General features: G+C 61.1%; 172 protein-coding genes and 10 pseudogenes (1 of these 182 running past the window's edge). 72 read left to right on the top strand and 110 right to left on the bottom strand.

Annotated elements, in window-relative coordinates; all coding sequences use genetic code 11:
- The 4 genes from glyA to QFZ88_RS28905 form a co-directional block, all read left to right on the top strand.
- The coding region (gene glyA, locus QFZ88_RS28920) for a serine hydroxymethyltransferase (RefSeq protein ID WP_307420930.1) at nucleotides 1-1144 on the top strand (1144 nt) is incomplete at its 5' end.
- A gap of 61 nt (nucleotides 1145-1205) precedes the next feature.
- Nucleotides 1206-2588, top strand: coding sequence for an L-serine ammonia-lyase (locus QFZ88_RS28915; RefSeq protein ID WP_065996697.1), 1383 nt, complete (start codon nucleotides 1206-1208; stop codon nucleotides 2586-2588).
- A 230-nt stretch (nucleotides 2589-2818) separates the two neighbouring features.
- Complete coding sequence (locus tag QFZ88_RS28910; RefSeq protein ID WP_065996718.1) at nucleotides 2819-4033, top strand: M24 family metallopeptidase; 1215 nt, start codon at nucleotides 2819-2821, stop codon at nucleotides 4031-4033.
- A gap of 101 nt (nucleotides 4034-4134) precedes the next feature.
- A complete protein-coding gene (locus QFZ88_RS28905; protein WP_065996696.1) occupies nucleotides 4135-5028 on the top strand; it encodes a LysR substrate-binding domain-containing protein in 894 nt (297 codons plus the stop codon).
- Between the two features lie 22 nt (nucleotides 5029-5050).
- On the opposite strand, the gene QFZ88_RS28900 is transcribed toward QFZ88_RS28905, so the two are convergent.
- The 9 genes from QFZ88_RS28900 to QFZ88_RS28860 form a co-directional block, all read right to left on the bottom strand.
- Complete coding sequence (locus QFZ88_RS28900; protein ID WP_065996695.1) at nucleotides 5051-5875, bottom strand: ABC transporter permease; 825 nt, start codon at nucleotides 5873-5875, stop codon at nucleotides 5051-5053.
- A 4-nt stretch (nucleotides 5876-5879) separates the two neighbouring features.
- On the bottom strand, nucleotides 5880-7112 hold the full coding sequence (locus QFZ88_RS28895) for an ABC transporter permease (protein WP_065996694.1): 1233 nt from the start codon (nucleotides 7110-7112) through the stop codon (nucleotides 5880-5882).
- A gap of 4 nt (nucleotides 7113-7116) precedes the next feature.
- A complete protein-coding gene (locus tag QFZ88_RS28890) occupies nucleotides 7117-8235 on the bottom strand; it encodes an ABC transporter ATP-binding protein (protein WP_245317385.1) in 1119 nt (372 codons plus the stop codon).
- A 26-nt stretch (nucleotides 8236-8261) separates the two neighbouring features.
- Nucleotides 8262-9380: an ABC transporter substrate-binding protein gene (locus QFZ88_RS28885; protein ID WP_246192407.1), complete on the bottom strand. Its 1119-nt coding sequence runs from the start codon at nucleotides 9378-9380 to the stop codon at nucleotides 8262-8264.
- Between the two features lie 508 nt (nucleotides 9381-9888).
- Entirely contained in the window at nucleotides 9889-10983 is a 1095-nt protein-coding gene (locus QFZ88_RS28880) for an ABC transporter ATP-binding protein (protein ID WP_065996692.1), read from the bottom strand.
- Nucleotides 10980-11816 carry an ABC transporter permease gene (locus tag QFZ88_RS28875; protein ID WP_065996691.1) on the bottom strand — a complete coding sequence of 279 codons (837 nt, stop codon included), beginning with the start codon at nucleotides 11814-11816 and terminating at the stop codon, nucleotides 10980-10982. Before QFZ88_RS28875 ends, QFZ88_RS28880 begins: the two co-directional genes overlap by 4 nt.
- Nucleotides 11813-12658 (bottom strand): ABC transporter permease, encoded by an 846-nt coding sequence (locus QFZ88_RS28870; protein WP_065996690.1) that lies wholly within the window; start codon nucleotides 12656-12658, stop codon nucleotides 11813-11815. The genes QFZ88_RS28875 and QFZ88_RS28870 overlap by 4 nt, the downstream gene beginning before the upstream one ends.
- 110 nt (nucleotides 12659-12768) lie before the next feature.
- Nucleotides 12769-13905 carry a polyamine ABC transporter substrate-binding protein gene (locus tag QFZ88_RS28865; RefSeq protein ID WP_065996689.1) on the bottom strand — a complete coding sequence of 379 codons (1137 nt, stop codon included), beginning with the start codon at nucleotides 13903-13905 and terminating at the stop codon, nucleotides 12769-12771.
- A gap of 92 nt (nucleotides 13906-13997) precedes the next feature.
- A complete protein-coding gene (locus tag QFZ88_RS28860; RefSeq protein WP_065996688.1) occupies nucleotides 13998-14912 on the bottom strand; it encodes a LysR substrate-binding domain-containing protein in 915 nt (304 codons plus the stop codon).
- Between the two features lie 96 nt (nucleotides 14913-15008).
- Between QFZ88_RS28860 and QFZ88_RS28855 the strand changes: the two genes are divergently transcribed.
- Nucleotides 15009-15782 (top strand): creatininase, encoded by a 774-nt coding sequence (locus tag QFZ88_RS28855; protein WP_065996716.1) that lies wholly within the window; start codon nucleotides 15009-15011, stop codon nucleotides 15780-15782.
- A 79-nt stretch (nucleotides 15783-15861) separates the two neighbouring features.
- Here the strand turns inward: QFZ88_RS28855 and QFZ88_RS28850 are convergent, their stop codons facing one another.
- From QFZ88_RS28850 to QFZ88_RS28810, 9 genes are all read right to left on the bottom strand, one after another.
- Complete coding sequence (locus tag QFZ88_RS28850) at nucleotides 15862-16065, bottom strand: hypothetical protein (protein ID WP_065996687.1); 204 nt, start codon at nucleotides 16063-16065, stop codon at nucleotides 15862-15864.
- Nucleotide 16066: 1 nt separating this feature from the next.
- On the bottom strand, nucleotides 16067-17281 hold the full coding sequence (locus tag QFZ88_RS28845; protein WP_065996686.1) for a M24 family metallopeptidase: 1215 nt from the start codon (nucleotides 17279-17281) through the stop codon (nucleotides 16067-16069).
- A 187-nt stretch (nucleotides 17282-17468) separates the two neighbouring features.
- Nucleotides 17469-18644, bottom strand: coding sequence for an MFS transporter (locus QFZ88_RS28840; protein WP_065996685.1), 1176 nt, complete (start codon nucleotides 18642-18644; stop codon nucleotides 17469-17471).
- A 452-nt stretch (nucleotides 18645-19096) separates the two neighbouring features.
- The gene (locus tag QFZ88_RS28835) at nucleotides 19097-19783 is read right to left on the bottom strand and encodes an ABC transporter permease (protein ID WP_065996684.1); all 687 of its coding nucleotides are present in this window, start codon (nucleotides 19781-19783) and stop codon (nucleotides 19097-19099) included.
- A 4-nt stretch (nucleotides 19784-19787) separates the two neighbouring features.
- Complete coding sequence (locus QFZ88_RS28830; RefSeq protein WP_065996683.1) at nucleotides 19788-20495, bottom strand: ABC transporter permease; 708 nt, start codon at nucleotides 20493-20495, stop codon at nucleotides 19788-19790.
- Nucleotides 20496-20593: 98 nt separating this feature from the next.
- On the bottom strand, nucleotides 20594-21391 hold the full coding sequence (locus QFZ88_RS28825; RefSeq protein ID WP_065996682.1) for a transporter substrate-binding domain-containing protein: 798 nt from the start codon (nucleotides 21389-21391) through the stop codon (nucleotides 20594-20596).
- A gap of 74 nt (nucleotides 21392-21465) precedes the next feature.
- A complete protein-coding gene (locus QFZ88_RS28820) occupies nucleotides 21466-23436 on the bottom strand; it encodes a DUF2817 domain-containing protein (protein WP_083237616.1) in 1971 nt (656 codons plus the stop codon).
- Between the two features lie 132 nt (nucleotides 23437-23568).
- Nucleotides 23569-24681, bottom strand: a complete 1113-nt coding sequence (locus QFZ88_RS28815; RefSeq protein WP_083237608.1) for a 2Fe-2S iron-sulfur cluster-binding protein — start codon at nucleotides 24679-24681, stop codon at nucleotides 23569-23571.
- The gene (locus tag QFZ88_RS28810; RefSeq protein WP_065996681.1) at nucleotides 24678-25718 is read right to left on the bottom strand and encodes an aromatic ring-hydroxylating dioxygenase subunit alpha; all 1041 of its coding nucleotides are present in this window, start codon (nucleotides 25716-25718) and stop codon (nucleotides 24678-24680) included. Before QFZ88_RS28810 ends, QFZ88_RS28815 begins: the two co-directional genes overlap by 4 nt.
- 124 nt (nucleotides 25719-25842) lie before the next feature.
- On the opposite strand from QFZ88_RS28810, the pseudogene QFZ88_RS28805 reads away from it, so the two are divergent.
- The 3 pseudogenes from QFZ88_RS28805 to QFZ88_RS28795 form a co-directional block, all read left to right on the top strand.
- Nucleotides 25843-26773: pseudogene (locus QFZ88_RS28805) on the top strand (LysR family transcriptional regulator).
- 26 nt (nucleotides 26774-26799) lie between these two features.
- Nucleotides 26800-27909: pseudogene (gene istA, locus QFZ88_RS28800) on the top strand (IS21 family transposase); the annotation flags it as partial.
- Nucleotides 27899-28042, top strand: a pseudogene (locus QFZ88_RS28795) (ATP-binding protein); the annotation flags it as partial. The pseudogenes istA (QFZ88_RS28800) and QFZ88_RS28795, both read left to right, overlap by 11 nt.
- A gap of 57 nt (nucleotides 28043-28099) precedes the next feature.
- On the opposite strand, the pseudogene QFZ88_RS28790 reads toward QFZ88_RS28795, so the two are convergent.
- From QFZ88_RS28790 to QFZ88_RS28750, 9 genes and pseudogenes are all read right to left on the bottom strand, one after another.
- A pseudogene (locus QFZ88_RS28790) lies at nucleotides 28100-29998 on the bottom strand (Tn3 family transposase); the annotation flags it as partial.
- Nucleotides 29999-30399: 401 nt separating this feature from the next.
- Complete coding sequence (locus tag QFZ88_RS28785; protein ID WP_065996679.1) at nucleotides 30400-31014, bottom strand: C39 family peptidase; 615 nt, start codon at nucleotides 31012-31014, stop codon at nucleotides 30400-30402.
- A gap of 51 nt (nucleotides 31015-31065) precedes the next feature.
- Nucleotides 31066-32034, bottom strand: a complete 969-nt coding sequence (locus QFZ88_RS28780) for a dipeptidase (protein ID WP_065996678.1) — start codon at nucleotides 32032-32034, stop codon at nucleotides 31066-31068.
- Nucleotides 32021-33085, bottom strand: a complete 1065-nt coding sequence (locus QFZ88_RS28775) for an ABC transporter ATP-binding protein (RefSeq protein WP_065996677.1) — start codon at nucleotides 33083-33085, stop codon at nucleotides 32021-32023. The genes QFZ88_RS28780 and QFZ88_RS28775 overlap by 14 nt, the downstream gene beginning before the upstream one ends.
- 5 nt (nucleotides 33086-33090) lie before the next feature.
- A complete protein-coding gene (locus tag QFZ88_RS28770; RefSeq protein WP_065996676.1) occupies nucleotides 33091-34119 on the bottom strand; it encodes an ABC transporter ATP-binding protein in 1029 nt (342 codons plus the stop codon).
- The gene (locus tag QFZ88_RS28765) at nucleotides 34119-35081 is read right to left on the bottom strand and encodes an ABC transporter permease (protein ID WP_245317382.1); all 963 of its coding nucleotides are present in this window, start codon (nucleotides 35079-35081) and stop codon (nucleotides 34119-34121) included. Before QFZ88_RS28765 ends, QFZ88_RS28770 begins: the two co-directional genes overlap by 1 nt.
- Complete coding sequence (locus QFZ88_RS28760; protein WP_065996712.1) at nucleotides 35078-36016, bottom strand: ABC transporter permease; 939 nt, start codon at nucleotides 36014-36016, stop codon at nucleotides 35078-35080. The genes QFZ88_RS28765 and QFZ88_RS28760 overlap by 4 nt, the downstream gene beginning before the upstream one ends.
- A 23-nt stretch (nucleotides 36017-36039) precedes the next feature.
- On the bottom strand, nucleotides 36040-37632 hold the full coding sequence (locus tag QFZ88_RS28755; protein ID WP_245317378.1) for a peptide ABC transporter substrate-binding protein: 1593 nt from the start codon (nucleotides 37630-37632) through the stop codon (nucleotides 36040-36042).
- A 114-nt stretch (nucleotides 37633-37746) separates the two neighbouring features.
- A complete protein-coding gene (locus QFZ88_RS28750; RefSeq protein WP_083237606.1) occupies nucleotides 37747-38667 on the bottom strand; it encodes a LysR family transcriptional regulator in 921 nt (306 codons plus the stop codon).
- Nucleotides 38668-39045: 378 nt separating this feature from the next.
- On the opposite strand from QFZ88_RS28750, the gene QFZ88_RS28745 reads away from it, so the two are divergent.
- A protein-coding gene (locus QFZ88_RS28745; RefSeq protein WP_139116415.1) for an IS5 family transposase occupies nucleotides 39046-39803 on the top strand; the annotation gives its coding sequence in 2 pieces (ribosomal slippage) (nucleotides 39046-39370 and nucleotides 39370-39803; 759 coding nt in all).
- A gap of 79 nt (nucleotides 39804-39882) precedes the next feature.
- Nucleotides 39883-40383, top strand: a complete 501-nt coding sequence (locus QFZ88_RS28740) for a substrate-binding domain-containing protein (protein ID WP_065996673.1) — start codon at nucleotides 39883-39885, stop codon at nucleotides 40381-40383.
- Between the two features lie 394 nt (nucleotides 40384-40777).
- On the opposite strand, the gene QFZ88_RS28735 is transcribed toward QFZ88_RS28740, so the two are convergent.
- Both QFZ88_RS28735 and QFZ88_RS28730 read right to left on the bottom strand, forming a co-directional pair.
- Nucleotides 40778-41146, bottom strand: coding sequence for a hypothetical protein (locus QFZ88_RS28735; protein WP_065996672.1), 369 nt, complete (start codon nucleotides 41144-41146; stop codon nucleotides 40778-40780).
- A gap of 213 nt (nucleotides 41147-41359) precedes the next feature.
- Entirely contained in the window at nucleotides 41360-42145 is a 786-nt protein-coding gene (locus tag QFZ88_RS28730; protein ID WP_179654410.1) for a PTS sugar transporter subunit IIA, read from the bottom strand.
- A 702-nt stretch (nucleotides 42146-42847) separates the two neighbouring features.
- Between QFZ88_RS28730 and QFZ88_RS28725 the strand changes: the two genes are divergently transcribed.
- The 3 genes from QFZ88_RS28725 (at nucleotide 42848) to QFZ88_RS28715 (ending at nucleotide 44418) form a co-directional block, all read left to right on the top strand.
- Nucleotides 42848-43207 carry a CidA/LrgA family protein gene (locus QFZ88_RS28725; protein ID WP_065996670.1) on the top strand — a complete coding sequence of 120 codons (360 nt, stop codon included), beginning with the start codon at nucleotides 42848-42850 and terminating at the stop codon, nucleotides 43205-43207.
- Between the two features lie 4 nt (nucleotides 43208-43211).
- Nucleotides 43212-43928 (top strand): LrgB family protein, encoded by a 717-nt coding sequence (locus QFZ88_RS28720; RefSeq protein ID WP_065996669.1) that lies wholly within the window; start codon nucleotides 43212-43214, stop codon nucleotides 43926-43928.
- 190 nt (nucleotides 43929-44118) lie between these two features.
- Nucleotides 44119-44418 carry a hypothetical protein gene (locus QFZ88_RS28715; protein ID WP_065996668.1) on the top strand — a complete coding sequence of 100 codons (300 nt, stop codon included), beginning with the start codon at nucleotides 44119-44121 and terminating at the stop codon, nucleotides 44416-44418.
- A 427-nt stretch (nucleotides 44419-44845) separates the two neighbouring features.
- Here the strand turns inward: QFZ88_RS28715 and QFZ88_RS28710 are convergent.
- Both QFZ88_RS28710 and QFZ88_RS28705 read right to left on the bottom strand, forming a co-directional pair.
- Nucleotides 44846-45085, bottom strand: a pseudogene (locus QFZ88_RS28710) (fasciclin domain-containing protein); the annotation flags it as partial.
- 249 nt (nucleotides 45086-45334) lie between these two features.
- A complete protein-coding gene (locus tag QFZ88_RS28705) occupies nucleotides 45335-45721 on the bottom strand; it encodes a DUF2147 domain-containing protein (RefSeq protein ID WP_065996666.1) in 387 nt (128 codons plus the stop codon).
- A 174-nt stretch (nucleotides 45722-45895) separates the two neighbouring features.
- On the opposite strand from QFZ88_RS28705, the gene QFZ88_RS28700 reads away from it, so the two are divergent.
- Nucleotides 45896-46306 (top strand): DUF2177 family protein, encoded by a 411-nt coding sequence (locus QFZ88_RS28700; protein WP_065996665.1) that lies wholly within the window; start codon nucleotides 45896-45898, stop codon nucleotides 46304-46306.
- Here QFZ88_RS28700 and QFZ88_RS28695 read toward each other — a convergent pair.
- From QFZ88_RS28695 to QFZ88_RS28670, 6 genes are read right to left on the bottom strand one after another with little or no spacing between them, the layout of a single operon-like run.
- Complete coding sequence (locus tag QFZ88_RS28695; protein ID WP_065996664.1) at nucleotides 46290-46865, bottom strand: hypothetical protein; 576 nt, start codon at nucleotides 46863-46865, stop codon at nucleotides 46290-46292. The genes QFZ88_RS28700 and QFZ88_RS28695 overlap by 17 nt on opposite strands.
- 8 nt (nucleotides 46866-46873) lie before the next feature.
- Nucleotides 46874-47902 (bottom strand): SAM-dependent methyltransferase, encoded by a 1029-nt coding sequence (locus tag QFZ88_RS28690; RefSeq protein ID WP_065996663.1) that lies wholly within the window; start codon nucleotides 47900-47902, stop codon nucleotides 46874-46876.
- Nucleotides 47899-48732, bottom strand: a complete 834-nt coding sequence (locus QFZ88_RS28685) for a DUF1295 domain-containing protein (RefSeq protein WP_065996709.1) — start codon at nucleotides 48730-48732, stop codon at nucleotides 47899-47901. The genes QFZ88_RS28690 and QFZ88_RS28685 overlap by 4 nt, the downstream gene beginning before the upstream one ends.
- Entirely contained in the window at nucleotides 48729-49586 is an 858-nt protein-coding gene (locus tag QFZ88_RS28680) for an alpha/beta hydrolase (protein WP_065996662.1), read from the bottom strand. Before QFZ88_RS28680 ends, QFZ88_RS28685 begins: the two co-directional genes overlap by 4 nt.
- Before the next feature lie 53 nt (nucleotides 49587-49639).
- Entirely contained in the window at nucleotides 49640-50290 is a 651-nt protein-coding gene (locus QFZ88_RS28675) for a ChrR family anti-sigma-E factor (RefSeq protein ID WP_065996661.1), read from the bottom strand.
- Nucleotides 50287-50868, bottom strand: coding sequence for a sigma-70 family RNA polymerase sigma factor (locus QFZ88_RS28670; protein WP_065996708.1), 582 nt, complete (start codon nucleotides 50866-50868; stop codon nucleotides 50287-50289). The genes QFZ88_RS28675 and QFZ88_RS28670 overlap by 4 nt, the downstream gene beginning before the upstream one ends.
- 177 nt (nucleotides 50869-51045) lie before the next feature.
- Here QFZ88_RS28670 and QFZ88_RS28665 point away from each other — a divergent pair, with 177 nt between their 5' ends.
- The 3 genes from QFZ88_RS28665 to QFZ88_RS28655 are packed head-to-tail and all read left to right on the top strand — an operon-like array spanning nucleotide 51046 to nucleotide 54465.
- The gene (locus tag QFZ88_RS28665; RefSeq protein ID WP_065996660.1) at nucleotides 51046-52416 is read left to right on the top strand and encodes an NAD(P)/FAD-dependent oxidoreductase; all 1371 of its coding nucleotides are present in this window, start codon (nucleotides 51046-51048) and stop codon (nucleotides 52414-52416) included.
- On the top strand, nucleotides 52416-53237 hold the full coding sequence (locus QFZ88_RS28660; protein WP_065996659.1) for a DUF1365 domain-containing protein: 822 nt from the start codon (nucleotides 52416-52418) through the stop codon (nucleotides 53235-53237). The genes QFZ88_RS28665 and QFZ88_RS28660 overlap by 1 nt, the downstream gene beginning before the upstream one ends.
- Entirely contained in the window at nucleotides 53227-54465 is a 1239-nt protein-coding gene (locus tag QFZ88_RS28655) for an SAM-dependent methyltransferase (protein WP_065996658.1), read from the top strand. Before QFZ88_RS28660 ends, QFZ88_RS28655 begins: the two co-directional genes overlap by 11 nt.
- An 80-nt stretch (nucleotides 54466-54545) precedes the next feature.
- Here QFZ88_RS28655 and QFZ88_RS28650 read toward each other — a convergent pair whose 3' ends face one another.
- From QFZ88_RS28650 to msrA, 3 genes are all read right to left on the bottom strand, one after another.
- Complete coding sequence (locus QFZ88_RS28650; protein ID WP_083237602.1) at nucleotides 54546-55991, bottom strand: cryptochrome/photolyase family protein; 1446 nt, start codon at nucleotides 55989-55991, stop codon at nucleotides 54546-54548.
- Nucleotides 55992-56007: 16 nt separating this feature from the next.
- Nucleotides 56008-56694, bottom strand: a complete 687-nt coding sequence (locus QFZ88_RS28645) for a TspO/MBR family protein (protein WP_245317376.1) — start codon at nucleotides 56692-56694, stop codon at nucleotides 56008-56010.
- A 207-nt stretch (nucleotides 56695-56901) separates the two neighbouring features.
- A complete protein-coding gene (gene msrA, locus QFZ88_RS28640) occupies nucleotides 56902-57420 on the bottom strand; it encodes a peptide-methionine (S)-S-oxide reductase MsrA (RefSeq protein WP_065996656.1) in 519 nt (172 codons plus the stop codon).
- A gap of 227 nt (nucleotides 57421-57647) precedes the next feature.
- Between msrA and QFZ88_RS28635 the strand changes: the two genes are divergently transcribed.
- Nucleotides 57648-59726: an ATP-dependent helicase gene (locus QFZ88_RS28635; RefSeq protein ID WP_065996706.1), complete on the top strand. Its 2079-nt coding sequence runs from the start codon at nucleotides 57648-57650 to the stop codon at nucleotides 59724-59726.
- Between the two features lie 140 nt (nucleotides 59727-59866).
- On the opposite strand, the gene QFZ88_RS28630 is transcribed toward QFZ88_RS28635, so the two are convergent.
- The 6 genes from QFZ88_RS28630 to QFZ88_RS28605 form a co-directional block, all read right to left on the bottom strand.
- Nucleotides 59867-60244, bottom strand: a complete 378-nt coding sequence (locus QFZ88_RS28630; protein ID WP_065996705.1) for a DUF2934 domain-containing protein — start codon at nucleotides 60242-60244, stop codon at nucleotides 59867-59869.
- Nucleotides 60245-60367: 123 nt separating this feature from the next.
- Nucleotides 60368-60586, bottom strand: a complete 219-nt coding sequence (locus tag QFZ88_RS28625) for a hypothetical protein (protein ID WP_065996655.1) — start codon at nucleotides 60584-60586, stop codon at nucleotides 60368-60370.
- 143 nt (nucleotides 60587-60729) lie between these two features.
- Nucleotides 60730-61983: a cation:proton antiporter gene (locus QFZ88_RS28620; RefSeq protein WP_065996654.1), complete on the bottom strand. Its 1254-nt coding sequence runs from the start codon at nucleotides 61981-61983 to the stop codon at nucleotides 60730-60732.
- A 180-nt stretch (nucleotides 61984-62163) separates the two neighbouring features.
- Nucleotides 62164-62730 carry an alpha-ketoglutarate-dependent dioxygenase AlkB gene (locus QFZ88_RS28615; RefSeq protein WP_065996653.1) on the bottom strand — a complete coding sequence of 189 codons (567 nt, stop codon included), beginning with the start codon at nucleotides 62728-62730 and terminating at the stop codon, nucleotides 62164-62166.
- Nucleotides 62731-62790: 60 nt separating this feature from the next.
- Nucleotides 62791-63375 carry a general stress protein gene (locus QFZ88_RS28610; RefSeq protein WP_065996652.1) on the bottom strand — a complete coding sequence of 195 codons (585 nt, stop codon included), beginning with the start codon at nucleotides 63373-63375 and terminating at the stop codon, nucleotides 62791-62793.
- A 22-nt stretch (nucleotides 63376-63397) separates the two neighbouring features.
- Nucleotides 63398-64141, bottom strand: coding sequence for a DUF4142 domain-containing protein (locus QFZ88_RS28605; protein ID WP_065996651.1), 744 nt, complete (start codon nucleotides 64139-64141; stop codon nucleotides 63398-63400).
- A 791-nt stretch (nucleotides 64142-64932) separates the two neighbouring features.
- Between QFZ88_RS28605 and QFZ88_RS28600 the strand changes: the two genes are divergently transcribed.
- Both QFZ88_RS28600 and QFZ88_RS28595 read left to right on the top strand, forming a co-directional pair.
- A complete protein-coding gene (locus QFZ88_RS28600) occupies nucleotides 64933-65313 on the top strand; it encodes a low affinity iron permease family protein (protein ID WP_065996650.1) in 381 nt (126 codons plus the stop codon).
- Between the two features lie 220 nt (nucleotides 65314-65533).
- Entirely contained in the window at nucleotides 65534-65806 is a 273-nt protein-coding gene (locus tag QFZ88_RS28595) for a hypothetical protein (RefSeq protein WP_065996649.1), read from the top strand.
- A 185-nt stretch (nucleotides 65807-65991) separates the two neighbouring features.
- Here the strand turns inward: QFZ88_RS28595 and QFZ88_RS28590 are convergent, their stop codons facing one another.
- Nucleotides 65992-66219, bottom strand: a complete 228-nt coding sequence (locus tag QFZ88_RS28590; protein ID WP_065996648.1) for a hypothetical protein — start codon at nucleotides 66217-66219, stop codon at nucleotides 65992-65994.
- Between the two features lie 229 nt (nucleotides 66220-66448).
- On the opposite strand from QFZ88_RS28590, the gene QFZ88_RS28585 reads away from it, so the two are divergent.
- The 3 genes and pseudogenes from QFZ88_RS28585 to QFZ88_RS28575 all read left to right on the top strand — a co-directional run bounded on the left by QFZ88_RS28585 (nucleotide 66449) and on the right by QFZ88_RS28575 (nucleotide 69668).
- Complete coding sequence (locus QFZ88_RS28585; protein ID WP_065996704.1) at nucleotides 66449-66679, top strand: hypothetical protein; 231 nt, start codon at nucleotides 66449-66451, stop codon at nucleotides 66677-66679.
- A 1733-nt stretch (nucleotides 66680-68412) separates the two neighbouring features.
- A pseudogene (gene istA / locus QFZ88_RS28580) lies at nucleotides 68413-69174 on the top strand (IS21 family transposase); the annotation flags it as partial.
- A 266-nt stretch (nucleotides 69175-69440) separates the two neighbouring features.
- The gene (locus QFZ88_RS28575; protein ID WP_065996729.1) at nucleotides 69441-69668 is read left to right on the top strand and encodes a hypothetical protein; all 228 of its coding nucleotides are present in this window, start codon (nucleotides 69441-69443) and stop codon (nucleotides 69666-69668) included.
- 30 nt (nucleotides 69669-69698) lie between these two features.
- Here QFZ88_RS28575 and QFZ88_RS28570 read toward each other — a convergent pair whose 3' ends face one another.
- Complete coding sequence (locus tag QFZ88_RS28570; protein WP_065996730.1) at nucleotides 69699-69980, bottom strand: hypothetical protein; 282 nt, start codon at nucleotides 69978-69980, stop codon at nucleotides 69699-69701.
- 138 nt (nucleotides 69981-70118) lie between these two features.
- On the opposite strand from QFZ88_RS28570, the gene QFZ88_RS28565 reads away from it, so the two are divergent.
- Nucleotides 70119-70322: a CsbD family protein gene (locus QFZ88_RS28565; RefSeq protein ID WP_065996731.1), complete on the top strand. Its 204-nt coding sequence runs from the start codon at nucleotides 70119-70121 to the stop codon at nucleotides 70320-70322.
- A gap of 266 nt (nucleotides 70323-70588) precedes the next feature.
- On the opposite strand, the gene QFZ88_RS28560 is transcribed toward QFZ88_RS28565, so the two are convergent.
- Together QFZ88_RS28560 and QFZ88_RS28555 are read right to left on the bottom strand one after the other, a co-directional pair.
- A complete protein-coding gene (locus QFZ88_RS28560) occupies nucleotides 70589-70801 on the bottom strand; it encodes a hypothetical protein (RefSeq protein ID WP_065996732.1) in 213 nt (70 codons plus the stop codon).
- A gap of 78 nt (nucleotides 70802-70879) precedes the next feature.
- Nucleotides 70880-71080, bottom strand: coding sequence for a DUF3606 domain-containing protein (locus QFZ88_RS28555; protein ID WP_065996733.1), 201 nt, complete (start codon nucleotides 71078-71080; stop codon nucleotides 70880-70882).
- A gap of 438 nt (nucleotides 71081-71518) precedes the next feature.
- Here QFZ88_RS28555 and QFZ88_RS28550 point away from each other — a divergent pair, with 438 nt between their 5' ends.
- Nucleotides 71519-72013, top strand: a complete 495-nt coding sequence (locus QFZ88_RS28550) for a DUF6894 family protein (RefSeq protein ID WP_065996734.1) — start codon at nucleotides 71519-71521, stop codon at nucleotides 72011-72013.
- Between the two features lie 8 nt (nucleotides 72014-72021).
- On the opposite strand, the gene QFZ88_RS28545 is transcribed toward QFZ88_RS28550, so the two are convergent.
- Nucleotides 72022-72402, bottom strand: a complete 381-nt coding sequence (locus QFZ88_RS28545) for a low affinity iron permease family protein (protein WP_065996735.1) — start codon at nucleotides 72400-72402, stop codon at nucleotides 72022-72024.
- Between the two features lie 64 nt (nucleotides 72403-72466).
- On the bottom strand, nucleotides 72467-72991 hold the full coding sequence (locus QFZ88_RS28540; protein ID WP_065996736.1) for a ferritin-like domain-containing protein: 525 nt from the start codon (nucleotides 72989-72991) through the stop codon (nucleotides 72467-72469).
- 337 nt (nucleotides 72992-73328) lie between these two features.
- On the opposite strand from QFZ88_RS28540, the gene QFZ88_RS28535 reads away from it, so the two are divergent.
- On the top strand, nucleotides 73329-74399 hold the full coding sequence (locus QFZ88_RS28535) for a DNA topoisomerase IB (RefSeq protein ID WP_065996737.1): 1071 nt from the start codon (nucleotides 73329-73331) through the stop codon (nucleotides 74397-74399).
- A gap of 552 nt (nucleotides 74400-74951) precedes the next feature.
- Here the strand turns inward: QFZ88_RS28535 and QFZ88_RS28530 are convergent.
- Nucleotides 74952-75892, bottom strand: a pseudogene (locus QFZ88_RS28530) (calcium:proton antiporter); the annotation flags it as partial.
- Between the two features lie 476 nt (nucleotides 75893-76368).
- Complete coding sequence (locus tag QFZ88_RS28525) at nucleotides 76369-77259, bottom strand: hypothetical protein (RefSeq protein ID WP_083237617.1); 891 nt, start codon at nucleotides 77257-77259, stop codon at nucleotides 76369-76371.
- Nucleotides 77260-77526: 267 nt separating this feature from the next.
- Between QFZ88_RS28525 and QFZ88_RS28520 the strand changes: the two genes are divergently transcribed.
- Entirely contained in the window at nucleotides 77527-77895 is a 369-nt protein-coding gene (locus tag QFZ88_RS28520; RefSeq protein ID WP_083237618.1) for a hypothetical protein, read from the top strand.
- Nucleotides 77892-79115: an NAD(P)/FAD-dependent oxidoreductase gene (locus QFZ88_RS28515; protein WP_065996738.1), complete on the top strand. Its 1224-nt coding sequence runs from the start codon at nucleotides 77892-77894 to the stop codon at nucleotides 79113-79115. The genes QFZ88_RS28520 and QFZ88_RS28515 overlap by 4 nt, the downstream gene beginning before the upstream one ends.
- Nucleotides 79116-79619: 504 nt before the next feature.
- Here the strand turns inward: QFZ88_RS28515 and QFZ88_RS28510 are convergent.
- From QFZ88_RS28510 to QFZ88_RS28485, 6 genes are all read right to left on the bottom strand, one after another.
- A complete protein-coding gene (locus QFZ88_RS28510) occupies nucleotides 79620-80588 on the bottom strand; it encodes a YihY/virulence factor BrkB family protein (RefSeq protein WP_065996739.1) in 969 nt (322 codons plus the stop codon).
- A 233-nt stretch (nucleotides 80589-80821) separates the two neighbouring features.
- Nucleotides 80822-81961: a response regulator gene (locus QFZ88_RS28505; protein ID WP_245317409.1), complete on the bottom strand. Its 1140-nt coding sequence runs from the start codon at nucleotides 81959-81961 to the stop codon at nucleotides 80822-80824.
- Nucleotides 81958-82524: a chemotaxis protein CheB gene (locus QFZ88_RS28500; protein WP_245317410.1), complete on the bottom strand. Its 567-nt coding sequence runs from the start codon at nucleotides 82522-82524 to the stop codon at nucleotides 81958-81960. Before QFZ88_RS28500 ends, QFZ88_RS28505 begins: the two co-directional genes overlap by 4 nt.
- Nucleotides 82521-83360 carry a CheR family methyltransferase gene (locus QFZ88_RS28495; RefSeq protein WP_065996741.1) on the bottom strand — a complete coding sequence of 280 codons (840 nt, stop codon included), beginning with the start codon at nucleotides 83358-83360 and terminating at the stop codon, nucleotides 82521-82523. Before QFZ88_RS28495 ends, QFZ88_RS28500 begins: the two co-directional genes overlap by 4 nt.
- Nucleotides 83357-86785, bottom strand: coding sequence for a response regulator (locus tag QFZ88_RS28490; protein ID WP_065996948.1), 3429 nt, complete (start codon nucleotides 86783-86785; stop codon nucleotides 83357-83359). Before QFZ88_RS28490 ends, QFZ88_RS28495 begins: the two co-directional genes overlap by 4 nt.
- A gap of 206 nt (nucleotides 86786-86991) precedes the next feature.
- Nucleotides 86992-87624: a response regulator gene (locus QFZ88_RS28485; protein WP_245317411.1), complete on the bottom strand. Its 633-nt coding sequence runs from the start codon at nucleotides 87622-87624 to the stop codon at nucleotides 86992-86994.
- Between the two features lie 26 nt (nucleotides 87625-87650).
- Between QFZ88_RS28485 and QFZ88_RS28480 the strand changes: the two genes are divergently transcribed.
- Entirely contained in the window at nucleotides 87651-88400 is a 750-nt protein-coding gene (locus QFZ88_RS28480; RefSeq protein ID WP_083237621.1) for a Crp/Fnr family transcriptional regulator, read from the top strand.
- A gap of 1 nt (nucleotide 88401) precedes the next feature.
- On the opposite strand, the gene QFZ88_RS28475 is transcribed toward QFZ88_RS28480, so the two are convergent.
- The 5 genes from QFZ88_RS28475 to QFZ88_RS28455 form a co-directional block, all read right to left on the bottom strand.
- Nucleotides 88402-88653 carry a DUF6894 family protein gene (locus QFZ88_RS28475; RefSeq protein ID WP_065996742.1) on the bottom strand — a complete coding sequence of 84 codons (252 nt, stop codon included), beginning with the start codon at nucleotides 88651-88653 and terminating at the stop codon, nucleotides 88402-88404.
- Nucleotides 88654-88690: 37 nt separating this feature from the next.
- On the bottom strand, nucleotides 88691-88987 hold the full coding sequence (locus QFZ88_RS28470) for a hypothetical protein (RefSeq protein ID WP_139116428.1): 297 nt from the start codon (nucleotides 88985-88987) through the stop codon (nucleotides 88691-88693).
- A 404-nt stretch (nucleotides 88988-89391) separates the two neighbouring features.
- On the bottom strand, nucleotides 89392-90363 hold the full coding sequence (locus tag QFZ88_RS28465; protein ID WP_065996744.1) for an SDR family oxidoreductase: 972 nt from the start codon (nucleotides 90361-90363) through the stop codon (nucleotides 89392-89394).
- A gap of 6 nt (nucleotides 90364-90369) precedes the next feature.
- The gene (locus QFZ88_RS28460; RefSeq protein WP_167523831.1) at nucleotides 90370-90537 is read right to left on the bottom strand and encodes a hypothetical protein; all 168 of its coding nucleotides are present in this window, start codon (nucleotides 90535-90537) and stop codon (nucleotides 90370-90372) included.
- Between the two features lie 695 nt (nucleotides 90538-91232).
- Nucleotides 91233-93713 (bottom strand): membrane-bound PQQ-dependent dehydrogenase, glucose/quinate/shikimate family, encoded by a 2481-nt coding sequence (locus QFZ88_RS28455; protein ID WP_065996745.1) that lies wholly within the window; start codon nucleotides 93711-93713, stop codon nucleotides 91233-91235.
- A gap of 193 nt (nucleotides 93714-93906) precedes the next feature.
- On the opposite strand from QFZ88_RS28455, the gene QFZ88_RS28450 reads away from it, so the two are divergent.
- Genes QFZ88_RS28450 through QFZ88_RS28395 form a run of 12 tightly spaced genes read left to right on the top strand, consistent with a single transcriptional unit; the run spans nucleotide 93907 to nucleotide 105648 of the window.
- Nucleotides 93907-94563, top strand: coding sequence for a cytochrome c3 family protein (locus QFZ88_RS28450; RefSeq protein ID WP_065996746.1), 657 nt, complete (start codon nucleotides 93907-93909; stop codon nucleotides 94561-94563).
- Entirely contained in the window at nucleotides 94547-97405 is a 2859-nt protein-coding gene (locus QFZ88_RS28445; protein ID WP_065996747.1) for a 4Fe-4S dicluster domain-containing protein, read from the top strand. The genes QFZ88_RS28450 and QFZ88_RS28445 overlap by 17 nt, the downstream gene beginning before the upstream one ends.
- Nucleotides 97398-98771 (top strand): NrfD/PsrC family molybdoenzyme membrane anchor subunit, encoded by a 1374-nt coding sequence (gene nrfD, locus QFZ88_RS28440; protein ID WP_065996748.1) that lies wholly within the window; start codon nucleotides 97398-97400, stop codon nucleotides 98769-98771. The genes QFZ88_RS28445 and nrfD overlap by 8 nt, the downstream gene beginning before the upstream one ends.
- A complete protein-coding gene (locus tag QFZ88_RS28435; protein ID WP_065996749.1) occupies nucleotides 98768-99295 on the top strand; it encodes a DUF3341 domain-containing protein in 528 nt (175 codons plus the stop codon). Before nrfD ends, QFZ88_RS28435 begins: the two co-directional genes overlap by 4 nt.
- Nucleotides 99292-99834, top strand: a complete 543-nt coding sequence (locus QFZ88_RS28430; protein WP_065996750.1) for a c-type cytochrome — start codon at nucleotides 99292-99294, stop codon at nucleotides 99832-99834. Before QFZ88_RS28435 ends, QFZ88_RS28430 begins: the two co-directional genes overlap by 4 nt.
- Nucleotides 99831-100952 (top strand): hypothetical protein, encoded by a 1122-nt coding sequence (locus tag QFZ88_RS28425; protein WP_065996751.1) that lies wholly within the window; start codon nucleotides 99831-99833, stop codon nucleotides 100950-100952. The genes QFZ88_RS28430 and QFZ88_RS28425 overlap by 4 nt, the downstream gene beginning before the upstream one ends.
- Nucleotides 100945-101394 (top strand): hypothetical protein, encoded by a 450-nt coding sequence (locus QFZ88_RS28420; protein ID WP_065996752.1) that lies wholly within the window; start codon nucleotides 100945-100947, stop codon nucleotides 101392-101394. Before QFZ88_RS28425 ends, QFZ88_RS28420 begins: the two co-directional genes overlap by 8 nt.
- The gene (locus tag QFZ88_RS28415) at nucleotides 101391-102140 is read left to right on the top strand and encodes an SCO family protein (RefSeq protein WP_065996753.1); all 750 of its coding nucleotides are present in this window, start codon (nucleotides 101391-101393) and stop codon (nucleotides 102138-102140) included. Before QFZ88_RS28420 ends, QFZ88_RS28415 begins: the two co-directional genes overlap by 4 nt.
- A complete protein-coding gene (gene coxB, locus QFZ88_RS28410; RefSeq protein WP_065996754.1) occupies nucleotides 102137-103096 on the top strand; it encodes a cytochrome c oxidase subunit II in 960 nt (319 codons plus the stop codon). The genes QFZ88_RS28415 and coxB overlap by 4 nt, the downstream gene beginning before the upstream one ends.
- A complete protein-coding gene (locus QFZ88_RS28405) occupies nucleotides 103093-104736 on the top strand; it encodes a cytochrome c oxidase subunit I (RefSeq protein WP_065996755.1) in 1644 nt (547 codons plus the stop codon). The genes coxB and QFZ88_RS28405 overlap by 4 nt, the downstream gene beginning before the upstream one ends.
- Nucleotides 104733-105371, top strand: coding sequence for a cytochrome c oxidase subunit 3 (locus QFZ88_RS28400; protein ID WP_065996756.1), 639 nt, complete (start codon nucleotides 104733-104735; stop codon nucleotides 105369-105371). Before QFZ88_RS28405 ends, QFZ88_RS28400 begins: the two co-directional genes overlap by 4 nt.
- Before the next feature lie 7 nt (nucleotides 105372-105378).
- On the top strand, nucleotides 105379-105648 hold the full coding sequence (locus QFZ88_RS28395; RefSeq protein WP_065996757.1) for a cytochrome C oxidase subunit IV family protein: 270 nt from the start codon (nucleotides 105379-105381) through the stop codon (nucleotides 105646-105648).
- Between the two features lie 171 nt (nucleotides 105649-105819).
- Here the strand turns inward: QFZ88_RS28395 and QFZ88_RS28390 are convergent, their stop codons facing one another.
- Both QFZ88_RS28390 and QFZ88_RS28385 read right to left on the bottom strand, forming a co-directional pair.
- On the bottom strand, nucleotides 105820-107220 hold the full coding sequence (locus QFZ88_RS28390) for a PQQ-dependent sugar dehydrogenase (protein ID WP_083237622.1): 1401 nt from the start codon (nucleotides 107218-107220) through the stop codon (nucleotides 105820-105822).
- Nucleotides 107217-107663 carry a DUF2231 domain-containing protein gene (locus QFZ88_RS28385; RefSeq protein WP_065996758.1) on the bottom strand — a complete coding sequence of 149 codons (447 nt, stop codon included), beginning with the start codon at nucleotides 107661-107663 and terminating at the stop codon, nucleotides 107217-107219. The genes QFZ88_RS28390 and QFZ88_RS28385 overlap by 4 nt, the downstream gene beginning before the upstream one ends.
- A gap of 213 nt (nucleotides 107664-107876) precedes the next feature.
- Between QFZ88_RS28385 and QFZ88_RS28380 the strand changes: the two genes are divergently transcribed.
- A complete protein-coding gene (locus QFZ88_RS28380) occupies nucleotides 107877-108878 on the top strand; it encodes an ATP-dependent DNA ligase (protein ID WP_065996759.1) in 1002 nt (333 codons plus the stop codon).
- Nucleotides 108879-108900: 22 nt separating this feature from the next.
- Here the strand turns inward: QFZ88_RS28380 and QFZ88_RS28375 are convergent, their stop codons facing one another.
- Nucleotides 108901-109491 (bottom strand): carbonic anhydrase, encoded by a 591-nt coding sequence (locus tag QFZ88_RS28375; RefSeq protein WP_065996760.1) that lies wholly within the window; start codon nucleotides 109489-109491, stop codon nucleotides 108901-108903.
- 701 nt (nucleotides 109492-110192) lie between these two features.
- Between QFZ88_RS28375 and QFZ88_RS28370 the strand changes: the two genes are divergently transcribed.
- From QFZ88_RS28370 to ligD (QFZ88_RS28360), 3 genes are read left to right on the top strand one after another with little or no spacing between them, the layout of a single operon-like run.
- Nucleotides 110193-111056, top strand: coding sequence for a Ku protein (locus tag QFZ88_RS28370; RefSeq protein ID WP_065996761.1), 864 nt, complete (start codon nucleotides 110193-110195; stop codon nucleotides 111054-111056).
- Nucleotides 111057-111068: 12 nt separating this feature from the next.
- The gene (locus QFZ88_RS28365) at nucleotides 111069-111878 is read left to right on the top strand and encodes a Ku protein (RefSeq protein WP_065996762.1); all 810 of its coding nucleotides are present in this window, start codon (nucleotides 111069-111071) and stop codon (nucleotides 111876-111878) included.
- Nucleotide 111879: 1 nt separating this feature from the next.
- Nucleotides 111880-112935: a non-homologous end-joining DNA ligase gene (ligD, locus tag QFZ88_RS28360; RefSeq protein ID WP_065996763.1), complete on the top strand. Its 1056-nt coding sequence runs from the start codon at nucleotides 111880-111882 to the stop codon at nucleotides 112933-112935.
- On the opposite strand, the gene ligD (QFZ88_RS28355) is transcribed toward ligD (QFZ88_RS28360), so the two are convergent.
- The 3 genes from ligD (QFZ88_RS28355) to QFZ88_RS28345 all read right to left on the bottom strand — a co-directional run bounded on the left by ligD (QFZ88_RS28355) (nucleotide 112936) and on the right by QFZ88_RS28345 (nucleotide 116785).
- Nucleotides 112936-115581 (bottom strand): DNA ligase D, encoded by a 2646-nt coding sequence (ligD, locus tag QFZ88_RS28355; protein WP_065996764.1) that lies wholly within the window; start codon nucleotides 115579-115581, stop codon nucleotides 112936-112938. It abuts the gene before it with no gap.
- Between the two features lie 175 nt (nucleotides 115582-115756).
- On the bottom strand, nucleotides 115757-116224 hold the full coding sequence (locus tag QFZ88_RS28350) for a hypothetical protein (protein WP_139116430.1): 468 nt from the start codon (nucleotides 116222-116224) through the stop codon (nucleotides 115757-115759).
- A gap of 72 nt (nucleotides 116225-116296) precedes the next feature.
- Nucleotides 116297-116785 carry an Hsp20 family protein gene (locus QFZ88_RS28345; protein WP_065996766.1) on the bottom strand — a complete coding sequence of 163 codons (489 nt, stop codon included), beginning with the start codon at nucleotides 116783-116785 and terminating at the stop codon, nucleotides 116297-116299.
- A 249-nt stretch (nucleotides 116786-117034) separates the two neighbouring features.
- Between QFZ88_RS28345 and QFZ88_RS28340 the strand changes: the two genes are divergently transcribed.
- The 6 genes from QFZ88_RS28340 (at nucleotide 117035) to QFZ88_RS28315 (ending at nucleotide 119406) form a co-directional block, all read left to right on the top strand.
- Entirely contained in the window at nucleotides 117035-117217 is a 183-nt protein-coding gene (locus QFZ88_RS28340) for a DUF3606 domain-containing protein (protein ID WP_065996767.1), read from the top strand.
- Nucleotides 117218-117322: 105 nt separating this feature from the next.
- Nucleotides 117323-117643 (top strand): plasmid stabilization protein, encoded by a 321-nt coding sequence (locus QFZ88_RS28335; protein ID WP_065996768.1) that lies wholly within the window; start codon nucleotides 117323-117325, stop codon nucleotides 117641-117643.
- Between the two features lie 11 nt (nucleotides 117644-117654).
- Entirely contained in the window at nucleotides 117655-118092 is a 438-nt protein-coding gene (locus QFZ88_RS28330; protein ID WP_065996769.1) for a PPC domain-containing DNA-binding protein, read from the top strand.
- 14 nt (nucleotides 118093-118106) lie between these two features.
- A complete protein-coding gene (locus QFZ88_RS28325) occupies nucleotides 118107-118316 on the top strand; it encodes a KTSC domain-containing protein (RefSeq protein ID WP_065996770.1) in 210 nt (69 codons plus the stop codon).
- A 101-nt stretch (nucleotides 118317-118417) separates the two neighbouring features.
- Nucleotides 118418-118714 (top strand): PRC-barrel domain-containing protein, encoded by a 297-nt coding sequence (locus QFZ88_RS28320; protein ID WP_065996771.1) that lies wholly within the window; start codon nucleotides 118418-118420, stop codon nucleotides 118712-118714.
- Nucleotides 118715-119001: 287 nt separating this feature from the next.
- Nucleotides 119002-119406, top strand: coding sequence for a GFA family protein (locus QFZ88_RS28315; RefSeq protein WP_083237623.1), 405 nt, complete (start codon nucleotides 119002-119004; stop codon nucleotides 119404-119406).
- A gap of 21 nt (nucleotides 119407-119427) precedes the next feature.
- On the opposite strand, the gene xth is transcribed toward QFZ88_RS28315, so the two are convergent.
- Together xth and QFZ88_RS28305 are read right to left on the bottom strand one after the other, a co-directional pair.
- On the bottom strand, nucleotides 119428-120204 hold the full coding sequence (xth, locus tag QFZ88_RS28310) for an exodeoxyribonuclease III (RefSeq protein ID WP_065996772.1): 777 nt from the start codon (nucleotides 120202-120204) through the stop codon (nucleotides 119428-119430).
- 48 nt (nucleotides 120205-120252) lie between these two features.
- A complete protein-coding gene (locus tag QFZ88_RS28305) occupies nucleotides 120253-121143 on the bottom strand; it encodes an SDR family oxidoreductase (protein ID WP_065996961.1) in 891 nt (296 codons plus the stop codon).
- 193 nt (nucleotides 121144-121336) lie between these two features.
- Here QFZ88_RS28305 and QFZ88_RS28300 point away from each other — a divergent pair, with 193 nt between their 5' ends.
- Nucleotides 121337-122329, top strand: coding sequence for a YihY/virulence factor BrkB family protein (locus QFZ88_RS28300; RefSeq protein WP_065996773.1), 993 nt, complete (start codon nucleotides 121337-121339; stop codon nucleotides 122327-122329).
- Nucleotides 122330-122457: 128 nt separating this feature from the next.
- A complete protein-coding gene (locus QFZ88_RS28295; protein ID WP_065996774.1) occupies nucleotides 122458-123090 on the top strand; it encodes a hypothetical protein in 633 nt (210 codons plus the stop codon).
- 57 nt (nucleotides 123091-123147) lie between these two features.
- Here QFZ88_RS28295 and QFZ88_RS28290 read toward each other — a convergent pair whose 3' ends face one another.
- The 8 genes from QFZ88_RS28290 to QFZ88_RS28255 form a co-directional block, all read right to left on the bottom strand.
- On the bottom strand, nucleotides 123148-124215 hold the full coding sequence (locus tag QFZ88_RS28290) for a sensor histidine kinase (protein WP_083237624.1): 1068 nt from the start codon (nucleotides 124213-124215) through the stop codon (nucleotides 123148-123150).
- 645 nt (nucleotides 124216-124860) lie between these two features.
- Nucleotides 124861-125070, bottom strand: coding sequence for a cold-shock protein (locus QFZ88_RS28285; protein WP_065996776.1), 210 nt, complete (start codon nucleotides 125068-125070; stop codon nucleotides 124861-124863).
- A gap of 516 nt (nucleotides 125071-125586) precedes the next feature.
- On the bottom strand, nucleotides 125587-126378 hold the full coding sequence (locus QFZ88_RS28280; RefSeq protein ID WP_065996777.1) for a hypothetical protein: 792 nt from the start codon (nucleotides 126376-126378) through the stop codon (nucleotides 125587-125589).
- Nucleotides 126365-126976 (bottom strand): hypothetical protein, encoded by a 612-nt coding sequence (locus QFZ88_RS28275; protein ID WP_065996778.1) that lies wholly within the window; start codon nucleotides 126974-126976, stop codon nucleotides 126365-126367. The genes QFZ88_RS28280 and QFZ88_RS28275 overlap by 14 nt, the downstream gene beginning before the upstream one ends.
- Nucleotides 126976-127509 carry a HEPN domain-containing protein gene (locus tag QFZ88_RS28270; protein WP_065996779.1) on the bottom strand — a complete coding sequence of 178 codons (534 nt, stop codon included), beginning with the start codon at nucleotides 127507-127509 and terminating at the stop codon, nucleotides 126976-126978. The genes QFZ88_RS28275 and QFZ88_RS28270 overlap by 1 nt, the downstream gene beginning before the upstream one ends.
- A 290-nt stretch (nucleotides 127510-127799) precedes the next feature.
- The gene (locus tag QFZ88_RS28265) at nucleotides 127800-131072 is read right to left on the bottom strand and encodes an error-prone DNA polymerase (protein WP_065996780.1); all 3273 of its coding nucleotides are present in this window, start codon (nucleotides 131070-131072) and stop codon (nucleotides 127800-127802) included.
- Nucleotides 131069-132592: a DUF6504 family protein gene (locus QFZ88_RS28260; protein WP_065996781.1), complete on the bottom strand. Its 1524-nt coding sequence runs from the start codon at nucleotides 132590-132592 to the stop codon at nucleotides 131069-131071. The genes QFZ88_RS28265 and QFZ88_RS28260 overlap by 4 nt, the downstream gene beginning before the upstream one ends.
- Nucleotides 132507-133274 carry an ImuA family protein gene (locus QFZ88_RS28255; protein ID WP_065996782.1) on the bottom strand — a complete coding sequence of 256 codons (768 nt, stop codon included), beginning with the start codon at nucleotides 133272-133274 and terminating at the stop codon, nucleotides 132507-132509. The genes QFZ88_RS28260 and QFZ88_RS28255 overlap by 86 nt, the downstream gene beginning before the upstream one ends.
- A gap of 204 nt (nucleotides 133275-133478) precedes the next feature.
- Here QFZ88_RS28255 and QFZ88_RS28250 point away from each other — a divergent pair, with 204 nt between their 5' ends.
- Nucleotides 133479-133850 carry a hypothetical protein gene (locus QFZ88_RS28250; RefSeq protein ID WP_065996783.1) on the top strand — a complete coding sequence of 124 codons (372 nt, stop codon included), beginning with the start codon at nucleotides 133479-133481 and terminating at the stop codon, nucleotides 133848-133850.
- A gap of 21 nt (nucleotides 133851-133871) precedes the next feature.
- On the opposite strand, the gene QFZ88_RS28245 is transcribed toward QFZ88_RS28250, so the two are convergent.
- The gene (locus tag QFZ88_RS28245; protein WP_065996965.1) at nucleotides 133872-135962 is read right to left on the bottom strand and encodes an ATP-dependent helicase; all 2091 of its coding nucleotides are present in this window, start codon (nucleotides 135960-135962) and stop codon (nucleotides 133872-133874) included.
- 212 nt (nucleotides 135963-136174) lie between these two features.
- Between QFZ88_RS28245 and dinB the strand changes: the two genes are divergently transcribed.
- Nucleotides 136175-137311, top strand: coding sequence for a DNA polymerase IV (dinB, locus tag QFZ88_RS28240; RefSeq protein WP_083237625.1), 1137 nt, complete (start codon nucleotides 136175-136177; stop codon nucleotides 137309-137311).
- Nucleotides 137312-137385: 74 nt separating this feature from the next.
- Here dinB and QFZ88_RS28235 read toward each other — a convergent pair whose 3' ends face one another.
- Nucleotides 137386-137862 carry a transposase gene (locus QFZ88_RS28235; protein WP_065996784.1) on the bottom strand — a complete coding sequence of 159 codons (477 nt, stop codon included), beginning with the start codon at nucleotides 137860-137862 and terminating at the stop codon, nucleotides 137386-137388.
- A 586-nt stretch (nucleotides 137863-138448) separates the two neighbouring features.
- A complete protein-coding gene (locus tag QFZ88_RS28230; RefSeq protein WP_245317419.1) occupies nucleotides 138449-139279 on the bottom strand; it encodes a thermonuclease family protein in 831 nt (276 codons plus the stop codon).
- 220 nt (nucleotides 139280-139499) lie between these two features.
- Between QFZ88_RS28230 and QFZ88_RS28225 the strand changes: the two genes are divergently transcribed.
- A complete protein-coding gene (locus tag QFZ88_RS28225) occupies nucleotides 139500-140276 on the top strand; it encodes a phosphodiester glycosidase family protein (protein ID WP_065996971.1) in 777 nt (258 codons plus the stop codon).
- Nucleotides 140277-140361: 85 nt separating this feature from the next.
- Nucleotides 140362-140753 (top strand): annotated as a pseudogene (arr, locus tag QFZ88_RS28220) (NAD(+)--rifampin ADP-ribosyltransferase).
- A 115-nt stretch (nucleotides 140754-140868) separates the two neighbouring features.
- Here the strand turns inward: arr and QFZ88_RS28215 are convergent.
- The 3 genes from QFZ88_RS28215 to QFZ88_RS28205 form a co-directional block, all read right to left on the bottom strand.
- Nucleotides 140869-141708 carry a DUF3800 domain-containing protein gene (locus QFZ88_RS28215; protein WP_065996785.1) on the bottom strand — a complete coding sequence of 280 codons (840 nt, stop codon included), beginning with the start codon at nucleotides 141706-141708 and terminating at the stop codon, nucleotides 140869-140871.
- A 259-nt stretch (nucleotides 141709-141967) separates the two neighbouring features.
- A complete protein-coding gene (locus QFZ88_RS28210; protein WP_245317421.1) occupies nucleotides 141968-143719 on the bottom strand; it encodes an ATP-dependent helicase in 1752 nt (583 codons plus the stop codon).
- A 22-nt stretch (nucleotides 143720-143741) separates the two neighbouring features.
- Nucleotides 143742-145529 carry an ATP-dependent nuclease gene (locus QFZ88_RS28205; RefSeq protein ID WP_065996973.1) on the bottom strand — a complete coding sequence of 596 codons (1788 nt, stop codon included), beginning with the start codon at nucleotides 145527-145529 and terminating at the stop codon, nucleotides 143742-143744.
- Nucleotides 145530-145659: 130 nt separating this feature from the next.
- Between QFZ88_RS28205 and QFZ88_RS28200 the strand changes: the two genes are divergently transcribed.
- Nucleotides 145660-148278 carry a PD-(D/E)XK nuclease family protein gene (locus tag QFZ88_RS28200; RefSeq protein WP_190234586.1) on the top strand — a complete coding sequence of 873 codons (2619 nt, stop codon included), beginning with the start codon at nucleotides 145660-145662 and terminating at the stop codon, nucleotides 148276-148278.
- Complete coding sequence (locus tag QFZ88_RS28195; RefSeq protein ID WP_065996977.1) at nucleotides 148275-151580, top strand: UvrD-helicase domain-containing protein; 3306 nt, start codon at nucleotides 148275-148277, stop codon at nucleotides 151578-151580. The genes QFZ88_RS28200 and QFZ88_RS28195 overlap by 4 nt, the downstream gene beginning before the upstream one ends.
- Nucleotides 151581-151850: 270 nt before the next feature.
- Here QFZ88_RS28195 and QFZ88_RS28190 read toward each other — a convergent pair.
- A pseudogene (locus QFZ88_RS28190) lies at nucleotides 151851-152792 on the bottom strand (RHE_PE00001 family protein); the annotation flags it as partial.
- A gap of 360 nt (nucleotides 152793-153152) precedes the next feature.
- On the opposite strand from QFZ88_RS28190, the gene QFZ88_RS28185 reads away from it, so the two are divergent.
- Nucleotides 153153-153458, top strand: coding sequence for a DUF982 domain-containing protein (locus QFZ88_RS28185; protein WP_065996788.1), 306 nt, complete (start codon nucleotides 153153-153155; stop codon nucleotides 153456-153458).
- Between the two features lie 20 nt (nucleotides 153459-153478).
- Nucleotides 153479-153763, top strand: a complete 285-nt coding sequence (locus QFZ88_RS28180) for a DUF982 domain-containing protein (protein WP_065996789.1) — start codon at nucleotides 153479-153481, stop codon at nucleotides 153761-153763.
- Nucleotides 153764-153868: 105 nt separating this feature from the next.
- Here QFZ88_RS28180 and QFZ88_RS28175 read toward each other — a convergent pair whose 3' ends face one another.
- The 4 genes from QFZ88_RS28175 to QFZ88_RS28160 all read right to left on the bottom strand — a co-directional run bounded on the left by QFZ88_RS28175 (nucleotide 153869) and on the right by QFZ88_RS28160 (nucleotide 156515).
- A complete protein-coding gene (locus tag QFZ88_RS28175) occupies nucleotides 153869-154084 on the bottom strand; it encodes a hypothetical protein (RefSeq protein ID WP_065996790.1) in 216 nt (71 codons plus the stop codon).
- A 136-nt stretch (nucleotides 154085-154220) separates the two neighbouring features.
- Nucleotides 154221-154445: a hypothetical protein gene (locus QFZ88_RS28170; RefSeq protein ID WP_065996791.1), complete on the bottom strand. Its 225-nt coding sequence runs from the start codon at nucleotides 154443-154445 to the stop codon at nucleotides 154221-154223.
- 68 nt (nucleotides 154446-154513) lie between these two features.
- Nucleotides 154514-156142 (bottom strand): chaperonin GroEL, encoded by a 1629-nt coding sequence (gene groL, locus QFZ88_RS28165; RefSeq protein ID WP_065996792.1) that lies wholly within the window; start codon nucleotides 156140-156142, stop codon nucleotides 154514-154516.
- Between the two features lie 58 nt (nucleotides 156143-156200).
- Nucleotides 156201-156515, bottom strand: a complete 315-nt coding sequence (locus tag QFZ88_RS28160) for a co-chaperone GroES (RefSeq protein WP_065996793.1) — start codon at nucleotides 156513-156515, stop codon at nucleotides 156201-156203.
- 336 nt (nucleotides 156516-156851) lie between these two features.
- Here QFZ88_RS28160 and QFZ88_RS28155 point away from each other — a divergent pair, with 336 nt between their 5' ends.
- The gene (locus QFZ88_RS28155) at nucleotides 156852-157193 is read left to right on the top strand and encodes a hypothetical protein (RefSeq protein ID WP_065996794.1); all 342 of its coding nucleotides are present in this window, start codon (nucleotides 156852-156854) and stop codon (nucleotides 157191-157193) included.
- A gap of 24 nt (nucleotides 157194-157217) precedes the next feature.
- Nucleotides 157218-157496, top strand: a complete 279-nt coding sequence (locus QFZ88_RS28150) for an usg protein (RefSeq protein WP_065996795.1) — start codon at nucleotides 157218-157220, stop codon at nucleotides 157494-157496.
- Here the strand turns inward: QFZ88_RS28150 and QFZ88_RS28145 are convergent.
- Both QFZ88_RS28145 and QFZ88_RS28140 read right to left on the bottom strand, forming a co-directional pair.
- Nucleotides 157480-157800, bottom strand: coding sequence for a DUF982 domain-containing protein (locus QFZ88_RS28145; protein ID WP_083237628.1), 321 nt, complete (start codon nucleotides 157798-157800; stop codon nucleotides 157480-157482). The genes QFZ88_RS28150 and QFZ88_RS28145 overlap by 17 nt on opposite strands.
- A 125-nt stretch (nucleotides 157801-157925) precedes the next feature.
- Nucleotides 157926-158141: a hypothetical protein gene (locus QFZ88_RS28140; protein WP_065996796.1), complete on the bottom strand. Its 216-nt coding sequence runs from the start codon at nucleotides 158139-158141 to the stop codon at nucleotides 157926-157928.
- A gap of 228 nt (nucleotides 158142-158369) precedes the next feature.
- On the opposite strand from QFZ88_RS28140, the gene QFZ88_RS28135 reads away from it, so the two are divergent.
- Both QFZ88_RS28135 and QFZ88_RS28130 read left to right on the top strand, forming a co-directional pair.
- Nucleotides 158370-158870, top strand: coding sequence for an Hsp20 family protein (locus QFZ88_RS28135; RefSeq protein ID WP_065996797.1), 501 nt, complete (start codon nucleotides 158370-158372; stop codon nucleotides 158868-158870).
- Nucleotides 158871-158958: 88 nt separating this feature from the next.
- Nucleotides 158959-159465 carry an Hsp20/alpha crystallin family protein gene (locus QFZ88_RS28130; RefSeq protein ID WP_065996798.1) on the top strand — a complete coding sequence of 169 codons (507 nt, stop codon included), beginning with the start codon at nucleotides 158959-158961 and terminating at the stop codon, nucleotides 159463-159465.
- A gap of 723 nt (nucleotides 159466-160188) precedes the next feature.
- Here QFZ88_RS28130 and QFZ88_RS28125 read toward each other — a convergent pair.
- The 5 genes and pseudogenes from QFZ88_RS28125 to QFZ88_RS28105 form a co-directional block, all read right to left on the bottom strand.
- Nucleotides 160189-161145: an IS5 family transposase gene (locus QFZ88_RS28125; protein WP_083237629.1), complete on the bottom strand. Its 957-nt coding sequence runs from the start codon at nucleotides 161143-161145 to the stop codon at nucleotides 160189-160191.
- Between the two features lie 33 nt (nucleotides 161146-161178).
- On the bottom strand, nucleotides 161179-161883 hold the full coding sequence (gene istB, locus QFZ88_RS28120) for an IS21-like element helper ATPase IstB (protein ID WP_065996799.1): 705 nt from the start codon (nucleotides 161881-161883) through the stop codon (nucleotides 161179-161181).
- A pseudogene (istA, locus tag QFZ88_RS28115) lies at nucleotides 161816-163382 on the bottom strand (IS21 family transposase). The gene istB and the pseudogene istA (QFZ88_RS28115) overlap by 68 nt, the downstream one beginning before the upstream one ends.
- An 86-nt stretch (nucleotides 163383-163468) precedes the next feature.
- A complete protein-coding gene (locus QFZ88_RS28110; protein ID WP_065996801.1) occupies nucleotides 163469-163768 on the bottom strand; it encodes a DUF982 domain-containing protein in 300 nt (99 codons plus the stop codon).
- A 206-nt stretch (nucleotides 163769-163974) separates the two neighbouring features.
- Nucleotides 163975-164232, bottom strand: coding sequence for a hypothetical protein (locus QFZ88_RS28105; protein WP_139116431.1), 258 nt, complete (start codon nucleotides 164230-164232; stop codon nucleotides 163975-163977).
- Between QFZ88_RS28105 and QFZ88_RS28100 the strand changes: the two genes are divergently transcribed.
- Together QFZ88_RS28100 and QFZ88_RS28095 are read left to right on the top strand one after the other, a co-directional pair.
- Nucleotides 164231-164731: a TspO/MBR family protein gene (locus QFZ88_RS28100; protein WP_065996802.1), complete on the top strand. Its 501-nt coding sequence runs from the start codon at nucleotides 164231-164233 to the stop codon at nucleotides 164729-164731. The two genes, QFZ88_RS28105 and QFZ88_RS28100, sit on opposite strands and share 2 nt — an antisense overlap.
- Before the next feature lie 12 nt (nucleotides 164732-164743).
- Nucleotides 164744-166201, top strand: coding sequence for a cryptochrome/photolyase family protein (locus tag QFZ88_RS28095; RefSeq protein WP_065996803.1), 1458 nt, complete (start codon nucleotides 164744-164746; stop codon nucleotides 166199-166201).
- A gap of 95 nt (nucleotides 166202-166296) precedes the next feature.
- Here the strand turns inward: QFZ88_RS28095 and QFZ88_RS28090 are convergent, their stop codons facing one another.
- Complete coding sequence (locus tag QFZ88_RS28090) at nucleotides 166297-166743, bottom strand: NUDIX domain-containing protein (RefSeq protein WP_065996804.1); 447 nt, start codon at nucleotides 166741-166743, stop codon at nucleotides 166297-166299.
- A 154-nt stretch (nucleotides 166744-166897) separates the two neighbouring features.
- On the opposite strand from QFZ88_RS28090, the gene QFZ88_RS28085 reads away from it, so the two are divergent.
- Both QFZ88_RS28085 and hemH read left to right on the top strand, forming a co-directional pair.
- Nucleotides 166898-167041, top strand: a complete 144-nt coding sequence (locus QFZ88_RS28085) for a hypothetical protein (protein ID WP_167523830.1) — start codon at nucleotides 166898-166900, stop codon at nucleotides 167039-167041.
- A gap of 60 nt (nucleotides 167042-167101) precedes the next feature.
- Nucleotides 167102-168142: a ferrochelatase gene (gene hemH, locus QFZ88_RS28080; RefSeq protein ID WP_065996805.1), complete on the top strand. Its 1041-nt coding sequence runs from the start codon at nucleotides 167102-167104 to the stop codon at nucleotides 168140-168142.
- Nucleotides 168143-168206: 64 nt separating this feature from the next.
- Here hemH and QFZ88_RS28075 read toward each other — a convergent pair whose 3' ends face one another.
- The 10 genes from QFZ88_RS28075 to QFZ88_RS28030 form a co-directional block, all read right to left on the bottom strand.
- Entirely contained in the window at nucleotides 168207-169742 is a 1536-nt protein-coding gene (locus QFZ88_RS28075; protein WP_065996806.1) for a cryptochrome/photolyase family protein, read from the bottom strand.
- Nucleotides 169743-169963: 221 nt separating this feature from the next.
- Nucleotides 169964-170554, bottom strand: coding sequence for a CIA30 family protein (locus QFZ88_RS28070; protein WP_083237630.1), 591 nt, complete (start codon nucleotides 170552-170554; stop codon nucleotides 169964-169966).
- Nucleotides 170555-170583: 29 nt separating this feature from the next.
- Nucleotides 170584-171306, bottom strand: coding sequence for an SDR family NAD(P)-dependent oxidoreductase (locus tag QFZ88_RS28065; protein ID WP_065996807.1), 723 nt, complete (start codon nucleotides 171304-171306; stop codon nucleotides 170584-170586).
- Between the two features lie 71 nt (nucleotides 171307-171377).
- Nucleotides 171378-172187, bottom strand: a complete 810-nt coding sequence (locus tag QFZ88_RS28060) for a hypothetical protein (protein ID WP_065996808.1) — start codon at nucleotides 172185-172187, stop codon at nucleotides 171378-171380.
- Nucleotides 172188-172366: 179 nt separating this feature from the next.
- The gene (gene msrQ / locus QFZ88_RS28055) at nucleotides 172367-173026 is read right to left on the bottom strand and encodes a protein-methionine-sulfoxide reductase heme-binding subunit MsrQ (RefSeq protein ID WP_065996809.1); all 660 of its coding nucleotides are present in this window, start codon (nucleotides 173024-173026) and stop codon (nucleotides 172367-172369) included.
- Nucleotides 173026-173970, bottom strand: a complete 945-nt coding sequence (gene msrP / locus QFZ88_RS28050; protein WP_065996810.1) for a protein-methionine-sulfoxide reductase catalytic subunit MsrP — start codon at nucleotides 173968-173970, stop codon at nucleotides 173026-173028. The genes msrQ and msrP overlap by 1 nt, the downstream gene beginning before the upstream one ends.
- A gap of 200 nt (nucleotides 173971-174170) precedes the next feature.
- Nucleotides 174171-174722 carry a fasciclin domain-containing protein gene (locus QFZ88_RS28045; protein ID WP_373426422.1) on the bottom strand — a complete coding sequence of 184 codons (552 nt, stop codon included), beginning with the start codon at nucleotides 174720-174722 and terminating at the stop codon, nucleotides 174171-174173.
- Nucleotides 174723-175012: 290 nt separating this feature from the next.
- Nucleotides 175013-176233: an SAM-dependent methyltransferase gene (locus QFZ88_RS28040; protein ID WP_065996812.1), complete on the bottom strand. Its 1221-nt coding sequence runs from the start codon at nucleotides 176231-176233 to the stop codon at nucleotides 175013-175015.
- The gene (locus QFZ88_RS28035) at nucleotides 176223-177041 is read right to left on the bottom strand and encodes a DUF1365 domain-containing protein (RefSeq protein ID WP_065996813.1); all 819 of its coding nucleotides are present in this window, start codon (nucleotides 177039-177041) and stop codon (nucleotides 176223-176225) included. The genes QFZ88_RS28040 and QFZ88_RS28035 overlap by 11 nt, the downstream gene beginning before the upstream one ends.
- Nucleotides 177041-178420: an NAD(P)/FAD-dependent oxidoreductase gene (locus QFZ88_RS28030; protein ID WP_065996814.1), complete on the bottom strand. Its 1380-nt coding sequence runs from the start codon at nucleotides 178418-178420 to the stop codon at nucleotides 177041-177043. The genes QFZ88_RS28035 and QFZ88_RS28030 overlap by 1 nt, the downstream gene beginning before the upstream one ends.
- A 177-nt stretch (nucleotides 178421-178597) precedes the next feature.
- Between QFZ88_RS28030 and QFZ88_RS28025 the strand changes: the two genes are divergently transcribed.
- The 3 genes in view from QFZ88_RS28025 to QFZ88_RS28015 are tightly spaced (at most 53 nt apart) and all read left to right on the top strand, a layout consistent with a single transcriptional unit that may run on beyond the window.
- Complete coding sequence (locus tag QFZ88_RS28025; protein WP_065996983.1) at nucleotides 178598-179179, top strand: sigma-70 family RNA polymerase sigma factor; 582 nt, start codon at nucleotides 178598-178600, stop codon at nucleotides 179177-179179.
- A complete protein-coding gene (locus QFZ88_RS28020) occupies nucleotides 179176-179826 on the top strand; it encodes a ChrR family anti-sigma-E factor (protein ID WP_065996815.1) in 651 nt (216 codons plus the stop codon). Before QFZ88_RS28025 ends, QFZ88_RS28020 begins: the two co-directional genes overlap by 4 nt.
- Before the next feature lie 53 nt (nucleotides 179827-179879).
- On the top strand, nucleotides 179880-180535 hold the 5' portion of the coding sequence (locus QFZ88_RS28015; protein ID WP_065996816.1) for an alpha/beta hydrolase. 202 nt of this gene lie beyond the right edge of the window; only the first 656 of its 858 coding nucleotides appear in the window; its start codon is at nucleotides 179880-179882; its stop codon lies beyond the right edge, outside the window.

Raw genomic sequence — 180535 nt, 5'->3', positions numbered from 1 at the left:
CGTGCTCGCCGCGCAGGGCTCGGTGCTCACCAACAAATACGCCGAAGGCTATCCGGGCAAGCGCTACTACGGCGGTTGCGAATTCGTCGACAAGGTCGAGGAAGTCGCCATCGAGCGTCTGAAGAAGCTGTTCGGGGCGGAATACGCCAACGTTCAGCCGCACTCCGGCGCACAGGCGAACCAGGCGGTGTTCCTGGCGCTGCTGCAGCCTGGCGACCGGGTCATGGGCATGTCGCTTGCGCATGGCGGCCACCTTACCCACGGCTCGCCCGTCACCATGTCGGGCAAGTGGTTCGACGTGGTTTCTTACGAAGTCGATCCCGAAACCCATCTGATCGACATGGAGAAGGTCCGCGAAAGGGCGCTGGAGACGAGGCCGAAGCTCATCATCGCCGGGGCCTCGGCCTATCCGCGCAGGATCGACTTCGCGGGCTTCCGCCGGATCGCCGACGAGGTGGGTGCCTGGTTGATGGTGGACATGGCTCACTACGCGGGCCTGATCGCCGGCGGACACTACCCGAGCCCGGTACCGCACGCCCATGTCGTCACCTCGACCACGCACAAGACGCTGCGCGGCCCGCGCGGCGGCGTCATCCTGACCAATGACGAGGCGCTGGCGAAGAAGCTGAATTCGGCGGTGTTCCCTGGCAACCAGGGCGGCCCGCTGATGCATGTCATCGCCGCCAAGGCGGTCGCCTTCGGCGAGGCGCTGCGGCCCGATTTCGCCGACTACGCCGGCCGGGTCATCGCCAACGCACAGGCATTGGCGAAAGTGCTGACGGATGGCGGCCTCGGCATCGTCTCGGGCGGCACCGACAGCCACATGGTGCTGGTCGACCTGCGTCCCAAGGGCGTAACGGGCAAGGCGGCCGAGGTCGCGCTGGAACGCGCTGGCCTGACCTGCAACAAGAACGCGATCCCGAACGATCCGGAAAAGCCTTTCGTCACCTCGGGCATCCGCGTCGGCAGCTCGGCCGGAACGACGCGCGGCTTCGGCGAGGCGGAGTTCCGCCGCGTCGGCGAACTGATCCTCAAGGTGATCGACGCGCTGGCCGAAAAGGACACGGAAGGCGACGCTGCGGTGGAGCGGTACGTGCTGGCCGAGGTCACGGACCTCTGCCGCCGCTTTCCGATCTACGGCTGAACGCTGACAATCATCCGGCCTGACGCGCGCGGAGCGGACCGCGTGGTCGATGAGGTATGGCATGTTCGTGAGTGTTTTCGATGTCTTCAAGATCGGCGTTGGGCCTTCGTCATCGCACACGATGGGCCCGATGACGGCGGCGGCGCGGTTTCTCGATCTGCTGCGCGACGCCCCGGAAAGACAGCGCTCCGCAAGGCTCATGGCGACGCTGCACGGCTCCCTCGCCTTCACCGGCAAGGGCCATGCCACGGACCGCGCCGTGGCGCTCGGCCTGCTTGGCTACCTGCCCGCCGATCTGGACCCAGACCGAGCCGAGCGCGAGCTCGTAGCGCTTCATGAAAGCCGCCGGCTGCGTTCGCGGAGCTTGCCGCCGCTCGCTTTCGATCCCGCCGCCGACATCATCTTCGACTACGGGCCACCGCTGCCCGGTCACGCCAACGGACTGGTGTTCGCCGCGCTGGACGTTCACGGCAGCATCGTCCTGGCGGAAACCTACTATTCCATCGGCGGCGGCTTCGTCGTCACCGCCGCCGAACGCCAGGCGCCCACGATGGCGGCTAGCGGCTTGGCGCAATGGCCGTATCCCTTCGACAGCGCCGCTTCGATGCTCGCCATGTCGCGCGAGACCGGGCTTTCCGTCGCTGCGATGAAGCGCGAGAACGAGATCGCTGTCCTCCCTGCTCCTGAGGTCGAGCGGGGGCTGGCGCACATCTGGTCGGTGATGAACACAAGCATCGACCGGGGCATGGCGCGGGACGGCGAGTTGCCTGGAGGATTGCACGTGCGACGGAGGGCGAGGGGAATCCATCAGCAGCTTCTTGCCGAACGGCTGGGCAATTCGAGCCAGCCGCACGCCGCGTCGGATTGGCTAAGCGTATACGCCATGGCCGTCAACGAGGAGAACGCCGCCGGAGGACAGGTTGTGACGGCGCCTACCAATGGGGCTGCGGGCGTCGTCCCAGCAGTATTGCGCTATTACCTCGACCACTGCGCCGGCGCCGAACCCACCAAGGTCCCCGACTTCCTGCTCACTGCCGCGGCCATCGGCGGGCTGATCAAGCACAACGCCTCGATTTCCGGTGCCGAAGCCGGCTGTCAGGGCGAAGTTGGGTCTGCGGCAGCCATGGCGGCGGCAGGCCTCTGCGCCGTGCTCGGCGGCACGCCTGAGCAGATCGAAAACGCCGCCGAGATCGCGCTTGAGCATCATCTCGGCATGACTTGCGATCCGGTGCGGGGACTTGTGCAGGTTCCCTGCATCGAACGCAACGGGATAGGAGCGACCAAAGCCGTAGCCGCCGCCTCGCTTGCGCTGCGTGGTGACGGTACGCACTTCATGCCGCTCGACAACTGCATCGAAGCGATGCGCCAGACCGGCGAGGAGATGAGCGTAAAGTTCAAGGAGACCAGCCTGGGAGGCCTCGCAGTAAATCTGCCGGAATGCTGAGGGTCGGGTGTTGTCTTTGGCAGCACGCGTGAGGTGGCGGTGCGCCTCGCACGGCCCGCCGTAGATACCTCTCTTGGCGGCGGCGGCGGCAGCGCGATTAAAAACTGTAATTGATTGATAGCGACTTCTAATTTCCTGCAGCGGCGCGGCCTTTCTATAGTCCCTTCCGAGCTCGACCACCCTGATTTCGATGCAAAGGAAATGGAACGATGAACGTCTATGCCAAAGGCATGCCGAACGAATTGCTTCGGCTGCAGAACATGCACAACGGCGAAAAGGCCGTTCCGACCTTCAGCGCGGCGGAAATGACGCGCCGGCAGGACGGTCTGCGTAAGATCCTGACCGAGCTGAAGCTCGACGCCGCGATCCTCACTTCCTATCACAACATCTGCTACTTCTCCGACTTCCTGTACTGCTACTTCGGACGCCGCTATGCCTTCGTCGTCACGCCGCAGAAGGCGATTTCCGTGTCCGCCGGCATCGACGCAGGCCAGCCTTGGCGCCGCACGTTCGGCGACAACGTCACCTATACCGACTGGCGTCGCGACAACTACTTCCACGCGCTGCAGGAGTCGCTGCCGGGCGTGAAGCGTCTCGGCATCGAGTTCGACCACGTCAATATCGAGTTGCGCAAGCTTTTGCAGGACTCCTTTCCGGAGGTGGAGTTCGTCGATATCGGCTCGCCCACGATGTGGCTGCGCACGATCAAGTCGGCGGAGGAAATCGCCCTGATCAAGGAAGGCGCGCGCACCGCCGACATCGGCGGCGAAGCGGTCCGCGATGCGATCCGCGAAGGCGTTCCGGAATACGAGGTGGCGCTTGCGGGCACGCAGGCAATGGTGCGCCATATCGCGAAGACCTTCCCGCACGCCGAATTGATGGACACCTGGGTCTGGTTCCAGTCCGGCATCAACACCGATGGCGCCCATAATCCAGTGACGTCGCGCAAAGTTCAGAAAGGCGACATCCTTTCGCTCAACTGCTTCCCGATGATTTCGGGCTACTACACCGCGCTGGAGCGCACCCTGTTCCTTGACCACGCAAGCGATGAACACCTGCGCATTTGGGAGGTCAATTGCAAGGTGCACCGCCGTGGCCTCGAACTCCTGAAACCCGGTGCTCGCTGTGGCGACGTGGCGACCGAGTTGAACGACATCTACCGAAGCCACGGTCTGCTCGGCTATCGCTCGTTCGGCTACGGACATTCCTTCGGCGTGCTGTCACACTACTATGGCCGCGAAGCCGGCGTCGAACTGCGCGAGGACATCAACACCGTCCTTCAGCCGGGCATGGTCGTTTCGATGGAGCCGATGGTGACCTTGCCGGAAGGAATGACCGGCGCCGGCGGCTATCGCGAGCACGATATCCTCGTGATCGGCGAGAACAGTTCGGAAAACATCACCAAGTTCCCATTCGGACCGGAGCACAATATCGTCAAGCCCTGACGGGCGGTCTGAACTGCGAGGCGGGCCTTTGGGAAACCAGAGGCCCGCTTGCGTTTGTGCGGCGCCGCATGATTTTATGTCCCGCTGGAGGATGGAGTGCCATGCGCAGCATCCCTACTGACCTGCTTCGTGCCTTCGTGACGGTTATCGACCTACGCGGTTATACGCGCGCCGGTGAACAGCTTGGCCGCACCCAACCGGCGATCAGCCTGCAGATGAAGAAGCTGCAGGAATTGCTGGGCGTTTCGCTGTTCGCCAAGGAAGGCGGCGCACAACCGACCGAGCATGGGGAAATAGTTGCAGGATATGCCCGTCAGATTCTGGCGCTCAACGACGAGATGATGCTGAAGCTTTCCAACCGCGACAGCAAAGGCAAGCTGCGGCTGGGCATCCCCAACGACTATGCGGACCACTTCCTGCCTAAGTTGATGGCGACTCTTGCCCGGGACGGCGGCGATATCACCTTCGACGTCGTCTGCGATCTTTCCCACAACCTGTTGCGCGGCTTGCGCAACGGCCAGTTCGATATTGTGGTGGCGATGACGGCCGACGGGCCCTCGGAAGGCGCGTTCATGACCTGGAAGGAACCGCTGGCCTGGGTCGGCGCGGAACCGCTCGATGCTGTTCCGGAAGACGTCGATGACAGAAAACGGCTTCGCATTGTCTGCTATCCCGAAGGCTGTCTCTATCGCCGCAACATGCTGACGGCGTTGCAGCGTGACGGACGCAATTTCGAGATCGTCTACACGAGCCCGAGCCTGTCCGGCCTGGAAGCGGCTGTGGGCGCCGGGTTCGGCATGACCGTACTGGCGCGCAGGATCATTCCCTCGGCATTGCGGATCATGGGGCCTTCGAGCCACCTGCCTCGTCTGGCCGACGTCGTGGTCGGCATCTATGTCGTGCCTGATCGAAAGCGATCGGCGGTGGCGCAAAGTTTCGCAGCTCGCTTCGCCGACATGTTCGTGGCGAACGACGGCGACGCTAAGGCGGTTTGAGGCACCTGCCTGCGAGCCGCGGTCAAGCCGAGGTCGTCGGCTTGCCGCGCTGCCTCGTCAGCATGGCCAGGACCGCGAATAGGGTGATCGAAAGAGCCAGCAGCAGCGTTGCCGCCGCCATGATGGTCGGGTTGATCTGGTCGCGGATGCCGGAAAACATCTGGACCGGCAGTGTGCGCTGCTCGGCAGCCGTCATGAACAATGCCACCACGACCTCGTCGAAGGAAATGGCGAAGGCGAAGATGGCGCCGGAAACCACGCCTGGCAAAATGTTCGGCAAGGTCACGCGGAAGAAGGCGGACATCGCCGGGGCGCCGAGGCTAAGCGCCGCGCGGGTCAGGTTGGTGTCGTAAGTTGACAGCGTCGCCGTGACCGTGATCACGACGAATGGCGTGGCCAGGGCAGTATGCGCCAGCACCAAGCCGGTGCGCGTATTGGTCAGGCCGAACTGGCCGAAGAACAGATAGCTGCCGACCGCTACGATGACGATCGGCACGATCATCGGTGAAATCAAGAGCGCCATGATGAGCCGGCGTGCCGGAAAATCGGGACGTGAGATTCCCAGGGCCGCCAGCGTGCCGAGCGTCGTCGCCAGCACGGTTGTCATCACCGCCGCGACGGCGCTGTTGAAGATGGCGTTCATCCATCGCGTGTTGCCGAAGAAATCCGCATACCAGCGTAACGAATATTCTCGGACCGGAAGTGTGAAGAACGGATCCTTCGAAAAGGACAACGGCACGATGATGAACAACGGTGCGATCAGGAATAGCAGTACGGCGACGGCGAACGCCACCACAAGCGTCCGTGTCAACCGTTCAAAAGGAGTCGCGTAGGAAGGCAACCACATGGCGTCACCCCAGCTTGATCTTGTCAGCGCCGACGAGGCGCAGGAACAACAGGTAGATAGCGAGCGTCACGACAAGCAAGACGACGCCAAGGCTCGAAGCCAGCCCCCAGTTGAGGTCGCGGTTGATGAAGACGGCGATGAAGTTCGAGACCATCTGGTCACGTGGCCCGCCCACGAGCGCCGGAGTGATGTAGTAGCCGAGCGAAAGGATGAACGTCATCAGGCACCCCGCGACGACACCGGGCAGTGTCTGAGGCGCATAGATCCGCCAGAACGCCGAGATCGGGGGCGCGCCGAGCGAGCGGGCGGCGCGCAGTTGCGTGGTCGGAATTGAACGCATGACACTGTAGATCGGCAGGATGGTGAAGGGAAGCTGGATGTGCGTCATCGCCGTGACCGTGCCAACACGCGTGAAGATGAACTGGAGCCTTTCGCTGGTAATGTGCAGGGCCATTAGAGCATCGTTGATGACGCCGTTCGATTGCAGGAGGACGACCCAGGCAGTCGTGCGCACGAGCAACGACGTCCATAGCGGCAGGAGCACCATCAGCATCATGATCCCCGCGACCGCCTTCGGCGCGATGGTGAGGACGTAGGCGACGGGATAGCCGAGGACAAGCGTGAACAGGGTCACCACGGCCGCCACGAACAGCGTCCGTCCCAGGACATCGAGAAAGATCGCCTGGTCTCCCTCGACTCGTCCGAGCGAATTGTCGGGGTTCTGCTTCAGATCGACGGCGCTCAGCAGGTAAAACGGAGTGAAGGCGGAGCCGTTGCGCTTGATCACCGCCCAGACGTCCGGCGATCCCCAGTCTTTGTTGAGTTCGAGGAATCGTTCCTTGTAAGGACCGACGTCGAGCCGGTCGACCATGCGGGCGGCGGCTAGGATGCGACCGCGCATACCGGAAATCTCGTAGTTGAGGCGCTTGCCGACCAAGGCGGCCGTGCTGTTGTCCTTGGCGACTTTCAAGTCTGCGGCAAAGGCCGCGTAGACGGGCTCCGCGGGAGTCGACGCGCCATCCCAGCCTTCAAGTGCGACAAGCGTCCGCGGCAGCACCTCGCGTGTCTCCGGGTTCCCGACCGCGGTGACGAGCAGATAGAGGATTGGCGCCACGAAGACGACGAGAAGAAAGACGACCAGTGGTAGCGCAAGCGACAGAGCGGCCCGTCGCGCCGGCCGTTCGGCGCGCCGCACGGCCATGAAGACGTTGATGCGCTCGATATCGGCAGCGGTCATGACTTTACGCCCCCAAGAGGCGGCATTCGGATACGCCGCATTCGAGTATGACGTCCTCGCCCGGCGCGAAATGCCGCGCTTGGTGTGCCGGGATGCGGGCCGTCAGCGTCTGGCCACCAAATGCCTCCACCGACAACCGCATGTGGTCGCCTAGGAAGAAGACGTCGCGTGCCTTGCCCGAAAAACGGTTGAGATCGGCGCGGGCTTCTCCATCGGCTAGAACGAGGCTTTCCGGCCGTACCGAAACACTCATCTCGCCAGGACCGGAAATATCGGCGCTTGCGGCCTTGAACACGGTGCCGTCCGCCATGCGCACCACGGCCAGTTCTCCTTCGCGTCCGGCCGGGGTGCAGGGCAGCGTATTGTTTTCGCCAATGAAGGAGGCGACGAAGCGGTTGGACGGTTCGTTGTAGAGCGTTTCAGGATCGGCAAGCTGCTGGATGCGGCCGTCATGGAAAACGGCGATCCTGTCCGACATCGTCAGGGCTTCGGACTGGTCGTGAGTGACGTAGACCATGGTGATGCCGAGCGATACTTGCAACTGCTTGATCTCGAGCTGCATGCGCTCGCGCAGTTGTTTGTCGAGCGCGCCGAGCGGCTCGTCCATCAGGACCAGCGACGGCTCGAACACCAGGGCGCGGGCGAGAGCGACGCGCTGCTGCTGACCGCCGGAAAGCTGTGCCGGGCGGCGGTCGCCCAAGTTGTCGAGGCTGACCCGGCCAAGCGCCTGACGGACCTTTTCCTTCGCGGCGGCGCCCGCGATCCCACGGTAGCGTAGCGGAAACGCGACGTTCTCCGCCACCGTCATATGGGGAAAGAGAGCGTAGTTCTGGAATACGAAACCGATGTTGCGCTTTTCCGGTGGCAGCCGCTCGACAGGCTTGTCGTCGAGCAGGATGCGACCGAGCGTCGGCCGTTCGAAACCGCCCAGCATCATCAGCGTCGTAGTCTTGCCGGAGCCCGAAGGCCCCAGCATTGTCAGGAATTCGCCGCGACGAACCGCCAGGTTCAAGTCTTTCACCACGAAGGCGATTCCGTCGTAGGACTTCTTCACGTCCTCGAACCGAACGAGGGCATCGACTGAACGATCCATCGCCAGTGGCACTTGCTGGGAAACGTTCATCGATTTCCTCCCTTCGGCCATCGGCCCTATTGTGCGAGCCAGGTCGTGAAGCGCTTACGGATTTCCTCTCCGTTGTCGGCCCAGAAGCCGTTGTCGAGGGTCAACGAAACCGTCAGGTTCTGTGGGCTGGTGGGCAGATTCTTGGCGTCCTCGGGCGCCACGAACTCGGCCGCCGATTTCCGCACCGGACCATACGGGATGTATTTGGTAATGCCCGCGAGCACTTTTGGCTCCGCCGCATACTTGATGAACGCAAGGGACGCCTCGGGATTTTTCGCGCCCTTCGGGATCACCCAGTAGTTGGAATCGAGGATCTGGTTGTCCCACACGATCCTGAAATCCTTACCTTCCTTATTGGCGTTGTAGATGCGGCCGTTCCAGGCGGTCGTCATCGCGACTTCGCCGGAGGCGAGCAATTGCGGCGCCTGGGCGCCTGCTTCCCACCAAACGATGCTGTCCTTGATCGTGTCGAGCTTGGCGAAGGCGCGGTCGACTCCTTCTGGGGTCGACAGCGTTTCATAGACCTTGTCTGGCGCGACGCCATCAGCGAGCAACGCGAATTCGAGATTGGTGGCCGGGTTCTTCCAAAGCCCGCGCTTTCCAGGAAACTTCTTGGTGTCGAACAGATCCTTGATCGTCTTGGGACCGTCCGGGAGCTTGGCCCCGTCGTAGGCCAGGATCGTGGCATAGACGATCGTCCCCACGCCACAGTCGGACGTCGTCCCCTTGATCCAGTCATCCTCGGGTCCGATCTTCGCCCAATCGATCTTCTCGAATATGCCCTCGTCGCACCCTTGCAGCAAGGTCGGCGCATCGACGTCCACCGCGTCCACCGTTGTGTTGCCGGACTCGATCATGGCCTTTATCTTGGCGATCTCGCCGCCATACTCCTGTTCGTCGATCTTGATCCCTGTGCTGGCGGTATAGGTTTCGAAAACCGCCTTGCGTTGCGCTTCCTGATAGGCTCCGCCGAAGCTCATGACGGAAATCGCGTCCTGTGCCTGCACAGGTTGCGCGCAAAGCGGCGAAAGCACCGTCATTGACAGCGCGAGCATGCGACCCGCTGAACGATATCCCATATTGGCCACTCCCAACGCCTGATTGGAAAATGCGGCCTGCTCGGTTCCTACGAGTGCTGCCGCCACGAAAGCCGTAGTTCGCGGTTCCAATGGCGGCAAATAAGTACATCACATGACCCCATGAGGAACCGTTATCGTGATGACTTCACTGATCGAAGCGTGGTCGCAAGACGTGGCACCCGTTCTCTGCACATTGCGCAGGACACAATACCACACTACCGCCAGCGTCAGTGTTGGCTGCCACACCGTTCTGGATCAGCCAAGTCGAGGCCCCGGTACCGGGTTGGAGATCTTAAGGACGGCATCAACCTTCAAGAGGTTATTCGTTAATGCAGAGCCAGCCGATCGACTCACCCCCGTCAGGCTCTTCCACGGCAATTTAAGAGCACTAAAGGCTTCGATAAAAGAATAGAATGTCAGATCGCGCGGCGACTGATCATGATCGCCTACGTTAAGAAAGAGCATCCATATCGGTTCCATCTCATCGCTTCCTATCAAACTCGGTCGTATTGGATATTTGAACGCCCTTGTGGTCACCAACCATCAGTCCGAAAGTATTCTCGGCGCGGGATGCTTATTCCCCTGGCAGGATATGGCCGGCTTCCGGCCGCCAGGTCAGCCAGACGTCCGCTTTGTGCGCCAGGTTGAGATGTTCGAGCTCGTCATGGCTCTTCTGCGCTTTCAATTCGATGCCGTCGGGACCTTCGAGATGGATCACGGCGGTGGCGCCGACGAACTCCTCGCCTACCACGGAGGCCCGCACCGCATTGATGCCCTCGGCCGGCTTCTCGTTGGAGAGTTGCACGCGGTCGTCAGAGACGACGAAGGTCGCCTTGTCGCCCTTCGCCAAGGCTTTTACCGGATTGGCCGCGATATCAAATTCGCCGGCGGGCGTCGCGACGCGGACCGCCCCGTTGCCGACGGCCGTGACGCTGCCGCCGAAGATGTTCGATGAGCCGAGGAATTCGGCGACGAATCTGGTGCGCGGCGCGCGGTAGATCTCCTGCGGGTCGCCGATCTGCTCGATGCGGCCGCGGCTCATGATGACGACGCGGTCCGCCATCGAGAACGCCTCCGACTGGCTATGAGTGACGTAGACGAACGTGATGCCGAGCTCGCGCTGAAGGTTCGACAGGACCGTCTGCATGCGCACCTTGAGATGTGCGTCCAGCGCCGAAAGCGGCTCGTCCAGAAGCAGGATCTCGGGCTCCGTGACCAGCGAGCGCGCCAGCGCCACGCGCTGGCGCTGGCCGCCCGAGAGATGCGCCACGTTGCGATCGGCGAACTCGGCGATCTGCATCCGTTCGAGCCATTTGTCGACGCGCCGCCGGCGCTCGCTTTTTTCGATGCCGCGCATGCGCAGGCTGAACTCGACGTTCTCGCGCACCGTCAGGAACGGAAACAGGGCCAGGCTCTGCCACACCATCGGGGTGTCGCGTTGCCAGGTCGGCAGGTCGTTGATGCGTTTGCCGGCGAGCCGTATCTCGCCCTCGCTCGGCGCCTCGAGACCCGCCAGCATACGCAGCGTGGTCGTCTTGCCGCAGCCGCTCGAACCCATGATGGCAAGGAACTCGCCCTTGCGGATGTCGAGATTCATCTTCTCCACGGCGACGAAAGCGCCGAACCGCTTCGCGACGCCGTCGAAGACGACGAGAGCCTGGTCGGTCATTGTGTGACTACTCCGGTGTCTTTGACTGCCGCAGCCGGCGCGGCTCCGCGTTTCATGAGAAGGACCTGGGCCACGACCACCAGCGTCATGGAAACGATGAAGACGAAGGTGCCGATGACGTTGATGCGCGGGCTGACCTGGCCCTGGAGAAAGCCGAGCACCTTGACCGGCAGCGTCTCGTTCAGGCCGGAAACGAACCAGGCGACGGCGAACTCGTCGAAGGAGACCGCCATGGTGATGAACACAGCGGCGAATAGCGCCGGCCGGCAGAAGGGCACGATCACATGGCGCATCGCCATCCATTCGGATGCGCCCAGATTCCACGCCGCCGCTTCCAGCGACGGGTCCATCTGCGACAGCCGCAGCCGGCAGATCGCCATGGCGAAGGGAGCGCACATGACGACATGGGCGATGACGACCGAATAGGTCGCGCCGGACAGGTTGACGTTGGACAGGAAGGCCAGCATCGCAAGTCCGAGAATGACCACGGGGATGGTCGGCGGCAGCAGCGCCAGCGCGACATAGACCGGCTTGCCGAAGAATCTGTATCGGAAGTCGGTGTAGGCCGCGCCGAACCCGATTGCGGTCGACACCACGGATGCCACCACGCCGACGACCAGCGTGTTGCGCAGCCCCTGCCAGACCAGCGGGTCGTTCCAGACCGTCTCGTACCAGACGGTCGAGAATCCGCCGAGCGGCAGCGACGGGAAGCGATCGACATTGAGCGAGAAGACGAAACTCGCGGCGATCGGCGCGAAGATGAAGCCGAACGACAGCACTATGTAGATCTTCAGCGCCCAGTCGATCAGCCGGTTGCGGTTGAAATCGTTCATCGCCCCCTCTCCCGATAGGCGTAGCTGACGGCGGCGAAGGCCACGGCGAGCAGCGTGGCGATCATGGCAAGCGCGATCACCGACGCGCGCGGCCATTGCTGGCCGGATTTCGTCGTGTCGGTGATCAGGATGGACAATGTCGGGGGATCGCCACCGCCGAGATATAGCGGGCTGACGAAATCACCGAACGTCAGGATGAAGCAGAACAGCGCCGCGATGACGAGGCCGACCCGCGCGGCCGGAATGACCACTTCGAACACGGTGCGCAGGCGGCCGCAGCGCAGATTGTGCGCGGCCTCGATCAGCATCCTGTCGACGAAGACGAGGCTGAACAGTTGCAGAAGCACCACGAGCGGGAAGCTCAGCGTGAGATAACCGACCATCACGCCGAAGACGGAGTTCAGCATCCCGAACGGACCAAGGCCGATCTTGGCGAACAGGGCGTTGAATATGCCGTGGTCGGAAAGGAATATCTGCCAGGAATAGACGCGCACGAGGTAGCTGGTGAAGAAGGGAATGACCATCAGGAACACCGCCCAGCGCCGCGCCGATTCCGACAGCTTGAAAGCGATGCCGTAGGCGCAGGGAAACGCCAGGACGCTGGTGAGACCGGCGGCCGCGGCGGAAAGCAGAAGCGTGCGGAAATAGGCTTCCCAGAACACCCCGCGGCCCAGCATCCGCGTCCAGTTGTCCGGATTGAAATCCGGGACCATGCGGAAATTTTTCACCGACCAGAAGCTGAGCGCGATCAGGAAGAGCAGCGGCGCCAGGAAGAACAGCAGCTGCCACACCAGCATCGGCATTGAGAATGTCAGGCCGTAGAGCGTGATCGATTTTCGCATTTCTGTCCCGTTCGGACGCGGATCGGTCGGTTTCAGGTTTAAAAAAGGCAAGCAGGGCGGGCAACGTCGCCGCCCGCCCTGCCTGGTCTTCGGTCCGCCATTGGCCGCGGTCAGGAGCCCTTGTATTCCGACCAGAAGTCGTTCCAGTCCTCAAGGCTCTGCTGGACCGGCAATTGCCGGTATTTTATGCGACCGGCGCGGATGAGATCCATCGCGTTCGGCTCGTTGAGCAGCATGCCCTGCCGCTTGGCTTCGGCAGGCGTCTCCTTTGCCAGAAGCTCCCAGCCCTTCTTGTTCGGGATGAGGCAAGGATAGGCCGCCATGTTGGCCGACTTCACCTGGCCCTTGGCCGAGGTGATGTACTGGATCCATTTCTTGGCGAGATCCGCCTTCTGCGAGCCTTTGCCGATGGAGAAGGATTCGGTGAACTGCAGCCCGCCTTCTTCGGGGATGACGCTGCGCACCTTGGCTCCGCTCCTCTCGAGCGTGCCGGTGATCCAGTCGCCGATGCCCGCCATCGCCAGCATCTGGCCGTTCTGCAGCGAGGAGAACGTGCCGCCATAGTCGAAGAAGCCGCCGATCTGCGGGCGCAGCGTCATCGTCTTGTCCTGCACCGCCTGCCATGCCGCCGCGTCGATATCGTAGGGGCTGGCGTTTCCGTTGAGCAGGCTGATCTGGCCGAGGTTGGGCAGATGCCAGTCGAAATGCCCCACCTTGCCCTTCAGCTTCTCGGCCCAGTAGATGTTGTAGCTCGACGCCTCCTTTTCGGTGATCGCCTCGGTGTTGTAGGCGACGCCGAGGAAGCCGAACCGGGTGATGACCGAATAAAGGTCGTTGTCCTGCCAATGACCCGGGAAATGCTGGAATTCGGGGAAGAAGTCGTTGAAGGGATAGTCGGCCGGGTCGAGCTTCTCGATATAGCCGGCGGCGTTGAGCTGCTGCACGTATTCGGCGTCCGACAGGATCAGGTCGAACGTGCCGGGCGGCGACTGCGATATGAGGCCCAGCATGTTGTCGCCGCCGGTATAGTATTTCGGCTTGAACTTGACGTTGTTCTCCGCCTCGAATTCGCTCACCACGTCGGGCTCGGCATGGCCATACCAGGCAAGCATCGTGAGCTCGACCGGTGCGGCGAAGGCAAGCCGGCTGAGATAGGGCGTTGCGAGCATGCCGCCGCCAAGAACGGCACCGCCGCGAAGAAGGCCGCGTCGGCTGACGCGGCGGGATGACGAGAGATTATCGGTCATGGAGTTCCCCTTCCATTTTTTGGCCTATCTCAGGCTATGAAGGGCCAATACATTTGAAAAATTAATTCTAAAAATTTTTGCATTTATCCTGCTTATTGACGATCGAGTTCCCCGGCACGCCTTATCGGGTCGTTGGATACGCCTGCTTCGTCAAGGCGCGCGATGATGTGATTGACCAGGCGAATGCTGGCGTCCGACAGGCGCGGGTGCTTGTAGAACAGCCCGACCCGGATTTCGGCCAGCGACGGAAACCCGTCCATTTCGTCGAGGACGCGCATGCCCGGCAGCATGGTGTAGCGGGTCAGCGCGCTGGCGCCGAGACCGTTCACCACGGCGTTCTGGAGCCCGCCGATCCCCGATCCGGTATAGGCGACTCGCCAGCGAATCTGCGCGGCGTCAAGCGCCTGGATCATGCGCGCCCTGTAGGCGCAGCCCTCTGGATGCGCCGCCAGCGGTATTCCCTTCTTCCGGTCGAACGTCGCGGTCTCCGCCGCCGCCCAGATCGGCCGCTCGATCCATGACCGCGACAGGTACTGCGCCCGCTCATTGTTGACCATGGCGACCGCCAGGTCGAGTTCGTCGGCCCGCAGGCGGTCGAGTATCTCGGCACTCCAGCCACAATGCAGCTCGAGCGAGATTTCCGGATTCCGGCGCGTATATTCCGTGATGACGCCCTGGAGGAAGGCGACGGCGTAGTCGTTGGGCAGGCCGACGCGGATCACCCCGGCTATCTTGGAGCGGTTGAAATAGGAGGCCGCCTCGTCGTTGAGGCGCAGGATTTCCCGCGCGTAGCTGAGCAGCATCTCGCCTTCGCTGGTCAGCAGCAGCGTGCGTCCGACCTGCCTGATGATGGGGGCGCCGACGAGTTCCTCAAGCCGCTTGACCTGCAGCGAGACGGCCGGCTGGGTTCGGCCGAGCGCGTCGCCGGCTTTCGTGAAGGCGCCGAGGTCGATGACGGAAACGAAGGTGCGGAGCAGGTCTGTCTGGAAGTTCGTGAAGCTGCGCATGGATTAGCGTCTCTCATGCAAGGATGATGAATATAAATTTCTCATATCCGTGGACCGGCTTCAATCATGCTTCGGCCTGAAAACACGGAGATGCTCATGCCAGTCGACACAGTCTTTGCAGCCGAATTGCCCTGGCCCGACTACGACGCCCGGGTCCGCGACGGCTCCGTTCCGATTTTCATCCCCATCGGCTCGATGGAGCAGCATGGATGCCATATGCCGATGCATGTGGACGTGCTGCTGCCGACGGAGTTCGCCCGCCGCATCGCCAAGGCAGTCGGGGCGCTGGTCGCCCCGCCTTTCACGTATGGCTACAAGTCGCACCAGAAGTCCGGCGGAGGCAACCATCTGCCCGGCACCACCAGTCTCGACGGCGCGACGCTGGTGGCGGCGCTGCGCGACGTCATCAAGGAGTTCGCCCGCCACGGCGCGCGCAAGATCTGCCTGCTCAACGGACATTTCGAGAACTCATGGTTCATCGTGGAAGGCATCGATCTTGCCCTGCGGGAACTGCGCTGGAGCGGCATCGACGACGTCAAGGTCGTCGTGCTCTCCTACTGGGACTTCGTGGACAAGGCGACGATCGCGAAACTTTATCCCGATGGCTTCCCGGGCTGGGAAATCGAGCATGGCGGCGTGCTGGAAACATCCCTGATGCTGGCGCTCTATCCGCAGCTGGTCGACCTTGAACGCGCGATCGACCACGCGCCGGCGACATTCCCGCCCTATGACGTCTATCCGCCGAAACCGGAATGGACGCCGCGCAGCGGCACGCTGTCGTCCCCGAAGCAGGCGTCTAAGGAAAAGGGCGAGATCCTTCTCGACGTATGCGTGGGCGGTATCGTCGAAGCGCTAAGGAACGAGTTCTGATACCTGGCGGGAAAGACCGCGAACGACAGCAGAAGGGCCGCGACGCGGCCCTTTCTTCATTGCGGGGCTTGCTCGCGCTTCAGAACGGACGTGGCGGCGGCGGCCATTTTCCGTCTTCTTCGTCGGCACCCTGGCCGGATCGGGGAGGCGGCGCACCGAAACGCAGCCTGACCCAGCCCATAAGGTCGCTCAGCAGTCCGTAGACCGGAGTGGCATAGGAGACGGACCGGCCATTGCGGTCCGTCACCCTTGTCGGGCAATCGAAGGGAAGATAGGGCGCCATTTCAGTTGCCCACGATGTTGTGTTCCGGCCCGAAGGGGAACCCGGTGATGTTCTCGGCGCTGTCTTCCTTGACGATCAGGATGTCGTGCTCGCGATAGCCGCCGGCGCCGGGCGTGCCTTCCGGCAGCATCACCATCGGCTCCATGGACACGACCATGCCCGGCTTCAGCTCGGTCTCGATGTCCTCGCGCAGTTCCACGCCGGCCTCACGGCCGTAGTAATGGCAAAGCACGCCGAACGAGTGGCCGTAGCCGAACGAGCGATATTTGAGCAGGTCCCACTGCCGGTACATGTCGTTGAGCTCGATGGCGATATCCTTGCAGCGGGCGCCCGGCTTGATCAGTTCCAGCCCGCGACGATGAACCGCCACGTTCTTTTCCCAGATGTCCAGGCTGGCGTCGTCGACGTGATCGCAGAACAGCGTCCGTTCCAGCGCCGTGTAGTAGCCGAAGATCATCGGGAACGTGTTGAGCGAGAGGATGTCGCCCGATTGCACGACGCGGTTGGTGACCGGATTGTGCGCGCCGTCGGTGTTGATCCCCGACTGGAACCAGGTCCAGGTGTCCATCAGCTCGACGAAAGGATGCGACTTGGCGATCTCCCGAATCATCGCGTTTGTGGTGGCGATCGCCACCTCGTGTTCCGGCACGCCGGCCTTGACCGCGGCCACGCAGGCCGCGCCGCCCACGTCGCAGATGCGCGCCCCCTCGCGAATGACATTCTGCTCCTCGAGCGACTTGATCGTGCGCATCCACATCGACGGCTGGCCGACATCGACGAATTCGACGCCCGGCAGGGCTTCCTCGAGCTGCCGGCGGAAATCGAGCGACACATGGTCGAATTCGATGCCGATGCGCTTAGCGCCCGCAGTCAGTTGCCGAATGGCACGGTAGAAATTGTCGCGGCGCCAGTCGGTATAGGTGATGTTGTCACCGAAGCTGCGGCGCCACGGCTGGCCGCCGTCGATGCCGGCCGAAATCGTCGTCGCCTTGGTATGGTCGATGACCATCCCGTACTTTCGGCCAAAATAGCAGTAAAGCCAGCCGGAGTAGTAGTTGATGCAATGATAGGAAGTGAAAAGCGCCGCGTCGACCTTGTTGTCGGCCATCCACCTGCGCACGTCCTCCTGCCGGCGCTTCATCTCGGCATCTGAAAACGGCGAGTATTCTTTGTCGCCGTTGTGCCATTTTATCACATGCAACATGTCGTCGGTCATTTCGCTCCTCCATATGCGCGATTGGATGGCGCGACGTTACAGACGGCTTTTTTATGAGAAAAATTTATTCACCTGATGCTGCCATTTTGCCTGCTTATGGCAAGCCGAACCGTCTGCCGGGCTGATGGTTTGCTGGCGGCGTTGCGAGAAGGCCTGACATGGCGGGCGCCGGCGCGCGGCAATCTTCTCAATCGAGCCGATCGCCCGTAAAGGCGTATATCCCGCACCCGGCAAGAACGAGGACGCCAAAGAACAGAAACACCATGGCGTGGGGAGCGGCCGGGGCCGCCGGATTGCCCGTCATCCCGTACAGCCAACCACTCGCGATCTGCGCGAGCCCCGCACCGCCCATCGCGACGAAGTTGAGAAAGGTGACGCCACGCCCCGCCAGATGATGCGGAAAGAAGCTGCGGCCATACGCGATCATCAGGGGATAGGAAGAGCCGAAGAAGCCGATGGCGCAGAGCAGGGCCACGGCAAGGCCGAGCCCGGCCGACGGCCAGGCCCAGAGGCCGAGGAGGGCCGCCGCGAGCGCGAGGTTGCCGCCGAGCAGCGCCCCCTTGCGGGTACCGAGCATCCTGTCCAGCGGCCCGTAGACAAAGCTTCCGGCGATCATCGCTATGCCCATTGCGAGGCTCACGTTGCCGATCCCCACCGCATCGAGACCGAAAGCATCTGCCAGATAGGGGCCGACCCACAGCCCGCGAATGCCCGCAACCGGGGCATAGTGAACGAAGGTCAGCGGGACGAGGAGCAATATGGCCGGCGTCCTCAGCAGGGCGAAGAACCCTCCATTGTTCTCTCCTGACATTGCCGCGCGTTCCGGATCATGCACGAAGGCGACGATCGCGAGCGTGGTCAGCGTCGTGCCGGCCGCCAGTGCCCACAGGCAGGCACGCCATCCGAAAACGCTTGCCGCCCAGGCCATCGGGGTAGCGGCGGCGAGATTGCCGATCGAGCTGACGCCCATCAGCAGGCCTGTCAGGCTCGCAAATAGAGCCGGCGGGTAGATGCGGGCGAAAATGTAGAGTGAAACCATGAGGGCCGGTGCGCAGCCGGCTCCGATCAAGGCCATCGCCACCGTCACTGTCGCCGGGCCTTGTGCCAGGGCGAAGACGGCAGCGCCGATCGCAGCCAGTATGAGCCCGCTGGAGGTGCGGCGCGGACCGAGATAGTCGAGCGCATAGCCGACCGGGAGCTGAAGTGCCGCGAAGGCGGCCAGCCAGACTCCGGTGGCGAACGCCAGGTCATTGGCGTGAGCTCCGATCTCGGTTTGGAGCACTGGCGCCAGCACGGCGAGAAAAGCGCGGAAAAACTGACTGAGCACATAGGCAACGGCTAGCGCGATGAAACCGGCGCGCATGGCTCAACGCGCTTCCGCTTGGGACGACCAGGCGACACGCAGGCTCGACCTTCCGCGCAACTCGCACCAGCAAACAGGCGTCGGCAACAACGCGCTAGTCTTCGGTATTGGCGCGACGCCTATCCCATTTCCTCGATCGGGAGCATGGGGCTGTTTTCTTCCCACCCTGTCAATGATCCAAGTGCCGAATAGATCATCCGCCCCCATCTCGACATTGGTCAGCCCAATGAACATGCGAGATAGATTGGATTCCGCCATGGTTCTTGAAAGAAATCTGCATCCCTTAGTCAACCGTAAACAATTGCAAGCCTCTACGACTTCCATGCTTGCTGGGCCTGAGCGGTGCGCCATTCGATATGCAACAACAAGGAGGTTAGAACCTGGAGTAAATTTCTTGCTTGGTCTGTCGAACGTGTACAGTTGAAGCGTATCGCTATCGCCTTTTGGGACGCTTACCGCCGATGATGACGCATAAAGCGATTCTCGAGTGCTCGCACTAATGCAACCAGGATCAAATTGGTGACCAGATAAAGCGCGCCAGCAATCGCGAAAACCTCCAGCACCGCATAGGTCTGGCTCATCAGGCGTTTGGCGTATCCCGTCACTTCCAGCACAGTTATGGTCGACGCGAGGCTTGTGCCCTTTACCAACAGCACTACTTCATTCCCGTAGGCGGGTAGCGCTTGGTGGATGGCAAGTGGAAATTCGATGCGGCGAGACCGCAGAACCCGCGACATGCCGCAGGCTTGGGCGGCCTCGACGAGCCCGTGAGGCACCGACATTAAGCCGCCGCGCAGGATCTCGGATGTATAAGCCGCAGTGTTAAGTGCCAGCGCCATCACCGCACAACGCGCGCCGTCACTGACCACCCACCACAGCACAGCATTTTCCTTCACGAAGGAGAACTGACCTAGACCGTAGTAGAATAGGAATATCTGGACCAGAAGCGGTGTTCCGCGGAAGACATTGCTATAGTATTTGGCAAAACCGGAAACGAAACGGTTAGTTGATACGCGCATAACCGCCAACAACAGGCCAAGACTAAAACCGATCAGCATCGAGAATAGTGTCAGCTGCGCGGTAACGCGTAGCCCCTTCAGGAGAACCGGGACCGCTTCGCGGATCAGGTCGAAGTCCATGCGCCTACTTTCTTTCGCGTAACCTCAGGCCGCGTTCGGCCCGGTCGATGCCGAACTGACTGACAAGCGTGATTGCGAGATAGACCACCGCCGCGATCAGATAGAAGATAAAGGGATGGCGCGTGGTGCCGGAACCGATAAACGCCGTGCGCATCAATTCCTGCAAGCCGACCACCGAAACAAGAGCGGTATCCTTGATGGTGGTTTGCCAAACGTTGTTCAGGCCCGGAAAAGCGATGCGTAGCATCTGCGGCGCGATGATGCGCCGGAAAATTCGCGAACCCGGCAGGCCGAGTTCTCGGGCGGCCTCGACATGACCGTGAGGTACGGCTTCCAGCGCACCGCGCACGACTTCCGTTGAGTAAGCCCCCGAGATCGCGCCGATGGCTACCACCGCTATGATGAAAGCGTAACCGGCGTCTGCCAGACCCGCGTAGCCAAATGCGGTAGCGACCTTGGTGACGAACTCGACCGAAGAGAAAAACAACAGATAGATGATGAGTAGTTCCGGCACCCCGCGCACTAAAGCCGTATAACCGTCGACGAGATAGGTCAGCGGGCGGATGCGCCCCCATTTGACGAGGCCACAGACGATGCCGACGATGACCCCGCCAAGCATGGCTGTCACCGCCACCGCAATCGTAACGGCAGCACCACGAAGGATAGCGCCAACCCAACCGCCTTCCCAGACCTGCCAAAGACCGAAATCCATCGGGTGTACCTATGGTGATTTCTGGGAGGCGGAGCCGCTCGTTCCGCGGCTCCGCCTGCTTCGATATGGCGCCCGCAAGCCGTGCGGGCATCGAAGCTTCACTGGCAGGGGCGGGAAATATCCATCTTGAACCATTTCTCGCTGGACTTACCGACCGAGCCGTCCGCGACCAGCTCACACAGGGCCTTGTTGATCTTGGCCTTGAGTTCGGTGTTGTCCTTGGCGATGCCAACGCCTACGCCTTCGCCGAGCGTCGGATCGACCGTGCTGAGAATTTTCACGTCGACTAGCTGAAAATTCTTTCCGTCCGGCTTGGCGAGGAAGTCCTGCAGAGCCGACACGTCAGCGAATGCAGTATCGATGCGCCCCGTCGCGAGATCGATCTGCATCTGGTCGAGCGTGTCATAGGTCTTGATGTCCGCATCCGGCACTTTCTTTTCCAGGAAGTGCGCATGTGTCGTTCCCGCCTGCACGCCGACCTTCTTGCCGTCGAGCGCTTTCAGAAGCGTGTCGTAGTCGGTGATGGCGGCCAGGTCCGACCCTTTCGGCGCGACGAACATGTTGGCCAGTTCCGCATAGCCGACGGAGAAATCGATCTCCTTCCTGCGGTCCTCGGTGATCGACATGCCCGAGATGATGACGTCGAAGCGCTTGGCCTTGAGCGCCGGGATCAGGCCGTCGAAAGCCTGCACCACGAAGCGGCATTTCACCGCCAGCTTTTCGCACAACAGGTTGCCGACGTCGGCGTCGAAGCCGGTCACGTTGCCTGCAGCATCGGCCATGCTCCAGGGTGGATAGGCCCCTTCGGTGCCGATTGCCAGCTCGCCCTCCGCCGCCGACGCATGTCCCACGCCGGCGGCAAGCGCGACAAAGAGAGAAAGGATCTTCAGTTTCATCTTCGTGTTCCCCTTTATGGATGGTTGTTTCGCATCGGGCCGTTTCCCAAGACGATTCTCAGCGCCTTTCCTTGTCAGAGCGTGCGGGCCAGGAACTGGCGCAGACGCTCGGACCGTGGATTGGCGAACAGCTCCGCCGGAGCCCCCTCCTCCTCCACCTTGCCGCGATGGAGAAAGAGGATCTTGTGCGACACCTCGCGCGCAAACTGCATCTCGTGCGTCACCAGGATCATGGTGTTGCCGTCATCCGCGAGCTGGCGGATGACGCGCAGCACCTCGCCCACCAGCTCGGGATCGAGCGCTGAGGTCGGCTCGTCGAACAGGATGACCTTGGGACGCATCGCCAGCGTCCGCGCGATCGCCGCGCGCTGCTGCTGGCCGCCCGAAAGCTGGCCGGGATACTGGCCGTGCTTTTCCGAAAGGCCGACCTTTTTCAGCAGCGCGTGCGCACGCTCGACGGCCTCGTCGCGGCGTTCCTTCAAGACGTGTACGGGCGCCTCGACGATGTTTTCTAGCACCGTCATGTGCGGCCACAGATTGAAGCTCTGGAACACCATGCCGACGCGCGCGCGGATGCGCTCGACCTGGCGCATGTCGGCCGGGACCGAGCGCCCCTCGCCGGCCGGCTTCATGCAGATCTCTTCGCCGTCGACGAAGACACGGCCGCCGTTGGGTTGTTCGAGCAGGTTGATGCAGCGCAAGAACGTGCTCTTGCCCGAACCTGAGGAGCCGATCATCGACACCACCTCGCCGGGCTGCGCGGCGAGACTGACGCCGCTCAACACTTCGAGATTGCCGAAACTCTTGTGCAGGTCGTCCACCTCGACGGCCGGCCTTGCCGGCGCGGGCGCGGGCTCGACGGGAGGCAGTGTCTCTACCTCGGCGCCGGCCGCCACCAATTTGAGCACCGGGCCTTTGCGCGAGGGACTGCCCCCACTTTTCAGGTCGGCGAGCGCGCGGTCGAAATAGCGCAGGCTCGTCGCCAGGCAGTTGCCTTGCCAATCTGCGTCCTCAGGGATGAAAGCCGAGCGCAGCGTGCTTTTTATGCGCCCGCCGAGCGGCGAACCCACCGTTCCGGCCAGATGCAACCAGTTGTCTGCGATCACGGCCTCCAGCACGGCCTCGCCCTTCAGCGTGCCGCATTCCACCACCAGCGGCAACACGCGTGCTTGCGGCATCGCCTTGCGCACGGCGTCCGAAACATAGCCGGTGGCGGTGGCGGCGATGCCGGTATCGGTCGTGGCATCCCTTCCCGTCAGCACCGTCGCCAGCGCCGGGCCGAACACGGATTGCCCCCAGGCGATACCGGCATGGTCTGCTTCCGCCACCGTGAGCAGCGCCGGATAGCCGTAAGGCCCCGCGCCGGTGTGGAGATCGAAAACGATCGCCTGCCGGGCATGGCCGGCGAATGTCGTCAGGATTTCGCGCAACGTGCGGTTCGACCAGGTCGGCCCGTCGCCGCCGTAGTAGAGGCCATCGGGGAACTCGTACTGCCCGGCTTCGACAATCTGCGCGATGACCGCGTGCGCGCCCAACGCCTTTCTTGCCGCCGCGAAAGCTTCGTCGGCGCGATCCCGTTCCGGACCTTCCCATTCGCGCCACACAAGCGCCTCATGCAAGGCCGCGTATTTCTCGTTACGGGGCGGAGCGGCTTCCCAGTCGATGAAATTGCGGTTCAGATCGACATTGTCCTCGTTGACCCGCCGCGACCAGGCCGTGCCCCATGGATTGATGAGATGTATGGTCAGCACCGCCGTGTCTTCCGGCAGCCGCCATGGATGGTTCTGCGCCGCCCACGCCGTCTGGCAGGCCGAGCCGAACTGGCCCTCGATGCCGTGGGTTCCAGAAATCAGGACGAGCAGCTTTGGCGCATCGCGGCGGCCGAGCAGCGCCACGTCGGTCGCCAATTTCTCGCCGTCCGGCCCGTGCAGCGGATGCGGATATTCGAAGAGTTCGGCGTTGGCGCGCCGCGCGGCGGTTTGGAAATTCCGCCGCAGGTCGGCAAAGCCGAGTGAATAGGAGGGCGCGGAGGCTGGTTCACGCATGGCGAGGCCCTCCTGCATGCCGGTTGAAAGGAGTGTCGCTCTTCGATGCCGTTTTGACCGCACTGTCCACGTCAACGCTTCCGTTCTCTGGGTTTCGCCTGGAGTTCGCATCTGTACTGGGCTTTGCGACGGTCACAGGTCCAAGACGACGGCTCCTTTCGGCTTCGAGCAGCACAGCAGCACCTCGCCCTCGGCGAGCTCGTCGAGCGGCTCTTCGAAATAGGCGACCTCCCCGGCCACCAGATGCGACTTGCAGGTGCCGCAGATGCCGGCCCGGCAGCTGAATTCGGGTGAGAGGCCGAGGTCTTCGGCGAAAGCCAGAAGCGAGTCCGCCTTCCCGTCCCATACGGCCTTGATGCCCGACTTGCGGAACTCGACGGCCACATTGTCACCGTCAGCCTGCGGCGCCGTTTCGACGGGAGGCGCAACCGGGATCGGACGGGGCTCCGCCTCGAGTATCGTGGCCGGGCCGAAGAACTCATAGGCGATGCGCTGCCTGGCCACGCCGAGATCGCGCAGGATACCGTACAGCGCCTGCATGAACGGCGGCGGCCCGCACAGATAGAAATCGTAGTCGTCGAGCGGCAAAAGCTTTTGAAGCAGGTCCCGCGCGATCACGCCCTGCGAATGGTGTGGGTTCGAAGTCGCATCCCGTCCGGTCGGAAAGCGATAGCAGAAATGCGCGATGATCCCCGGCCGGGACGCGGCAAGTCCTTCCACTTCCTCGCGCAGCGCATGAACATCGCCATTGTCGCAGGCGTGGATGAAGAAGACGCGGCGCTCGCCGGCGGCGAGCGCATGCAGCATGGAGACGAGCGGGGTCAGGCCGACGCCGCCGCTTAGGAGCACGACCGGCCGGTCGCTCTCGCAATCCAGCACGAAATCGCCGCGTGGACCGTCCGCGACAAGCACGTCGCCGACGGCGACGCTATCGTGCAGGTGGCACGAACTCACGCCATCCGGCAGGCCGGCAGCGGGAGCTGCCTCGCGCTTGACAGTGATGCGGTAACGATCGGCAAGTCCGGGCGCGCACGAGACGCTATAATTGCGCAGCACCATGCCGCCATCGGGCGTCGGTATGCGAAAAACGAGGAACTGGCCCGGCTGGAAATCGCGCCAGCCGTCCGCATCGGCGGGCTCGAGGTGAAAGGAGGTGATGGTGCTGCTCTCGCGTTTTTTGGCGACCACTCTCAGCTCGCGGAAGCCGCTCGCGCGCATGGTTGCGGGGGCGGCGAAGGCGTTCATTCGGCGGCCGCCAGATGCAGGCCCTCGGCCTCGATCAGCTTGTCCAGGTTGCGGCGGAAGCGCAGCGGCCCGACATCGATCTTGAGATCAAGGTTGGGCGTGCGCTTGTTGGCCATGCCCTTCTGCACGGCGTTGAGCACCACCCGGTCCTCGTCGAAGGCACCGCGCACCGATTTGGCGAACTGCTGCGAAACCTCCGCGTCGTCCGGCGCGAAATTACGCATCTGGAACCAGTAGTATTTGGTGTGCTCGGCATCGACCGGCGTCATGAAGTTGTAGCTGTCCATGAGGAACACGTCCTCGTGGTAGGGTTTGCCCTCGCCGCCGGTGCCGGCCGGCACGAAGATCGCCTTGATGATGGCGTTGCTCGGATAGCGCACCTCGTAGTGCTGCTTGCGATCGCAATTGCCCTTGAACTTGAGGAAGGGCGCATAGAAGGGCGACGGCGCCTGGTCGATCATCCAGCGCCAGACGATGACGCCGTCCTCGCCAATGGTGGTCTGCAACGGCACGTCCTCCATCGCCTTCACGCCGCCGAAGGAGGTCTGGTGCACCCAGGACACATGCGAGGGATCGAGCAGGTTGTCGCTCATATAGAGGTAGTTGCAGTCGAGCGTCATCGACTCGCCGCGATTGACGCCCCAGGCCGGATCACCCCAGTGCTCGACCTGGAAGATCTTCGCCGGATCGGCCTTCTCGGCCTCGCCCAACCAAATCCACAAAAGGCCGTAGCGCTCGACCAGCGGATAGCTCTGCACGCGCGCCACATGGGGAATCTTCTCAGCGCCCGGAACCCGCGTGCAGGTGCCGGTGCAGTCGAAGGTCAGGCCATGGTAGCCGCATTCGACGTCGTCGCCCTTGATGCGCCCCATGGAGAGCGGCAGCTTGCGGTGTGGACAGGCATCTTCCAGGGCGGCGGCGGCGCCGTCGGTCTTGCGGTAAAGGACGATGTCCTCTCCCAATATCCTGAACGGCTTCAGGTCTCGGCCGACCTCATGATCCCACGCTGCGACATACCAGCAATTCCTGAGAAACATGACACCCGACCTCCCTGGATTTTCATCTTGGTGAGGCGAAGCTAGCTCGAGGAGTCTTGCGCAAAAAGGGCTTGCGCCTGCGTTCTATTTTAGAAAAACTAAAACAGACGATGGGTGCCCTCAGATGAAACCGCCTCAGCTACGTGCCATAGAAGCATTCGAAGCCTTCGGGCGACATGGCAGCGTCACGGCCGCGGCGAACGAGCTTGGCGTGTCGCCCGGAGCAGTTAGCCAGAAGATTCGAAAGGCAGAAGAAGCGCTCGGCGTTCAACTCCTTGAGCGTCGCGGCCGGACCGTTGCTCTAACTTCATGGGGACGGGTCTATCATACCGCGATATCAGGAAGTTTCGATCGCATCCGTAACGCCGGGGAGTTGTTGGAGAGGGCTCGGGTTGAAAGCGCCCTCACCGTCTCCTGCCTTCCTTCGCTTGCCAGCAATGGCGCCACAGTTGTTCGACTGGCAAGCACATCACGTGGGCGCAACCGTACGGTTGATTGGCTCGGAGCCCGAGACACGCTTCGGCGACGAACAGGTGGACTTCCGCATTTCCTACGGCACAAAAAGCCGCGACTACGACCACTATGTTGAACTGTTTACCGACTGGGTAGTGCCAGCCTGCTCGCCAGCGCTGCTGACGAGACACCCGTTGCGTAGGCCAGCAGATATCCTTGAATGTCCGCTACTCGCGATCGAGTGGGCCAGCGACCATCGCTCGCCCCCAACCTGGACCGAATGGGCAATAAGCATCGGCCGGAAATACGACAAAAAGTCCGGCGAAGTGGCTTTTTCGCTATCGAGCGCGGCAATTGATGCTGCCGTCAACGGTCGCGGCTTCGTGCTCGCACAGTTCTCGATGGCCAGAGACGATATTGCATCGGGCCGACTAGTGATCCCGTTCAAACTCGCGCTGCGGTTGCCACATCCGTATTTCCTAGCATGGGACCGATCGGCGTTGCAAAAGCCGTTCGCGCCGGAATTGCGAACGTGGATCATCGCGTCGGCGACCGGACAAGAGAGTAACGTTCGGGAACTCCTTGAGGTCGCACCTCCATAATGAGGACGATGACGAGAACTGGGCACACAGACGACATAGCGGCCATAGGTGATGTTGATTTCCGCCGAGAGGTGGCTCACTTCAAGTTCAGCTACAGCCGTGCCTTCATTGTGCGGGCCTATCCGCTGCAGACGCACGAGATGCTGTTCGACGCCCACAACCACGCCTTCCGGGCGGCGTTCCCCGGCGCGGGATTTACGACAACATGCGCACGGCGGTCGACAGGATCGGGCGCGGCAAGGAGCGGCAGGTCAATGCTCGCTTCTCGGCCATGGCCAGCCATTATCTATTCGAGGCCGAGCTCTGCAATCCGGCCTCGGGCTGGGAGAAGGGACAGGTCGAGAAGAACGTCCAGGATGCGCGCCACCGGCTATGGCAGCCAATGCCGCGCGTTCCATCGCTGGAGGCCCTGAACGACTGGCTGGAGCAGCGGTGTCGGGAACTGTGGCAACAGATTCCCCATGGGCTCAGGCCGGGAACGATCGAAGACACCCGGGTCGAGGAAGCCCGCTGCCTGATGCCGATGCCACGCCTCTTCGACGGCTTCGTCGAATACACCAAGCGGGTCTCTCCGACCTGCCTGATCCATCTGGAGCGCAACCGCTACAGCGTGCCGGCGTCCTTCGCCAACCGGCCAGTCAGCCTCAGGGTCTATCCGGAACGGATCGTGGTTGCTGCGGAGGGGCAGATCGTATGCGAGCACCACCGCATCATCGAGCGGTCGCATGACGGCCCCGGTCGCACCGTCTACGACTGGCGTCACTATCTGGCGGTCATCCAGCGCAAGCCCGGTGCTCTGCGCAACGGCGCTCCCTTCACTGAACTCCCCGAAGCCTTCAAACGGCTGCAGCAGCACCTGCTCAGGAAGCCCGGCGGCGACCGCGAGATGGTCGAGATTCTGTCGCTCGTCCTGCAACATGACGAGCAGGTCGTGCTGACGGCCGTGGAGACGGCGTTGCAGGGCGGCGTTCCGACCAAGGTCCACATCCTCAATCTCCTGCAGGCTGGTTGACGGCAAGCCGATCGAGACGCCGATCGTGGATGCGCCGCAGGCGCTGAGCCTCGCCAAGGAGCAGGCCAATATCGAGCGCTACGACGCGCTGCGCCAGACCCGGGAGGTGCGTCATGCGTCATGATCCCGCAAGTGCCGCCCTCGTGATCATGCTCAGAAGCCTCAAGATGCACGGCATGGCGCAAGCCGTCGCCGAGCTTACCGAACAGGCTTCTCCCGCCTTCGAGGGTGCCATCCCCATCCTGTCGCAACTGTTGGGGGTCGGAACAAGAACTGCTCAGAATCGGACGCTAAGGTCGAACGGATCATGAACATCATGCGGCACGCTTTAGCCCCACCGGAAGGCGCAGTGTCCTAAAGCCTTCCGGCAGATGCTGCTCGCTGTCCCAAGTGTAGATGCCGGTCAGGTTGATGTGCTCCCAGCTGAGTGGGGAGATGTGCTTCAGCAGCATCTCGGGGATGTTTTTGCCCGCCATTTTCAAGTGTGTGACAGCCCGATCAAGATAGACCGTATTCCAATGCACGATCGCGCTGACAACGAGATTGAGGCCAGACGCCCGGAAGGCCTGACTTTCGAACGACCGATCGCGGATTTCGCCTCGCTCATGGAAAAACACCGCGCGTTTGAGCTTGTGCGCGGCCTCACCTTTGTTGAGCCCGGCTTGGCAGCGCCGGCGCAATGTCGGGCTCGAGTACCATTCGATCATGAAGAGAGACCGCTCAATACGACCCAGTTCCCGCAGCGCCCTGGCGAGCTGACCTTCTTTTGGCGATGACGAAAGCTTCTTCAGGATGGTCGACGGCACGACGGATCGCGTCGTGATCGACGCCGCGAGATGAAGAAGATCGTCCCAGTGGTCGAGAATGAGCGTGGTGTTGATCGGTGCTCCGATGTGGTTCGACAGCGCCGGGTATGCATCGCCTTTCTCGAACGTGTGGAACTTCCGATCCTTGAGGTTGCGTAACCGAGGTGCGAAGCGTTTGCCGATCAAGGCGAACAATCCGAAGACGTGATCGCTGGCGCCGCCGGTGTCCGTGAAGTGCTCCTGAATGTCGAGGGTCGTGTCCTGATCGAACAGCCCGTCGAGCACATAGGCAGCTTCGCTCTCAGTCGGACTGATGGGCAGGATGCTGAAGTAGCCGTACTGGTCGGACAGATGACTGTAGAATTTCGAACCGGGCTCGCTGCCGTAATGTAGATTGATATCTCCGCGCTTTGCGGCTCGGTCGCTTGCTCGGAAGAATTGGCCATCAGATGATGACGTCGTGCCGTTGCCCCAAAGGCGAGAATGCGGATGGCGGATGTGTGCGTCCGTCACGCAGGCCTGGGCTGCGCGGTAGGTCTCTGACCGGGCGTGGAAGGTACGCATCCAGCTGATCTGGTGAGCGCTGATGCCTTTGGACGCGCTGGCCATCCGTTTCGGACCGAGGTTGGTCGCGTCGGCCAGTACGCCAGCCAGCATGGCCGAGACATTCCTCGGAGTGTCACCCGTTCGAACATGCGTGAAGCAATCCGCAAAGCCGGTCCATTCGTGCACTTCCCTGAGGAGGTCTGGCACCTCGATCAACGGATAGAGTTCACTGATCTCGGCGTTAAGATCCTCAGCTTCCACGGGCACCTCACCAGCGGTTGGCGTAACGATCAACGTGCCGGCTTCCAGACGAACACCTTCGAGCTTTCCGGATCGTGCTCTATGCGCCAGCCGCTTCAGGTTGAAGTCGAGCATCTGTCGCGCTTCCGCGAGCCAGGCCGCACCGTCACCCTGAACGCCAAGTCCGAGCCTATCCTGCTCCTTCATTGTGGTGAACGTTGACCTCGGCATCAGATGCTCGTCGATTGGTCGGAAGGATCGACTACCGTCGACCCATATGTCCGCCGACCGAAGGCGATCTCGCAAAGCCCCGAGCGTTGCGATTTCATAGAGACGACGATCCGGCTTCTCCTGTCCAAGAATGAGCTTGCGATCGGCTTGGCTGAGGTGAGTTGTGGGGACACGCTCCGGCAGCGCTCGGCGCTTCTCGGCATAGAGCCGTCTCAGCAACGCAGTCGCCGCAAGAAGCGGATCGTGGCGGCGCGCTGAGCGGAACGTGAATGCCTGCAGGAACGCACCGGCATATTTGTTGACAGTCGCATATTGCTCGGCCGCTAAGGTCAATGGCGACGCCTCGTTGTCCTCGACCATCGATTCGAGCTCAGGCTTCATCCGGAGCAGCCCACTCCGACGCTCTTCGCGCCATGTTCATTAAGAAGCCTACCCGAAAGAGAATAACCAATGAGGATGCCTGAGTTCCGTTCCTTTTTGTTCCGACCAGTCCCAGCAACGATGAGTCTGCCGGCTTGCTCGGCGGTTGAAAGCGCGCTGAGCCCATCGTTTCGCCATGCGTCATAAGCCCGCCAGCGGGGCATGGTCATCATGCTTCGGAGCCTGAGCATGCACGGCATGGAGCAGTCCGTCGACCAACGCGCCGAACGGTAACCGCCTGATTGTTACTGCGTGCCTGACATCGTCGTGATGGCTGCGTTGCCGCTACGCCAGTGACCGGTCACAGTATCTGTCGCCGCCAACGCAATCTTTGAGAGTGGCCGCACCAGCAGGCAAACGCTCTGGAAATTTCAGGGGTGGATGGCGATGCCTCGACCTGCGAAGTACCGCCCGAACACGGCGAGATCCATCTTGACGTTTATCTGAGTTTCCGGATCGAGGCCGGACGGATTGTGGAAGACGACATTGGTATCTGACACCGCTGTCACCAGTACGAGATGACCACCTTTTGCTGGCGGGTGGCCATTGGGAGAACGGATCGAACTGTGAACTGACGCAACAAAGAAGTCCGAGGTTTTGACCTGCTCAGGCAGCGTCTCTGCGACGAGGCCTGTTACGATCTTTGCCTCCAGACCGAATTCCTTACCCACGAATTCTACAAAGGGTGCGTAGATCAGCCCCTTGATAACTGTGGTCTCGGGTTCGACGACATAGCCGCCATAAGCAGCACATCTTTTTGCAAGTTCAATCGTTGGCCAAATGATACCTGTGCGAGCTGCAAGGATCATCTTGAGGCAGGCCATACCGCAAATATTCCACGCCCAAGCGGTGTATTCGTCTATGGACGATGCCCCAGACGAACGCCAAAGAGGATCTTGCCGCAAGGCAACCTCGACACCCTGGTCCAAGATTTTGGCGGTGAGATCAGGTGTCTCCCACTGGCTGAAATACGGAATCTGCCTCATCGCATCGCGGATATGTCCTAGCAGTTGGAAAGCCTCGCAGCCTACGAAATGTCAACAACCCCAGATTTCCTCGAAAACCCGCAGGAAGTTTTCCCCCAAGACGCCGCGAATCTCAGCTTCACCAAAGCCCCGCGTCCTCAATGAAGATTCCAGGTTGCCGGCTTCGGCGTGACTCGCAATGCGCGACGGAAAGGTCCACGGCGGCATTGGTATGTAGCGCTCGTCGTAGCCGAAGTAGACGTAGTCTTCCTCATTCTCCTCAGCAAAGTCGAAGCCTAATCCGACATGTTGAGGCCCTACGAGATCGGCGATGTACACAGCATGGTCGATCAGCATGTCAAGTGTTGCGGGTCCATCCTTGGTCAGGAAAAATGGCGCTGCGCAGACGCCAACCACCCCACCCGAAGCTGCGACCGCGCGGATCAAATCGTCGCTGACATTGCGCGGCGTCTCCATCAGTGCCCGCGCATTTGCATGCGATATGATCATTGGACGAGAGGCGACCTCGGTTGCCTCCAAGGCGGTACGCGGTCCTGCGTGGGCGAGATCCACCGCCATCGAAAGCGCTTCCATGCGGCGAATAACTTTACGGCCGAATTTGCTCAAGCCTCCATCGGTGATCTCGAAACAGCCATCGCCGACCCGATTGCGAGCATTGTAGGTCAGCTGCATCACCCGAAGCCCGCAGGCGTGAAAAACGTTGATGAAGTCGAGTTCGTCCTCGATCGCATCGGAGCCCTGGAAGTGCAAAACTATCGCTATCTTGCCGGAGGCCTTCGCTTCCCGGATGTCGGCAACCGATCTGGCGATCTTGATTTTGCGAGCGCCGGAGCGCTCGATCTCAAGCCATTTGGCCACATCTTCCATGGTGGTGCGAAAATCCTCGATCGCTCCTGCCGTTGCGAGTACTGCGTCAAGCCCCCCAGCGATCATATCGGGCAAGCGCTTGTCGACATCTCGCGGGTTGATCATCGGCGCGGCAGCATCGAGCAGTATCGGCGAGAGGTCATTCAGCGTCATCGCGGGTTCTTCCCTTGGTAGGATTCTCAATTGCGTGAGCGGTGTCGCCGCCTTCCGTGCCTGCCGCGAGCCAGCAGCGGCTCGCATAACCGAAGGCGACGGTAAATTTGGGCGGGGCGGCAATTGCGCACCGATCGATTCGCGCCGGGCACCGGGGGTGAAATGCACAACCACTCGGCTTGCGAGCAAGGTCGGGCGGTCGGCCCTCAATCGTTTCCAACCCGTTTGCGAGATGTTTATCGACGCGGGGGACGGCCTTCAGAAGCGCTGCGGTGTAGGGATGGCTGGGATTTCCGAAAACTTCACGCGTCGGACCTTCCTCGACGATGCGCCCGGCATACATGACGAGCACTCGTGAGCAGAACTGCGAAACCAGCGCGATGTTGTGGGAGATGAAAATTATAGCCGTTCCCTCGTCGCGATTCATGTTCGCCAGAAGGCTGATGATCTGCGCCTGCACCGTGACGTCGAGCGCAGTTGTCGGCTCGTCGGCGATCACGAGCTCAGGGTGATTGGCAGTGCCGATGGCAATACCGACGCGCTGGCGCATGCCGCCGGAATATTCATGCGGATAGCTGCGGGCGCGAGCGGCCGCCTCAGGAATACGGACCGCATGCAGCATGTCGACCGCCTGCCTTCGCGCTTCGCGGCGCGTCACATTGTTGTGCGCCTGGATCGCCTCGCCGATCTGCCGGCCGACGGTCATGACCGGGTTCAGCGAGGCCGACGGGTCCTGAAAGATCATCCCGATCTGCCCACCGCGGACCTTGCGCATCTCCCGCTCGGGCAGCGTCAGCAGATCGCGACCAGCGAACAAAATCTTGCCATTTGCGATCCTGCCCGGATGTCTCACGAGGCGTATGAGCGACAGTGCGAGCATCGTTTTGCCGCAGCCGCTTTCGCCGACGATGCCGACGACCTCGCCACGATCGATACCGAACGACACGCCGTCCACGGCCTCCACGATACCGCGCGCACTTGGAATGTGGACACTTAGATCCATCACATCGAGCAGCCTGCCCGAGCTTTGGGGACGTACGAGCATCGCCATGGTTCCTAAAAGGCTTCTGCCGCGACTGGGAGCGGCGCCGCAGCATGAGCAGCGGTTTCGTCTGCGAAGTGGCACGCCGCCTGGTGGGTGTCTGTCGCGACCAGGCGCGGCTCCTGGCTCGTGCAGATCGCCGGATCGCCGAGTTTTTTCCGCAACCAGCAGCGAGGATGGAAGCGACAGCCTCGCGGCATGTTGAGCGGCGAAGGAGGATCGCCCGACGCCAACAGAGGCTCCATAGCGGAATGCACCGGCCCCCCGAGTGTCGGTACGGCGGACAAAAGCGCCACGGTGTAGGGATGACGCGGTGCCGCAAACAGCCGCTCCGCATCAGCAAGTTCCACCACAGTGCCGAGGTACATGACGGCAATTCGGCTCGCCATTTGCCGGACGACCGCCAAATCGTGCGAAATGAAGATGTAGGTGAGCCCAAAGCGGCGCTGCAATTCGATCAGCAAGTTCACGATCTGCGCCTGGATAGACACATCAAGCGCGCTTAGTGGCTCGTCGCAGATAATCAGCTTGGGCGACGCCGCGAGTGCTCGAGCGATGCCGATGCGCTGACGTTGGCCGCCGCTGAAGGCGCGCGGCAAACGCATGCCAGCTTCTGCGCCCAAACCGACCACATCGAGAAGTTCCGCCGCGCGCTGTTTCCGCAAAGCAGTGCTCGCACCGGCGATCAGCAAGGGCTCCGTTACGATCGCCTCAACACTCTGGCGAGGATCAAGGCTGGCATTTGGATCTTGGAATATCATCTGCATGCTTCGGCGGGCATTGCGCAAATCCTTGGACCGCAGCCTGTCGAGCCGTACACCCATGAATTCAACCGAGCCGGAACTCGGCCGCTGCAACATCGCGATTGTGCGGCCAAGAGTGGTTTTGCCGCAACCGCTCTCGCCGACGATGGCCAGTGTCTCGCCAGCCGTAACGTCGAGGTCGATGCCGTCCACGGCGCGAACATTTCTGCCTCGGCCAAAAAACTTGGCTCCGATAGAGAATGAGACACGCAGGTCGCGGATTTTGAGAAGGGCTGCCATCAGACACTCCCATGGCCGCGGAGAGCGGGATCGAACCTGTCGCGCAAGGCGTCGCCGCCAACATTCAGGGCGAGCAGCGAGAACCCGATGGCCAACGCCGGCATCAACAGCAGATGAGGATAAGCTTGGATCGACTTCACGCCTGTAGCAATCATAGTGCCCCAACTCGGCGTCGGTGGGTCGACGCCGACACCAAGGAAGCTCAGCCCTGCCTCCAAAAGAATAGCATTTGGCACCACAAAGCTTGCCGATACCAGGATCACGGGCAGACAGTTTGGCAGGATATGCGCCCGGATGATCCGCCAGTGGCTCGCTCCGGACAGGCGGGCCGACAGCACGTACTCGCTGTGCTTGAGACCCATAACTTGCGAGCGTACCAGGCGCGCCGTCGTGAGCCAGGAAGTGAGACTGAGCGTCAGAAGGACGCCGAGCAGTCCCCCTGAGAGCCGGTACAGGGCGGCCAGCGGTTCCAGCGCGCCAGTTACCTGGCCACTGAGTTGCCCCTTTACCAACGAGGCGATCAGGATTGCAAAGAGCGTGTCGGGGAAGGCGTACATACTGTCGACGAACCGCATGACCAGCCTGTCGGTTCGACCGCCCGCGTAGGCTGATATCGTTCCCACCATCACGCCAAGTGAGACGGCGATCAGTGTTGAGACGACCGCAACGACTAGCGAAACGCGAGCCCCAACAGCCAATCGCGAGACCATGTCGCGGCCAAGCTCGTCCGTGCCCAGCCAGTGAGCCAAGGACGGCAAAGCATTGCGATGCAGCACGTCTTGCTTGTAGGCATCGTAGGGCAGGAGTGGCGCGGCCAGGGCCAGAAGGGCAACAAGCGCCAAAAATGTGAGACTAAGCGCCAAAGCGGGGCTTTGCTGGCACTCGTGCGTCAATGATCGCCATAAACGTGTCGCCATCGACGGCTGGCCCTGTGAACTTGAAGTGTCAGCGACGATGGTCATCCGGCTTGATCCACGCGAACCCGCGGATCGAGCAAGAAATAGCTCACGTCCACGATAAGGTTGAAGACAATGACGAAGACGGCGTAGACCAAGGTGGTCCCGATGATCACTGGATAATCGCGCGCCGCCACGGCGAGGACAAAGTAGCGACCAAAACCCGGGATGCCGGCGATCGACTCCACAAAAAACGAACCAACCAGCACGTAGGACGCATAGGCGCCGACGACAGTCACTATGGGGATGAGGGCGTTGCGGCCCATGTGACGTACGATCACATGAATGGGCCGAATGCCTTTGGCGCGTGCCGTTTGCACAAAGTCCAAGTGCATAACTTCGCGCATGCTGGTGCGAAAATAGCGAATGATTGCAGCCATTGGCGCCAGCGCTAGCGACAGCACTGGGATAATAGCCGAAGCGGTAAAGATGCCTTTGAAACCGAAAGTCGGTAGCCAACCTAGCGCCACGCTGAAGGTGACGATCAGCACCGACGTGATGACGTAGGTCGGCATCGACGTCCCCAGCGTACTTAGCATCCTAATCGCCGCATCGATGTATCTGTGTGTTGTCAGCGCAGCGAGTGCGCCAAGAGGCAGCCCGATGATGATGGCAAGCAGTAGCGCGGCGGCGCCGAGCTTCAGCGAGACGGGCAGAAAAGTGGTGATGATGTCTGCCACAGACCGCGACTGGTCCCGATAGGACGGGCCAAAGTCGCCGCGGAGGGCGCCCGAGAGATAGTCGACATATTGAACGTAGAGCGGCTGATTGAGCCGGAACTTTGCATCGAGCGCTTCCTTGACCGAGGGCTCCATCGGCCTGTTGGAGCCTACGTCCCAAGGCGACCCCGGGGTCACGTGCGCGATCAGAAACACCATCGTATAGACGAGAAGCAGCGTTGGCACCGCCGCCAACACGCGCCTTGCAATATAGGCCAGCATCGATCCACCCATTCCCGACGGTTCTATTCGATATTGGCTTCACCAATATGGTATAAATCCAGAACACCCTCGTGCTGAAGGTTCTTGACGTTTGGCTTGATCAGCCACAGGTCAGTCGGATTGTAGAGGGGGATCATAGGTGCCGCGTCTTCCAGGATCTTGTTGGCGGCCTTGAAGATCTCGATCCGCTTTGCTGGATCGGTCTCTACATTTCCCTTCGCAACCAGGTCGGCGAATTCGGGCGTCGTGAAATGGTTGTTGCGATAATCGCCGATGAAGAGCTCGCCGAACCAATTCGCCGGGTCGGAATAGTCCGAATACCACTGATTAATCATGACATCGTAGGGTTCGGTTTTTCGCGATTTGACCCAAGCGCGGTATGCGTTCTCCTCAAGGACATTGATCGTGGCTGTTACCCCGAGATTGTCCTGCCACATCTGCTGAAGGAGCTGGGCAATCAGCGGCTGGCCACGATTGGCCGAAGCAGTGATGGTGAATTGAGGGAAGCCCTTGCCGTCCGGGAACCCGGCCTCGGCCAGCAGCTTCTTCGCATCGTCTACTGATCCCTTCAACGCATCTGCAGTGTTACTGCCCGCGATCGACGCAGGCAGGACTGTGGCTGTCGGATTGGCGGTATCATCGCTCACCGCAGCAACAATCGCCTTGCGGTCGACGGCCAGACTTAGCGCTTGTCGAACCCTTTTGTCATTCCAAGGGGCACGGGTGAGGTCGTACTGTGCCCAGATGGTGCCTGGAATGGCGTACGGCACGAGTTGCGAGGAAAGCTCTGCGTCGGCCTTGACCCGAGGTATGTCTTGGGGCGGAACGCAGGAGGCAAAGTCGATCTCGCTGGCTTCGAAAGCTCGCAATTGTGCCGTGCACAGATCGTCCGAAGCGACCGTTATCTCGATCTTCCCGATCTGCGGCTTCTGACCACCGTAGTATGGATTGGCCTCCATCGTGATCGACTGGTCGTTGATGCGGCTCGCCAGCTTATATGGGCCGTTGGACAGCATGTTCTCTGGCGCGATCCACTTATCGCCTGCCTTCTCCACAACAGCTTTCGGGACCGGGGTCAGGTACGGCAAGGCAAGCTTGGCACGAAAATAGGGAGCCACAACCGATGTCTTGACTTGAAATGTAAATTCGCCAGTCGCCTTGATGCCGACAGCGTCTGGATCCGTGATCTTACCTTTGTTGTAAGCTTCGGCATTTTCGACGTCGCTCAAAAAGGGGGCGACTTCGCTGGCTAGCCTAGGATCGAGAATGCGCTTCCAGGAGTAAACCCAATCTTGGGCCGTGACCGGGTCGCCATTCGACCATTTGTAGGCGGGGTCGAGTGTGATGGTCCATGTTCTGCCATCGGGCGCCAAGTCGATGCTCTTTGCTTGGCGAAGTACCAGATTGCCCTTCTCGTCTATGCGTGCCAATGGCTCGAAGAGCTGGGCATTGACGTAAATGGAGTAGTCCGTCGCCAGGTTGGGGTCCATAAAGCGCGGCTCGCCGGACATCATGCGGAAGGTGTTTGTATTTCCTGCGTGGGCGAGGCCCATTGCCAGGCCGAGCCCAAGGGCAAAGGCGCTGGCTGACGCTGTGATGGTACGTGCCAGTATCATCGAAATCTCCCATTTCATCCCGAGGTCTTTACGGTGTCTCCGTTGGGTCGACGCTATTGGTTCGATGAGGCAATTTCTAATACTGATTTCCCCATTATTGATGCGCTTGCGGCATCAATAGCTGAATACGTCCGGGTTTCGCTCGTTTGCGAGCAAGGTCTTTCGAGCGAGAGCGACAAATTTCTGAAGCGCTTTGGATTTGAGGTCTGGATGCCATGCAGCCACGGTCGCGAACGGCGGAGGATGCTGGTGAAAACGCCGAAGGACGATGTCCTGTCGGATCTTAAGCCAGGCCGCGTCCACATAAACTGATATCCCCATACCAGCGGCTACGAGATTGACGATACCGTCAGAATGGGCTGCTTCCTGCACCACGCGCGGGCGAAAGCCCGCAGACATGCAGAAAGCGTCGACCACATCGATGAATGTGTCCCAAGAGCCGGTCGCTCCCAGCACAAACGGTTCTTCGGCCAGGGCGGTAAGATCGATGGCCGCGGCATCGGCGAGCGCATGCCCCCTCGGCAAAAGGCAGATCAGCCTCTCACGGCGCAGCACTTCATATTCCAAACCCGCGACGAGATGCTCGCCGGAAAGGAAGCCGATGTCTAAGCGCCGCTTGCGCAGGGCGTCGGCCATGTCCGGTGAACTCATAGATCGAAGTTCGATCTCAATTCCTGGATTAAGCGAGCGAAAGTCGCGGATGATCTTCGGCAGTGAGTCATTTATGGCAAAGTCATTGAAGCCAACGGTGAGGGAGCCGAGATCGCCCTCTTCAACCCGGCGGGTGACGCGAATGGCAGCGGCGAGATGCTCAAGAAGATCATTCACCTCGGGAAGGAATACCTGCCCGGCTGCGGTTAGGACCACGGAACGGGTCGTGCGCTCGAAAAGCTGAACGCCGAGCAGTTGTTCCAGGTCGCGGATTGTTCGGCTGAGCGCCGGTTGCGCAATGTTCAGTCGCTCAGCTGCACGCCGAAAATTGCCCTCTTTTGCGACCGCGACGAAGACCCGAAGATGGCGCAGTTCAATGGTCACTTTGCTCTCTATGCCGCTGGACGGCGTCTGTAGTGTCCGTTCAAGCCGATGGACGGCTCAGTATGCTCAAGGATCTTTTCTTTTTTAAGGTCGAGCCGGGCAAAACGCTACCTCCCTCGACCAACCCCGCACCAGCGCTTCGAGAGTTTCGCGTCGTCGGGTCGTTTGCTCGTTTCCACCCTAGTCGAACTTGGCCTGATCCTGTCATCGATCTGGGTCCACCTGGCATAGTCTATGGAATGACCACCAACACAGGACCGAACACCTCGCGTCATGTTGGAAGTGACGTTGCCGAAGATGGTCGGGCCGACCTAGGCTCAGGACCCATTGATTTGAAGTGCTGGCTATGATTCAGGCTGGTGTGCAGGAGCCTGACTGATGAGTAATTTGTTTTGGCTGACGGACGAGCAAATGGCTCGTCTCCAGCCCTATTTTCCCAAGAGCCATGGCCGCCAGCGCGTTGATGATCGGCGCGTTCTGAGTGGCATCATCTTCGTCAACCGCAATGGGCTCAGGTGGTGCGATGCGCCGAAGGAATACGGCCCTGCAAAGACGCTTTATAATCGTTGGAAGCGCTGGGGCGACAAAGGTATCTTTATCCAGATGATGGAAGGCCTGGCTGTGCCTGAGGCTCCGGAGCGCAAGACGATCATGATCGACGCGACCTATCTCAAGGCCCACCGCACGGCTTCCAGCCTGCGGGTAAAAAAGGGGGCGCTGGCCGCCTGATTGGACGCACGAAAGGCGGCATGAACACCAAGCTTCATGCCGTAACGGATGCGAATGGTCGCCCGATCAGCTTCTTCATAACAGCAGGTCAGGTCAGCGATTACACCGGCGCTGTCGCCTTGCTTGACGAGCTTCCCAAGGCCAAATGGCTGCTGGCCGACCGGTATGATGCCGACTGGTTTCGTGACGCTTTACAGGCGAAGGGCATCACTCCCTGCATTCCGGGCAGGAAATCCCGGAATAAGACCATCAAATACGACAAGCGGCGCTACAAACGACGCAACCGGATCGAGGTCATGTTCGGGCGTCTCAAAGACTGGCGGCGTGTCGCTACACGCTACGACAGGTGTCCAATGGCCTTCTTCTCCGCCATCTCTCTGGCTGCAACCGTAATCTTCTGGCTATGAGCAATGAGTCCTGAGCCTAGTAACCGCGATACAATCCTGCGGGCGGCTCCGCCCCCCGCTCGGCCGCTATGGCGCGGCGGTGGTCGAGGTCATCGATTGCGCCTTCGACGTCGACAGGCAGATCGCCGAATTGAACGGCCCCATCGGTAGCGCCAGGGCGGCCGATGCCCATCGCGCGATAGCGGCGGCGGGGAAGAAGCTTCTGCTGCTCGACAACGCACCGACCGGCATGCTGCCGGGCAAGGACTATGTCAGCGTTATTTCCACCGACAATTTCGGCCTCGGGCAGATTGGGGCGGAACTGCTGGCGGGGCACGTTGCCCAAGGTGGCACGGTTGGCGTTCTTGCCTATGGGGTGGATTTCTTTGCCACGCACGACCGCGAGATCGCTTTCCGCAAGTGGATGGCCACCCATCGGCCGGATTTGTCACTGGTGCGCGGCAAGTTCGCCGATGTGACGCAGGCCAAGGCCGCGACCGCCGGGCTGCTGCAGGGAAATCCCGACCTAGCCGGCCTGTTCGCTGTTTGGGACGTGAGGCGGCAATTCACGCTCCCCTGCTGCTACGGATCTGGCGCTTGATGTACGGCAGCGTATCCTCCACGAGAATTTCTCGTCGGCGAGCATAGGCCGCAAACACATTCCTGGTTTCCTCGGTAAGAACGCGCGTCGAAGGCATTGGTTGCAGCAGACTGAGGGCACTATTCGCCCCGCTCCTGCATATCCTAGGTCAACGCCAACCCTAGCACTGAACTGACCAAGGAACTGAACGCAATGGCCGGGCGCGAAAGAGCAACCGATTTCTGAACAGAAGGTTTTTTCGCCCTCGAACTCGCCGCTGCACGTCGAGCCTCCGCATGGCCAATCTCGATAGCGTGCAGTTTCCATTCCGGGAGTGGAGGCTCGGCACGCTTGATGACTGGCAGCATAATAGAGCCGCGAATGGATGCTTTCACTTTGCTAGTTCCTCACCTTGCTATCGGGGCTTGCCTTCGGCGGCGCTCGCCCCGCCGTCAGGAAGGTTCGGCAGCGGGTCATCCTCGACATAGGCACCCGGTTGCCTATTGGGCGCCGAAGCGTGGGCATCCTTCGAACGTTCAGAGATTGCGGGGCCAGCCCCCGCTATCTGCTCGGTAGAAGGGCTGGGCGATCCTTCAAACGGTAGACTTTGACCGTCGGAATGCCGGGGCTTTTCGTCCACGTCATCGACGGGCTCAGAATTGCCGAACGGCGTCGGCGGCAACTTGTTGGTAGCGGTGCCCTGCGAAACATCTTCGTTCGCGTCGGGCTGCTTCTTCTCCACCGGCTCGCGGGCACCTGTCTCGTAATTTGGGTCGTCGGGCATGGTTGATTCCTCCAGACCAGACGAACACCGGTGGTGGCGGAAAGGTTCCGCCGGTTTCGATCACTGTGAGTTTCAGAAGAAAGTCACCCTTCCCGCAGTCTCTTCGCCCCAACGAGTTGGATCTTCATTAGCGGCAACCGAGACCGCTAGAAAAGCTGCCGCCACGCAGATGACCAGAGCAACGGAGATCGGGAGATTGTGCATGGTCACTATCTACCGTTGGCCAGTTCTTGATCGAAGGTCGTTTGGCGCGGTGCCCACTCTCGCAAGCCGGCACGACGCTCTAAGGTCAGAAGCAGGTTCTGACGACGTCGGATCATCGCCGTCGGATGGATGGACGATCTTTTCTTCAAAGACTTCGATGCAGGCAAGAGCTTCCGCTGGCGTTTTGGTCAATCGGAGGCTCTCGCGGAGTCCTTCGTCCCTCAGAAGGCGGCTGACGTGGGCCAAGGCGCGCAGAAAGCCCGCGCTATCGACCTTCGGCCACAAAATGGCGAGCAGCAGGTCCACCGGCCGTTCGTCCGGCGCGTCGAACCAGACCGGGCGCCGCAAAGTCGCGAGCACCGCCTGCGGCTGCGAAATTCCCTCAAGCCGCGCATGGGGAATCGCAACGCCATGTCCGATAGCGGTCGAGCCGAGGCGCTCACGGCGAAGCATTGCCGCAAGAACGGCACCGCGACTCAACCCAGCCTGGTCGCCGAGCCGGGCAGCCAATCTGACGAGCGTCGACCGCTTGTCGTTGGCCGGCAAGCCCAACACGACATTTTGCTCAGCAAGGAAAGCGACGATGTTCGTCCGATAAGGCGTGGCCTCGCCGAAGCCCTGTCCGGAGAACGCTTTCGGATCGTCAACTGCGCCGAAGTCGAGAAAGTCGCCTGTGCCCGCCCTGGATGCGAAACCGGCATACGGGTCGCGACTGCCTCGGTCATTGAAATCCCGGACTGAAACGATGTTGGCGAAGGCATCGTCTCGCTGCATTCGGCTCAACGGGATGTTCATAGCTGTGCATCCCTCGATGCCAAACGGGCAATCGGGGAATGACGCGGAGACGGATGATCCGTCAACATTGAAGGCACCACCATCATGGCAATGCACCAAGGACATCTGGCGGCGGCTCTCGGCAGCGAGCGGTTGCAGAAATGGCAGATATGCCGTGAACGGGATATTCTCATGTCACGCTCCATCGATGCAGCGCTCTCAGCGCCGCAGGAATGAACCGCAATTTAGGGAATGTCCCGGAGCAGGATTACGTGCGGAATCAAGGAGTGAAAGACCTGCTCCGGGAAGACACGCGCCCTTCCCCTGCAAGCCTCGAAATCTTGATGTATGTATCCATGTGCATACATTTCATATATATGTTTATTTTGAGATTTCAAGTTTGTGAAATATTTTCATAACCGACCAATGGGCGAATATGCATAAAAATGTTATTTCTAAATATTATTACATAGAGAACCAGGACTAATATTTTATCTGCTCTTCTTCTGCGCTAGATTTCTTCCTACTAGCCTACTTCAAATCAGCCGAGGCTTGAAGGCAGCCAAGCGCGCCAGCATTGACGGATCGAGGAAACTCCGCTCTCTCGTTTTCGGTAGATGCCGCTGAGCCCGAAGCAGAAATATGCTGAATTTTGTCAAATAGACGTTCTGTCTGGTTCGACATAGGCTGGCTGTCGAGCTCGGCCCCGTCAAAGGATCGCCAATGATTAAGGGGATTGCCTTACTTCTGTTGTTTCAGCTTGTCGGAGAAAGCATCGTTTTCAGTTCCGGCATTCCCTTGCCGGGCCCCGTTGTGGGACTGGTTCTGCTTTTCATTGCAATGCAGCTGAGTGAGGTGGCAGGGATCGGCTTGTTCAACGAGGCAGAAACCGCAGCCGACGGCTTCCTGAGCAATCTCGGTTTGTTGTTTGTGCCCGCGGGCGTCGGCATCGTGGCGCTGTGGAGCGAGCTACAAAGCCAGGCAATCATCCTGTTGGCGATCCTCGTCGCCTCCGCCCTGTTGACCTTGGCCGCCACCGTCTGGACGTTCATTGCGGTGAAGCGGCTGATGGGCAGGAGCTGAGTGAATGCGACATCCGGCGGAACTATGGGTCTACCTGTCCACGTCGCCGTTGCTGTGGCTGACCCTCACTCTCTTCGCCTGGATCTTTGCGGTCTTTGTTTCCACGCATCTGAACCGCCATCCGCTGGCGAACCCGGTGCTGATCTCCATTGTTCTGTTAGGCGCCGCCTTGCAACTGTCCGGCGAGCCGTACCACAAATTCTTCGAAGGCGCTCAGTATATACATTTCCTTCTCGGGCCGGCCACAGTTGCGATTGCCGTGCCTCTGTTTCGCCAATGGAAACAAGTCAAGCGCATGTTCATGCCGATGATGGCCGCCCTTGCCGTTGGGTCTCTCACGGCACCCGTTTCGGTCATGCTTCTTGGAATGTGGGGCGGCCTTTCGCGCGATGTACTGATCGCCTTTTTGCCCAAGTCGGCCACTGCTGGCATTGCGATGGCCATTTCAGAGTCGTTGGGAGGAAACCCGTCGCTAACGGCGGTCCTGGTCGTTCTCACCGGGATAGCAGGCGCTCTTCTCGTCACTCCGTTCATGAATGCAATGCGCGTCAACGACTATGCCGCTCGCGGCTTCGCAGTCGGGCTTACCTCTCACGGCATCGGGACGGCGCGGGCGTTCGACGTCGATGAGACCGCCGGGCTTTTCGCCGGTATCGCTATGGCTCTGACCGCGATCTCGACCTCTCTGATCGTTCCGCTCCTCGTCAGAGCGTTCCTGTAGAATATGCATCGCCGCTGCCACCCGGTTGAGCCGCGGCCGCACGCAGCCCGTGACGCGCTTTTAGCGAAGGGCGGGGCGCGGCTGGCACATCCGGAACGCATGACGTAAGGTACCAAGGGTACATTCCAACGGCCGAACGGCCCCGTGCGGTCGACGGACACAATGGGGCTATTTCAATCCGGAGAACGCAATGATTTCGGCTTCGCAATGTCGTGCGGCAAGAGCTTTGGTTGAAATCACGCGTGGCAAGCTAAGCCTCAGGTCAGGAGTCGACGAAAAGGTCATCCATGACTTCGAGCGCCAGATCAGCAAGCCTGACGACAGGATCATCGAGACGCTCAGGTCTACGCTCGAGGACTTCGGGGCAGTGTTCATCGGCGAGAACGGAGGCGGCATCGGTGTAAGACTGAAGTTTACCGCAGCCGAAGCTCGTCAGATCGCCCGTCTTGAAGGCGAAGGTGGGGTCGTCGCGAACGACAGAGTACCATAACGGAGCCGTTCATCGCATGGCCCGCAAGTGCCTTGCAACATCGTCGAATGGCATCCACGCGGACATCGCGATTTTGGAAAGCCGCCCTTTCCCTTCGATCGCGGATAACCGGGATTTCGGTTATCCGCCTGTCCGTCATATAGGTGCGCCCGGCGAACGGCTGCGCCTCCAGCAGGGTGTCAGTCAGCAATTCGGCCGGCGCTTCGAACAACGGGCTGCCGGCGGCGCAATGGGAGCGAGGCACGTTCCGCGTATGTCGCTGCCAATCGGGGCGTAGTCGCTCGATTGCACGACACACCCGCCAGCAGAGCGTAAAAACTGTAAAGCCCACAAGGGCGACCCGATATGCTTGAAAACCATCCACAATGGTTCATCGCCAGCACGAGTTGGCCGGGCCGGCTTGAGGTGCAGCCGGCCGGGCAACAGTTTACGACTTTGGCAGCAGAACCTTGTCGATGACGTGGATCACGCCATTCGACTGCTTGACGTCGGCGATGGTGACATGGGCCGTGTCGCCGTTCTCGTCGGTCACGGTCACGTGGCCATTCTTGTCGCGAAGCGTCAGCATGCAGCCGTCGACCGTCTTGACCTTGTGAGCGCCCCTGTCGTCCTTGACCATTTTCTTGACGGCCGAAGCAGTCGCGTCGGCGGCAATGACGTGGCAGGTCCTGTCCTTCATCGAGGTGCGGACGATCAGTTTGGTGATGTCTGGCGGCATCATCTTAGTGGCTTCCGGCGAAGACCGAGGCGTAGCGCATGGCGAAGTCCGACCTTGCCCGTCGGCAAGCACTTGCGCCGCAATGCAGCGTTCTCTCGTCGCCACCCCCAACGTATTCAATCAGAGCGATCGTATGCCCCGATTTTGCCCGCCCCGTTGCTCCATCGGGCGACGTACCGACAATGCATCCGAAGATATTCATCCACCCTTCGCAGGAGTCCAGTTGACACCCCGGCAGAGCAGGCCGCCCAGAATGCAGCCGCGCGTGGTAAGACTGGTGCTGTTCACAATCACGGTTATGCGATAGGTTTTCTGCCGTTTAGGGTCGTAGGCCGTTCCAGTCAGTTCGGAGTCGGACTTGCGGTCAAGCGACATGACGAGGCGGTCTCCGACTTCCTCGCCCTTGCTCGTGTCCTTAATCCACAAATTGGTGGCGCAGAGTTTTGAGCCGCACGGGGCGATCCTGACGCGCGCATTGCCATCGTCACGGAGCCAAACGCCGTCCGGACTACGCTCCTGCGCGGCCAGAGCAGAGCAGCCTGCGAGCGAGATGTAGCAAAGTGCTGCAATGCGCCTCATCATCATGGTTCGATCTCCGAAGGGGCTTCATACGTTTCTACGAAGGACTTTCCCTTCCGGATCACATGCCTGACGCCGAGCAATCCGCGCAGGACGCGCATTTGGAACGTCGGCTTCAGTGATCCGAACACCATGCGAGCGCGTAAGTACGTTTGTCTCCAGCGGTGGAAGGAACGCTTCTTGAGAACCTACGGTATCGCTTACATCGCGACAGGTCTGGTGTTTCTCGCCATCGACGCGGTCTGGCTGACCGTTGCGGCGCAACGGCTGTATCGGCCTTTGATGGGCGAGATGCTGGTCGAAAGCTTCAGGCTCGCGCCGGCGGCGCTCTTCTATCTCATCTACATCGCCGGCATCGTCGTTTTCGCTATCGCGCCCGCCTTAGCCAGCGACAGATGGACGACGGCCACTTCGTACGGGGCGTTCCTCGGGCTTTTCGCCTATGCGACCTATGACCTAACCAATCAGGCGACGCTGAAAAATTGGCCGATTATGGTGACAGTCGCCGATCTTTTCTGGGGAACGTTCCTGACCGCGGTTGCGGCGACCGCCGGCTTCCTGATCGCCCGCGCTTTTACCGCCGCCCATTAGGGCGGCTCAGCAGCCCGGATGCGATCAGCCCCACGAAGATTGTGAGCGTGCCGGCGCTCATAGCGTTCAACCGGAAAAACGCCTGGTATTCGGCTGGTGTATAGAGGTGGAAAGGCGTGCCATACGCCCCGTCCAGCCCCAGATAAACAAGCAGGGCCACACCGATCAGGATAAAGGCGACAACCCTCTCCGAGGTCTTGAAGAACGTCGCCGCGATCAGCGCGCACGGAATGAGGAAAATCTCGACCCCTGACGCTTGGCCGAACGCTTTCGCGCTGAGAACCGTGTTGGCTATGCCAACGATCGGAAGAAGCGCGCGACCCGCTACAGGCCATCGTCTGGCCACTGCCGGCACGGCCAGAAAAAACGGCGTCGACAGGAACGTGAAAAAGACCGGCGAGACGTGGCCGCTGACCGTCCAATAGACATACAACGGATAAAAAGGCTGGTTGGACGCAACGACCAGGGCAATCAGGTTGCAGGACGCGACCGTGGGATCGTCATGGGCGGCATAGGCCGCAACTCGTTCCCAGACTTTGCGAACAAAGATGAAAGCCATCCCGCGCACTATGCCGGGCGCAGCAGATAATGGCTTACGCCCCATTCCTTGCCGCCGGCATGCCCGAATAGCCCCGCCGTCGCCAGATAGAACAGACGCCAGCGTTGCCGCCAGAGCGCGGCGTCGGCGCCGTAGACCTCACCCAGGATGCTATCGATCCGCTCGCGGTTTTCATCGTAGCGCGCGAGCCAGTCCACCGCCGTCTTCTGATAGTGAAGTCCGCTCCAGCGCCAATCCCGTTCAACCGCGAAGCAGTTCGGAAAATGCCGGATCAGGCCGTGGCTCGGCATGACGCCGCCGGTGAAAAAATGCTGGGCGATCCAGTCCGCGTCGTTCTTGTGGTCGAAACGGTAGGGGCTGTTCTTGTGGCTGAATACGTGAATAAACAGCCGCCCCTTCTCGGGTTCCAACCACGTCCTGATGCGACCGAGGAGCTCTTTCCAGTTCGACATATGCTCGAACATCTCGACCGAGACGATCCTGTCGTACGTCCCGTCGGCCATGAAGGCGTTCATATCCGCGGTAATGACACGGACATTGGCGAGGCCGCGCTCGGCTGCCTGCGCCTCGATATAGCGCCGCTGCGGCGCGGAATTCGAGACAGCTGTGACGGTCGAACAAGGAAAGCGCTCGGCCATGAACAGTGTCAGCGACCCCCAGCCGCAACCAAGTTCGAGGATCGATTGTCCATCGGCGAGATCGGCGTGCGCGGCCGTTTCCTCAAGCGCCAGACGCTCGGCATCGGCCAGCGTTTCCTGGCCCGTGGGATAAAGACAGCAGGAATATTTGCGGCGCGGCCCAAGCGTGAGAGCGAAGAACTCGGGAGGCAGTTCATAATGCTGCTCGTTGGCGGCGTCGGCATGTTCGGCTATCGGGTGTTCCGTCATTGCCCGCGCGAACTCTTCTTCCTCCCGGCTGGAGGCGGCGGCCAGCTTCCGTCTCGTGCGCCCGACCAGGAACGCGATGCCCGCGCGCGCCAACGGGTCGGGGAGCGGCGTGCGTTCGGCGGCGCGGATCACCGAGGAAATCAAGCTCATCGGATGCTCCCATTGTTGCCGGCTTCGCCGATAGCGTGTTGTCGGCCGGGCCAGAAAGCGTTGACGCGGTCCTGGTATTCCCAGAAGGCCTTGCCGCGGGAGCGCAGCATGTGTGCTTCCAGCGGCGGAATTCCGGAGGCGTGGACAAGAAGCCAGTACATCAGCAACGGCCCGGCGAAGGCGAGCCAGCCCTGCGGATAGGCGCCTGTGAGGTCGACCGCGACAATTGCGTAGGCGAGCCAGCCTAGCCACTCGAAAAAATAGTTCGGATGGCGCGACATCCCCCACAGGCCCGCGTCGCAAACCTTGTCCCTGTTTGCAGGGTTTGCGCGAAAGGCGGCAAGCTGACGGTCGGCGATCGTTTCTCCAATCACCGCCACGATCAGGATGGCGACGCCGAGCCAGTCCAGCGTCCTGAGCCCGGGCGTCGGGTTGTGCGCGGCGAGCATGATCGAAAGCGCCAGTACCAGCGCGGCCAGTGCCTGGATCTGCAGAAACCAGAAGAGGCGGGTGTTGAAGGCGTCCCCCCACTCTTCACGCAATTGGCCGTAGCGAGGGTCATCGCCGCCGCGAGCGGTGCGCGTCGCGATGTGGATACCAAGACGCAGCGACCAGAAAAGCGCCAGCAGCGCTACGAGCACCTGGCGGAATGTCATTTCGGCGTCAGCGAACGGGACAAGGGCCACCGCCGCACCGAACACGCCGGTTGCGAACGACCAGATCGCATCGATCCAGCCGCACCGGCCGGTGCGAAGCGCCACGAGCCATGCCCCCGCCATTGTTGCCGATAGGCAAACCGCGAGTGCGACAATGGCGGTCGCGGCCGTCATGCCGTCCTGCCCCGCGCCGCCGTCCAATCCGAAAGCGCACCGGGACGGCTGTGTTTCAAGGCAAAACCGACGACATCGTCGAGAACCGGCGCCAGGAACCGCAAAGGACGCGCGAATGCGCCGATCAGCGTTCGGTGGTTGACATGGTCGTAAAGCTTGGTTTCGGCATCACCACCAAGCAATCTTATGCGTTCGGCGAGCCGAGACGTATTGCCGGGATCGACACTCCGGTCATTCCTTCCGGTTGCCAGGAACGACGGTGGCGCATCCAGCCCGACGAAGTTGATCGGTTGCGTGGCGGCGAGATATTTCTCCGGCCCGAATATTTCCTTCAGAGTCTGGCTGTGAAGCGGCAGGAAGTCGTAAGGTCCTGCGAGGCCGATCATGGCGTTGAGATCACGGCTGGCATCCAGATTGACCCGCGCAAGCCATTTCCGGTCGAACGCCAGCATCGCTGCGATATGGGCGCCGGCGGAATGACCCATGACGATGACGCGGCGAGGATCGCCGCCGAATTCCGCAATGTGATCCACGGTCCATCGCAATGCCTCGGCCACGTCTTCGATAAACGCAGGAAAGCGAACTTCCGGGAAAACCCGGTAATCGGGAATGACGGCCGTAAAGCCTCGCGCCGCCAACGCCGAACCGACGAAAAAATAGTCGCCACGCTCGCCTTCCTCCCAACCGCCTCCGTAAAAAAAGACGATGACTGGCGACGGACCGTCCGTGGCTGCCGGATAGATATCAAGGACATGGCGAGGGCGGAGCCCGTAGCGGATAGCACGTCGGGGGTGAGGTGCACCGATCCTGGCGATCGCGTTCAGTAGATCGACCGGCGAAGGAAACCCTTTCATGCGCCGGCCACCTCTCGAGGCGCCTTGGCCATCGGTCCGGCTGCGGCCATCGGTCAGAAGCCCACGATCGGACGCAGGAGGCGGCCCAGAAATCCATGAAGACGCGTGTCGCCTTCGAGGGCTGCCAGGCAGATACAGTCCGATTCCTGACCGACGACGGGACGATGATCGACATCGTCGCCGGCCTCGTCGAGATCGCCCGGAAAGTATTGACCGCGCTCGTCCGACAGCGACCCGGACAGCACCTGCATGAATTCCAGGCCGCTGTGTCCATGAGCCGGAAGATGGAGCCCGGCTCTGCCCTTGAGCAGCATGATTTTGGCGTCAGGGCTGCCGGCGATCCTGACCTTGCTCCATCTGAAACCCGGCCCTAACCATTTCCACGGACCGATCTCGCAGTCCTGCATCGCCCGAGGGAGCTCTATTCCCAAGGCAGGTTGCTTTACCCTCGCCGCTTTTTGTGGCCGCGACGGCAGGTCGGCCTCCAGCCTCTCCATGGTGCGCCCGAACAAATCCGCGGAAAGCGGGGCTGGCGGCATCTCGTCGAGGATCGCGCCGCCAACGGCCTCGAAGCCGACGAGACGGTCACGGCAAACGGCGCAGCGTTCGAGGTGTACGGATACGACCAGCGCCGGTCCGGCGCCCAGCGTCCCGCTCACCGTACGCATCAGCGTTTCGTCGCTGGGATGATGATTGATCGTCATAGATCGCTGTCCAATAGGGTGCGCAGCCGATTCAATGCCAACCGCACGCGGGATTTTACGGTGCCGAGCGGGATGCCGAGCTCGCGGGCGATCTCCGCATGCGGTTTCTCGGCAAAGAAAGAGAGGCGCACAATGGTTGCCTGGTCGCTCGGCAAGCTTGCCAAAGCCTTGCGCACCCCTTCTTCTCGTTCTGACGCGATCGCAATCTCTTCGCCCGACGTCGGGGCATCCGGTTCGTCGCTCGGATCCAAGAGATGATCCGTCGCCCGGGAACGCGCCCGGCGCAATCGGTCGATCCTCTGATTGCGGGCAATCGTGAACACCCATGTCGATGCGCCCGCCCGATCCGGATTAAAATAGGATGCCTTGCGCCATAGAGCGATCATCACTTCCTGTGTCACCTCTTCGGCGATCGAATCTTCGAGACCGGAGCGCATGAGAAAGCTTTTCACGCGCGGCGCGAAATAAGCGAAAAGCCGAGCGAACGCATTGCGATCCCGCTTCTGCGCAACACCACAGATCAGGCTGATCAATTCCTCTGGTGAGGGTGGCGCCTCCTTTTGCCTGGCCTCGTTCAAGAAAATAAGCCTCGCTGCCGGACGGACCTGCCGCATGCGCTTGTCGTCGAACTGTATCTCTGCAGCATCCATTTGCCCTTCATACGCTCGAAACTCGCAACCGGATCAGGTTTCAAGTGATCTATCGAACGTCGGGTTCCGTAAACATTGGCAGTTTGGCGCGTGGAGGGAAATCCCTTGACCGGAAAGATTGCAGCGAATGAATGGAGCGAATGCAGGCAGTCCTTCGGTAAAACCCTTGATGTAGCCGTTATCGGCAGCGGCATTTCCGGGCTGTCCGCCGCATGGCTGTTGTCGAAACGCCATCGGGTTACTCTCTTCGAATCCGATAACCGCCTGGGCGGACATAGTCACACGGTCGATGCCGCAGGCCTTGCCGTCGACACCGGTTTCATCGTGTTCAACGCATCCACCTATCCAAACCTGACGGCGCTGTTCGAGCACATAGGCGTCGCCACCAAGCGGTCAGACATGTCGTTCGCCGTTTCTCTCGACGACGGCCGACTTGAATATTCCGGCACCGGATTGTCGGGACTCTTCGCACAGGGCCGGAACGCCGTAAGCCCACGGTTCTGGCTGATGCTCCGGGATCTCGTACGCTTCTATCGCGAGGCGCCGCGCAATGTTGCGGCGCTCGGCATGATGACGCTCGACGAATATCTCGACGCCGCCGGCTATGGCGATGGATTCCGTAACGACCATCTCTATCCGATGGCGGCGGCGATCTGGTCGACCCCCGCGGCGAAGATCGGAGCCTATCCCGCCGCTTCATTCATCCGCTTCTGCGAAACCCACGGGCTCCTAAAACTAACCGGGCGTCCCACCTGGCGGACCGTGGCCGGCGGCAGCCGCTCCTACGTGCGGGTCCTTGTCGGAGCTGTACCGGAAGTGGTGAACGGCTATCCGATCAAGGTGATCTTGCGCAACGCGAGCGATGCCGAAATCATCGGACTCGATGGCCATCGCCGACGTTTCGATCAGATTGTCGTGGCGACCCACGCGGATCAGGCGCTGTCAATGCTTGCCGATCCTAGCAGCGAAGAACGACGCCTCTTGAGCGCGTTCGATTATCTCGTCAACGACACCGTTCTTCACTCCGACGCGCGCCTGATGCCGCAGCGGCGCCGGGTGTGGTCGAGCTGGAACTATATGACCAGGAATGACCGAAACGGCCGCAGGCTCGCCGTCACCTATTGGATGAACCGCCTTCAGGGGATCGACAGCGAGCAGCCGCTGTTCGTGACCCTCAACCCTCATCGCGAGATCGCACCGGAGGCGGTCCTCAGGCGAATGCGCTACAGCCACCCGCGTTTCGATGCCCGGGCAATGCAAGCGCAGAAGGAGCTTTGGTCCATACAAGGCATCCGCAACACATGGTTCTGCGGCGCATATTTCGGCGCGGGGTTTCACGAGGATGGACTGCAGGCCGGTCTCGCGGTCGCCGAAGCTTTTGGCGGCGTGCGTCGGCCCTGGACGGTCCCCGAAGAATCCGGACGCATTCACGTCCACGACGGCGCGCCCATCCGGCCGGCGGCGGAGGCAGCGTGATGCCAGGCTTCCGATCAGCGCTCCACGCTGGCTCAGTGATGCACCACAGGTTGCGGCCCAGAGAGCACCGCCTGCGCTATAGCGTCTTCTACCTTCTTCTCGATCTCGACGAAATCGACACGTTGGCGAGCAAGCTTCGCTTGTTCTCGCACAATCGCTTCAACCTCTTCAGCTTCCACGATCGTGATCACGACGCCGAAGCAAAAACGTCGCTACGCGAGAAGATTGAACGGCATTTGCGGGAAGCCGGAATAGATTTCGGCGGCTCGATTCAAATCCTCACCATGCCGCGCATCCTGGGATACGCCTTCAATCCGCTCAGCGTCTATTTCTGCCATAGGCACGACGGATCGCTTTCCGCGATCTTCTATGAGGTAAACAACACATTCGGGCAACGCCACAATTACCTCGTTCCCGTGCTCCCCGGCATAAACGGCCCGATCCGCCAGGAAAGTCAGAAATCCTTCTATGTCTCCCCCTTCATGACCACCGACATGGTCTATTCCTTTTCTATAAACCCTCCAGGGAAGGATCTGGCGGTTTCGATCACTGGACGCGATGACGCCGGACCGCTGATCGTCGCCAAACTGAGCACAACCCGCCAGGATCTGACGGACGCCGCGCTGGGCCGCGCCTTTTGCCTCTATCCGCTTATGACCTTCAAAGTCATCGCGGGCATCTACTGGGAAGCGCTGCTGATCTGGCTGAAGGGCATTCGTCTGCACCATCGGCCTTCACCACCCGATCAGGCCGTCACCATTGGGCATAGCGCGATGCCCGAGATCGATCATCGGGAAAAGAACACCGCGAATGGTCTTTGAAAGCAAAGCACGCGAACCGGCCAGTCTCGGCGGGCCGAAGGAAAGCACCGCCGCCCGCGCGGTGCGTCGGCTGATCGCGCAGATCGAGTTCGGCCGTATCACAGTCGTGCTGCCCTCGGGCGGTCACGTCCAACACTCCGGAACAGGGGCCGGACCTTCCGCGACGCTTGTTCTGCGTCGCTGGCGCGCGATTAGGCGGCTGATCGGTCAGGGCGACTTAGGCTTTGCCGAAGCCTACATCGTCGGAGACTGGTCGAGCCCGGATCTTGCCGCGTTGCTGGAATTGGCGGCGCGCAACATCGCCGCGCTCGACAACAAAATATCTGGCTTCTGGCCTGTTCGGCTGCTCAATCGCGCAAGGCATCTCCTGCGGGCGAACAGCAAGCCGGGGAGCCGCAGGAACATCGCCTTTCACTACGATCTCGGCAATGATTTTTACCAGTGCTGGCTCGATCAGAGCATGACCTACTCGTCGGCGCTCTATACGGATCCGGAGCAGACGCTCGAAGCCGCACAGGACGCCAAGCTGTCAAGGATTGAAGATCTCCTGAATCTCCGCGGCGGCGAGCATGTCCTCGAAATCGGCTGCGGCTGGGGAGCGCTGGCCGTAAAGCTGGCTCGTGCCGGTGCTCGCGTCACAGGCATTACCCTATCGTCCGAGCAACTGGCCTTCGCCCGGCAGCGTGTGAGAAAGGAAGAACTCGCCGACAAGGTTGAGTTGGAATTGATCGACTATCGCGACGTCAGAGGAACATACGACAGGATCGTCTCGATCGAGATGCTGGAGGCCGTCGGCGAGGCGTACTGGCCGGTTTATTTCAAGACCCTGCGCGAGCGTCTTAGCCCTGGTGGGATCGCCGCCCTGCAGGTGATCACTATTGATGAGGCGCGTTTCGAAGATTACCGTCGAACTCCGGACTTCATCCAGCGTCATATTTTTCCAGGTGGAATGCTCCCCACGAAAGCGGTCATTGCTGGCCAGGCCCGGGCTGCCGGTCTGACACTGGTTTCAACACAAAGCTTCGGCGACGACTACGCCAAGACCCTGGTCGAATGGCGCAAACGCTTTCTGGCGGCTTGGCCGAAGATCGAAGCGATGGGCTTTCCTGAACGATTCCGTCGGCTTTGGGAATATTATCTCTGCTATTGCGAGGCCGGCTTCAGGGCCGGAATCATTGATGTCGGATTTTACGTCTTGCGCGAAGCGGATGCTAATCCGGGTGTTTGAAGGCGCTGCCGGGTTTTCCGGCGATCCAGTTTGCACCAGCCTGAAGACGGAGCGGCTGTTGCATCCGTCAAGCCAGATCGTCATACGCTTTTAACGCCCGGCGGGACCGGCGCAGGATAAGCGACGCCCGTTTTCGGATTTCGTCCCGATGCTTTATCGGGAGCCTGCCGTGGGCGGTGGATGGCGGATGCAGGAAACTCGTCAAGCTCAGGAATCCAACGCCTTACATAGTCGCCCCCGGGATCGAATTTTTGCCCCTGAAGGGTAGGGTTGAAGATGCGGAAATATGGCGCGGCATCGGCACCGGACCCGGCCACCCATTGCCAACTTGCAGCATTGTTGGCCGGATCGGCATCGACTAGCGTATCCCAGAACCAAGATTCGCCGTGGCGCCAATCGATCAACAGATGCTTTATCAGGAACGACGCGGCCACCATGCGCACGCGATTGTGCATCCACCCGGTATTCCAGAGTTCACGCATTCCCGCATCGACAATAGGGTAGCCCGTTGTCCCGGTCTGCCAAGCCCGAAATGCTTTTGGATCTTCCTTCCATGGCATCGCGTCGAAACGCGGCTGCAGGTTTTGAGAAGCAAGGGCCGGGTTGTGATAGAGGAGGTGGTAGGAGAATTCCCGCCAGCCCAGTTCGGACTGGAATTTCTCCAGGTTGCGATTGCCGGTTCGATGAGAGGCCGCATTCGTCGCGGCCGCCGACGCATGCCACACTTCGCGAGCTGAGATATTCCCGAAGCGCAGATAGGGTGAAAGTCGCGAGGTATCGGGCCGACCGGGACAATCCCTGAAATCAGCATATTTCCCCAGGTGCTCATTCAAGAATTTTTCAAGCTGCACCTCCGCGCCAGCCTCGCCGCGTTTCCAATTGGCGCGCAATCCGCCGGCCCAGTCGGGCGACGAAGGTTCGAGCCTCAGGTCGGCAAGGGCAAGGCAGGACAGTTCGTCGCTGTGCGACCCGTCGAAGAATTCCAGTCGCGATGGCGCGCGGAGCGGCAGTTCCGGATCTCCTACTTGATGAGCGGCGCGCCAGAATGCGGAAAAGACCCGAAACGATCCGCCTGTCTTTGTCTTTACCGACCACGGTTCGTAGAGCAGGTGGCCGTTGAAGCTTCTCGCCTCGACTTTTTGTGCCTTCAGCGCGGTCTTGACTGTCTCGTCGATCGCTCGCTCTGCTGCGCCGTATCTTCGGTTCCAGAAAACAGCCGCTGCATTGATCATGGCGGCAAGACGAGGGATGACCGTCGACGCTTGGCCTCTATGGATGAAAAGGGGGCCGCCCCGTCGACGCAAAGCATCGTCCAATTCCTGCAACGAGCCGTGAAGCCACCAGCGTGAAGCCCCGCCGAGCGGGCGCAACCCCTCGGATTCTTCATCGTCAACATAGATGCAGTAAACAGGTCGTCCAGATTGCGCGGCGGCATTCAGCGCGGGATTATCCCCCAAACGCAAATCGTCTCGAAACCATACTATTACTGGCCGCGAGATGTCCTGATTTGCGTTGTCATCAGCCATGCGTGTCGCGGTCCCTTTAACCGTTCAGACGCCAGATCTCGAAATTGAGCAAGGACGCGAACGCCACCCAGGCTGCAAGCGGCACGAGGCAGAAAGCGGCCGCGAGATCGAGCCTGCGGAACCGATCGATCGTTGCCAGGATGAGCAGGAATTGCGGCACTATGTCGAGCAGGCCGGCGAGCGGATTGTGCAATCCGAAAAACAGCCATGACCACATTGCGTTCAGTGCAAGTTGAAGAAAGAAAAGCGTCAGCGCGAAACGACGCTCAGCGTCATCGTCGGAAATTTTGAGAACGCGCCACGCCGAGTAGGCCATCAGAAGGTACAAAACTGTCCATACGGGCGCGAAAATCCAGTTCGGTGGATTGAACGACGGCTTGACCAAGCCCGCATACCATGAAGCGAGGTTGGGATACGTGGCCCACTGTCCCAAAAGCGAGGCTGCAATGACCGGAACGATGACGATTGCGGCTCGAAACCAGGGAGAAATAGCTTTTTGGCGAGTATTCATTGGGATGCAGCGGGTTATGATTGCGTTGTCTATGACATGGGCACCCTCGCGTTTGTCGTCCATCCGCCGAAATAGCGGCCGCCGCCAAACCCGAGGGACATCAAAGCAATATGGAAACTTACCAAATTCTTCATGCTTCGTTTTACGTAGTTCGATGGATGATGGATCACCTTCTAGGCCTTTGAAGCGCACGAGAGCGGTATTCCATGGGGAGGTCGCCGTCAGACGATGTCGTTGCTTCGCGGCGTGGCGGGCTCGCCTCCCTGGCGATGCTGGACTGGGCGGTCACTGACTTCCCACAACCTTAAGAGCAGCCCGCCCCCTCGCAGCGTGCGGAAGATTGTCGACAAACCGGGCGCGACACGAACTGATTGCCGAAGCAATACGCGGGAACGAAAGCTATTCGGCGTGGTGCGCTTTTTCTCGGTTCGGAAGCTTCCAGTTCGGCCGGGGGAAGTGACAGGCGTAGCCGTCCGGATAGCGCTGGAGATAGTCTTGGTGCTCCGGTTCCGCTTCCCAGAAATCGCTCGCCGGCGTCACCTGGGTCACGACCTTTCCGGGCCAGAGGCCGGAAGCGTCCACATCGGCGATCGTGTCTTGCGCGACCCGCTTCTGCTCGTCGGTCGTATAGAAGATCGCCGAGCGGTAACTGGAGCCGATGTCGTTGCCCTGGCGATTGCGAGTCGTCGGATCGTGGATCTGGAAAAAGAACTCGAGGAGATCGCGGTAGCCGACCTTGTCCCGATCGAACACGATCTCGATCGCTTCGGCGTGGGTGCCATGGTTGCGATAGGTGGCGTTCGGCACATCCCCGCCGCTATAGCCGACGCGGGTGGAAATCACGCCGGGACGGCGTCGGATCAAATCCTGCATGCCCCAGAAGCAGCCGCCTGCGAGCACCGCGCGTTCCTTGGTCATCGTTTGAATCTCCTGGTTCGAGTTCTTCCATCATATAGGCGCTGTCCGAGACGATCGCAGTGGGAAAGCGGAGGTTGACGGACCCTTTGCCGAAGGCGTCCGGCGATCGCCGCGACGAGTTTTTTCGCAGCCTATCGGCGGACCGCGAGTGACCCTGCGGCACGGCAGGCATAGCAACGACGATCGGATCTCTTGCGAACGAAACGGAAACAATGCTGCATGTGGCGATGAACATCGCCTTTGATTCGCCGAAGCCTGTCGACTACTTGTCGAGCCTCAACGAGCGCCAGCGCCTGGCGGTCGAACACGGCTCCGGCAAAGTTGCCCGGCCGCTTCTCATCATCGCCGGAGCAGGATCGGGCAAGACCAACACGCTGGCACATCGCGTTGTCCATCTTATCGTCAACGGTGCGGATCCCCGCCGCATCCTCCTGATGACCTTCTCCCGACGCGCCGCGGTCGAGATGACCAAGCGGGTGGAACGCATCGCGTCCCAGGTGCTCGGCGACCGGGCTTCCGTCATGACCGATGGCCTGACATGGGCGGGGACTTTCCACTCCGTCGGCGCGCGCCTGCTGCGCGACTATGCTTTGGATATCGGCCTCGATCCGGCCTTCACAATCCATGACCGCGAGGACTCCGCCGACCTGATGAATCTTATTCGGCATGAGCTCGGCCTTTCGAAGACCGAAAGCCGCTTCCCTGCCAAGCAGACCTGCCTGTCGATCTATTCCCGCTCGGTCAACGCGCAGGCGCCGCTTGACGAGGTTCTCGCCGACGACTTTCCCTGGTGCCACAACTGGGTCGACGAACTGAAGAAGCTGTTCGCCGCCTATGTCGAGGCCAAGCAGGCGCAGAACGTGCTCGACTATGACGACCTGCTGCTCTATTGGGCCGAGCTGGCGAAGGAAGCCGCGTTTGCCGAGGAGATCGGCTCCCGCTTCGATCACATCCTGGTCGACGAGTACCAGGACACCAATCGCCTGCAGGCGGCAATTCTTCTGGCGCTGAAGCCCGACGGGAGCGGCGTGACGGTCGTCGGAGACGACGCGCAATCGATTTACGCGTTCCGCGCGGCGGACATCCGCAACATCCTCGACTTTCCAAAGAGTTTCACGCCTGAAGCGGAAGTCGTGACGCTCGATCGCAACTACCGCTCGACCGAGCCCATCCTGGCTGCGGCAAATGCGGTGATCGCCGAAGCTGAGGAACGCTTCACCAAGGACCTTTGGACAGAGCGCAAGTCGTCGGCGAAGCCCGCGCTCGTCACTGTCCGCGACGACACCGCCCAAGCAACCTATGTCTGCGACGCGATCCTCGCCGAACGGGAAGCCGGCACGCGGCTGAAGGAGCAGGCCGTGCTCTTCCGGACGACGCATCACAGCGGCTCGCTCGAGGTGGAACTGACGCGACGCAATATCCCGTTCGTCAAGTTCGGCGGCCTGAAATTCCTCGATTCCGCGCACGTGAAAGACGTCCTGGCAACCTTGCGCTTCGCCGAGAATCCGCGTGATCGCGTCGCCGGCTTCCGCGTGCTGCAGCTCCTGCCCGGCGTCGGCCCCTCCTTCGCCGGACAAGTGATCGACGCTATGGAAACTGCACTCGACCCTACCATGGGACTTCAGGCGCTGCGTGCCCCTCAACGCGTGGCCGAAGACTGGCCGGGATTCGTAACGCTTTTCGATGAGCTTAGACGTAAATCGTCAAGCTGGCCCTCAGACCTCGAACACGTACGGCTATGGTACGAGCCGCATCTCGAGCGCATTCACGAAAGCGCGGCAGCCCGGCGCGGCGATCTCATGCAACTGGAGCAGATTGCCGCCGGCTATCCGTCACGCGAACGTTTCCTGACCGACCTAACCCTCGATCCGCCTGCGGCCAGCAGCGACCATGCCGGTCCGCCGCACCGCGACGATGACTATCTCTTCCTGTCGACCATCCATTCCGCCAAGGGACAGGAATGGAAGAACGTCTACGTCCTTAACGTCGTGGACGGTTGCATCCCCGCCTGCCTGGGCGCCGGCGAGCGCAAGGAGATCGAAGAGGAACGCAGGCTTCTCTACGTTGCGATGACGCGAGCCAAGGATTCATTGCATCTCATGATGCCGCAACGCTTCTATGTCGAGAACCAGGTCGGACGCGGTGATCGACATGTCTACGGGCTGCGCTCACGGTTCATTCCGGATCACGCGCTCCAGCATTTCGAACAGACGACTTGGCCCGTGGCGGAAACCAAATCGGGCATGGGTGCGAGATCGCGAGCCAGCGTCGATCTGCGTGCCAGAATGCGCGGGGCCTGGAGTTGAGCGGCCCGGCGTTTTCAGCACAGCGCATGCTTGCCGGACAGGAGCCTGAATAACCGGGATTTCGGTTATTCAGGACACCGCAATCTATCGACGATAACGTCTGTACGTGCCCAAGCTCGTCTATCCAAACGCCCGCTCAGCTAGTCAGTCTTGCCTGCCTCGGCCCGGGCGGCTTGTTCGGCGGCATCGAGATCCCCGTCCGCTTCGTCTATCAGCCTTTGCGCCTCGTCGCCTGATATCCCGGTCTTGATCGCAAGCGCCTCTTGGGCCAGCACATCGTCCTTCGCCACGCGGCCCGTGTCGCGTTTTCTCGCCTGGCCAGGCGAAACCGTCTCACCGCTGACGTCGGTGCCATACACGGTTTCCGGCACGGCCTGCCCGTGGTACTCAAGCTCATCACGGTCGAGTTCATCGATGGCCTGGCGCCAATGCCGTTCATGCTGACCGTCAGGTCGGCCCTCGCGTTCCCAGATCTGGTATGCACGCTGCTGAATTTTCTCGTGTCGATCGGCGCCCATGGCGGCCTCCCTGTGCAAGACGATAGGCAACGCGGGAACCGTCAGATCGATCCAGGCATTTCTGCGCGGGAACGGAAGATTTTCGGGTCCGCAAGAGAACAGGTCGACTCCCGAAGGATAGGGCTATTCGTTCTTTGTGATCGTGCCGTGGTTCAATTCAATCACGTCGGCGCTGGCGATCTGGCGGGTGAAATCCCTCCGCAGTTCCCCCCAGGTCCCGAGAAGTGCGCCGAAGCCGCTGCACCGGATTGGCGTGTCCTCGTCAGGTTCCTCCGGAATGTCCATCCGGATCGTGCCGCAGCGCTTGCAATCCAGCAAATCGTCAAGGCGCTTCCTGACCATCTGGCCAACCTCCCGCAGCCATAACGCTATCAAAGGGAGAGCAAGGAGTCACGGATGAATCATAGCGTCGCATCACCGTGAATGGTCAGTGCGCCACATTGGCCGGAGAACGATCGAGAATTGCAATTCGATCTCCTACAGCCTCAACGATCGCCCGCTTGCCGAATGCGTGCGCGCCTCCGATCGACCCAGCTCATGATAGGCGACGCGCTGACTCCATGGAGAACCACCGAACACAGGACGACGAAGGCAGACAAGGCCCAGATTCGATCCACGTCTTCAAAGTTCGCGCGACTGACGGCAAAGGCGAGATAGTAAATTGTCCCAAGTCCGCGGATGCCGAAAAATGCAACCAGCCCTTTTGCGGCCGTTGGAATCGGCGACGAAGCAAGACTTGCCCAGCCTGACAGCGGTCGGACCACCAACAGGAACAGAAGGCCGACCAGAATATCCCGCCAGCTTAGCGGGGCGAGCAATCCCCATCTCAGCGTGGCTCCGAAGACCAGCATGATCAGCACCATCAGGATGCGCTCGATTTGCTCGGAGAACTCGGCCATCGCGGCATGGAATCCATGACCGCGGTCTGTCGCCCGCAACGTCACGGCGGCGATGAAAACGGCCAAAAAGCCATAGCCGCCCAACGCCTCGGTCGCGCCGTACGAGATCAGGGTAACGCCAACCGCGACGAGTCCGTCCCCGGTCTTGGCGAGCTCGAGGCCCGGGATTTTGAACGCCAAAATACCGAAGCACCAACCCGACAGGAAACCGACGGCACCGCCAACGAATATCCGCAGCAGCACGTCGCTCAGGAGCCACTCCTGCCAAGTTGATTGGAACGACGTGGCGGTGAGAGCAATGGCTAGGAGCACGAACGGAAAAGCGGCCCCATCGTTGAGTCCGGCTTCCGAGGTCAGGACAAACCTGACCTCTCCCCCTTCTTCCTCGCCGGGCGGCTTTGCCTGGACCTCGGCCGCAAGCACGGGGTCAGTGGGAGCAAGGGCAGCTCCGATCAGAATGGCTGACGCCAGGGAGAAACCCGCCAGCCTCCAGCAGAGCGCAGCCATGCCAGCGATCGTCAACGGCATGGCGACGACGATCATCAGGAGGGTTGAGACCCAGCCCCGCCAGCTGAGTGGCCTTTTGATCCGGAGCCCCGCGCCCATCAGCGCGACGAGTATGACGAACTCAGTGAGACGCTCGACAACATCGGGTCGATAGGCCGCCCGCACCGCATCTTCCGGCCACAGCAGCGGCATTGCCGCATAGCCCGCCGCCATCGCGACGATTGGCAGGGAAAGCGGCAGCCGCTTCAATAGCATCGGCAGCCAGGCCGTGAGCAGGATCGCAGCGCCGACCGCTGCCGTCGTCAAGGCGTCGTAAGACGAAGGCTCAAACATCACGGCGAAACCCTTCAGGGCGCGACCTGTTCCCCTACCGGGCGTTCGCAGCCGAGAAACCTGCAATGCCGGTCTCGTCTCCATCGACGGAACGTCGGTGGCGGGCGGCCCCCGGCGAAACAACGGCAGCCCGGGCGACGACCCGCACGGAATGCGTCGATCCCATGCTGGTTGGAGCAGTCAGATCCTAAGGGTTCGCAGTGTGATGGAGTAACGATGACGGGCAACCGGCGGAATGCTGTGCTCCCATTCGTCGCGCGACCGTCCGGTCATGAGATAGGCCGACCTCGGTTTGACGGTAATCGTCTTCCGGTCCCATTTCAGGCCGTCCTTGCGGCGCAGCCGGAAACTGCACGCTGCGAGCAACGAGACTCCGGCCACCTCCCCGAATTGGGGCTTGTCTCGATGCCAGCCAATGCCCGCGCCTTCCCGGTACTCATTTATCAACACCTGTTCGAAGGCTTTCGCCGACCGACCCGCGAGTTGGGCGACTTTCTCGCGCAGGGGCATAAGGAATTCCGGGATCGGCGCCGCTTCGACGACTGCCCTTCGGTCGTAGTCGTAACGCAAGCCGAATCCCACCACCCGCCGGTTGGCGAGGTGCCCGTGGAAATCGAAGGGCTTGAAGGGCAATTCCCGAAGCCGGCGGACGAGGTCCGATTCTTCCTCGTCCGATATGAGGTGTTCCCGATACAGAAAGCCGTCAGGCAGACGGTCCTGGCTTGCGAACAGATCTCCCTGCGTCATCGGGGGCGATTGGGCGACAACCGTCGCTTTCCTCTTTCATGAAGCTGGCCCGGCCTTCGCCTACGGAACCCTCCTTCCTTTTCCGGACCTGTATGCCGGAGCGTCTGGATCGAAGGCTGTCCATCCTTCCGCCTCGTAGTCGCGACGCCGCGAATCGAGGTCGACAGCAGTTGACTGTCCGAGAATCCGCTCAGCCATCGGCGCGAGCTCGTCGCTGACTCTAGCAGTTACAAGGGCACCGCCGCGCCGGATTCCCTCTGCGTATACGTGAGCATCCCGCTCGGAAACGCCGGAATCCGTGAGCGCTCCGATGATGCCGCCGGCGACGCCTCCAACCGCCGCTCCTGCCGCCGCCCCGACGGCAGTCGCAGCGAGCCATCCGGCCGCGACGACGGGACCGACTCCTGGAATGGCCATGACGCCGAGCCCGGTCAACAGTCCACCCGCGCCGCCGACAACGGCGCCGATCCCGGCGCCCGCGCCTGCGTCTTCAGCCGCGGCAGATCGATCATCGTCGCGGTACCATTCCTCTGAATTGTTGGCGACGATGCTGATGTCGTCGCTGGGCACGCCCGACGCTTCGAGTTCTCCGACCGCGTCGCTGGCATTATCGTAATCGTCAAAAAGTCCGTTTACGGTTCTCATTTGAAATGCTCCTGGAGATTGTTCACTTGGAGGCGGAGGTGACGTTGCCCTTGTAGTCAAGGGCCACCGACACGCTCTTGCCGTCCTTCCGCGCCTGCCCGCGCCAGATTCCGCTGTCGTCCTTCGCGAGCGCCGAAACGTCGGAGTAGCCCGCTTCCTGAATGCGGTCCTTAGCCTGTCCTTCCGTGAAGCTGTTGGCTCCGGGAAGCGGCGGCTTCCCGCCGTTACCGCTGGCGTCGTCGGTGCCGGAGGCTGCGGGCTGCACAGCAGTGTCGCTCCCGATCGTTTCGATCTTTTCCTGATGCATCTTGAGTGTGGGAAGCGTTTCCCCCGCGAAGGCCTTCAGCGCGGCATTGTCGCCGTCCTTCGCATAGCTCTCGAAAAGCGACACCGCTTCCTTGTGGGCGTCTCGCTGCATCTTGACGTACGGCTGATCGAACGATGCGCCCTTGGCATCCTTGAGCTTGTCCAGCTGCGCCTGGTGTTGATCGTCCAGCGCGGTAGGCACGGTAAGATTCCCCTTTTCGGCAATGGCTTTCAGCTTCGTGTTAGCGGCTGTGTGGTCAGTCACCATCGTGTGGGCGAAATCCTTTACCGCCGCGTCCTGCGCCGCGCCGTCGGCGAGTCTGCTGGTCTCGACCTCGAACATGCCGCCGACGGCGGCTTTGTTCACGAAGTCTTGGGAGGTATCGGCGGCGAAAGCCGACCATGAAAGCGCGATGAGCGCCGCTCCCGAAACAGAGGCGATTAGCAGTCGGTTTCTCATTGAAAGATGTCCTCGTTAGCCTTGGGTCGGATTGGTGGAAGCAAACAAGTGGCGGCGAGAATGGTTCCGGCCCGGCGCCGATTCATCGCCCCTCCCGATGAGCCCAGAAGCATCCCGGTTCGTTCGACATGCCTCGTGCGGCTGAAAGCCTTCCGACGGTCGATACGGCGTATGAAGGTCGGCGAGTTTAGCGCGCACGGCTTTAGAGCAGCTTTCCGCGATTGGGCAGTTGACGAAGCTGGTTTCCGCGAGACACCGCAGGAGCGGCCTTAGCTCATAGGGTCGGTGACGAGACTGAGCTGGCCTATCGACGCTCCGACACCTTGGCGCGGCACCGCGAGCTTATGGTCGCATGGCGGACTATTGCCAGTCTTCGAAAAGCTTCTGCAGTGCGGCGGGGTGAACCTCAATGCAATTTCGTTTCGATCCATCGTCTCACGCCCGAAGCTGCGCCCCAAGGGCCTCAAGCGCCTTCACGTCCTCGGCATACGATGCCGCGTGATCCGGGTCCCGCTCTTGCTGCTGACGGTAGAAGTCGAGCCATTTCGGAAGATCAGAAATCGGGAATGTACCGGATCACGGCCCCGTCGACAGGGTAAACGTTCCCGCCACCAAATCGTATGTCGCTGTTGTCTGCATGTTACCGATATGACGCCAAGTCCTCGTCGCGTGGCTCTCATTTCGGCACGAGGCCGCCTTAATGAATACTGTCTTGGAACTGAATCGCTCAGGCGGGGTTGAAGGGTTCAGGGCCTCGGCAGTCGCGGGGTCTTTTTCGTATAAGGTCGAACATGGAAAAGACTTTCAACCGCATGGCAGAAGCTGTCGCGCGTGCCACTGGGCGGCCTTGGGCTTTTGCCACATGTGTTGCGTCGGTCGTGATATGGGCGGTTTCAGGTCCGTTTTTCGGGTTCTCGGAAACTTGGCAACTCGTGATCAATACTGTTACCACCATCATCACCTTCCTGATGGTTTTCCTGATCCAGAACACGCAGAACCGCGACGGTGCCGCAATTCAGGCAAAGCTTGATGAGTTGATCAGATCCGGAAACGGCAAGAACGATTTTATTGGGATCGAGCACTTAACCGAAGCAGAAGTCGAGGAGTTCCGAGAGCTTTGCAAAGACGGCAAGGAGCGCGCAGGCCGCACCAGTCAACGGGCAATTGCGTGAGGACGATGGCTATGACAACACGTCTCGTTGAGCCGCTTCAGCTTGGTGATTGTAAAAAGCCGCCTGATTCACCGAGCAGAACGCGAAAGAGCCTCATCCAGGTCGGCAAGCAAATCTGCCGCCGAGCGGGTAGCTTCCGTTCGCGCGGTATCCATGCCGGGCAGCAGCGACGGCGGTACGCGACTGCTCGAACGCCGTCCCGATACTCGAAGATGCACCATTGGCGGTCCTGGTGCTGGCGCTCTATTGGCCCGAGCGGGCTGTTGCCGTCGTGCGAATGTCGGATAGAAAGTTGATCCAATCGCTGATGGCACGCTTCTGGGTGGAGTTCATCAATCAGGCAATGGTCGAGGGTGCGCAGACCATCGTCGCGCCGCCGGCGCGCTGTCGGCAGCGCAAAGGCAGCAAATTGCCCACTGACGCTCCGCCGACACGAAACCCGCTGGATCAGGGTGATCACCGGTCTGGAAATCAGTGTCATATGAATTTGTGAGGACATGGTCGCGCTAGGACCGACTTGACGAAGCCGCATAGCTGTTTCGCTTCTCATTGTCCTATTCCTGGCGGGAAACGTAAACTTCGTCACTCGCAGAGCGTTTCAGTTTGTCCTTCGGGGTAGAGTACGCAGTGAGAAATCCTGCGTGTTGTCGGTTGGCCGAAAAAGTCCCTGTCTGCCTATTAATCAGCGAGAGCTACCGACCCATCGAACTCCACTGGGAAGCGACGATGGTCGGCACACCGCAGCACCAACAGCTCGATATCCTCCAAAGCGACATTTAGGTGTGCATGGCGACGCCTAAGCATCTCCGCGATGGCAGCCACGTTCACAATCCGACTGGAAGTGATGGCTTCTTCCACGGCAGCACCGACATCGCTGTGCAGTCCATCGTATGATGCGCTGCTCATCTCTACCTCCTTCTTTCGCGACCAGATTTTGTATCCTTTTTCTGAAAATGGCAACCGCAACAATAAAATTATTATAGTAAAAACAACTAGTTAGTATGATGAACCTTAAATGGATAAAGTGGTTAGTTAGTTACAAGCGCTCCTGGAGATGACACGGACATTGACGGCAAATTAGTCTCTTGCTAATTCTTTGATATATGGGGTAATTGCTGATACCATGGAGGCGGTGGTGGCAGAGCTAGAGCGGCAAGAGCGGCTGCAAATTATGCTGACGTCCGAAGAACTGGAAGCGCTCGAGAACTGGCGTTTCGAGCAACGCATGCCAAGCAGGGCGGCCGCTGTCCGCGAATTGCTGCGGAGGGGATTGTTAGCCGAAGGGAAGTTGTTGGCTCCTGGGTCGAAATCAGGCGCCTATGGGGTGCTTGACGCAGCGCCCGATGAAGATTCCTCGGCGGGATAAGTTCACCGTCCAGATATCATTCGCTCAAATGGCGAATGCCCCGCTAACAGGTACGGGCGAACTTGTGCACACCGCGCGGTCGTAGTTGAACGATCCGCTTGTGTGTACGACCTGCCGTAGATATCGCGCCAAGCGGCCAATTCGATCGCCATAGTCGTCCAAGGCCACGAAGGCGCGGTTCCCGTTGCAGCGCCGTTTGGCCGAAAGTTTCTTGCCGACGATCTCCTCGATGACGCAAGCGAGATCGGCGCGCCGACGAAGACGTTAGTCATGGTGTTGGTCCTGTTCGGTGGAACTTCTGGTGGACGAAAGAATTGAGCTGTCGGAGGGCATTCCTGGTGCAGGATTGGTTTTACGTTGTTGCGATCGCCGTCACAGTGGTAGGCATTTTCGCTGCGCTAACCGTAGCGGTATGAATCCGACGCCAGATTTCTTGGGCCACCTGAACAGGGGTTGTCCACTCAGCGCTAAACGGCAGGATACGCCGATGAGGGACAAGGGGCGGTGGAGAAGCGATCTGATCTTGATTGCCTTCATCCTGGGGGTAATAGGACTCGCGTTTTTTGCTCGGCTCTGCGTCCAGTAGTGCCGCTTCGGCCTTGGCGTCGAGCAAAGGGCAGCGTATGGTCATGGCGTTAGAACCAAATGCCTCTGGCACTCCTCGCCCGGTCACGAGCCCCTTCGGTGGCCGGGCCTTTTCTCTTTTGCGACGTTTCGACCGTTGCCAATCGCTACGCATGCCGCTTATAGTATGCGCGTCTGTATGAGCATGCCGGCATCCCCTCGAGCCCGGCCGACAGCCTCCCCAATGCCCTTCGGTCGGGCGGTTCGGTTATTCCAAAAGGCGTTGCCCCCGATCAAACTGTCCTAGTGAGGCCTTGCTGTGAGGGATCAACGGTCTGGCCGCCATATTGAGCGGGGGCGGCGAGCGCTAGTATCGGGGGGAACGTTATGCCAATGCCGCTATTCTGGACTGTCTATTCGGCGCTCGTCGCCATCAGCGTCTTTATGATGACGGCGGCTTTCACCGCCTACATCTAAAAGAGCATGACGCAACGCGCTGAAGCGGGCCGCGGTTGGCCCTTCAGTGGAATTGATCGCTGCCCGATTGCGGGGCTACCTTCCCGCCGTCGTCGCATGGAACTTGGCACCCGGCCGCCAGCCTCCAGTTTAGCGGCCGGGCCTTTCGTCTTGCACTACCCAAACGGGGATGCGCATCCCCCTCGTGATCGCGATAGTGGTTCGTCTTGCAGCGCTGGCAGGTACAGGTCCCTGTGAGGGCTTGCTGCGGATCCCGCTAGAGTCCACACCAGCGGGGCTCGGCGTAGAGCTTGCGGTACTTCTGGGCTTCGGGAGATCGTGGGCGAGGATGCCGCCCGCAACGCGATGAACTGGTGGCTTGCGGGGCATCTGCGTTTATATTGGGGTAACCATGCCCACTCCTTACCCGTGGATCCACGTAGAAGCGGCGCTCGTGAACGGCCAACGGCGGGCACTATCGGACATGCATCATCTTCCAATGCCAATCGCCTTCGTCATTTGCTTGGCGGTGGGATGTGTTTTCGCGTCCCTTGCCTCAGGCGGGGTCGAGCGCGCGGTAACAGCTGATGAAGGAAGCGCTGTTGATTTCCGCCGAGAACTGACCCGGGATTGGGCGGTTTTTCCATTGAGAAGTGACCCATGTTTGAACCCACCCCTGCTGGTTGATCGCAGGGGATTTTGGAGTGATAGACATGGCGTTACTGAGCGTTATCCGACGCTGGCATCTGCGTGACGGGCATTCGATCCGGGAGATTGCGCGGCGCACGGGACTGTCGCGGAACACGATCTGCAAATACCTGCGATCTGATGAGGTGGAGCCCCGCTTCCAGGTGCCGGATCGGCCGAGCAAGCTTGATGCCTATGCCGAGCGGCTGTCGGCGTGGCTGAGGACGGAGGCGAACAGGCCGCGTAAGCAGAAGCGCACGATCAAGCAGTTGCATGCCGACCTGATGAGCCTTGGCTATGAGGGCTCATATGGTCGTGTGGCCGCCTTTGCGCGGGCCTGGAAGGAAGAGCGCCAACGTCAGATGCAAACGAGCGGGCGCGGCACCTTCGTGCCGTTGGCGTTCGAGCCCGGCGAAGCGTTCCAGTTCGACTGGTCGGAAGATTGGGCGGTCATCGGCGGCGAGCGCACCAAGCTGCAGGTGGCTCACTTCAAGCTCAGCTACAGTCGGGCCTTCATCGTGCGGGCCTATCCGCTGCAGACGCACGAGATGCTGTTCGACGCCCACAACCACGCCTTCCAGGTTCTGGGCGGCGTTCCCCGGCGCGGGATCTACGACAACATGCGCACGGCGGTCGACAGGATCGGCCGCGGCAAGGAGCGGCAGGTCAATGCCCGCTTCTCGGCCATGGCCAGCCATTATCTGTTCGAGACCGAGTTCTGCAATCCGGCCTCGGGCTGGGAGAAGGGGCAGGTCGAGAAGAACGTCGAGGATGCGCGTCACCGGCTAGGCCTCTGGTTGGGCGGACTTGCGGGCGACGGCGGAGGCAACAAAGCAACGCTTCGGTTCTCTTCGACGACACGCGGTATCACGCGCCAGGTTACATAAGTGGCTGCTGCAACGAGGAATAGGCGGATCACTGATGGCCTCCTTTCGAAATCAATGACCGCCGACCGAGATAGTTCCGACGGCCGCCTCGCGAGATGGGACGAAAAAGGTCGGGTAAGAGCCCCGGCTAGGTTCAGAGGGGATCAGCGCCGACCAATGGGAAGCGAATGATCGGCATTCAAACGAAGTACCGCCGTGCAGCAGGCCAAGGGTCGATCCCGCCGACCATAGCGGAGCTTGAGAAGGTCCGCGACCGCTTCATCTTCGTCGGATCCGCGTGGCAAAGCTATGCAGGTTTCGGCAAGCGCTCCCGCTGCAGCCGCTACACTATCACGGCCGATCGCCACCCTGATTTCCTTTCCCTTCGATACAAACAAAAAAGCCCGTCGGCATGACGGGCGACGGGCTTTTCCCAATGTATGGCGCTAGTTGGCGCCGCCGAGCTTCTTTGTAATCTCACAGAAGTCGTTGTGCAGCTTTTCAGAATCGTTGCTGCACTCCTTGGTTATGGTGTCACGGTCTTCCGGCTTCAGAGCCATCCAGGCCGCCTTGAAATCGTCACCCGACTTCATCGTCTTCATGTCCGGGTCCGTGTAAAACGCCCCCATCATTTCCTTGTTGTCCAACGCCGAAGTCGTGCCGCCGGCCGCGAACGCGGCGCCGGTCATAATCGTGAGCGAAAAGGCACCCATAAGGAGCTTCTTCATAGTGGTTCCTCCATCGTGGTTTGGTTTACGAGCAGAACCACAATGGGTCGACACGGCTCGAGTTCCGGTTGCTTCCTTTGAACCAACCTCTTCATCGCGCGTTTCAAGATAGGCGATCCCCGCCTTATGGAGAAAACCATGGACTGGAACCGCATCGAAGGAAACTGGAAGCAGCTCAAGGGCAAAGTGAAGGAGCAGTGGGGCAAACTCACCGACGACGATCTGGATCAAATTGCTGGCAAGCGCGACCAGCTTGAGGGCAAGATTCAGGAGCGGTACGGACTCGAGAAGGATCGGGTTAGCCAAGACATAGACGACTGGTACGGTCGGCAGAGCTGGTAATCCAAGTCAGAAACCCGTCCGGCCGCAGCCGAGCGGGTTTCACCTTGGCGACGCTCAAAAAAGAGGATCCTATCCGCGCGTGGTGCGTCCATCCCCAGCATCAAGAACACCATACGCACCTGACTTCGACCTTGGCGGTAGCAGCCTTCCTTTTTTCTGAACAAAACGCCGCTTGAGGTATCTGGGTGTACTCCCGCCAGCCTTCCCCCAAACCGCAGGCTGGGGCAAGGCCCGCCCGCTGGACACCTCAGGCGGGCCTTTCGTACTCACGGGCCGGGCGTAAGCAGCAATTGCACCTCTTCGGCCGTCAGCGTGAGAGTGTAGCGGTAATGCGACCCGTCACCGTATAGGCCCGGTAAAAGAAGCAGGAGCGAGACGATCCCGTGTTTCCCTGGTTGCACCTGATCCGCTGTGACTGGACGGTCGAAAATGATCTTTACTTGGTCGTCGCGCTTTGCCGGCTGCACGGAAATTCGCATTTATGATCCCTCCGCCTGGAGAGGAACGCGGATTTCGCAGGAATGTTGCACCTGACTGAACCGCTGGGATTTTGACGGTCAATCCTTCCCAGAGTTTTCCCGCAATCTCCGAGCCTCCTCCGCCAGAACGGCCCGACTATTGCCCTGCTTCGCTATGAGGTTGCGCACTTGTTGAGGCGTGAGCCCGTTCTGTTGGGCGAAATGCTCGACCTCGTAGTCCTCCGCACCGGAGACGCGGTCCCGGTCCCGGAAGTCACGCTTGCTCTTGTCATCGACCATGGTTTTCCTCCCTACGCCAGCGCGGACATCAACGCCGGTTACGAGATTAAGTTGCGGGCGGGAACAAATCCCGGCCGTCGCCGTCTGGACTCGCCATGGGTTGGAGACGAGTTCTTTTCGACATGCGGCCGTCGAGACGACTCGTATCGGGTCGCTATCTTGCCGTCATCGCACGACCCGGCAAGTTAGAATCGAGCTCTTGGGCCTCACAAAGGCCGCCGGGGAAGCGCGCAAAGCCTTCCTAGCCAGCGAAAAGCGTGCCGCGGTTCGCCGAGCTCAACCGCAACAGTTTCGTCTAGTCCTGCACCCACGCTGGGGGCAGCCGCATGATGTCGGCCCAGGCATTGTCAACGGCGAGGCATATGAGGTGACGGTGAGCGGAACGCTTTAGAAGACTCCGCATTGTGGAGGGCGACCAAATTCGATGGGGAAGGAGCGATGCAGATTATCCGTACGGAAGTGATAGATGCAACCGCAGGAGACGGGAAGCCTGCTACCCGTGTCGTCTTTCGCGGGGAAGGCGGAGACAGTGTCGTGGTCGAGACCACTGGAGAGCAAGGTGACCGCGAGACCGCTATCGAAAAAGCCAAAGCCATTCTCCTCCAAACAGCGGTCTTCGGAGACCCGGACCGTGAAGCTAACAACGGCAACAGCCCGCTCGAGCCAACTGAGCGTCAGCGCCGTGGCGGCCAATGGTTCGTCTTCGAGTACCGGGACGGTGATTCCAGTAGACGTGTGCCGCCGTCGTTGCTCCCGGGCCTGGATGTCGCACGAGAGGAAGCTATCCGCTCGGCAGCAGATTTGCTCCCAGATCTACATGAGGCGCTCTCGCGTTCTGATTGGATGGTCCGGGTCTATGACGACCATGGCGCGCTGCTTTTTACAATCAGCAAGGGTGAAGCCGAGGCCGGGCAGCGAGACGCGCCCTCCTGACCAACGTCTCACGCAACGGCCGGCTGATCGGCGCGGCCAGCGCGCTCCTTGGCGTCTTTGCACAGCTCTCGAAACTTCTCGACTTCCGCTTCGGTCAGGTGTTCGATCCCGATAAAATCGTTCTTGCCGCTTCCGGACCTGATCAACTCATCGAGCTTCGCTTGAATTGCCGCGCCATCGCGGTTCTGAGTATTTTGGATCAGGAAAACCATCAGGAAGGTCACGATGGTAGTGCCAGTGTTGATCACGAGCTGCCACGTCTCGGAGAAACCGAATACCGGTCCCGAAGCCGCCCATATCACGACCGATACAACACATGCCGCAAAGGCCCAAGGCCGCCCGGTGGCGTGTGCGACGGCTTCCGCCATGCGGTTGAAAGTCTTTTCCATGTTCGACCCTATATGAAGAAAGACCCCGGCGACCGCCGAGGCCTGTGTACTTCAAAATACCCGACTAGGCTGCGTTTTCCATCGCGCGCTTATTGGCGCCGCCTTCGCCGAGGGCGTTGAGCGCCTCGTCAGTCGCGGATTCTTCTTCCAGCGTCGCTTTGAGCAGTTTTGCGGCGTCCTTCATGCCGAGCTGTTCTGCCCAGGCGACCAGCGTACCGTACCTAGCGATCTCGTAATGCTCCACCGCCTGCGCGGCGGCGATGAGACCAGCGTCGATCGCCGAGGAGCCGTCGTATTCTTCGAGGATTTCGGATCCTTCCTCGATGATGCCGTCGATTGCCGGGCACGTTTTGCCACGAGCGGCCTTGCCCATGGCATCGAAAATCTGTTCCAGCCGTTCGACCTGACCCTCGGTCTCTTCCCGATGCTTCTGGAATGCCGCCGACACTTCCTCGGATTCGGCTCCCTTCGCCATCTTCGGAAGGGCCTTCAGGATCTTCTTTTCGGCGTAGTAAATGTCCTTGATGCCATCGAGGAATAGGTCGTCCAACTTTTTGCTGGAAGCCTGTGTTTTCTTGGTGGTCGCCACAGCGCTCTCCTGAGGTTGTTCGCCTTCTTGAACGAAGGCACACCTCAACCTTGGCCGAACCATTAAGTTCCGGGTCGGCGCTCCCGTCGGGATGAAAATCATGCGCCCGTGAGGTGGCGTAATATGGACCGATAGCGAAATCCGATTCGAAGGCCGTTACTACCCTCACGCTCTTGGCCAGCGTGCAGGTATCCGTTCCGAATCCGCTGTTGCCTTGCATCCCGTGGCAGTACCGAGCGTTCCGCTTGCAAGACCGGATTTCTCCTAAGGTCCGGCCTCAAAAGCTGCGGAACCTGATGTCGTTCCGTGCGTATTCACGAACCATACCGGAGCAGCCATGCCTGACGAGAAGAAGCCAGCCGAATGCAGTGACGAAAGTCTCGTCGCGGCCGCCGAGCGTGCGCAGCTCGCCTACGTCAGCGACAGCGAGCCGGGCATCCGTAGGAAGGGCGCGCCAAAGCATTTCTGGTACGTCGGTCCGAAAGGCAACAAGCTGAAGGAAGGCACAACAGTCCAGCGCATACGTGCACTCGCCATCCCGCCAGCCTGGACGGAGGTTTGGATCTCGCCTGACGCGAACGGACATATCCAGGCTACGGGACGCGATCAAAAGGGCCGCAAGCAGTATCGGTACCACCAGGATTGGGCGGCCGAACGCGACGGCGAGAAATATTCCAGCATGATCGAATTCGCGGAGGCGCTGCCGCGCCTGCGAGTTCAGATCGACGACGACCTTAGACGTCACGGCTTGCCGTTCGAGCGCGTGGTCGCTTCCGTCGTCTGGCTTCTGGACAATACCATGATCCGGGTCGGCAACGCGGCCTATGCCCGCGACAACAAGAGCTTCGGGCTCACCACCCTGCGCGACCGCCACGTCGACATAACGGGTGCCCGCCTGCGTTTTTCCTTCAAGGGCAAGTCGGGCAAGGAATGGAAGCTGAAGCTTGTCGATCGCCGCATTGCGCGCGTGGTGCGAGGCGCTCAGGACATTCCCGGCCAGAAACTGTTCCAGTACATCGACGAGGACGGCGGGAGAAGGCCGGTGCGGTCACAGGATGTCAACGCATACATCCGCGAAGCGGCTGGCAACGGTTTCAGCGCTAAGCATTTCCGGACATGGGGCGGCACCATCCACGCCGCCTCGTTGTTGGCACAAACCGAAAGGCCCGAGAGCGGTACCGCACGGAAGAGAGTGCTCAACCGCGTCATCGACAAAGTAGCCGATCGGCTGGGCAACACGCGCACGGTCTGTCGCCAATGCTACGTGCACCCCGCGGTGCTGACGGCGTGGCTAGACGGAACGCTGCTTGTCGAAATGACCCACGCGAACAAAGGCAAGCGCCCCATCGCCCAATTGGACGATGAGGAAGCGCAGGTTCTTCGCTGGCTGAAAAGTCGCCGAATCTAGCGCAGCCGGGGTTGTCGGCGGCGGACGAGCCTCTTCGTCGCCGTTCCCTCGTCTTCGCGTACAGCAGCGGTGTCTCCTCAGCGGTCCGTGCCGCCTAACACTGGAGATCACCATCGGTCTCGGCGATAGCAGCACTTCTTTTGTGATAGCCGTAGCGGCTCCATAGTTGCTCGAGCTGAGGCAAATTTGTCGGCTATTCTCCGGTAGAATTTCAACCAGCGGAAAGCTTAGCAGACCCGCTTTCGAACATTTCAGGCGATGAGTCGAGGATATTCCTGAACCAGGATCGCGGCACGTATCGCTGCCTAGGGCTTCAGGTTAAGACGGATTGCCTCGACCTCCTTCCTGGTGCTCGTGTCAGGCAGGATGCTGGTCGCTCTTGGATTGGGCGCGGGCTTCTCCCCGGTATCGCGGGGTGGCTGTCCTTAGGGTCGGCGGTAGGTCGCGTCGGCCGATTTTCGGGTTTGGGCGTCGTCGGCATCGTGGAAACTCCCTTTCCTCCACAACAGACGGGAGAAGGAGCAGTTCCCTCCCCGTTCGAGGCAACCTCCATCAGCCACCCGCGATTCCCAAGAATGCCAACGCCAGGAACGTTGCGAAAAGGACAAAATGCGTCATGCCCTCGATCGCATTTGTCTCTCCGTCGTTCAGGTTGATCGCGGCGACGACCAGTGTAATGGCGGCCAGAACCGTTTGAACCGGGGTCATCGCCATGTTTATGGCTGGCCCCATACCAGAGCGGCAGCCTCGATCACGGGAACGGTGAGTATGACAGTCGAAAGGGACGCGCCCAGGGCGATGTTGATCACGACTTGCATCCGGTTTGACAGCGCCGCCCGCAAGGCAGTGAACATTTCCGGTGCCGCCGACATCGTCGCGACGATCAGGGCGGCAATGCCGAGCGGCGCGGAGATCGCCCGCAGGCCCGCGGACATGAAGCCCGACATCACCTCCGCCAGAAGGCCGACCAACACGATTTCGCCAATGAGGAAAAACAACGACGGCAGGAAGGGCTCGTCAGCGAGCTTCCTGTTGCTGGCGCGCTTCTTGTCCGGATAGCTGTAGTTGAAGAAGTAGCTATGCGCGCCGATCTGGTTTCGCAGGAACACCCAGTAAAGGACCACCATCGCCAGAATGGTGAAGACCGAATAGGCGTGCCATTGGGCGCTCGGCACGAATTCGGGCACCACCATCGAGATACCCATGGCGGTCATGATCATGGCGCCATAGGTCTTGCCTGAATCGTCATTGTACGGTTGTTCTCCGAACTTCCAGCCGCCCAACAATGCGGATAAGCCAAGGATTCCGTTGATATCGAGCATGACCGCGGAAAAGATCGTGTCCCGGGCCAACGTCGGAGATGACGCTTCGGTCATGATGATGAGAAGGATGACGACTTCCACGAGCACCGCCGATAGGGTCAGGATCATGGTGCCATACGGATCGCCGACCTTTGCTGCGAGTACTTCAGAGTGATGAGCGATACGCACCGAAACGGCAACAACCGCTACAATCAGCAGGACGGCCACAACTAGCGCCGCGATCGCGCCTTGTGTGAGAAGTTCGGCTTTGAAGACGAAGGCCAGAAAGCCCAGCACGATCACCGGAACAAGAACCGCTTCGCGTCTGACGGTCTCGTTTGGATCGCTCTCTGATTCCGCCATGCGTCTTTCCTGAGGGTTCGGGCGTTCCCTCCGTCCGATCGGTTCGCCCCGTCTGTCCTACGCCACAGGGGAACACCAGGACGGCTCCGCGTTTCCGCAGGCGCTGTGTACGGAGTGTCAGACGCGGTCAGATTCGAAGCGATGCCGCTTGCGCGTTCCCCGACTGGAAATGTGCGCAAGCGGCATTTGAAAATTTAGCGCAACAAGGCGATCAAAATGATAATCGGGATCGGAACGCCAAGTATCCAGAGGAGGATCGAACGCATTTCGTTTTCCTTTGCTGGGTGTGGATTTGACGTTCCATCTCAAGGCATGCGGTCGAACCACCTGGGGATCACCGTTCCTTCGTCGCGATGCCTGCCGCCCATGCCGGCGGCCCAGAATGCGGCGGCCGCGCTGATAGCCAACGAGGCAGCGGTGACGAAAGCTGCAATCACGGCAAAGCGTTTTGCCCGCTTCGCCTGCTGTTTGGCTTCTTCTGCGGCCTGCTGGGCACTAGTAACCATCGTGTCGACCCGCGCTTTGGCTTCGTCTGGAGGAACGTCTGTGCGTGCGGCGATGACCTGCGCCAGATAGGTTCGGTCGGCCTCGGGAATATCGCCTTGTGCGATACCGCGGGCGACGATCGCCATCACCTCGTTGCGTGCATCCACAGAGGTGCTTGCGTCCGGCCGTGTGGTCCGAAACGCAGTGTCGACAGCGCGAGAGAGAGGATTCACTCCTTGGGCGGCGTCGGCCATCTTTTCGACCGCCGCTTGCGCGGCGCCGCCTACAGCCGTTGCCGCGGTGCTTGCGGCTCCGCCCGCAGTCAGCGCCAGTATGGAAGCTCCGAGCAGCACGCCAACACCCCACACGACGAGACCATGTATGCCGTCTCGTACGTCGGATTCATGCTCGGTCGCGTCGTGGAGACGGCGCCGCATCCGCCCCGTGACGTATCCGCCCGCCATGAAACTCGAGACTTGAACCCAGACGAGCCAAAGCCCCAACGCGATAGCCAAGCCAACTGCCGACATGCCCGTGTTGTCGAAGGGCGACGTCAGCGACAGTCCGATAGCGGAACCGAAAGTGATGAGCACAAGCGAAATCGCCGAGGCCATCACCGCACCTGCAATAACTGCAGGCCAATCCATATAACTTCCGGAATCCGCATCGGCGGCGGCAACGATCGCAGTCTCTTCTTCCATGATGGTCATGATCTCATCCTTTGCACGGCGCCAAGCATTGCGGTTCGAAACGATGAATGCCGATCATAGGTTCAGCGCAGTCCGAGGAAGGACAGGATAAACATGATGATCACGATCAATCCCACGAGGTAGATGATGCCGTTCATGATGACGCCCCTTGTGCAAATTCGTCGCGAAGGAACGCCGCTCCCGGCCCTTGGTTCCGCAAGATGTACGCGAGGCGGCTGCGGAAAGGGGTCGCTCCACGTCGCGACCAGCCTTGGGGAACCAACCGCCTTGGTCGACATTCAATCGACCGATCAACTACAGGAGGCGGGAATGGGGTTTTTTGGCAAACTCTTCAATCGCGACGCCAAGAAAGAAAACATAAAAAGGAAAGCGCGCGACACGCGGACAAACGCAGGCGCTGCTCCGGCCATCGCCGCCCATTCGAAAGACGGCGGGTCGGGTGGCAAGACATCCGAAAGCCGGGCGGCGGCGCACAAAAAGGCCACCTTGGACAGCGGGACATGCCGCATGTTCCTTAATGCGGCTTCCCCATCCAGTCGGGCCGCATGCCAGCACAAGGGAGCAGGCTGGTCTGTAGTGCATTCCTGCTTTGGAGCAAGCCGGCGTGGTGCGCACGGCACGGGCCATATTCAATGAAACGGCACCTCGATCTTCGTACCGGACGCCCGGTCTGGTACGCGTACAGGACGCCGCAAGTCCCCACGGAAACGCTGGTCCGGGACTGCGAAGCCGATGTCGTCGTAGTCGGAATGGGCATTTCCGGCAGCATGATCGCCGAGGCGTTGTCAGCCGAAGGGCAATCGGTGATCGCGATCGACCGCCGTGGACTGTTGCGAGGCTCCACATCGGCGACTACAGCACTCGTTCAGTTCGAGATCGACCAGCCGATTACGAAACTTGCGCTGATTGCCGGAAAGGAAAAGGCCGAACGCGCCTGGATTCGCTCGCGGCTCGCCGTCGAAGGACTCAGGGCGAGAATTCAGGACATAGGCATCGAATGCGGCCTCGCGGAGCGTCGTTCGCTATATCTCGCTGGCAATGTGCTTCGTGGTTCGAGCCTTCAGTCGGAAGCCGATGCGCGTCGATCCGCGGGCCTCGACGCCACCTATCTTACGAGGTCGGAGTTGGGATCGCGCTACGGCATCGACCGCGAGAACGCTATTGAGTGCCATGGCAATCTAGCGCTTGATCCCCGCCGTCTGACCGCCGGCCTGTGGCGGGCCTGCCTGTCCCGCAAAGCGCGGGCTTTCGCCCCAGTGGAGGCTGTGTCCTTTTCTCATTCGGCCGACCATGTCGAGGTCGGAACGGCCGCCGGCCCGGTTATTCGAGCCGGGGTGTGCGTTCTGGCGACGGGCTACGAACTTGCAGTCGGCGTACCTGGCAACGGGCACAGGGTGATATCGACCTACGCCATAGCCACCAAGCCGCAGCCGACCAAGCTGTGGCCGACTCAAGCGTTCGTCTGGGAAGCCTCCGATCCCTATCTATACATACGAACCACCCACGACGGGCGCGTCATTTGCGGGGGCGAGGATGAAGAGTTCGAAGACGAGGCCCGCCGCGACGCCCTCATCTCCCGGAAGGCCGCCACTATCGCAGGGAAACTCAAGGCGCTGTTTCCGGCTCTCGACGCCACCCCGGACTACACATGGGCGGGTGCGTTCGGATCGACCGGGTCCGGTTTGCCGATTATCGCGACTGTTCCGGGGAAACCGCGCCTTTTCGCAGCCATGGGCTACGGTGGAAACGGTATCACTTGGTCACGCATAGCGGCGGAGCAGATCACGGCGGCGGTAACGGGCCGGGAGGATCGCGACACCGACCTCTTCGGGTTTCCACCATCGTCGCGACTCTGATGAGCGTCGTCCGCCCACATGAAAACCTCATCTTCCTTCGCGTCGGACACACATCCGCGCCAAAGGCCTTCCAGCCCGGAATAAACGCTCCCATGATTTCCAGAATCAAAAGCCCGCCCAAGGCGGTGATTGCCGGGCGGGCTTTGCTCAACTTGCCGGGAGGGAATCTGGCAAGGGAGCGAGCCCAAAACGACCAGCATCGATTTTCGTTCCACGCGGCGAAAGTTGGTCTGCTTGACCTTGGTCGACAACGGCGGGATCGGTGGCGGCGTCAATCGCTGATCTTTGCTTGACTCCCGCGCTTCACAAGCGGCCGGCGCTGAGCCATCGATACCGTTCAGACGCGAAGCAAACGTATCCCCAAACAGGCTCTCCGCATCGGAGCCGACACACGCTGGCTACGGGGTGCCATAGCCATGAGCGGGTTTGCGCGCCTGATATCAGGACAATTCGTGGAGCGGGACATATTCCATCCACGGTCCGGTCTTCCCCAAGTGAGCCGCTTCAGTGTCGCTGACGCCGAGGGAGGAAGGCCAAAGTTACAATTGATGAAATTCCTGCAATCAACGCGATGGCACCGAGCGGGCGCACAGCCGAGTCCTTCGTGCCGGAAATGTCCAAAGATATTTTTCCCGTCGCAATGGGCGTCAAATCGCGATGGTTTCTGAACCGGACGGCGACAGCGCGCGTGATCTCTGCACCGAACAGGAATATCGCGGAGGAATAGAATACCCATAGCAAGAGGACGATGAGGCTTCCTGCGGCGCCGTAGGACGAGGCTATCGCGCTGGTTCCCAGGTACCAACCGATCAGGGATTTGCCGACGGTGAAAAGAATCGCGGTGACGGCCGCGCCGAAGCGTACGTCGCGCCACGATAGCGCGCGATCCGGGAGAATCTTGAAGATCGCGCCGAAAAGCAGAGCGACCAGGACGAGCGAGACCAATGTGTTCGCGACCGACAGCAGAAATTCTCCGAAGGGCAGTCGGGATGTCATCATGCCGCCCAAGGCCGAGACCGCAGCGCTGGCAGCCAGCGAGACCAACAGCAGGAAGCCGAGCGATGCGACCAGCCCAAGGCTCGCTGCGCGGGTCCGCGCTAGGCTCAACAGGGACGTTCTTCGCGGTGGGACTTTCCACATGAGGTTGAGCGTGGATTGCATTTCTCCGAACACCCCGGATGCGCCGACGAGCAAGGTGACCACGGCGACGACGGAAGCCATAAATCCCTTGTGCCCGGACGCGTTCTCGACTGTCGTTTTCAAAAGATCGGATCCTTGAGGACCGAGCAGGCCCGTCAGTTGGGCAGATATCGCGATCTCGGCAGCGTCTCTTCCCGTGGCAAAGCTAGCGACGCCGAGCACAATCAGGAGGATGGAGCGAGTGATGTCGCGGCGTAAAAAGCCATAGACGCCGAATGACTGAGAGCGCCGTCGTCGAAAAATGCCGCAACCGCAGAACGGACAACGGTCCACAACTCCGCGCTCGCAATTTTCATCAACCTCTCCGGACGTTGGCTATCGCCATTAAGTTGCTCGACGAGAACTTGGTTCCGTGTCAACTCGCCGATCGCCCTCGTACACCAAGTCGGCGATGTCCGATGCCTTCGAGCTCCAAGGAGACACTATCGACGGACCGATTCTAGTGTTTGGTCCCGAGGCCCGGCTAGATTTGCCGTGTCACGTTCGAAGCGCTCCCGCGGCCGACACTACGGCACCAGGCGCGCCAAGGGCATTTCGATCGTCAGCGACAGCCCTTCCTCTCTCCAGTCCCTGGAGATGGAACCGTCAAGTCCCACCAGTACTGCTTTCTCGAGAGCGGTGCCAAAACCCTCCCGATCCCGGTCCTGATTGACTATCGCATGAGCAGCTGCCTGCTCCTCCCAGCAGACGCGTAAGGTCTCATCCCTCGTCACCGAAATTTCAACCGCCAACCGACCTTCTGGCGTAGAGAGCGCGCCGTATTTCGCCGCGTTGGTGGCCAATTCGTGAACCAGCAGGGCAAAAGACGTCAGCGCTTTCCCCGACAGCGCGGCATCCGAACCGGTGATGGTTATGCGCGGCGCCTGCTCGAACTCGTGCGGCGAAAGGATCGCTTCCAGCAAAGCCGCGACGGTCGTGGAAGATCCCGCGAGCTGGTTCTGTCGCAAATCCGGAAGAGTAAGGGCGTGGGCATCCGCCAAAGCCTTCAGCCGTGATCTCAGGTCGGCCGAGAGCTCTTCGACGCTGCGAGCGTTCTTCGCGCTGAGGGAGATCAGTCCGGACGTAAGGCTGAACAGATTCTTGATGCGGTGGTTGATCTCGCGCAGCAGCACGTCCTGCTGCGCCCTGGCATCCTTGTGCAAGGTCAGGTCATGCGTGAGCGTCAGCAGGAATTCGTCCTTGCGGCGGCCAGCTTCCTTGAGCGCTTCGGCTTGCGCTTCCAGCTCGTCCCGTTGCGCGGCGATCTGCTGGCGCTGGCGATAAAGCTGGAAGAACACGTCCGCCTTGCTCCGCAGAATGTCCGTCTCGATCGGCTTTTGGATGAAGTCCACCGCGCCGGCCTCGTAGCCGCGAAAACGCCGCTGGCCGTCGGCCGTTCCCGCCGTCACAAAAATGATCGGGATATGCCTGGTTCGTTCATTGCCGCGCATCAGTTCGGCCAGTTCGAAACCGTTGAGGCCGGGCATCTGCACGTCGACGAGTGCCAGAGCGACGTCGTGGCGAAGAAGAAGTTCAAGCGCTTCGTCTCCTGAACGCGCCTTCAGCAAAACAAGGTTCTCGCGACGCAACAAAGCTTCGAGGGAAAGGAGATTTTCCTCCAGATCGTCGACCAGAAGAAAGTGAACGGGTGGCATGATCGATCTCAAACCTTCTGCAAGTGCGCGGCGATTTCCGCGAGAGCCATCACTTGGGCCCCGGGACACAGACGGATTGCCGCTTCAGGCATTGCGCGTGCGAAAGCATGGTCCGGACGCTGAACCAGCGCCACGCCGCCCAGTTCGAGGACGGCCCGCATACCCTTCGCGCCGTCCTCGTTGGCCCCTGTGAGGACGATCGCGATCAGCGCCGGGCCGTAAGCATCGGCCGCGCTTTCGAACAGGACGTCTATCGAAGGCCGGGAGAAGAGCACAGGCTCGTCGCTTGAAAGCGACAGGCTTTTGTCCGGCTCGACAAGAAGATGATAGTCCGCCGGGGCGAAATATACCGTCCCTCCGACGATCGGCTCCTTGTCGTCCGCCTCCCGGACCTGAACCTTACATTTCGCCCTAAACAGCTCCGCCAGGACGCTTCGCCTGTCGGAAGGCACGTGTACGACCACCATGACGGGGAGCCTGAACTCCGTAGAAAGCGCGGGAAGGATGGCGGAAAGCGCTTCCAGCGCTCCCGCGGACGCACCGATCACCACTGCCTCGGCTTGAGCCGTCATCATGCGCCCCGCTTCTGATAGATTTTCTCTTCCCGAACGAACTCGTCGAAGGATCCGGCGTATTGCGAGAAGCGCAGACTCTCCTTGGCCCCAAGCCCCAAGAACCCCTTGCGGGCGAGAGAGTCCTTGAACAGGCCGACCGCACGGTCCTGCAGGTCCCGGTTAAAATAGATGAGGACGTTGCGACAGGATATCAGGTGCATTTCGGCAAAGACGGCGTCCGTCACCAGGCTGTGGTCGGAAAAAACCACGTTCCGACGCAGGCTCTTGTCGAAAGATACCCTGCCGTAGGCGGCCTGATAGTAGTCGGACAGAGACGACCTGCCGCCGGACTTGCGGTGGTTCTCCGTGAACAGCCGGACGCGGTCGAGCGCGAAGATCCCCCTCTCCGCGGCGTGCAGCGCCTCCTGATTTATGTCGGTGGCGTAGAAGATGGTTCGCTCTTCCAGTCCCTCCTCACGGAAAAGGATGACGAGCGAGTACAGCTCTTCGCCGCCGCTGCATCCGGCGATCCAGACCTTGAGCGAGGGATAGGTCTTCAGGTGCGGGACGACCTTTTCGCGCAAGGCGCAGAAATAGCTCGGATCGCGAAACATCTCGCTGACCTGAACCGTCAGGTAGCGCAGAAGCCGCGGCAGCATCTCCGGCTCGTGCATCACGCGTTCCTGCAATGCGGAGAAGTTCGCAAATCCCAGCTGCTCGCGCGCCTGACGCAGCCGCCGCTTGATCGATGCCATGGAATAGTTGCGGAAATCGTAGTGGTACGTGATGTAAAGCGCCTCCAGCAGAAGCCGGATCTCGATATCCTCGACCTTTTCGGCTGAATGGGTTTCCGTCACTTCGGCATCCAGACGCGTACGAGGGACAGCAGTTTCTCGACGTCGAGCGGCTTGGCCATGTAGTCGTTTGCGCCGGCGTCGATGCATCGCTTCTGGTCGTCGGGCATCGCCTTGGCGGTCAGGGCGATGATCGGCAGTTTCTTCCAATCGGGGTTTTTGCGGATTTCGCTCGTAGCCGTCAGCCCGTCCATCACGGGCATCATCACGTCCATGAGGACAAGCTCGATGGCTGCCTCAGGGTTGCTTCGAGCCTTCTCGAGAGCGTTCAGGGCTTCTTTCCCGTTGCGGGCGATCTCGACGATCGCGCCCCGCGGCTCTAGAATGTTGGTCAGGGCGTAGACGTTGCGGACGTCGTCTTCGACAACCAGAATGCGTCGTCCCTCCAGCAGCGCGTCCCTGTGCCGTGCCTTGCGGATCATCCTCTGCTGTTCGTCGGGCAGTTCGGATATCACCTGGTGGAGGAACAGGCTGACTTCGTCGAGGAGCCGCTCGGGCGATTTCGCCCCCTTGATGATGATCGATTTCGAATACCGACGCAGGCGCTGCTCGTCGTCAAGGGCAAGCTCCCGGCCCGTATAGACGATCACGGGCGGAAAAGAGTAGGCGCTTTCCTGACTGAGCGTCTCGAGCAACGAATAGCCCGACGCGTCCGGCAGGGACAGGTCGAGCACCATGCAGTCGAACGTTTCCCCCTGGAGCAGCTCGAGGCACTCCGCGGCGGTGCCGGCGGTTACTGTTTCGACGTCGTGGGACGACAGCAGTTTCGCAACTGCCTCTCGCTGCACTTGGTCGTCCTCGACGATGAGGACCCGGTGCATGCGCTGCGACAGCCGGGCCTCCAGCTTCTGCAAGACATCGACCAGCTGTTCGCGCTTGACCGGCTTGATCTCGTATCCGACAGCGCCCAGCGAAAACGCCGTCTCGGCATGGTCGTCGGCGGAGACGACATGAATAGGAATATGACGTGTCTTGACATCGCGCTTCAGTCGGTCGAGCACTGAAAGCCCCGACTCGTCAGGCAGGCCGACATCGAGAACGATCGCACTAGGCATGAATGCCTTGGCAAGGTCCAAAGCCTCTTCCGCCGTCGCGGCAACCAGGGACCGGAAACCCATTTCGCGCGACAGATCGCGAAGGATGGCCGCGAAAGTGTCGTCATCCTCGACAACGAGCAGAATGCGTCTTTCGTCTGGGGGCGAGCCTCGGTCGTCATCCAGCTTGTGGGAAGGCATGATCGGTGCAACGCGCGGCTGTTCTCCGTGCGAGGTCTCCCCGACCATCCCAGAGGCTTGAAACTCACGCGACGGAATCTTGGATGGGTCGTAAACCGCGGGGACGAGGACGGTGAACGTGCTGCCCCGGCCCGGCTGGCTTACCAGGTCGATCGTGCCGCCCAGAAGTCGGACGAGCTGCCGTGAGATCGAGAGGCCCAGTCCGGTGCCGCCGTATCTGCGGCTGATCGTGCCGTCGGCCTGGTGGAACGCCTCGAAGACCAGTAGCTGCTGTTCCTTGGCGATGCCGACGCCCGTGTCGGACACCGCGAAGGCGATCCGGCCGTCGGCGCCTCGGCCGATCGACAGTTTCACCTCTCCGGCTTCAGTGAACTTGAAGGCGTTCGACAACAGGTTCTTGAGAACCTGTTCGAGGCGTTGGGGGTCCGTTTCGATAGTCGGCGGAGTTTCCTTCGAGACGTCTATCCGGAATTCCAACGCCCTGTCGGCGGCGACAGGCTGAAAGAGCTGCCTGAGATTGTCGGCCAGCCGCTCGACCGCGACCGGCTCCGGCCGGATCTCGACGTGGCCGGCCTCAATCTTGGAAAGGTCGAGAATGTCGTTGATCAGGTTCAGCAGGTCGTTGCCGGAGGACTGAATCGTCTGCGCGTATTTGACCTGCTCGGCGGTGAGGTTGTCGTCGGGGTTGTCGGCAAGGAGCTTAGCGAGAATGAGGGACGAATTGAGCGGCGTTCGAAGCTCGTGCGACATGTTCGCTAGGAAGTCCGACTTATAACGGCTGGCCTGTTCAAGCTCGCGCGCCTTCAGCTGAACCGAGGCGTTCACCCGCTCCAGATGGTCGCGTTGTGTTTCCAGCTGCTGCGCCTGCTCCTCGAGCTGCGAGTTCGTCTGCTCCAATTCGACCTGCTGCTGCTCAAGCCGGGCCTGCGAATCTTTGAGCGCCCGACCCTGTTCTTCCAGTTCCTCATTGGAGACGCGCAGTTCTTCGCTCTGCGTCTGCAGCTCCTCGGACTGGCGTTGCGTTTCCTCAAGCAGGTTCTGGAGCTCATCCCGATACTTGGCCGACCGGACCGCAAGGCCGATGGCTCCGGACGCAGCCTCTAGCAGCGCGTTCACTCTCTCGTCGGCGGGACGAAGGAAACCGAGTTCGACGACCGAGTTGACGGTGTCGTCGACGCCTGCTGGAAGAAGTGCCAGATGCCGCGGTCTGTCATGCCCCAGAGCCGAACCGAAGGCGAGATAGCCTTCCGGAACCTCGCCGACGAGGATGGAACGACGCTCCGCCGCGGCTTGCCCCAGGAGACCCTCCCTGAGCTTGAACTTCGTGAGAACATTCGCGCCTTCGGGAACGCCATAGGTCGCCGTGCGCCGAAAGACCTCTCCGTCGCCGACGAAAAGCGCTCCCGCCACGCCGCCCGCGTAACCCGCCAGGAATTCGAGTATGCTGTTGCCGAGCCGTTCGACAGGCTGGTCGCCCATCATGGCTGTTGCCAAGCCAACCTGGCCCGACTGCAGCCACTCCTCGCGACGACGCCCCAGCGTCGCCCGGCGCATCAGCAACGCGATAGCGCCCGTCAGCAGAATGCCGAGCAGCCCGGAAAGGAAACTGGTAGCGAGGGCGGTCTTCTGGGAGCTGTCCATGTCGGCAAGCCGCTGAGCCCGAAGCCGCTCGACCTCGTCCGCCATCGCGGAGAGCTGGCTGCGAATCGCGTCCATCTCCGCCTTGCCGCGATCCGAATTGACGATCGCCAACGCAGGCTCGAGCCCCTGACTGCGTCGAACGTCTATCGTTTCCTTGAGTTCGGCGAGCTTGGCTTCCACATGCATGCGTAGCTGGGCCACCCTTGCCTGCTGCGTCGGACTATCCAAGGTGAGCTGTTGAATTTCGTCGAGCTTTGGCGGAATGGCCCGAAGGGCGGCCTCGTAGGGGTCTAGATATCGTTCGTCGTTCGTGAGCAGAAAGCCGCGTTGTCCCGTTTCGGCGTCCTGCGCCATCGACAGCAGTTCATCGAGAGCGACGATCACGTCGTGCGAATAGGTGATGCTTTGGTTTCCCTCGCGCAGCGTCTGCAGATTGAAATAGGCGACCGCGCCGCTGATCAGGAAAAAAACCAGAGCAGCCGCCAGACCCAACGCGACTGGCGGGTCCAGGCCGAGGGTCCGTTTGGAGAAATCGGTCGAGCGGACGGACATCATAGGCTACTCGCTACAAACGAAGTTAAAGGCCGAAAAACTGACGGCAGGCGGTAGGGCGCTGTCGTTGTGACAGACTGGCACGAGGATGCCTAGGGCGTTGCGTCGGCTCGCTCATCCAGAGAACCTTCTGCACGCGCCGCAAAAGTTCCTCGGCCCCTGATGGCACATCTCGTCTCGCTCGGGTCCGTTTTGCTCGCGAAGGACTATTCGGATACGGGAGCGTGGACAATTTGCGGGCTAAGCTTTTGCCGGATCATGGCGGCTACCGTTTCGGGCAGATAGGGCTTGGTGAGGAACGGCACGTCGTCGGAAAGCTCGCCGCTCTCCGCCACCTGTTGGCCAGAGGTGACGATGACGAAAATCCCAGGCCAGGTTTTCTTGATTCGCCGCGCCAGGCCAATTCCGTCCAGGGTGCCGGGCATTTGAATGTCGGTGAAGACGGCGAAGATGTCGGGACGGGAGCCTAGCACTTCCAATGCCTCGTCGGCATTGCTGGCCTCGTAGACCATGAACCCGGCGTCGGTCAGGAAATCGACTGCGAATATCCGCAGCAGCGGCTCGTCGTCCACGACGAGGATTGCGATAGTTTGTTCGTTCAAAATAAAGTCCCCCTTAACCGCCATGAACGCCCGCACGGATTGTTGGTTCCAAACAATCTTAAGCCGCCGAGAGATTTTAGCTCGCCCGGAAACAAGAAAGACAAGACGCTCGAAATTCGCAAATTCGTTGTTATCCGAGGTCGACCCTACTTCCGATATTGCCATGCCGAAGTCGATGGTGGCGCGAACCTGCGCTGCAGGAGACGTATAGCGCGGGCTCGCCTGAGGACGGAACAAAGCGCACGTGTTTCCGTTTGCGCCTGATGGACGAGTTTGAACCGGCTGTTTCTCCCGATTTGCTGCCGTTTGTGCGAGCTTTGAGCAAAAGAGATCGATTGTCGGTGGCGGAAATCACGCTGCTGAACTCACTTCCATTCCGGAAAGTCGCCTTCGTTCCAGGTGCGGAAATCATCGCTGAGGATTCGCGGCCAGGGGAAAGCTGCATGGTCATGCGCGGGTTCGCGGCGCGTAGCCACTATTTGCGAAACGGAGGTCGCCAGATCACCGCGCTGCATGTGCCAGGGGACTTTGTCGATCTCCACGCCTATCTTCTCAAGGTCATGGATCACGGTGTCGCAGCGATCAATTCCTGTGAAGTCGGGTTCACTTCATACGATTCGATCCGCCGCGCCACCGAACAGAGTCCCCATCTCGGCCGTCTTTTTTGGCTCTCGACGGTGATCGACGGCGCGGTCCAAAGAGCTTGGATAACCTGTATGGGGCGCCTGTCGACTAAACAGCGGATCGCCCATTTCCTCTGCGAACTGTATCTCCGACTGGAGGCTGCGGGCATCGCGTCCGACAATCGATACGCGTTGCCGCTGACTCAGACGCAGCTTGGCGACCTCCTGGGCTTGTCCGTCGTGCACATCAACCGCAAACTGCAGGAACTTCGGTCGACCCGCCTTGTCGATTGGAAAGGCGGGATGGTCTTCATCAACGATTTCGACGCTCTCGCCGAGTTGGCCGAATTCGACCCGACCTATCTCAGCCTGCGCATCGAACCTCGCTGAGCTATCGGGCCGGGCCTCCCTCGAACCACTCGGACGTCAGGGTAAGCGTCGCCCGAAACACGACCCGGTCGCTTTCGTCGCGCACCTGAATACGGAAATCGTGGTTCGGGCCGTTCGGAAGCGCATCCCGCGCCATGTCCGGGAGAGCGTCGATCGCCCTTTCCTGTATCTCCGACCTCAAATCGCAATGAATCCCTTCTTCGTCGCGGGTCAAATCACTCTGATCGTAGGCATCGAAATAGTACCGGGGCATGAACACCTTCCGTCGATCATTTGCTCCGTAATGCCTCTCAAACAGGATTGTTCCAGTCTTCCCGACGTTGCAGTCCGTTGCCGGCGGGAGAGCTCGTATTCGGGCGGGGCGTCAATTCCGCTCTCGTCTTGCGCCGGCTGTACTCCGCCAAACTGTCCAAAAGTGCCGTTTCCTCGTCCACGCCGGCAGCGAATAGCGACATAACGGCCTTAGCGAGATCCTCGGCCTCCGCGCTGCCATTCACGAGTCCGTTTTCACGGCAGAACCTGTCGAACATTTCCCGCAGACGCTGCATGTCCTCAGGATAGGCTATCCCGCTCGGGGTATGACCCATTGCGGCTCCCTCCGTATCGGGGCGGAAGCGCGATAGTCGCTCACAGCCGACGGCGCCCTGACCCATTGCCGTCGATGTTCAAAGCATGACGCCTCCCGACGGACCTGTCCTTATCATTTGACAGGGCGTTTGAAATAGATTCAGCTCGATTGAGTTGACAGTCGCGGCTCGCTGACGTGGCTGGAAAACATCCTTCGGGCTCAGCCCCATCTTCATCTTCTGGCGAGTCGAGGGAGCGCGTGCCAACTTGCGCCGGGGCTCCGTTCCTGGGCATGGCGACGACGCACGCGGAACTCTTCCACTTCCGCCTCGGTCAGATGCGCGTTTCCGAGGAAATCCGCTTGTCAGCGTCGGACCTGATCAATTCATCGAGATTCGGCAAAGTCGTTCCGGTGATACCTGCCTCAGTAGCCGCCGATTACGGGAAGAATTTCGCCGGTGATATAGCTTGAGCACTGTGGCGAGGCGAGGAATACATATGCCGGAGCAATCTCCTCGGGTTGAGCCGGCCGCTTCATCGGCGTGTCGCCGCCGAATTTCGCGACATCCTGCGCTTCCTTGTCCGACGGGTTCAACGGTGTCCAGACTGGCCCCGGCGCCACGGCATTTACGCGGATGCCCTTGTCGATCAAGCTTCCCGACAGCGCGCGCGTGAAGGCATGGATACCGCCCTTCGTCATGGAATAGTCGACCAGGGCTTTGGAACCTTCGATGCCCGTAACGGAGCCAGTGTTGACGATGGCCGATCCAGGTTTCATGTGCGGCACGGCCTCCTGCGCCATGTGGAAATAGCCGTACAGATTGGTCTTCAGCGTCGTGTCGAAATGCTCTTCGGTGATGTCGCCGAAATCTTTGGCATGGTATTGGAAGGCGGAGTTGTTCACCAGCACGTCCAACCTGCCCAGTTTGTCGAGCGTCTCTTTCACAGCGCGGCGACAATGCGGGCGCTCGCTGACGTCCGCCTTGACGAGGATGCAGCGGCGGCCTTCCTTTTCGACCGCGGCCTTCGTGGTTTCGGCATCCTTGTCTTCCGCCAGGTAGACGACCGCGACATCGGCGCCTTCCCGGGCGAACAGCACAGCCACCGCACGCCCAATACCGGAATCGCCGCCGGTGACGATCGCTACCCTGCCGTCCAGCTTCTTGGAGCCGAGGTAGTACGGCGATTCGTAAAGCGGCGCGGGATCCACCTTGGTTTCGTGCCCCGGCTTCGCCTGGTGCTGCTCTGGAAACGGCGGCTCGGGATAACGGCGTGCACCCGCCTGCATCGCGCCTTTCGCCTTTCCCCGCGTCTTCGACTGGTCCTTGGCGTCTATTCCGCGCTGGATCGACTTCTGCTTGCGGGTTTCTTCTGCGGTTTCGGATTCGTGCTGCATGGCAGGCTAGCCTTCCGCTTTTCGTGTTCTTGCGATTTCGAGAAGCTTCTCCCGATCATGGCCGTGCTCGGCGATCAGTTCCCGCGCCTGCTTCGGCGACAAGTCGGTATTCTCCGTCAGAAACCGCACCTCGGGGTCATCGCCTCCGGGCGTTGGGAGCGTGTCCTTACCCATGCCGATCCTCCACGATTGTTTTGGGCTGCGACTGGCAACGGAGGAGCGAGGAATTCGTTCCGACCGGAACCTGGCGGCGGAGCATCGATCCCCGTAAGGATTGCGCCTATGCAGACACCTGCCTCGTCGGGATCGACGGCGAGTTTCGGCATCCGCGCACTCCCGAGATCGCGAGGTGACGGAGTGAGTTTCAACGCGATCTGAATAACCGAGTTTTCGGTTAGCCCGCGGAGCTCCTCTTCGCCTACCGATGGCTGACGGAAGCGTACGAGACCTAACCGAACTATCGGTTATGACTTTGGCCGCTTGCAGCCTGCACGGGGCGCAGCTGTCTTTTCCGCTGAAAGCCCATTCGGCAGCTCGCTTCGGGTACTTCGATTGCCCCGTGGCGGCGAAAAGAAGAAGTTCGAAGGCTATGGCGACGGTTCGTGGCATGAACCTTTCATCTCTCGCGGCGTTCTTCTGGTGCCGCGGGCCGTGTCAACCGGGCGTGACGGTACGGTGAACAGGAAGTCTTTTTCCCGGTTTCTCTTCCTGGCCAACGAAACGGCAGACGAGCGCCTTGTTCCGTCCGGCCCGCGGCACCCGCGAACCAGTTTGGTGCGGCAAGGTCCCTCAGCTGTAACGAACTCCATTATCGAGACCAGGCGCCTGCCGATAGGACTGCGGTCATGCGCGTTCGCTGTCGCCCTCGGTCAGCTTTTCGGCAGCGCATAGGCGATGACCTGGTCGCCGACCTTCGTTTCCATGAAATGGTGTCCGCCGGGCGCGATGACGATGTACTGCCTGCCGTTCACCTCATAAGTCATCGGCGTGGTCTGGCCGCCGGCTGGCAGGTCAGCCTGCCACACCACGTTGCCAGTCTTGATGTCGATGGCGCGCAGCTTGTCGTCCGTCGTTGCGGCAACGAAGATCAAACCACCGGCGGTCACGAGGGGGCCGCCATTGTTCGGGGTGCCGATGGTGAGCGGCAGCATGGACGGTATGCCCCAGGGTCCGTTGTTGACGGCGCTGCCGAGCGGCTTGTCCCACAATGTCTTGCCGGATTTCAGTTCGATGGCACGGATATGGCCATACGGAGGCTCCGAACAGAGCAGTCCGGTCGGCAGCCGCCAGCCCGCGTTGACGTGGATCGCGTAGGGTGAGCCGGCCTGTGGATCGCCCTTGTCGGCCACCGCCTCCGACATCTTGCCCTGGTCTATGGGCTTCAGCCCCATCTTGTCGGCCTCGGCCCGCGGGATGAGTTGGTTGTAGTTCGGCATGTCGTTGTAGTTGGCTATCAGGATACCGCTTTTCGGGTCGACGGCGACGCTGCCCCAGTCCGATCCGCCATTGTATCCAGGATACTCGATGAATGGCCTGTCCGCAGTCGGCGGCGTGTATTCTCCCTTGTAGGCGGCCTGGCGGAACTGGATGCGGCAATAGAGCTGGTCGAGCGGGCTCATGCCCCACATGTCCTTCTCGGTCAGCTCCGGCTGGTCGAGATGGGCATAACCCGAATAGGGCTGAGTCTTGGCCAGTTTGTCCGGCTCGACGCCGCCGATCGGCACGGAACGCTCTTCTACCGGGAACAGCGGCTTGCCCGTCTTGCGGTCCAGCACGTAAATCTGGCCTTGCTTGCTGGGCACCACAATCGCAGGCACCGTGCCTTTCTCGGTCGGCAGGTCGACAAGCGTGGGCTGTGAGCCGAGATCGTAGTCCCACAGGTCATAATGCACCGTCTGGAAGTGCCAGACCGGCTTGCCGGTGGTGACGTCGATCGCGACGATCGAGGAATTGAATTCGTTTTCGAAATCCTTCCGGTTGCCGCCATAGTAGTCCACCGCGGAATTGCCGAGCGGCAGGTAGACATAACCGAGTTCCGGATCGGCCGCTGCAACGGTCCACATGTTCGGCGTGCCGCGCGTATAGGTATCGCCCTCAGGCGGTGCGCCGACGCGGTCGGGATGGCCCATGTCCCACGCCCAGGCGAGCTTTCCGGTGACGGCGTCATAGCCACGTACCACGCCCGATGGCGCATCCTCGGCCTGGCCGTCCTTCACCTGCGCGCCCACGACCGCCACGCCGCGCACGATGGTGGGCGGCGCCGTTACCGAATACCAGCCCGGCACCGTCTTGCCGATGCCTTGATTGAGATCAACCACGCCACGGTCGCCGAAATCCTCGCAGAGCTTGCCCGTCCTGGCGTCGACGGCGATCAGCCTGGCATCGAGCGTTCCCCATTCAATGCGTCTCCCGCAGGGTTGCTCGGCGGAAGCATCGGGAACGGCGTAGTAGGCAACGCCCCGGCAGGTGGCGCCGTAAGGAATGGCGTCGTCGGATACCTTGGGGTCGTAGCGCCATTCTTCCTTGCCGGTCGCCGCGTCTACGGACATGACGATACCCTTGGCCGAACAGGCGAACAGATGGCCGCCGATCTCCAGCGGCGTGTTTTCGGGCGAGTATTCGTCCTTCGCCGCCGCATCGGGCATGTCGCCGGTGTGGAAGGTCCACACCTTTGTCAGCTTCGAGACATTGTCGGCGGTGATCTGTTCGAGCGGCGAATAGCGCCGCGCCAGTTCCGAACCGCCGTAGACCGGCCAGTCATCGCCGGGTTTGTGGATGGCGGTGTCGGCAGCTTTCATTGCGTCCGCCTGCGTCGGCTGGGTCGGAACCGCGGGTGCAACAGGCGCTGCCGAGGCAGCCGGCTGAGCTGGTGCGGCCTCCTGGGATTGCGCCTGCGTGGTGAAATGATCCAGGCCTGCCGCGCCGGCAAGAACCAGAACGGCGATCGAAGCCGCTGCATACGCGCCGTTGGCGTAACGCCGCTTACTGCCCTCTCCGAATAGGGGCAGCGTGAGGAGCACGAAGACCAGAATGACGGTCGGCGCCAGCGTGCGGGGCATGAGGCCCCAGCCGTCCATGCCGACTTCCCAATAGGCCCAGATCAGCGTTGCGACCCAGGTCAGCACGTAAAGCCACACGCCTGCGATGTTGCGGCGAAGCAGAAATATGCCGCACACCAGCAGTGCGACACCTGCGGGCAGATAGTACCACGAACCGCCGAGCGCGATCAGCCACGCGCCGCCTGCGCCGATCAGCACCCCAAGCAGGACCAGCAGCGCGCCGACGAACATGGTCCACCAGTAAGCGACGCCGCCGTTAGGTGAAGTCTCGGTGCGGGTCTGGTCTGCCATGATGTCCTGCCGGAATTAACTGCTGAAACGAAAGGTGATGGTTGCCGAACGCAGAACTTCCCGGATGGTTTCGGTGAATTTGCAGGCCAGCCGCTCTTGCCCGTCACCATTCCGTGATCGCAGGAATCGCCAGGGAACGTGAGTGCGCGGCGGGCGTTCAGGGTCTTATAGTTCGTCCGTGATTGCCGAGGGGATGGCGCAGGTCTTTTCCAGAAATGCCGACGGTATTGCGCGCTTCGCGCTAGGAGGTGTCCTTCTTATGACAGTCATCCTGTGCGTCGCGGGCACCGCATGGCTGCGGTCCGGGTTCGCGAACGGGGTCGGCGAAGCGATCGCGCAGCCCGTCCCGTTCAGCCACAAGCACCATGTCGGCGAACTCGGCATCGACTGCCGCTATTGCCATAACGGCGTGGAGACCTCGGCCTCGGCCGGTCTGCCGGCGACGGAAGTCTGCATGACTTGCCATTCGCAGCTCTACACGAATGCGGCGATGCTGGCGCCAGTGCGGAAGAGCCTTGTCAGCGGCAAACCTCTGCATTGGCAACGCGTCAATTCGGTTCCCGACTTCGTTTTCTTCAATCATTCCATCCACGTCGCCAAGGGCGTCGCCTGCGAAACCTGCCACGGCGAAGTGGACGAGATGCCGCTGATGGAAAAGGCGCATTCGCTGTCGATGGAATGGTGCCTCGGATGCCACCGCGATCTGGAACCCAATCTCAGGCCGCCGCAGGACGTTTTCCTGCTGCACTGGAAACCACCGGACGACATCGAGGATATCCGCAGAAAACTGGTCGGCGTCCTCGGCATCCATCCCGAAACCATGACGGATTGCTATGTCTGCCACCGCTGAGAAAAGCCATGCGGAGATCGACCGGCGCAGCCTTCTGAAACTTGTCGGCGCATCGCTCTCGATGGCGGGGCTCGCCGCTTGCAGCCCCGCGCAGGAGATCGTGCCTTACGTTCGCCAGCCGGAAATCGTCGTGCCCGGCAAGCCGCTGTACTATGCGACGACGCTGTCGAGCCGTGGCTACGGCCTCGGCGCGGTGGTGGAAAGCCATGAAGGCCGACCGACCAAGGTGGAAGGCAATCCCGACCATCCTGCCTCAATGGGCGCGACCGACGCCGTCATGCAGGCGGCAGTGCTTGAGCTTTTCGATCCCGAACGCTCGCGCACGCCAATGAAGAACGGCGTGCCGGCGAGCTACGATGATTTCCTGCGCGACATGGCCGTAGACGCCGCCGACCTCGCCACGACGGGCGGCGAGAGCGCGGCGATCCTCATCGAGGCAACCACCTCTCCGACCCTCAAGACGCAGCTCGAAGATCTGCGGCGCAAATACCCGATGCTGCGCATCTACCGCCACGATCCGCTCGAAACGCCGTCTCCGGAAGAAGCGGCGGCGAAACTGTTCGGCAATTCCTTGGTGCCTGTCTATCATCTCGAACGGGCCGATGTCGTCGTCTCGCTTGACGCCGATTTCCTGGCAGAGGGACCGGGGCGCCTGGCCTACGCCCGGAATTTTTCGGCGCGCCGCCATGTCCGCGCCGTCGCTGATAAGATGAACCGGCTCTATGCCGTCGAATCCACGCCGACGATTACCGGCGCCGCCGCGGACCACCGACAGGCGGTTAAGCCGGGCGCGGTCGAAACCGTCGCCGCGCTCCTGGGCAAGGCGGTTGGCCTCGCCCTGCCGCTCGGGAGCGACAATGTCGCCACCAACATCGACCCGTCATGGATCGAAGCCGCTGCAGCCGACCTGAAAGCGGCAGGGCGGAAGGCTGTCGTCGTCGCCGGCGAACACCAGACGGCTTATGTCCATGCGGTCGCGATCGCCATCAACCGGCAGCTAGGTGCGATAGGGTCCACCGTCACCTTCATCGAACCGCCTCACGCGATGCCAGTCGACGGCGATCTAGGGAACCTGTGCCAGGATATCGAGGGGGGGACAGTCGGCAGGCTTTTTGTCCTGGGCGCCAATCCCCTGGAGACCGCGCCGACCGGCCTCGACGTCGGCAAGGCATTCGGCCGCCTCGATACGCTCGTCCATTGCGGCCTTTATCAGGACGGCACTGCGCGATCGGCGCATTGGCATATCCCTGCCGCGCACGATCTCGAAAGCTGGAGCGACCTACGGGCCTTCGACGGCACGGCTTCCGTCGTCCAGCCATTGATCAAGCCACTCTTCGGCGGCAGGACTTTCCACGAGATCCTCGCCGCGCTCGACGGCGACTTCAACGCCGATTCGCTGTCGCTGGTGCGCGCTACGTGGCTGCCATCGCTCGGCGAGGACGGCTGGCGCACGGCATTGCGCGCCGGAATCATATTCAGCACGGACGCCGCTCCTGTTTCCGTCCATCCCACTGCCGATCTTGACGGACTGAAACTTCGCCAACCTGCAAGCGGCGTCGAATTACGTTTCGTCGCCGACCCGTTCTTGCTCGATGGCCGCCATGCCAACTGCGCCGCCCTGCAGGAACTGCCGCGCCCGTTGACCAAACTCGTCTGGGGCAACGCAGCGCTGATGTCGCCCGCAACCGGCAAGCGGCTGGAATTGGAGACTGGACAGGTCGTCAGCATCACCCGCGCGGGTCATTCGCTCGACGTGCCGGCATGGATCATGCCCGGCCATCCCGACGAGGTCGTAACACTCGCGCTCGGCCATGGCCGACGTGCGGCAGGATCGGTCGCGGCATTAGCCAAAGGGTATGACGCTTTCAGGCTCCGCACGGCCGACGCGCCCTGGTTCATGAGCGGCGCCACATTAAAGGCACGCAACGGCCGAAGCCCGCTGATCACGACCCAGCATCATCATGCGATGGAAGGCCGCGCCATCGTGCGACACGCGTCGCTCGGCGAATTCCACCAAACTCCGGATTTCGTCCAGAAGGGGGTGCCCCCTGCCCCGACCGAATCCCTTTTTCCGGACTGGCCAGCTGAGGACGAAGCCTGGGGCATGTCGATCGACCTTTCGGCGTGCATCGGCTGCATGGCCTGCGTCGCCGCCTGCCAAACAGAGAACAACATCCCGACCGTCGGTCCCGAACAATGCTCGATCGGCCACGAGATGCACTGGTTGCGCGTCGATCGCTACTACGCTGGACCGCCCGAAACGCCCGAGACGCTGTTTCAGCCCGTGCCATGCATGCATTGCGAGAAGGCGCCCTGCGAGGTGGTCTGTCCGGTCAATGCCACCACGCATACCCATGACGGGCTGAACGCGCAGGTCTACAACCGCTGCATCGGCACCCGCTACTGCTCGCAGAACTGCCCCTACAAGGTACGCCGCTTCAACTTTCTTGAATTCCAGGACTTCGACAAGGAGACCGCCGGGCCGGAACAGGCGGCACGCAATCCGAATGTGTCCGTGCGTTCGCGCGGCGTAATGGAGAAATGCACCTATTGCGTCCAGCGCATCAGCGCCAAGCGCATCGAGGCCCAGATCGACAACCGACCGATCGACGACGGGGCAGTCGTTACTGCCTGCCAGCAGGCCTGCCCGACACAGGCCATCAGTTTCGGCGACATCAAGCGAAAGGATTCGCAAGTGGCCAGGGACAAGGCCGCGCCGCACGCCTACGCGCTGCTGGAGGAACTGAACACAAGGCCGCGCACCACCTATCTCGGACGGATCAGGAACACGAAAGAAAATCTCGCCGGCGCAGCCAAGGATTCGGAGAACGGCGATGGCTGAAGCGGTCGCCGCAGCCCGCCGGACGCCGCCGCACCCGCCCGTTCTTCTCGGACGGCACGATCGGCCGGAGATTAGCGGCCGCATCGCCTCGGTCGTGCTGGCGGGGCGGCTGCCGCGCTTCTTCTGGACAGCCTTTTTCCTCTGCTTCCTGCTGGCGATGCTGTTCCTCTATTCGGTCACTTACCTGTTCGCGGTCGGCATCGGCAGCATCGGTGTGAACATCCCGGTCGCCTGGGGCACGATGATCTCGTCCTTCGTCTGGTGGATCGGCATCGGCCACGCCGGCACGCTGATCTCGGCGGTGCTGCTCCTGCTGCGCCAGCCCTGGCGCGCCTCGATCAACCGCTTCGCCGAGGCGATGACTCTGTTCGCGGTCGCCATGGCCGGGCTCTACCCGATCCTGCATCTCGGGCGGCCATGGTTCTTCTACTGGCTCCTGCCGTTGCCCAACACGCACATGCACTGGCCGCAATGGCGCAGCCCGCTGGTGTGGGATTTCGCCGCCATCTCGACCTATGCGACGGTCTCGCTGCTGTTCTGGTACATGGGCCTGATCCCCGATCTGGCCATTCTACGCGATCGGGCGAAGCGGCGCGGAACGCAGGTCTTCTACGGCCTGCTGGCGCTGGGCTGGCGCGGCTCGGCCTATCATTGGGCACGCTATAAGGTGGTCTATTACCTGATGGCGGCGCTGGCGACGCCGCTGGTCGTCTCGGTGCATTCCATCGTCGCGCTCGATTTCACCTTCGCCATCGTGCCCGGCTACCACTCGACGATCTTCCCGCCCTATTTCGTCGCCGGCGCGCTGCTGTCCGGCTTCGCCATGGTGCTGACCATCGCCATCCCTTTGCGTTGGGCTTTTTCGGTCGAGGACCTGATCACGCTCAAGCACATGGACAATGCGGGCAAGCTGATGATCGCCTCGGGCATGGTCGTCATCTACGGCTACGCGTCGGAAGCCTTCTTCGCCTGGTACTCCGGCGAGACCTACGAGCGCATGATGATGGTGCAGCGCGCGGTCGGCCCCTATTCCGTCCTGTTCTGGACGATGCTCGCCTGCAATTGCGTCGCGCTGCAGCTTTTGTGGCTGCGCTCCGTCCGCCGCAACATGCCGCTGCTCTTCGCGGTCGCGGTCATCATCAATATCGGCATGTGGATCGAGCGCTACGTCATCGTCGTCAGCGGCCCGAGCCGCGACTTCCTGCCATCCGCCTGGGGCGAGCAGTCGCTGACCTGGCTCGACTACGGCATCCTGTTCGGATCGCTCGGCACCTTCTTCGCGCTGGTCTTCCTGTTCGTCCGCATCCTGCCCGCGATCACCATCTTCGAGGTCGAGGAACTGGCTGAGGAGGGCAAGGGCTCATGACGCTGCACGGTGTCATCGCCGCCTTCACCGATGCCGAGCGCCTCACGGACGCAGCGCGAGCCATGCGTGAGCGAGGCTATCACCGGATGGACGCCTATTCGCCTTACCCGGTGGACGGGCTGGCCGAGATCCTTGCGATGCCCAGGACGCGCCTGCCCTGGATCGTGCTGGCCGGCGCTGTGCTGGGAGGCGCCTTCGCGTACGGTCTGATCCTCTATTCGGTCGAGATCGACTATCCGCTCGATGTCGGCGGCAGGCCGCTGCATTCCTGGCCGGCCTTCACGGTCATCGCCTTCGAAGCCGCGATCCTGGGTGCCGCGATCGCCGGCTTCATCGGCATGGTCGTCGCCAACGGCCTGCCGCGCTACTACCACCCCGTCTTCAACGCCGAGATTTTTACGTTCGCCAAAGGGGGCGGTTTCTACCTGCTGGTCGAAGCGACTGATCCCCAGTTCGGCAGGGACGCGACCAAGGCGCAGCTGCGGCGGCTCGGCGCGGCTTCCGTGGCGGAGGTGAAGGCATGAAGCAGGCCCTCTGTCTCATCGCTCTGATGGGCCCGCTGCTCACGGGTTGCGACCAGCAGATGGCCGACCAGCCGCGCTACGATCCGCTGGAGAAAAGCGATCAGTTCTCCGACGGCATGTCGGCGCGCACGCCGGTGCCCGGCACGGTCGCGCGCGACGCGGACCTCGCAGCGACGCCTCAGGAGATACCGACGCCGGTGACCCTCGCCATGCTGCAAAGAGGACGCGAGCGCTTCGAAATCTTCTGCGCGCCCTGTCATGGCCGCGCGGGCGATGGCCGCGGCGTCGTGGTGCGGCACGGTTTCCCAGCGCCGCCGAGTTATCATCAGGATGCTTTGCGGCAGGCATCGGACCGACACTTCTACGACGTCATCACGAACGGCTACGGAGCCATGTATTCCTACGCTGCGCGCGTCCCTCCGGCCGACCGTTGGGCTATCGTCGCCTATATCCGCACCCTGCAATATGCGCGTACCGTGCCGGCGGCGGCCTTGCCTGCCGAACTGCGCGGCAAGCTTCACGCGGAGGCTTCGCCATGACGCTTCCGCGCGACAAAGGAACCAGGATGCTGGTTCTCGTGAGCGGAGCCGGGCTACTGCTCTGCATCGCAGGCGCCTTGATCGACCTGCGCCTGGCGCTCACCGCTTGGCTGACGGCGGCACTAGTGTTGGTCAGCCTGCCGCTCGGCGCCATGACCTTGCTGATGATCCACGGCCTGACCGGCGGCCGCTGGGGCGAGGCCATGCGGCCGCCATTGCGCGCGACGGTCGCTACACTGCCACTCGCGCTCGTCTTCCTTCTACCGATCCTGTTGCGGCCGGATCTCGTCTTTCCGTGGGCCGTTGCAGATGTCTCCGCCCTGCCCGAGGCGGTGCGGGCGAAGCTCGCCTATCTCAACACGCCGTTCTTCCTCGTCCGGTTTGCCGGCTGCGCGGTTCTGTGGCTGGCGCTTGCCTTCTTCGTCCTGCAATGGACCGATCCCGACGCGCCCCAGTCCAACACGCGTGGCTTCGCGCTGGGCCTGGTCGTCCACGCCGCCGCCGTCACCGTCTTCTCGACCGACTGGATGTTGTCGCTCGACCCGGAGTTCACCTCCACCATCTATGCCATGCTGGAGGCGTCGGCCGAGGTGGTGGGCGCGGCCGCACTGGCACTGCTGGTCCTTGCCGCCACACGCTCCATCGAAGTCCTGCCGGGCGGCGAAGGCGATGCGGTGCTCGGCGAGGACGTCGCCAACATGCTGTTCGGTTTCATGCTAACCTGGGCCTATCTCGCCTTCATGCAATGGATCGTGGTCTGGGCCGGCGACCTACCCAACGATATCGGCTGGTACCTGCGGCGCGGAACGGGCGGATGGCGTGTGCTGCTCTGGCTGGTCGTCCTGTTGCAGTTGGCCCTGCCCTTTGCCGCCTTCCTGGCGCGAACCGTCAAGCGCAGCCATCGCGGGCTTGTCTGGTTGGCGATCGTCGTGCTGGCCGGTCACATGATGGAATCTGTCTGGCGCATCCGTCCCGCGCTGGCCACGCCGCGCCTGTCGCTCGCGTGGCTGGACCTGGCAGCGCCGGTGGCCGCCGGCTGCCTCTGGACGACGATGTTCGTCATCGTGCTGAGAGAGCCAAGCCGCATCTTCTTCTGGCGGGAGATAGCGCATGGCTGAAGTCCGCCATCCCGAGACACGCGACATCTGGCCGAGGGCGCTGCTGCTGTTCGCCGGCGGCCTCGTCGTCTTCCTGCTTGTGTCGCTCGGCGTGCTCTATCTCCTTTTCCGGCCGCAGGCGTTGTGGCCGCAGCCCGGCGCCGAGTGGTCGAGCAACGAGGCGACTCCTGCTCTCTCGACATCGCCGCACGAGGATCTCGCGGCTGTGCGACGGGCGGAGGAGGCCGAACTGGAGAAACTGGCCTGGGTCGATCGCGCCAAGGGCATTGCGCGCATCCCCATCGAGGAAGCAATGAAACTGGTCGCCCAGAACGGCCTGCCGCACTGGACGGCCGAAGCAGCCTCTCCCTCGAGCGACGAATGCAGCCTGCTGACGGGCGACGTGCCGCGCACACCGCAAGCCGCGTCCTGCCGCGATACCGCAAACGGAGCCAAACCATGAGGGGGGCCCTCGCGGCATTCCTGCTGGTGCTGGCAGCGACGACCGCCAGCGGCGCTGTGGAGCGCCCGTCCTTCGATCCCAAGATCGGCGCGCAGCTCGATCCGGATCGCCCTCTACGCGATTCGACCGGGGCGAAAACAAGCTTGGCTGATGTGCTTGCCGGAAAGCCGGCGCTGGTCGTCTTCGGCTACGACAAATGCCCGAACCTATGCGGCGTAACCCAGCAGGCCGTCGCCTCCGACCTAAACAAGACAGGTCTTGATCCTTCGGCCTATCGGGCTCTCTTCATCTCGATCGACCAAACCGAGACAAGCGAAGACGCCACTGCGGCGAAAGAAGCCGTAGCCCAGTCGGCCGGCGCGGACGGGCTGAGGGCATGGCGTTTCCTGACCGGGCCTGAGGGCGCTGCGCTCGCAAGCGAAGCGGGCATCAGCTTCGACACGCGACCGCGCATCGACCAGTTCGTGCATCCCATCGCCGTGCTCGCCGTCACGCCGGGCGGAAAGATCTCGCGCGTCCTGCCGGCGCTGTCCTTCGAGCCCCGCGATCTTCGGCTGGCGCTGGTAGAGGCCTCCGCAAACAAGCTCGGCTCGATCGCCGACCATGTCTTCCTGCTATGCGCCGGCTTCGACACATCGAAAGGCCAATATACGCCGGCCATATGGGCAGCGCTGAAGCTCGGCAGCCTCGCCACGCTGCTGGCGATGGGAGCGTCGGTTCTCCTCATGGTCCGGAGGCGGACATGAGCTTCGGCATTCCCTTCGTGCCGGATGAGGCCTCGTCGATCGCCGGCAGGGTGGACGCGTTGTTCTACGCGCTGCTGGCCTTCACCCTGCTGCTCGGCCTGTTCCTGACCGCATTGGTGGTCGGCTACGCCGTCAAATACCGCGCCGGCTCTAGCGCCGACCGCACAGGCCAGCGCGGCCGCAGCCTGCCGCTGGAGATCGGCTGGACGAGCGCCAGCCTGGTGATCGCCTTCATCTTCTTCGGCTGGGGCGCTGTCTTGTTCGTTCAGCGCGATCGCCCGCCGTCCGATGCTCTGGAGATAGCTGCCCTCGGCAAGCAATGGATGTGGACGTTCCGCCATCCCGGCGGCCAGCGCGAGATCAATGAATTGCACGTCCCGGCAGGCAGACCAGTAGTTGTCTCGCTCGCTTCCCAAGACGTGATCCATTCCTTTTACGTCCCGGCTTTCCGTCTCAAGCAGGACGCCGTGCCCGGCCGCACCACGCACCTCTGGTTCACCGCCGTCAAGCCCGGCCGCTACCACCTCTTCTGCGCCGAATATTGCGGCACGCAGCATTCCGAAATGGGCGGCTGGGTGACCGTGATGCCCCCGGAGGACTTTGCCAAATGGCTTTCGGCCCAGGGCGAAAGCGAATCGCTGGCGCAAAGCGGCGAAAAACTGTTCCGGGCATTGGGCTGTTCCGGCTGCCACGGCCCGTCCAGCAAGGTGCGCGCGCCCGACCTCGCCAACGTTTACGGCAGACCTGTCGCGCTTGCGGACAGGCAGACTGTTCTGGCGGACGAGCGCTATCTGAGGGATTCGATCCTGCAGCCCGCCAAGGAGATCGCCGCAGGCTATGAACCCGTCATGCCGAGCTTCGACGGCCTCATCGACGAGGGGGAACTCCAGATGTTGGTCGCCTACCTGAAATCGCTTTCCTCCGAACGATCGACTCCGAGCGAGGCAACCCCATGAGCAGCGAAACCTTGCGCGCCGGAAATTACCTGCAGGAAGGGGCCGGAATCGGCTCCTGGCTGCTCACCACCGACCACAAGCGCATCGCCTGGCTCTATCTCGCCTCGCTGACCGCCTTCTTCTTCCTCGGCGGCTTCTTTGCGTTGATGATCCGCGTGGAACTGGCCACGCCCGCAGGCGACCTCGTCTCCGACGTCGTCTACAACCGCTTCTTCTCGCTGCACGGCATCATCATGGTCTGGTTCTTCCTGGTGCCGTCGATCCCGGCGACGCTGGGCAATTTCCTGCTTCCCCTGATGATCGGGGCGCGCGACCTCGCCTTCCCGCGCCTGAACCTTGCGAGTTGGTACGTCTTCATCCTGGGAAGCCTGTTCACGCTGGCGGCCGTGCTGCTCGGCGGCGTCGACACGGGCTGGACCTTCTACACGCCGCTCTCCTCGATCTATTCCGATAGCTACGTCTCAACCGCGGCGTTAGGCGTCTTCATCGTCGGCTTCTCGTCGATCATGACCGGCATCAACTTCATCGTTACCGTGCACAAGCTGCGCGCGCCGGGACTGACCTGGTTCCGCCTGCCCATCTTCGTCTGGACCCTCTACGCAACCAGCCTGGTGATGGTGCTGGCGACGCCCGTGCTTGCCGCCTCGCTGATCCTGATCGTGCTCGAACGGGTGTTCGGCCTCGGCATCTTCGATCCGGGGCTCGGCGGCGACCCGCTGCTGTTCCAGCACCTGTTCTGGTTCTATTCGCACCCGGCGGTCTACATCATGATCCTGCCGGGCATGGGCGTGGTGTCGGAAATCCTACCCTGCTTCAGCCGACGCCCACTGTTCGGCTATGCGTCGGTCGCGCTGGCCTCGATGGCGATCGCCGTGTTCGGCTTCCTGGTCTGGGGCCATCACATGTTCGTCTCCGGCCAGTCGACCTATGCCGGCGTCGTCTTCTCGTTCCTCTCCTTCTGCGTCGCCATTCCCTCCGCCATCAAGGTGTTCAACTGGAGCCTGACGCTGCGCAAGGGCGAGATCACCTTCGAGGCGCCGATGCTCTACGCGCTGTTCTTCCTGGCGCTGTTCACCTTCGGCGGCCTGTCCGGTCTGTTCCTCGCCGCGCTCGCCGTGGATGTCCACGTCCACGACACCTATTTCGTCGTGGCGCATTTCCACTACATCATGGTCGGCGGCATGGTGATGGCCTACATGGGCGGGCTGCATTTCTGGTGGCCTAAAATGACCGGCCGCCTCTATCCCGAGGCCTGGGCCCGGGTCGCGGCGGTCACCACCTTCATCGGCTTCAACCTGACCTTCTTTCCGCAGTTCGTGCTCGGCTTCAACGGCATGCCGCGGCGCTACCACACCTATCCGCCGGAGTTCCAGTTCTGGCACGTGCTGTCGTCAGCAGGCGCGGTAGTGTTGGCGGCGGGCTACCTGATGCCGCTCTATTATCTGGGCCGTTCCCTGTGGACGGGAGCGAAGGCGTCCGACAACCCTTGGGGCGCGACGGGACTCGAATGGCAAACCGGGTCACCCCCGCCGCCGCAAAACTTCGCGGTGACCCCGGTGGTGACGCGGCCGGCCTACGACTATCCGATGAAGGGACTGGAGCACGAGCGCTTCAGCCCGCACCGGGAGACGGCGGCGTGAGGACGAGCGTCGAGAGCGTCGCCTTCGACACGGCCCGTCGCGAGCAGGCGGCCGACACGTTCGGCATGTGGGTGTTCATCGGCTCGGAGGCGATGCTGTTCGGTGCCGTCATGCTGGTCTTCTTTGTCGCCCGGGTCAGCTACGGCCCGGCCTTTGCGGCAGCGTCGAAGCACCTGTCGCTGGCGCTCGGCACGCTGAACACCGCCGTGCTCATCACTTCGAGCTTCGCCATGGCGCTGGCGCATCTTTATTCCGGCGCAGGCCGCTCGCGCGCGGCGACGCTCGCGCTTGGCGCGACGGCCCTGCTCGGCATCGCCTTCCTTGTCATCAAGGGCACCGAATACGCCATGGAATTCCACGAGGGCATCGCCCCGGTACTCGGCGCGCCGTTCACCTTCGACGGGCCGGATCCGGCGCAGGCGCAATTCTTCTTCAGTCTCTATTTCGCGATGACCGGGCTGCACGGACTGCACCTGCTCGGCGGCATTGCCGTCATCGGGTGGCTGCTCGCGCTCTGGCGGCACACCGAGCCGGACAGCCGCGCCCGGCGCGTGCAGGCGGTCGGGCTCTACTGGCATTTCGTCGACGTCGTCTGGGTTTTCCTGTTCCCAATCCTCTATCTGATCAACCGATGAGGCGTTCATGAGCGAAATCCGCCAACTTGCTCTTGCCTATCTCGGCCTCATGGCGCTGCTGGCACTGACCGTGGGATCATCGTTCCTCGATCTCGGCGGTTTCAATTCGGCGGTCAACCTCGCGATCGCGGCGGCCAAGGCCGGCGTGATCGCCGTCCTGTTTATGCATCTGGTCAAAACGGAACCGCTGCCGCGGCTGGCGGTCGCGGCAGCGGGCCTGTGGCTGGCCATCCTGTTCGGCCTGACGCTTGCCGGACAATGGATCAACGGGACCTGAGCCTCCGAGACGAGAATGCTCTACTGCTCTGCCGATATTTAATAGCCTCCTACGAGAGACCGGCTGACACCCGACGTCACGGGGCGGCTGACGACACGCGACAACGTGGAGCTCGATCGGAACTTTCCGTCCTGGGCGTGGACTCGGTCGCGCTTCTGCCCGTAGCCAGGGTCATTCGGACTCTTGCAGCTGGGAAGTTTTCAAATCCATAAGCCTCGCTTGCGCACTCTGCGGCGCGGAGGTGACACGCCACACCGTGTTGCCGACGTCGTCGGCAATCAGCAGCGCGCCGGTCTTGTCGATCGCGACGCCGACCGGCCTGCCATGCGTTTCGTCGTCGTTCTTCAGGAACCCGGTGACGAAATCCTCGGCCTTACCGCTCGGCTTGCCTTCCTTGAACGGCACGAAGACGACCTTGTAGCCGTTGAAATGGCCGCGGTCCCAACTGCCGTGCTCGCCGACAAAGGCTCCGCCCTTGTACTGGGTCGGGAAACTGTCGCCCGTGTAGAACGCCAGGCCGAGCGGAGCGACATGCGAACTCAGGGCATAGTCCGGCGGGATCGCCTTGGCGACGAGGTCCGGCCGCTGCGGCATCACCCGCGGGTCCACATGCTGGCCGTAGTAGCTGTAGGGCCAGCCGTAGAATGCGCCGTCCTTCACGGACGTCATGTAGTCGGGCACGAGGTTCGGCCCGAGTTCGTCCCGCTCGTTGACGACGGTCCAGAGCGCGCCGCTTTCCGGCTCCCAGCTCAACCCGTTCGGATTGCGCAGTCCGTCGGCGAAGATGCGCCAGCGGCCGGTCGTCCGGTCGACTTCCCATATGGCTGCGCGATTCTTCTCGGCTTGGATCCCGTTCTCGGTGATGTTGGAATTGGAGCCGACGCCGACATAGAGCAGCGTGCCGTCTTTCGAGGCGACGAGGCTCTTGGTCCAGTGATGGTCGATCGGACCCCCCGGAAGGGCCGTGAGCGGCGTGCCAGGCTCCGTGATCTTCGTTTCCCCTTCCTTGTACGGGTAGCGCATGATGGAATCGGTGTTGGCGACATACAGGTCGGAACCGACGAGCGCGACTCCGAAGGGCGAACTCAGATGATCGAGGAAGACGTTTTGGGTCTCCGGCTTGCCGTCGCCATTGGCGTCCCGTAACAACGTGATGCGGTTGCTTCCGCCGCTGCCCTCGCCGCCGGTCGACAACGATTCGATCCAGCCCATGACGAGATCTTTCGGGCGCTTGAGGCCTTCGACGCCTGGCCCCTTGGATTCGACCACGAGAACATCGCCGTTGGGCAGCACGTAGAGCGAACGCGGATGCTGCAGGCCTGTCGCCAGCGCTTCCACCTTGAAACCTTGTGGAACCTTCGGTGTCTCGCCATCCTTCCAGCCGACGATCGATGCCAGATGCATCGGCGGGAAAAGATACTGCTGCGGCTCGGGCAGGTTCGGATTGGGACCGACCTGGCTTGCGGTGTCGAACGTATCGTCGCTGCAAGCGCCAAGCGCCAGCAGGGAAGCGCCGAGCAGCGCCCGCGCCATTCCGCGGCGAACGGGAGAGGAGAAGACCGAACGTGTCATTCCGCTACTCCTACATGGTGACGGTAGACCATCGCCCATCCCAACCAACCCGTGACGAGCAGGATGAGAACGACGATCGCGGAAAGGACCAGCCCCCACGGCACGACGGAAGTCCAGGCATCGCGCGTGTGCACGAACATGTTGACGATCGCTAGGACGAGCGCGAGGAGATTTCCGAGGAAATGCGGCCAGGCGGGGGATTGCGCCCGCACCAGTCGGTTTCCGAGGAAGTCGGTCAGTCCGGCGATTGCGGCGAGGATGCCCATGATCACGCCGACCGTAACGAGCCAGGCGGAGAAATCAGCCCACATCATGTCGGCGGTACGCCAATAGGCAATGTCAGTCAGCAGCGTCCCGACGAAGCAAACGATCGGAAACGGCACCAGCATTGGATGTATGGGATGGCCGGCGATGCTCGCCGTGGAACGGGGATATTCTGGCATCGACGTGTCTTCCGGTTGCCGTGAACGATCATCAACCCGGATGCCCTGCGAAAGTTCCGCGAGCCATCGGACCAATCACTCGGTCTTGACCGTTCGAAGCCGGTAGCCGCTGGTGGACGGCCGGCTCCGCGAATCTTGCCTGCCGATCTTGGCTTTGCACGGATGCAATCGCGCATCGCCGGAACAAGGCCAGGTTGAGCGAGTTTCGCAACAATGACGCGCTTCCTCCTGCCTCTGTCCACTCCTCCCATGGAGGCAAAGACGGCCAACGAAATTCCCGTTGAAGGCGGACCATCGCAATATGAACCCAAATGGGATGGGTTCCGCTGCCTGATCTTCAAAGAGGGCGACGCGGTCGAGCTTCGGGCTAAGTCAGGCAAGTCGCTCAGTCGGTTCTTTCCCGAGGTGGTCGGAACTTTCCGGACCGCGAAGCCGGCCCGTTTTGTAGCGGACAGCGAGTTGGTCATCGAGGCCGACGGGCGCAGCTCCTTCGAGTTCCTTCAGATGCGATTGCATCCCGCGGAGAGCCGAATCCAGAAACTGGCGGTTGAGACCCCCGCGACTACGGTCCTTTTCGACGCCCTCGCTTCTGTCGACGACGGGCGGCTCTTCGAAAAGCCGCTGGGCGAGAGACGGCCCGCTCTGGAGGCCCTGGCGGAAATGCTGGACGCTGGCCGCACGCGGCTTTCGCCGCAGACCCGCGACCGGGACATCGCGGCCTTGTGGCTGGCGGAACGGTCCGGCAGGACGGACGGGATCGTTGCCAAACAACTCGACGAACCCTACCGCCCGGGCGAGAGAACCATGATCAAGGTGAAGCCACTCCGGAGCGCGGACTGCGTTGTCGGCGGTTTCCGATACCTGAGGCAAAAGCGCGGGGTCGGTTCGTTGCTGCTCGGTCTCTATGACAACCAAGGCCTGCTTCATCATGTCGGCTTCACCTCGGCTCTCGCCAATACCGACCGGAGCGAACTCACGCGGAAGCTGGAAGCGCTGAAGGCCGCGTCAAGCTTCAGCGGACGCTCCCCGGGGGGGCCGAGCCGCTGGAGCAATGAGCGCTCGGGCGACTGGCAGCCTGTTAAGCCCGAGCTGGTGGCCGAGGTGCGCTACGACCATGTCTCGGACGACCGTTTCAGGCATGGCACCAAGCTATTGCGCTGGCGCCCCGACAAATCCCCCAGACAATGCACCTTCGATCAACTCTCCCAAGATTGACGAGCGACTGCCCCATACGCTTCTAGCGTGCAACCGTACATTTCAAATCCGAAAGCAGCCCGTCCTTCAGTCCATACACCCAGCCGTGGATGGCCACGTCGGCACCTTCCTTCCACGCGTTCTGAATAACCGGCGTGCGAGCGAGACGCTTGACTTGTTCGGCCACTGATGCCTCGCAAAGGCGATCCAACCCTTCTTCGTTCCAGTCCCCGCATTCGCGGCAGGAGAACCCGGCGTCCGCGACGTCCCGAATGGGCTGAATCCAGTTGTCGATCAAACCGAAGCTTTGACCGCTCACCGCGGCGCGGATGCCGCCGCAGCCGTAGTGGCCGCATATGATGATGTGCTTGACGCGGAGTTGCCGGACCGCAAATTCGACGACGGACAACATGTTCAGGTCAGTCGGGTGAATGAGATTGGCGACGTTGCGGTGCACGAACACCTCGCCCGGCTCCAACCCGGCGATGACGTTTGCAGGTACACGGCTGTCGGAACAGCCGATCCAGAGGTATTCGGGCTGCTGGAGATTGGAAAGGCGTTCGAAATAATCTGGTCTTTCGGCGATCCGCTCCGCTGACCATGCCCTGTTGTTCTCGAATAATTGCTCGATCAACTGCCATTCTCCTTATCGTACCGAAATGTGGACCGTCGCGATGACGCGGCGGCATCGCGATGTCGTGAGCACCTCTCGGTCGCCCGTCGTTGCCGCGACGAGTCAGCCTCGCCGCTCCGACAGCCTCTTGAGCGCCTCGACCGTCGCCGCGTCAAGGTATTCAGGTCGCCCGTTTTGCTCCTAGCGGCATCTCGTGTCGGCATGGTGGACATCGATTCTTTGGATCGAGGCTGCCGTCACGAACGGCGCAGACTTGAGCGTCAAGGACACCAGCTCCGTTTCCACGCGGCGGCGCGAAGTTCGCCAGGACGAGCGTGGCGCCCCGATCGCCACGTACAAGCCAGGCATCCACCGTTTGATGGCTTCCCCCGGCTGGGACCATCTTCGTCCTGGACGAGCGACATGATTAAGATGCAAGTCGGCAACCGCACGACCCCCTCTCAATTTGCCCCGCCAGCTGATGACTCACCGGGAAGCGTCGACACGTCCGACGGCTTCGGTGGCAAGGGTCGAATTCTACGCGCAGCCAGCAGGAATGTTGGACGCGTTTCGGTTCTGCACCGACCGTTGGCTCCCCTAAGGACTGTCACCGTCGTCCCAACTCGCCAACCCTTTGAATTCAGATTCTTTTTGACTCCGGAACCATACTGGCGGCCAATGTCTTTATTGACTCGCATAGGTTGTGACGGAGTGCGAGTGCCATGGTAGCGGCGCGGGCGAACTGGAAGGGTTACATCAAGTTCGGAGAAGTCGCCTGCGCGGTTGCGCTTTTTACCGCGTCCTCCTCCTCCGAGCGCATCGCCTTCAACACGCTCAACCGCGCCACCGGCAACCATGTCCGCCGCGAGTTCGTCGACAGCGAGACGGGCGACCCCGTCGAGCGGGAGGATCAGGTCAAGGGCTACGAGATCGAGAACGGCGATTTTGTCGTGCTCGAACCGGAGGAAATCGCCGCGGCGGTTCCGGAAAGCGACAAGACGCTGAAGATCGAAGCTTTCGTGCCGTGCGACGAGATCGATGACGTCTATTTCGACAAGCCTTACTACCTTGCGCCCGACAGGATGGGCGCCGACGCCTTCGGGCTGCTGCGCGACGGCATGCGGCAGGCGAAGGTCGCCGCGCTGGCGCGCACGGTCCTGTTTCGCCGGCTGCGTACGGTGCTGATCCGTCCACACGGCAAAGGCCTGATCGGCACGACCCTGAACTTCGACTACGAGGTGCGGTCCGCCAAGGAAGCTTTCGAGGACATTCCCGCCATGAAGATCGAGGGCGAGATGCTGGATCTCGCCAAGCACATCATCAACACCAAGAAAGGATCGTTCGACGCCAAGAGCTTCGACGACCGTTACGACGCAGCGGTCGCCGAGCTGGTCAAGGCCAAGATCGAAGGCAAGCCGTTGCCGAAGAAGAAGGTGTCGCCGCCCTCGAAACCGAGCGATCTCTTGCAGGCTCTGCGCCAGAGCGCGGGCCTGAAATCGAGCGAGAAGACGAAACGCCCCGCTGCGAAATCCAAGCCCAGCGCCAAGGAGCCGAAGCGCGCCGCCAACTCCAAGCGCGCGGCTTGATCGGAGGACGCCATGGCGGTTCGCCCCTACTGGAAAGGCTATCTGAAGCTGTCGCTGGTGACGTGCCCCGTGCAGATGATGCCGGCAACCTCGGAAAGCGAGAAGGTTCGCTTTCATACGCTCAATCGTGAGACCCACAACCGGGTGGTGAGTCACTATGTCGATGCCGTCACCGGCAAGGAAGTCAGCGACGAGGACGAGGTCAAAGGCTACCAGCGCGGCGAGAACGACTATGTCCTCCTCGAAGACGAGGAGCTGGAAAACGTCGCGCTCGACAGCACCAAGACCATCGATATCGATGTCTTCTCGCCGCGCGATTCTATCGAATGGATCTGGCTCGACACGCCCTATTATCTCTCGCCCAACGATCCAGTCGGCGAGGAGGCGTTCTCGGTCATCCGCGACGCGATGGCCGCGGAAGACATGGTCGGCATTTCCCGGCTAGTTATCTCGCGCCGCGAGCGGGCGGTCATGCTGGAGCCGCGCGGCAAAGGCATCGTCTTGTGGACGCTGCGCTATGGCGACGAGGTGAGGAACGAGGAGGCTTATTTCGAGGGGATCAACGACAACAAGTCGGATTCCGAGATGATGCCGCTGATCCAGCAGTTCATCAAGAAACAGACCCGGCACTGGGACAGCAAGCTCGTCGCCGATCCGGTGCAGGACAAGCTGCTTGAAATCATCGAGGCCAAGCGCAAGAAGACGAAGCGTCCGGCGAAGGCGAAGGGCGCCGCGCCGAAGGCCACGCCGAACAATGTCATCAACATCATGGACGCGCTACGCAAGTCCGTCGAGGCCGAGAACCGCTCGGGCAAGCGCTAGGATGCGCCGTGCGTCGAAACCGACGGCCCCGCTGCTGACGCCATCTGAGCCAGTGATCCGGTCGCCACGCATGCGCCGACGTGATCCGAGGCAGCCGGATTTGCCCTTCGACCCGATGCCACAGCGGATCGAGCCCTGTCTCGCGCTTCTGAAGCCGAACGCGCCGGCAGGTCCGGACTGGCTGTTCGAGATCAAATGGGACGGCTACCGGCTCGCCGTTCATATCGACCGGCAGGACGTCCGCATCATCACGCGGGGCGGCCATGACTGGACGCACCGGTTTCCCTCGATCGCGGCCGCCGCCAGGCAGCTCGGCGTTCATGCGGCGATCCTCGACGGCGAAGCGGTCGTTCTCGACACTAGCGGGCGATCTGATTTCGGGGCGCTGCAGACGTCGCTCGGCGGGCGGGGCGGCAAGAGAACGTCGACCGAGTCAATTCTCATGGTGTTCGACCTGCTCTATCTCGACGGACATGATCTCACCGGCTCCGAGCTGTCGGTGCGCCGTCATCTGCTGGAGGATCTGGTCGTGCCCCGCAGCGACGGCGCAATCCGGCTTTCCGAGGAAGTGGAAGCCGACGGCGCGCAACTCCTCAAGCATGCCTGCCAGATCGGCCTGGAAGGCATCATCGCCAAGCGGCGCCACCAGCCCTATCGGACCGGCCGCACCGGCGACTGGCTCAAGATCAAATGCGTCCAGAGCGAGAGCTTCATGATCGTCGGCTACCAAGCCTCCGTGTCGGCGCGTGGCGGCATCGGCAGCCTGCTGCTCGCCGGGAAACGCGGCCATGACTGGGTCTATGTCGGAGAGGCCGGAACTGGCTTCAACGGCAAGGACGCCGCCTCGCTTCGAAGGGCTCTCGACACCTTGAAGACAAAGACGCCGGCCGTGCCTCTGAAAGGCAAGAACCTCATCTTCGCGCAGCCCACGCTGATCGCCGAGATCGAGTTCCGCGGCTGGACCAGGGACGGCAGTCTGAGACACGCTTCCTACAAGGGCTTGCGCGAAGTGCAGGACAATGCCGCCGTCTTCGATATGAACGATCGCGAGGTCTGACTACGCCGCCTGCTTCATCGACCGGGCTAGCCGTTTGATCGCCTCCCGCAATGGGCGACGACCGTCGCCATAGTCCTTCCAGGCCGCGGTCTTCGAAAGCAATCCGGGCACGGTACGCAGCGTATAGCGCTTCGGGTCGAGATCGGCTTTGACCTGGCTCCAGGTCAGCGGCATCGACACCGTCGCTCCGGGCCGGGCGCGCGGCGACAACGGCGCGACGGCCGTCGCCATGCGGTCGTTGCGCAGATAGTCGAGGAAGATGCGGCCGTGGCGCTGGTTCTTCGCCATCTTGATCAGATAGAGGTCCGGATTGTCGCGTGCCATTTGCAGACAGACGTCATGCGCAAAGCCCTTTGCCTCAGGCCAGGTCAGTTTGCTGCGCTTGGTTACAGCAAGCGGCGTGACGACGTGCAGTCCCTTGCCGCCGGTCGTCTTGCAGAAGCTGACGAGACCGAGAGCGTCGAGGCGTTCGCGCATTTCCTTTGCCGCTTCGACCACTTTCGAGAACGGGACGTCGGGACCGGGATCGAGATCAAATACCAGCCTGCCCGGCACTTCCGGCTGCTGCGGCGCGCAATTCCAAGGGTGCAGCTCGAGCGCGCCGATCTGGGCGACCGCAGCGAGCCCTTCGACGCGGTCGATCTGCAGGTAGGGTTTCTTGTCGCCAAACACCTTCACCAGCTCCAGCAGATTGGAGGTTCCGGGCATGGCATGACGCTGGAAGAACTGCTCGCCGCCGATCCCGTCCGGCGCGCGGATGATCGAGCACGGCCGCCCGCTGATATGCTCGATCAGCCAGGAGCCGACGGACTCGTAGTAGCGGGCCAGATCCTCCTTGGTGACCGGCTTGCCGTCATTGGCGTCGGGCCACAGCGGCTTGTCCGGATTCGAGATCAGCACGCCCATGACATTGACCTTGCCGCCGCGGCGGGCAGTCCTCACCGACGTCGGCGCCGCTGGCTCCGGCACCTCCGTCTTTGCTGGTTGGGCGGGTTTCTCGGCCTCGATCTCGGCCGCCGGTTTGTCCTCGCGCAGGCCTTTGAACGCGGCCTGCCGCACGAGGCCGTCCGACGTCCAGCCGGCGAACTCGATCTCAGCGACCAGTTCAGGCTTCAGCCATGTCACGCCAGCCTCCTTCTTCGGCGCGCCGATGCCGGTAAACGGCGACTTCGCGGCCGCGACCGCCTTCAGCTTCGGCACCAGGTCCTTCACGTTGGCGGCGCTATAGCCGGTGCCTACGCGCCCGACATAGACGAAGTGGTCGCCGCGATTGACGCCGACCAGGAGCGACCGGAACTTGCCGTTCGTGGTCGAATAGCCGCCGATGACGACCTCGTGACCGGCACGACATTTGGATTTCGCCCAGCTATCCGTGCGTCCGGAGACGTAGGGCGCGTCGGCGCGCTTCGAGACGATGCCTTCGAGCGACAGCCGGCAGGCCGAGCGCAGTACGGCTTCGCCACCGGTCTCGAAATGCTCGACGAAACGGATGCGGGCATCTTCGCCGGCGTCGGTCAGGAATTGCTGGAGCCGGGCCTTGCGCTTCGAGAGCGGCAAGGGACGAAGATCCTCGCCGCCGTCGAACAAGAGATCGAACGCGAAATAGACCAGATCGTCGGTCTTGCCTTCCGAAAGAGCGGCCTGCAGCGCGGCGAAGTCCGGCGCGCCGTTCTCGTCGAGCGCGCAGATCTCGCCGTCTATGATAGCGTCCGGGAGGTCGCCTGCGGCGTGCGCGATGGCGGGATATTTGGCCGTCCAGTCGAGACCCTTGCGGGTTTTCAGGGTCACCTTCCCGTCGAGCACCCGCATCTGGATGCGATAGCCATCGAACTTGATCTCGTGCAGCCAGCCGCTTTCGGAGGGCGGTCGGGCAAGCGACTCGCAAAGCTGCGGCGCGATGAAATCGGGCAGGTCGACGGCGCTGGCGGTCTCCGGTTTCTTCGTTCCGCGAGCCTTCCGCTTCCGCTCATCGGCCGCGAGTCCGGTGCGGCTGTCCCACACGGCGTCGGCTTCGACCTTACCGTCTACCAGCATGAACGGCTTCGGCTTGCGGCCTTTTCCGGAAGCGATCGCCTCCATGCTGCGCCCGGAGGCGACCGACGTCTCATTCTCGTCCAGAACCGCGCCTCCGTTTTCCTCCACCGCGTATTCATCGCGATGCTTGATCAGCAGCCAGTTGGTGCGTTTGCCGCGCTCGCGGCCGTTCGCCATCCGCACCAGGACGAAGCTGCCATGAAGCCGCTCGCCCTCGAGCGTGAACTTGAAATCGCCCTTGGCCAGCGCCTGTTCCGGGCTCTTCTTTCCTTCCGGCTCCCAGTAGCCGCGGTCCCAGAGCATGACCGTGCCGCCGCCATACTGGCCTTTAGGAATCGTCCCTTCGAAATCGCCGTAGTCTAGTGGATGGTCTTCCACCTCTACGGCGAGGCGCTTGTCGTGCGGATCGAGCGACGGACCGCGCGTCACGGCCCAGGATTTGAAGACGCCGTCCAGTTCGAGCCGAAGATCGTAGTGCAGCCGTGTCGCGTCGTGTTTCTGTATGATGAAGCGCCGGCGATTTGACGGTCTTGTCGCCTCCCGGCCACTTGGCTCCTTTGTGAGCGTGAAATCGCGCTTGGCTTTGTACTTCGAGAGCTTGTCGGTCGCCATCAGGTCCTCGGAGCGGGAATGGGAAATCCTTCGTCGAAGAATGTTCCGGCCGAGCAACAGGTTCCGTGAACCCCGTTTGTGCGATCACGAGAGCAATGCGCTTAAACCGCGCCACGCCCAATTCTGATGGGCGTGGCAATCTCCTGATTCCGAAAACGATCGCTAGTCTCGTCCCTCAGGCCAAAGCCGAATCCGCATAGGCTAAGGCACCGCCGCCTCCGGTTTTAGGCGGAATGGCTGCATAGGCGGTACAGGGCGGCGGATCGTCGTCGTCGTCGCGCCGCCTGCGGTGCAGGATGCGCGTCCAGTTCCGGAACGTCGGCCGGCTCCGACGGCTTGGCGGCTTTCGCCACAGGCCTGCGGGTTGCGTGACGAATGCATCCGCATCGTCGCTCGCGTCGAGCGCCTTCAGCGCGGCCAGAATCTCATCAACGTCAACGAGAGAGCCGTCCTCCAACTGACGCATCGACGGCAAGCCTGGAACCGCGTGCACATCCGACGCCCAGGAAGCCAATAGCGCCCGCTTCTCGTCGGTACTCATCCTTGGATCAGCGAGGACTTCATCGGGCCGCTGGAATATCGGACGTCGAGGAAAGTTAGCCGCGTCGTGGCGGCTTTCATTATGGCTGGTAAGATGTGTCATCTCCGTTTCTCCGCAATCGGCGCCTCCCGGCCACGACCGGGAGGCAAATCGCAGGTTTGAGGCGTTGCGAATTCAGGCGGCTTTGCGCTGTGGCTCCGCGTCCTGGCTGATCTGTTTCTTCTTGCCAGCGTCGTCAGTCGGCCCATCCGGCTCAGCCGAGCCTACAGCAATGCGGCGAGGTTTGAGCTCCTCAGGAATCTCACGCGCGAGATCGACCGACAGCAAGCCGTTCTCCAGCGTGGCGCTCGCCACCTTGACGTGGTCGGCCAACTTGAACACCTGCCGGAAATTCCCGATCGCGAGGCCCTGATGAAGGACCTGCCGGTCGCCCTGTTCGGGCTTCTTCTGGCCAGTCACGATAAGTTCGGGGCCATGCTGGGTCAGTTCGACCTCTTCCGGGCTGTAGCCGGCGATCGCCATGGTGATGCGGTAGTCGTTTTCGCCGATCTTTTCGATGTTATAGGGCGGCCAGTCCGAACGCACGCTGTTGTCGAGCATATCGAAGAGGCGGTCGAAGCCGACCGTCGAGCGGTAAAGGGGAGCAAAATCGAAGCTTCTCATAGCCATATCCTCCGTAAAGCAACATGGGTAACAAGCAGCGTCTCTGCGACGCCAAAACCGTCGGGCCGTAGCCCCGACGGCAATCGATTTGGGAACGCCCAAAAAGCGTTCAAGAGTGGCCCTAAAATTTTTTCGAGGGGTCCGAAACGCTCCGGGTCGTCCGTTTCGGAGCGTCGTTCCCCGCAAATTGAACCGGAAGAGTCTGGCTGCGTTCTTCGATCTGGAAGAACCATCACCGGAGACAAGACAATGGCGAATACCCAGACGACGCGAGGCCGCAATCAGGATCGGGCAAGAGTTGCCGGCGGGCAGGATCACGAGGTGCGCTATGAGGCGGGCAAGACCGGCGCCAGCGAGACGGACGTCAGGTCGGCGGTGAAATCGGTCGGCAACAGCCGCAGGAAGGTCGAGAACAAGCTGGACAAGCCCTGAGCCGAGCATTCGGAGGGGCGTCGAGACACCCGGCCTGTTCGCAGCTTTCGGAACCGGGCGGCATCGCTGTCGTTTTGCTGTTCACAACAGCAAAAGGAGGCAGCTATGCCACACGGAGACAAATCCAAATATACCGACAAGCAGGAACGCAAGGCCGATCACATCGCCGAAGGCTACGAAATGCGTGGCGTCTCGGAAAAGGAAGCCGAGCGCAGAGCCTGGGCGACCGTCAACAAGGACGATGGCGGCGGCAAGAAGGCAGGCGGCTCCGGCCAAGGCAAGCACACTGGCCACCCCGCCGCGCACAAGGGCGGAGAAAAAGGCGGCAAGGCCGCAGCCTCCCGCTCCGCCAGCGACCGCTCCGCTTCTGCGAAGAAGGCGGCCGCGACACGCAAGCGCAACGCCGAGCATCACGCTCATAGCTAACGGCAAAAGCGATGCGATCGAAACTGCTCAGCGAGAGCGACGGCGTCAGGACCTTCGCCGTCGTTCTCGATCCCGGCGATGAAGCGTTCCGGTCGATTTCGAATTTCGCCGAGGAGCAAAACGTCACGGCGGCTGCGGTGACGGCGATCGGCGCGTTCGAAGGCGCGACGGTCGGCTGGTTCGACTTCGCCTCCCAGACCTACCGCAAGATTCCCGTAGCCGAGCAGTGCGAGGTCCTAAGCGCCATAGGCGACATCGCCGCGGGCGACGACGGCAAGCCCAGCCTGCACATGCATGCGGTGCTCGGATTGTCGGACGGCTCGACCCGCGGCGGCCACCTGCTCGAAGGGCTCGTGCACCCGACGCTCGAGGTGATGGTGACGGAAACGCCCGCTCACCTGCACAGAAGGAAGCGTTCTGAGCTCGGCATCGCTCTGCTCGATCTCTAGCGGGGGCGATCGGCATGCCGTCCACGGTGATCGAGAAAAGCGCGTACAATCCGGCGACGAGGACAATGAGCGTTTGGTTCCGGGCCAGCGGCCGACGCTACGACTATGAGGACGTGCCTCCGGAGACCTACGCCGCGTACCGCGCCGCATTTTCCAAAGGCAGCTACTTCAACAGGGTCATCCGTGACCGCTTTCCGCATCGATGGATCGCGGAGGCGCGATGATCGCCCCGTGCTCTTTCTCCGCCGATCTGCACGCGCGATTCCCTCGCGGAACGGTTCGACCTCTCGCGGATTGAGTAAGTCTACCCTCAAGGAGAGTTTTCATGGACCACAGCAACCACGTTCGCCTCACCGAAGCGGAACTGAACTCCGCAAACCTGGAAGGCGCCACCATCTACGGACCGGACGACGAGAACCTGGGCTCGGTATCGCATGTTCACGGTGCCGGCACGAATGCTCAGGTGATCATCGACGTCGGCGGCTTTCTCGGCATCGGTGCCAAGCCTGTCGCGGTTCCTGCCAGCCAGCTTGACTTCATGCGCGACGAGGACGGCGACGTCCATGCCGTGACGTCCTGGACGGAGGATCAGCTGAAGGCGATGCCCGAACACAAGGATTGACGGCCGGAATTCGGCAAAGAGAGGTAGGTCATGCCCCACAATGACATCAAGAGGACGGCTGCCAATCGCGACACGCCGCTAGTCCGTTCGCCGGACGGAAACATCCGCCGAAGCCCGAACGCAGCGACGGCGGGCGACGACAGCGCTCAGGCACCGGCAGCCCCCAAGACCAGTGGCGCGTCTGCAAAGGATAAAGGCTTCTCGAAATCCCGCGTTGCCAACCGAAACCACGATGACAAACGCGTAGCGGGCGTGACGCCACGGCCCACCGGCGAGCGGGGCGGGCTGTGACATCCGAGCCAATCAGGCGCAGCGGCGGCTGCCTGTGCGGGGCGGTACGCTACACGCTTACGGGCCAGCCGCTTAGAGCCGGTATTTGTCATTGCCTGGACTGTCGCAAGGCGAGCGGCAGCCATTTTACCCCATTCGGCGTCTGGCCAGCGAGCGCATTCGAGTGCTCCGGTGCCATGAAAGTCTTCGCCGAGCGCAGCTTCTGTCCACTCTGTGGCGCCCGCATTGCCTGGTTCCGCGATAACGAGGCCGAGATCATGCTTGGCTCGCTCGACGGCGCGCCAACCGGCATCGTGCCAGAGTATGAGCTTTGGACCGGTCGTCGCGAGGAATGGATGCTCCCTTTGCCATGGACGGAACAGTTCGACCATGACCGACCTGAATCAGCGCCGGCCGAATGAGCGAGTGTCGTTCGAACCAGATCAAACGTCGGCGATTTCGATCCATACCGGAGCGTGATCGCTTGCCTTCTCCCAACTGCGTGCTTCTCGATCGACTTGGGCGCCGATCAGTCGATCAGCCAAGGTTGGGCTGAGCAGAAAATGATCGATGCGCAGCCCGGCATCGCGAGCGAACGCATTCCGGAAATACTTCCAGAAGGTGTAGATCCGCTCGCCCGGGTGCAGCGTTCTCAATGCGTCCGTCCAGCCCTGTTCGAGGAGACGCTGATAAGCCTCGCGCACTTCCGGGCGGAACAGCGCGTCGTCGCGCCATCGTTCTGGGGCATAGACGTCGAGATCGGTCGGCATGACATTGAAATCGCCTACAAGGACCGCTGGAACCTTGGCCTGTAGTAGCTCGGCGGCATAGCTGTGCAGACGCGCGAACCAGCGAAGCTTATAGTCGAACTTCGGACCGGGAGCCGGATTGCCGTTGGGTACATAGAGGGATCCGATCAGGACCCCACCGACGGCCGCTTCAATATAGCGACTATGGCTGTCGTCCGGGTCGCCGGGCAGACCGCGCCGGGTTTCGATCGGCGTTATGTCCCGGGCAAGGATTGCCACCCCATTCCAGCTTTTCTGACCGTGCCAGATCGCGCCGTAGCCCGCCTTCTCGATTTCTCGTACGGGAAACCGGTCGTCAGGAGATTTGAGTTCCTGCAGGCAGACGACATCGGGTTGAGTTTGAGCAAGCCAGCGTAGAAGCACTGACAACCGGCCGTTCACGCCATTGACGTTGAACGTCGCGATTTTCATCGCGGCCGTCTGTCGACGTTGATGACCCGACCCATCTCGGATGGTTCCTCAGGCAACGCCCTTGCCGCCGGTGACGCCATAGACCTCGCCGTTGATGAAACTCGCTTCCTTGGAAGCAAGCAGCACATAGACAGGGGCAAGCTCCGCCGGCTGGCCGGGTCGCCCGAAATCGCTGTCCTTGCCGAAGTTCTTGACCTTTTCGTCGGGCTGGCCGCCGCTAGGCTGCAGCACGGTCCAGACCGGGCCTGGCGCTACAGCGTTCACGCGAATCCCCTTCTCGATCAGCTGCTTGGCAAGCGCCTTGGTGTAGGCGACGATCCCCGCCTTCGTGGTCGCGTAGTCTAGGAGGATTGGTGACGGCTGATAAGCCTGGATCGAAGCGGTGGTGATGACTGCCGCCCCGGCCGTCATGTGCGGGACAGCCGCCTGCGCGATCCAGTGCAGGGCGTAGAGGTTGGTTTTCATGGTGCGGTCGAAGTCCTCGGTCGACAGATCGTCGATCTTTTCGCGGTATTGCTGCCTGCCCGCGTTGACGACGAGAATGTCCAGACCACCGAGCTCCGAAACGGCCTTCTCCACCATCTCGCGGCACCAAGCCTCTTCCTGGACGTCGCCAGGTAACGCGACGGCCTTGCGACCTTCCGCTTCAATCAGGTCGATCACCTGCCTGGCGTCAGGCTCCTCTTCCGGGAGGTACGAGATGGCGACGTCTGCGCCTTCCCGCGCGAAGGCGATCGCTGCTGCCCGGCCGATGCCGGAATCGCCGCCGGTTTTAAGTGCCTTGCGGCCTTCCAGCCTGCCGGAGCCCCGATAGCTTTCTTCGCCATGATCGGGAATCGGCTCCATCTTGTGTGCAAGACCCGGCATCCGCTGCGGCTGCTTCGGAAAGGGCGGGGAAGGATAGACTTCGCGCGGATCCCGCAATCGCGAACTGCTCAAGGCAATATCTCCTTCCGGTCTTCCAGGTTTGGCGGGCGAGGCAACGGCGACAGCGAAACTGCCCTCGAAGAGCCGAAACGTGAGCAACAAGTCTTTGTTCCGGCAGACGATGCGGTCGGAGCATCGCACGGACACGGAACCAAGGTCTCGCGGGCAACTTCTTCATCGGAACAGCGAGCGCATGGAGGGAGCGATGAAGATTGTGGTCGCAGACCTGTGGACCGTCTTCCGTGCGGCTGTGGAGGGATTTTTCGATGACAGCGCTCTCAGCCACGCGGCGGCCATGGCGTTCTACGCTGCAACGTCACTCGCTCCCATCTTGTTGATCGTGCTCGGCGTCGCCGGCTTCGCCACGGGAAGAGACGCGGCCGAAATCGCGATAGCCGCCCAGCTGACGGGCTTGCTCGGTCCTCAAGGAGCCGATCTTTTGAAGACGACGATCGAGAACGCGTCCGCGCACAAGGGAACCTTGGCTTCAGTGGTGGCCATCGCCACCTTGCTCGTCGGTGCATCCGGGGTGTTCGGCGAAATGCAGTCGACGCTCAATCTCATCTGGAAGGTCCGGCCCCAAAAGGTTTCCCTGTTCAGCCTGGCCCGGACCCGCGTGGCGAGCCTCGGGCTGGTCGCTTCGCTCGGCTTTCTGCTGCTGGTTTCGCTGGCTGCCAGCGCGGCGATTTCGGCAATGGGAAACGTGATCACGTCCAGGCTTCCCTTCGGGGAGCTCGTGCTGTCCGCATTGAACACGTTGGTTTCGCTGATCCTGGTCGCCCTGCTTTTCGGCGCGATCTTCAAGATCTTGCCCGATCGTGCGCTTTCCTGGCGCGACGTGCGGTTCGGCGCCGCCGTGACCGCGGTTCTTTTCACGGTCGGCAAATCGCTTATTGGCTGGTATCTCGGAACGAGCGCGATCGCTTCGTCTTATGGCGCCGCGGGAAGCCTTGTCGTCCTGCTGCTATGGGTTTTCTACTCCTCGGCGATATTCCTGTTCGGCGCTGAGCTCACTCGCGCTGTCGCCGTCCGGTTCGGCAGCCGTCGCGACTTGATGCTTTTGGAGAGCGACCCACGGCCTGCGGGCACCTCCAAGGTGGAAAATTTGCCTATGCGCCCGCTCTGGATCATCGGGTTGATCGCAGGAATCGCGTCGCTTGCCACCTTGGCATCAACACCTCGGCGCGGTCGATCGTGAAATGGACGATACCAGGCTTCGCCATGCCGGCCGTGCGCTCCGGGACGGAACGGCGGCGCTGGCCTGCGGTATGACGCTTCGTGATCCAGCGTGTTGCACCCCGGTGGAAAGGATACTTATTTAGGGGCATGCCCACGCGCGAGACGAATACGGCCGCCGAACGGGTCGAAGAATGGAAGCTCTCGTCGGCCGCCACGTTGGGATCGTCGGTCCGCACAAGAGGCATTTTTCTGGAAGTGCGTGCCCGCCTTCCGTCCACGGCGAAGAAGTTCCTGCATGTCGAGGCGCGGACGCTCGCTCTGCAAATGCCGGAAGGCTCCGAGGGCGATTTCCGGACGGCGTCGATGATCGTGGCAAAAGCCCTGCAGGATATCGAAGTCTTGCCTGTCATTCCTCGCGAGATCGAGGACATCCTCGCCATCTCTGCGACCGAGCGGCATCGATGGCTCAACGACGGCCGCCTACAGAGTGCGGGAACGCGCACCGTGAAACTTCGCGGGCGCGCCAGGAAGATTACGTTTCACGTTTTTGACCCTCGTCACGTCGAGGACGTCCTGGACCGCGACCTCGTTACACTGTGGCGCGAACAAGACACGCTGACCGCAGCGGAAAACCGACGCAGAGCCGCCGGAAAGGCGGCCCTGACACGGTTGCAGAAGAAAGGCCGGAAGGCAGCGCTGGCAATTGGCGACACCGATGATGACTCGCGCCGGAAATTGCAGGGTTGGGAAGACTTCGAAGCCGACGGGTTTCTGCGCTGATTTGGCGATCGCGTCAGATCGGCCAAATGCGGGCTGTCGCCGGCGACGCTTCAAGCATCAGGATTCGTTGTTCCGAGGACCAATCTCATAGGTGATTCCTTCAGCCGCGAAGGTGATTTGGGCCTTCCCTCCAAAAGCCTCCGCAACATGACGTTGGATAAGACGCGAACCGAATCCGGCCTTGTGAGGAGCAGTGACGCGAGGACCCCCGCGTTCCCGCCAAAACAGGCGGAAGTCTTGATCTTCCGTTCCAGCGAGCTCCCAAGAGATATCCACCGTCCCCGATCGGTTGGAAAGCGCTCCGTATTTGATTGCGTTCGTCACAAGTTCGTTCAGTGCAAGAGTCAGAGCCAGCGCCTTCTCCTCTGGCAGGCGGACGTTCGGTCCTTCCGCAGTCACCCGCCCATCCTCGAGGCCGTGCGGCGCAAGCGCGGTCGCGACAATGCCGTGGACCTCGGCCTCGGTCACACCTCCGGTGCGCAGGGCGTCTTGCACACCCGCCAGCGCTCTCAGACGATGCCCCAAGCTGCTCTCCGCCTCGGCCAGATCGGCACTCGACCGGAGCGTCTGCGAGGCGATCGAGCCGACCATCGCGAGGATGTTTCGGATGCGATGGCCGAGTTCGGCATTGAGTACGTCCGCCTGCCGTTGCGCCAACACCGTCTGGGTCGTTTCGATGACCGTGTCCATGAAACCGACGATCGTCCCGTCGGCGTCGAGCACCGGACTGTAGCAGAAGGTGAAGTAAGCCTGTTCTCCCGCGCCGTCACGATCCACGACCAGCGGAAAATTCTCGATGAAAGTCGACTTGCCCCCCAGCGCGTCAAGCGCGATCGGGCCGATCTCATCCCACGCTTCCACCCAAATTTCGTTGAAAGGCCTGCCGATCGCAGGCGGTTTTTCTCCCAGGATCGGCCGGAAGGCGTCATTGTGAAAAGTGATGAACTCCGCACCCCATACCAACGCCTTCGGGAACGTTGAACGCAGCATCAATGCGAGGGTGGTCTTCAGGATCGGCGGCCACTCCTCGATCGGGCCAAGCGACGTCGACGCCCAGTTGAAATCCATGATTTCATGGGAAGCCTCGCCTCCGGCATTGAGAAAACGAAAATGCGATACGGCCACCCCAGAATCCTTGCACGTCGAAAGTCGCGCCTGCGGCGCCAAGACGGGTTCATTAGATACGACGGAATTGATCGCTGTGATGAGAAAAATTGGCTCCCAAAACTACATAGGGATGACAGCAGCGTGAAACGAAGCGAACAATCTTCTCTGGCAGCGTGACTTCAACCCTGTGACTGCGAAAATGTAGTCCGGTCGCTTGCCCGGATACGCCTCCCGGAAAGCTCCAACGCGCTTCTCTGCGCTTCGGTCGAGATCGACGAACGCAGGTCTTTCGCGTCATCCTGTGCTATGTCGAAGGTCCTGGGCGCCGGCGCGCCACGGCAAGGCGCCGCTTGGGCGACGACGGTTCAGCGGCTCGTGTCGCTTCCTTTTCCAGGCGGGCCTCTCGCAACCTCGCCGTCTTGGCTTCCCGACGCTCGGCCTCGGCGCCGATGATAGCTCGCGCCGTATGGTTCGTAATGTCGGCCTTGCTTTCGGCTTTGGAGGGCCTGGGCTTGAAAAGGTTATGCTCGGTGATGGTGCCGCTCATGCTGTCATTCCCTCGGGTATGAAAAACAAAAAGGCCGGGCGAACCCGGCCTCTCCTATGCGCCTCGATGATCAGTGCCAGTACATCCGTGGTCAAAGACCAGAAGCGCAATCCCGTTTACGCCGCCAGGAGGTTTTCGGCCGAGTTCTTGCCGTTCCGGTTGTCCTTGACGATGTCGAAGCTCAGCTTCTGACCCTCGACGATGGTGCGCATGCCGGCGCGCTCGACGGCAGAGATGTGGACGAAGACGTCCGGCTGGCCGTTGCCCTGCTCGATGAAGCCGAAGCCCTTGGTGGAATTGAAGAACTTCACAGTTCCAGTATTCATGACGATTTCCTTTCAATCGCGCATAGAGGATTGCCTGCCGGGCGGAATGCGCGACAAACGGTTAGATCGATGCTGAGAGGAGAAGATCGCCGACGGCGCGGTTCGCGCCAGAAACAAAGTTCGACAAGCAAGATCGATGTTTAGAACGTAGACGCAAACGGTGTTCAAAACAAGACGTTTAGGAGAATAAACGCGTGAGCGGTCACCAACCAGTCGAAACGTAGTCGCTCCCGGCTGCATTCAAAGAGAATCCCGCGCCGCGACGTCCACCATGAGCTGGGAAGCGGACAGTCGGCTTTTGGAAAACTTCCCCCGAAGGGTGACGTGGCAATGCCGTCGGGGCGGTCGATTTCTGCGCTTTGCCCGGGTTTTGCTAGTGCATCAATGTCGGCGTCGACAACATTGGCTTTGCCACCCAGACCGTCCCGTAGCTGCGCGAGAGCATGAACGTGCTTCTTGAAATCTACCTTGTGGGCGTCGAAGCCGATGCTCCCCGCGAGTCACTCAAAATCTGAGCTATTTCCCCGGACGCTCTAGTTCTTTCAAAATGGACCGCACTGCTTCTATGTCGCGGCGATCCATCTTCTTTTCATAGGTCTTCTCAACCCACTCGACACTGGTTTCTAGGTATCGAAGCGTGGCGCGGTACTGCGGGATCGTTTCGGGCTTGAAAAACCATTTGAAGCTCTCCCACGCTGCCACAGACACTTTGACCAATTCCTGGATGGTCGCCGTCAAAAGCTCGGGCACATAGAAAGGCCCCATGTGTGCGTCAGCTCCAGGTGTCGGTCGGAGCATCGTGAAACCGGCAAATGTTGGGTGCGCAGCGATCGATGAGAGGAGCTTGTAGTGCTCCATGCGCTTTTTTTCGGTGAAGCCGTCACGATCGTCCAGCGCTTGCCGGATTTTGGCTTGGCCAAACTCTTTCGTCCGCTCCTGCTCTGACACTAACTTCCAGCGCTGGATCAAAGCGTCATCAGTGCTGAAGTAATCCAGGAGAAATGCGGTCTCCAAGATGTCCCGGATTTGGAGACCGGCGGCCTGATAGTAGCCGCCGAGGATGAGCTTGAGGGCAGCTCCCTGGGCATTGAAAATCCGGGCACCCAGAAGCTTTATGATGAGTTGGTTCTCATCCTTCTCGGCATAGTCCATGCGGTAGAACTGCAGGAGGTCCATGATCATCTCGATCATGCCGACATGCTGCAGAAGGTCTTCGTGTCCCTCGATGAAATCGATGGACTTACCTCGCGCGACTTCCTCGCCAGAGTGCAGGAAGCCAAGATTTTCAGGAATCTTATTGCCTGCCATCGGCGGCCACCACGTCCGTGACCTCGCCACGGCTGCCGACCAGCGCGATCTCAATGCCTGCCAGCGCACACCGCGGTGCCATCCTGGTCGCAAGTCTTAAAGTGCTTTCCGTATAGGGGATAACCGCGACCTGCCGACCGGGACTTTCGCTCGCCATCAGTAGACCAACAGTCTCGCATAGGCCTTTGTAAAGCCGAGACACCTGGCCGGCGTGCCGAGTATTTATGATGCCGCCCGTGCACTCGGCCGTGACGATGTGGTTGCCGACCTCGGCTACAACATCGCCTTTTCCAGAACTGGGATGGATGGTGATCCTCCATCCGTTCTTGTGCCAATACTCGCCGCCGTACGTCGTCGTACCGGTAGACGTTGCCTTATCGAAGCCGCGCCGGGCCAACCAGCCGGTGAAATCAAACCTCTTGCCGTGCTCCCCATCAGGATGAATGCGGACGTGTTTGGCTTCCGTTGTGCGCAGGAGGTGCATGGCATAGGCCACCATCACGGCACCCTCGTGCATCTTGTGCTCGATGCCGTCGGCGACCTTGCCGGCTCTCTTTTCGGGAGCGGCAACTTGTTCGACCAGGTCGTCAAAATCCATCAGATCCCGAGAGCATGCTGCTCGAACCTGTCGGCGAACTGTTCGGCATAGTTCCGGAAGGTCTTGATTTTTACCAGCGTCAACGCGTAGTCGGCATCGTTCACCCTGAGGACGGTGGCACCATGGGCTATACTATTGCGGACATGGTTGAGCTGGTTTAGTCGACTGCGAACGGTGGTGTTGGGGCAGTTCCGCCAACTGAGACCGTCGAATACGTCGCTTACGCCGATCTTCAGAAAGAGAGTCTTGATATTATCGGCACTAGGGTTTCCCCATCCCTTCATCTGCTTCCAGTACGCAGCCCAGACGGCGTCGGTGTTCAACGTCGGTAGCGCCTGTATGGCGCATATCTTAAAGACGTCTTGAACGTAAGCCTGCAGCAGAGCGCTCATCATAACGACGCAACTCCGGTTTATCGAAGCTCCCTCACGCGATCCGTCCTCGACCTTCTTGGGGGCGCCGCGAGCACCACCGTGTAAAACATGGCGAACGTTGATTAGCTCGTCGACGTAAGTAAGGTTTAGATCGACCATATTCCCCCTCGCCCAGCGCGGTTCAGTTGTATCGAGCTAAACGGTGCTGTCCAAGAGTGTCTTCACCGAGGCCTTTGACACATAGTTCAACGACAAGCCGCTACGCATACATTCAAAAGAAGGAGCGCCGCCACTTCACCAACGAAGTCGAGCTGGAGCAGCCCCTCCCCTGATTATGCCGGAATTTGATCGCGCCACGAGCGGCAGCTTCCTGGAAGCTGTTATAGATTGTGGAATGTCCGCAATGAGGGTCGGAAGCGGTCGCTCCATCTCATACCAGCGCTATCGTTTCATCTGAAATTCCTGCCCTTCACGGCTATCTGACGGATGTGGCCGTATCCGTCCGTCAAATTGCGGCTTTGGAACGATCTTGGCGGCAGGCCGCGCGGATCGGGCGACGGCGATCCATGATGGAATTCGTCGCCGCGACCATGCGGCAACGGAAAGGCGGCGTCGCGACTGCCGACGCTCGCGAGCTCGGCCGACAGGTCGGTGATCTTCTGCGCGACCAGATGCACGACGGCACCCTCGCGCTGGATACGGCCGCGCACGCCGAGCATACCTGCCGACAGCAGCGTGCGGCGATTGGCATCGAACACCTTCGGCCAGACGACAAGGTTGGCGATGCCCGTCTCATCCTCGAGCGTCACAAACAGGACGCCTTTCGCACTACCCGGCCGCTGGCGGACAAGCACGATGCCGGCGGCTTCCAGCCAGCGGCCGTCACGGGCGTCCATGGCCTCGGCGCAAGAGACGATGCGACGGCGGCGCAGGTCCTCGCGCAGGAACGAAACCGGATGCGATCGAAGCGACAGCCCGACATGGCCGTAATCCTCCACCACCTCGCTACCGGCCGTCATCGGGCGCAGCGAGACGGCCGGCTCGGCGATCTCCGGCACGATTGCTTCCTCGCGCGCCGTCGCGGCCGCGAACAGTGGCAGCGGGGCGTCACGCAGGCCGCGTATGGCCCAGAGCGCTTCGCGCCGTGCCAGGCCGAAAGCCGGCCGGAAGGCGTCGGCCTCGGCGAGCTGGACGAGCGCTGCCTGCGGTACGCCGGCGCGGCGCCAGAGATCGTCGACCGACGCGAAGGGCAGATCGGCGCGCGCGCCGACGATCGATGCAGCATGCTGATTGGCAAGGCCCTTGACCATGCGAAAGCCCAGGCGAACGGCGAAGCGGTCTTCGTCGTCGGGGGGTTCGAGCGTACAATCCCATCGGGAGGCGTTGGCGCAGACGGGCCGTATCTCGACGCCGTGATCGCGGGCGTCGCGGACGATCTGGGCGGGCGCGTAGAAACCCATCGGCTGGGAGTTGAGAAGTGCTGCGGCGAATGCGTCGGGGTGCCAACATTTGAGCCAGGCGGAAGCGTAGGCGATCAAGGCAAAGGAGGCTGCGTGGCTTTCCGGAAATCCGTAGCTGCCGAACCCCTCCAACTGCCGGAAGGTGGCTTCCGCGAAATCGCGCTCGTAGCCGTTGGCGACCATGCCGTCGATAAGCTTGGCCTTGAAGGCGCTGACGCCGCCGCTGTGTTTAAACGTGGCCATCGACTTGCGCAGCATGTCCGCTTCTCCGGGCGTGAAGCCCGCGCAGCTGATCGCGACCTGCATGGCCTGCTCCTGGAATAAGGGCACCCCCAGCGTTTTGCCCAACACCCTTTCGAGTTCCGGCTTGGGATAGTGGACCGGTTCCAACCCTTCGCGGCGGCGCAGATACGGGTGCACCATGTCTCCCTGGATAGGGCCGGGCCGCACGATCGCGACCTGTACGACGAGGTCGTAGTAGGTTCGAGGTTTGAGGCGCGGCAGCATCGACATCTGCGCTCGACTTTCGATCTGGAATGTGCCGAGCGTGTCCGCCTTTCGGATCATCGCGTAGGTGCGCGGGTCCTCCGGCGGGATCGTCGCAAGGTCGAGATTGGCGCCCTTGTGCTCGGCCAGAAGGTCGAGGCCCTTCTTCATGCAGGTCAACATCCCCAATGCCAAAATGTCGACCTTCATGAAGCGCAGCGCGTCGATATCGTCCTTGTCCCATTCCACCACCTGGCGGTTTTCCATCGCCGCCGGCTCGATCGGCACGAGGTCATCCAGCCGGTCGTGGGTGAGGACGAAGCCGCCCGGATGCTGGCTGAGATGCCGGGGCGCGCCCATGAGCTGCCGGGCAAGGTCGAGGGTCAGGCGCAAGCGCCGGTCGGCCGTGTTGAGATTGAGCTGCTCGACCTGGCCTTTCGACACGCCCTCTTCCGACCAGCCCCAGACCTGGCCGGAGAGTGTCGAGATCAAATCCTCTGGCAACCCAAGCGCTTTGCCGACATCCCGTAGCGCCCCCTTGGTGCGGTAACGGATGACGGTCGAACAGAGTGCTGCGCGGTCGCGGCCGTAAGTGTCGAACACCCACTGCATGACGATCTCGCGCCGCTCATGCTCGAAATCCACGTCGATGTCCGGCGGCTCGCGCCGTTCTTCCGAAATGAACCGCTCGAACAAGAGATCGTTTCGTCCGGGGTCGATGCTGGTGATGCCGAGCACGTAGCAGACCGCCGAATTGGCGGCCGAGCCGCGCCCCTGGCAGAGAATGTCGCGCGAGCGGGCGAAGCGCACGATGGAATTGACCGTCAGGAAGTATGGCGCGTAGTCGAGCTTGGCGATCAGCGCCAGCTCGTGCTTGAGCGAGGCGACGACATTGTCCGGCACACCCTCCGGGTAACGCCGCTCAGCACCTTCCCAGGTCAGTTTTTCAAGCGTCTGCTGCGGGGTGAGCGAGGGATCGTCGCGCTCCTCCGGATATTGGTAGCGTAGCTCGTCCATGGAGAAGGCGCAGCGCCGCACGATCTCCAGCGCGCGGGCGAGCGCTTCGGGATAGCGCGCGAACAGGCGGTGCATCTCGGCCGGCGGTTTCAGATAGCGATCGGCATGGCGCTCGCGCCGCTCGCCGAGGTCGTCGATGGTGACGCCATGGTGGATACAGGTCACCACGTCCTGCAGGACGCGCTGGCTGGGCTCGTGGAAAAGGATGTCGTTGGTGATGACGGTCGCCACGCGCATGTGCGCCGCGAGGTTGGACAATTCGTGGAGTCGGAGCTGGTCGTTCGGCCGACGCCGCAACGTCAGCGCCATGTAGGCACGGTCACCGAAGGCGTCGCGCAGCCGGCGCAGATGGAATCCGCAATCCTCGTCCGCCATGTCGGGTACGAGCACGGCGATCAGGCCTTCGCCATAGGCGACGAGATCGGCCCAGCGCAGATCGCACTTTGCCTTTCCGGCGCGCTGCTTTCCGAGTGATAGTAGACGGCAAAGCCGAGAATAGGCCGGGCGATCGGTGGGATAGACGAGGATCGGCGGCGCATCGGCGAGATCGAGCCGGCATCCGACGACAAGCCGTACGCCGGTCGCCTTCGCGGCTTCATGGGCACGCACGATGCCGGCGAGCGAATTGCGGTCGACCACGGCCAGCGCCTCGATGCCGAGTTCGGCTGCGCGCGCGAACAGCTCCTCGCAGGAGGACGCGCCACGCAGGAAGCTGAAATGCGTGGTGACCTGAAGCTCGGCGTAGCGGGGCTCGCTCATCCGAACACCCCATGCAGAAACCAGAGATGCGAACCGGTCTCAGGGTCCTCGCCATTGCCGGCGCGGTAAATCCAGTAGCGTTCGCCGGCCTGGTCCTCGACCCGGAAATAATCGCGGATGGCGGCAAGCTCGGCATCGCGCTTCCACCACTCCGCATGGACGCGCTCGGGACCGTCCGCCCGCTTCACGCGGCGGCGCACGCCCCGCCAGGTGAAGCTCGCCGGCGGATGATCCGGCAAGAGGGCGATCGCCTCGATGCGCTCCGGATGGGCAAATAGACGCGCCGGCCGCGGCCAATGGCTTGGCCAGGCCGTGCCGGTGTCGGGCGACAGCGCCGGGATACGGCAGACCGATCGCTCGGGCACGTCGCTGGCGACAGGGGCCACCCGGTAGATCGCCCGCTCGCCGACGCGGTTGGCCAGCGTGTCCACGAGGTCGGAGATATCCGGTATTGCGATCTCTATGAGGTCGCTCGCCATCTGCCGGCGTTGCAACGGCTCGGCTGTGGTGGCGGCCAGCGCCATGAGCTCGATGCCGAAGCCCGGATCGATCTTCTCAATCTGGTCGCACAGAAGACGGGACAGGCGCCGGGCATCGCGCACCGGCTGCGCCATACCGACGCGGACGGCTTCGACGCGTGCGTCGACGCGATGGCAGAGAAGATCGAGACGGCGCGCGCCGAGACCCTTTGCCTCCAGCGCGGCGCAGAGCTGGTCGGTGAGCTTGCCGATGTAACGGGCGATCGTCTCGGCAGCGCCGATGGGTTCCGCGAAAGCCCGCCGCACCTCGATCAGGTCGGGCGGTCGGATCGGCTCGATCGGTTCGGCCACGTCGCCAAGCGCCTGATTGAGCCGGCGCGCGAACTCGGGGCCGAAGCGCAGCGTCAATGGCGCGCGCGGCTGGGCCAGAAGATCACGCACGCGTTCGAAGCCGAGAACCCGGAGATCGGCCGCCATTCCAGGCGGCAGGCGCAGAGCCGCGAGCGGCAGGGGATCGAGCACGACAGCACCATGTCCCGGCGGCGCGATGATAGAGGGCTCGGCGGCGAACCGGGCGAGCGCATGGGCCGCGCCCCAGGTGTCCGCCACCGCGGCGCGTGCGGTGACGCCCGACATGGCGAGCCGGCCGATCAGGGTTTCGATCATGGTCGCTTCGCCGTCATGGAGATGGTCGGCGCCGGTCGAGTCGATCACGATGCCATCCGGCGGATCGGCCGCGACGATCGGCGAGATGCGCTGGAGCACCCACAATGCCAGCCGTTCCAGCGCCTCGGCATCCGCGACCGGATCGGCATCCACTGTGATCAGGCCGGGGATCAGGATCTGGGCCTCGGTCGCGGGCATGCCGGGGCGCAGCCCGACCGCTCGGGCGACGGCGTCCGCTGCCGTGACCACCCGCCTGTTGCCGTCCCGGCCGATCATCACGAGCGGCGCCTCAGCCGGAGGCGCCGCGTCGCCAGCCATCCGCCGCAGCCGATCCGTGGACCAGTCCGGCAGGAAGAGCGAGACGACCCGTCTCATCGCAAGCCTCCAACTCGATATCAGCACTATCCACGCCGCCCTTGGCGTGGATCAACTCAACAAGCCATCTGTGGCGGCCGACGCCCGGAACCGGCAGCACCTCGGACGGAAGGACGGAGACGCGCCAACGCGTCATGGCGGCGGTCGGCGCGCCGAAGTCGGACGCATCGCTGTGCCGGCGCCAGCGGCGCAGCGCGATGCCGATCGATCCGGTGCCTTCGGCCGCAAGCTGAAGCCGGCGCGAGGCGGTCATCGGCAATCGGGCGACCTCGCCGACGACAGCGCCGAGCCCGCCATGGCGAAGGCCTTCCTCCATGCAGGCCAGAATGGCCTTGTCGTCGCCGGCCTCGACATAGACGACGCGATCCGGCGCAAGGCCGGCATGCGCCAGCGCCGGAGCGAACAGGTCCGGCTTGGCGATGCACCAGAGGGTCTTTCCGGTCGTGCGCCCGGCGATCCCGGCCGCGAACAGCGCTGCCGCCGCGCCGTCGATCGCGCCGTTGCCGCCGCCGGCGACTTCATGCAGCGCCCCGCGTGCCAGTCCGCCCCCCGGAAGCCGCGAATCGATTTCGCGAATTCCGAACGGAAGCACCGATTTGGCGCGCCTGGACCGTCCTTCGAGGCGGGCAATCCGCTCTCGAAGTTCGACAATCGCTGAAGAATGGGGCGCCGAGGCACGCATCTATCCCTTGAAAGCTGTTCTGTCCGTGATATGTTCTATGTTTGTTCTCATCCTGACAAAGAGTCAACGGACTCGTTGGATCGGGATGGATGCCGCAGCGGAACCGCGGCGTCGTGCGCGTCGAGAGAAACGGCCGGAACCGTCCGGTCTTGTAATTTTGCGTCCGATTCCAATCTCAATAAGAGACAGAAAACGAGAACGGGTATGGCGGCTTTTCAGGTCAGGATCGCGTATCTCACGCCGCTGAAGCGATCGCGGCACTATTTCCATCAGCTCGTACTGGCAGACGACCGGCAGGCTGCGCTAGCGGAAGGCCGCGCGCTGCTCAGGAAAAGGTCGCCAGAGGCGCGCATCGTTCACGCGGCCGCCAATCTGCGTCCCGACAGCAAGGACGCTGAAGCTGTGATCCGGGCGGGATGGCGATATCGCGACGGCTGGTGGTCCCGGCCGATCCGCGCCGGCGACGATCTGGCGGCGATCGCCCTTCATGGTTTCGCCGACAGCAAGGCGATCAATGCGCGCAGCACCGCCGGCTGCGTCGAGATCGACTGTCACGCCGGGCGCATGGCCGCATGACGGCCGAATACCGGGACAGCGCTATCGCCACATCCCGCGCATCTTCGTCTTGAGATCTATCCGGACCTCGGGCTGCGGTGCCCTGCCGGGCGCGGCCGATGGCGGCGGCCAGGAAATCTGTTCGAAGCGGTCGAGGATGTGGTCTGGAATAAACCGCGTGCGCGATGCGTAGACATGCCGGTCTCCCCATGCCGACTGCCCGCTGACATAGAAGCGCTGCGGGGTGACCAGATGCAGCGAATCCTTTGCCCGCGTCATGGCGACATAGAGCAGCCGGCGTTCCTCTTCGAGATCGTCGCGCTCGCCGACCGCCAGGTCGATCGGAATACAGCCGTCGACGGTGTTGAGCAGGAACACCTTCGTCCACTCCTGGCCCTTGGCAGAATGGATCGTGGACAGGATGAGATAGTCCTCGTCGAGGTGCGGCGGGCCTGCATCTCCGCTCGTGGCGTCAGGCGGGTCCAGCGTCAGGTCGGTCAAAAAGCGCTCGCGCGAGGGATAGCCGGCCGCAATCTGTTCGAGTTGGAGAAGGTCTGCGCGGCGCGCGGCGGCGTCCTCGTGGACACGCTCGAGGTGCGGCTCGTACCACAGCCGCACACGTTCGAGATCCGCCGGCCAGGTCGACCGTGTGCGCAGCGCCGAGAACAGGTCGACGAAGGGGGGCCAATCCTCGTCCGCCCTTGCCGGCACCTTGAAGAACTGAAGCCCGAGGACCGGATCGAGCGCGCGCTCCATCGCCTCGATCGCAGCACCCGCGGCGGATGGGCCGATGCCGGGCAAGAGCTGAAGCACGCGAAAGCCGGCCACGCGATCACGCGGGTTTTCCGCGAAGCGCAGAAGCGCCAGCACGTCTTTCACATGCGCGGAATCGAGAAATTTCAACCCGCCGAATTTGACGAACGGGATGTTGCGGCGCGTCAGCTCGACTTCCAGAGGGCCGGAATGATGCGAGGCGCGGAAGAGAACCGCCTGCGCCCGGAGCCTCGTCCCGCTCTCCCGCTCCTCCAGCACCTTGTCGCACACATAGTTCGCCTGTTCCGCGTCGTCGCGCACGGTCACCAGCAACGGCTTTTCCGCGGAACGCCGCTCGGTCCAGAGGTTCTTGATGAAGCGGTCGGCCGCCTCGCCGATGACCGCGTTCGCCGCGTCCAGCACGGTGTTCGTGGACCGGTAGTTGCGGTCAAGCGTGACGATACGGGCAGGCTCCGGAAACAGCCCTGGAAAATCCAGGATATTGCGAACCTCGGCGGCGCGGAAGGAATAGATCGACTGCGCGTCGTCGCCGACGACAGTCAGCCCCCGGCCGTCAGGCTTGAGCGCCGTCAGGATGGTCGCCTGCAGCCGGTTGGTGTCCTGGTATTCGTCGACAAGGATGTGGTCGAAGCGCGAGCGGAGCTGTTCCACGATTGCCGGCTCCGCGCACATCTGCGCCCACCACAACAGAAGGTCATCGTAGTCGAGGACGTTCTGCGCCTGCTTGGCTTCGACATAGGCGCCGAACAGGGTTTTCAGCTCCTCGGCCCAGCCTATGCACCAAGGGAAGGATTTGGCGAGCACGGCTTCCAGTTCGGCCTGCGCGTTGACCGCCCGCGAGTAGATCGCAAGGCAGGTGCCTTTGGCGGGAAATCTGCTCTCGGTCTTGGACAGGCCGAGTTCGTGCCGTACCAGGTTCATCAGGTCGGCCGAATCTTCCCGGTCGTGGATCGTAAAGGCCGGGTCGAGACCGATTTCGAGCGCATGATCGCGCAGCAGCCGGGCTCCGATCGCATGGAACGTGCCTGCCCAGGTGAGTCCCTCGGTCATGATCGACGCCTTGTCGCCGAGCACCATGGCTGCGATGCGCTCGACACGGCGCGTCATCTCCGCCGCGGCCCGGCGCGAAAAAGTCATGAGAAGGATTCGTCGAGGATCGGCACCGTTCACGATCAGGTGCGCGACCCTGTGCGCCAAGGTATTGGTCTTGCCCGACCCGGCTCCTGCGATAATCAGCAGGGGCTCCGCGGCCGAGCCTTCGCCGTGGACCACCGCCGATCGTTGCTCGGTGTTGAGGCCGGCAAGGTAGTCGTCTGGCGCCGCGGCGGCCACGGTCGAATCAAGGACAGCGAGGTTCATTGCGCGAATGAATCGTGTTTCCGTTTCGTTCGCAACAAGGATCGGCCCGGTCATCCTGCCGCGATGTCCCGCCCAAGGGAAAGCCTCCTGACATTTGCGGTAGGGGACAGCTGCAATAATATTCCCCAGCCCCGGCGGGGCCGGTGATTTGGAATACCACCGGCTCCCGCCCATCTTCTCGAGAAGGTCAATGCAGCGACGATGAAGACGCCATGATAGAAGACACGGACCACCGCATCGGCGTCAGCGGAGCCCTGGGACAGGACGGCCCGTCTCCCCTGCATCGCCGCGTCTTGCACGTGGACATGGACGCCTTCTACGCGTCGGTCGAACAGCGGGACAATCCGGAGCTGCGCGGAAAGCCGGTCGCGGTCGGTGGCTCGGCCGCCCGCGGCGTCGTTGCGGCCGCAAGCTATGAGGCACGCGCCTTCGGAGTGCGATCGGCACTGCCCTCAGCAACCGCGAAGCGCCTCTGTCCGGAACTGATCTTCGTCAAGCCGAGGTTCGACGTCTACCGGGCGGTGTCGGCGCAGATCCGCGAGATCTTTGCCGAGCATACCGATTTGATCGAGCCGCTATCGCTGGACGAGGCGTATCTCGACGTTACGATCAACAAGCAGAACATCGCCGTCGCGACGGAGATCGCTACCATCATTCGCGCGCGCATCAAGGAAGTGACCGGCCTCAACGCATCGGCTGGCATTTCGTACTGCAAGTTCCTGGCGAAACTGGCCAGCGATCTCAATAAGCCCAACGGCCAGGCCGTGATAACGCCGAAGATGGGGCCGGACTTCGTGGCGAGCCTGCCCGTCAAGAAGTTCCATGGCGTAGGTCCGGCGACGGCGGCCAAGATGGAGCGTCTGGGGATCGCGACCGGCGTGGATCTCCGTGACAAGCCGCTGTCATTCCTTCAGGAGCATTTTGGGAAGTCGGGCACGTGGTACTACAGGATTGCCCGCGGCATCGATGATCGTCCGGTCGAACCGAACCGGCCGCGCAAGTCGGTCGGGGCGGAAGACACGTTCCCGACCGACATATTCGACATTGGGACGGCGCGAACCGAACTCTCGACGCTTGCCTCAAAGGTCTGGGGCTATTGCGAAGCCAAGGGGATTCGCGGCCGGACGGTGACGCTGAAGGTCAAGTACGCTGATTTCCACCAGATCACACGCAGCCGGACTGCGAGTGGTCTCATCGCGAGCGTCATCGACCTGGAGGGAGTGGCGGCCGCCCTGATGGCGCCGCTCTTCCCCACCGAAAAAGGCATCAGATTGATCGGTGTGACGCTGTCGTCGCTTGATGGGAACGGCAGCGACGACGATCGGCAGCTTCTGCTATTTGCAGATTAACGCTCTAGGCGAGACGGGCGACGCAGGTAACCCGGCTATCCAAAGCTCTCAAAATTTGATCTGGAGCAGCCCGGCTATTTGATCCCAAGCTTACGCTTCAGTTCGGCATTCTGCTTAAGGAGCCGCTCTTCCAGCTGCTTCATCAAGTCTTTGTTTTCTTTCTCAAGGGCGGCCAAACGCTCCAGATCGAAGTCGCCACCCTTCGTCGCGGGCTGTGAAGCCCTGAGCCACTGATAATACGTCTGTTCCGATATTTCCGCCTTGCCCACGGCGACTTTCACGCTGTCGCCGCTGCCGATCGCCTTCTTGATCTGTCCAACTTTTTGTGCGCGCTCTTTCTCGGAATAGGTCTTGCGCTTGGCGCGGGCCGGAGCAGGCGGAGCCTCCGCCGCCTTGAGTGCAGGCTTTGTGGCTTCCTTTGTAACCCGCGGTTTGGAGGTCGCCTTCGCCTTTTTTGGCCGTGGAGCCTTTTTCTTCGGTTCCGGGGCCTCTACCGCTGCAGGAGCCTCAGTAACGGCCTCGACGGTTTCAGCTTCCGGCAGATCGGGCATAGTGTGCTCCACTTCCTGGTCATCGTTGCCCGCAACATCAATCGGCGCAGCGCTGGAGTCAATCAGGGGCGCGGAAGTCGGGGTATCCCCTTCTAGACCGCGCATTGTTTCAGTATCGACCGCAGCAATACTCAGATTGCCCTAGATCGATTGCTTCTTCGTTGGAGCGCGCCTGTGCTTCATCTCCACAATGAAGGGACGCGTTTGTCGTCTCATGACTTCTTCCTGAATCGATACGATTTGCGCGGTCTGCGTATAGGCCCAATGTGCGTCTTGCCGCCAGAGCCGAGCCGGGCCCGTCCCCAGATCTCAACCAAAGGAGCGTCAGCGGACTATGTTGCAATGCACAATGCGCATCGCTGCCATGCGAAATCAGCGCTGGAGCGACGGCTTCGACCGGCTAGATTTACATCTATCGATTTCGTCGGGATCTACCTCCTCCCAGAGACTGACGGATACGGTCGACTTTCACCTCCTCCCGATCGTCGACCATCTATATGACGCCCGCCGCACCTCCTCCCGCGGCGGGCGTTGTGCTTCTAGCCCGGACGTTATGCGCAGCTTGCCGAAGGGGCCCCTGGCTTCTTTACTGCTGAGATCGGCGCCAGCCCGCTGCTCTGGCTTCCTGTTCGGAACAGAACCATCGCTCGCCTTTGCCGGGCGAGATTCGCGTCTGCGTGTAATATTTCTGGCCGGGGACGTGGTAGATGCGCTCCCCCTTCCGAGTGATGTTGCCCTTGATGCTGCACGCGCCCGACTGCTCGGATGCGGCGGCAGAAGACGCGGCCGACGGCACGAGAGAAATGGTCGACGAGCTGTCGGACCGTTCGCGCTGCGTGGCACGCCACTCCCATGGCGGCTGGAAAGGTCCCTGCCAGATACCGATTTTGTCCGCTTTGGCGGTGGATTGCTCCCTGGAAAACATGCCGTTCGAGTAGCGCGGCCAGTCCATTGCGTGCCCGTTGCGCACGAGCCATCGCTGAACGCTTGCACCATCCGCCCGGGTGCAGTCGCCAACGAAACGGCCGTACTGGTCGCGCTCGACGAATTTGCAGGCCGTTGGCGACGACGACGCCAGCCATTCGGCAAGGGCCTCCGCCGATCTGGCGCCGCAGCGATATGTCCGGCCGCCGGCGTCCGTGCAGAGCTGCGCCGATTCCGGGGCATCTATCCCATTGAACCTGATCCGCTCGCCGTGGATTTCGATGGTGTCACCGTCGATCACCGACGCCCGGCCGGCGATGGTATCCATGCTGCTCGAGGCCACAAGGTGCATGCTGGTAGGAGGCTGCAATTTCTCAACCAGGCCCGGACCGAAATACCCAGCCGCGCTGGCGACGCCCATGGCCGCGAGGATCGTGGGAATGCCCCCTGCCCTGTCTGGCTTCTGCCGTTGGAAACTGACGACGTTGCCCATCGGCCGATCGATACCCCTGATTCCCCCGACGGGTAACCTAGTAGAAATAGCTGAACATGCCCTTTCCGCGTCGATTCAAATGACCGTCAAACCATGGGTCAGGAGCATGATATCCACACAGTTGAGGGTAAACCCGTTGCCATCGAAGGATTCGCCGATCATTTCTGGCGGAGATCATGCCACCTTCAGTCTGTGCCGTTGGCCTCGGGTCTTCTTGATGATGATTTTGCGTTCAAGGAATCTGGCTCTTATCCCGCTTCTCCTCGCTGCATCCCTCGCAGCCGCGCAACCTGGTCCCGCACGTCCGTGCGAGGAGCAAACGTTCGAAGACGCAAAATTCATTATCTGCACCGCGACACCGGGGCATGATGACCTTCGGCTGTTTTGGAAAGACGCCCATGGCGAGCCCTATCGCCGCTTCCCGGCCATCGCCAAGGCGGTCGCCGACGAGGGCCGCATGCTGCTATTCGCCATGAACGCCGGCATGTATCGGACCGACTTCTCGCCGATCGGACTCTACGTCGAAAACGGCAAGGAACTGCGACCCGCCAGCACGAAGACGATGGATGGCCCTCCTGGAAAGGTGCCCAACTTCTTCAAGGAGCCGAACGGGGTGTTCTTTCTGAATGACGACGGTGCCGGCATCCTGCCGACGGCCGACTATCTGAAGCGTCGACTGAAGGCGCGGTTCGCCACCCAGTCTGGCCCGATGCTCGTCATCGAAAACAAGCTGAACCCCATCTTCATTGCCGGATCGACGGATCGGACCCACCGAAGCGGCGTCGGAGTCTGCAAAGACGGATCAGTCCGTTTCGCGATAAGCGAGGATGCTGTCAATTTCCATGATTTCGCGCGCCTGTTCCGCGACCACCTCAATTGTCCCAATGCGCTGTTCCTGGATGGCGGGAACGGCGTGGGGCTCTACGATCCCAACCTGGGCCGCAGTGACATCTCATGGCACGGCGGATTCGGACCCGTCATCGGCCTCCTGGAATAAAGGCGGTGGGAGCTACACCGTCCGCCCGGCGGAGCAATTCACGAAACTGAGGAAGGAAGCGCGAGTTTATGTCAGCGAGTGCGGCGTGTTTTCCCAATCCTTCTTCCATGGAACCACGGCCGATCTGAAACCCGGAGGTCTGATCGTCGTCGGCTGCCAGTCCAATTTCCTCGAAGGTAAGTCGCTGTCGTGGGTCTATTTCGCCGCCACGCTGGATGCTGCGATCTGAGGCGCCGAGCTGGCTACCGGCAGTGGGCGAGGACGGATTTATGTCGTGGAACCAACCGGGCCGGTCGAGGACGATCCCAACCTGACGGACAACAAATTCCCCGGCAACCCGACGCTGCCCTATCGCTCCCTTGACCCTCTGCGCGTCATCGCCGAGGTGACGAACTGGCAAGGGCACCCGCCGGAGCGGCTACGCGAGATGGCCTTGCCCGCCTGAAGGCCGAGGGGCGCGCCGTCATCATCGACTAGCGTGAACGCGAAGCAAGTAGCTCAACGGCCAGCCTTGAAAACCGACCCAATCCACACCATAATACCGTCGTGAGCAACGCTCCGGGGTTGGCGCTCGGCGCCAGCCGACACTTTTTCAAAGGCTCGGTTCGTCCGGGCCTTTGTCATTTATACGCTCGAAGCAGCTATACTTGATCCCCAAGCTCGCGCGCTGGCCGGGTTCGAGCAAGGCGTCGATCAGCCGCTTGTTCTCCATCAGGGCCACGTAAGGCCGATAAGTTGGTTCGTACCCGCCCTTCGCCATGGGATAGAGAACAAGATCGGCGATCTGAATCATTGGCGTGGCCTTGGTCCGGCCGCGCGGCTCGCCCATGACAATCTCCCTGAACTCGGCGCCGGTCAGGGACTGGTAGGCAGCGGAGTTGTTCTCGTCGAATGGCATCCCGTCCCTTTTCAGCGAGCGGGCAAAGCCGATCAGTTCGTTGTCCTCGACCTTGCCGGCGCGCTCGAAGAATACGCGCAGCTTACGGCCACGGCTTCGCGCGAACTTGGCCGCGCGCTCGATCAGGATGCTGTAGGCCGTCTTGCTCATCAACCAGAGCCTGTCCTGGAATTTTTCCTTGTACCGGGCGACATAGCCGGGCCGGTCGATGACGGCGGCAATGCCGACGATCGGCAAGTTCACCAGGAACTGCTCGAGATCGGAGAGAAATGCGAATGCGGCTTCGGGGTGTTTCAACCACCCGAAATCTCCTCGCCCGCCCCGGATTGCCCAGGAATGCAGCGGATAGCTGATATTGTGGCTGTCGCAGAACGCCTTGTGGCTCGCGAAAAGCTCGTCGATATCTTCCTCACTGATGAGGATTCCACCGAACGCGAAGCAATCCATCTCGTCACGACGCCTCACCGGTGGCTCCCTGTCCGGGTCGCGGCTACCAGTGTCATCGATGTAGAGGTGGATTTCGGCTGCGGCCATTTTGGATATTCGCTGGTGAGAATCGGAATGCACAGATAGGCGGCACCTTTGTATAGCCTAAGGCGGGCCGCCTGCCTAAGCGATCCCCCACGCGCGGTAAGTTATTCGTCCTGCGAGTGCCGATAGATCCGCGCTATTCGAGACGAACTCACGAGTTGTGTGCTGAAGGCAGCAGCGCCAGTAAAATCACGTAGGATATCGGTTCGAACACCACATTGACGAGAACGACGACAAGACGTTCGTGCTCGTTAAAGGAAGGTCAGTTCTGCTGACTTCGCTGGTACAGCTCGAAGACCCATGGTGAGTGGTGGTGCTCCTGAAAAACCAGGCTGAGGTGTTTTTTCGGACGCGTCACCCCAACATAGAACAAGCGCCTGGCCTCACGAAGGCTCGCGGGAGTCTGTTGATCACGCGCGCTCGGAAAGTCGGAAGCGTTTACGCCGTACATGATGACTGCGTCGAACTCCCTGCCTTTGGCACTATGCAGGGTGCTAAGGTTGACGCGACCCGATCCCTCGACCCGCCCGGCGAAGTGCGCCAAGGGAAGATCGAGGTCTCGGGCCGGATCGGTATTGGCGATCATTTCCGCACAGACGTCCCATTCCTGTTCGGAGTTGCGCGCAATCTTGCGCCACGGCGTAACAAGTTCACGAGAAAAGCGCTGGAGCCAGACGTGGGTCGTCTCGACGGTTGCGAGCGAGGCGTTGAGGAACCCCATGAGTTGCGCGGACAGCTCCTGCTCTTCGCGTTCGCTGGCGTGGCGCCCGTAGACCAGCGTCAGCGCTTGCGAGAGCATCCGCGCGTATGGCGGTTCGGCATTGCGCCAGCCGCCGGTGATCCAGCGAGCGCATTCCTCGACGAAGCGCGCCAGCCGGGAGCTTCTCTTGACCAGCGCATTCGTGTCGGTCCGGACAAAAGGGATCCCCGCCTCTTTCAGGGCGGCCGCCACCTTGTCGCCGAGCCAGGCGGCCCGATAAAGAACCGCGATTGTTCCAAGCTCGAATCCTTGTTCCACAAGCTTGGGAATGATTGTGCCGGCAATCGTGTCAGCCTGGTTGTCGTGTCCATAGGGAACCGGCCAGAAGCTCAGATCGCCGTCGGGCGCGCCGTCGATGCCGCGATAGTCGCGTTCCTCACCAAGCGCGCCGAGCGAAGCCCGAATGATCTTCGCGCCCGACCGGTAATTGAAGCGAAGCCTGATAATCCGCACATCGGGCCGGCGTGTCAGGCTTTCCAGCAGTTCGGGATTGGCGCCGGCGAAGGCATAGATCGATTGGTCGGTGTCGCCGACCGCGAAGAGCCGTATCCCTCCTCCGAAGCAGAGCAGCAGGACGAGCTCATGCAGCGCGTGACCGAGATCCTGGTATTCGTCGACAAACAACACAGGAAAGCGAGCGCAAAGCGCGTTGCGGATCCAGCCATTCGCCTTGATCATGCGATAGGCGATCAGGGGCATGTCGTCGAAGTCGATCAAGCCTTGCCGGCGCAGCTCAACCTCGTAGGCTTCGATGAAATCCGCCAGCTCCGGATTGTGTCCCCGCCATTCGGGCCGCGTGCGGTCGACATCGCGAAGGCGCTTTTCCGAAGCGAACTTCCATCGGTCGTGCGGGTTGCCGTAACTGCCGATCGAGTTCTGGTAGGCCGTTTCGACCGCAGCTTTCATCTGAGATTTGCTTGCGACCTTGAAGTCTGGCGGAAGCCCAATGGGCACGCAACGCGCGTAGGGACCGATAACCTGGCTCAGCGCGAAACTGTGCACGGTGCCGATGAAGGCGCGGTCGCCCGGGGTGATCCCCAAGCGCGCGAGCCTGGTTTCCAGTTCAATCGCGCAGTCGTTGTTGTAGGTAATGCAGGCGACCCCGCGCGGATCAGGAATATCCTCGATCAGCGCGCGCGCCATCGCCGTCGTCAGCGTCTTGGTCTTGCCGCTTCCCGGGCCGGCGAGCACCACGCAATGACCCTTCTCCACGACCGCGGCCGCCTGCTCCGGGTTGCCCTTGAGTTCAGCCAAGGCTTGAAGTAGGGCCCGGTCGCTAAGCATGAGCAACCAAGCCGACGACGTTGTTGATGGCGCTCTCAATGTAGGTTGGGGGCTTGAGCCCAGCCGATTTCTTCGCCAACCGAGCGCCCAAGCGTCCCTTGCCGACGCTCGCGACCATGGCCAGCAGCTGCTCAGGAACGACCGGCGTACCCGCACGCCAGGCAGCAATGCGCCTAGTCCTGACAGAACCGAAATCCTGCTCGCTCAGAATATCGAGAAGCGGGCTCAATAAGGTAGGCGTATTGGCGACGGAAACTTCGAATGTCTGCTCGTTGAGGAATATCCCCGACTTGGCCGCATCGGCGCTGAACGCCGCATAATCTGCTGCTTCCCATTTCGCCAGCTCAGCCGCGGTGAGAAGGGGCTTGCCACGAACGGTGAGCATGTCCTGCCACAGGTCAAAGGTACGCTTCTTGCCCAGAGGTGGCTTGCTCCCGTCGAGCGGATCCCAGTCGGTGATGACGCAATAGGGCAGCGCCAGCGCCTCGGCGAGCTTGACGTAAGGACGGAAGTTCGTGCCGGCCACGTTGCAGACGGTGATACCGAGATCGTCGAGCGGGTGACCGAGCGACGTGGCGAAGACGGGCATGAGCGCTTCCTCCGCATCGCCTTCGACGAAGATGGCGCCGCGCGCGAACAACAGTTCGGCACGCGTCGCATCAAGATAGTTTTCCAGATCGTCGAGCTCGTCAGGCGTCACCGGAAGATGCGCCAATGAGAACGCCTGCGTCGCGCCCCCTCTCCTCTTCAGCTGAACGATCGATCGCAACGGCGCGACCGCAGCCACGGTTGGCGAATGGCTTGTGACGATCACGGCCTGGGAAGCTTCGGCCTTGCCAAGCAGCTTGGAAAAAACCGATCGCTGGAGGTGCGGGTGAAGATGCGCCTCCGGTTCCTCGATGCAGAGGAGCGAGAAATTGCGCTCGTTTTTCTTGCGGCGCCACGCGAATTCGGCGAGCTTCAGCGCCAGTAGCGCAACGTTCGCCGATCCGAGGCTGGCCTCTGCGATGCCACGTTTGCCGCCGTCGATGAACATCGCAATCGCCCGGAAGAGACGCAGCGGGTCGGCGGGCGCAAATCGCAAACGGGCGTCGATGTCGTGCGCCTTTCCGGACAGGTGGGCGATTCCGGCGCGCAGTTCATCTTCAAGTGTCTTGATGGTCGGAAAAGCTTCGAGGGCCTTGCTCGCCTTGTCGAGTTCGGCCGCTACAGCATCGAGATCCGGACGGCTGACGCCCGAGACGGCTTCTTCGAGAAGATGGCGCAGCGGGGAGGCCCGCCAGCTGCCGAGCTGACCTTCGGCGTCCCGCAAGGCGTCGAGCAGATCGATCGCAATACGGCGCCGCACCTTGCTCGGCAGCGAACGCGTTTCGTCGCCACCACCGAAGACCAGGAATTCGCAATCAGCGCCCGATTGGGGCGGGCCGGCAACGTCCGACTTCTTGCGGAAGACATAGCTAAGCTGTGCGATGTTTGGATCATGCGGTGCCCGAAAATCGGTCAGGAGCGCCGTCAAGGCCATGTCGGAAGCGAAATCGGAAATTTCCAGATGCACCTCGATCGCCGCGCTATGGTCGGCCGGCCCGCCATCCCAGAAATCGGTGAGCTTCAGCTGTCGTACCGAATCGGGCAGGGTCGGATCGAGGATGAGCTGGATAGCGAAGAGGAGATTGCTCTTGCCAACCCGGTTCTCGCCGAGCAGCACGACATTGCCGGCCAGCGTGACGTCGATCGACTGAAAGTTCCTGAAATTCCTGATGCTCAGCTTGGTTAGCTGCATTTCCATCCCCAAAGCCCAAGTTTTTCTTTGCCCTGATCTTCAATAGCCGGTGATTTTAGGCGATCAAGTGCCCGCTGAAAGAACACACGGAAGCCCGATGCCCATTCGCTCTACCCACGTCGTCGACGGCATGCTGGCGTTGCGTAGCGCCCGCGCCGCTGCGGCGCGGGAAGGAGCGATCGGTCGAGAGATCGTCACCCTGCCCCTGCTGGCGGCACGCTTGGTCGGAGGTTTCGCCACGCCGGCTGGCACCGACGTGCTCTACCCGGCGATCCAGGCCGCGCTCGCGTCCCAGAGTTTTGGCGACATTGGACCCGTAGCCGGCTTGCCGGGGATGCCACGCGCCGTTCTCCATGCATTGGATTGCGCCTGGCGGGCAGATCTCGATCTATCCTCATTGGCGGACGAGGCGCCGCGGTTCGGTGATCTTCATCGCATCGAGAACTACATCCGTGATCACATTCCACCCGCGCACATGTTGCCACGCGATCTACGGGACTCCGCCGGCAAGCGCATTGATCTCGCGCACCGACTGCTGGGTTCAGTGACGCTGTCGGGTCTGGGGGACGTCGATCCTCTTTGGCAACCGCTTGTCAACGAGCTCGCACGCGTCACCGATTTCACCTGGGAGTTGCCGACCCCGGTCGAGCAAACATGGTTCAGAGGGTCGATCCGGAAGAAGCCCGCGACTACTCCGGCCCGAACAACCGTCGAAGCGAGCGCGGACCCCAAGTCGGAGGTCATCGAGGCGTTGCGCTGGACACGCCAGTTGCTCGCCTCAGGCGAGGTACATGCAAAGGACATCGCCATTGCCGCGACGTCGACGCAGGACTGGGACGATCATTTCCTGGCCTATGCGCGAAGCGCCGGATTGCCGTTACATTTCTCTCACGGCGTGCCCGCCTTGAGCACGCCGGAGGGCCAGGCCTGTGCCGCACTGGCCGACATTCTCGCAAACGGGCTCAACCAGGAGCGGGTGTGGCGCTTGGTTCGGCGCTTGCCCGTGCACCCGTTCGCGGGCCAGATTCCCTCGGACTGGTTCGTTGCGATCCCCCGCGGTGCCGGCTTGCGCAGCCTCGACCAGTGGCGCGAAGTGCTGGCTGCGGCGAGGCCGCAGCGTAGGGGCGGCGAGCTTGGCGAGCAGATCCTGCTTCCCGTTCTCGAACTTCTCGCGCGCGGAGCCGACATAGCGGGAGAGGCCGGCAAGCGATTGCTGAGCGGGGCCAGCCTGGCAATGTGGGAAGAGGCACTGCGAAGCGCGCCGGCACAAGCCATCGGCCTGTCCTTGCAGGCGTTGCGCGTCGCCGATCAGCGTGACCCGGCCAATAGCGTCGTCTGGTGCCCCGCCTTGCAACTGGCTGCATGTCCGCGACCGTATACCCGCCTGCTCGGCCTCACCAGCCGGTCCTGGCCGCGTTCGGAAAACGACGATCCGCTGCTGCCGCACCATCTGCTCGACCGCCGAAGACTGCATCCCGTAGGGGTCGCCGACCGCGACCGACAGCATTTCAAGATCATCAAGGCGCACACTCGTCAACAACTCGTTCTGTCGCGCTCGCTTCGCAACGCCAAGGGCGGCGTCCTGTCGCCAAGTTCGCTCTGGCCATCGGACGAGATCGTGCATAAGCGCGATCGCATCCCGGGACATGCTTTCAGCGAAGCGGACAGGCTCTTGGCGCGGCCGCGCGATGCCGGCCAGCTCGCGCATGTTCGCCAGAGCCAGCTTTGCTGGCGCAACTGGCAAAGGCCTTCGACATTGACGCCGCACGACGGTCTCTCCGGCGCCGATCATCCGGCGATCGAGAGGGCTTTGGCGCGAGTCCAGTCGACGACGTCGCTGCAGCGCCTCCTGCGCGATCCGCTTGGATTTGTCTGGCGTTACGCCTTGGGCTGGCGCTCTATCCGGTTCCAATCCGACCCGCTGCAGCTTGGTGCAGCCTCATTCGGCGAGCTGGTGCATGAGCTGATCGGCGGCGCCATCGCCGCGCTCGAGCCGACGCCGGGGTTCGCGCGCGCCAGCGCCGACGAGATCGAAGCTGCGATCATGGACGCCTCGAGGGCGATCCTGCACGCCTGGCCACTGCAGCGTTCCGTTCCGCCACCAATCCTGTGGCGCCATACGGTGAGAGAGGCCGCGCGTCGCACCGCCCGCGGCCTTGCCGCCGACGATCAGGTCAGACCTGATACGCGCAGCTGGACGGAGGTGCCGTTCGGCCAGCTGCATGCCACGGAGGAAGAGGCACCGTGGGACACGGCGGTTGTTGTGCCGATCGGACAAACCGGGCTGGTGTTCGGCGGCCGCATGGACCGGCTCGATATTCGCGCCACGGGCGACGGCGCGCGCATCACCGATTACAAGAGCGCCAAGCCGCCGCCAAAGCATCAGCGCATCGCATTGGGCCAGGGACGGGAACTGCAGCGCGTGCTGTACGCGATCGCGGCACGTGCGCTGCTGCCGGAAGTCAGGACGGTCATGGCGCGCCTCGTCTATCTCGCCGACGATCCCATAACTTTCGAACTGAAGGGTGACGAGCTCGATGGCGCGGTGGGCGAGGCGGTGGGCTATCTGTCGGCGGCTATGACGATCCTGCGCAGCGGCCGGATCGCACCGCGTTGGGAGCAGGACATCGAATATGACGATATGCGCCTTGCCCTTCCCACCGATCGTGAAAGTTATCTGCGCCGCAAGGCCTCCGAGTTCCGGGTGGCGAACCAACCCCTCAACCGGCTGTGGAGCGCCTCGACATGATGCTTGTCGACCAGCAGGCCCGTTGCAGGGCCATGACCGATTTCTTGTCGATCCTGCTGGTGGAGGCGGCCGCCGGAACCGGCAAGACCTCGCTGATGGCCGGTCGCGTGGCAATGATGCTCGCTGCCGGCCATCAACCGGATGACATCGCGGCAATCACCTTCACCGAACTCGCGGCGAGCGAGCTCGCGCGCCGGATCAGGGAGACGATCGACACGCTGCTGGCGGGCAATGTTCCTGCTTTTCTGAAGTCCGTTCTGCCGCAGGGCCTTTCGGAGCAGCAGCGCGATGCGCTTGTCGCTGCCTCTCCTCGCCTGGATGAGCTAACGGCGACGACGATTCATGGATTTTGCCAGGCGATCATCCGCAGCCATGGCGTGCAGGCAGGCCTCGACCCCGGCGCCCGTGTGGTCGATGCGACGGTCGCCGACAATCTGTTCACGGCCGAGCTGTCGGCCTGGTTCTCGCGACGGCTCGCGATAGACGCAGTAGAAGGCGACCCGATCGTGGTGCTGGCCGAGGAAATCCCCCTTCAGGTCGTCGATCTCATTCGGGAACTCGCGAGCCTTCGGCGCAAGCACCCCGATGCCCAACCAATCCCGCCGTCGCTCGAGGCGAGGCCTGACATCGATTTCGTCCAGGCGGTGGATGATTTCGACCGGTGGCAGGCGAGCATCGAGCCAGACAAATGGCTTTCCGACATCGCGCACGAATTGCGCCGACTCGCCGAGCGCTATCAGAATTGCCTCGCAAGCAAGGCGGAGTTCGGAACCCTGTGGCGGCTTTGCGATCCGGGAACCAGTCGACTCTTCGAGCGCAAAGGCCTCCAACTCAAAGCCTACGAAAATGCGGTCCGAGGCTTCGGCGCTCACCGCAACGACGTCGGCTCAGGAGACGGCCAAACGATATACGAGACAGTCGTCATCGCCTGGAACGAACTCATAGGTCATATCGCCAGCACGCTCGTCTGCTCCTTGTCAACGTCGCTCGACCAGTTGCTCGAAAGCTACAAGGCACGCAAGCGCGCGGCCGCCGTCCTGGATTTCGACGACCTGCTGATACACGTCCGTTCGCTGGTACGGGACCACGAGGAGGTGCGCCAGGCCATCGGTCAGCGCTATCGCTACATCCTGGTTGACGAATTCCAGGACACGGACGGCATCCAGAACGAGATCTTGTTTTCGATCGCCGCAATCGAAGCTCAGCACGCAAAATGGGAGGAGTCAGAGGTGCGGCCCGGAGCGCTCTTCCTTGTCGGCGATCCGAAACAGGCGATCTACCGTTTCCGCGGCGCCGACATCGAAGCTTACGAACTCTGTCGCCGCCTGATAGATGGCCAGGATCATGGCGCGGTACTCGAGATCACCGCCAACTTCCGATCGCTGAGCCCGATCATCGAGCATGTGAACGCCTGCTTCGAGCCAGTCTTTGCCAAGCCCTCGCAGCCCCGATATGTCGCGCTAGCACCCACGCTGTTCGAAGCGTCACACCCGCTTCCCTGCGTGGCCCGCTTCACGGTCGAAGTGGCGACCGAGGGGCGCATCTACGCGGAGATGTTTCGGGAGGCCGAAGCGGAGCGCGTTGCCGACATCTGCGTCGCCTTGATCGGCAACGTGTCGATAAAACGCGCGGACAAGACATGCACGCCGCTTCGGGCCGGCGACATCGCGCTGCTTTCGCCAGGTCATACCGAACTGTGGCGCTACGAGCGGGCGCTCGAGCAGCGCGGCCTCGCGGTATCCTCGCAGGCCGGCCAGACGCTGATGCGGCGGCAGGAAACGCAGGATATCCTGGCGCTCTTGCGGGTCCTGGCGGATTCCTCCGACACGCTGGCCTTTGGCGCGCTGATGCGAGGACCGCTGGTGGGCCTCAGCGAACAAGAGCTGCTCGACATCACTGCGGCTGTTGCCGCTAAGGACGATGGCGAGAGTTTTTTCACCGTCCGGACGGACCCGGAACTGATTCAGCATCAAGTGGCAAGACAAATTCTCGTCGAGCTGCAACAACTTCGTCGACGGGCCTCGATCGTGACGCCGAGTCAGATCCTGGCGGAGGCCATCGAACGTCTGAACATCCGCGTGATCATGGCCGCGCGACATGGCAATCGTAATGCCCGCGCTCTCGCCAACCTGGACGCTCTGATCGAACGAGCACGCAGCTATTCGGTCACTGGCCTACGCGCATTCATTCGCGATCTCCAGTCGGATTGGGAGCGTAAGGCCCGGGCGCAGGAAGGACGCATCGACGCCGCGGCGGACGCTATCGACATCGTCACCATCCACAGCGCCAAGGGTCTGGAGTGGCCGGTCGTCATTCCGGTCAATTCCACGACCGAACTCTACCGGCCGGACCAGTTCGTGCACCGGCAATCCGACAACAGCCTGCACTGGATGCTCGGTGGCGTCGCGCCGCCGGAATTGGCTGCAGCGCGCGCCGTTGAAAACCTGGAAGACGGCAATCAACGCGAGCGGATCTGGTACGTCGCCTGCACACGGGCACGGGACCTCCTGGTCCTCCCTCATATTCCCCAGGCGTCCAAAGATTCCTGGTTCAGCTCCATAGACCTGCGTCAGCACGACATTCCCGAGTTGGATCTTACGTCCTTTGCTCCGCGCGAAATGGCGGGACCGGCGTCTCAGCCAAACGGACAGTCTTCGGACATTTTTGCCGCCGAGCAACGATCCGTCGTGGAGAGCGCGCCGCCGATTGCCTGGCGCCGGCCCAGCGAGCATGACGCCGACCGGCTTGGCGATCCTATCGAGGGCGCCGTGGCCTTGGAGAGTCACATCGAACATCTCGAGGTGGTCGGCGCCGGAGCACGCCGCGGCGTCATCCTTCACAAGTTGATGGAAGAGTTTCTGACCGGCGAGCTTGCAGCAGCACTCGACGCGAGCGTTTCCCGCGCTGGTGAACTACTCGATCAACTGATTTCAGGTGGCGACGACAACGAACCGCGCCCGGATCCCCGTGAGATGGGCGCAACCGCGCTTCGCGGGCTTGCCTTGCCACAGATTGCCGATCTCCGGTCCTACCTCGTGCCCGAGATCGCAATCTGGGGACACGACGAGAGCGGTCTCATCGCCGGGCGCGCCGACGCGTTGGCGATCATAGAAAACCAAGTCGATGCTGCGATCGATTGGAAATCCGACGTGAATCCCACGCCTGCGGATCGCGAGGCACACGTGCAGCAGTTGCACGATTATCTCTCTGCGACGGGCGCCAAACGCGGAGCAATTGTCTATCTGACGAACGATGAGATCGTCTGGGTCCGGCCCGCGGACGCAGCGAACGCCAGCGGTTAAATCGAGGGTCGATTGCGGCGCTGATCCGGCGTCGAAGCGGATATAGACGTTCAGAGCCAGCCCTTGTCGCTGGAAGCATGGGCTAATTGGAGCCGCTAGCGCAAGAAAGCTTGGCGAGTTCAAACGAACACCTCCAACTGCACGTCGAGCTACGCCTTCGGCACCACAATTGGGGACCGAGTGGAATCTGGCGGCGCATGCAGGAAGTTTCATGAAGCCACGTGCGCCGAAGGGCACGCCGGAATCGACACGGCCAAAGGGCCTTCCCAGCTAAACGATCCCCCATGCGCGGTAACTTCCCCTGCCCGTCAACTCGCGCAAACCGAGCACGCTGATCAGATCGAGTGCGCCCTGTCTCGATACTTTCAACGCCGCCTGGACCATGTTGGTGGAAACAATCGGTCGGGACAGCACAAGATCCATCAGCGCGGGTAGCTTCGAGTTGGCGCGACGACCGCGAAGGTGACGCTCCATCCGCTCGCTGGCGAGCACCAGGCGATCGTGCTCCTTCAGTCCGGCGACGGCCGTCTCGCGGATGGTGTCGATATGGGCGACAACCCGCTCCATGCGGGCGCGGGACCGCCGGCGCTCGCGCGGAATCTTCTGGGCGCCCAGATGCAGGCAGGCGAGATGGTTGGCGGTGACGCCCTCCTGCCGCAGAAGGGCTGCGACCAGCAATCCGCCGATCCAGTCGCCGCGCTGCAACACCTCGATGTCGGCCCAGGCGTCGAGCGCAATAGCCGCGCGCAGCACTGTGGGAAACGCCAACGTGCGATCGAGGGTCTGTCGCCATTCTGAGAGGCGGGCATCCTCGTCCCAGTCAAGATCGTAGAGGACGGCAAGGCGCGCGTCTCCTTGCGGCGCCGCCTTCGGTGAAATGGCTTCGCCGGCGAGCAGCCGGGTCGATCGCGCCAAGACCGCGTCAATCTCAGCGAACTCCTCGGCCAATCGATCCGCCTCAGGCTCATCCCATGGATCCGCAGGATCGGTCGTCGCCTCCCCCTCCCCTTCCCACTCGCCTTCCGGAGCCGTCGCCGACGCGCCGTTTCGGCCGGACAGCTCGCGCAGCCCCTCGCTGCCCAGAGCCCAGTCGCGGCCCCGAGACAATATCCGTCGCCGGTTGCGCACGATGGCGTGGGCGCGGGTCAGTTCGTGGGTGGGCGTCCGCTGATCCATCTCGGCGTCGCGAAAGACGAGGTCCTCGAGGTGGACGAGCTTGCCCTCGTGTCGCTTTCACTTCCCGATTTCAATCGGAAGAAAGCCTGCTTTCGCAAGTGTTTGCGCGCCAACAAGGGCGTGATTTTCATCTAACGATTTCAATTTTCGTTCACTGTGCGGCCCGCTCACAAGTTGGAGGTATGCGAAGCCGGCGTCCGCAATGGGGTGGAGAGCAAACTAGCAGTTTTCAAGGCGGCGGAGGGACACCGGCCGTTCGGTTTGGCGTCTCAGTATATTCGCAACTTCATGAGCCTTGACGCTGGAAGTCGGCCTTCACATATTTCTCATGGCCGCTGCCGATTGCGGGGCGGCCATCCTCAAACAGCTGAAATCGTTCAACCATTGGAGGTTTCAATGAGCGAGAGAACATTCGAAAGTCCCGTATTCGTGAGAGCCGCGGAAGGTCTCGTCCAGGAGATCGCCTGTCTCGAGGATGCCTGCGACTTTCTCCACGAATGGCCCAGGCACCGCCGTGGCGTGATCTACGAGACGGCGACGCGGGCGTGCCACCGCGCGTTCGACGGCCTTGTGCCGCTGAGGGCGGCGCGCGACGCGTTCGCCGGCTTCGCCCGTTCGGCGAAAATCCTCGAGGATGTATCCGTGGCGATGCCCTGGATGACCGGGCCGAAAGCCGGCGAGACCGGCGGCGTTGCCGCCTGACGCGACGAAGGGAGGATACGATGCTTTCTCAACCCTTCGAAAAGCCTGTCCGCGTGTGGGTCGGGCTCGGCTTTCCGCGCCAACTGAACTCGGTCGTGGACGCTTACCAGTTCGTCGTGGACTGGTGTGGAAACAGTCCGGAGCAAAGGGCGGCGATCCGCGCCTGCAAAGCCGCATTGGCTGGCGAAATCGACGCCGAGACAGCGCGCGGGATCCTGGTCCGGTTCGCCAGGAAGAAGGACATCCTGGCCGAGGACGGGACGATGCCGCCGGTGATGGACTCCGGACAATGGTTGCACGCCTGATCCGCAGCGCAATTTCGGGGCGGCGACCATGGTGTCGCCGCTCTCCGTTTCTCGGAACGAGCATGCGTAAAGATGCGCAGCGTGATATTGGAACGCGCGGCCTTTTCACTCGATCCGTTTGATCCTGCCTCTCGACAGCCGGAAAACGCCGTCGTGGCCGCCTTGCTTTACAAAATCGTCCTGCAACTCGCCCCAGGTGCCCAGAGGTTTGCCACAGTCATCACATCTGATTTCGGTGGACTCGGTGGCGTCGGCGGGAATGCGCAGCCGGATCGTCCCGCAATAGGGGCATTCGAGTTTATGATCCAGGTATTCCTGCATCGGTCCGGCCCTCGATTGGCCCCCACTCGCCGGGACTATATCGCGTCAATGCCCTGTTGAAAACCAAAAGGGTGTTTACGCCCGCCCGCCGGGGACTGCGGTTCCACCGGTAGTCGGCGAGAACTGGCCTTCAGCTTCACCCGATCATGGACGTTTCCGATGCCGCCGACACCTGCTGCGCCGCCAGATACATCAGCGCCGACGCGGCGGTGCGCCGGTTCCAGCCGGCGGACACGGCCATGTCCAGCAGGCCCGTCAGCAGCGGCTTCAATGCGCTGCGGCACTCCGTTTCATAGGCGAGGAACTCGCTCGGCGAACGGGTCGGCGTTGGAACGGATCCGATGTCGGTCATCTTGTTCATAGCATCCCCCGGAGTTATCTGCGAAATGCCCGCCCCCGGTGACGGGAGCGGGCCATGTGATCAGTGCCTCAGAAGTCCATGCCGGCGCCGGCGGGCATGGCGGGGGCGGCTTCCTTCTTCGGCTTCTCGGCCACCATCGCCTCGGTGGTCACCAGAAGGCCGGCGACCGAAGCGGCGTCCTGCAGCGCGGTGCGCACGACCTTGGCCGGATCGATCACGCCCTGCCTGTAGAGATCGCCATATTCGCCCGTCTGGGCATTCCAACCCCAGGCGAAGTCGGTCTTCTCCCGCAGCTTGCCGACGATGATCGAGCCTTCCGCGCCGGCGTTCTCGGCGATCTGGCGGGCAGGCGCCTCTATGGCGCGGCGCACGATGTCGATGCCGTATTTCTGGTCGGCGTTGTCGGCCGCCAACGTGTCGAGTGCCTTGACCGCCCTGAGCAGCGCGACACCGCCGCCGGGCAGGATGCCTTCCTCGATCGCCGCACGGGTGGCATGCAGCGCGTCGTCCACGCGGTCCTTCTTCTCCTTGACCTCGACTTCCGTGGCTCCGCCGACGCGGATCACCGCGACGCCGCCGGCCAGCTTGGCAAGACGCTCCTGGAGCTTCTCGCGGTCGTAGTCGGAAGTGGTCTCCTCGATCTGGGCTTTGATCTGCGTGACGCGGCCCTGGATCTCTTCCTTGCGGCCGGCGCCGTCGACGATGGTGGTGTTCTCTTTCTCGATCACCACCTTCTTGGCGCGGCCGAGCATCTGCAGCGTGACGTTCTCCAGCTTGATGCCGAGATCCTCGCTGATCGCCGTGCCGCCGGTGAGGATGGCGATGTCCTCCAGCATGGCCTTGCGGCGATCGCCGAAGCCCGGCGCCTTGACGGCCGCGACCTTGAGGCCGCCGCGCAGCTTGTTAACGACGAGCGTCGCCAGCGCCTCGCCCTCGACGTCCTCGGCAATGATCAGCAGCGGCTTGCCGGATTGCACCACGGCTTCGAGCACAGGAAGCATGGCCTGCAGATTGCCGAGCTTCTTTTCATGGATGAGCACATAGGGCTCCTCCAGTTCGACCCGCATCTTGTCCTGGTTGGTGATGAAGTACGGGCTGAGATAGCCGCGGTCGAACTGCATGCCTTCGACGACTTCCAGCTCGGTCTCGGCGGTCTTGGCTTCCTCGACGGTGATGACGCCCTCATTACCGACCTTCTGCATGGCTTCCGCAAGGAAGCGGCCGATCTCGGCGTCGCCGTTGGCGGAAATGGTGCCGACCTGGGCGATCTCGTCGTTCTTCGTGATCTTGCGGGCATTGGCCTTGAGTTCGGCCACTACGGCGTCCACTGCCTTGTCGATACCGCGCTTCAGGTCCATCGGGTTCATGCCCGAAGCCACGGCCTTGGCGCCTTCCCGGACGATGGCCTGCGCCAGAACCGTCGCGGTGGTGGTGCCGTCGCCGGCCAGATCGTTGGTCTTCGAGGCGACCTCACGAACCATCTGCGCGCCCATGTTCTCGAACTTGTCCTCGAGCTCGATTTCCTTCGCCACCGTCACGCCATCCTTGGTGATGCGCGGGGCGCCGAACGACTTATCTATGACGACGTTGCGGCCCTTGGGGCCGAGCGTTACCTTCACGGCATTGGCGAGAATGTCGACGCCGCGCAGCATGCGCTCGCGCGCGTCGGAATGGAACTTCACTTCCTTGGCAGCCATTGGATCACTCCTTCGATAGGCAGCTTTCGTTGACTGGTTGATATCGGGTTCGCGCCAATCAGGCGGCTTTCTTCAGCGTGGCCGCCTGTTCGATCACGCCCATCACGTCGCTTTCCTTCATGATGAGCAGGTCCTCACCATTCAGCTTGATCTCGGTGCCGGACCATTTGCCGAACAGAATGCGGTCGCCGGCCCTGACGTCGAGTTCGACGAGCTTGCCGCTATCGTCGCGTGCACCGGGGCCAACGGCGATGACCTCGCCCTCCTGCGGCTTCTCCTTGGCGGTGTCGGGGATGATGATGCCGCCGGCGGTTTTTTCATCGGCTTCGATGCGGCGGACCAGGATACGGTCGTGCAATGGACGGAACGTCATATCGTTCTCCTTCAGGACAAACAGATTGTTGAAGTTCCTCCACACCGGACCAGCAATATTGGACCGGTGCGGGGCTCGCGCGACCCTTTCGGCATCGCGCGCATATCGAGCTAGTTTTACGAATTTCCGGTTTCAAGAGGCTTCGCAAAAATTTTTGTCACTCGCACCGATCAAGTGCTAGTGCCATGAAAACACGCGGCTAATCGGAGTGCGGCAGCGCGTTTCCCGCTTGAATTTTCCGGCCGGTCGAACAAAATTATCGCAAGCTTCGCCATAGGTGAGGCTGTGAAGTCGAAACCTGTGCAAAGGAGCTTTTTGGAAAGACGGAGGATCAAGATGGACCGACAGAATCCCACACCGATTATTCCCTCTCTCGTTCCCGAAACATCCGACCTTGCGCTTGACCGGCTGCTGTCGCCGGCCAGGCATTTCAGGCATCCCGACGACGTCCTGAACGACGATGCGCTCGACATTCAGGAGAAGCGGGCGATCCTGTCGTCCTGGGCCTCCGATGCCTGCGCCGTCGAATCCGTCCCGGCGCTGCGTCGGCCGCCGGGGGCCGAGCAGCCGGTCTCCTTCGACCAGATCATGGACGCGCTATGCCGGCTCGACAGGGCGGCTGCGCCACCACGTTCGACAGGTGATCGACGGCACACTTCCGATCATCTGGATGCATGAAGGCCTGAGGCAGAGGAGACGCAAATGGTCACTGCGGTCAGCAGGGGATTCCGCCTGCAGATGGAAGGCTACGGCCTCACCACGGCCGAGATCCACTACCATCTTCCCGACCATCCGAGCCTGCTTCAGCTCTATGTCTGGCAGGAATACGATCTGGCGCCCCACTTTCCGGAACTGAAAGGCTTCCTCGGCTACTGGGAGCGTGAACTGGAGGGCGCGCTGCACTCCGTGCGCGTCGCCCACCATCGCCTCATTGAGCCGTCGGAGTGGCGGGCCGTCGACGGCGTCATCGCCATCCACTGAAGCTCATCTCGGGTCGCAGGCCGTCGATCATCGGTGCCGGACGCGATTTACGGGAAGCGCGCACTGCCGGGACCAATCCAGCCCGTTTGGCCGCCTTGAGGAAGGCTTTGTGGGCGTCGCGTGCGCTGCGCCATCCGTCTAGCGCATCCCGGCAGGCGCGTTCCGCCACGCGCCAGCTCCGCCCGCGCGCCCATTCGGGCCACTGCTGGTCCAGACACTCCAGCGCCTCAAAGCTGCTGGCGACATTGCGTGAAGCGTTGGGAAACTTGAGGGTAACAGGTTCGGGAAACCGAACGTCGTTCATCACTTCCTCCTTTTTTGGACGTCTTTTGCGAGCAAGCAATCGGATGGCGTCGTCTACGCGCATCTATGGTTGAGATGGGGACGCAGCGCGGAACATCAAGACCGTCTACGCTGGCACCGGAACGCTCAATCGTCCTCGTCGGCATCCAGCAGATCGATCAGTTCTGCGACGCGCGTTCCAGGCAGCGGCCGCCCCTCGCCCATCAGCGCCTCGTCGCCGTTGAGCCAGGCCCAGGCTTCCCGCAGCTCCTCGAAGGAAGCGCCGGTGGACAGGATGTCGGCGACGAGCGTTTCGTCCGTCGGCCCAAGGACCGATACGATCTCTTCCCGCGTCATGGACATGGTCGCTCTCCTGCGCATTGATGTGGAAGGTGCTGACCGGAAGATTCACGCCGGCGACGGCAAGACAATGCGCGTCGGCGAAGGACGTTCCGCGATCGACCTCTTGACGCGCGGAAAGCGAATTCCCAGATCGAATCCGCCGGCGCCCTTTTAGGGTCGGCAAGGTCAAGGAGCGCTCATCCTTGGCGCTCCTCGTACCCATGTTGCTCAGCAATGGAGGATATGGCTATGAGAACCGCATTCGATTTTTCCCCGCTTTATCGGTCGAGCATCGGCTTCGATCGTGTTTTCGACCTGCTGGAGAACGCGAGCCGGACGCCGAGCGTCGACAACTGGCCGCCCTACGACATCGCCAGGACAGGCGAAGACGCCTACCGCATCACCATGGCGGTGGCTGGCTTCGGCCAGGAAGAGCTAAGCATCGTACACGAGCCCAACATGCTTGTCGTCTCCGGCGAGAGAACGACGGAAGACAACGGCGACTATCTGCATCGCGGCATTGCCGGGCGGCCGTTCGAGCGCCGCTTCGAGCTTGCCGATCATGTGAAGGTGACCGGAGCTGGTCTCGTCAACGGCCTGCTGACGATCAATCTCCAGCGCCAGATTCCCGAGGAGATGAAGCCGCGCAAGATCGAGATCGGCAGCAGCAGCGGCAAAGCCGGGTCCCGTATCGAGGCTGGGACTGCCAAGGCCGTGGGCAAGCAGATCGCTGACAAGCAAGCCGCCTGAGGCAATGCGGATGAAGTCTGGCGCCGGACGTCCGGCGGCGGACGGATTTGTCAAAGATGATAGCGAGACTGACGAAAGGAGAATGACGATGAGCGTACGCGATCTTATTCCTTGGGGACGCGAGGAGAGTCGCGTCCCGAGCCTGTTCCGCGACAGCGAGCGTGATCCGTTCCTGTCGCTGCACCGCGAAGTGAACCGGCTGTTCGACGACGTTTTCCGCGGCTTCGACGGCGCCCTGCCGTCCGTCGGCAGGGCATCCGCCTTCGGCGGGAACTGGCCGAGCGTCGAGATCTCCGACAATGACAAAGAGATCAAGGTGACGGCTGAAGTGCCCGGCATGGACGAGAAGGACATCGAGATCATGCTCGATAACGGTGTGCTGACGCTGCGGGGCGAGAAGCGCTCGGAGACTGAGGACAAGGACCGGCAGTTCTCGGAACGCACCTACGGCCGCTTCGAGCGTCGTATCCCCCTCGGCTACGAGATCGAGGAAGACAGTGTCGACGCCCGCTTCAAGAACGGCGTCCTGTCCGTGACCTTGCCGAAAACGGCGAAAGCCCAGTCGCAGGCGAAACGTATTGCAATCAAAAGCTGACGCCTAGATAGCCTGGGAAGCGGCCGCCGTCGCTTCCCAGGCTATCAACTTCTCAAAATCTCAGAGAATTGGTGGCCGGCTCCTCCACCGTGACGGGGATCCAGACGATCGTATCGCGCAACTCGCGCCGGCGAACCGCGCCGTGGTTACCATTGGCGCGTTCCTTGCCGGCAATGCGATCCTGCGCTTTTCGATGGGCTTCCACCACGCAAGAAGACCGCGATCCTCGGCAATATCTGCCGAATCGTCGATCACCAGTCGCAACACTTCGGCTGCACCTCGCATATCCGCGAGGGCTTTCCCGGCGCGGTCCTGGTCAACGATCCGACGGAGACCGCCAAGGCGGCGAAGATCGCGCAGGCCGCCCGTCACCGCAGCGGATTTCGCCTGTCAAACGGCTTCCAAAACTGACCCTCGATCGGCGCCCAATTTTGACCCCCTTATGTAGTGCGCGGCGGTCAGGGTTCGCCCGGGCGGAGCTGGTCAGGGTTGCGCAGCCCGGGCGAACGCGGATGGCGCCTGGCAGCTTGATGAGGTGATCAGGCGCGGTTCTTGAAGCGCCAGGATTCGTTTCCGGTCTCGATGATCTCGCAATGATGGGCCTGTTGCGCAGTTAAGGAGAACATGCTGGTTGAGCGGTTTGGCCGTGAGGTCTGGCTCATTTTGGCTTTTGGGGTGGAGTTTGATGGTGGCGGTGTGCCTTTGGCCAGATTCTGGGCGCACCTATCGCGTGATGGTGGCCCACCGGCGCATGTTGAAGGCGATCGCCGCCATCGTCACTTGCGCTGCGGCCTTGGCCAGCCCGACGTAACGGATCGTGGTCAGCTTCATGCGGTTCTTAAGCGTGGCGAAGGTGGTCTCCACCGCCGAGCGCCGTCTCGCGATCAGGCGATTATAACGCTTGAGCCGTTCGGACAAGGGATGGTGCTTGTTGGGGCGGCGTGCAATGCGCACCGTCTTGCCCTCAGCCTTGAGCCGGGCACGGCGTGTGTGCGTATCATAGGCGGCATCCGCCCAAACCGTCTTCTCGTCGCCGCGCACCAGGCGATCGGCCACGACCGTATCGTTGACGTTGGCCGGTGTGGTGATCACCGTGCGGATCAGGCCGGAGCCCTCATCCACCCCGACATGAGCCTTGTAGCCGAAGGTGAGGCCGCTCTTGCCCTTGCGTGCGGTGACGCGGGCGTCCGCATCCCGCGACGGCCGCTCGGCTGTCGGCGGCGTCGAGACTGCATCGATCAGCGTGGCATCCAGCATCGTGCCGCGCTTCAGGATCACTCCGGCCTTCTCCAGTTGCCGGTCCAGTTCGCCAAACAGCGTCTCCAGCAGCCCTGCGCCCACAAGCAGGGTGCGAAAACGCGACAGAACCGTGTGGTCGGGAACAGTCTCCTCAAGGCCAAGTCCGACAAAGCGCCGAAATGACAACCGGTCGCCGAGCGCCTCCTCCAACTCGCGATCCGACAGCCCATAGAGCGATTGCAGCAGCAACGCTTTGAACAGAACCAGCGGCGGCCAGGCCGCACGTCCCGGCCCGCTATCGCGCAGCCGGGCAAGCAGCTTCTCGAAGCGGTACCACTTCACCAGACCCGTCAGCCGGTCGAGCGGCGAGGTGCCATCAGAAAGCTTCCGACCCAGAAACGCTTCCGCCAAGCTCAACTGGCCCGTCTGCTTCAACGCCATTGCGATCCCTCTCCGTGCTTCCACTGCAGAGAATCACAACCAGACAATTACGCAACAGGCCCAATGATGGGTGAGACGGTCGAGCAGCGCTGTCGTCATCTTGGCGTCGCCGAAGACGGCGGGCCATTCTCCGAACGCCAGGTTGGTGGTGACGATGATCGAGGTCCGTTCATAGAGCCTGCTGATCAGGTGGAAGAGCAATTGCCCGCCGGCCTGGGCAAAGGGCAGATAGCCGAGTTCATCGAGCACGACGAAGTCGAGCCGGGTGAGGTAGTCGGCGATACGGCCCTGCTTGCCGCCGCGGTGCTCGGTCTCGAGCCGGTTGACGAGATCGACGACGTTGAAGAAGCGGCCACGTGAACCGTTGCGGATCAGGGCGCGGGCAATGGCGATTGCCAGATGCGACTTGCCGGTTCCGGTGCCGCCGATAAGCACGGCGTTGCGCTGGTCGGCGACGAAGGTGCCGTTGGCAAGGTCCCGGACCAGCACCTCGTTGACAGGCGTACCGTCGAAGTCGAACTCATCGATATCCTTTGCGATCGGCAGCTTGGCGACGGTGAGCTGGTATTTGATGGAGCGCGCCTGCTTCTCGGCGATCTCGGCCGACAGCAGATCGCCGACGATCCTCGGCGGCTCGTGCTGGCGCTTGATGCCTGTCGCCATGACCTCGTCATAGGCGCCGCGCATGCCATAGAGCTTCAGCGTTCCCATCAGTTCCAGAACCTGGGTGCGTTCCATCAGCTTGCCCTCCTGAGGCTGTCGTAGCGGGCGCAGTCGGCCTGCGGCTCATGCTGCAGGCGAAGTGCGTCCGGGGTGAGGATGGTCACGGCCGGCGCCGGATCACGCCGCCGCGCCAGGATGTTGATGATGACGGCGGATGAGCAGACATTCTGATCGAGCGCTTCCTGGCAGGCAGCCTCCACGGCATCGATGCCGTCGGTCAACACCGTGGCCAGGATCGACACCATCTGCCGATCGCCGTCATGCGCCGCTTTTAATCGGCGTCGGATACGCTCCATCGCTGGTGGCAGAGCCCAGTCCCGGAATGGCGCGCCGTTGCGCAGTGCACCGGGCTTGCGGGCAAGCACAGGGACGTAATGCCAGGGATCGTAGATCGTCTCGCTGCGCCCGAAGGAGCGGGCATGCTCGGCGACGACTACGCCGTCCTGGCGAATGACGATCCTGTCGGCATAGGCATGGATCTCGACCGGGCGGCCGACCGCCGTCGACAGCACCGAGTATTTGTTGGTGTCGAAGCGAACCGTGCAGGTCTTCGACACCGAGGCCGGCACCGTGTGGAATCCGTCGAAGGGGCCGCGATACTCGACCAGCTTGCCGCGCTCTTCCTCGAACACGTTCCAGATCGTTCGTTCCGATTGCTCGACGTGACGGTGCGCCTTGGCATAGGCGACGCACTTGTCCTGCAGCCAGGCGTTCAGCTCCTCATAGGTCTTGAAGCGCAGCCTGGGCGTGAAGAAGCGCTCGCGCACCAGCCCGACCTGGTTCTCGACCTGACCCTTCTCCCAGCCGGACGCTGGCGTGCAGGCGACCGGCTGCACCAGATAATGACTGCACATCTGCAGAAGGCGGCGATTGTATTGGCGGTCCTTGCCAACAAAGATCGTTTCCACCGCCGTCTTCATGTTGTCGTAGATGCCGCGCGTGCAGGCGCCGCCGAAGAAGGCAAAGGCCCTGTCATGGGCGTCGAACACCATCTCCTGCGTCTCGCGCGGATAGGCCCTGACGAACATCATGCGGCTGTGGCAGAGCCGGACATGGGCGACCTTCACGGTCACCGTCACGCCGTTGATCAGGACGATCTCGTGGCTCCAGTCGAACTGGTAGGCCTCGCCCGGCGCGAAGAACAGCGGCACATAGGCGTCCGCCGTCGCCGACCCCTGCGCCTTTGCCCAGCTCTTCGCGTAGCGGCGGACGGCGTCATAGCCACCCTCGTAACCGAGACTGCAAAGCTCTTCGTAAATCCGGATCAGTGTCAATTGCTCGCGCGCCGCCTTGCCACGGTTGCCATTCAAAAACCCGTCAAGCTGATCCTGCCACGGACCGATCTTCGGCTTGGGCTGCCGCTCGCGTTCGTAGGAGAACGATGTCTCATTGGATCTGAGAATCTTGCGGACGGTGTTCCGCGACACATGCAACTCGCGGCAAATCCGCTTGAGCGACCATCCCTGCACATGGAAGGCGCGCCGAACCCGGGCAATCGTATCCACCGACTTCATCCCCACACCATCCGCTCGCCACGACGAGCTGATGGTCTCAAATCAAAGCATCAGGGGGGGTCAAAATTGGACGCCGATTCCCCGGCTTAGGGGGTCAATTTTGCATGCCGATTCACAGTTTGCTCATCGCCGTTCGCAGAATCTGTAACCAGGCTCCCTGAAATACGCGCAAAACCGACAAATGCGAGGCGAGCCTCTTCTATCGACACTTGCTCAGCGATCGCAGCCGAGCAGCAATTCATTGCGGTTCGATAATCGTCCCCCCGTCGACTGACCGGCCACTCGTACAGGAAGAGCATCGCGTCCTCGACAGAGGCGACCTCATAAACGATCTGAGTAGGTGGCGACAACACCCGCACGCAATCGAAGGAATGCAAACTGCTCATCGCGCTCCTCCAACTCCGTCAGGCTTTACTTGTTCCGCTGAAGCTTCGTTTTTGGGCAAACCGTTAAGCGTTTACTTCACCGTGATGCTCATGCCGAATCTCGCAACTCCGTGGAATCATGTGAACCTCGGCTCTTCAACCCCCTACGAAACGGCCTCTGGTGATCCGATCGGATCAGTGTAAGGCTGGAGTCGGCTTTGCGAATTTCAGATCAGGCATAGTGATGCGGTGGCTACATGGTTGAAGCGGTTTCCGAGCGCTGCGAGTGCGGCTTGAGGCCGGGCTGAATGGCATGGGATTTCGAAGGGGCGATACTTTTCTTCACCGCGTTCACAAATCAACGGCAAGCTTTTCTGATCCAAGCCTGCCTTTAACACGTAAATATCTTCGTGAAGTAGGCGTGCCCGGACTAAATGCAGATTGCACTTGGTTTGGGTAAAAACACTTTGGTCGGGCACGTTCATGGACACTCAACAAAACGTAAATCGATCAGTGGCATGGCTCAGAGCGTCGATAGCCGTCCTGCCGGTAATCGCCGCATCGCTTTTGGGTCAGTTGGCGACATACCCCAATCTTGCCTCATGGTATGCGGGGCTCGTTAAGCCGTCATTCAACCCGCCGAACTGGATTTTTGCCCCCGTCTGGACCACCCTCTACGGATTGATGGCGTATGCGGTCTGGCGCATTCTGAAAGTTGCTGACAGGGCCACCGAGCGCCGTATCGCGCTGGCTTTTTTCTTCGTTCAGCTCGCACTCAACGCCTTGTGGTCGTGGCTTTTTTTCGGCCTGAACAATCCGCTGGCAGGCCTGCTGAACATTGTACCGCAGCTCCTGATCATTTTGGTAACGATAGAGCGGTTCCGCAGGCTCGATCCCGTTGCCGCTGCGTGCCTGGTGCCGCTCGCGGCGTGGGTCGCGTTCGCATCGCTGCTGAATTTTGAAATCTGGCGCCTGAACGGCTAGCGGCAGCAGACAATGGCCGCCGAAACGCCTTTTCCCGGGTCCGAACGTCCTGTTATCGTCTGGTTACGCGACGATCTCCGATTGTCCGACAACCCGGCTCTCACCGCTGCCGCGAATTGTGGCCGCAGGATCATCTGTGTCTTCGTGCATGACGAGGAATCCGAGGGGCTACGCCCGCTCGGTGGCGCGGCGCGATGGTGGCTCCATGGCGCCTTACAGGAGGTGGACAATGCCTTGCGCGCCCGTGGCGGTCGTCTTTGCGTCTACAGAGGGGTTGCATCGGCGGTCATGCCTCAGCTTGCGGCTGACAGCAAGGCGGCGGCGGTCTACTGGAACCGCCGCTATGGAGCGGGGGAGCGCCGCGTCGACGAGGCCGTGAAAACCGCCCTTAAAACACAGGGGATCGAGGCAAAAAGCTTCAACGGCCACCTGCTTTACGAGCCGTGGTCGATCAAGACAAAGTCCGGCACCCCGTTCCGTGTTTTCTCCGCTTTCTGGCGCGCCGCACATGAGGCCGGCGAGGCCAGCCAGCCGCTTGACGTACCTTCGCGGCTGAACCTGTTCCATGGCCCGTGCAGGCAGGCGTCAACACCGCGCGTCGAACTTGCCGATCTGGCGCTGGAGCCCTCATCGCCTGATTGGGCGGGCGGACTGCGCTCGAACTGGCGACCCGGAGAAGCCGGCGCCCTGGCCCAGCTCGAATTCTTCCTCGAAGAGCATTTGAACGAGTATGCCGACCTCAGGGATTTTCCCGGCCGTTTGGCCACATCCCGGCTTTCGCCCTATCTCCGCTTTGGCAACATCTCGCCCCGGCAGCTGTGGCACGCCGCAGAGGCCGCCGCCAATGCGGCCACCAATCCAGGGGTGCATCGAAACCTCGAAAAATTCCGATCCGAATTGGGGTGGCGCGAGTTTTCGTACCACCTTCTTTATTACAATCCCGAGATATCGAGCCAAAACCTGCAAACTAGGTTCGACGGCATGCCTTGGCGGACAGATGCCGACGCAATTCGAGCGTGGCAGCTCGGCAAGACGGGCTATCCCATTGTCGATGCCGGCATGCGCGAACTTTGGACGACGGGGTGGATGCACAACCGGGTGCGCATGGTGGTCGCCTCGTTCCTGGTCAAGCATTTGCTGATCGACTGGCGACAGGGCGAGGCTTGGTTCTGGGATACGCTTGTGGACGCCGATCCGGCCAACAACGCGGCGAGCTGGCAATGGGTCGCCGGTTCCGGCGCGGACGCCGCACCCTACTTCCGCGTTTTCAATCCGGTTCTGCAAGGTGAGAAATTCGATCCCGACGGCCGTTATGTCAAACGATGGCTGCCGGAACTTGACGGTGTTTCCTCATCCGTCGTCCATCGACCTTGGCAACGTGGCAGCAAGGTCGAAGTCTATCCCGAAAGAATCGTCGAGCACGACTTCGCCCGTCAACGCGCTCTCGACGCGTTCAAGGGCCTGGGTTGACTACAACCACCATGCCGCTCATCCGCGTGACAGGATGTTTATTGGCCGCACGCTTGAAGTCAGGCCGTCTCAAGACGAACCGGACGAATCCGATATCAGCTGCATTCGCTCATTTCCGAGAGAAAAGCGGCAGCGGCTTCGTAGAGGTCGCCGTGAGCCCAGTCGTTCCTGCTCCCGATATCGTTTGAAAAAAATACGGCTAAAGCTTCATTGTCTCTCTCAGATTCAACGCTGACGGGACGTTGCGAACGGGCGATGACCAAGTTGTTTTGATACTCGTCGGTTCTAATCGAAACAAACTCTAAAAATGACGGTTGGAGATAACAGCCCGTCTCCTCCAGCAACTCTCTCGCGCCAGCTTCCTGCCAAGTCTCGCCACGCATCTGATAGCCGCCTGGCAGTCCCAGCAATCCGTAGCCAGGTTGCTTGGCGCGGCGGATTACGAGCAATTCCCTTGTGGCATTGTGGGCGAGCACAAAGACGGTTGTCGGCGTGTTGTCGTAAACTCGCAGCTTCGGTGTGACCGGCAAATTGGACATCATATACTTTCTCTACGCGTCGTTCTCTTCGTCTCACCCTTTCTTCTTGCCGTAATAAGTCACGGCGTGGATCCAGTCCAGACCGGCTAATCTCTCGCGGCGGTGATCCGCTTGGCCCTCCCGCCCGTAAACGTAGTTGGGAATCTAGGAGGTCAGATTGAACGACATTCAGAAGGAAATCGAGAAAATCCGCAAGTCGCTTCACGATCATCCTAAGCGTGAGCTTCTATTCGAGCTCGATACACTGCTTTCGGTGGCGATAGAGGAAGTGAAGCGCCTGAAGGCAAACGGAATTATTTAGAGAAAAACGTAAGCGTAAGGCACTCTCGCTTGCCCATGCGCATGCAAGCTAATTCTCGTAATGGATCATCTAACCTTGGCTGAGAACTTACCCTCCAACCATCCGACGGTGAAATTCGGAAAAATCGGTGTCCTACTGATAAATTTGGGCACGCCGGATGCTACCGATCCCGCTTCGATACGCCGGTATCTCGCAGAATTCCTGACGGATCATCGTGTCATCGAACGGTCTCGCTGGCTCTGGTATCCCATACTCTACGGCATTGTGCTGAATACGCGACCGAGAAAAGTCGGGAAAGCATACGAGACGATTTGGAACAAGGAAAAGGACGAAAGCTACCTGAGGACTTTTACGCATAGCCAGGCTTTGCAACTTACCAAGAGACTCTCGGATCTTCCGACGGTACAGGTTGAATGGGCGATGCGCTACGGCCAACCGTCTATCCGGAGCAAGATCGAAGAGCTTCAGAAATCCGGCTGCGAAAGGATACTTCTCTACCCACTTTATCCTCAATATGCGGCCGCGACGACCGCGACGGTGAATGACGAAAGTTTCAGGGCGCTGATAGACCTTAGATGGCAGCCGGCAATCCGCACGGTGCCGCGATATCATGACGATCTCGTCTATATCGATGCTGTCGCCCATTCGATCGAAAGCCATTTCGCCACTCTCGATTGGGAGCCGGAGATATTGCTGACCTCCTACCACGGCATCCCGGCGTCTTATTTTGCGAAGGGTGATCCCTATCACTGCCAGTGCCACAAAACGACGAGACTGCTCAGGGAGCGTCTCGGCTGGAGCAAAGACCGGATAATGGTGACGTTTCAATCGAGGTTCGGTCCGGAAGAATGGCTCCAGCCATACACCGACAAAACCGTTGAGAAACTGGCACAAGAAGGAACAAAAAGAATTGCGGTAATCAATCCGGGCTTTGTTTCCGACTGCCTGGAAACGCTCGAAGAGATTGCAGTGGAGGCGAAGGAAACGTTTCTTCACAGTGGCGGTGAGCGGTTCACCCACGTGCCGTGCCTCAATGACGGTGCGGACGGTATGAAAGTCATAGAGCATATTGTCCGAAATGAATTGGCAGGCTGGGTTTAATGCGTTTTAAAACACAACGAAATCGTGACGGTCGACGCGCCAGATCAATCACAGGGCCTTTTCGTCATAAGCCTTCGATAAATGTATGCGCATCTTGCGTGATGGCCTTCACGCGATCTTTTGGCATCCGGTCAAGCGTTCGATACGGCATGCCCATGCGGGGATTTTGCTCGAGATAAGAGCGGTTCTCGATTAAAAAACTCCAGTAGAGAAAATTGAACGGGCATGCGCCAGGGCCGTTCTTAATCTTGGGACTATATGCGCAGGTCCCACAATAATCGGACATTCGGTCGATATAAGCGCCGGATGCAGCGTAGGGTTTTGATGCCATCAAGCCGCCATCGGCGAACAGAACCATCCCATGTGTGTTGGGCAATTCAACCCAGTCGAAAGCGTCCGCGTACACCGCCAGATACCACTCCTCAAGCTCGGCCGGACTAACCCCTACGAGCAGCGCAAAGTTGCCGGTGATCATCAGACGCTGGATATGATGAGCATAGGCGTTTCGCCTGGTATCGGCTATCGCTGTGGCGAGACAGTTCATGTCCGTTTCGCCGGACCAGTAGAACCACGGCAGCGATCGGACTGCGCCAAGAGCGTTCGTTTCGGCATAATGTGGCATCTTTAGCCAGTAGATTCCGCGAACATATTCGCGCCAGCCGAGAATTTGTCGGATGAACCCTTCGACTGAATTGATCGGCGCCTCACCACGGCGAAAGGCGTTCTCAGCCGCTTCACAGACTTCGCGAGGGCTCAACAAGCCGATGTTCAAGTAGGGCGAAAGCAATGAATGAAAAAGAAATGGCTCATGTACCGCCATTGCGTCCTGGTAGTCGCCGAAAAAGGGAAGCGCTTCAGAGATAAAAAAATCTAGCGTCGCGAGAGCTTGTTTTCTGGTGACCGCCCATGCGAAGCCCTCGAGATCGCCAAAATGGTCCGCGAAACGCACCGCAACCATCGACATAATCTCGCGAGTGATCGCGTCCGGCTCTGAGCCGAAGCGTTCGGGCACTTTAAGAGTGTGCGGCAATTTTTTGCGGTTATCAGCATCAAAATTCCAGTGACCGCCGCAAGGGCTCTCACCGTCCATCAGTATGCCGTTTCGCCGGCGCATTTCTCGATAAAAATGCTCCATCCGATAGGTTTTACGCCCGTCCGCCCATGCTTGAAACTGACCCACCGAGCAAAAAAAGCGATCATCTTCTCGAACATTGACATGCAGTCGGAGCTGTTCGGGCCACCCGTCCACCATTTTTCTGACCCGCCATTCGCCGGGTTCAGTAATGACGACGCAATCTGGTTTGAGACGGGCAATCGCCCGTATCAGTTCACCGGTGAAAGAGCCCGTGTTCGCCTCATCGTCTAGGCGGACATAGTCGACCCTGAAGCCGTGTTCACGCAATTCGTCTGCAAAATGCCGCATAGCGGACAAGATGAAAGCGATCTTCTGTTTGTGATGTCGAACGTATGTCGCCTCGTCCGCGACCTCGACCATGAGCACCACATCTTCCCGAGGGTCAAAACCCTGCAGCGAAGAAATGTCATGGCTAAGTTGATCGCCGAGGATAAGAGCGATCGTCCTGGCCTTTGCTGCTTTCATCGCGATCGATCAGTCTGCTGTGCCCGTTGTCTCGCCAGCGACAATACGGGCACAACGGCTGAGCAGATAGAGAGATCTCCGCGACGGCATTTCCAGGTCGACCGAGCGGCTACATAGACGCATTGATTGCCTTTCGGTTTGGCGGCCCTTATCACTTACAGGCCGCCTTGGTGGCTCTCTTGTGATTATACTGTTATTCGTCGGCTGGTCCCTTGCCACTATCAAATGGCCGATCTCAAAACCGCTTCTGTTCCATTGCTATCTTCTCCGTGATTGCGGCCCGGAGGATCGTCGCGAATATATCTCAGACCACCGATCGCCAGATCGCAATGAAATGCCCGGCCTATTGCGACTAACCCGACACGTTTCAACCGATGCGTATCAAGTGGAATAGCGGTGCGATAGGGTACAAAGTCGCTAAACCACAGAACTACCGTCCGCCAATCTGGATATGCCGTAAAATCGTGGCGGTACGACTGCCAGGATCTTTCCAGATAATCTGTTCTCAGATGAACGTTGTAGACCTCGCCGTTGCCAAACACGTCTATCGCGATCCCGTCCCAGCCACTTGCATCCACAACATGGGCCGTCGGCGAGAGATCGAGGGAGGCTTGAAGAAATCCTCCGTTGTTTTCCAGGTTGACGTCTCCGCGCATACGGATGGCGGACCGGCCTGCAACTTCCTCGCGAGTCATCACTCCTTGGGAAACTCCACCCATTACTGTGTCTGTAACAAATTTCCATTCGCTACCAATCGCAGCGACTGGTGGTTCCCTGCTGAGGTCATCTATCATAGCAGTGGCAGGCAACATATTTCCGTCCCTATCGCGTGATGGCCAACTTAACCTTTGGTTCGCAGACGAGAGCGTCCACCATCCACTCCAATCACTTGCCCCGTTATCCAGCCGGCTTCGGGTGACAGAAGGAAATCGACAAATGCGGCGATATCGTCGGGCTCACCAAGACGGCGCATCGCATGCAATTGTGCAATGGCGTCTGCCACCTGAGGCGAATTGGTCAGCGACTGCGAAAGCGGCGTCCTGGTTAACGAGGGGGCTACGCAGTTGACGCGAATTGCTGGCGCGAGTTCCGCCGCCATCGCGAACGTCAAGCCTTCCAGGGCTGCTTTCGCCATAGAGACGGACGCATGAGCGGCGAATCCCTGCGAGGCTGCGACCGAGGAGATCAGAACCACTGAAGCCGCGCGGCTCTGTTTGAGGCTTGGAAGATGAGCCTTCATCGCGAGCGCCGCACCTACGGCATTGAGCCGGAAGTCGCGCACGAAGTCATCTTCGGTCAGGCGGCCGATCGGCTTCAGGTTGATCGACCCTACCGCGTAAACGAGACCATTGATGGGCCCGTGAACTTCCGAAGCGACTCGCTCGAAACTGCCTGGGGTCAGCACGTCAACAGCCGTAAAGGTTGCTCCAGTTTCCACCGCGAGTTTTTGAAGCCGGTCGGTATCGCGCCCAACGAGATGGACACTCTCACCCCGTTCGGTAATGCGGCCGAGAATGGCCGTACCGATGCCGCCCGAACCGCCGTAGATAACTGTTGTTGCCATTTGACTTTTCTTTCTTGTGCCTGGAGTGATTTCACGACCAGACGAACCCTTCGCCCTCCCTCAGTCCTTGGCTATACGTTCCTGCATTGGCAGACGTCTCGCGAACTGCACGATCTCGGAATGCGCACGATCGCGTCGGTCCATAAAGCGTCGATCCGGTCGATGCAGGATTCACTGAATTCAGTGATTTTTCTCCAGTACCGGCCGTCTTCGACGAAATAGCCTAGCTTGGCCTCAAGTGACTTTGCTGCGGCTTCGGCCTCCCGAACGACCAGTCCTGAAAATATCTGCTTCAAGGCACTGACCCGGCGCGTGGTCAAACGCGAAAGAGTTGCCAGTGTCGTGCGCGGAAGAGTAAGCCTGCTCTGTGGACGGCTGGAAAGGTTGAGGCAGAGTGTCCCTGCTCGCAGGGCCGTCACGAACAGGCGACTTGATTTCGCTTCAAGAGAACGCAGCGTGACGTCTTGCCGAAGCGGATCAGCCGTTCCATTGCCGTAAAAATGCGTGCCTCCAACCCCGGAGTAAATCATGTCACAGCCAAGAAAGACGAGAACGTCTGGCTTCAACGCATGAAGCGCCCAATACGCAGAAGTAAATGCCATGGTTCCGCCTGCATAAACGAAACCGCCGAATTCGTTCTGTGCAGGAACAAATTCGTCTGACGTGACCCTCGAAGCAGATGTTGACTGCATGGCGGGTAACCGATCACTTGGGAAGTCGTCAGGATATATCAAATAATCCCAATCGTCGCGGATAGCCCACGCATTGTTTATGGCTACTATCGACGCAATCGCGGAACGATCCCAGGCACGAACTTCCAAAGCATCAGGTGCGCTGCCGAGTACAAGAACGACATTCGGCTTTTGCTCTATCGTTTCCATTGAACCGGGCGCTGCTTGAACAATTTTTTCCTAACTGCTGCCTTTTACGTCAAATCGAGCACTTTGGATCTCATGCTCCGTACGCCACGGGGCTGGACGCTTCTCTGTTGCCGCAAGATCGCAGGCGTAGAGATAAATGCCTCCGTACCATCGGCAGGAGTGGGGCGATCGTGGCCAATTTAGTTTACAGCAGCCGAAGGAACGTGTTGCCTCTGCTTTCTTATGCCCGACTTTTTTCTGCGTTTCAGAGTGGGCCGGGCAATGCGGTATACCAGCAGCAGCGAAAGTAATGTCAAATAGATATACTGCTGCGGTGATAAAACTTTCGTCGCAAGATAAAAATGTAACCCTCCGCATAGAGCGACAAGGTAGATGAGCCGGTGAAGTCGGAGCCAGTTCTTCCCCAGCCTGCGAATGGATAGGCTGTTGGATGTGACCGCGAGGGGCACCAGAAGAGCGAATCCTGCCATTCCGAGCATAATGAAGGGTCGCTTCATGACATCCGCTATTACGGCGTGCAGTGCCATTTCCTGGTCTAATACAAGATAGACCGTGAAATGAAATAGCACATAGTAGAAGCACAATAAGCCAAGCGCTCTCCGATAACGTATGAGATTCAATCCGAAAATCTCGCGCAACGGCGAGATAGCAAGGGTAAGAACCAGAAACCGCACCGCCCAAAAACCGAGGAACAGCTCGAACGTCTTTACTGGATCGGCTCCAAGATTCCCCGTGGCGCCAAGATAGAATTGCCATGCGGCTGGCAGGAGCCCGGCCAGATAGAGCAGCCAGATGGCCTCGTCGTGCCAGCCACGCCTCAAGGTGGAAGTTGGACTCATCAGAAATTCGCCTTGAGGTCCATGCCGTTGTAAAGGCTGGCCACCTCGTCGCCATAGCCGTTGAAAATCTCTGTCGGAATTCGATTTGAACTGAAAAAACCGCTACTCCCGATGCGCCTTTCAGTCGCCTGGCTCCATCGCGGATGGGGTACGTTCGGGTTTACGTTCGCATAGAATCCATATTCATTGGGCGCCGTCGTGTTCCAGGTATTCGACGGCTGCTTTTCGGTCAGGCTGATGCGGACGATCGACTTGATGCCTTTGAAGCCGTACTTCCAAGGCACGACGAGACGGATGGGAGCTCCATTCTGATTGGGCAGTGTTTCGCCATAAATGCCCACTGCCAGAATTGTGAGTAGGTGACGCGCCTCGTCGAGCCTCAACCCTTCAATATACGGCCACGCCAACGATTGGAACAGCCCTTTTTGGCCTGGCATTTCGTCTGGCCGGACTACTGTCTCGAATGCAACGTATTTGGCGCTGCCCAGCGGCTCAACCTTGTCGAGAAGCGCCGCCAGCGGAAAGCCATCCCATGGGATCACCATCGACCAAGCCTCAACGCAGCGCATTCGATAGACCCGTTCCTGCGGTGGAAACATCTTCATAATGTCGTCAAAACCGAAGGTCGTCGGTCGGGCAACCATGCCATCGACCTTGATGGTCCACGGCAGCGGCTTGAAGGACGCGGAGTTACGTGAAGGGTCTGATTTATCCAAACCGAACTCGTAGAAATTATTGTAGGTGGTCACGTCGTTTCTGGGCGTCAGCTTTTCGGCAACGGTGTAATCCGTTTTCGCGGCCGATATAGGAGCTGAGGCCGCCACCGAGGGTACAATCGAAGCAACAGCGGCTCCAGCGCCATAGGAAATAAACGACCTTCGAGAGAGCCATGCATCCTTGGCGGTGATACATGATGCCGGAATTTTGGGCGGGCGATAGATCATCGACATCTCCGGGAAATTTTAGGCTACGGGCATGGGGGCGAACATCGTCACAGAAGCGAATAAGTATCGCGGGCGACGTTCCAAATGGGCAATCATGAGCATCGAGCTCAATGTTCTTGCCACGCCACAATCATACGCCGATATCGAGTCAAAATGGGCGGTACGCCGTCAATCAGAGCACCGCCCATGTCTGATGCCGCTTATTTTGGCAAAAGAACGGCGTTGACGACGTGGATCACGCCATTTGATTGCATCACATCCGGAATGGTCACCTCTGCGGCGCCACCAGATTCATCGATGATGTAGACATGTTTGCCTTTCAGTTCGGCTGTCAGCGAATCTCCGCTGACTGTCGTCATGTTATACTTGCCGCCGTTCTTCTTGATGTCGCGAATAAGATCCTCGGCAGTGACCTTTCCGGCCACAACATGAGCGGTGAGGATTTTTACCAGCTTGTCCTTGTTTTCCGGTTTGAGAAGCGTATCGACAGTCCCCTTAGGAAGCTTTGCGAACGCCTTGTTGGTCGGTGCGAACACGGTAAATGGTCCCGGTCCTTCGAGCGTCTTCACGAGGCCTGCTGCTTTGACGGCAGCTACAAGGGTCGTGTGATCCTTCGAGTTGACGGCGTTCTCGACAATGTTCTTGCTGGCGTACATCGGCGCGCCGCCTACCGTTGGATTGGCCGCATAAGCGGTTCCGGACATCGCAAGTGCCACGGAAAACATAGCGGCTTTCAACAACTTCATAGTCATAGAGTCCTCCTTGTTTCACTGTCATCTGACAAAGCTTTGTACGAAGGCCCCTGCGTTATGGATTTCCCGGTAAAGTAGATTTGAGTTACCGCGTGCCGATCATCGGCATCGAGACTCGCTATCGTTGCTCTTGTCAGCGGCAGGAACGCGTCGCGCGAAACCGGTAGGCGCCCGATGCTGATGGAAAGTTTGTTGCTGGTGACCGCCCAGGTAATCCGATGTAGCCCTTTGCGGCGGCGTGAGAGTAGACTGTCAGGTCCCTAAGAAATTGTCATTCTCCAGCTGAAACGTCAGCTTTTGGCGAAGACAAAAAAGCCAACATCGATGGTTGCGGTTCTGAATCCAGCCTCGCAGTAGCAGAGATAATAGTTCCAGAGCCTGCGGAAGCGCTCCGGGAACCCCAGTGCCGCGATGTCGGGCCAGGACGCCAGGAAGCGTTTGCGCCAGTCGGAAAGTGTGGCCGCATAGCTCGGCCCGAAACTTTGCGTCGAAACCAGCTCCAGGCCGGCCTGTGCGCCTTGGTCGGCAATGATTGCTTTGGTCGGAAGCATCCCGCCTGGGAAGATGTGACGCTGAATAAAATCGGGAGAGCCACGGTAAGCCTCGAAGCGCGCCTCATCGATCGTGATCACCTGCAGAACGGCTATGCCGCCGACGTTCAGGCGATCATGCAGAGTTTCAAAGTAAGCCGGCCAGTAGGCTTCGCCGACCGCCTCCAGCATTTCTATCGATACGATCCTGTCATAGGAACCCTCGACGTCGCGGTAGTCCGTCAATTCCAAAGCAGCACTGTCGACCAGCTTTTCCTGCTCCAGGCGCTTTCGAGCGAAAGCCAGTTGCTCGGTCGATAGGGTAATGCCGGTAACGTGAGCACCTGCGCGAGCCAACCTCATGGCCAGGGCTCCCCAGCCGCAGCCGATTTCGAGGACATTCTCGCCGCCCTGAAGATCCAGGAGTTCTTCGATTTGTGACAGCTTGGCTTCCTGGGCCTCTTCAAGCGTCAGGTTTGGATGTGTATAAAGCGCCGATGAATAGGTCATCGTCGGGTCGAGCCAGCGCTCGTAAAATGCGTTGCCGAGATCATAGTGGAAGGAAATGTTTCTACGGCTTCCAGTTTTGCTGTTAGCGCGCAGAAAATGACGTATGCGATTATAGATGCGAGCAGGCCAGAAACCGGAAATGCTGCGATCGAGGACAGCGATGTTTCGTGCCGCCAACTCCAGTAGTGCGGCAAGATCCGGGCTTGACCAATCACCGTCGATGTAGGCTTCCGCAAAGCCCAAATCCCCGTGGCTGAGGAGCCGCCGGATTGCTCGCCAGTCATGGATGATAAGCGTCGCGGACGGTCCGGACCGCGCGGCAGAATGCTCGACCCGATCACCGGATGGCAGCACGACGGTGATGTGGCCGCAATCGATCCGCGCGATCATTCGGCCAAGCAAATGCGCGATCACGCTTTCTCTGTGCCTTTTAAAGCCGCTCAAGGTTCTCGTCTTGATGTCAAACGTCATGCACGCTGCTCTTCTCTTGACCGCTTTCAGGGTTTGCTCCGCGCCCGATGGTGACGGGCCGATCCGGTGGGGAAGGCCGCGGATAGAGACGGATTCCCTTCAGCCAAATAAGCAGTGCTTCCCAGTAAATGCCTGCGATGACTTTGAATGTCAGCAGCGGATAGACGAAGAACACGCGGGCTAGAGAGGCGTCTGACAAATCCTGCCTGACAGCGGTCAGCTTGGCGATAATGAGCGGTCCTTCGTCATCACGGCCGATAACCGAAACTGATAAATCGTTTCCGGGAGGCACGATAGAAAAGGAATAGATCATGCCGGTGGTCATGAATGGCGATACATAAAAGGATTTTGGGCTTTCCTGGCGGATTGGCGCCTCAGTCCCGGAGGGCACGGGAATGAGATAATTATGGCGCTGTCCAAAGGTATTGTTGACCTCGTAGAGAATCGCGGAAAGCGACTGATCCCGCCTGTGACAGAAATAAATACTCAGCGGATTGAACGCGTATCCCAGGATGCGTGGCATGGTGAGCAGCCGGATCGGACCACCGGATTCGATGCCGGCTTCCTCTAATTGCTGCTCGATCCTGTCGCGCGGCGATGATGTCGATCCCTCGCCATGGTCGCGATCATGGAAGCTGAAGAGGTTGAAGCGGTTATGCGAGAAAAAGCGAAGTTTCTTCGCCAGCACGTCTATTTCGTCGAGATCGAGCAGCAGGTAGAAAATACTGTAGCGCAGGCGATGCTGTGTCGGCCGCAGCCTGTGATGCATCACGGAACCAGCATACAGCCCTAATCGGAGTTCCGGCATCAGGCTGCCTCCGTCTCCGGCAGATCGGGCACGCTGTGATGAATATGGATGCGGCCGGATTCGCCCGGAACTGTCCACGGCCGCCGCACGCCGCCGATCGCCTCGGCGACCGCAAGCCCGGCTTGCAGCCCATCCTCGTGAAACCCTGCGCCGAAATAGGCGCCGCAGAACCAGGTGTTGCCGCGCCCTTGCAGCGACCAAAGCTCCTTTTGCGCCTGCATCGCCCGGGCATCGAAACGAGGATGGCTATAACTCATTCGCTTGAGGACCGTCTCGGGTGCGATCTCGCGGTGAGGGTTGAGCGTTACGAACAGCGGCCGCTTGCTTTCGATCCCCTGCAGACGGTTCATCCAGTAGGTCACGGCGAGCTTGCGGCCATCATTGTCATCTCTCGTCATGTAGTTCCAGCTCGACCATACACGGCGCCGCTCCGGCATCAGGCGCGTATCGGTGTGAAGGACCGCGTCATTGACGATATAGTCGAACGCGCCAAGCAGACGTCGCTCTTCGATACTCGCATCGGCCAGCATTTTCAGAGCTTGGTCCGCGTGTGCTGCGATGACAACGCGATCGAAACGGCGACCGTGGCCATCGTGTCCAACGATCTCGACGCCATCTTTTGCGCGAACAATCGCGTTGACGGGATAGTTCGAGACGACTTCGGGTATGGTTTTGGAGAGTACCTGCACATAGGACCGACTGCCGCCGGCGACGGTTCGCCAGATCGGTCGGCCAGCAAGCTTCAGAAGACCGTGCGTCTGGCAAAATCGGATGAACGAAGCCGCGGGATAGGCGCCGATTTTTGCTGCCGGCGTCGACCAGACCGCAGCCGCCATGGGATAGAGATGGTCATTGCGGAAGCCGTCGCCGTAGCCGGCCGCATCGAGATATTCGTCGAGGGTTATCATTCCTAACGCTGCAACATTCCGCGGCGCTTCGCGGTAGAAACGGACGAGGTCGCGCAACATCATCCAGAATCGTGGACTGATGGCGTTCCGGCCCTGCGCGAAAAGGCCCAGCAATCCGGTGCCGGAGTATTCAAGGCGGCCGTCGTCGAGTGAAACGGCAAACGACATATCGGAACGCTTCGTGGCAACGCCAATATGGTCGAAAAGCGCGATGAGATTCGGGTAAGTGTTCTCATTGAACACGATGAAACCGGTATCGACTGACAAGCCTGCGGCATCGACCGTATGGCTGTGACCCCCAAGCCGGTTATCAGCTTCGAAAAGAGAGACGCGATGCCTTTTCGAGAGCAACCATGCGGCAGACAGCCCGGAAATGCCGCTGCCAACGACAGCGATGTCGAGGCCTTGATCGGCGGCCGGGCTAGGTTCCCACCCGTTACGTCCGTCGGTTGCTGCAATCTTTCCGGTCAAAGGATTTCCCTCCGCGCGCCAAACTGCCAATATTTACGGAAGCCGGCGCGCGATAGATCACTTGAAGCGTGATCCACTCGCAGGGCGCGGGCGTATGAAGGGCAAATGGATGCAGCGAGCTTATATATTGGAACCAGGAATACGCGGCAGGTCCGGCCGGCAGCGAGGCTGGTTGTTTTGAACGAGGCAAGGCAAAAAGAGGTGCTGCCGTCTCCCGAGGAATTGATCCGTCTCATCGACGCGGTTGCGCGGACGCAGGACCGGAATGCCTTCGCGCGACTTTTCGGGTATTTCGCACCTCGCGTCAAAAGCTTCCTCATGCGATCGGGCCTTGAAGATGCCGCTGCGGAGGAAGTGGCCCAGGAGGTCATGATAGCGGTATGGCGAAAAGCGTCCTATTTCGATCCCGGTAAAGCCGGCGCCTCAACTTGGGTGTTTACGATTGCCCGCAATCAAAGGATCGACCGTCTGCGCCGCACGCGATCTCGGACTGCCGATCATCTTCTGGATCCGACTGATGAACCCGATATGCCGCCTTCGGGTGAAGATATCGCCATCGTTGCCGAACGGGAGGAAGGGGTGCGCAAGGCGTTGGAAAGCCTGCCGATCGATCAGTCAACCATTGTGCGGCTGTCGTTCTTTGCCGAGAAACCGCATGCGGAGATTGCAAGAGAGCTGGGCATTCCTCTCGGCACCGTAAAATCCCGTGTTCGGCTCGCATTGAATCGGCTTCGGACCCTTTTGGACAGCGATATATGACGATTAACCATCACCCCAGCGACGAGACGCTGATGCGTATGGCGGCCGGCGCATTGGGCGCAGGTCCTGCGCTTGTCGTCTCCGTCCATCTCGAAGGATGTGCGGTCTGCCGCAACCGTATAGCGCACTTCGAGGCCGTTGGCGGCGCGATCCTGGATGAAATGTCACCCGCTCCGCTCGCTGCGGATTTTTTCGGACGCACTATGGAGCGGCTCGAGGTTGCTCAATCCTTGCAGACCGAAGGCCGAGCCACGATCAAACATCCGGAACTGGGAATAGAACTTCCGCGGGCGATGCAGCACTGCGAGATCGGTCCGTGGAAGTGGCTTGGGCCGGGGTTCAAATGGAGCAAGGTCAAGATTCCCGGTAGCCCTGACGAAAAAGTCATGCTGCTGAAAGGCAGAGCAGGGCTCCATCTTCCGGCTCATGGACATACCGGCCTCGAATTCATGCAGATTCTGTCTGGATCGCTGGCTGACGAGCGCGGCCAGTATTTTCCAGGGGACCTCGATGAGGCCGGCGACGATGTGGATCATCGGCCTGTGGTTGGGCAGGAATCGGATTGCGTGTGTCTTGCCGCGCTTGAAGGCGATACGCGACTTCACGGATTGCTCGGTCGCCTTCTGCGTCCGATCGTGGGTTTCTGATCGATGACTGCGGGGAACGCGTTCAGCACAGCGCCGCCAGAAGTGGCCGGTACATGAAAGCATTTCCGTCTCCGGTCGATTTGCTGAACGTGATTGCCAGGATCGGTGCGACGCGACCCCTTAGCGTTGTCCGCTACGGACGCCACCCGCGCCATGTCCTTGACATCTATCCGGCCGCGAAGGACGGGCCGTCGCCAGTCATCGTCTTCTTCTATGGCGGCGGCTGGGAGGATGGCGAGCGAAGCGACTACCTCTTCGTTGGACATGCCCTGGCCGAGCGCGGCATCACCACCGTGATTCCCGATTACCGTGTCTTTCCCGAGGTTCGCTTCCCCGGCTTCCTCCAGGATGCGGCTGAGGCAATGCGCTGGACGGTCGATCATATTGCGGAGTTCGGTGGTGATCCTCGTCGCGTCATCGCCATGGGCCATTCCGCCGGAGCCCATATCGCCGCCATGCTGGCCTTCGATCGCCAATGGCTTCTTGAGCTTGATCTCGATGCAAGCGTCGACCTTCGCGCCATTATCGGCCTTGCCGGTCCCTATGACTTTCTCCCCCTTCATAGCCGGACGCTGAAACAGATCTTTGGGCCGGAAAACGGCCTCGCCGACACACAGCCGATCAACTTCGTGGATGCTTTTGCTCCGCCGGCATTCTTGGCGACAGGAAACAATGATCCGTCCGTCGATCCCGGGAACACAATTCGGCT

The sequence above is a fragment of the Mesorhizobium sp. YL-MeA3-2017 genome (genome assembly GCF_030814575.1).
GTDB lineage: Bacteria > Pseudomonadota > Alphaproteobacteria > Rhizobiales > Rhizobiaceae > Mesorhizobium > Mesorhizobium terrae.
This window is presented reverse-complemented; position numbering and strand designations above follow the sequence as displayed.

Excerpts from the sequence above, each read along its gene's own strand:
- msrP (WP_065996810.1), bottom strand. The coding sequence starts at position 173,970 with ATGATCTATCGCCCGCCCAAAATTCCGGCATCATGTATCACCGCCAAG.
- QFZ88_RS28610 (WP_065996652.1), bottom strand. The coding sequence starts at position 63,375 with ATGAGAACCGTAAACGGACTTTTTGACGATTACGATAATGCCAGCGAC.
- QFZ88_RS28870 (WP_065996690.1), bottom strand. The coding sequence starts at position 12,658 with ATGCGAAAATCGATCACGCTCTACGGCCTGACATTCTCAATGCCGATG.
- nrfD (WP_065996748.1), top strand. The coding sequence starts at position 97,398 with ATGGCTGAAGCGGTCGCCGCAGCCCGCCGGACGCCGCCGCACCCGCCC.
- QFZ88_RS28370 (WP_065996761.1), top strand. The coding sequence starts at position 110,193 with ATGGTAGCGGCGCGGGCGAACTGGAAGGGTTACATCAAGTTCGGAGAA.
- QFZ88_RS28465 (WP_065996744.1), bottom strand. The coding sequence starts at position 90,363 with ATGCAGCACGAATCCGAAACCGCAGAAGAAACCCGCAAGCAGAAGTCG.
- QFZ88_RS28690 (WP_065996663.1), bottom strand. The coding sequence starts at position 47,902 with ATGAGCTTGATTTCCTCGGTGATCCGCGCCGCCGAACGCACGCCGCTC.
- QFZ88_RS28535 (WP_065996737.1), top strand. The coding sequence starts at position 73,329 with ATGCCTGACGAGAAGAAGCCAGCCGAATGCAGTGACGAAAGTCTCGTC.
- QFZ88_RS28340 (WP_065996767.1), top strand. The coding sequence starts at position 117,035 with ATGGCGAATACCCAGACGACGCGAGGCCGCAATCAGGATCGGGCAAGA.
- QFZ88_RS28430 (WP_065996750.1), top strand. The coding sequence starts at position 99,292 with ATGAAGCAGGCCCTCTGTCTCATCGCTCTGATGGGCCCGCTGCTCACG.
- QFZ88_RS28560 (WP_065996732.1), bottom strand. The coding sequence starts at position 70,801 with ATGCGAATTTCCGTGCAGCCGGCAAAGCGCGACGACCAAGTAAAGATC.
- QFZ88_RS28845 (WP_065996686.1), bottom strand. The coding sequence starts at position 17,281 with ATGACCGACGACATGTTGCATGTGATAAAATGGCACAACGGCGACAAA.
- QFZ88_RS28840 (WP_065996685.1), bottom strand. The coding sequence starts at position 18,644 with ATGCGCGCCGGTTTCATCGCGCTAGCCGTTGCCTATGTGCTCAGTCAG.
- QFZ88_RS28725 (WP_065996670.1), top strand. The coding sequence starts at position 42,848 with ATGATTAAGGGGATTGCCTTACTTCTGTTGTTTCAGCTTGTCGGAGAA.
- QFZ88_RS28550 (WP_065996734.1), top strand. The coding sequence starts at position 71,519 with ATGCAGATTATCCGTACGGAAGTGATAGATGCAACCGCAGGAGACGGG.
- QFZ88_RS28545 (WP_065996735.1), bottom strand. The coding sequence starts at position 72,402 with ATGGAAAAGACTTTCAACCGCATGGCGGAAGCCGTCGCACACGCCACC.
- QFZ88_RS28600 (WP_065996650.1), top strand. The coding sequence starts at position 64,933 with ATGGAAAAGACTTTCAACCGCATGGCAGAAGCTGTCGCGCGTGCCACT.
- QFZ88_RS28655 (WP_065996658.1), top strand. The coding sequence starts at position 53,227 with ATGGTCTTTGAAAGCAAAGCACGCGAACCGGCCAGTCTCGGCGGGCCG.
- QFZ88_RS28020 (WP_065996815.1), top strand. The coding sequence starts at position 179,176 with ATGACGATTAACCATCACCCCAGCGACGAGACGCTGATGCGTATGGCG.
- QFZ88_RS28615 (WP_065996653.1), bottom strand. The coding sequence starts at position 62,730 with ATGACGCAGGGAGATCTGTTCGCAAGCCAGGACCGTCTGCCTGACGGC.
- QFZ88_RS28785 (WP_065996679.1), bottom strand. The coding sequence starts at position 31,014 with ATGAGGCAGATTCCGTATTTCAGCCAGTGGGAGACACCTGATCTCACC.
- QFZ88_RS28565 (WP_065996731.1), top strand. The coding sequence starts at position 70,119 with ATGGACTGGAACCGCATCGAAGGAAACTGGAAGCAGCTCAAGGGCAAA.
- QFZ88_RS28650 (WP_083237602.1), bottom strand. The coding sequence starts at position 55,991 with ATGGCTGATGACAACGCAAATCAGGACATCTCGCGGCCAGTAATAGTA.
- hemH (WP_065996805.1), top strand. The coding sequence starts at position 167,102 with ATGGATCATCTAACCTTGGCTGAGAACTTACCCTCCAACCATCCGACG.
- istB (WP_065996799.1), bottom strand. The coding sequence starts at position 161,883 with ATGGAACGCACCCAGGTTCTGGAACTGATGGGAACGCTGAAGCTCTAT.
- QFZ88_RS28105 (WP_139116431.1), bottom strand. The coding sequence starts at position 164,232 with ATGAACGTGCCCGACCAAAGTGTTTTTACCCAAACCAAGTGCAATCTG.
- QFZ88_RS28735 (WP_065996672.1), bottom strand. The coding sequence starts at position 41,146 with ATGCCCGACGACCCAAATTACGAGACAGGTGCCCGCGAGCCGGTGGAG.
- QFZ88_RS28320 (WP_065996771.1), top strand. The coding sequence starts at position 118,418 with ATGGACCACAGCAACCACGTTCGCCTCACCGAAGCGGAACTGAACTCC.
- QFZ88_RS28040 (WP_065996812.1), bottom strand. The coding sequence starts at position 176,233 with ATGACGTTTGACATCAAGACGAGAACCTTGAGCGGCTTTAAAAGGCAC.
- QFZ88_RS28865 (WP_065996689.1), bottom strand. The coding sequence starts at position 13,905 with ATGACCGATAATCTCTCGTCATCCCGCCGCGTCAGCCGACGCGGCCTT.
- QFZ88_RS28820 (WP_083237616.1), bottom strand. The coding sequence starts at position 23,436 with ATGCGTGAACCAGCCTCCGCGCCCTCCTATTCACTCGGCTTTGCCGAC.
- QFZ88_RS28890 (WP_245317385.1), bottom strand. The coding sequence starts at position 8,235 with ATGAACGTTTCCCAGCAAGTGCCACTGGCGATGGATCGTTCAGTCGAT.
- QFZ88_RS28680 (WP_065996662.1), bottom strand. The coding sequence starts at position 49,586 with ATGAAAGGGTTTCCTTCGCCGGTCGATCTACTGAACGCGATCGCCAGG.
- QFZ88_RS28855 (WP_065996716.1), top strand. The coding sequence starts at position 15,009 with ATGCCAGTCGACACAGTCTTTGCAGCCGAATTGCCCTGGCCCGACTAC.
- QFZ88_RS28895 (WP_065996694.1), bottom strand. The coding sequence starts at position 7,112 with ATGACCGCTGCCGATATCGAGCGCATCAACGTCTTCATGGCCGTGCGG.
- QFZ88_RS28155 (WP_065996794.1), top strand. The coding sequence starts at position 156,852 with ATGGACCGACAGAATCCCACACCGATTATTCCCTCTCTCGTTCCCGAA.
- QFZ88_RS28500 (WP_245317410.1), bottom strand. The coding sequence starts at position 82,524 with ATGATGACGGCTCAAGCCGAGGCAGTGGTGATCGGTGCGTCCGCGGGA.
- QFZ88_RS28250 (WP_065996783.1), top strand. The coding sequence starts at position 133,479 with ATGGCGGCTTTTCAGGTCAGGATCGCGTATCTCACGCCGCTGAAGCGA.
- QFZ88_RS28415 (WP_065996753.1), top strand. The coding sequence starts at position 101,391 with ATGAGGGGGGCCCTCGCGGCATTCCTGCTGGTGCTGGCAGCGACGACC.
- QFZ88_RS28915 (WP_065996697.1), top strand. The coding sequence starts at position 1,206 with ATGTTCGTGAGTGTTTTCGATGTCTTCAAGATCGGCGTTGGGCCTTCG.
- QFZ88_RS28070 (WP_083237630.1), bottom strand. The coding sequence starts at position 170,554 with ATGTTGCCTGCCACTGCTATGATAGATGACCTCAGCAGGGAACCACCA.
- QFZ88_RS28630 (WP_065996705.1), bottom strand. The coding sequence starts at position 60,244 with ATGGGCGCCGATCGACACGAGAAAATTCAGCAGCGTGCATACCAGATC.
- QFZ88_RS28235 (WP_065996784.1), bottom strand. The coding sequence starts at position 137,862 with ATGCCCGATCTGCCGGAAGCTGAAACCGTCGAGGCCGTTACTGAGGCT.
- QFZ88_RS28280 (WP_065996777.1), bottom strand. The coding sequence starts at position 126,378 with ATGGCAGGCAATAAGATTCCTGAAAATCTTGGCTTCCTGCACTCTGGC.
- QFZ88_RS28715 (WP_065996668.1), top strand. The coding sequence starts at position 44,119 with ATGATTTCGGCTTCGCAATGTCGTGCGGCAAGAGCTTTGGTTGAAATC.
- QFZ88_RS28675 (WP_065996661.1), bottom strand. The coding sequence starts at position 50,290 with ATGACGATCAATCATCATCCCAGCGACGAAACGCTGATGCGTACGGTG.
- QFZ88_RS28185 (WP_065996788.1), top strand. The coding sequence starts at position 153,153 with ATGAGCGAGAGAACATTCGAAAGTCCCGTATTCGTGAGAGCCGCGGAA.
- QFZ88_RS28295 (WP_065996774.1), top strand. The coding sequence starts at position 122,458 with ATGCCCACGCGCGAGACGAATACGGCCGCCGAACGGGTCGAAGAATGG.
- QFZ88_RS28765 (WP_245317382.1), bottom strand. The coding sequence starts at position 35,081 with ATGACCATCGTCGCTGACACTTCAAGTTCACAGGGCCAGCCGTCGATG.
- QFZ88_RS28480 (WP_083237621.1), top strand. The coding sequence starts at position 87,651 with ATGGACGAGTTTGAACCGGCTGTTTCTCCCGATTTGCTGCCGTTTGTG.
- QFZ88_RS28065 (WP_065996807.1), bottom strand. The coding sequence starts at position 171,306 with ATGGCAACAACAGTTATCTACGGCGGTTCGGGCGGCATCGGTACGGCC.
- QFZ88_RS28810 (WP_065996681.1), bottom strand. The coding sequence starts at position 25,718 with ATGTTTCTCAGGAATTGCTGGTATGTCGCAGCGTGGGATCATGAGGTC.
- QFZ88_RS28385 (WP_065996758.1), bottom strand. The coding sequence starts at position 107,663 with ATGCCAGAATATCCCCGTTCCACGGCGAGCATCGCCGGCCATCCCATA.
- QFZ88_RS28425 (WP_065996751.1), top strand. The coding sequence starts at position 99,831 with ATGACGCTTCCGCGCGACAAAGGAACCAGGATGCTGGTTCTCGTGAGC.
- QFZ88_RS28905 (WP_065996696.1), top strand. The coding sequence starts at position 4,135 with ATGCGCAGCATCCCTACTGACCTGCTTCGTGCCTTCGTGACGGTTATC.
- QFZ88_RS28475 (WP_065996742.1), bottom strand. The coding sequence starts at position 88,653 with ATGCCCCGGTACTATTTCGATGCCTACGATCAGAGTGATTTGACCCGC.
- QFZ88_RS28555 (WP_065996733.1), bottom strand. The coding sequence starts at position 71,080 with ATGGTCGATGACAAGAGCAAGCGTGACTTCCGGGACCGGGACCGCGTC.
- QFZ88_RS28455 (WP_065996745.1), bottom strand. The coding sequence starts at position 93,713 with ATGGCAGACCAGACCCGCACCGAGACTTCACCTAACGGCGGCGTCGCT.
- QFZ88_RS28390 (WP_083237622.1), bottom strand. The coding sequence starts at position 107,220 with ATGACACGTTCGGTCTTCTCCTCTCCCGTTCGCCGCGGAATGGCGCGG.
- QFZ88_RS28125 (WP_083237629.1), bottom strand. The coding sequence starts at position 161,145 with ATGGCGTTGAAGCAGACGGGCCAGTTGAGCTTGGCGGAAGCGTTTCTG.
- QFZ88_RS28230 (WP_245317419.1), bottom strand. The coding sequence starts at position 139,279 with ATGGGCAACGTCGTCAGTTTCCAACGGCAGAAGCCAGACAGGGCAGGG.
- QFZ88_RS28860 (WP_065996688.1), bottom strand. The coding sequence starts at position 14,912 with ATGCGCAGCTTCACGAACTTCCAGACAGACCTGCTCCGCACCTTCGTT.
- msrA (WP_065996656.1), bottom strand. The coding sequence starts at position 57,420 with ATGACCAAGGAACGCGCGGTGCTCGCAGGCGGCTGCTTCTGGGGCATG.
- QFZ88_RS28170 (WP_065996791.1), bottom strand. The coding sequence starts at position 154,445 with ATGAACAAGATGACCGACATCGGATCCGTTCCAACGCCGACCCGTTCG.
- QFZ88_RS28285 (WP_065996776.1), bottom strand. The coding sequence starts at position 125,070 with ATGAATACTGGAACTGTGAAGTTCTTCAATTCCACCAAGGGCTTCGGC.
- QFZ88_RS28620 (WP_065996654.1), bottom strand. The coding sequence starts at position 61,983 with ATGTTTGAGCCTTCGTCTTACGACGCCTTGACGACGGCAGCGGTCGGC.
- QFZ88_RS28200 (WP_190234586.1), top strand. The coding sequence starts at position 145,660 with ATGCTGGCGTTGCGTAGCGCCCGCGCCGCTGCGGCGCGGGAAGGAGCG.
- QFZ88_RS28045 (WP_373426422.1), bottom strand. The coding sequence starts at position 174,722 with ATGACTATGAAGTTGTTGAAAGCCGCTATGTTTTCCGTGGCACTTGCG.
- QFZ88_RS28460 (WP_167523831.1), bottom strand. The coding sequence starts at position 90,537 with ATGGGTAAGGACACGCTCCCAACGCCCGGAGGCGATGACCCCGAGGTG.
- QFZ88_RS28145 (WP_083237628.1), bottom strand. The coding sequence starts at position 157,800 with ATGAACGACGTTCGGTTTCCCGAACCTGTTACCCTCAAGTTTCCCAAC.
- QFZ88_RS28770 (WP_065996676.1), bottom strand. The coding sequence starts at position 34,119 with ATGGCAGCCCTTCTCAAAATCCGCGACCTGCGTGTCTCATTCTCTATC.
- QFZ88_RS28110 (WP_065996801.1), bottom strand. The coding sequence starts at position 163,768 with ATGAGCAGTTTGCATTCCTTCGATTGCGTGCGGGTGTTGTCGCCACCT.
- QFZ88_RS28345 (WP_065996766.1), bottom strand. The coding sequence starts at position 116,785 with ATGAGAAGCTTCGATTTTGCTCCCCTTTACCGCTCGACGGTCGGCTTC.
- QFZ88_RS28350 (WP_139116430.1), bottom strand. The coding sequence starts at position 116,224 with ATGACACATCTTACCAGCCATAATGAAAGCCGCCACGACGCGGCTAAC.
- QFZ88_RS28450 (WP_065996746.1), top strand. The coding sequence starts at position 93,907 with ATGGCGCAGGTCTTTTCCAGAAATGCCGACGGTATTGCGCGCTTCGCG.
- QFZ88_RS28150 (WP_065996795.1), top strand. The coding sequence starts at position 157,218 with ATGGTCACTGCGGTCAGCAGGGGATTCCGCCTGCAGATGGAAGGCTAC.
- QFZ88_RS28035 (WP_065996813.1), bottom strand. The coding sequence starts at position 177,041 with ATGCCGGAACTCCGATTAGGGCTGTATGCTGGTTCCGTGATGCATCAC.
- QFZ88_RS28265 (WP_065996780.1), bottom strand. The coding sequence starts at position 131,072 with ATGAGCGAGCCCCGCTACGCCGAGCTTCAGGTCACCACGCATTTCAGC.
- groL (WP_065996792.1), bottom strand. The coding sequence starts at position 156,142 with ATGGCTGCCAAGGAAGTGAAGTTCCATTCCGACGCGCGCGAGCGCATG.
- QFZ88_RS28635 (WP_065996706.1), top strand. The coding sequence starts at position 57,648 with ATGAACATCGCCTTTGATTCGCCGAAGCCTGTCGACTACTTGTCGAGC.
- QFZ88_RS28775 (WP_065996677.1), bottom strand. The coding sequence starts at position 33,085 with ATGGCGATGCTCGTACGTCCCCAAAGCTCGGGCAGGCTGCTCGATGTG.
- QFZ88_RS28835 (WP_065996684.1), bottom strand. The coding sequence starts at position 19,783 with ATGGACTTCGACCTGATCCGCGAAGCGGTCCCGGTTCTCCTGAAGGGG.
- QFZ88_RS28435 (WP_065996749.1), top strand. The coding sequence starts at position 98,768 with ATGACGCTGCACGGTGTCATCGCCGCCTTCACCGATGCCGAGCGCCTC.
- QFZ88_RS28245 (WP_065996965.1), bottom strand. The coding sequence starts at position 135,962 with ATGAACCTCGCTGTCCTTGATTCGACCGTGGCCGCCGCGGCGCCAGAC.
- QFZ88_RS28590 (WP_065996648.1), bottom strand. The coding sequence starts at position 66,219 with ATGAGCAGCGCATCATACGATGGACTGCACAGCGATGTCGGTGCTGCC.
- QFZ88_RS28815 (WP_083237608.1), bottom strand. The coding sequence starts at position 24,681 with ATGAACGCCTTCGCCGCCCCCGCAACCATGCGCGCGAGCGGCTTCCGC.
- QFZ88_RS28395 (WP_065996757.1), top strand. The coding sequence starts at position 105,379 with ATGAGCGAAATCCGCCAACTTGCTCTTGCCTATCTCGGCCTCATGGCG.
- QFZ88_RS28570 (WP_065996730.1), bottom strand. The coding sequence starts at position 69,980 with ATGAAGAAGCTCCTTATGGGTGCCTTTTCGCTCACGATTATGACCGGC.
- QFZ88_RS28300 (WP_065996773.1), top strand. The coding sequence starts at position 121,337 with ATGAAGATTGTGGTCGCAGACCTGTGGACCGTCTTCCGTGCGGCTGTG.
- QFZ88_RS28160 (WP_065996793.1), bottom strand. The coding sequence starts at position 156,515 with ATGACGTTCCGTCCATTGCACGACCGTATCCTGGTCCGCCGCATCGAA.
- QFZ88_RS28260 (WP_065996781.1), bottom strand. The coding sequence starts at position 132,592 with ATGAGACGGGTCGTCTCGCTCTTCCTGCCGGACTGGTCCACGGATCGG.
- QFZ88_RS28445 (WP_065996747.1), top strand. The coding sequence starts at position 94,547 with ATGTCTGCCACCGCTGAGAAAAGCCATGCGGAGATCGACCGGCGCAGC.
- QFZ88_RS28900 (WP_065996695.1), bottom strand. The coding sequence starts at position 5,875 with ATGTGGTTGCCTTCCTACGCGACTCCTTTTGAACGGTTGACACGGACG.
- QFZ88_RS28525 (WP_083237617.1), bottom strand. The coding sequence starts at position 77,259 with ATGACCATCATGGAAGAAGAGACTGCGATCGTTGCCGCCGCCGATGCG.
- QFZ88_RS28760 (WP_065996712.1), bottom strand. The coding sequence starts at position 36,016 with ATGCTGGCCTATATTGCAAGGCGCGTGTTGGCGGCGGTGCCAACGCTG.
- QFZ88_RS28405 (WP_065996755.1), top strand. The coding sequence starts at position 103,093 with ATGAGCAGCGAAACCTTGCGCGCCGGAAATTACCTGCAGGAAGGGGCC.
- QFZ88_RS28330 (WP_065996769.1), top strand. The coding sequence starts at position 117,655 with ATGCGATCGAAACTGCTCAGCGAGAGCGACGGCGTCAGGACCTTCGCC.
- QFZ88_RS28135 (WP_065996797.1), top strand. The coding sequence starts at position 158,370 with ATGAGAACCGCATTCGATTTTTCCCCGCTTTATCGGTCGAGCATCGGC.
- coxB (WP_065996754.1), top strand. The coding sequence starts at position 102,137 with ATGAGCTTCGGCATTCCCTTCGTGCCGGATGAGGCCTCGTCGATCGCC.
- QFZ88_RS28090 (WP_065996804.1), bottom strand. The coding sequence starts at position 166,743 with ATGATGTCCAATTTGCCGGTCACACCGAAGCTGCGAGTTTACGACAAC.
- QFZ88_RS28685 (WP_065996709.1), bottom strand. The coding sequence starts at position 48,732 with ATGACGGCCGCGACCGCCATTGTCGCACTCGCGGTTTGCCTATCGGCA.
- ligD (WP_065996764.1), bottom strand. The coding sequence starts at position 115,581 with ATGGCGACCGACAAGCTCTCGAAGTACAAAGCCAAGCGCGATTTCACG.
- QFZ88_RS28780 (WP_065996678.1), bottom strand. The coding sequence starts at position 32,034 with ATGACGCTGAATGACCTCTCGCCGATACTGCTCGATGCTGCCGCGCCG.
- QFZ88_RS28490 (WP_065996948.1), bottom strand. The coding sequence starts at position 86,785 with ATGTCCGTCCGCTCGACCGATTTCTCCAAACGGACCCTCGGCCTGGAC.
- QFZ88_RS28275 (WP_065996778.1), bottom strand. The coding sequence starts at position 126,976 with ATGGATTTTGACGACCTGGTCGAACAAGTTGCCGCTCCCGAAAAGAGA.
- QFZ88_RS28825 (WP_065996682.1), bottom strand. The coding sequence starts at position 21,391 with ATGAAACTGAAGATCCTTTCTCTCTTTGTCGCGCTTGCCGCCGGCGTG.
- QFZ88_RS28625 (WP_065996655.1), bottom strand. The coding sequence starts at position 60,586 with ATGGTCAGGAAGCGCCTTGACGATTTGCTGGATTGCAAGCGCTGCGGC.
- QFZ88_RS28720 (WP_065996669.1), top strand. The coding sequence starts at position 43,212 with ATGCGACATCCGGCGGAACTATGGGTCTACCTGTCCACGTCGCCGTTG.
- QFZ88_RS28205 (WP_065996973.1), bottom strand. The coding sequence starts at position 145,529 with ATGCAGCTAACCAAGCTGAGCATCAGGAATTTCAGGAACTTTCAGTCG.
- QFZ88_RS28605 (WP_065996651.1), bottom strand. The coding sequence starts at position 64,141 with ATGAGAAACCGACTGCTAATCGCCTCTGTTTCGGGAGCGGCGCTCATC.
- QFZ88_RS28335 (WP_065996768.1), top strand. The coding sequence starts at position 117,323 with ATGCCACACGGAGACAAATCCAAATATACCGACAAGCAGGAACGCAAG.
- QFZ88_RS28830 (WP_065996683.1), bottom strand. The coding sequence starts at position 20,495 with ATGGATTTCGGTCTTTGGCAGGTCTGGGAAGGCGGTTGGGTTGGCGCT.
- QFZ88_RS28180 (WP_065996789.1), top strand. The coding sequence starts at position 153,479 with ATGCTTTCTCAACCCTTCGAAAAGCCTGTCCGCGTGTGGGTCGGGCTC.
- QFZ88_RS28325 (WP_065996770.1), top strand. The coding sequence starts at position 118,107 with ATGCCGTCCACGGTGATCGAGAAAAGCGCGTACAATCCGGCGACGAGG.
- msrQ (WP_065996809.1), bottom strand. The coding sequence starts at position 173,026 with ATGAGTCCAACTTCCACCTTGAGGCGTGGCTGGCACGACGAGGCCATC.
- QFZ88_RS28470 (WP_139116428.1), bottom strand. The coding sequence starts at position 88,987 with ATGGGTCATACCCCGAGCGGGATAGCCTATCCTGAGGACATGCAGCGT.
- xth (WP_065996772.1), bottom strand. The coding sequence starts at position 120,204 with ATGAAAATCGCGACGTTCAACGTCAATGGCGTGAACGGCCGGTTGTCA.
- QFZ88_RS28130 (WP_065996798.1), top strand. The coding sequence starts at position 158,959 with ATGAGCGTACGCGATCTTATTCCTTGGGGACGCGAGGAGAGTCGCGTC.
- QFZ88_RS28100 (WP_065996802.1), top strand. The coding sequence starts at position 164,231 with ATGGACACTCAACAAAACGTAAATCGATCAGTGGCATGGCTCAGAGCG.
- ligD (WP_065996763.1), top strand. The coding sequence starts at position 111,880 with ATGCGCCGTGCGTCGAAACCGACGGCCCCGCTGCTGACGCCATCTGAG.
- QFZ88_RS28095 (WP_065996803.1), top strand. The coding sequence starts at position 164,744 with ATGGCCGCCGAAACGCCTTTTCCCGGGTCCGAACGTCCTGTTATCGTC.
- QFZ88_RS28140 (WP_065996796.1), bottom strand. The coding sequence starts at position 158,141 with ATGTCCATGACGCGGGAAGAGATCGTATCGGTCCTTGGGCCGACGGAC.
- QFZ88_RS28380 (WP_065996759.1), top strand. The coding sequence starts at position 107,877 with ATGACGCGCTTCCTCCTGCCTCTGTCCACTCCTCCCATGGAGGCAAAG.
- QFZ88_RS28695 (WP_065996664.1), bottom strand. The coding sequence starts at position 46,865 with ATGGCTTTCATCTTTGTTCGCAAAGTCTGGGAACGAGTTGCGGCCTAT.
- QFZ88_RS28850 (WP_065996687.1), bottom strand. The coding sequence starts at position 16,065 with ATGGCGCCCTATCTTCCCTTCGATTGCCCGACAAGGGTGACGGACCGC.
- QFZ88_RS28875 (WP_065996691.1), bottom strand. The coding sequence starts at position 11,816 with ATGAACGATTTCAACCGCAACCGGCTGATCGACTGGGCGCTGAAGATC.
- QFZ88_RS28910 (WP_065996718.1), top strand. The coding sequence starts at position 2,819 with ATGCCGAACGAATTGCTTCGGCTGCAGAACATGCACAACGGCGAAAAG.
- QFZ88_RS28175 (WP_065996790.1), bottom strand. The coding sequence starts at position 154,084 with ATGCAGGAATACCTGGATCATAAACTCGAATGCCCCTATTGCGGGACG.
- QFZ88_RS28730 (WP_179654410.1), bottom strand. The coding sequence starts at position 42,145 with ATGAACATCCCGTTGAGCCGAATGCAGCGAGACGATGCCTTCGCCAAC.
- QFZ88_RS28705 (WP_065996666.1), bottom strand. The coding sequence starts at position 45,721 with ATGATGATGAGGCGCATTGCAGCACTTTGCTACATCTCGCTCGCAGGC.
- QFZ88_RS28225 (WP_065996971.1), top strand. The coding sequence starts at position 139,500 with ATGATTTTGCGTTCAAGGAATCTGGCTCTTATCCCGCTTCTCCTCGCT.
- QFZ88_RS28215 (WP_065996785.1), bottom strand. The coding sequence starts at position 141,708 with ATGGCCGCAGCCGAAATCCACCTCTACATCGATGACACTGGTAGCCGC.
- QFZ88_RS28420 (WP_065996752.1), top strand. The coding sequence starts at position 100,945 with ATGGCTGAAGTCCGCCATCCCGAGACACGCGACATCTGGCCGAGGGCG.
- QFZ88_RS28195 (WP_065996977.1), top strand. The coding sequence starts at position 148,275 with ATGATGCTTGTCGACCAGCAGGCCCGTTGCAGGGCCATGACCGATTTC.
- QFZ88_RS28575 (WP_065996729.1), top strand. The coding sequence starts at position 69,441 with ATGATCGGCATTCAAACGAAGTACCGCCGTGCAGCAGGCCAAGGGTCG.
- QFZ88_RS28075 (WP_065996806.1), bottom strand. The coding sequence starts at position 169,742 with ATGAAAGCAGCAAAGGCCAGGACGATCGCTCTTATCCTCGGCGATCAA.
- QFZ88_RS28660 (WP_065996659.1), top strand. The coding sequence starts at position 52,416 with ATGCCAGGCTTCCGATCAGCGCTCCACGCTGGCTCAGTGATGCACCAC.
- QFZ88_RS28060 (WP_065996808.1), bottom strand. The coding sequence starts at position 172,187 with ATGGAAACGATAGAGCAAAAGCCGAATGTCGTTCTTGTACTCGGCAGC.
- QFZ88_RS28365 (WP_065996762.1), top strand. The coding sequence starts at position 111,069 with ATGGCGGTTCGCCCCTACTGGAAAGGCTATCTGAAGCTGTCGCTGGTG.
- QFZ88_RS28880 (WP_065996692.1), bottom strand. The coding sequence starts at position 10,983 with ATGACCGACCAGGCTCTCGTCGTCTTCGACGGCGTCGCGAAGCGGTTC.
- QFZ88_RS28255 (WP_065996782.1), bottom strand. The coding sequence starts at position 133,274 with ATGCGTGCCTCGGCGCCCCATTCTTCAGCGATTGTCGAACTTCGAGAG.
- QFZ88_RS28515 (WP_065996738.1), top strand. The coding sequence starts at position 77,892 with ATGAAACGGCACCTCGATCTTCGTACCGGACGCCCGGTCTGGTACGCG.
- dinB (WP_083237625.1), top strand. The coding sequence starts at position 136,175 with ATGATAGAAGACACGGACCACCGCATCGGCGTCAGCGGAGCCCTGGGA.
- QFZ88_RS28270 (WP_065996779.1), bottom strand. The coding sequence starts at position 127,509 with ATGGTCGATCTAAACCTTACTTACGTCGACGAGCTAATCAACGTTCGC.
- QFZ88_RS28755 (WP_245317378.1), bottom strand. The coding sequence starts at position 37,632 with ATGATACTGGCACGTACCATCACAGCGTCAGCCAGCGCCTTTGCCCTT.